Origin of the sequence: Streptomyces sp. NPDC102360 (assembly GCF_044766085.1) — a bacterium.
Classification (GTDB): Bacteria; Actinomycetota; Actinomycetes; order Streptomycetales; family Streptomycetaceae; genus Streptomyces.
Genome location: NZ_JBIWLG010000011.1, coordinates 78,384 through 286,115, shown reverse-complemented (window position 1 = coordinate 286,115; position 207,732 = coordinate 78,384). Strand labels below are relative to the sequence as shown.

Annotated in this window: 175 protein-coding genes, 4 tRNA genes and 1 rRNA gene; 106 read left to right on the top strand and 74 right to left on the bottom strand. The window is 70.5% G+C overall.

What is annotated here, in order from left to right:
• The 9 genes from rrf to ACIRHA_RS34210 all read left to right on the top strand — a co-directional run.
• A 5S ribosomal RNA gene (gene rrf / locus ACIRHA_RS34250) occupies positions 1–87 on the top strand; the annotation flags it as partial.
• Positions 88–175: 88 nt separating this feature from the next.
• Positions 176–820: an HAD family hydrolase gene (locus tag ACIRHA_RS34245; RefSeq protein WP_403853972.1), complete on the top strand. Its 645-nt coding sequence runs from the start codon at positions 176–178 to the stop codon at positions 818–820.
• Positions 821–924: 104 nt separating this feature from the next.
• Entirely contained in the window at positions 925–2,178 is a 1,254-nt protein-coding gene (locus tag ACIRHA_RS34240) for an MFS transporter (RefSeq protein WP_403853942.1), read from the top strand.
• The gene (locus ACIRHA_RS34235; RefSeq protein WP_403853940.1) at positions 2,129–3,304 is read left to right on the top strand and encodes an acetoin utilization protein AcuC; all 1,176 of its coding nucleotides are present in this window, start codon (positions 2,129–2,131) and stop codon (positions 3,302–3,304) included. Before ACIRHA_RS34240 ends, ACIRHA_RS34235 begins: the two co-directional genes overlap by 50 nt.
• Positions 3,305–3,496: 192 nt before the next feature.
• Positions 3,497–4,312 carry a phosphatase gene (locus ACIRHA_RS34230; RefSeq protein ID WP_403853938.1) on the top strand — a complete coding sequence of 272 codons (816 nt, stop codon included), beginning with the start codon at positions 3,497–3,499 and terminating at the stop codon, positions 4,310–4,312.
• Between the two features lie 129 nt (positions 4,313–4,441).
• Positions 4,442–4,651: a helix-turn-helix domain-containing protein gene (locus ACIRHA_RS34225; protein WP_403853936.1), complete on the top strand. Its 210-nt coding sequence runs from the start codon at positions 4,442–4,444 to the stop codon at positions 4,649–4,651.
• A gap of 150 nt (positions 4,652–4,801) precedes the next feature.
• The gene (locus ACIRHA_RS34220) at positions 4,802–4,900 is read left to right on the top strand and encodes a 30S ribosomal protein bS22 (protein ID WP_003948845.1); all 99 of its coding nucleotides are present in this window, start codon (positions 4,802–4,804) and stop codon (positions 4,898–4,900) included.
• 231 nt (positions 4,901–5,131) lie between these two features.
• Positions 5,132–6,208: an NAD-dependent epimerase/dehydratase family protein gene (locus tag ACIRHA_RS34215; RefSeq protein WP_403853934.1), complete on the top strand. Its 1,077-nt coding sequence runs from the start codon at positions 5,132–5,134 to the stop codon at positions 6,206–6,208.
• A 14-nt stretch (positions 6,209–6,222) separates the two neighbouring features.
• Positions 6,223–7,272, top strand: a complete 1,050-nt coding sequence (locus ACIRHA_RS34210; RefSeq protein WP_403853932.1) for a lysophospholipid acyltransferase family protein — start codon at positions 6,223–6,225, stop codon at positions 7,270–7,272.
• Between the two features lie 68 nt (positions 7,273–7,340).
• Here the strand turns inward: ACIRHA_RS34210 and ACIRHA_RS34205 are convergent, their stop codons facing one another.
• From ACIRHA_RS34205 to ACIRHA_RS34195, 3 genes are all read right to left on the bottom strand, one after another.
• Entirely contained in the window at positions 7,341–8,567 is a 1,227-nt protein-coding gene (locus ACIRHA_RS34205) for a DUF5667 domain-containing protein (protein ID WP_403853930.1), read from the bottom strand.
• 262 nt (positions 8,568–8,829) lie between these two features.
• Positions 8,830–9,654: an ECF subfamily RNA polymerase sigma factor, BldN family gene (locus ACIRHA_RS34200; RefSeq protein ID WP_403853928.1), complete on the bottom strand. Its 825-nt coding sequence runs from the start codon at positions 9,652–9,654 to the stop codon at positions 8,830–8,832.
• A gap of 303 nt (positions 9,655–9,957) precedes the next feature.
• The gene (locus ACIRHA_RS34195; protein ID WP_403853970.1) at positions 9,958–10,905 is read right to left on the bottom strand and encodes an HAD family hydrolase; all 948 of its coding nucleotides are present in this window, start codon (positions 10,903–10,905) and stop codon (positions 9,958–9,960) included.
• Positions 10,906–11,062: 157 nt separating this feature from the next.
• On the opposite strand from ACIRHA_RS34195, the gene ACIRHA_RS34190 reads away from it, so the two are divergent.
• The 7 genes from ACIRHA_RS34190 to ACIRHA_RS34160 all read left to right on the top strand — a co-directional run bounded on the left by ACIRHA_RS34190 (position 11,063) and on the right by ACIRHA_RS34160 (position 19,112).
• A complete protein-coding gene (locus tag ACIRHA_RS34190) occupies positions 11,063–11,350 on the top strand; it encodes a glutaredoxin family protein (protein WP_403853926.1) in 288 nt (95 codons plus the stop codon).
• Between the two features lie 341 nt (positions 11,351–11,691).
• A complete protein-coding gene (locus tag ACIRHA_RS34185; RefSeq protein WP_403853924.1) occupies positions 11,692–12,492 on the top strand; it encodes a redox-sensing transcriptional repressor Rex in 801 nt (266 codons plus the stop codon).
• A complete protein-coding gene (locus ACIRHA_RS34180; protein WP_403853922.1) occupies positions 12,489–14,126 on the top strand; it encodes a glutamyl-tRNA reductase in 1,638 nt (545 codons plus the stop codon). Before ACIRHA_RS34185 ends, ACIRHA_RS34180 begins: the two co-directional genes overlap by 4 nt.
• Positions 14,123–15,085 carry a hydroxymethylbilane synthase gene (hemC, locus tag ACIRHA_RS34175; RefSeq protein ID WP_403853920.1) on the top strand — a complete coding sequence of 321 codons (963 nt, stop codon included), beginning with the start codon at positions 14,123–14,125 and terminating at the stop codon, positions 15,083–15,085. The genes ACIRHA_RS34180 and hemC overlap by 4 nt, the downstream gene beginning before the upstream one ends.
• Positions 15,082–16,761 (top strand): uroporphyrinogen-III synthase, encoded by a 1,680-nt coding sequence (locus ACIRHA_RS34170; RefSeq protein WP_403853918.1) that lies wholly within the window; start codon positions 15,082–15,084, stop codon positions 16,759–16,761. Before hemC ends, ACIRHA_RS34170 begins: the two co-directional genes overlap by 4 nt.
• Before the next feature lie 122 nt (positions 16,762–16,883).
• Complete coding sequence (gene hemB / locus ACIRHA_RS34165; RefSeq protein WP_403853916.1) at positions 16,884–17,876, top strand: porphobilinogen synthase; 993 nt, start codon at positions 16,884–16,886, stop codon at positions 17,874–17,876.
• Positions 17,877–17,930: 54 nt separating this feature from the next.
• Positions 17,931–19,112 carry a winged helix DNA-binding domain-containing protein gene (locus tag ACIRHA_RS34160; RefSeq protein ID WP_403853914.1) on the top strand — a complete coding sequence of 394 codons (1,182 nt, stop codon included), beginning with the start codon at positions 17,931–17,933 and terminating at the stop codon, positions 19,110–19,112.
• Between the two features lie 42 nt (positions 19,113–19,154).
• Here ACIRHA_RS34160 and ACIRHA_RS34155 read toward each other — a convergent pair whose 3' ends face one another.
• From ACIRHA_RS34155 to ACIRHA_RS34145, 3 genes are all read right to left on the bottom strand, one after another.
• Positions 19,155–19,289: a hypothetical protein gene (locus ACIRHA_RS34155; RefSeq protein ID WP_403853912.1), complete on the bottom strand. Its 135-nt coding sequence runs from the start codon at positions 19,287–19,289 to the stop codon at positions 19,155–19,157.
• A gap of 185 nt (positions 19,290–19,474) precedes the next feature.
• Complete coding sequence (locus tag ACIRHA_RS34150; protein ID WP_403853910.1) at positions 19,475–19,654, bottom strand: hypothetical protein; 180 nt, start codon at positions 19,652–19,654, stop codon at positions 19,475–19,477.
• 207 nt (positions 19,655–19,861) lie between these two features.
• Positions 19,862–22,840 (bottom strand): BTAD domain-containing putative transcriptional regulator, encoded by a 2,979-nt coding sequence (locus ACIRHA_RS34145; RefSeq protein WP_403853908.1) that lies wholly within the window; start codon positions 22,838–22,840, stop codon positions 19,862–19,864.
• Positions 22,841–23,067: 227 nt separating this feature from the next.
• Between ACIRHA_RS34145 and ACIRHA_RS34140 the strand changes: the two genes are divergently transcribed.
• From ACIRHA_RS34140 to ACIRHA_RS34105, 8 genes are all read left to right on the top strand, one after another.
• A complete protein-coding gene (locus ACIRHA_RS34140; protein WP_403853906.1) occupies positions 23,068–24,336 on the top strand; it encodes an amidohydrolase family protein in 1,269 nt (422 codons plus the stop codon).
• Between the two features lie 481 nt (positions 24,337–24,817).
• A complete protein-coding gene (locus ACIRHA_RS34135) occupies positions 24,818–25,753 on the top strand; it encodes an LLM class F420-dependent oxidoreductase (RefSeq protein ID WP_403853904.1) in 936 nt (311 codons plus the stop codon).
• Between the two features lie 24 nt (positions 25,754–25,777).
• Positions 25,778–26,566: an SDR family NAD(P)-dependent oxidoreductase gene (locus tag ACIRHA_RS34130; protein ID WP_403853902.1), complete on the top strand. Its 789-nt coding sequence runs from the start codon at positions 25,778–25,780 to the stop codon at positions 26,564–26,566.
• A gap of 121 nt (positions 26,567–26,687) precedes the next feature.
• On the top strand, positions 26,688–27,806 hold the full coding sequence (locus tag ACIRHA_RS34125; RefSeq protein WP_403853900.1) for an LLM class flavin-dependent oxidoreductase: 1,119 nt from the start codon (positions 26,688–26,690) through the stop codon (positions 27,804–27,806).
• 278 nt (positions 27,807–28,084) lie between these two features.
• The gene (locus ACIRHA_RS34120; RefSeq protein WP_403853898.1) at positions 28,085–29,824 is read left to right on the top strand and encodes an amidohydrolase family protein; all 1,740 of its coding nucleotides are present in this window, start codon (positions 28,085–28,087) and stop codon (positions 29,822–29,824) included.
• The gene (locus tag ACIRHA_RS34115) at positions 29,821–31,281 is read left to right on the top strand and encodes an aldehyde dehydrogenase family protein (RefSeq protein ID WP_403853896.1); all 1,461 of its coding nucleotides are present in this window, start codon (positions 29,821–29,823) and stop codon (positions 31,279–31,281) included. The genes ACIRHA_RS34120 and ACIRHA_RS34115 overlap by 4 nt, the downstream gene beginning before the upstream one ends.
• 121 nt (positions 31,282–31,402) lie before the next feature.
• A complete protein-coding gene (locus tag ACIRHA_RS34110) occupies positions 31,403–32,983 on the top strand; it encodes a serine/threonine-protein kinase (protein ID WP_403853894.1) in 1,581 nt (526 codons plus the stop codon).
• A gap of 246 nt (positions 32,984–33,229) precedes the next feature.
• Positions 33,230–34,765, top strand: coding sequence for an APC family permease (locus tag ACIRHA_RS34105; RefSeq protein WP_403853892.1), 1,536 nt, complete (start codon positions 33,230–33,232; stop codon positions 34,763–34,765).
• Between the two features lie 112 nt (positions 34,766–34,877).
• On the opposite strand, the gene ACIRHA_RS34100 is transcribed toward ACIRHA_RS34105, so the two are convergent.
• Both ACIRHA_RS34100 and ACIRHA_RS34095 read right to left on the bottom strand, forming a co-directional pair.
• The gene (locus ACIRHA_RS34100; RefSeq protein ID WP_403853890.1) at positions 34,878–36,401 is read right to left on the bottom strand and encodes a CehA/McbA family metallohydrolase; all 1,524 of its coding nucleotides are present in this window, start codon (positions 36,399–36,401) and stop codon (positions 34,878–34,880) included.
• 18 nt (positions 36,402–36,419) lie between these two features.
• Positions 36,420–36,710, bottom strand: a complete 291-nt coding sequence (locus ACIRHA_RS34095) for a hypothetical protein (RefSeq protein WP_403853888.1) — start codon at positions 36,708–36,710, stop codon at positions 36,420–36,422.
• Between the two features lie 114 nt (positions 36,711–36,824).
• Between ACIRHA_RS34095 and ACIRHA_RS34090 the strand changes: the two genes are divergently transcribed.
• A complete protein-coding gene (locus ACIRHA_RS34090; protein ID WP_403853886.1) occupies positions 36,825–39,425 on the top strand; it encodes a bifunctional FO biosynthesis protein CofGH in 2,601 nt (866 codons plus the stop codon).
• Between the two features lie 185 nt (positions 39,426–39,610).
• Here the strand turns inward: ACIRHA_RS34090 and ACIRHA_RS34085 are convergent, their stop codons facing one another.
• Positions 39,611–40,669, bottom strand: a complete 1,059-nt coding sequence (locus tag ACIRHA_RS34085) for an AraC family transcriptional regulator (protein ID WP_403853884.1) — start codon at positions 40,667–40,669, stop codon at positions 39,611–39,613.
• A gap of 211 nt (positions 40,670–40,880) precedes the next feature.
• Here ACIRHA_RS34085 and ACIRHA_RS34080 point away from each other — a divergent pair, with 211 nt between their 5' ends.
• Positions 40,881–44,612, top strand: coding sequence for a tetratricopeptide repeat protein (locus ACIRHA_RS34080; protein ID WP_403853882.1), 3,732 nt, complete (start codon positions 40,881–40,883; stop codon positions 44,610–44,612).
• 23 nt (positions 44,613–44,635) lie between these two features.
• On the opposite strand, the gene ACIRHA_RS34075 is transcribed toward ACIRHA_RS34080, so the two are convergent.
• On the bottom strand, positions 44,636–44,809 hold the full coding sequence (locus tag ACIRHA_RS34075) for a DUF397 domain-containing protein (protein ID WP_403853880.1): 174 nt from the start codon (positions 44,807–44,809) through the stop codon (positions 44,636–44,638).
• Positions 44,806–45,615, bottom strand: a complete 810-nt coding sequence (locus tag ACIRHA_RS34070) for a helix-turn-helix domain-containing protein (RefSeq protein ID WP_403853878.1) — start codon at positions 45,613–45,615, stop codon at positions 44,806–44,808. The genes ACIRHA_RS34075 and ACIRHA_RS34070 overlap by 4 nt, the downstream gene beginning before the upstream one ends.
• An 83-nt stretch (positions 45,616–45,698) precedes the next feature.
• Between ACIRHA_RS34070 and ACIRHA_RS34065 the strand changes: the two genes are divergently transcribed.
• From ACIRHA_RS34065 to ACIRHA_RS34045, 5 genes are all read left to right on the top strand, one after another.
• Entirely contained in the window at positions 45,699–46,115 is a 417-nt protein-coding gene (locus tag ACIRHA_RS34065) for an ATP-binding protein (RefSeq protein WP_403853876.1), read from the top strand.
• A 327-nt stretch (positions 46,116–46,442) separates the two neighbouring features.
• On the top strand, positions 46,443–47,255 hold the full coding sequence (locus ACIRHA_RS34060) for a helix-turn-helix domain-containing protein (RefSeq protein ID WP_403853874.1): 813 nt from the start codon (positions 46,443–46,445) through the stop codon (positions 47,253–47,255).
• A gap of 91 nt (positions 47,256–47,346) precedes the next feature.
• Positions 47,347–47,694 carry a DUF6247 family protein gene (locus ACIRHA_RS34055; RefSeq protein WP_403853872.1) on the top strand — a complete coding sequence of 116 codons (348 nt, stop codon included), beginning with the start codon at positions 47,347–47,349 and terminating at the stop codon, positions 47,692–47,694.
• Between the two features lie 61 nt (positions 47,695–47,755).
• The gene (locus tag ACIRHA_RS34050) at positions 47,756–47,983 is read left to right on the top strand and encodes a hypothetical protein (protein ID WP_403853870.1); all 228 of its coding nucleotides are present in this window, start codon (positions 47,756–47,758) and stop codon (positions 47,981–47,983) included.
• A 151-nt stretch (positions 47,984–48,134) separates the two neighbouring features.
• On the top strand, positions 48,135–49,256 hold the full coding sequence (locus ACIRHA_RS34045) for an ADP-ribosylglycohydrolase family protein (protein WP_403853868.1): 1,122 nt from the start codon (positions 48,135–48,137) through the stop codon (positions 49,254–49,256).
• Between the two features lie 102 nt (positions 49,257–49,358).
• Here ACIRHA_RS34045 and ACIRHA_RS34040 read toward each other — a convergent pair whose 3' ends face one another.
• The gene (locus ACIRHA_RS34040) at positions 49,359–50,933 is read right to left on the bottom strand and encodes a sodium:solute symporter family protein (protein ID WP_403853866.1); all 1,575 of its coding nucleotides are present in this window, start codon (positions 50,931–50,933) and stop codon (positions 49,359–49,361) included.
• A gap of 210 nt (positions 50,934–51,143) precedes the next feature.
• Positions 51,144–51,938, bottom strand: coding sequence for an SDR family oxidoreductase (locus ACIRHA_RS34035; RefSeq protein ID WP_403853864.1), 795 nt, complete (start codon positions 51,936–51,938; stop codon positions 51,144–51,146).
• A 102-nt stretch (positions 51,939–52,040) separates the two neighbouring features.
• Here ACIRHA_RS34035 and ACIRHA_RS34030 point away from each other — a divergent pair, with 102 nt between their 5' ends.
• Complete coding sequence (locus ACIRHA_RS34030) at positions 52,041–52,889, top strand: hypothetical protein (RefSeq protein WP_403853862.1); 849 nt, start codon at positions 52,041–52,043, stop codon at positions 52,887–52,889.
• 166 nt (positions 52,890–53,055) lie between these two features.
• On the opposite strand, the gene ACIRHA_RS34025 is transcribed toward ACIRHA_RS34030, so the two are convergent.
• The 3 genes from ACIRHA_RS34025 to ACIRHA_RS34015 all read right to left on the bottom strand — a co-directional run bounded on the left by ACIRHA_RS34025 (position 53,056) and on the right by ACIRHA_RS34015 (position 55,453).
• Entirely contained in the window at positions 53,056–53,256 is a 201-nt protein-coding gene (locus tag ACIRHA_RS34025) for a DUF397 domain-containing protein (protein ID WP_327662890.1), read from the bottom strand.
• A 302-nt stretch (positions 53,257–53,558) separates the two neighbouring features.
• Positions 53,559–54,416 carry a helix-turn-helix domain-containing protein gene (locus ACIRHA_RS34020; RefSeq protein WP_403853860.1) on the bottom strand — a complete coding sequence of 286 codons (858 nt, stop codon included), beginning with the start codon at positions 54,414–54,416 and terminating at the stop codon, positions 53,559–53,561.
• 299 nt (positions 54,417–54,715) lie between these two features.
• Entirely contained in the window at positions 54,716–55,453 is a 738-nt protein-coding gene (locus tag ACIRHA_RS34015; protein ID WP_403853858.1) for a GPP34 family phosphoprotein, read from the bottom strand.
• A 213-nt stretch (positions 55,454–55,666) separates the two neighbouring features.
• On the opposite strand from ACIRHA_RS34015, the gene ACIRHA_RS34010 reads away from it, so the two are divergent.
• Positions 55,667–58,570, top strand: coding sequence for a D-alanyl-D-alanine carboxypeptidase (locus ACIRHA_RS34010; protein WP_403853856.1), 2,904 nt, complete (start codon positions 55,667–55,669; stop codon positions 58,568–58,570).
• A 149-nt stretch (positions 58,571–58,719) separates the two neighbouring features.
• On the top strand, positions 58,720–60,573 hold the full coding sequence (locus ACIRHA_RS34005; RefSeq protein ID WP_403853854.1) for an MFS transporter: 1,854 nt from the start codon (positions 58,720–58,722) through the stop codon (positions 60,571–60,573).
• A gap of 214 nt (positions 60,574–60,787) precedes the next feature.
• Here the strand turns inward: ACIRHA_RS34005 and dgoD are convergent, their stop codons facing one another.
• From dgoD to ACIRHA_RS33985, 4 genes are all read right to left on the bottom strand, one after another.
• A complete protein-coding gene (gene dgoD / locus ACIRHA_RS34000; RefSeq protein ID WP_403853852.1) occupies positions 60,788–61,939 on the bottom strand; it encodes a galactonate dehydratase in 1,152 nt (383 codons plus the stop codon).
• Between the two features lie 70 nt (positions 61,940–62,009).
• The gene (locus tag ACIRHA_RS33995) at positions 62,010–62,618 is read right to left on the bottom strand and encodes a bifunctional 4-hydroxy-2-oxoglutarate aldolase/2-dehydro-3-deoxy-phosphogluconate aldolase (protein ID WP_403853850.1); all 609 of its coding nucleotides are present in this window, start codon (positions 62,616–62,618) and stop codon (positions 62,010–62,012) included.
• A complete protein-coding gene (locus ACIRHA_RS33990; RefSeq protein WP_403853848.1) occupies positions 62,606–63,352 on the bottom strand; it encodes an IclR family transcriptional regulator in 747 nt (248 codons plus the stop codon). Before ACIRHA_RS33990 ends, ACIRHA_RS33995 begins: the two co-directional genes overlap by 13 nt.
• A gap of 4 nt (positions 63,353–63,356) precedes the next feature.
• On the bottom strand, positions 63,357–64,325 hold the full coding sequence (locus tag ACIRHA_RS33985) for a sugar kinase (protein WP_403853846.1): 969 nt from the start codon (positions 64,323–64,325) through the stop codon (positions 63,357–63,359).
• Positions 64,326–64,450: 125 nt separating this feature from the next.
• Here ACIRHA_RS33985 and ACIRHA_RS33980 point away from each other — a divergent pair, with 125 nt between their 5' ends.
• The 5 genes from ACIRHA_RS33980 to ACIRHA_RS33960 all read left to right on the top strand — a co-directional run bounded on the left by ACIRHA_RS33980 (position 64,451) and on the right by ACIRHA_RS33960 (position 69,209).
• The gene (locus ACIRHA_RS33980; protein ID WP_403853844.1) at positions 64,451–65,815 is read left to right on the top strand and encodes an MFS transporter; all 1,365 of its coding nucleotides are present in this window, start codon (positions 64,451–64,453) and stop codon (positions 65,813–65,815) included.
• Positions 65,816–65,979: 164 nt separating this feature from the next.
• Positions 65,980–66,558: a GNAT family N-acetyltransferase gene (locus tag ACIRHA_RS33975; RefSeq protein WP_403853842.1), complete on the top strand. Its 579-nt coding sequence runs from the start codon at positions 65,980–65,982 to the stop codon at positions 66,556–66,558.
• Between the two features lie 183 nt (positions 66,559–66,741).
• Entirely contained in the window at positions 66,742–67,824 is a 1,083-nt protein-coding gene (locus ACIRHA_RS33970) for a GNAT family N-acetyltransferase (protein ID WP_403853840.1), read from the top strand.
• Between the two features lie 204 nt (positions 67,825–68,028).
• Positions 68,029–68,511 (top strand): GNAT family N-acetyltransferase, encoded by a 483-nt coding sequence (locus ACIRHA_RS33965; RefSeq protein WP_403853838.1) that lies wholly within the window; start codon positions 68,029–68,031, stop codon positions 68,509–68,511.
• A gap of 50 nt (positions 68,512–68,561) precedes the next feature.
• Entirely contained in the window at positions 68,562–69,209 is a 648-nt protein-coding gene (locus tag ACIRHA_RS33960) for an HAD family hydrolase (protein WP_403853836.1), read from the top strand.
• Positions 69,210–69,754: 545 nt separating this feature from the next.
• Here the strand turns inward: ACIRHA_RS33960 and ACIRHA_RS33955 are convergent.
• Together ACIRHA_RS33955 and ACIRHA_RS33950 are read right to left on the bottom strand one after the other, a co-directional pair.
• On the bottom strand, positions 69,755–70,384 hold the full coding sequence (locus ACIRHA_RS33955) for a class I SAM-dependent methyltransferase (RefSeq protein ID WP_403853834.1): 630 nt from the start codon (positions 70,382–70,384) through the stop codon (positions 69,755–69,757).
• A gap of 79 nt (positions 70,385–70,463) precedes the next feature.
• A complete protein-coding gene (locus ACIRHA_RS33950) occupies positions 70,464–70,934 on the bottom strand; it encodes a hypothetical protein (RefSeq protein WP_403853832.1) in 471 nt (156 codons plus the stop codon).
• A 330-nt stretch (positions 70,935–71,264) separates the two neighbouring features.
• Between ACIRHA_RS33950 and ACIRHA_RS33945 the strand changes: the two genes are divergently transcribed.
• Together ACIRHA_RS33945 and ACIRHA_RS33940 are read left to right on the top strand one after the other, a co-directional pair.
• On the top strand, positions 71,265–72,047 hold the full coding sequence (locus tag ACIRHA_RS33945) for an XRE family transcriptional regulator (RefSeq protein WP_403853830.1): 783 nt from the start codon (positions 71,265–71,267) through the stop codon (positions 72,045–72,047).
• 151 nt (positions 72,048–72,198) lie between these two features.
• Positions 72,199–72,480 (top strand): hypothetical protein, encoded by a 282-nt coding sequence (locus tag ACIRHA_RS33940; RefSeq protein ID WP_403853828.1) that lies wholly within the window; start codon positions 72,199–72,201, stop codon positions 72,478–72,480.
• A gap of 254 nt (positions 72,481–72,734) precedes the next feature.
• Here ACIRHA_RS33940 and ACIRHA_RS33935 read toward each other — a convergent pair whose 3' ends face one another.
• Positions 72,735–73,178 (bottom strand): MazG nucleotide pyrophosphohydrolase domain-containing protein, encoded by a 444-nt coding sequence (locus ACIRHA_RS33935; RefSeq protein ID WP_403853826.1) that lies wholly within the window; start codon positions 73,176–73,178, stop codon positions 72,735–72,737.
• Positions 73,179–73,459: 281 nt separating this feature from the next.
• Here ACIRHA_RS33935 and ACIRHA_RS33930 point away from each other — a divergent pair, with 281 nt between their 5' ends.
• Positions 73,460–74,332, top strand: coding sequence for an alpha/beta fold hydrolase (locus tag ACIRHA_RS33930; protein ID WP_403853824.1), 873 nt, complete (start codon positions 73,460–73,462; stop codon positions 74,330–74,332).
• Between the two features lie 437 nt (positions 74,333–74,769).
• Here ACIRHA_RS33930 and ACIRHA_RS33925 read toward each other — a convergent pair.
• Positions 74,770–74,845 (bottom strand) — tRNA-Arg (locus tag ACIRHA_RS33925).
• 173 nt (positions 74,846–75,018) lie between these two features.
• Here ACIRHA_RS33925 and ACIRHA_RS33920 point away from each other — a divergent pair.
• Positions 75,019–75,840 (top strand): hypothetical protein, encoded by an 822-nt coding sequence (locus ACIRHA_RS33920; protein ID WP_403853822.1) that lies wholly within the window; start codon positions 75,019–75,021, stop codon positions 75,838–75,840.
• A 35-nt stretch (positions 75,841–75,875) separates the two neighbouring features.
• On the opposite strand, the gene ACIRHA_RS33915 is transcribed toward ACIRHA_RS33920, so the two are convergent.
• Positions 75,876–76,181 (bottom strand): DUF6401 family natural product biosynthesis protein, encoded by a 306-nt coding sequence (locus tag ACIRHA_RS33915; RefSeq protein WP_403853820.1) that lies wholly within the window; start codon positions 76,179–76,181, stop codon positions 75,876–75,878.
• A 129-nt stretch (positions 76,182–76,310) separates the two neighbouring features.
• On the opposite strand from ACIRHA_RS33915, the gene ACIRHA_RS33910 reads away from it, so the two are divergent.
• From ACIRHA_RS33910 to ACIRHA_RS33895, 4 genes are all read left to right on the top strand, one after another.
• Complete coding sequence (locus tag ACIRHA_RS33910) at positions 76,311–78,092, top strand: PucR family transcriptional regulator (protein WP_403853818.1); 1,782 nt, start codon at positions 76,311–76,313, stop codon at positions 78,090–78,092.
• A 302-nt stretch (positions 78,093–78,394) separates the two neighbouring features.
• Positions 78,395–79,771 carry a diaminopimelate decarboxylase gene (locus ACIRHA_RS33905; protein WP_403853816.1) on the top strand — a complete coding sequence of 459 codons (1,377 nt, stop codon included), beginning with the start codon at positions 78,395–78,397 and terminating at the stop codon, positions 79,769–79,771.
• 224 nt (positions 79,772–79,995) lie between these two features.
• On the top strand, positions 79,996–81,483 hold the full coding sequence (locus tag ACIRHA_RS33900; protein WP_403853814.1) for an amino acid permease: 1,488 nt from the start codon (positions 79,996–79,998) through the stop codon (positions 81,481–81,483).
• A 140-nt stretch (positions 81,484–81,623) separates the two neighbouring features.
• A complete protein-coding gene (locus tag ACIRHA_RS33895) occupies positions 81,624–83,321 on the top strand; it encodes a class I adenylate-forming enzyme family protein (protein WP_403853812.1) in 1,698 nt (565 codons plus the stop codon).
• Between the two features lie 114 nt (positions 83,322–83,435).
• Here ACIRHA_RS33895 and ACIRHA_RS33890 read toward each other — a convergent pair whose 3' ends face one another.
• Positions 83,436–84,707 (bottom strand): M6 family metalloprotease domain-containing protein, encoded by a 1,272-nt coding sequence (locus ACIRHA_RS33890; protein WP_403853810.1) that lies wholly within the window; start codon positions 84,705–84,707, stop codon positions 83,436–83,438.
• A gap of 250 nt (positions 84,708–84,957) precedes the next feature.
• Here ACIRHA_RS33890 and ACIRHA_RS33885 point away from each other — a divergent pair, with 250 nt between their 5' ends.
• Both ACIRHA_RS33885 and ACIRHA_RS33880 read left to right on the top strand, forming a co-directional pair.
• Positions 84,958–85,617, top strand: coding sequence for a TetR/AcrR family transcriptional regulator (locus tag ACIRHA_RS33885; protein WP_403853808.1), 660 nt, complete (start codon positions 84,958–84,960; stop codon positions 85,615–85,617).
• A 141-nt stretch (positions 85,618–85,758) separates the two neighbouring features.
• Positions 85,759–87,279 carry an MFS transporter gene (locus ACIRHA_RS33880; RefSeq protein ID WP_403853806.1) on the top strand — a complete coding sequence of 507 codons (1,521 nt, stop codon included), beginning with the start codon at positions 85,759–85,761 and terminating at the stop codon, positions 87,277–87,279.
• Between the two features lie 24 nt (positions 87,280–87,303).
• On the opposite strand, the gene ACIRHA_RS33875 is transcribed toward ACIRHA_RS33880, so the two are convergent.
• Complete coding sequence (locus tag ACIRHA_RS33875) at positions 87,304–87,828, bottom strand: MarR family winged helix-turn-helix transcriptional regulator (protein ID WP_403853804.1); 525 nt, start codon at positions 87,826–87,828, stop codon at positions 87,304–87,306.
• 103 nt (positions 87,829–87,931) lie between these two features.
• On the opposite strand from ACIRHA_RS33875, the gene ACIRHA_RS33870 reads away from it, so the two are divergent.
• Positions 87,932–88,714, top strand: coding sequence for a dioxygenase (locus ACIRHA_RS33870; protein ID WP_403853968.1), 783 nt, complete (start codon positions 87,932–87,934; stop codon positions 88,712–88,714).
• 30 nt (positions 88,715–88,744) lie between these two features.
• On the opposite strand, the gene ACIRHA_RS33865 is transcribed toward ACIRHA_RS33870, so the two are convergent.
• On the bottom strand, positions 88,745–89,278 hold the full coding sequence (locus ACIRHA_RS33865) for a GNAT family N-acetyltransferase (RefSeq protein ID WP_403853802.1): 534 nt from the start codon (positions 89,276–89,278) through the stop codon (positions 88,745–88,747).
• Between the two features lie 171 nt (positions 89,279–89,449).
• On the opposite strand from ACIRHA_RS33865, the gene ACIRHA_RS33860 reads away from it, so the two are divergent.
• A complete protein-coding gene (locus tag ACIRHA_RS33860; RefSeq protein WP_403853800.1) occupies positions 89,450–90,457 on the top strand; it encodes an RNA polymerase sigma factor RpoD/SigA in 1,008 nt (335 codons plus the stop codon).
• 74 nt (positions 90,458–90,531) lie between these two features.
• Here the strand turns inward: ACIRHA_RS33860 and ACIRHA_RS33855 are convergent, their stop codons facing one another.
• Positions 90,532–91,530, bottom strand: a complete 999-nt coding sequence (locus ACIRHA_RS33855) for a helix-turn-helix transcriptional regulator (protein WP_403853798.1) — start codon at positions 91,528–91,530, stop codon at positions 90,532–90,534.
• Between the two features lie 124 nt (positions 91,531–91,654).
• On the opposite strand from ACIRHA_RS33855, the gene ACIRHA_RS33850 reads away from it, so the two are divergent.
• Positions 91,655–93,184, top strand: coding sequence for an MFS transporter (locus tag ACIRHA_RS33850; RefSeq protein ID WP_403853796.1), 1,530 nt, complete (start codon positions 91,655–91,657; stop codon positions 93,182–93,184).
• 32 nt (positions 93,185–93,216) lie between these two features.
• Here ACIRHA_RS33850 and ACIRHA_RS33845 read toward each other — a convergent pair whose 3' ends face one another.
• Positions 93,217–94,509 (bottom strand): extracellular solute-binding protein, encoded by a 1,293-nt coding sequence (locus ACIRHA_RS33845; RefSeq protein ID WP_403853794.1) that lies wholly within the window; start codon positions 94,507–94,509, stop codon positions 93,217–93,219.
• 75 nt (positions 94,510–94,584) lie between these two features.
• Here ACIRHA_RS33845 and ACIRHA_RS33840 point away from each other — a divergent pair, with 75 nt between their 5' ends.
• From ACIRHA_RS33840 to ACIRHA_RS33820, 5 genes are all read left to right on the top strand, one after another.
• Positions 94,585–95,238, top strand: coding sequence for a TetR/AcrR family transcriptional regulator (locus ACIRHA_RS33840; RefSeq protein ID WP_403853792.1), 654 nt, complete (start codon positions 94,585–94,587; stop codon positions 95,236–95,238).
• Between the two features lie 118 nt (positions 95,239–95,356).
• The gene (locus tag ACIRHA_RS33835; protein WP_403853790.1) at positions 95,357–96,121 is read left to right on the top strand and encodes a glucose 1-dehydrogenase; all 765 of its coding nucleotides are present in this window, start codon (positions 95,357–95,359) and stop codon (positions 96,119–96,121) included.
• A gap of 217 nt (positions 96,122–96,338) precedes the next feature.
• Positions 96,339–97,100, top strand: coding sequence for a DeoR/GlpR family DNA-binding transcription regulator (locus tag ACIRHA_RS33830; protein ID WP_403853788.1), 762 nt, complete (start codon positions 96,339–96,341; stop codon positions 97,098–97,100).
• Between the two features lie 83 nt (positions 97,101–97,183).
• Positions 97,184–98,131, top strand: coding sequence for a 1-phosphofructokinase (gene pfkB, locus ACIRHA_RS33825; RefSeq protein ID WP_403853966.1), 948 nt, complete (start codon positions 97,184–97,186; stop codon positions 98,129–98,131).
• Between the two features lie 91 nt (positions 98,132–98,222).
• On the top strand, positions 98,223–100,325 hold the full coding sequence (locus ACIRHA_RS33820; protein ID WP_403853786.1) for a fructose-specific PTS transporter subunit EIIC: 2,103 nt from the start codon (positions 98,223–98,225) through the stop codon (positions 100,323–100,325).
• Between the two features lie 40 nt (positions 100,326–100,365).
• On the opposite strand, the gene ACIRHA_RS33815 is transcribed toward ACIRHA_RS33820, so the two are convergent.
• Complete coding sequence (locus ACIRHA_RS33815; protein WP_403853784.1) at positions 100,366–101,790, bottom strand: recombinase family protein; 1,425 nt, start codon at positions 101,788–101,790, stop codon at positions 100,366–100,368.
• Between the two features lie 223 nt (positions 101,791–102,013).
• Between ACIRHA_RS33815 and ACIRHA_RS33810 the strand changes: the two genes are divergently transcribed.
• Positions 102,014–102,262: a hypothetical protein gene (locus ACIRHA_RS33810; RefSeq protein ID WP_403853782.1), complete on the top strand. Its 249-nt coding sequence runs from the start codon at positions 102,014–102,016 to the stop codon at positions 102,260–102,262.
• A gap of 50 nt (positions 102,263–102,312) precedes the next feature.
• On the opposite strand, the gene ACIRHA_RS33805 is transcribed toward ACIRHA_RS33810, so the two are convergent.
• The 4 genes from ACIRHA_RS33805 to ACIRHA_RS33790 form a co-directional block, all read right to left on the bottom strand.
• Positions 102,313–103,092 (bottom strand): DUF6227 family protein, encoded by a 780-nt coding sequence (locus ACIRHA_RS33805; RefSeq protein ID WP_403853780.1) that lies wholly within the window; start codon positions 103,090–103,092, stop codon positions 102,313–102,315.
• 196 nt (positions 103,093–103,288) lie between these two features.
• Positions 103,289–104,464, bottom strand: coding sequence for an Ig-like domain-containing protein (locus ACIRHA_RS33800; protein WP_403853778.1), 1,176 nt, complete (start codon positions 104,462–104,464; stop codon positions 103,289–103,291).
• Positions 104,465–104,608: 144 nt separating this feature from the next.
• Positions 104,609–105,661 (bottom strand): P1 family peptidase, encoded by a 1,053-nt coding sequence (locus ACIRHA_RS33795; RefSeq protein WP_403853776.1) that lies wholly within the window; start codon positions 105,659–105,661, stop codon positions 104,609–104,611.
• A 78-nt stretch (positions 105,662–105,739) separates the two neighbouring features.
• The gene (locus ACIRHA_RS33790) at positions 105,740–106,924 is read right to left on the bottom strand and encodes a low temperature requirement protein A (RefSeq protein WP_403853774.1); all 1,185 of its coding nucleotides are present in this window, start codon (positions 106,922–106,924) and stop codon (positions 105,740–105,742) included.
• A 301-nt stretch (positions 106,925–107,225) separates the two neighbouring features.
• Here ACIRHA_RS33790 and pflB point away from each other — a divergent pair, with 301 nt between their 5' ends.
• The 3 genes from pflB to ACIRHA_RS33775 are packed head-to-tail and all read left to right on the top strand — an operon-like array spanning position 107,226 to position 110,619.
• Positions 107,226–109,535: a formate C-acetyltransferase gene (gene pflB, locus ACIRHA_RS33785; protein ID WP_403853772.1), complete on the top strand. Its 2,310-nt coding sequence runs from the start codon at positions 107,226–107,228 to the stop codon at positions 109,533–109,535.
• A 48-nt stretch (positions 109,536–109,583) separates the two neighbouring features.
• Positions 109,584–110,387 carry a pyruvate formate-lyase-activating protein gene (gene pflA, locus ACIRHA_RS33780; protein WP_403853770.1) on the top strand — a complete coding sequence of 268 codons (804 nt, stop codon included), beginning with the start codon at positions 109,584–109,586 and terminating at the stop codon, positions 110,385–110,387.
• Between the two features lie 34 nt (positions 110,388–110,421).
• Positions 110,422–110,619 carry a hypothetical protein gene (locus ACIRHA_RS33775; RefSeq protein ID WP_403853768.1) on the top strand — a complete coding sequence of 66 codons (198 nt, stop codon included), beginning with the start codon at positions 110,422–110,424 and terminating at the stop codon, positions 110,617–110,619.
• A gap of 19 nt (positions 110,620–110,638) precedes the next feature.
• Here the strand turns inward: ACIRHA_RS33775 and mscL are convergent, their stop codons facing one another.
• The 6 genes from mscL to ACIRHA_RS33745 form a co-directional block, all read right to left on the bottom strand.
• Positions 110,639–111,118 (bottom strand): large conductance mechanosensitive channel protein MscL, encoded by a 480-nt coding sequence (mscL, locus tag ACIRHA_RS33770; RefSeq protein WP_403853964.1) that lies wholly within the window; start codon positions 111,116–111,118, stop codon positions 110,639–110,641.
• A gap of 114 nt (positions 111,119–111,232) precedes the next feature.
• Positions 111,233–111,793: a hypothetical protein gene (locus tag ACIRHA_RS33765; protein WP_403853766.1), complete on the bottom strand. Its 561-nt coding sequence runs from the start codon at positions 111,791–111,793 to the stop codon at positions 111,233–111,235.
• Between the two features lie 226 nt (positions 111,794–112,019).
• Positions 112,020–112,883, bottom strand: coding sequence for an S-methyl-5'-thioadenosine phosphorylase (locus ACIRHA_RS33760; RefSeq protein ID WP_403853764.1), 864 nt, complete (start codon positions 112,881–112,883; stop codon positions 112,020–112,022).
• Positions 112,884–112,967: 84 nt separating this feature from the next.
• Positions 112,968–113,330 carry an FmdB family zinc ribbon protein gene (locus ACIRHA_RS33755; protein WP_403853762.1) on the bottom strand — a complete coding sequence of 121 codons (363 nt, stop codon included), beginning with the start codon at positions 113,328–113,330 and terminating at the stop codon, positions 112,968–112,970.
• Between the two features lie 69 nt (positions 113,331–113,399).
• Entirely contained in the window at positions 113,400–114,692 is a 1,293-nt protein-coding gene (locus tag ACIRHA_RS33750) for an MFS transporter (RefSeq protein ID WP_403853760.1), read from the bottom strand.
• A gap of 235 nt (positions 114,693–114,927) precedes the next feature.
• A complete protein-coding gene (locus tag ACIRHA_RS33745; protein ID WP_403853962.1) occupies positions 114,928–116,430 on the bottom strand; it encodes a potassium/proton antiporter in 1,503 nt (500 codons plus the stop codon).
• A 198-nt stretch (positions 116,431–116,628) separates the two neighbouring features.
• On the opposite strand from ACIRHA_RS33745, the gene ACIRHA_RS33740 reads away from it, so the two are divergent.
• Positions 116,629–119,379, top strand: coding sequence for a penicillin acylase family protein (locus ACIRHA_RS33740; protein WP_403853758.1), 2,751 nt, complete (start codon positions 116,629–116,631; stop codon positions 119,377–119,379).
• Between the two features lie 103 nt (positions 119,380–119,482).
• On the opposite strand, the gene ACIRHA_RS33735 is transcribed toward ACIRHA_RS33740, so the two are convergent.
• The gene (locus ACIRHA_RS33735) at positions 119,483–120,115 is read right to left on the bottom strand and encodes a 5-formyltetrahydrofolate cyclo-ligase (protein WP_403853756.1); all 633 of its coding nucleotides are present in this window, start codon (positions 120,113–120,115) and stop codon (positions 119,483–119,485) included.
• A gap of 94 nt (positions 120,116–120,209) precedes the next feature.
• Between ACIRHA_RS33735 and galU the strand changes: the two genes are divergently transcribed.
• The 7 genes from galU (at position 120,210) to ACIRHA_RS33700 (ending at position 126,044) form a co-directional block, all read left to right on the top strand.
• Positions 120,210–121,112 carry a UTP--glucose-1-phosphate uridylyltransferase GalU gene (galU, locus tag ACIRHA_RS33730; RefSeq protein ID WP_403853754.1) on the top strand — a complete coding sequence of 301 codons (903 nt, stop codon included), beginning with the start codon at positions 120,210–120,212 and terminating at the stop codon, positions 121,110–121,112.
• 131 nt (positions 121,113–121,243) lie between these two features.
• On the top strand, positions 121,244–122,611 hold the full coding sequence (gene glp, locus ACIRHA_RS33725; RefSeq protein ID WP_403853752.1) for a gephyrin-like molybdotransferase Glp: 1,368 nt from the start codon (positions 121,244–121,246) through the stop codon (positions 122,609–122,611).
• Between the two features lie 96 nt (positions 122,612–122,707).
• Positions 122,708–123,217, top strand: a complete 510-nt coding sequence (gene moaC, locus ACIRHA_RS33720; protein WP_403853750.1) for a cyclic pyranopterin monophosphate synthase MoaC — start codon at positions 122,708–122,710, stop codon at positions 123,215–123,217.
• Positions 123,214–123,777, top strand: coding sequence for a molybdenum cofactor biosynthesis protein B (locus tag ACIRHA_RS33715; protein WP_403853748.1), 564 nt, complete (start codon positions 123,214–123,216; stop codon positions 123,775–123,777). The genes moaC and ACIRHA_RS33715 overlap by 4 nt, the downstream gene beginning before the upstream one ends.
• Positions 123,778–123,797: 20 nt before the next feature.
• Positions 123,798–124,442, top strand: a complete 645-nt coding sequence (locus ACIRHA_RS33710) for a GNAT family N-acetyltransferase (RefSeq protein WP_403853746.1) — start codon at positions 123,798–123,800, stop codon at positions 124,440–124,442.
• 171 nt (positions 124,443–124,613) lie between these two features.
• A complete protein-coding gene (gene glpR / locus ACIRHA_RS33705) occupies positions 124,614–125,879 on the top strand; it encodes a gephyrin-like molybdotransferase receptor GlpR (protein WP_403853744.1) in 1,266 nt (421 codons plus the stop codon).
• Positions 125,880–125,970: 91 nt separating this feature from the next.
• Positions 125,971–126,044, top strand: a tRNA-Ala gene (locus tag ACIRHA_RS33700).
• 68 nt (positions 126,045–126,112) lie between these two features.
• Here ACIRHA_RS33700 and ACIRHA_RS33695 read toward each other — a convergent pair.
• Entirely contained in the window at positions 126,113–126,619 is a 507-nt protein-coding gene (locus ACIRHA_RS33695) for a GNAT family N-acetyltransferase (protein ID WP_403853742.1), read from the bottom strand.
• An 80-nt stretch (positions 126,620–126,699) separates the two neighbouring features.
• Here ACIRHA_RS33695 and ACIRHA_RS33690 point away from each other — a divergent pair, with 80 nt between their 5' ends.
• Complete coding sequence (locus tag ACIRHA_RS33690) at positions 126,700–127,503, top strand: exodeoxyribonuclease III (protein WP_403853740.1); 804 nt, start codon at positions 126,700–126,702, stop codon at positions 127,501–127,503.
• Between the two features lie 25 nt (positions 127,504–127,528).
• Here the strand turns inward: ACIRHA_RS33690 and ACIRHA_RS33685 are convergent, their stop codons facing one another.
• Complete coding sequence (locus ACIRHA_RS33685) at positions 127,529–128,152, bottom strand: TetR/AcrR family transcriptional regulator (protein WP_403853738.1); 624 nt, start codon at positions 128,150–128,152, stop codon at positions 127,529–127,531.
• A gap of 110 nt (positions 128,153–128,262) precedes the next feature.
• Here ACIRHA_RS33685 and ACIRHA_RS33680 point away from each other — a divergent pair, with 110 nt between their 5' ends.
• Positions 128,263–128,523 carry a PEP-CTERM sorting domain-containing protein gene (locus tag ACIRHA_RS33680; RefSeq protein WP_403853736.1) on the top strand — a complete coding sequence of 87 codons (261 nt, stop codon included), beginning with the start codon at positions 128,263–128,265 and terminating at the stop codon, positions 128,521–128,523.
• A gap of 129 nt (positions 128,524–128,652) precedes the next feature.
• On the opposite strand, the gene ACIRHA_RS33675 is transcribed toward ACIRHA_RS33680, so the two are convergent.
• The 4 genes from ACIRHA_RS33675 to ACIRHA_RS33660 form a co-directional block, all read right to left on the bottom strand.
• Positions 128,653–128,853: a hypothetical protein gene (locus ACIRHA_RS33675; protein ID WP_403853734.1), complete on the bottom strand. Its 201-nt coding sequence runs from the start codon at positions 128,851–128,853 to the stop codon at positions 128,653–128,655.
• 122 nt (positions 128,854–128,975) lie between these two features.
• Positions 128,976–129,851, bottom strand: coding sequence for an SDR family oxidoreductase (locus tag ACIRHA_RS33670; protein ID WP_403853732.1), 876 nt, complete (start codon positions 129,849–129,851; stop codon positions 128,976–128,978).
• Entirely contained in the window at positions 129,848–130,798 is a 951-nt protein-coding gene (locus ACIRHA_RS33665) for an alpha/beta fold hydrolase (RefSeq protein WP_403853730.1), read from the bottom strand. The genes ACIRHA_RS33670 and ACIRHA_RS33665 overlap by 4 nt, the downstream gene beginning before the upstream one ends.
• Positions 130,795–132,327, bottom strand: coding sequence for a flavin-containing monooxygenase (locus tag ACIRHA_RS33660; RefSeq protein WP_403853728.1), 1,533 nt, complete (start codon positions 132,325–132,327; stop codon positions 130,795–130,797). Before ACIRHA_RS33660 ends, ACIRHA_RS33665 begins: the two co-directional genes overlap by 4 nt.
• Before the next feature lie 177 nt (positions 132,328–132,504).
• Here ACIRHA_RS33660 and ACIRHA_RS33655 point away from each other — a divergent pair, with 177 nt between their 5' ends.
• A complete protein-coding gene (locus ACIRHA_RS33655; protein WP_403853960.1) occupies positions 132,505–133,134 on the top strand; it encodes a MerR family transcriptional regulator in 630 nt (209 codons plus the stop codon).
• Here the strand turns inward: ACIRHA_RS33655 and ACIRHA_RS33650 are convergent.
• Positions 133,123–134,133: a DUF6528 family protein gene (locus ACIRHA_RS33650; RefSeq protein WP_403853726.1), complete on the bottom strand. Its 1,011-nt coding sequence runs from the start codon at positions 134,131–134,133 to the stop codon at positions 133,123–133,125. The two genes, ACIRHA_RS33655 and ACIRHA_RS33650, sit on opposite strands and share 12 nt — an antisense overlap.
• Positions 134,134–134,265: 132 nt before the next feature.
• Positions 134,266–137,595: a S41 family peptidase gene (locus tag ACIRHA_RS33645; protein WP_403853724.1), complete on the bottom strand. Its 3,330-nt coding sequence runs from the start codon at positions 137,593–137,595 to the stop codon at positions 134,266–134,268.
• Between the two features lie 154 nt (positions 137,596–137,749).
• Between ACIRHA_RS33645 and ACIRHA_RS33640 the strand changes: the two genes are divergently transcribed.
• On the top strand, positions 137,750–138,337 hold the full coding sequence (locus ACIRHA_RS33640) for a TetR/AcrR family transcriptional regulator (RefSeq protein WP_403853958.1): 588 nt from the start codon (positions 137,750–137,752) through the stop codon (positions 138,335–138,337).
• Positions 138,338–138,465: 128 nt separating this feature from the next.
• A complete protein-coding gene (locus tag ACIRHA_RS33635) occupies positions 138,466–140,664 on the top strand; it encodes an MMPL family transporter (RefSeq protein WP_403853722.1) in 2,199 nt (732 codons plus the stop codon).
• Here the strand turns inward: ACIRHA_RS33635 and ACIRHA_RS33630 are convergent.
• A complete protein-coding gene (locus tag ACIRHA_RS33630) occupies positions 140,654–141,022 on the bottom strand; it encodes an SsgA family sporulation/cell division regulator (RefSeq protein WP_403853720.1) in 369 nt (122 codons plus the stop codon). The two genes, ACIRHA_RS33635 and ACIRHA_RS33630, sit on opposite strands and share 11 nt — an antisense overlap.
• A 173-nt stretch (positions 141,023–141,195) precedes the next feature.
• On the opposite strand from ACIRHA_RS33630, the gene ACIRHA_RS33625 reads away from it, so the two are divergent.
• From ACIRHA_RS33625 to ACIRHA_RS33615, 3 genes are read left to right on the top strand one after another with little or no spacing between them, the layout of a single operon-like run.
• The gene (locus tag ACIRHA_RS33625) at positions 141,196–142,260 is read left to right on the top strand and encodes an energy-coupling factor ABC transporter permease (protein ID WP_403853718.1); all 1,065 of its coding nucleotides are present in this window, start codon (positions 141,196–141,198) and stop codon (positions 142,258–142,260) included.
• A gap of 1 nt (position 142,261) precedes the next feature.
• Complete coding sequence (cbiQ, locus tag ACIRHA_RS33620) at positions 142,262–143,023, top strand: cobalt ECF transporter T component CbiQ (RefSeq protein ID WP_403853716.1); 762 nt, start codon at positions 142,262–142,264, stop codon at positions 143,021–143,023.
• Positions 143,011–143,781 (top strand): energy-coupling factor ABC transporter ATP-binding protein, encoded by a 771-nt coding sequence (locus tag ACIRHA_RS33615; protein WP_403853715.1) that lies wholly within the window; start codon positions 143,011–143,013, stop codon positions 143,779–143,781. The genes cbiQ and ACIRHA_RS33615 overlap by 13 nt, the downstream gene beginning before the upstream one ends.
• Here the strand turns inward: ACIRHA_RS33615 and ACIRHA_RS33610 are convergent, their stop codons facing one another.
• On the bottom strand, positions 143,782–147,591 hold the full coding sequence (locus ACIRHA_RS33610; protein WP_403853713.1) for a tetratricopeptide repeat protein: 3,810 nt from the start codon (positions 147,589–147,591) through the stop codon (positions 143,782–143,784).
• Between the two features lie 153 nt (positions 147,592–147,744).
• Between ACIRHA_RS33610 and ACIRHA_RS33605 the strand changes: the two genes are divergently transcribed.
• A complete protein-coding gene (locus ACIRHA_RS33605; protein ID WP_403853711.1) occupies positions 147,745–148,518 on the top strand; it encodes an SDR family NAD(P)-dependent oxidoreductase in 774 nt (257 codons plus the stop codon).
• A 463-nt stretch (positions 148,519–148,981) separates the two neighbouring features.
• On the opposite strand, the gene ACIRHA_RS33600 is transcribed toward ACIRHA_RS33605, so the two are convergent.
• The 5 genes from ACIRHA_RS33600 to ACIRHA_RS33580 all read right to left on the bottom strand — a co-directional run bounded on the left by ACIRHA_RS33600 (position 148,982) and on the right by ACIRHA_RS33580 (position 155,796).
• Positions 148,982–149,833, bottom strand: a complete 852-nt coding sequence (locus tag ACIRHA_RS33600) for an EamA family transporter (protein WP_403853709.1) — start codon at positions 149,831–149,833, stop codon at positions 148,982–148,984.
• On the bottom strand, positions 149,830–150,327 hold the full coding sequence (locus ACIRHA_RS33595; protein ID WP_403853707.1) for a YbaK/EbsC family protein: 498 nt from the start codon (positions 150,325–150,327) through the stop codon (positions 149,830–149,832). The genes ACIRHA_RS33600 and ACIRHA_RS33595 overlap by 4 nt, the downstream gene beginning before the upstream one ends.
• A gap of 92 nt (positions 150,328–150,419) precedes the next feature.
• On the bottom strand, positions 150,420–152,108 hold the full coding sequence (locus ACIRHA_RS33590) for a penicillin-binding transpeptidase domain-containing protein (protein WP_403853705.1): 1,689 nt from the start codon (positions 152,106–152,108) through the stop codon (positions 150,420–150,422).
• A 166-nt stretch (positions 152,109–152,274) separates the two neighbouring features.
• Entirely contained in the window at positions 152,275–153,906 is a 1,632-nt protein-coding gene (locus ACIRHA_RS33585; protein WP_403853703.1) for a penicillin-binding transpeptidase domain-containing protein, read from the bottom strand.
• Positions 153,907–154,032: 126 nt separating this feature from the next.
• The gene (locus ACIRHA_RS33580) at positions 154,033–155,796 is read right to left on the bottom strand and encodes a dolichyl-phosphate-mannose--protein mannosyltransferase (RefSeq protein ID WP_403853701.1); all 1,764 of its coding nucleotides are present in this window, start codon (positions 155,794–155,796) and stop codon (positions 154,033–154,035) included.
• A 64-nt stretch (positions 155,797–155,860) separates the two neighbouring features.
• On the opposite strand from ACIRHA_RS33580, the gene rsmI reads away from it, so the two are divergent.
• The 10 genes from rsmI (at position 155,861) to ACIRHA_RS33530 (ending at position 166,547) form a co-directional block, all read left to right on the top strand.
• Positions 155,861–156,745, top strand: a complete 885-nt coding sequence (gene rsmI / locus ACIRHA_RS33575; protein WP_403853699.1) for a 16S rRNA (cytidine(1402)-2'-O)-methyltransferase — start codon at positions 155,861–155,863, stop codon at positions 156,743–156,745.
• Between the two features lie 197 nt (positions 156,746–156,942).
• Positions 156,943–157,380: a hypothetical protein gene (locus tag ACIRHA_RS33570; protein ID WP_403853697.1), complete on the top strand. Its 438-nt coding sequence runs from the start codon at positions 156,943–156,945 to the stop codon at positions 157,378–157,380.
• Positions 157,381–157,404: 24 nt separating this feature from the next.
• A complete protein-coding gene (locus tag ACIRHA_RS33565; RefSeq protein ID WP_403853695.1) occupies positions 157,405–158,283 on the top strand; it encodes a TatD family hydrolase in 879 nt (292 codons plus the stop codon).
• A 161-nt stretch (positions 158,284–158,444) separates the two neighbouring features.
• Positions 158,445–159,719 carry a ubiquitin-like domain-containing protein gene (locus ACIRHA_RS33560; protein WP_403853693.1) on the top strand — a complete coding sequence of 425 codons (1,275 nt, stop codon included), beginning with the start codon at positions 158,445–158,447 and terminating at the stop codon, positions 159,717–159,719.
• Positions 159,720–159,963: 244 nt separating this feature from the next.
• Entirely contained in the window at positions 159,964–160,827 is an 864-nt protein-coding gene (gene rsmA / locus ACIRHA_RS33555; protein WP_403853691.1) for a 16S rRNA (adenine(1518)-N(6)/adenine(1519)-N(6))-dimethyltransferase RsmA, read from the top strand.
• Positions 160,824–161,714 (top strand): 4-(cytidine 5'-diphospho)-2-C-methyl-D-erythritol kinase, encoded by an 891-nt coding sequence (locus ACIRHA_RS33550; protein WP_403853689.1) that lies wholly within the window; start codon positions 160,824–160,826, stop codon positions 161,712–161,714. The genes rsmA and ACIRHA_RS33550 overlap by 4 nt, the downstream gene beginning before the upstream one ends.
• Positions 161,715–161,886: 172 nt before the next feature.
• Complete coding sequence (locus ACIRHA_RS33545) at positions 161,887–163,695, top strand: ABC-F family ATP-binding cassette domain-containing protein (RefSeq protein WP_403853687.1); 1,809 nt, start codon at positions 161,887–161,889, stop codon at positions 163,693–163,695.
• Positions 163,696–163,858: 163 nt separating this feature from the next.
• Entirely contained in the window at positions 163,859–165,502 is a 1,644-nt protein-coding gene (locus tag ACIRHA_RS33540; RefSeq protein WP_403853685.1) for a PQQ-binding-like beta-propeller repeat protein, read from the top strand.
• A gap of 233 nt (positions 165,503–165,735) precedes the next feature.
• Positions 165,736–166,425 (top strand): LuxR C-terminal-related transcriptional regulator, encoded by a 690-nt coding sequence (locus ACIRHA_RS33535; protein WP_266711072.1) that lies wholly within the window; start codon positions 165,736–165,738, stop codon positions 166,423–166,425.
• 49 nt (positions 166,426–166,474) lie between these two features.
• A tRNA-Arg gene (locus ACIRHA_RS33530) sits at positions 166,475–166,547 on the top strand.
• A 57-nt stretch (positions 166,548–166,604) separates the two neighbouring features.
• Here the strand turns inward: ACIRHA_RS33530 and ACIRHA_RS33525 are convergent.
• From ACIRHA_RS33525 to ACIRHA_RS33515, 3 genes are all read right to left on the bottom strand, one after another.
• Positions 166,605–166,949 (bottom strand): hypothetical protein, encoded by a 345-nt coding sequence (locus ACIRHA_RS33525; protein WP_403853683.1) that lies wholly within the window; start codon positions 166,947–166,949, stop codon positions 166,605–166,607.
• Between the two features lie 111 nt (positions 166,950–167,060).
• Positions 167,061–167,369 carry a hypothetical protein gene (locus tag ACIRHA_RS33520; protein WP_403853681.1) on the bottom strand — a complete coding sequence of 103 codons (309 nt, stop codon included), beginning with the start codon at positions 167,367–167,369 and terminating at the stop codon, positions 167,061–167,063.
• 18 nt (positions 167,370–167,387) lie between these two features.
• Positions 167,388–169,070 carry a sodium:solute symporter family protein gene (locus tag ACIRHA_RS33515; RefSeq protein ID WP_403853679.1) on the bottom strand — a complete coding sequence of 561 codons (1,683 nt, stop codon included), beginning with the start codon at positions 169,068–169,070 and terminating at the stop codon, positions 167,388–167,390.
• A 200-nt stretch (positions 169,071–169,270) separates the two neighbouring features.
• Here ACIRHA_RS33515 and galT point away from each other — a divergent pair, with 200 nt between their 5' ends.
• Genes galT through galK form a run of 3 tightly spaced genes read left to right on the top strand, consistent with a single transcriptional unit; the run spans position 169,271 to position 172,514 of the window.
• On the top strand, positions 169,271–170,335 hold the full coding sequence (gene galT, locus ACIRHA_RS33510) for a galactose-1-phosphate uridylyltransferase (protein WP_403853677.1): 1,065 nt from the start codon (positions 169,271–169,273) through the stop codon (positions 170,333–170,335).
• On the top strand, positions 170,335–171,309 hold the full coding sequence (galE, locus tag ACIRHA_RS33505) for a UDP-glucose 4-epimerase GalE (RefSeq protein ID WP_403853675.1): 975 nt from the start codon (positions 170,335–170,337) through the stop codon (positions 171,307–171,309). The genes galT and galE overlap by 1 nt, the downstream gene beginning before the upstream one ends.
• A 41-nt stretch (positions 171,310–171,350) precedes the next feature.
• A complete protein-coding gene (galK, locus tag ACIRHA_RS33500; protein WP_403853674.1) occupies positions 171,351–172,514 on the top strand; it encodes a galactokinase in 1,164 nt (387 codons plus the stop codon).
• 7 nt (positions 172,515–172,521) lie between these two features.
• On the opposite strand, the gene ACIRHA_RS33495 is transcribed toward galK, so the two are convergent.
• A complete protein-coding gene (locus ACIRHA_RS33495) occupies positions 172,522–172,977 on the bottom strand; it encodes a GNAT family N-acetyltransferase (protein WP_403853672.1) in 456 nt (151 codons plus the stop codon).
• A gap of 288 nt (positions 172,978–173,265) precedes the next feature.
• Here ACIRHA_RS33495 and ACIRHA_RS33490 point away from each other — a divergent pair, with 288 nt between their 5' ends.
• Complete coding sequence (locus ACIRHA_RS33490; protein WP_403853670.1) at positions 173,266–174,015, top strand: LuxR C-terminal-related transcriptional regulator; 750 nt, start codon at positions 173,266–173,268, stop codon at positions 174,013–174,015.
• Between the two features lie 88 nt (positions 174,016–174,103).
• On the opposite strand, the gene tamR is transcribed toward ACIRHA_RS33490, so the two are convergent.
• Positions 174,104–174,601 carry a MarR family transcriptional regulator TamR gene (gene tamR, locus ACIRHA_RS33485; RefSeq protein ID WP_403853668.1) on the bottom strand — a complete coding sequence of 166 codons (498 nt, stop codon included), beginning with the start codon at positions 174,599–174,601 and terminating at the stop codon, positions 174,104–174,106.
• A gap of 88 nt (positions 174,602–174,689) precedes the next feature.
• Between tamR and ACIRHA_RS33480 the strand changes: the two genes are divergently transcribed.
• Together ACIRHA_RS33480 and ACIRHA_RS33475 are read left to right on the top strand one after the other, a co-directional pair.
• Complete coding sequence (locus ACIRHA_RS33480; RefSeq protein WP_403853666.1) at positions 174,690–175,484, top strand: trans-aconitate 2-methyltransferase; 795 nt, start codon at positions 174,690–174,692, stop codon at positions 175,482–175,484.
• Complete coding sequence (locus tag ACIRHA_RS33475) at positions 175,481–175,870, top strand: VOC family protein (RefSeq protein ID WP_403853664.1); 390 nt, start codon at positions 175,481–175,483, stop codon at positions 175,868–175,870. Before ACIRHA_RS33480 ends, ACIRHA_RS33475 begins: the two co-directional genes overlap by 4 nt.
• Positions 175,871–175,996: 126 nt before the next feature.
• Here ACIRHA_RS33475 and ACIRHA_RS33470 read toward each other — a convergent pair whose 3' ends face one another.
• Positions 175,997–176,683, bottom strand: coding sequence for a TetR family transcriptional regulator (locus tag ACIRHA_RS33470; protein WP_403853662.1), 687 nt, complete (start codon positions 176,681–176,683; stop codon positions 175,997–175,999).
• Positions 176,684–176,695: 12 nt separating this feature from the next.
• Complete coding sequence (locus ACIRHA_RS33465) at positions 176,696–177,685, bottom strand: acyl-CoA desaturase (RefSeq protein ID WP_403853660.1); 990 nt, start codon at positions 177,683–177,685, stop codon at positions 176,696–176,698.
• A 301-nt stretch (positions 177,686–177,986) separates the two neighbouring features.
• Between ACIRHA_RS33465 and ppc the strand changes: the two genes are divergently transcribed.
• Positions 177,987–180,725 carry a phosphoenolpyruvate carboxylase gene (gene ppc, locus ACIRHA_RS33460; protein WP_403853658.1) on the top strand — a complete coding sequence of 913 codons (2,739 nt, stop codon included), beginning with the start codon at positions 177,987–177,989 and terminating at the stop codon, positions 180,723–180,725.
• Between the two features lies 1 nt (position 180,726).
• Here the strand turns inward: ppc and ACIRHA_RS33455 are convergent, their stop codons facing one another.
• The 6 genes from ACIRHA_RS33455 to ACIRHA_RS33430 all read right to left on the bottom strand — a co-directional run bounded on the left by ACIRHA_RS33455 (position 180,727) and on the right by ACIRHA_RS33430 (position 185,532).
• The gene (locus tag ACIRHA_RS33455) at positions 180,727–181,182 is read right to left on the bottom strand and encodes a hypothetical protein (protein WP_403853656.1); all 456 of its coding nucleotides are present in this window, start codon (positions 181,180–181,182) and stop codon (positions 180,727–180,729) included.
• 88 nt (positions 181,183–181,270) lie between these two features.
• A complete protein-coding gene (gene pth / locus ACIRHA_RS33450) occupies positions 181,271–181,870 on the bottom strand; it encodes an aminoacyl-tRNA hydrolase (protein ID WP_403853654.1) in 600 nt (199 codons plus the stop codon).
• Between the two features lie 110 nt (positions 181,871–181,980).
• Positions 181,981–182,577 carry a 50S ribosomal protein L25/general stress protein Ctc gene (locus tag ACIRHA_RS33445; protein ID WP_403853652.1) on the bottom strand — a complete coding sequence of 199 codons (597 nt, stop codon included), beginning with the start codon at positions 182,575–182,577 and terminating at the stop codon, positions 181,981–181,983.
• A gap of 210 nt (positions 182,578–182,787) precedes the next feature.
• Positions 182,788–183,765: a ribose-phosphate diphosphokinase gene (locus tag ACIRHA_RS33440; RefSeq protein ID WP_403853650.1), complete on the bottom strand. Its 978-nt coding sequence runs from the start codon at positions 183,763–183,765 to the stop codon at positions 182,788–182,790.
• 122 nt (positions 183,766–183,887) lie between these two features.
• Positions 183,888–185,339 (bottom strand): bifunctional UDP-N-acetylglucosamine diphosphorylase/glucosamine-1-phosphate N-acetyltransferase GlmU, encoded by a 1,452-nt coding sequence (gene glmU / locus ACIRHA_RS33435; RefSeq protein WP_403853648.1) that lies wholly within the window; start codon positions 185,337–185,339, stop codon positions 183,888–183,890.
• 121 nt (positions 185,340–185,460) lie between these two features.
• Positions 185,461–185,532, bottom strand: a tRNA-Gln gene (locus tag ACIRHA_RS33430).
• 207 nt (positions 185,533–185,739) lie between these two features.
• Here ACIRHA_RS33430 and ACIRHA_RS33425 point away from each other — a divergent pair.
• Complete coding sequence (locus ACIRHA_RS33425) at positions 185,740–187,056, top strand: sensor histidine kinase (protein WP_403853646.1); 1,317 nt, start codon at positions 185,740–185,742, stop codon at positions 187,054–187,056.
• Positions 187,057–187,836: 780 nt separating this feature from the next.
• On the opposite strand, the gene ACIRHA_RS33420 is transcribed toward ACIRHA_RS33425, so the two are convergent.
• On the bottom strand, positions 187,837–188,334 hold the full coding sequence (locus ACIRHA_RS33420; protein ID WP_403853644.1) for an SUKH-3 domain-containing protein: 498 nt from the start codon (positions 188,332–188,334) through the stop codon (positions 187,837–187,839).
• A complete protein-coding gene (locus tag ACIRHA_RS33415; protein WP_403853642.1) occupies positions 188,334–188,900 on the bottom strand; it encodes a YwqJ-related putative deaminase in 567 nt (188 codons plus the stop codon). Before ACIRHA_RS33415 ends, ACIRHA_RS33420 begins: the two co-directional genes overlap by 1 nt.
• Before the next feature lie 311 nt (positions 188,901–189,211).
• Here ACIRHA_RS33415 and ACIRHA_RS33410 point away from each other — a divergent pair, with 311 nt between their 5' ends.
• From ACIRHA_RS33410 to def, 5 genes are all read left to right on the top strand, one after another.
• Complete coding sequence (locus ACIRHA_RS33410; protein WP_403853640.1) at positions 189,212–190,204, top strand: SMI1/KNR4 family protein; 993 nt, start codon at positions 189,212–189,214, stop codon at positions 190,202–190,204.
• Between the two features lie 7 nt (positions 190,205–190,211).
• Positions 190,212–193,130, top strand: a complete 2,919-nt coding sequence (locus ACIRHA_RS33405; RefSeq protein WP_403853638.1) for an SUKH-4 family immunity protein — start codon at positions 190,212–190,214, stop codon at positions 193,128–193,130.
• 146 nt (positions 193,131–193,276) lie between these two features.
• Positions 193,277–194,275 (top strand): LCP family protein, encoded by a 999-nt coding sequence (locus ACIRHA_RS33400; protein WP_403853636.1) that lies wholly within the window; start codon positions 193,277–193,279, stop codon positions 194,273–194,275.
• 152 nt (positions 194,276–194,427) lie between these two features.
• A complete protein-coding gene (locus tag ACIRHA_RS33395) occupies positions 194,428–195,330 on the top strand; it encodes a cellulose-binding protein (RefSeq protein ID WP_403853634.1) in 903 nt (300 codons plus the stop codon).
• A gap of 188 nt (positions 195,331–195,518) precedes the next feature.
• A complete protein-coding gene (gene def, locus ACIRHA_RS33390) occupies positions 195,519–196,121 on the top strand; it encodes a peptide deformylase (RefSeq protein WP_403853632.1) in 603 nt (200 codons plus the stop codon).
• Between the two features lie 15 nt (positions 196,122–196,136).
• Here the strand turns inward: def and ACIRHA_RS33385 are convergent, their stop codons facing one another.
• Both ACIRHA_RS33385 and ACIRHA_RS33380 read right to left on the bottom strand, forming a co-directional pair.
• Positions 196,137–197,774, bottom strand: coding sequence for a cation acetate symporter (locus tag ACIRHA_RS33385; RefSeq protein ID WP_403853630.1), 1,638 nt, complete (start codon positions 197,772–197,774; stop codon positions 196,137–196,139).
• Entirely contained in the window at positions 197,771–198,166 is a 396-nt protein-coding gene (locus ACIRHA_RS33380; protein ID WP_403853628.1) for a DUF485 domain-containing protein, read from the bottom strand. The genes ACIRHA_RS33385 and ACIRHA_RS33380 overlap by 4 nt, the downstream gene beginning before the upstream one ends.
• A gap of 503 nt (positions 198,167–198,669) precedes the next feature.
• Between ACIRHA_RS33380 and ACIRHA_RS33375 the strand changes: the two genes are divergently transcribed.
• From ACIRHA_RS33375 to ACIRHA_RS33355, 5 genes are all read left to right on the top strand, one after another.
• Positions 198,670–199,458: an ABC transporter ATP-binding protein gene (locus tag ACIRHA_RS33375; RefSeq protein WP_403853626.1), complete on the top strand. Its 789-nt coding sequence runs from the start codon at positions 198,670–198,672 to the stop codon at positions 199,456–199,458.
• A 124-nt stretch (positions 199,459–199,582) separates the two neighbouring features.
• Entirely contained in the window at positions 199,583–202,186 is a 2,604-nt protein-coding gene (locus ACIRHA_RS33370; RefSeq protein ID WP_403853624.1) for an ABC transporter permease, read from the top strand.
• Positions 202,187–202,490: 304 nt separating this feature from the next.
• The gene (gene mfd, locus ACIRHA_RS33365) at positions 202,491–206,027 is read left to right on the top strand and encodes a transcription-repair coupling factor (RefSeq protein ID WP_403853622.1); all 3,537 of its coding nucleotides are present in this window, start codon (positions 202,491–202,493) and stop codon (positions 206,025–206,027) included.
• Between the two features lie 161 nt (positions 206,028–206,188).
• Positions 206,189–206,692, top strand: a complete 504-nt coding sequence (locus ACIRHA_RS33360) for a hypothetical protein (RefSeq protein WP_403853620.1) — start codon at positions 206,189–206,191, stop codon at positions 206,690–206,692.
• A gap of 167 nt (positions 206,693–206,859) precedes the next feature.
• Positions 206,860–207,555, top strand: coding sequence for an N-acetyltransferase (locus ACIRHA_RS33355; protein ID WP_403853956.1), 696 nt, complete (start codon positions 206,860–206,862; stop codon positions 207,553–207,555).
• Positions 207,556–207,732 lie beyond the last annotated feature (177 nt).

Sequence of the window (207,732 nt, the reverse complement as noted above, 5' to 3'; positions counted from 1 at the left end):
GGTTACATTCCGAACCCGGAAGCTAAGCCTCACAGCGCCGATGGTACTGCAGGGGGGACCCTGTGGGAGAGTAGGACGCCGCCGAACTAATTTTGGAGAAAAGCCCGGACCGGGATACGGTCCGGGCTTTTCTGCGTTTAGGGTCGAAGATATGGGCAATATGGGCAATATGGGCATGCGCTATGACCTCGTCATCTTCGACAACGACGGTGTACTCGTCGACAGTGAGCCGATCTCCAACACGCTCCTGGCCGGCTATCTCACCGAGCTCGGGCACCCGACCTCGTACGAGGAATCGCTGCGGGATTACATGGGGGCCGCAATGCACCGCGTGCACGACGTGGTCCTCGAGCGGACCGGGCAGCGGCTTCCCGAGGACTTCGACGACACGTTTCACGCGAGGGTGTTCGCGGCGTTCGAGAGGGAGCTGGAGCCGGTCGACGGTGTCGTCGAGGTGCTGGAGAAGCTGACCGCGGACGGAGTGCCGTACTGCGTCGCGTCCTCCGGGAGTCATGAGCGGATCCGCGTCGGGCACCGGAAGACCGGGCTCGACAAGTGGTTCGAGGATGAGCGGATCTTCAGCTCGCAGGATGTGGGGCGGGGAAAGCCGGCGCCCGACCTGTTTCTGTATGCCGCCGACCGGATGGGAGTTTCGCCCGAGAAGTGCCTGGTCGTCGAGGACAGTCCGCTCGGCGTGCAGGCCGCTGGCTCGGCCGGAATGGATGTGTACGGGTTCACCGCGATGACGCCGGCCGAGCGGCTCGACCGGGCCGATGAACTCTTCGACGACATGCGGGAGTTGCCCCGGCTGCTTGACTGATGTCGGCTGAGATCGCGGCTGGGATCTCGGCCGAGGTCACGGTCGGCCCATGGTTTTGTGATCCATCTACCCACGGGTAAGGCGTCGGCCTACGCTGTGCCGCCATGACCGATGGCACAGCCGGGGCGACCGGCACGGCGGGTGGGCGGATGCGGTGGGGGCGCGCGACGCTGGGGTTGAGCTTCTTCGCGCAGGGCGCCGCCTTTGCGCTGCTCGTGACCCGGATCCCCGCCATTCAGGACCAGTACGGGATATCCGACGCGCTGCTGCCCGTGTTCCTGGCCGCCGTGCCCGTGCTCGCCGGGGTCGGGAGCGTGGTCACCGAGCAGTTGGTGAAGAGGGTGCGGCCCAGCTGGGTGCTGCGGTGGTCGCAGCCCGTCGTACTGCTGGCGCTGCTCGGCGTCGGGGCCGGGGACTCGGTGGCCGAAGTGGCCGTGGCGCTCGCCGCGTTCGGGCTGGCCGTGGGAGCGCTGGACGCCTCGATGAACATGCTCGGTGTCAGCCTGCAGCGGGCGTACGGGCGCAGCATCATGCTCGGTTTCCACGCCGCGTACAGCCTCGGCGGGATCGTCGGGGCGTCGCTCGCCTGGGTCGGGGCGCACTGGGATCTGACGTTGTTCGTGTCGTATCTGCCGGTGGTGTGCGCGCTGTTGCCGCTCTGTCTCGTGGCGAGCCGGTGGTACGTGGACGGGCGGGCGGCAGGCGGGGAGGAGGCCGCGCGCGAGCAGGGGCAGGGCAGCGGGGTCGTCTTCAAGGTGCTGTTGCCGCTGTGCCTGGTGATGTCGTTCGCGTACATCGGGGACTCGACCGTCTCGAATTGGAGCGCGAAGTACCTCCAGGACGTGCTGGGTAGTTCGGAGCAGCTGTCCACGGTTCCGTACAACGTCTACATGGTGATGACGCTGGTGGGGCGGGCCGTCGGGGATGTGGGGGTGCGGCGGTTCGGGGCGGTGGCCGTGGTGCGGCTCGGGTCCGTTGTGGCGGCGGGTGGGTTCGGTGTGGTGGCTGTGGCGCCGGGAGCCTGGGTGGGGATGCTGGGCTTTACGTTGCTGGGGCTCGGGTTGTGCGTGATCGTGCCGCAGACCTTCGCCGCGGCGGGGCGGTTGTTCCCGAACGCGTCGGATGCGGCGATCGCGCGGCTCAATATCTTCAACTACGTGGGTTTTCTGATCGGTTCGCCGCTTGTGGGGGCTTTGGGGGACGCGTGGAGTTACCGCGGGGCGATGCTCGTACCGATGGTGTTGGTGCTGATGACGTTGGTGTACGCCCCATCGTTCCGGGAGCGGGACGACCGATACGGTGGCGGGCATGAGCGGCCGCGCGCAATTGATGTGGGACCCGGCGGTAGCGGGGTATGACTTCGGGCCCGGACACCCGATGGATCCGGTCAGACTTGATCTGACCCGGAGACTGGTGGACGCGTTCGGTCTCGACCGGGACATGGATGTCGTCGCGGCCAAGGCAGCCGGGGAGTCGACGCTGCGGCTCGTGCACCGCGAGGACTACGTGGAGGCGGTCAAGGCCGCGTCGCTCGATCCGGACGCCGCTGATCCGGCTTATGGGCTGGGGACGATGGACGATCCCGCCTTCGCCGGGATGCACGAGGTGTCCGCGCTGATCGCGGGGCAGTCGGTGGGGGCCGCGGAGAGTGTGTGGCGGGGGGACGCGCTGCACGCGGTGAACTTCTCGGGTGGCCTGCACCATGCGATGCCGGGGGCGGCGTCCGGGTTCTGCGTGTACAACGACGCGGCGCTGGCGATCGCGCGCCTCCTTGAGCTGGGCGCCGAGAGGGTCGTGTACGTGGATGTGGACGTGCATCACGGGGACGGCGTGCAGGCCGCGTTCTGGGAGGACCCGAGGGTCCTGACGATCTCGCTTCACGAGCATCCGCGTACGTTGTTCCCGCAGACCGGGTGGCCCGAGGAGACCGGGGCGGGCGGGGCCGCCGAGGGGACGGCCGTGAATGTGGCGTTGCCGGCGGGGACCGGGGATGCCGGGTGGCTGCGGGCGCTGCATGCGGTGGTGCCGGAGCTGTTGGCGGAGTTCCGGCCGCAGGTCCTTGTGACGCAGCACGGGGCCGATACGCACTTCGAGGATCCGCTGGCCCATCTCGCCGTGTCGTTGGACGCGCAGCGGGCCGTGCAGGTCGCCTGTCACGAGTGGGCGCACGAGTACGCCGACGGGCGGTGGGTGGCGCTCGGTGGGGGCGGGTACGCCGTGGTGGATGTCGTGCCGAGGTCGTGGACGCATCTGGTGGGGATCGCGGCGGGACGGGAGATCGCGCCCGAGTCGGTGATTCCTGACGGGTGGCGGCAGGAAGTGTTCGCGCGTACGCGGCAGTTGGCTCCGCAGCGGATGACGGATGGGCGGTGGCCCGTGTCGTATCAGGGGTGGGAGGCGGGGTACGACCCCGCGGACCGGCTCGACCAGGCGGTTCTGGCCACTCGTAAGGCGGCGTATCCGCTGCGGGGGCTGTTGCCGTAGGCGTTGGCCGTGGCGGAGGTCGTCGGTGGCGGTGCGCTGCACCGGGGTGCCGCCTTGCCCACCCTGCCGCCCAAGGCGGCAGATTGCCCAAGGCGGCGGTCCGGAGGTGGTGTGCGTTCCGGGTTACTCCGACCGTGGGGTGTTTGGGGAAAGTGGGGGCCCGGGTGGGGGCAATGGAGCAACATCACAAGGGTGTTGAGCGTCGGCGCCCTGCGCGCGCACCTGTTGGCGGCTCGGCTTGCCGGGCCCGTCGCGACCTCCCGTGAGGAGAGTCTGCGGAGCTACCGCCTGTTCGAGGCGCGGGATCCGCGCGTGATGCTCGGGCTCGACCCCGAGTGGGCGTGGGGGCACCGGGATCTGCTCGCGCTGATGGCGGACAAATGCGGGGTTTCCGGGGATCCGGGGCACCGCACGGGCCACGATGTCATCGATCCGGAACGGACCCTGGCCGCGCTCGACGCGTTTGCGGAGCGCCTCGGCCGAGCCGCCGAGAGCCGTTCCCCAGTGCTGTTCGGGACGGGTCATCCGCATCGACTGCTCGGTTTCTACGCCGCGTTGGCGGACGCCCTGTCGGCGGTGGGCTGCCCTGTCCTCACCCCCGCGCAGGGCCGGAGTGTCGACATAACGACCCGGTTCGGCCTACGCACGTACAACCTCGACTACGACCAGGGAGTCGCGTTGGTGCGGGAACCGGGCGCGTACCCGGTGCGAAGTGAGACCGGCGCGCACACCCACTCGCCACTCCCGGTTCGACTGGCGCTCGGTGCGCTCTCGGAGGCCGGCGAGCCGCTGCCCGAGCTGGTCATCGGGGACCACGGATGGGTCTGCGGTGCAGGTCAGTTGGGGTTCGACGCCATCGGTCTGGCCGATACGGACGATCCCGCCCTGTTCGTCGGTGAGGCTGAGGGACAGGTGTCCGTCGTCGTTCCACTTGATGACGCTGTGCGGTCTGATTACTACCGACCGCTTACTCGCTATGTACTCAATCGAGCGTGTCTGTCACAGTAGGCGGCCGATCGCTGCTCCTCTTCCCCACTCGCATCACCCGCCTCTACATTGGGGAGTGAGCACGCAACGACGTTGAGTCACCGGAAGGGGAAGCCGGTGGCCGTCGAGTGCGGAAGGTTCAGGTGTGTCATGGCTGCTGAGCAGAGGCCTCTATCCGAGGTGGCGTTCCTGACCGTGGCGGAGGTCGCCGCGGTGATGCGAGTGTCGAAGATGACCGTGTACCGCTTGGTGCACAGCGGTCATCTGCCCGCGATCCGGGTGGGGAGGTCCTTCCGAGTCCCGGAGAACGCGGTTCATGAGTACCTTCGTGACTCTTACGTGGGGGTGGACGCCGGCTGATCCACAGGGTCCTGAGGACCTCGATTTCTGCTCGGCGCTCGGGGCGGGGTAGGCTAGCCCCCCGTAGGTCGTGTGGGCCCCAATGCAGCCCCGCACCGAGTGATTGTCTCCGCAATGCGGGGGTTGTCCGAGAAGTGAGCGAGGGTAGTCGTGGGCTCTGTCATTAAGAAGCGGCGTAAGCGGATGGCGAAGAAGAAGCACCGCAAGCTGCTGAAGCGCACCCGCGTGCAGCGTCGCAACAAGAAGTAAGCGACAGCTGTTTTACAGCGCGCCTTGTGGCCCTTTCACCGTCCGGTGGGAGGGCCACATTGCGTTTTGGGCGTGGCCGTCGGATGTGGCCGTCGGATGTGGCTGTCGGATGTGGCTGTCGTCACTTCCTGCATCGAGCAGACATCACAGCGCAACATCGAACCGATAACGTGACCCGCAAGCAGTGATTGCGGAGCGCGGCGGGGCTGGGACGGAAGGTAGGCGCTGATCTTGGGCAAGGTCGTGCTCGTGACGGGGGTGGCCCGACAGCTGGGCGGCCGGTTCGTACGCAGGATCCAGCGGGACCCCGAGGTGGACCGGGTCATCGGCGTGGACGCGGTGCCGCCGGCGCACCATCTGGGCGGCGCCGACTTTCTTCAGGCCGACATCCGGCAGCCGACGATCGCGCGGGTGCTCGCCGAGTACGGCGTGGACACCGTCGTGCACATGGACGTGACGGGCACCCCGCTGGCCAGCGGTGGTCGCGGCGCGGTCAAGGAGACCAACGTCATCGGCACGATGCAGCTGCTGGGCGCGTGCCAGAAGGCGCCGAACGTGCGGCGCCTGGTGGTGAAGTCCAGTACGAACGTCTACGGCTCCGCGCCGCGCGACCCGGCCGTCTTCACGGAGACGACGCCGCCGAAGTCGCTGCCGAGCGGGGGCTTCGCCAAGGACACCGTCGAGGTCGAGGGGTATGTGCGCGGGTTCGCCCGGCGCCGCCCGGACGTCGCGGTGTGCGTGCTGCGCTTCGCCAACATCCTTGGTCCCACGGCGGATTCGCCGCTCGCCGAGTACTTCTCGCTGCCGGTCCTGCCGACCGTGTTCGGCTACGACCCGCGGCTGCAGTTCGTGCACGAGGACGACGTGATCGAGGTGCTGCGGATCGCCTCGCACGAGCCGGCCCGGGGAACGTTGAACAGCGGCACGTTCAATATCGCCGGTGACGGTGTGCTGCTGTTGTCGCAGTGCTCGCGGCGGCTCGGCCGGCCGACGGTCCCGGTCCTCCTTCCCGCGGTGACCTGGGTGGGCGGCGCGCTGCGTACGCTGGGGGCGACGGACTTCTCGCCCGAGCAGATCCGGCTGCTCACGCACGGACGGATGGTGTCCACGGCCCAGATGCGCGACACACTGGGCTTTGAACCCAAGTACACGACCGCGGAGGCCTTCGCGGAGTTCGTACGCGGCCGGGGCCCGGGACTGCTGCCGCCGCAGGCCCTCGCGGGGGCCGTCGACCGCATCGCCGCGCTGCCCTTCCTGGGCGGTGCCCGCACGGGCCCCGGCCACCCCCCGACGCAGAGCGCCAACTGAGGAGCGCATCAACGATGGCGGACGCCAAGGTCATTCCGTTCGACGACGACAGGTCGCGAGGGGCGGCGGCGAAGGGTGCCGCGCGCCGCGGCCGGGGGCCGGGGGGTGGTGCCCGGCGCAAGGGCGAACCCGTGGCCGTTCGGGAGGTGCGGCCGTTGCAGCAGCCACAGTCCGAACCGGAGCCCGAAGCGGGACCGCGGGAGCCGGCCGGGCCGCCGCAGGGCGGCGGCTGGGAGCGGAAGGTCGCGGGTGGGCTCGCGTTTCTGCGGCGGCGGATCACCGGGGACTACGACGTCGACGAGTTCGGCTACGACGAGGAGCTCACCGACCAGGTCCTGATGTCGCTGCTCCGGCCGGTCGCGGAGAAGTACTTCCGGGTCGAGGTGAAGGGCATCGAGAACATCCCGTCCGAGGGCGGGGCCCTGATCGTCTCCAACCACTCGGGGACGCTGCCGCTGGACGGCCTGATGATGCAGGTCGCCGTGCACGACAACCACCCGGAGAACCGGCACCTGCGGCTGCTCGCGGCCGACTTGGTGTTCATGCTGCCGGTGGTCAACGAACTGGCGCGCAAGGCCGGGCACACGCTGGCCTGCGCGGAGGACGCGCAGCGGCTGCTCGAGAGTGGTGAGCTGGTAGGCGTCATGCCGGAGGGGTTCAAGGGCGTCGGCAAGCCGTTCAGCGAGCGGTACAAGCTGCAGCGCTTCGGGCGGGGCGGCTTCGTGTCGACCGCGTTGCGCGCCGGCACGCCGATCGTGCCGTGCTCGATCGTCGGGGCGGAGGAGATCTACCCGATGGTCGGCAACGCCAAGACCATCGCCCGGCTCCTCGGCTTCCCGTACTTCCCGATCACGCCTACGTTCCCGTGGCTGGGGCCGCTCGGGGCGGTGCCGTTGCCGACGAAGTGGACGATTCAGTTCGGTGAGCCGATCCCGACGGACGGCTATCCGCCGGAGGCGGCGGAGGATCCGATGCTGATGTTCAACCTGACGGACCAGGTCCGCGAACAGATCCAGCACACGCTCTATAAATTGCTGGTGCAGCGGCGGTCGGTGTTTTTCTGAGTCGGTTTTTCTTCTGGACGCGGTCAGGGCCCGAGGCAAGCCTCGGGCCCTGACCGTTGCGCTGTGTGCTACTTCGCGTCCTCGCCGTCGACGCCCAGGCCAGGCAGCAGGCCCGGGAGCAGCGGGGGCACCGTCACGTCGGGCTTCGGGGAACCCGTGCCGGTGTTGGAGCCCGGGCTGTCGTCCGAGGGGCTCGGGCTCGTCCTGTCCTTCGGTGGGTCGAGGAGGCCGCCCGTGTTCTCGCCGAGCAGGCCCTCCTCGTCCTTGCCGGTGTCGGACGTGGACGGCTTCGGCTTCGTCGACGTCTTGTCGTCCTTGGAGGCGGAGTCGGACGGGGTGGAGCTGCCGGTGCCCGGCGTCCCCGGCGACATACCGTCCTGGCTGGTGCCCGGGCTCGTCGCGCCGCTCTTCTCGTCCGGGGTCCGCGGCAGCAGGGAGCGCAGCGGGCCGACCTCTTCGTCTATGGCGTCGAAGACCGAACTGACCTGGTCCCGTACGTCCCCGAGCTGGACCGGCAGGCGGTCGCTCAGGGTCGTCCAGCCCTGCCTGTGCGCGTCGGAGAAGGTGGAGAGGGCCTGGATCGGGCCGAGGGCGCCGTCGCGCTTGTACGCGTCGCTGAGCAGCCGGTGGCCCTCGGAGGCGTCGTACTGCACCCCGGAGAGCGCGCGCCTGACTTCACCCACGGACTCGTGGTCGAGCTGTCCCGTGCGGCCGCGCTCCATGAGCCGCCGCGCCTCGCTCAGCCGCGTCGACGCCTGGTCGAGGTAGGCCTGCCCCTTGTCGGAGTCGCTGTGCGCCATGCCCAGCTTGAGGTCCTCCATGCCGCGCTTGAGGCCGTAGAGGTGGTCGCCCGGCAGCGCGCCGGACGACGCTGCGGCGACCCCGCTGAACGCGCCCGCGGCCACACCGACCGTGAGCCCGCCCGCCGCGATGCCCTTGGTCAGGCGGGAGCGGGGCCGCAGCTTCCGCAGTGGACTCGCCCGGTGGGCGCCCTTGCCCTGGCGCTGCTTCGGTACGGAGGCGGCCGCGCCGCCCTCCTGGACCATGGCCTCCATGGCGGCGACGAGCTGCGCCCGCTGCACCACTTTGACCTCGGGATCGAACTCCGGCTTCGGCAGCTCGCCGAGAGCCGCGGCCAGGGACAGCAGCCCGCCCTCCTGGGCCGCCGCCGCATCGCTGCGCCGGGCGGCCGGTTCTTCTTCCGGTTGCTGCGCCGCCGGGTCCTGGTCGGACTGGTCCTCCAGGGCCTGGGCGAAGGCGTTCGCCCGCCGGTGTGCCGATACGTTCGCGATCACTGGCGGCACCTCCTCTCAATCATGACGGTCGACTCCCCAGGGGGTCCTGGGGTTGCACCCCCGGTCACGGATACACACCAACGAGTGAGTGCATCCTGGTCGGGAGTGACCACAGGGAGCCTGCATCCCGCACAACGAGCGGCTCGGTATTTGGGTTACGCGCGAAAGATGATCCGAGCGCAATCCCATCTGGCTTTCACCGTAGGTGAGTTGGGGACTGCGCTCGGTGACGGCCCCAGGGATGAAGAAGGGGCGCCCGGGCTCAGCGGGCGTCGTCCGGCAGAAGTCGCGCCAGGGTGCGCACGGCCCGGTACTGGAGGGTTTTGATCGCGCCCTCGTTCTTGCCCATCGCGCGAGCGGTCTCGGCGACGGACAAGCCCTGCAGGAAGCGCAGTGTGACGCACTCCTGCTGCTGCGGGTTGAGGCGGCGCACCGCGTCGAGCAGGGCCGCGTTGGAGAGGGACTCCAGGACCGAGTCCTCGGGGGAACGCTCCACCTCGTTCGCATCGAGCATTTCGCCCGTGGTCACTTCGAGGCGGAAGCGGCTCGACTTGAAGTGGTCCGCGACCAGGTTGCGCGCGATCGTGACCAGCCAGGCGCCGAAGTCGCGGCCCTGCCAGGTGAACGTGCCGATGCGGCGCAGCGCGCGCAGGAAGGTCTCGCTGGTGAGGTCCTCCGCTGTCGCCTTCCCGCCGACGCGGTAATAGATGTAGCGGTACACAGTGTCGCTGTACTGGTCGTAGAGCCGGCCGAACGCATCGGCCTCGCCCCCCTGGGCGCGCTCGACCAGGTCCATCATGCGGGCACTGTCGCTGTCGGCCGCGGGACGGCGGGCCGTAGGTGTGGCCGACCTGGCCGCGGTGCCCGAGGCGCCGGCGGACCCGGAGCGGGCCCGCCGACCTACGGAGGCCGCGGTCGAATCGGCCATGGCGAAACATGGCGAGGCAGGGGCGGGCACGGCCGACGCTGCCGCAGCGGCGAGGGCGGGGACGGCGTACGCGGTGGGGACGAAACCGCGCAAGCGGTCCACGACCGTCGCGTGCAGCGTTGCCAGGCCCGAGGCGTCAACCCCGACGTGTGGGTACACGGGACTCCCAGAGGCAGAGCTTCCATCACGTGCAGTGCGGGACCGTTCACCCGTCGTGCTGACGCGTGGGTACCGGTTTGCGTCTGAGGAGAATAACGCTTCGTGCAGGGAGCGCTACACCCAGTTGCTCAAATCACCGGTTACGTCACTTCTGTAGTCGCTCGACGGCGATTCAAGTACCAGAGAGTGACCACTTGTTGATCGATTACGTTCAAATTCCGGCTCTGGCGGTGACGTGTTGTGGCCGAGTGGTACCAGCGTGACTGGCTGGAGCCGGTCACGGGTAAGACGTTCGGAATGTCGTCAGCGGCGGCGACGGTGCAGCGCGATCGCCGCCGCCGTACCGCCCGCGACCGCGCCGACGCCGGCCGCGGCGGGGAGGCCGACCTTCGCGGCCTTGCGGCCCGTGCGGTAGTCCCGCAGCCGCCAGTCACGCTCGCGCGCGTACTTGCGCAGCTTCGTGTCCGGGTTGATCGCGTACGGGTGCCCGACGAGCGAGAGCATCGGGATGTCGTTGTGCGAGTCGCTGTACGCGGCGCAGCGGCCCAGCTCCAGGCCCTCGGCGGAGGCGAGCGCGCGGACCGCCTCGGCCTTCGCGGGGCCGTGCAGGGGCTCACCGACGAGCCGGCCGGTGTAGACGCCGCCGATGGACTCGGCGACCGTGCCGAGCGCGCCGGTCAGGCCGAGGCGGCGGGCGATGACCGTGGCGATCTCCACGGGCGCGGCCGTGACCAGCCAGACCTTCTGGCCCGCGTCCAGGTGGGCCTGGGCGAGGGCGCGGGTGCCGGGCCAGATCCGCTCCGCCAGGTACTCGTCGTAGATCTCCTCGCCGATGGACATCAGCTCGGAGACGCGGTGGCCCTTCACGATGGACAGGGCGCTGTTCTGCGCGTCCTGCATGTGCTCGGGGTCCTCGACGCCCGCCAGCCTGAACCACGCCTGCTGCCAGGCGAATCGGGTCAGCTCGCGGCGCTCGAAGAACTTCCGCTTGTAGAGGCCGCGGCCGAAGTGGAAGATCGCCGCGCCCTGCATCACGGTGTTGTCCAGGTCGAAGAAGGCGGCGGCCTTGTCGTCGCCCGCGACCGGGAACTCGGGTTCTCCCGTGTCCTGCGCGTGCTCGTCGACCAGGGACGCCTGATCCTCCAGCTCCTGGGAGGACTTGCGGGCGGCCTCGGCCGAAGCCTCGCCTGCCAGCACGCTCCGCGCGGTGGCGGAGCGCCTACGGGGTGTGAGCCATCCGAATCCAATCAGCGGCACGGAGTGCCTCCTACCGGGGTGGCGGTCGGGTGACGGGCGGGACATGTCGTGAGCATAGCCAAGCTGTTCGGGGGTTCCGGAGTCGAGCGGGTTTCGGGAGCCTGTCCGTACGTGAATTCTCGGCGACAGGAGGGCCGTGTGTGGGGCGAGAATGGCCGGTATGAGTCCCATTTTTCGTACGCGCGAGAAGAAGGATCCGAGTGAGCGGATCGTCACGCTGATCGGGAAGCCCGGCTGTCATCTGTGCGACGACGCACAGTCGGTGATCGAGAAGGTGTGCGCCGAGGTCGGAGCGGCCTGGGAGAAGAAGGACATCACCGAGGACGAGGAGCTGTACCGCAAGTACTGGGAGCAGATCCCGGTCGTTCTGGTCGACGGCGCGCAGCACGACTTCTGGCGTGTCCAGGAGGAGCGGCTGCGGCGTGCGCTCACGCGGTGACGGACCGCTTACGCGCAGCGGAGGCGGTCGCACAGGTCACTGACCGACGAGTCCAAGTGGTCCTAAAAGTCGCTTAGGATCGAGGGCGGTTTTGGTCTCGGGGGCGTGGATCTTGGCAACGTTGAGGAGTGTGTGCCGTTTTGGCCCCCACAGGTGAGCAACGACGCTACCTGCGCGCCGGTTCCAGAGATGCGCGCGGGGCGTGCGTGAGCCCGGTCACGTTGGCCGGGCAAATCGGACACCATCTTTGTGCACGCGTTCACAAAGACATAGCCTGCATTCGACGGGGCGGTCGAGTAGCAGGGTGCCGCCCACAGCCCCGCTCTACCCGCAGGAGCACCGTGGCAACTGGCCGAACTCACCGACCGGCGACCCGCAGCCGAGGGATTCCCGAGGCCACCGTCGCCAGGCTTCCGCTGTACCTCCGAGCCCTCACCGCACTGTCGGAGCGCTCGGTGCCCACGGTCTCCTCCGAGGAGCTCGCGGCCGCCGCGGGGGTCAACTCCGCGAAGCTGCGCAAGGATTTCTCGTACCTCGGTTCGTACGGGACCCGCGGCGTGGGCTACGACGTCGAGTACCTCGTCTACCAGATCTCACGCGAGCTTGGCCTGACTCAGGACTGGCCGATCGTGATGGTCGGTATCGGTAACCTCGGTGCGGCGCTTGCCAATTACGGTGGTTTCGCCTCCCGCGGCTTCCGCGTCGCGGCCCTGATCGACGCCGATCCGGCGATGACCGGCAAGTCCGTCGCGGGCATGGCCGTGCAGCACGCCGAGGACCTCGAAAAGATCATCGACGAGAACGGTGTGTCCATCGGCGTCATCGCGACCCCGGCCGGCGCCGCGCAGCAGGTCTGCGACCGGCTCGTCGCCGCCGGTGTCACCTCCATCCTGAACTTCGCGCCGACGGTGCTCTCCGTTCCCGACGGCGTCGACGTGCGCAAGGTCGATCTCTCCATCGAGCTGCAGATCCTCGCCTTCCACGAGCAGCGCAAGGCCGGCGAGGCGCCGGACGACGGCGGAGCCGAGGGCGCGGTGGGCGTCGAGGGTCCGGCCGCCAAGGTCACCAAGCCCGCCGCCGCGAAGCACAACGACGACCGCAAGGGACCCGACGGGGACGTGCCCGCCGTGATGCCGGCATGAGCCTCCTCGTCGTGGGTCTGAGTCACCGCAGCGCCCCTGTCAGCGTCCTGGAGCGCGCCGCGTTGAACGCGGACACCCAGGCCAAGCTGTTGCAGGACACGCTCGCCGCCGAACCGGCCGCCGAGGCCGCGGTGCTCGCCACCTGCAACCGCATCGAGCTGTACGCGGACGTGGACAAGTTCCACGCCGGTGTGGCCGAGCTGTCGACGCTGCTCGCCCAGCACAGCGGTGTCGGCCTCGAAGAGCTCACTCCTTATCTTTATGTGCACTACGAGGACCGGGCGGTGCACCACCTGTTCTCGGTGGCGTGCGGGCTCGACTCGATGGTGGTCGGCGAGGGCCAGATCCTCGGCCAGATCAAGGACACGCTCGCGCGTGCCCAGGAGCTGCACTCCGCGGGCAAGCTCCTCAACGACCTTTTCCAGCAGGCCCTGCGGGTGGGCAAGCGCGCCCACTCGGAGACCGGGATCGACGGTGCGGGGCAGTCGCTCGTCACCTTCGGCCTGGAGCAGCTCGCCGCCGGGCAGCCGGTCGCGGCCTGGGCGCAGGGCAAGCGTGCCCTCGTCATCGGCGCCGGTTCGATGTCCTCGCTCGCCGCGGCCACGCTCGCGCGGGCCGGAGTGGCCGAAGTCGTCGTCGCCAACCGGACGGTGGAGCGCGCCGACCGGCTCGTGGAGATCTTGGGTGAAGCGGGTACCGCCGCCCGGGCCGTCGCGATGGACGCCGTCGCGGACGAACTGACACGTGCCGACGTCGCCATCTCCTGCACCGGCGCGACCGGACTCGTGCTCACCGCCGAGGCGGTACGTTCCGCCGTCGCGGGCCGCACGCCGACCGCGGGCAGCGAGGTGCCCGGCGCCACGGCGCCCGCAGCGGGACGGGCCGCGGGCGACAACCGCCCCGTCGAGGCAGTGCGCGGCGGCTTCTCCGTCGAGGGCGAGGCCGCGGTCGCCGGATTCGACGCCGCCGCCCTTGAGCAGCACGGCGCCTGGGTCGACAACGCCCCGGGCGAGCAGGTCCGCCCGGTCGAGGCCTCGGAGGCCGAGACCATCGCCGCGCTCGCCGTCGCCGGACGGGTGCCGGAGATGCGCCGCGAGCGCGTCCCCGAGCCCGTACGACAGGTGGCGCTGGCCCTTCTCGACCTGGCGATGCCGCGTGATGTCGACGCGGCCGCGCACCGGATCGACGGGGTCCGCCTCGTCGACATCGAATCGCTCGCCGACGCCTCCGCGGACGCCCCCATGGCCGCGGACGTCGACCTGGTGCGGTCCATCGTGGCCGACGAGGTCGCGGCGTTCGGCGCCGCGCAGCGGGCCGCGCACATCACGCCGACCGTCGTCGCGCTGCGCACGATGGCAGCGGACGTGGTGGCGAGCGAGATCGCGCGGCTCGACGGCAGGCTCCCGGGCCTCGACGAGAAGCAGCGCGCGGAGATCACCCAGACCGTGCGGCGCGTGGTGGACAAGCTGCTGCACGCGCCGACCGTACGGGTCAAGCAGCTCGCCGCCGAGCCCGGCGGCGCCGGGTACGCGGACGCCCTGCGGACCCTGTTCGACCTGGACCAGGAGACGGTCGCCGCCGTTTCCCTGGCCACCCCCCACGAAGCAGAAGGCAAGAATCGAGGCCCGGCATGACCGCCGAGAAAGCCCTGAGGCTGGGCACCAGGCGCAGCAAGCTGGCCATGGCCCAGTCCGGGCATGTGGCCGAAGCCGTACGTCAGTTGACCGGCCGCGAGGTCGAGCTGGTGGAGATCACCACGTACGGTGACACCTCCCGCGAGCACCTCGCGCAGATCGGCGGCACCGGAGTCTTCGTCACCGCGCTGCGCGACGCGCTCGCCCGGGGCGAGGTGGACTTCGCGGTGCACTCCCTCAAGGACCTGCCGACCGCGCAGCCCGAGGAGCTGGCCCTCGCCGCCGTACCGGTGCGCGAGGACCCGCGGGACGTGCTGATCGCGCGCGACGGACTGAAGTTCACCGATCTGCCGGCGGGTGCCCGCATCGGTACGGGTTCGCCGCGCCGCATGGCGCAGCTGAACGCGTACGCGCGCAGCCACGGTCAGCGGATCGAGACCGTGCCGATCCGTGGGAACATCGACACCCGGATCGGTTTCGTCGAGAAGGGCGAGCTGGACGCGGTGGTCCTCGCGGCCGCGGGTCTCAGCCGCACCGGTCGCAGTGAGGAAGTCACCGAGTTCCTCCCGACCGACATGATTCTGCCCGCCCCCGGCCAGGGGGCACTGGCCATCGAGTGTGCCGCCGACAACGGTGGACTCGTGGCCATGCTCGCCGAGTTGGACGACCCGTTCACACGGGCCGCCGTGACCGCCGAGCGAACCCTGCTCGCCGCCCTGGAGGCCGGCTGCAGTGCACCTGTGGGTGCGCTGGCCGACCTGCTGGCCGACGGGCAGACTGCCAAGGAAATGCGCCTGCGCGGCGTCGTCGGCACGACCGACGGCTCCGAACTGGTGCAGCTGACCACCACCGGTTCCGTGCCCTCGTCGGACGACGAGGCGCTGGCACTCGGGCGGGAACTCGCCGCCGAGATGCTGGCCAAGGGTGCGGCCGGTCTGATGGGGGAGCGAGCACGATGAGCCCCACCACCGCTGTATCGACCGCCTGCGCACCTGGGCACGTCACCTTCCTGGGTGCCGGTCCCGGAGATCCGGGACTGCTCACCCTCAGGGCCGTGGAGGCCCTGTCCCGAGCGGATGTGCTGATCGCCGAGCCCGAAGTGCTCGACGTCGTGCGGACGCATGCCAAGGCCGGCGTGACCGTCCTCGACGCCACGGGCGCCCCGGAGCGTGCGGCGACCACTGACGGCCCGTCAACTGCCGTTGTGGTCCCGGCTCTGCGGGACTGGGCCAATCTTGTCATGGAGGCCGCGAGGGGCGGCAAGCGGGTCGTGCGTGCGGTCTCCGGGGACCCCGGCCTCGACACGTACGCGGCCGAGGAGATGCTCGCCTGCGCGAGCGCCGACATCACCTTCGAGGTCGTGCCCGGTATCGCGGCGGCCGTGGGCGTGCCCGCGTACGCCGGTGTGCCGCTCCGTGACCAGCAGGGTGCCGACGTCCGCTTCGTGGACGCGACCACCGCCTCCGAGCGCTGCTGGACCGAGGTCGGCGCGTCCGACGGCACGGTCGTCGTGTCGACGACGCTCGACTCGGTGGGCTCCGCCGCCGGCGAGCTGGTGGCGGCGGGCCGCAAGCCGGACACCCCGCTGTCCGTCACGGTCGCCGGTACGACGACGCGGCAGAAGACCTGGACGGCGACGCTCGGCACGATCGCGCAGACCCTGAAGCAGGCCAAGGTGCTGCCCTCGCCCGAGGGCAACCGGCCGGTCATAGCCGTGGTCGGGGAGCGCAGTGCCGCCGCCCAGCGCGACCAGCTGTCCTGGTTCGAGTCGAAGCCGCTGTTCGGCTGGCGCGTGCTCGTCCCGAGGACGAAGGAGCAGGCGGTCTCGCTCTCCGACCAGCTTCGTTCCTACGGCGCGGTGCCGCACGAGGTGCCGACCATCGCGGTCGAGCCGCCGCGCACGCCGCAGCAGATGGAGCGCGCGGTGAAGGGGCTCGTGACCGGTCGTTACGAGTGGATCGCCTTTACGTCCGTGAACGCCGTGAAGGCCGTTCGCGAGAAGTTCGAGGAGTACGGGCTCGACGCCCGTGCCTTCGCCGGGATCAAGGTCGCGGCGGTGGGCGACCAGACGGCGCAGGCCCTCATCGCCTTCGGCGTGAAGCCGGACCTGGTGCCGAGCGGTGAGCAGTCGGCCGCCGGTCTCCTGGAGGACTGGCCGCCGTACGACCCGGTCTTCGACCCGATCGACCGTGTCTTCCTGCCGCGTGCCGACATCGCGACCGAGACCCTCGTCGCCGGGCTCATCGAGCTGGGCTGGGAGGTCGACGACGTCACGGCGTACCGGACCGTGCGTGCGTCGCCGCCGCCGGCGGACACGCGTGAGGCGATCAAGGGCGGCGGCTTCGACGCGGTGCTCTTCACCTCGTCGTCGACGGTGCGGAACCTGGTCGGCATCGCGGGCAAGCCGCACAACGTGACGGTGATCGCCTGCATCGGCCCGGCCACGGCGAAGACCGCCGAGGAGCACGGCCTGCGGGTCGACGTGATGGCTCCCGAGCCGTCGGTGCTGAAGCTGGCGGCGGCGCTGGCCGACTTCGGCGCGAAGCGGCGGACCGCCGCGATCGAGGCGGGTGACCCGGTCACCCGGCCGAGCGAGCGGCGGCCCGGGTCGCGGCGGCGGCGCGCGGCGCCGTAGCGTGCCACGGGGTGGGCGTTCCCGGTGTCGTTGCGCGGCGCCGGGGGCTGTGCCCACCCGTCCCGCCGTGCGGGACGCCTGCCCACAGCAGGTGAGTACCTAGGTAGTTCGAGGAGATCACGGTGACTCGGTACGGTTCTTTTCCCGGTTCGCGGCCGCGGCGGTTGCGGACGAATCCCACCATGCGGCGCATGGTCGCCGAGACGCGGCTGCATCCGGCCGATCTGATCCTTCCCGCGTTCGTGCGCGAGGGGATCGACGCCCCGGTGGAGATCGGCTCCATGCCGGGCGTGTACCAGCACACCCGTGACTCCCTGAAGAAGGCCGCGGCCGAGGCCGCGGCGGCGGGCGTCTCCGGGATCATGCTGTTCGGCGTGCCGCTGGACGAGAAGAAGGACGGCCGGGGCACGGTCGGAACGGACCCCGACGGCATCCTCCAGGTCGCGCTGCGGGACGTGCGTTCCGAGGTGGGCGACGACCTGATGGTCATGTCGGACCTCTGCCTGGACGAGTTCACGGACCACGGCCACTGCGGCGTCCTCGACGAGCAGGGCCGGATCGACAACGACGCGACGCTCGAGCGGTACGCGGAGATGGCGCAGGCGCAGGCGGACGCGGGCGCCCACATCGTCGGCCCGAGCGGCATGATGGACGGTCAGATCGGCGTCGTCCGCGACGCGTTGGACCAGATCGACCGCGAGGACGTCGCGGTGCTCGCCTACTCGGTGAAGTACTCCTCCGCGTTCTTCGGCCCGTTCCGGGAGGCCGTCGGCTCCTCGCTCCAGGGCGACCGCAAGACGTACCAGCAGGACTCGGCCAACGTCCGGGAGTCCCTGCGGGAGCTGGCGCTCGACCTCGAAGAGGGCGCCGACATGGTGATGGTGAAGCCGGCGGGCCCGTACCTCGACATCCTGGCCCGGGTGGCGGAGGAGTCCGAGGTGCCGGTGGCGGCGTACCAGGTCAGCGGCGAGTACGCGATGATCGAGGCGGCCGCGCAGCGCGGCTGGATCGACCGGGACCCGGCGATCGTGGAGTCGCTGCTCGGCATCAAGCGGGCCGGCGCGAGCATGATCCTCACGTACTGGGCCACGGAAGTGGCGCGCAAGCTGGGCTGATGTTTTCGGGGCGTCCGGGGTGCGGGGTGCGGCCCGTGCCGGAAGAATTCCGGCATGACCACGAACTCGATCTCCGCGCGGGGCCTCAACAGGTCGACTCTGGCCAGGCAGTTGCTGCTGGGCCGGGCGGCCGTCGGGGCCGAGGAGGCACTACGGCGGGTTGTCGCGCTTCAGGCGCAGCAGCCCGCTTCGCCGTATGTGGCGCTGTGGAACCGGGTGGCGGGGTTCGAGCCGGCGGACCTGGACGCGGTGTTCGGGGGTTTCCGGGCGGTGAAGTCGACGCTGATGCGGATCACGCTGCACGCGGTGCATGTCGACGACTACCGGGACTTCCGGGCGGCGGTGGAGCCGACGGTGCGGGGCGCGCGGCTGGGGGATCCGCGGTTCCGGGCGTCGGGGCTGGTGGCGCAGGACGCGGATGCGCTGCTGCCCGAGCTGCTGAAGATGGCCGAACGGCCTTGTACGGCAGGGGAGTTGACGAAGTGGTTCACGGGCCGGGCGGGCCCTGACGGCGAGAAGCTGGTGACGGCCTCCCGGATGCTGCGCCAGTACGCGCCGCTGTGGCATGCGCCGGTGGGCGGGGCGCCGTGGTCGTACGCCTCCGACAAGCGGCAGCTGTTCGTGGCGGCGGAGGCGGGGCGGCGGCCCGCGCTGCGGGAACCGGCGGTGGTGGCGGAGGGCCTACGAGCCCTGCTCCGGCGCTATCTGGCGGGCTTCGGCCCGGCGTCGGTGGCGGACATGGCCCAGTTCGCCCTCGTACAGAAGGGGCGGGTGCGGGCGGCGCTCGACGAGGACCTGGAGCGGTTGACCGGGCCGGGCGGTGAGGTGCTGTACGACGTGCCGGGCGGGGCGCTGCCGGACGCCGAAGTCCCGGCGCCCCCGCGCCTGATGGCGATGTGGGACAGCACGCTTCTCGCGTACGCGGACCGGGGCCGGGTGCTTCCGCCCGAGTACCGGGCGCACGTGACGCGGGTGAACGGAGACGTCCTCCCCACGGTCCTGGTGGACGGATACGTGGCCGGCGTCTGGCGGCTCGCCGCGGACGGCGGCGGCGTGGAGGTGGGCGCGTTCCGGCCCCTGCGGAAGGGGACGTGGGCCGCTCTGGAGTCCGAGGCGGAGGGCGTGTCCCGCCTGCTCACGGAGCGCGATCCGGGCACGTACCGACGCTACGACCACTGGTGGGACAAGGGGCTGCCGGTGGTGGAGGGGCGGGTGCTGGCGTCCGGGCGAACATGACGAAGGGCCGGGCTCGGGGCCCGGCCCTCGCGCCTGTGGCTCTCAGCGGGCGCTGGTGACGTGCGTGTTGTCCGGCGTCACGGTGACGTGCGTGTTGGCGATCGCCGAGGCGGACGCTCCGCCCACAGCGGCGACGGCGATGGCGGCCGTCACGAGAATCTTCTTGGTGAGGGTCATGGCAGCTCCTCTGGGAGAAATGCTGAATCTCGTTGGCACGTGACGTTAGTGCCGGGTGGGGCAGTTGTTCGAGCATGTCGTACGGTTTCCGCCACTGATTGGCCCGAACCTGTCCAGGGCACACCTCGGCCGCGGCGGTTCCCCCTCCGGTCCGCCGCGGCCGATCCCCGTCTGAGTGGTGGCTTCTAGGGCTTTTCGCTGGATATGTGCGAGTCCTGCGGGGTGACGGTGCCGCCGGAGATGTGGCTGTCCTGCGGCTCGACCACTTCCTCTTCTTCGCTCGAGATGTGGCTGTCGAGCGGCTTCACCTCGTCGAGCTCCTCGCTCGAGATGTGGCTGTCCTGCGGCTTGATCTTGTCGCTCATGGCGATGATCCCTCCCGTGGGTGGCGTGCGTGCGGAAGACGGTCGCCCGGCAACTCCCCCGAGGGTTGCCGGGCGACCACTGTGGGGCCGTTACCGTAACGGCCCGGCCCGACCGCCAATCCGTCTGCCCCCCGACGCGACGGGTCGGCAAGAAGAGAGTGGCGTGCCGCGATAAACGAATGATGAACGAGCCTCTGCCGAGGAACCTCAGGCCGCGACGGGCTTCATCAGCGCCCGGACCTCCGCGGCCTCGGGAGAGCCGAGCCGCTCGTAGATGGCCAGCGCCTCGCCCCAGCAGGCGTGCGCCCGGTCCGGCTGCCCGATCAGAATCAACGCCCTGCCGAGAACGGTCAGTATGCCGCCACGGCGCCACTCCCCGCCGATGCCGCGCAAGGCGATGGCCTGCTCGGCGTGGGCGGCGGCGAGCGGGGCGCGCTTGGCCGCGAGATGCACCTCGGCGAGCCGGAGGTGCGTGACGCCCTCCCACAGGGGCTGCCGGTTCTCGCGGAAAATCCCGAGCGCGGCGGTGAGTTGATCGAGTGCTTCGCCGTACTGGCGCGCAGCCGTCAGCGCCAGGCCGAGGGCGTACCGACCGTTGGCCAGGCGCAGGGCCGTGCCGAGACGGCCGTAGATCTCGATGCCCTGCTCGGCGAGGTCTATGGCGCTGTCGGGCCTGCCCTGGGACAGGTGGATGCGGGAGAGGTTGCAGAGCGCGCTGGCCTCACCCGCGGTGTTCTTGTCCGCGCGGAAGTTCTCCAGCGCCACACGCAGGTACGTGTCCGCCTGGTCGAGGTCGTTGCGGTAGAAGGCGATGATGCCGCGCTCGTGCGGCGCGTGGCCGTTCGACCAGGGGTCGGAGGCGACGTCCAGGTCCATCGCGGCCGCGGCTGCCCGCTCCGCTTCGTCGAACCGGCCCGCGAACGCCCACACCTGGGACAGCGTCGTCTGTGCCCGCGCCTCCGCGACGGCATCGCCCAGCTCGCGGGCCCTGTCGCGCAGGGCGACGGCGGCACGCTCGTACCGCAGCGAACTGGCCCCCGATTCGGACAGGTCCTTGGCCACGAGGATGAGGCTCGCCGCCCGCTGCAACAGCTCTGCCCGAAGCGACTGCTGGAGGCAGGACAGGAGGCACTCGGACTCGGCGAACAGCCAGTCCAGAGCCGCTGTCTGGTCCTGGAAGGAGAGGCCCGGGTGGCTCGTCGGTGCCACGTGATCCACCAGGCTGTCTCCCGGCCGTTCGATCGCGTAGACGCGCGTCGCCGTCGACAGATAGAAGTCCAGCAACCGCGACAGCGCCGCCTCCCGCTCCTCGCCCGTCTCGTCCCGCTCCGCGCACGCACGCGCGTAGAGCCGGACGAGGTCGTGGTAGCGGTAGCGGCCCGGAGCGGCGGATTCCAGGAGGGAGGTGTCGACGAGGGACTCCAGGACGTCCTCCGTCGACTCGATGCCGAGGTCCAGGACCGCCGCGGCTGCCGCCAGGGAGATGTCCGGGCCGTCCGCGAGGCCGAGGAGGCGGAAGGCGCGGGACTGGGTGGGCTCCAGTTGGCCGTAGCCGAGTTCGAAGGTGGCCTTGACCGCCAGGTCGCCGGCCTGGAGTTCGTCGAGGCGGCGGCGCTCGTCCGCGAGCTTCGCGGCGAGGACCGAGACCGTCCACGTGCGGCGGGCCGCGAGGCGGGATGCCGCGATGCGGATGGCGAGGGGGAGGAAGCCGCAGGCCGCGACGGTGTCGAGGGCCGCCTTGCGCTCGGACGTCACCCGTTCCTCGCCGACGATGCGGGTGAACAGGAGCAGCGCCTCGTCGGGCGACATGACGTCCAGGTCCACCAGGTGCGCGCCGACCAGGTCGACCATCCGCACCCGCCCCGTGATCAGCGCCGCGCACCCCGCCGTGCCGGGAAGCAGCGGTCTGACCTGCGCCGCGTCCCGCGCGTTGTCGAGGAGGATCAGGGAGCGGCGGCCGTCGAGGGTCGAGCGGAACAGGGCCGAGCGCTCCTCCAGGGACTCGGGGACCGCCGAGTCCGCGACGCCGAGGGCGCGCAGGAAGGAGCCGAGGACCGTCTCGGGTTCGGCGGGGCGCGGGCTGGTGCCCTGGAGGTCCACGTAGAGCTGGCCGTCGGGGAAGGCGGCGCGCGCCGCGTGCGCCACGTGCACGGCGAGGGTGGTCTTGCCGACCCCGCCGATGCCCGCCACCGCCGAGACCGCCATCACCGAGCCGGTGCCCGATTCGGAGGACGCGGAGGCGAGGGTCTCGCTGAGTTCTTTCACGAAGGACGCGCGGCCCGTGAAGTCCGGGACGGTAGCCGGGAGTTGGGCCGGGCGCTGTGGTGTCTGCGAGGGCTCGGGCGGCTGCGTAGAGGGTTCTGCCAGGGTCGGGTCCGCCTTGAGGATGCGCTGCTGGAGCTCGGAGAGGCCGGGGCGCGGGTCCACGCCGAGCTCGTCGGCGAGCAGGCGGCGGGTGTCCGCGTAGACGGCGAGGGCCTCCGCCTGGCGGCCGGAGCGGTAGAGCGCGAGCATCAGCAGTTCGCGCAGGCGCTCGCGGAGCGGATGGTCGGCGGTCAGGGCCGTGAGGGCCGAGACGGCCTCCGCGTGGCAGCCCTGTTCCAGGTCCATGTCGAGGCGCGTTTCGAGGAGTTGGAGGCGCCACTCCTCCAGACGGGCACGCTCCGTCTCGGCATGCGGCCCCGGTACGTGGGCCAGCGGCTCGCCGTCCCAGACGTCGAGCGCCTCGTTCACCAGCGTCCGCGCCCTGCACAGGTCGGCGGACTGCCGCGCCCGCTCGGCCCGCGCCGCGAGATCCTCGGCGGCCGCCAGGTCAAGGGCGTCCGGCCGCGCCATCCGCAGCGAGTAGCCGCCCGCCTCGGTCTCCAGGACGCCGGGGCCGAGGATCTTGCGCAGCCGCGAGGCGTACGTGCGGATCGCGGCCAGCGCCTGCGACGGGGGCTCCTCGCCCCATACGGAGTCGATGAGTTCGGCCGCCGTCGCCGTGCGGCCCTGGCGCAGCAGGAGGGTGGCGAGGAGCGCGCGCTGCTGCGGGGAGCCGGTGGCGAGGGGCTCCGCGCCGCGCCAGGCCCGGACCGGACCGAGCACGCTGAAGCGCAGGTCGGCGCCGGCCGCCGGGGCCGCGTCCGAGGGGTCCTCGGGCGCGGCGGCACGCCGCTGCTCGGGTACCCGCGGTCCACCGACCATCTTCACTGCTCCTGCCGCCACGTCCGCACACGTCATTCTGTCGCGCCGTCCAACCGGCGCGCCGGTGTCGCGCGCACATCAAAGACAACTGCCGTCAGTTTGCCTTGTTCCTGGCGGAAACGTCAGCCATGGAAGGCACCCATCACAGAGACCTCACGCGTGAGCCATCGGGAACCACTGGGCCCCCACTAGCTGACGGGTCGTCAGATCGGCGCTACCGTGAGTCCATGGAGACCACGGAGACAGAAAGTACCCGTAACGCCCAAACCCCCCTGAACTCGGCCGACTTCCCGCAGATCATCTCCGTCGACGACCACACCGTGGAGCCGCCGAACGTCTGGACCGACCGGCTGCCGAAGAAGTTCCGCGACACCGGGCCCCGGATCGTCCGGGCCCCTCTGAAGGAAATGACCTTCCTCGGAGGGAAGTTCGCGCCCGTCATGGGGAACCCCGGCGACGACGGGCCCATCGGCGACTGGTGGGTGTACGAGGACCTGCACCGGCCGCTGACCAGGCTCGACACCGCGGTGGGCTACGACAGGGACGAGATCAAGCTCGAAGTCATCACGTACGAGCAGATGCGGCCGGGGTCGTTCGACGTGCCCGCCCGGCTCGCCGACATGGACGTCAACCACGTCCAGTCCGCCCTCTGCTTCCCCACGTTCCCGCGCTTCTGCGGGCAGACGTTCACGGAGGCCAAGGACCGTGAGCTCGGGCTGCTCGGCGTCCGGGCGTACAACGACTGGATGGTGGAGGAGTGGTGCGGGCCGGAGGCGCAGGGGCGGCTCATACCGCTGACCCTCGTACCGCTGTGGGACCCCGAGCTCGCGGCGGCCGAGGTGCGGCGCAATGCCGCGCGCGGGGTGCGGGCGGTCGCGTTCTCCGAGATCCCGCCGCATCTCGGACTGCCGTCCATCCACACGGACGACTGGGATCCGTTCCTCGCGGCGTGCGCCGAGACCGGGACCGTCATCGCGATGCACATCGGGTCCAGCAGCAAGATGCCGTCCACGTCGCCGGACGCGCCGCCGGCCGTCGGGTCGACGATCACGTTCGCCAACTGCTGCTTCTCGATGGTGGATTGGCTCATGAGCGGGAAGTTCGAGCGGTTCCCGCAGCTGAAGATCATGTACGCCGAGGGGCAGATCGGGTGGATTCCGTACATCCTCGAGCGGGCGGATGTGGTGTGGGAGGAGAACCGGGGGTGGGGTGGCGTCGCCGACAAGGTGCGCAAGCCGCCGTCCGAGTACTTCGCCGACCACGTCTTCGGGTGCTTCTTCGACGACGCGTTCGGGCTGAAGAACCTCGACGCGATCGGGGTCGGGAACGTGCTGTACGAGACGGACTATCCGCACTCCGACTCGACGTGGCCCAAGTCGAAGGAGGTGGGCGAGGCGCAGATGGGGCATCTGGCGGCGGATGTGGTGGACCGGCTGGTCCGGGGCAATGCGATTGACCTGCTCGGTCTGGGGGCGGATGGGTGCTGGAGGCCCTGACCGGGCGGGCGGGCACCGTGGTCGCGGCCACGGGGCTCTGCCCCGGACCCCGCTGCTCAATCGCCGCAGGGGCTTGAAAGATCGGGGCTCTGCCCCGGACCCCGCGCCTCAAACGCCGGCGGGGCTTGAATCGGGGCTCCGCCCCGGGCCTCGCGGGCTCTCGTTCGGAGTGTGCGGCTTGAAGGATCGGGGCTCTGCCCCGGACCCCGCGCCTCAATCGCCGGCGGGGCTGGATATGTCTCGATCGCCGGCGGGGCTTGATCTATCAAGCCCCTGCGGCGATTGAGCAGGCCTTTTGAGCCCCGCCGGCGATTGAGGCGCGGGGTTCGGGGCGGAGCCCCGAGGCGTGGGGGCGGGTGGCCCCCCAGGTGGCTCGGGGCAGGTGGCACATTCCCCTTGCCTGACGGGCCGTCAGACGTGAGGATGTTCCGCATCCGCCGAATGTGACGGCCCGTCAGGAAACCTACCGGCAGGGGTGCTCATGGCTTCGCTCGCCTACGGAATGCAACTCCCGGTCCAATCCCAGAGCACCGTCTACGCCGAGCCCTGGGAGGCCGGCGCCGGCGTGGAGGAGCTCGCCGAGATCGCCCGCACCGCCGACCGGACCGGGTTCGACTACATCGCGAGCTGCGACCACGTCGCCATCCCGCGCCGGCTCGCCGACGCCATGTCGACGACCTGGTACGACCCCGTCGCCACACTCGCCTTCCTGGCCGGGATCACCGAACGGGTGCGGCTGCTGAGCCATGTCGCGATCGTCGGGCTCCGGCACCCCCTCGCCTCCGCCAAGCAGTACGCGACCCTCGACCACCTCAGTGGCGGCCGGCTCGTCCTGGGGGTCGGGGCCGGGCACGTACAGGAGGAGTTCGAGGCGCTCGGCGTCGACTTCGCGAAGCGCGGCGCCGTGCTCGACGAGAGCGTGGACGCGCTGAAGGCCGCGCTCGGGCCGGAGGAATTCCCCGTGCACAAAGGGGAGTTGTTCCAGTTCGAGGGGCTGGGGCAGCGGCCCAGGCCCGCCCAGCGGCGCGTGCCGATCTGGGTCGGCGGCTCCTCGGCCCCCGCCGTGCGCCGGGCCGCGCTCAAGGGCGACGGGTGGCTGCCGCAGGGCGACCCGAGGGACCGGCTCCCGGCGCAGATCGAGAAGCTGCTGCGGCTGCGCGCCGAGGCCGGGATCGAGGCGCCGCTCACCGTGGGCGCCATCACCGAGCCGTTGTACCTGGGCGAGCCGGCGTGGGACGTCGGCCGGCGCACCCTGACGGGCGGCGGCGAGGCGATCGCCGAGTCACTGCGGGCCTACGCGGCCATGGGCGTGCGGCAGATTCAGATCCGGTTCCGCAGCCGGTCGCACGAAGAACTCACCGATCAGATGGCGGCCTTCGCCGCCGAAACAGCTCCGCACCTGAACGACCTCAACTGACCGACAAGGCAAGGGGTTTGACGCATGGGCAAGCTCGATGGGCGTGTCGTCCTCATCACCGGTGCGGCGCGCGGGCAGGGGGAGCAGGAGGCGCGGCTGTTCGCCTCGGAGGGCGCGAAGATCGTCGTCGCCGACGTGCTCGACGATCAGGGCGAGGCCGTCGCCAAGGACCTCGGCAACGGCAACGCGGTCTACGTGCACCTGGACGTGAGCAAGGAGGAGGACTGGGTCGCCGCCGTCGGCTCAGCGAAGGCCGCCTTCGGGAAGATCGACGGGCTCGTGAACAACGCCGGGATCCTGCGGTTCAACGAGTTGGTCTCGACGCCGCTCGACGAGTTCCAGCAGATCATCCAGGTCAATCAGGTGGGGGCGTTTCTCGGGATCAAGACCGTGGCCCCCGAGATCGGCGCGGCGGGCGGCGGGTCGATCGTGAACACCTCCTCGTACACGGGGGTGACGGGCATGGCGTACGTCGGCGCGTACACCGCCACCAAGCACGCCATCGTGGGGCTCACGCGGGTCGCCGCGCTCGAGCTGGCCGCGCAGAAGATCCGGGTCAACGCCGTCTGCCCCGGCGCCATCGACACCGCCATGAGCAACCCGTCCCAGCTCGACCCGGAGGCGAACACCGAGGAGGCGGCGCAGGCGCTCGACGACCTGTACCGCAAGCTCGTGCCGCTCGGCCGGGTCGGGAAGCCGGAGGAGGTCGCGCGGCTCGCGCTCTTCCTCAGCTCCGAGGAGGACTCGGCGTACATCACCGGGCAGCCGTTCGTCGTGGACGGGGGGTGGCTCGCGGGGGTCAGTGTGCTGTGATCCCCGGCCCTCCGAACGTACCTGACGATGCGTCAGGTATTGACGGTCGGCGAACGCAGTGGAACAGTCGATCCATCCAATCTGACGATGCGTCAGAAACTGACGAGGACGGTGAACCTCCTTGGAATTCGGGCTCTTTGTACAGGGATACTTGGGCAAGCAGGCGCTGACGGACCCGACGGCCGAGCACCGCGCGCTCATGAACGAGACCGAGTACGTCATCCAGGCGGACAAGTCCGGCTTCAAGTACGCCTGGGCGTCCGAGCACCACTTCCTGGAGGAGTACTCGCACCTTTCCGCGAACGACGTGTTCCTCGGGTACCTGGCGCACGCGACCGACCGGATCCACCTCGGGTCCGGCATCTTCAACCCGCTGGCGCCGGTCAACCACCCGGTGAAGGTGGCCGAGAAGGTCGCCATGCTCGACCACCTCAGCGAGGGGCGCTTCGAGTTCGGCAGCGGGCGCGGTGCGGGCAGTCACGAGATTCTTGGGTTCATGCCGGGTGTGACCGACATGAACTACACCAAGGAGATCTGGGAAGAGACCATCCGCGAGTTCCCGAAGATGTGGCTCCAGGACGAGTACGTCGGGTTCAAGGGCAAGCACTGGGAGCTGCCGCCCCGCAAGATCCTGCCCAAGCCGTACGGGAAGTCGCACCCCGGCATGTGGTACGCGGCCGGGTCTCCGCCGTCGTACGCCATGGCGGCGAAGAAGGGCCTGGGTGTTCTCGGGTTCAGCGTGCAGAAGGTCTCCGACATGGAGTGGGTCCTGGAGCAGTACAAGACCGCGATTCAGGATCCCGACCCGGTGGGCGACTTCGTGAACGACAACGTCATGGTGACGTCGACCGCGATCTGTGCGGAGACGCACGAGAAGGCCGTGCAGATCGCCGTGAACGGTGGGCTCAACTACCTGCAGTCGCTGCTGTTCCGGTACCACGACACGTTCCCGCGGCCCGAGGGGATTCCCGAGTGGCCGGAGCTGCTTCCGGACTACTCCGAGGAGATCATCGAGCTGCTCATCGCCGAGGAGCTGATGATCTGCGGGGATCCGGACGAGGTGTTGCAGCAGTGCAAGCGGTGGGAGCAGGCGGGGGCGGATCAGCTGTCGTTCGGGCTGCCCATCGGGATCTCGCATGAGGACACGCTGAATTCGATCAAGCTGATCGGGGAGCACGTGATTCCGAAGATCGATACGGATCCGGTGCATCGGACGACCAGGTTCCGGTCGGCCGCGTAGTCCTCTCCGGACCGGCCCCGGCTTTCCTCCTTCCCGGACGGGAGAGTCGGGGCCCTGTCGTTGCACACGTCTCGGGGCTCCGCCCCGGACCCCGCGCCTCAAGCGCCGGCGGGGCTTGAAAGATCGGGGCGCTGCCCCGGGCCCCGCTGCTCAATCGCCGCAGGGGCTTGAGTGGCTCACCCGCCGCGGGGGCTTGAAAAGCCTGCTCAATCGACGCAGGGGCTTGAAAGGCCGCAGGGGCTTGGAATGGTCAAGGTTGCGAAGGGAGACGAACTCGTATGCTCGACCACCTCATCAAGGGTGCCACCGTTGTCGACGGGACAGGTGGGCCCGCCTTTATCGCCGATGTCGGGATTCGGGACGGGCGGATCGCCGTCGTCGCCGAAGCCGGGAAAGTCGCCGAGGAGGCCCGGAGTGCCGAGGACGCCTCGGGGCTCGTGCTCGCGCCCGGGTTCGTCGACCCGCACACGCACTACGACGCCCAGTTGTTCTGGGATCCGTATGCCACGCCCAGTCTCAACCACGGCGTGACCACCGTCGCCGGCGGCAACTGTGGGTTCACGCTCGCCCCGTTGAACCCCGCGCAGCCCGGTGACGCCGACTACACGCGGCGCATGATGTCCAGGGTGGAGGGGATGTCGCTGGTCGCCCTGGAGGAGGGCGCTCCGTGGACCTGGAATTCGTTCGGGGACTACTTGGGCGCCCTCGACGGGCGGATCGCCGTCAACGCCGGGTTCATGGTGGGGCACTGCGCCCTGCGGCGGTACGTGATGGGGGCCGAGGCCGTCGGTGGGCAGCCGTCGCGGGAGCAACTCGGGCAGATGGTCGGGCTGTTGAAGGACGCCATGGACGCCGGGGCCTGGGGGCTCTCCACCACTCAGTCCTCCTCGCACTCCGACGGGGACGGCGAGCCCGTCGCCTCCCGGCACGCGAAGCCCGCCGAGCTGATCGCGCTCAGCAAGGCGGTCGGCGAGCACGAGGGGACGCAGATCGAGGCCATCGTCGCCGGGTGCCTCGATCAGTTCAGTGATGATGAGATCGAGCTGTTCGTCGACATGAGCGCTGCCGCCGGGCGGCCGCTCAACTGGAACGTGCTCACCATCGACGCCTCCGTACCCGAGCGCGTGCCCCGGCAGCTGGAGGCGAGCGAGCGGGCCCGGAAGTCGGGTGGCCGGATCGTCGCGCTGACGATGCCGATCCTGACGCCGATGAACATGAGCCTCGGGACGTTCTGCGCGCTCAATCTGATACCCGGGTGGGGGGACGTTCTCGGGCTGCCTGTCGAGGAACGTATCGCCAAGCTGCGTGACCCCGAGGTGCGGGGCGAGATGCTGCGCCGCGCCGACAGCAAGGAGGCCGGCGTCTTCCGGCGGCTCGCGAACTTCGGGCGCTACGTCATCGGGGACACGTACTCGGAGGAGAACGAGGGCCTGACCGGGCGGGTCGTCAACGACATCGCCGCCGAGCGGGGGCAGGAGCCCTTCGAGTGTCTCGTCGAGATCTGCGCCAATGACGGGCTGCGGACCGTGCTGTGGCCGATGCCGACCGATAACGACCCCGATTCCTGGGCGCTGCGGGCGGAGACCTGGAACCACGAGGACGTCATGCTCGGCGGGTCCGACGCGGGCGCGCACCTGGACCGGATGTGCGGGGCGCCGTACACGACCCGGTTCATCGGGGACTGTCTGCGGGGACGGAAGCTGCTCGGCCTGGAGGAGGCCGTGAAGATGCTGACCGATGATCCGGCGCAGTTGTTCGGGCTGCGGGAGCGGGGGCGGATCCAGGAGGGCTTCCACGCCGACCTGGTGCTGTTCGACCCCGAGACGATCGATGCAGGGAAGGCGACCCTCGTGCACGATCTGCCCGGCGACAGCCCGCGGCTCGACTCGAAGGCGATCGGCATAACTGCCGTGTGGGTCAATGGAGTTGAGGCCATGCGTGGCGATGTCGTGAGTGGCGCGGTGCCCGGCAAGGTGCTGCGGTCCGGCGCCGACACCCGGACGGTGAGTACCAAGTGACCGAGTCTCAGAGGCTGTTCGTCGGGGGTGAGTGGGTCGAGCCTGACGGCGGACACTACGACGTCGTCGATCCGGCGGGTGAGACTGTCGTCGGGCACGCCCCCGAGGCCTCGCGGCAGCAGGTGTACGACGCCGCGCGCGCGGCCCGCGACGCCTTCGAGCCCTGGTCGCGTACGAAGCCGGAGGAGCGGGCCGCGATCCTCGACCGGGCCGCCGACCTCATGCAGCGGGACTTCGCCGCCAACGCCGAGCTGGCCCAGGCGGAGAGCGGGGCGACGACAGGGACCGCGCGCGGCATGCAGGTCGCCGTAGGTGTCTCGCGGTTCAGGCGGTACGCGAAGGGGGCGCTGGAGCCGGTCGAGGAGGCGATGGTGCCGCAGATCAACGAGGCCGGGCCGATGGGGAAGGCGGGCGTGACGGGCGCGCTCGCCGTGCGTCAGCCGGTCGGCGTCGTCACCTGCATCACCTCCTACAACAACCCGTGGGCCAACCCGGCCGGCAAGGTCGCCCCCGCACTCGCCATGGGCAACACGGTCGTCGTGAAGCCCGCGCCGCAGGATCCGCTGTCCGTCTTCCGGATGGCGGCGGCGCTGGAGGAGGCCGGAGCGCCGCCCGGTGTCGTGAATGTCGTGAGCGGGACGGAGGTCGCCGTCGGTGAGGCCGCGGTCGATTCGCCCGACGTCGACATGGTCAGCTTCACCGGCTCCACCGCCGTCGGTCAGCGCATCGGCGAGGTGTGCGGCCGGTCCATGAAGCGGCAGCTGATGGAGCTGGGCGGCAAGGGCGCCGCGGTCGTCCTGGACGACGCGGACCTGGACTCGGCGGTGGCCGGCATCGGCACCACGTACGCCTTCTACAGCGGGCAGATCTGCACGGCCCCGACGCGGGCGATCGTGCACCGGTCCGTGTACGACGAGTTCGTCGCCAGGCTCACCGCGTACATCGGCTACATGAAGGTCGGCGACCCGCGAGCGAAAGGGACCGTCGTCGGGCCCGTCATCTCGGCGGCACACCGGGAACGGATCGAGTCGTACGTCGAGTTGGGGCGGAAGGAGGGGGCGACGGTCGTCGCGGGCGGCGATCGCCCCGCATTTGAGAACGGCTTCTACGTCGCGCCCACCCTGCTCGCCGACTGCACCAACGACATGCGGGTGGTGCGCGAGGAGATCTTCGGGCCCGTCGTCGCCGTGGTCCCCTTCGACGGCGACGAGGACGAGGCGATCGCCCTCGCGAACGACTCCGACTACGGCCTCATCGACTACGTGTGGTCGGGCGACGTCGCGCGGGCCTTCCGGATCGCGCGGCGGCTGCGGGCCGGCGGCGTCGGTGTGAACACCATCGGCCGGAACATGGAGGCGCCGTTCGGCGGCTTCAAGAAGAGCGGGGTGGGCCGGGACGTCGGCTCGTACGCCCTGCACGCGTACAGCGAGTGGCAGTCGATCGTGTGGCCCGGATAGGCCGCAGGAGGAGGGTATCTGCCACCTCACGGAACTCAGGGGCCCCTTTAGTGCGTCTTTACAACTAAGCAGGTCAGCCTGCACAGTTGCAGACGGTCACTACGGCGGAACCGGGGGTTCCATGGAGGCGCTGGAGGCGCAGGATCCGCGCACGGTCGGTACGTACCGGGTGCTGCGGCGGATCGGTGAGGGCGGCATGGGGCGGGTCTATCTGGCCCGCAACGCGGGAGGCCGCTCCGTCGCGCTGAAGTTCATCCACGCCGACATGGCGGCACAGCCGGGCTTCCGTGAGCGGTTCCGGCGCGAGGCGGACGTCGTACGGCGGGTCGGGGCGCCGGGCACGGTGCCGGTCGTCGACACCGGCCTGGAGGAGCGGCACCCCTGGTACGCGTCGGAGTACGTGTCGGGGCCCTCCCTCCAGGACTCGGTCGACCGGTTCGGGCCGCTGCCCGCCGAATCGCTGTGGCGGCTCGCGGCGGACCTCGCGCAGACCCTGGAGCACGTGCACCGCGACCGGCTCGTGCACCGGGACCTCAAGCCGTCCAACGTGCTGCTGTCCGCCGACGGGCCGCGCCTCATCGACTTCGGGATCGTGCACGCCGCGCTCGACGCCGGGCTCACCTCGGCGGGGCTGACCTCGACCGGCGCGCGCATCGGCACCCCGGCGTACATGTCGCCGGAGCAGGCGTACGGCGAGAAGGTGACCGCCGCGACGGACGTCTACAGCTACGGGCTCACGCTCGCCTTCGCCGCCACCGGCGTGCAGCCGCACCGGGGCAGCCTCGACCCGCAGCTCCCGGGCGTGGCCGAGGAGTTGCGGAACCTCATCCGGCACTGCCTCGACCCGGAGCCGGAGCGGCGGCCGGACGCGGAGCAGCTCGTGGTCCGGGCGCGCACGCACGACGCGACGAGCGACACGTGGCTGCCCGCGCAGGTCGTCTCTCTGATCGCCCGCACGTCGGGGCAGCTCCTGAACCTGGAGGCGCGGGCCGACACGGAGCTGCACGGGGCCGTGGCAGGGCCCGGGTCCACGCGGCTGGACGCGGGCGGCGTGTTCGGGCCGAGCGGCGGGGACTTCCACGACGCGACCACGCGCGGGCCGGGAGCCGGAGCCGGTCCCGCGTCCCCGCCGCCGCCTTCGCCGCCGCCCCCGGCTCCCTTCTCGACCCCGCCCTCGACCCCGCCCTCGACGCCGTACTCGACGCCGCCCGGTGGCGCGCCCCACGGGGGCTACGCCCAGCAGCCGACGGTCGACGCCTGGTCCTCCTCGTACGGGCAGCGGCGGCCCGCGCCGTACGGGGCGGCGCGGCCCGCGTCGGGGCCGCCGCCGCGCGGGACCGCCGAGCGGCACGACGGGGGCCCCGGACTGCCGGGGCGTCCGCTGCTCGGTCTCCTGTGGCTGGTGCCCGCGGGGCTCAGCGCGCTGGTGAAGTTCCCCAACGTGTCGGCGCTGATCGACGGCGCCGCCGTCGTCGTGCTGATCTGCAGGGCGGTCCTGCTGTACCGGCGGGGCGGCAGCGACCGCGAGTACCTGCTGTTCTGGGTCGGTCTGGCGGCCGCGGTCGTGCTCGGCCTCTGCATCGCGACCGGGACCCCCGCGCTGATGGCGATCCTCGCGCTCCTGACGCTCGCCCTGATCTACGCGGTGCCCACCGCGGTGGGCCGCTTCCGCGGCGGAGGCGGTCCGACGGGGCGCACGTAACGCACTTACCGCACGTAACGCACGTGACGCAGTAGGCACGGGAAAATTTTGAATCGGGTCAAAGCGGACCCGGCTTCGATTACCGAATATCGAACGCCGGGCCATTCCCCTTGCGATCCGCCAGTAGACTGACTCATCTCCCTGGGATACGTGGGATACCTGCCCGAATTGCCCATGGATTGATAACCGTCGCGGTCGTGACAAATCCCGCCGGATGTGGAAACCGCAGGATTTAACGTCCTGTTCATGACTCAGCTGGACGTGCGCCCCGAGACAGGCGCGAGGAACGGCAAGGGCCTCGGCGGGAACTCCGTCGGGCTGCTCGGCAGCGCCGTCATCGGCGTCTCCACGGTCGCCCCGGTCTACTGCCTGACCTCCACCCTCGGCTCCACGGCCGGCGAGGTCGGCCTCCAGATGCCCGCGGTGTTCCTCGCGGGATTCCTGCCGATGCTGCTGGTCGCCTTCGCGTACCGGGAGCTCAACAAGGTCATGCCGGACTGCGGCACGTCCTTCACCTGGACCGTGAAGGCGTTCGGGCCGCGCGTCGGGTGGATGTGCGGCTGGGGCCTGGTGATCGCGACGATCATCGTGCTCTCGAACCTGGCCGGGGTCGCGACCTCGTACTTCTGGCTGCTCGCGGGCGAGATCTCCAACAACGCCTCGGTGGCGGCGCTCGACGACGACAAGGCCGTCCACATCCTCACGTGCCTGGCGCTGATCGCTGCCGCGACGGCGATCAGCTATCGCGGGATGACCGCGACGAAGGGCGTGCAGTACACGCTGGTCGGACTCCAGCTGGTGGTGCTCGCCGTCTTCGTCGTGATGGCGGTGGCCAAGGCGGGTTCGGCGGATTTCGCGGCGACCTCGGTGGACTTCTCCTGGTCGTGGCTGAACCCGTTCTCGGTCCAGTCCTTCGGCGCGTTCACCGCGGGGCTCTCCCTCTCGATCTTCATGTACTGGGGCTGGGACACCTGCCTCACCGCGAACGAGGAGACGATCGGCAGCGACAAGACGCCGGGGCGCGCCGCGCTCATCGCGATGGTCGTCCTGGTCGGCTCGTACCTGGCGACGGGCGTGGCCGCGCAGATGATCGTCGGCTCCGGCGGCAAGGGCCTCGGCCTCGCCAACCCGGAGACCTCCGACAACGTCTTCGCCGCGCTCGCGGGCCCCGTGATGGGCCCGACGCTCGGCATCCTCCTCTTCGTCGCCGTCCTCGCGTCGGCCGCGGCCAGCCTCCAGACGACGTTCATCCCCGTCGCCCGCACGGTCCTCGCCATGTCGACGTACGAGGCGCTGCCGGCGTCGTACGCGCGCGTGCACCCGAAGTTCCGTACGCCGGGCCGTGCGACGGTCACGGCGGGTGTCGCCACGGCCGTCTTCTACACGGTCATGACGCTGGTCTCCGAGCACGTACTCGTCGACACGATCTACGCGCTCGGCCTCATGATCTGCTTCTACTACGCGCTGACGGCCTTCGCCTGCGCCTGGTACTTCAAGGCGGAACTGCGCAGCTCGGTGCGCGACTTCACCTTCAAGGGTCTCTTCCCGCTCCTCGGCGGAGTCCTCCTGTCCGCCGTCTTCTTCAAGACGCTCGTCGACATGTGGAACCCGGAGTACGGCAGCGGTTCCTCGGTGCTCGGCGTCGGTTCGGTCTTCGTGATCGGTGTGGGCCTGCTGTTCGTCGGTGTCGTGATCATGCTGGTGATGGGGCGGCGCAGCCCGGCGTTCTTCCGGGGTGAGGTCCTGAACCGGCAGACGCCGGTGCTGGTGGTGGAGGAGTAGTTCCTCCCTCCCCTCCGGCGACCATCAACCCTCTGCGGCGGGTGGGCCAATCAAGCCCCCGCGCCTCAATCGCCGGCGGGGCTTAAAAGGCCTGCTCAATCGCCGCAGGGGCTTACAAGACGCCCAGGAAGATCGGGTTCGTGAAGGCTGCGAGGGGGCCGGGGAGGCCCGGGGTTGTTGTGGGGTGCCGGATCTCCGCGCGGACGTAGGCCGCGTACGCCGGGGTCGTCCGCCAGGTCGCCGTGCTCTCGGCCGACGTGAACAACGTCCCCTGGTCCGTGACGATGTGGAGGGTGCAGTCGGAGGCGGCCTTGGCCGTAAGGGTGATCGTGACCGGGGTGTCGGCGGAGACCGGGAGGCGTTCGCCGATGCCCGCCGTCCGGCCCTTGCCGCCGGTCGCCGTGAAGGTGAGCTCGACCGATGAGGATTCGGCGACGTACGAGTGGCCCGCCCTGATGCCCGCCTGGATGGCCTCGCGGCTCAGGTCGTCCGCCAGGACCACGGTCTGCGGGCCGCCGACGCGGTCCGGGTCGCGGTGCGCGTCGCTGTTGCCCATCGCCGGGATCCACCCCGTGCCGCGGCCGGAACGCGCGTACGCGACCAGCGTGTTGTCCCAGTCCGCAAGGGACACCTCGTCGTCCGGCGTGTACGGGCCGTTCCACACCTCGACCGCGTCCGCCTCGCCGAAGCCGAACTTCCAGCCGCAGCCGATGCACGTCGCGTGCGGGTGCGCGGGGACGACCAGGCCGCCCGCGCGGCGGATCTGCTGCGCGTACTTCGCCCAGCGGTTGTCGCGGGCCCGGTAGCGCCAGTCGACGAACGTGCCGGGCTCGGTGCCGAGGGCGACCACATGGCCGTTACGGGTGGTGATCTCCTCGCCGATCATCACGAGGAGGTCGTCCCCCGCGACGTCCGACCAGTGGGCGTGCGAGGAGTGTGTGTTGTGGTCGGACGTGTTGATGAAGTCCAGGCCGGCGGCGCGGGCGAGCGCGCCGATCTCGGCGGGTGTGCGGCGGCCGTCCGAGTACCAGGAGTGCAGGTGGCAGTCGCCGCGGTACCAGGCGCGGCCCCGGCCGCGGGCCCGCTGCGGCGGATAGCTCGGGCGGGGTGTCTCGCCGGTGGGGCCGTGCGTGAGCGTCACCGTCACCTCGTACGGCAGGCCTTCCGGCGCCACCGTGTACGGGCCCAGCGCGATGTTCCACCGGCCGGGGCGGACGGGCCCCGGGATGTAGCCGGGCGTCGCGTCGTCGGCGCGGATGAAGAACTCGGTGCGGGCGCCGCCCGACCAGCCGCGGAAGCCCTCGCCGCCGAGAGCCGTGCCGCGCTCGTCGAAGACGCCGATGTCCAGGGCGTTGTTCTGGGTGCCGGCGGGGAGCCCGGTGGCCTTCTCGTACGTGTAGGAGACGCGGAACTCGCGTACCCCCGCGGGGACCTCCACCGGCAGGTACACGTAGTCCGGCGCGCCCGGCGGCAGCGTGCCCTTCAGTGTCCTGGTGGACCGCGAGCCGTCGGCGGCGCTGGCGAAGCTCATGGTCGTGAGCGTAAGCGCGGCGGCCGAGCCGGTCACGAGCAACGCCCGTCTGCCAATGCCGTGTTCGCCCGCCCGGACGTCCTCGTGGATCTCGTCGGTGCACATATCGCGGCTCCCCAGGGTTTACGACCGGCGACGTTTGCGGAACAGGCCGACGACGACCAGCACGACGATCACGATGAGGACGATGAAGATCCAGCTGAGCGACTTGCTCTTCTTTTTCTTCTTCGACTTGGACTTCTTCAACTTGCTCTTGCTCACGCCGACCTTGGAGGCCTTGGAGGTCTCCTTCAGCAGCGTCGTGGAGGCTGCGGAGATGTGGCTACTGGTGGACGTCGACATCGACGCCGAGGCCGAGGCCGTCGCCGGGACGCCGCCGAGCAGCAGTCCGCCCAGCAGTAGCAGCACGGTCATGGGACGCGCGCGAAGAAACATGACAACCCCCGTCGGTTCAGGACCCGGCGAGACTAGTCCCCCTCGGTGGCTCCCGGAAGACCCGCTGGGGAGATCCGCTCGTATGCTCGGTTCATGAGTGATCCGGACGCCGTAGCAGAGACCAAGGCAGAACGTCCCACCGCCAACGCGATGCGCCGCGCTCTGAAACGGGCCAGAGACGGTGTCGCGCTCGATGTCACGGAAGCCGCCGTGCTGCTCCAGGCGCGCGACGACGACCTGGCCGACCTCACCACGTCCGCCGCCCGCGTGCGCGACGCGGGCCTGGAGGCAGCCGGCAGGCCGGGTGTCATTACGTACAGCAAGAGCGTGTTCATCCCGCTCACCCGGCTCTGCCGTGACAAGTGCCACTACTGCACGTTCGTGACCGTTCCCGGAAAGCTGCGCCGCGAGGGCCACGGGATGTTCATGTCTCCCGACGAGGTTCTCGACATCGCGCGCAAGGGTGCCGAACTGGGCTGCAAGGAAGCCCTGATCACCCTCGGCGACAAGCCGGAGGACCGCTGGCCCGAGGCCCGCGAGTGGCTGGACGCGCACGGGTACGACGACACCATCGCCTACGTACGCGCCATCTCGATCCGGATCCTGGAGGAGACGGGGCTGCTCCCGCACCTCAACCCGGGGGTGCTGTCCTGGACGGACTTCCAGCGGCTCAAGCCGGTCGCGCCCTCGATGGGCATGATGCTGGAGACGACCGCCGAGCGGCTGTGGTCCGAGCCGGGGATGCCGCACCACGGCTCGCCCGACAAGGAACCGGCCGTGCGGCTGCGGGTGCTTGAGGACGCGGGCCGCTCGTCCGTGCCGTTCACCAGTGGGCTGTTGATCGGGATCGGCGAGACGTACGAGGAGCGTGCCGATTCGCTGTTCGCGCTGCGCCGCACCGCCCGCTCGTACCACGCCATCCAGGAACTCATCATCCAGAACTTCCGCGCCAAGCCGGACACGGCGATGCGCGGGATGCCGGACGCGGAGCTGGACGAGCTCATCGCGACGGTCGCCGTCGCCCGCCACATCATGGGCCCGGCGGGGAACATCCAGGCCCCGCCGAACCTCGTCGACGGCGAGTACGCGCGCCTCATCGCCGCCGGGATCGACGACTGGGGCGGTGTCTCCCCGGTGACCATCGACCATGTGAACCCCGAGAAGCCGTGGCCGAAGCTTGAGGAGCTGGCGCGGCAGTCGGCGGAGGCCGGCTTCGAGCTGCGTGAACGGCTGTGTGTCTACCCGGAGTTCGTGACCCGCGGCGAGCCGTGGCTCGACCCCCGCCTGCTCCCGCACGTCAACGCCCTGGCGGACGCCGAAGGCCTCGCTGTGCCCGACGCGCCCGTCGTGGGCCGCCCCTGGCAGGAGCCGGACGAGGGGTATGTGGCGTCGTCGGGCCGCACCGACCTGCACCGCACCATCGACACCGAGGGCCGGACGTCCGACCGCCGCGACGACTTCGACGTCGTGTACGGCGACTGGGAGGCGCTGCGTGAGCAGGCGGCCCCCGGCATGGAGCCGTCACGCATCGACGGCGACGTGCGCGCGGCTCTGAAGCAGGCGGCCGACGACCCGACGAAGCTCACCGACGACGAGGCCCTCGCCCTGCTGCACGCGGACGGGCCCGCCCTCGACGCGCTGTGCGGCATCGCGGACGACATCCGTAAGTCGGTGGTCGGTGACGACGTCACGTACATCGTCACGCGGAACATCAACTTCACGAACGTCTGCTACACCGGCTGCCGCTTCTGCGCCTTCGCGCAGCGCCGCACGGACGCCGACGCGTACACGCTCTCGCTCGACCAGGTCGCCGACCGGGCCCAACAGGCCTGGGACGTCGGCGCGGTCGAGGTCTGCATGCAGGGCGGCATCCACCCGGACCTGCCCGGCACGGCGTACTTCGACATCGCGAAGGCGGTCAAGGAGCGGGTGCCCGGCATGCACGTGCACGCCTTCTCACCGATGGAGGTCGTCAACGGCGCGTCCCGTACCGGCATGTCGATCCGCGAGTGGCTGACCGCCGCGCGCGAGGCGGGCCTGGACTCGATCCCCGGCACGGCGGCCGAGATCCTCGACGACGAGGTCCGCTGGATCCTCACGAAGGGCAAGCTGCCGGCGGCGACCTGGATCGAGGTCGTCAAGACGGCACACGAGCTGGGCATCCGCTCGTCCTCGACGATGATGTACGGGCATGTGGACCAGCCCCGCCACTGGCTCGGCCACCTCCGCACCCTGGCCTCCATCCAGCAGGAGACGGGCGGCTTCACGGAGTTCGTCACGCTCCCCTTCATCCACACCAACGCGCCGGTCTACCTGGCGGGCATCGCGCGCCCCGGCCCGACGACCCGCGACAACCGCGCGGTCACGGCGATGGCGCGCGTCCTCCTCCACCCGCACATCCCCAACATCCAGACCAGCTGGGTGAAGCTCGGCACGGAGGGTGCGGCGGAGATGCTGCGCTCGGGCGCGAACGACCTGGGCGGCACGCTCATGGAGGAGACCATCTCCCGGATGGCGGGCTCCTCCTACGGCTCGTACAAGTCGGTCAAGGACCTGATCGCGGTCGCGGACACGGCGGGCCGCCCGGCCAGGCCGCGCACCACGCTGTACGGGTCCGTCCCGGAGGAACGGGTGCGCTCCGCGCAGTCGTCGGACGGCCATCTGCCGGAGCTGCTGCCGGTGTTGGAGCCGTAGGGGCTACGTTTTCGGGATCCCGGGCCCGGCGCCGCTGACAGGGTGGGCGGCCGGGCCCGAGGCTGCGCAGACTCTCCCGCACTGTCTGCGTCACGGTCCGCCGCCGGACATGGGGATGGAGGGGAGCGGCGGGTGGGCGGCGCCGACGCCGTCCATCACCGCGACATCCCGTGAACGGGGCGGTGTCAGGAACGTACGTCCCGCGCCGGGGCCGGGTCTCGCCGCTTCGCGCGTGACCGCTGTCCGGTTCGCGCGGCAGCGGCGGCGAGCGTACGCGAGGGGGGCTCACCGAACCTCGCCCGGTAGCGCCGGGCGAACCGGCCCAGGTGGGCGAAGCCCCAGTGGTAGGCGACCACGGTGACCGTGGTCTCGCCGGGTTCGGCGACCCGCAGCAGCATCCGTACGTGCTGCAACCGCACCTCGTGCACGTAGCCCATGGGCGTCATGCGCAGCTCCTTGCGGAACGCCTCCTGCAACGTGCGCAGGCTGACCCGGGCGACGGCGGCGAGCCGGTTCGCGTCCCATGGATCGGCCGGGCTGTCGCGCACCGCGTCCATGACGCGTTTGACGGCGGTGGCGGACAGCGAGGGCGGGGGAGCGGCCAGCGCCTCGCGGTAGCGGTGGTCGGTCGCCAGCAACAACCCTTCCAGCAAGGTCTGTTCGAGCCGACCGCAGATCATGGGGCTCTGCAGCAGTCCGTCGGGACTGTTCGAGTCGAGCGCGGTCCAGCGGGCCAGGCCCGCCCAACTTCGGCCTGCCCCTTGGGAGATGTCGAACGTGGGCCTGAAGTCGGCGAGAAGGTGGGCGGGCCTGCCCAGCATGATCTCCAGCTGCCCGTGCAGCGCCGCCTTGTCGATCTTGATGGTGAGGGTGTCGCAGTACGGCGAGAAGTCACCGACCCGGAAGCTGCCCGGGGGATTCAGCATGCCCCCTGTGCGGGACGACACCTGGGTGTCGGCCGCCGGGCCCTGGCCGATACTGAAGGAGCCCGTCGTGGGCGCCACGACGTGGTAGCAGTCCAGTTCAGGGATGTACGCACTGATGGAGGCGCCGAACGACATGCGCCCGATCGTCACACCACCCAGCAGTACGACATCGGCGTCGAGGTCGAAGTCGTCCGCTGTGGGCGTGTCCAGCTTCATGTCGTAGAACTGCTGCGACAGCACGGCGCGCGCCTCGTCCACGGAACGCGTGGTGAAGCGGTTGGCCGCGGTCACAAGGCCCTGTCCCTTGCCCGCATCCATGATGTCCCGCCCCTTCCGGGCGCCCCTCAGCGCCAGAAGACGTGTGCCTTCAGGATCCTCCGAGGGGCGAGGCATGGGGCCGGTTTGGGGCAACGCGTACGGGATCGCGGCGCGGGCGTCCAGCCCCGGTCTGCATACGAACGGGTGCGCATGACCCGAGGCGCTGGGACACTGGGAGGAAGGCCTGGGGGTGAGCGCTGGGGGAGGCGCGATGGCTGAGCCGGAACTTTCCATGCAGGAGTTGATACGCAGGCGCCGGAGGGTCGGATTCATCGCACGGCGCGCCGAACTCGCGTCGTTCCGCGTGAATTTCGAGGTGCCGCCCGGCGATGAGCGGCACCGGTTCCTGTTCCACGTCCACGGCCTCGCGGGCGTCGGCAAGACGTCTCTGCTCAAGGAGATGGCAGACGTGGCGCGGGAGTTCGACGCGTTGACGGCCCTGGTCGACGAGGCGGTGGGCAGTGTGCCGGAGACCCTGTCCGAGCTGTGCTCCCAGTTCGCGCGGCAGGGGCACCGGATGAAGGACCTGGAACGCCGGCTCGCCGTGCACCGGGAGCGGCGGCACGAGGCGGAGTTGGCGGCCGCGGCGCAGGACCCCACGGCGCCGCTGACGCCTTCGGTGGGGAGTGCCACGGCTGTCCGTGCCGGGCTGGTCGGGCTCGGTCTCGTTCCTGGTCTCGGGCCGTTCACCACTGCCGCCGACCCTGACCAGTTGGCCTTGGGCGCGGACAAGGTGCGGGCGGTCGTCAGCGCCCGGCTGGGCAACCAGGACGACGTCCAGCTGGTCATGTCCCCGGAGAAGGTGCTCACGCCGATCCTGTTGCGGGAGCTGTCCGACATCGCTGCGAGCGTGCCCTGGGCCGTCCTCTTCTTCGACACGTACGAGCGGACCGGCCCGTTCCTCGACGCGTGGCTGCACGAGCTGATGACGACGGGGCGCCATGGCGTGCTGCCCAGCAACGTCGTGGTGGTCACGGCGGGGCAGCGGCCCCTGGATCTGGCGCGGTGGGGCGCGGACGCCGCCGTGCTTGAGACGATGCCGCTCGATCCGTTCACCGATGACGAGGCGCGTGCGCTGCTCGCGGCCAAAGACGTGACCGATGAGCCGCTGGTGGCGAAGATCCTCAATGTGACGGGCGGTCTGCCCGTACTGGTGTCCATGCTGGCCAACGGCCGTCCGACCAGCCTTGAGGACATCGGTGACCCCAGTACCGCGGCGGCGACGCTGTTCCTCAAGTGGGAGCGCGAGGACCGCCGCGACGTCGCTCTGGCGTGCGCGCTGCCACGTCGGCTGGACGCGGACGTCTTTCGGGCCGCAGTGGACTGCGCGGACGACGAGGCGGACGCGCTCTATGGCTGGTTGCGCGGACTGCCCTTCGTCAGCGACCGCGCCGGCCGCGTCCAGTACCACGAGGTCGTGCGCCAGCAGTTGCTCTGCCTACTACGACAGCGCTCCCCGAGGGAGTGGGCGCGGCGGCACACGCGTCTCGCGGAGGTCTTCGCCGAGTGGCGGGCCGAGGCCGAGGAACCCTTGGCGCATCGGTACCGGTGGTGCGACTGGCGGTGGTTCGACCAGCGGTGGCGGGAGCTGCGCACTGCCGAGTCGTACCACCGGCTGTGCGTCGCCCCGAAGGGAGCCCTGGCCGAGACGCTGCGCCTTGCCGTCGAGGCCATCGACCGGGGTTCGGAGGCGGACGTCAGGACCTGGGCGCGGATGCTGGTGGAGGCGGGCGAGGACACGGAGGCCGCCACCGTCGCCCAGTGGGGGCGCGATCTGCTGGCGGCCTGCCATGAGGGCGGGGTCGCCGGGGCGTTGGATCTGCTGCTCGTCCGGGCCGAACTCGACGCGCGGACCCAAGGGGTGGTCAGGGCGCTCAGGGGGCAAGGGCTGCGCCGCACTCATCAGTACAAGGAGTCCCTGGCGGAATTCGACCGGGCGATCGAGCTCGGTGTGGGCTTGCCGAGGGCCTACAGTGGGCGGGGGTACACGAAGCTCTATTTGGGACGGGACGCGGACGCCCTGGCCGACTTCGACCGTGCCCTGGAACTCGACGCCGATGACGTGCCTGCCTTGACCATGCGCGCGGAGGCACTCTGGTTCCTCGAGAAACCCTCCGAGGCGCTTCAGGAAGTGGAGCGCGCACTGGACCTCGCTCCGCCCCCCTCCGAGGCTCTTGAGATCAGGGGTGTGCTGCTGTACGAACTTGGCCGGTACGAGGATGCCCTGGACACCTTCGGCCGGTTGAGCTCGGAGGACGACCGCACCCGCTCGCAGACCTCGGAGGACCGCGCGCGGATACAACGGCAGCTGGGCGGCGATACCGAAGAGTGGTCCCACCGGGACGCAGGCGTGGTACTGGCACCGATCCTCGCGCAACTCGTGGGCGAACGGGCGCTCCACATGCGCTCCGAGGGACGTTACGCGGAGGCGATGGCCGAGTGCGTCCGGGCCCTGCGGTTCGGTGGCTCCTCCGCGTTCGCCCACTGGAACAGTGGCTGCTCCCACCGCGAACTGGGCGCTGTGGACCGGGCACTTCAGGACTACGCCCGGGCCCTCGAACTTCAGCCGGGATCCCAGGCCGTGCTGACCGACCGAGCCGAGCTGTTGGCGGGGCAGAGGAGGCTGGAAGAGGCGCTCGCCGATGTCGACGCAGCGATCGCGGGGGGCCCCAATGAGATCCGCCCCCTCTGGGCCAAGGGCAACATTCTGCAAGACGCCAGTCGTATCGGCGAAGCGCTCGAATCCTATGAGCAGGCGTTGCGCATCGACGCACGTCGGCCCGGCCCTCATGGGGAGCGTGGTGTCTGTCTGTTCCGGCTGGGACGGCACGAGGAGGCGTTGGCTGCCTTTGACCGCGCATTGGAGCTGAAGCCTTCCCTCGTCTGGGCGCTGTTGCGCAGGGCGGAGGTCCTGCGCGCCCTGGGCGAGCAGGAACGGGCCATGGCCGACTGGGATCGTGCGGTGGAACTTGCGCCGACGAGTGCCCGGGCGGTGTGGGAACGTGGCGAAGCCCACCGTCTCGCCGGCCACTACGCGGACGCGCTGCGCGATTGCGATCGGGTGTTGGAACTGGACGACGCGTATGTACCTGCGCACGGTGGTCGCGGAGACGCGCTCTGCCAACTGGGTCGGTACGACGAGGCGCTGGCCGCCCTGAGCCGGGCGCTGGAACTCGAGCCCGACTACGCGTGGGCGTGGAGGCGCCGGGCGGAAGTGCACCAAGAACTCGTCATGCCGGATCAAGCCGCGCGAGACGCGGACCGTGCGATCGAGCTGGCCCCCGCCTTTGCTTTGGCATTTGCCACGCGGGCGACAGTCATGGTCTCGGCAGGCCTCCTGGACCAGGCTTTGGCTGATCTCTCACGATACGAGGAGATGGCCGACGACCACGGCTGGGCCGCTCAGAAACGGGCCTGGATCCACCTGCTGCGAGGGCAGGCCGAGGCGGCCTTGGTCGAACTGCGCGCGAAGCAGGGGCTGGGAGTCGAGCCGGACGGCGAGGATCTGTATCTGTGCTGCGTCGCGCTGCGTATGGTCGGACAACTGGCCGCCTCGGTGACGGTGGCCGGGTGGCTGACCGTTCTCGAACGCGATGCAGGCGAGTATGAACAGGCGGTCGCGGTTGGATGCCATGAGGGCGCGAGCGCTGCCCGACCGCTGTGGAGGGCATGGGGTTCCGCCGGCCGTGTGGCCGATCCCGGCGATGAAGCCATCGTCGCGGCCGGTCTCGCCGAGTGGTCCCGGCTGGACAGCTGTCTGTCCGATGTTCTGGCTGCTCGTCGCCCCTGGGACAGGATCGCCCAGCTCGTTATCGAGCTGCACTCCATCGCCGCGGCCCCGGGCGCCGACCGCACCCGTCTCGCCCCGCGCATCGCCCGGGTCGAACAGGCACGGGACGCGATGCAGGCGCGGTTCGCCGCCGAGTGTGCGAGGAAGCAATAGGCCCGAGCCCTTTCGCCGAGTGGCTACCTCAGCGTTGCGAGGAACGCGGTCCAGGCGGGGGCGGTGACGGTGAGGGCGGGGGCGTGGGGTTGCTTTGAGTCGCGGATGTGGATGGTTGCGGGGCGGGTGGCTGCTTCTACGCATTCGCCCTGGTCGCTGCTGTAGCTGGACTTGAACCAGTGGAGGTCCGTGCTCATAGTTCCCGTGCCACCTTCTCGATCAGCGTTGCGGATTCCTCGGGGGTGAGGGCCTGCGCCCGCAGGATGCCATACCGCCCGAACAGGTCACCCAAGTCCGGGTGTTCGGTGATGAAGTACCCGCCGCTCGCCCCCTCGACGTAGGCCAGGTGAGCGCGCTTGGTCGTCTCCAGCAGAATCATGGGTCCGGGCAGTCCGGCATGGATCTCCCGGTTGTGCGGCATCACCTGGATGTCGATGGTGCGCATGCGGCCAACGTTGAGGATGTGGTGCAACTGCTCCCGCAGGACATCGCGTCCGCCCAACGGCCGGGTCAGCGCTGATTCTTCGAGTACGTAGCTGATTCGCGGCTGCGGCTTGCGCGTGAAGAGTTCCTGGCGCGCCAGGCGCTCGGTCACGCGCTGGTCGATCTCGCCGTCGTCCAGCGTCGGGCAGCAGCCGCTGGTGTAGACGGCCCGCGCATACGCCTCCGTCTGGAGCGAGCCCGGGACCAAGTGGTTCTGGTACACGTGCAGGGCGTGTGCCTTCTTCTCCTCTGCCAGGTAGTCCTCCGTCCACGGTCGAAGGCCACCCTGGCCGAACTCCCTGTTGGCCACAGCCTGGAGTGCACCTTGTGCATCCAGTACGTTCTCCGCCAGCTCGACCAGGCGTCCCTTGGGTGGGCGCTCGCCCCGCTCCACCATCGCCACCTGCGACTTGGAGTAGCCCACGTGTTTGCCCAGGGCCTCCATCGTCAGTCCGGAGCGCTCGCGATGGAATCGCAGCAGCGCGCCGAATGCCTTGGACCCTCGTTCCCCGAAGTGCACAACGGCCTCCCAAGGTGCACAGCCACGCACAGACGATGCGTAACCCTGGTCACAGTATGTGACCGCCCGGAACGCTGTGCAGCATGAACGAGTCAACAGAGCGGAAGCACTTCACGCTCCTCCTCTCCGCGACCAGCCGCGGCGCCCGCCTCGCGAGGCTGCTCACCGAGCGCCAACTCGCCGAGTGGAAACGGGAGTCGGTCGAGGTCGAACACGTGGTCGCCGAACTTGCGGCCAATGCCGTTCGGCACGGGCGTGTCCCCGGCCGCGACTTCCGGCTGACGCTCACGCTCGACTCCGCGCGCACGCTCCGTATCGAGGTGGCCGACGCGCGGCCGGACCGGGTCCCGCGAGTCCGCGTCGCGGATGGGGAGGGCGGCCGGGGGCTGCTGATCGTCGCGGCGTACGCCGACCGATGGGGTGTGACCAGCGGTGACGCGGGCGTGCCGCACAAGGTCGTCTGGGCCGAACTCGACGCTCCGGGACCCGAGTTGGCGTGATCCGGTGATCCGGTATGCCAACCCCCAAAGAAATGGTGGGGGAAAAACCACCCCCCCCACCTCACCTCCGGACGTAAGCCACCGGAGGCGCGTCACTCGCGCGGGTGACGATCGCCAACTCGACTGGCGAACAGGCGAGTTCGTGGTGCACTCTCTGCCGCATATGCAAAGCGGCCCCCGCCGGGACTGGCATCCCGGACGAGGGCCTGACGATCAAGGAAGTAGGGCTTCCCGATGTCTGGGCATCAGATTAGCGCGCCGAGGCGCGCCCATTCCGGCCGTTCGGCCACTCCATCACGCGGTCTTCACCGCTCCTGGGAGCGTCACATGTCCGAATTCACCGTCGTCGGGCATCACCTGGCCCAGCATGCCGACCTGTCCCTCACCGCGATCGGCCTGGCCACGCACATCCAGTCGCTGCCGGAAGGGTCGAAGGTCGGCATCAAGGATCTGGCCGCGAAGTTCCCCGAGGGGGAGGTCAGGGTCGCCGCCGCGCTGCGGGAGTTGGAGGCGCACGGTTACCTGGAGCGGATCAAGGAGCGGCTGCCTTCCGGGCGGATCGTCACGCGCACGATCTCGTACAACAAGCCGCCGCACCTGCGCGGCCAGGCACCGCCGGAGCCGCCTGCGGTGGACCTGCCGCCGGAGGTGCCCCGCGCCGAGCCGACGCCCCGCGCCCCGCGCCCGCAGCGCCGACCGCTCCGGGCGCCGCAGCCGGACTCCCAGGACGACCCCGACCCGGGCCCGGCCCGGAACCCCGCCGTCGACCTCCTCATCGGCCTGCGCACCTATGACCCCCGCCTGCTCCTCTCAGTACGCGACGTACTCCGCCTCGCCCCCGCCGCTGAGGTCTGGCTGGCACGGGGCATGGCCCCCGGCGACGTACAGCGGGCGCTGACAGCGGGACTGCCCGACGCTCCCATCCGCTTTCCCGCGGGCTTGATGGCGCACCGGCTGGCCGCGTTCCTGCCGCCCGAACTCCCACCGAAGCGGTCGGCCGAGCCACTTCCGGGCACACCCGCCCCACGTCGGCTGCCACTCCAGAACTGTGACGGCTGCGACCGGGCGTTCCGGGCGGCGGGGCCGGGGCGGTGCCGGGCGTGCGAGGCGACGGTCATGCCCGCGGCCGCGGTCGCGTAGGGGAAAGGCGGCACAACAGGTGACAAGCCCTGCCACGGCATGCGCCCGCCGGTACCGTACGAGGACCGATCCACCCGCACCGGAGGTCATCGTGAGCGTCCAGGCTGACGGCCCGTACGGACCGCTGATCCCCATGCCCGAACTCACGCCGGACGCCCTGCGAGCAGCGGTCACCAGGATCGCGCCGAGCCGGGTGCCCGCGCTCACCCAACACCTCTTCGAGGCGACGACGAACGCACAGCAGACGCAGAGCCTGGCGCCCCTGCGTGCGTTCGTCCACTCCTGGGCCGTGTTCGTGGCGATCGAGCGGCATCCCGCGCGGGCGGCCCGCCTGAGGGACCTGGAGCGGACGGTCGACGCGGGCGAAGGGGATCTGGCCGGTGCCATGGCCGAGATCCGGACCATCCGGGAGACGGCTGAGGCAGAGGCCGGCTTGTGACCGACTGGACCTGGGACTACAACCCGAACGCCGAGTACCGACCTGGTACGGCTGAGCCGGCATGACGCTGAAACGCATGCATGTCTACGTGGATGAGGCGGATCTCGCGCTGATCAAGGAGGCGTCAGCACGGCTGGGAGTGTCCCAGGACGAGTTGATCGGAGAAGGAATCCATCGCATCGCGATGGCGCACCGTGTCTGGGCTGAACCCTTTGTCGCTGACGAGGAGAGCCTCGACCTGGGTGACCTCTCGGAGGGGCGCTCTCCGGCCCCGCCCTCGTCGGGCTGATTCCGGAGCCTGCCGGACGGTTTCTGGACGCGTGAACCGTGTGCGCACGCTCGTCCACGATCCCATCACTTCGTGAACATTCCTGGTCGGCGTCGGTCGATTACAGTGCTCCAAGCCGAAGGGTCGAGGGTCGTGACAGGAGGAGTCCCCCATGGGCGCAGCGCCCAACGCGGCGGCCGTATGGGGCCGCACCGAACAGCAGGATTTCCGCAGCAGAGTGCGCGGGACCCTGCTCGGCGGCGCACTCGGTGACACCCTCGGCGCCCCGCTCGACGGCCTGACGCTCGACGGGATCCAGGCCGAGCACGGGAACGAGGGGCTCAAGCAGCTCGTGCCCGTGTACGGGCGGACGGGCGCCATCACCGCCGCGACCCAGCTGACCCTGTTCACCGTGGACGGGCTCATCCGCGCCCAGGTGCGCCGCGACACCGGGGCCTGGCACCCGCCGACAGACGTGCACCGGGCCTATCTGCGGTGGCTGGCCACCCAGCGCGACTGGGGTCCCGACCTGCGCCGCAAGGAGGACGGCTGGCTGGCCCGCGAGGAGTGGTTGTACTCGCGGCGGGGGGCCGCTCAGGCGTGTCTGCTGGGGCTCGGCAACGACGTCATGGGGACGCTCGACCGACCCAAGAACCTGGACGCGGACGGGGCGGAGGCGGCGACGCGCTCCGCGCCGTTCGGGCTGCTGGTCGGCTGGGAGCCGCAGCTCGTGTTCCAGCTCTCCGTCGAGTGCGCCGTGCACACGCACGGCGCCGCGGAGGCGTATCTGGCGGCGGGCGCGTACGCGGTTCTCGTGCACGCCCTCGCGCGGGGCGACTCGCTCGACGCCGCCGTGCAGCGCGCGCTTGCGCTGCTCGCCGCGCGCCCCGGGCACCCGCCCGTCGCGGACGCGCTCAAGCACGCGCTCGGCGCCGTACGGCAGGGGATGCCGACCGCCGCGCGGGTCGGCGAGCTCGTCGGGGAGGGGGACGCGACCGGTGTGCTCGCGGCCGCCGTGTACTGCGCGCTGGTCAGTGACGACATCCGGCACGGGCTCGGGCTCGCCGTGCACCACGACGGGCCCTCCGCCCAGGTCGGTGCGTTGTGCGGGGGTCTGCTCGGGGCGTTGCACGGGGAGACGGCGTTGCCGCCGGCGTGGGTGGCGGAGGTCGAGGGCAGGCCCACGATCCTGGAGCTTGCGGACGACTTCGCGATGGAGATGACGCAAGGCGCTGCGCTGCATGGGCCTGCGTCCGCTTCGGCGGGCTGGTTGGCCCGCTACCCGCGGGCTTGAAAGGCCTGCTCAATCGCCGCAGGGGCTTGAATTATCAAGCCCCTGCGGCGATTGAGCAGCGGGGTCCGGGGCAGAGCCCCGGTCTTTGCGGGCGGCCGGTGGCTAGTTCTTTGTTCGCGCTGCGGTCACGTCGTCGGTCGCGTCGGACGGGGCCGGGATCGTAGCGGCAGCGGTACCGTCGTCGTCGGAGTTGATGCGGGCGATGATCGCGTCGCGCTCCGGGGTGTCCTCGGGCTTGATGTAGCCGATGAGGATGTAGAGGACGAGGGAGACGGCGAGCGGAATCGACACCTGGTACTGGAGCGGCACGCCGCCCTCGACGTTCCAGCTGATCGGGTAGTTAACCAGCCAGAACGCGAGCAGGCCCATGCCCCAGCTGGTGAGCGCGGCGGTCGGCCCCGACCTGCGGAACTGGCGCAGCAGACCCAGCATCATCGGGATCGCGATCGGGCCCATCAGACCGGCCACCCACTTGATGACGACCGTGATGATGTCCTTGAACGTGGGCGAGTTGACCTGCGTGGCGACCGCCATGGAGAGGGCCAGGAAGATCACCGTGGTGAGTCGGGCCGCGATCAGGCCGGTGCGTGAGTTCCACTGCCGTGCGCGCCGCGAGAGCGCCGGCGCCACGTCCCGTGTGAAGACGGCCGCGATCGCGTTGGCGTCGGAGGAGCACATGGCCATCGTGTGCGAGAAGAAGCCGACGATGACCAGCCCCAACAGGCCGTGCGGCAGCAGCTGTTCGGTCATCAGGCCGTAGGAGTCCGAGCCGTCCGGCTTCTGCGCCTGTACGAGCAGCGGCGACATCCACATCGGGAAGAAGAGGACGACCGGCCACACCAGCCAGAGCGCGGCGGACAGGTAGGCGGACCGCTTGGCCTCGTGCCCGCTGCTCGTCGCCATGTAGCGCTGCGCCTGGTTGAGCATGCCGCCGTTGTACTCGAAGAGCTTGATGAAGAGGAAGGCGATCAGGAAGACGGCGCCGTACTGGCCGACCAGCGGCTTGTCGTGGCCCTGCAGCTCGGGCCGGCTCCAGGCGTCGAAGAAGCCGATGTGCTTGTCACCGAGTTCGACCACGACCGCGACGAACATCGAGATCCCGGCCAGCAACTGGATGATGAACTGGCCGAGTTCGGTGAGCGCGTCCGCCCACAGGCCGCCGATCGTGCAGTAGACCGCCGTGATGACGCCCGTGATGAGGATGCCCTGGTTCAGGGACACACCCGTGAACACGGACAGCAGGGTCGCGATGGCCGCCCACTTCGCGGCCACGTCGACGATCTTCAGCAGCATCCCGGACCAGGCGAGCGCCTGCTGTGTCTTGAGGTTGTAGCGGTTCTTGAGGTATTCGAGCGGCGAGGCCACGTGCAGGCGCGAGCGCAGCCGGTTGATGCGCGGCGCGAACAGGCGGGCGCCGATGGCGATGCCGAGCGCGATCGGGAAGGACCAGGTGACGAAGGACGTCACGCCGTAGGTGTACGCGATACCGGCGTAGCCGGTGAACATCACCGCGCTGTAGCCGGACATGTGGTGCGAGATGCCGGACAGCCACCACGGCATCTTGCCGCCCGCGGTGAAGAAGTCGGAAACGTTGTCGACGCGCTTGTGGGACCAGACGCCGATCGCGACCATCACGCCGAAGTAGGCGATGAGCACGACCCAGTCGAGACTGTTCATGTGCCCCTCCAGGGGTTCCGCTGCACAACGGTTGCCCCCGGTAAGGGTGTTGGGGACGTGGGGGATTGAACCTCCGCGCTTGGGGCCGGTCAAGGGTTCTGCAGTCATGGATATGAACCCCGGACAGAATTCAGAACGTGGCGGAACTCGGGGAGAGGGCGGTTCCCCCTCGCTGACCTGCGGTATCGGCAGGTGGCCCGAGGGGAGCGGTTACCGCATGAGTTCTCCCGCGTTCACCAGGAGCTGCTGGCCGGTGATCGCGCGCGCCCGGTCGGAGGCGAGGAAGACCGCCGCGTCCGCCACGTCGCCGTCCGTCGCGAGGTCCGGCAGCGCCATCCGCTCGGTGAGCCGCCCGAGCACCTCGTCCTCGGGCACCCCCTCGGTCTGCGCGGTGATCTGGACGTAGGCCTGTACGGGCGGCCCCCACATCCAGCCGGGCAGCACGGTGTTCACCCGGACCCGGTGCGGGCCGACCTCCCGCGCCAGCGAGTACATGGCGCTCGTCAGGGCGCCCTTCGACGCCGCGTACGCCGCCTGCCGGACCTGGGAGGGCGCCGCGATCGCGGACTGCGTCCCGATGAAGACAACTGAGCCGCCGCGCTCCTTGAGGGCGGGCAGGCAGGCGCGGGTCATCCGCAGCGCGCCGAGCAGGTTCACATCGATGACCTTGCTCCAGGACGCGAAGTCGGCGTCCTGGAGACCGCCGAAGTAGCTGTCCCAGGCCGCCACATGGACGACCGCGTCCACGCCCCCGAACCGCTCGACCGCGAGATCCGCCAGCGCCTCGCACTGCGCCTCGTCGCCGATGTCGGTGGAGCGGAACGCGGTCCGCTTGCCCTCCGGGTCCAACTCCTGTGCGCAGGCCGCGAGATGGGACTCGGTTCGCGCCCCGAGCACCGCGTTCCCGCCGTCGCGCAGCACGGCCTCCACCACCTGGCGGCCGAGCCCCGCCCCCACACCGGAGACGATCACGGTCTTCCCCGCAAGCAGTTCCGCATTCACCATCGGTTCGCCTCCCGGCTCTGGCGTTCTGTCTGACGGGGCGTCAGAGTATGGGCGTCGAACGGGAGATGGAAGGCTTGCGCGAGAGGGCAGAGGGTGAGCGGCATGGCGGACACGCACGAGGACACGCACAGCGAGACGTACGCGGAACTGGCGGCCGTCGGGCCGTACGGCGTGCGTCCGGGACACGCCCTGATCACCATGGTCGAACCGCATCCGGGCCGTGAACACGCCTACAACCGCTGGTACGAGGACGACCACTACTACGCCGGCGCCATGGCCATGCCGTGGATGTACGCGGGGCGCCGCTGGGTCGCCACCCGCGACCTCCAGCTCCTGCGCTATCCCGAGAAGTCGGCGGTCGCCGAGCCGGTCACGGCGGGCTGCTACATCTCCACGTACTGGATCACCGAGGGCCGCTACGCCGACCACATGAAGTGGACCGTCGGCATCAACAAGCGGCTCAACCGGGACGACCGCGTCCACCAGGACCGCACACACGTCTTCACGTCGTTCCAGGACCACGAGGCGACCGTGTACCGGGACGGGGACGAGGGGCCGCGCGACTTCCATGCGCTCGACCACCCGTACCAAGGTCTCGTCGTCGAGGTGATCGACTCCGAAGGTCCGGAGCAGCGCGCGGAGTTGCTGGACTGGCTGCGCACCGAGCACCTGCCGCGGCGGCTCGCCGGTTCGCCCGCCGCGATGGTCACGGTCTTCCGCCCGACACCGCTGCCGGGGGACAGGATGACGTACGTGAAGCAGGTCGAGGGCGTTGACACCCGGCTCACCCTGCTCTGGTTCCTGCAGTCCGACCCGCGCGAGTGCTGGCAGGACCACTTCACGGGCCTGGGCGACGTGGTGGCGGCATCGGGCCTCGGCCGGGTGGAACTGGTGGCACCGTTCATTCCGACGGTGCCGGGTACGGACCTGTACGTGGATCAACTGCGCTGAGCGACCGCCACTGACTCCGGACAGCGCCGAGCCCCCTCGGCCAGGACGGCGGACCAGTCGAGAGGGCTCCATCAGTGGTGCTGTGTTGCGTGTAACTGTGTTGCGTACTGCGGTTGTGCGTACTGCTGTGTTGCGTGTTCGGTTGTCTCACGGAGTTTGCAGCGGGTCAGCTGTCGACCCTGCTCATCTCCGTGACGAAGGCGCTCCACGAAGCCGGCGCGAACGCCAGGTTCGGACCCTGCGGGTCCTTGGAGTCGCGTACGTCCACGGCGTGGGCCGCGGGAGACTTGATCTCCACGCACGCGCCGTTCCCTGCCGAGTACGAGGACTTGATCCAGGTGGGCTGTGCGCCCTTGGTGATTGCCATGATCTGCTCCGGTCTGGCCATTGATCCCTTGCTGGGCCGCGGACTTGCCGCAGCTTTGCGCCAATCACCTTGTCGGTTGTTGGCGTGATCGACGCTACTCGCCGACCGGGGGCGGCGGTGGGGCCATTCACTCGACCGGATGGCATATTCCAGGCGGGTCTTCCATCGGCCCGTGGGAAAGGTGTACCGTGCGGGGCTTTCCCACGGGCGGGGCCTGGATCGGAGGCCTGAACTCTGCGGTCCGTTACGCGAGTTGGGTTTTCGGATGCGCGATTCGGTCCTTCGGGTGTGCGAGTCGGCCCTCAGCGTGTGTGCCGCTTCGCGGCTTCCAGGATGAACTGCCGGGACTGTTCCACGTTCAGCGCCTGCGCGCGCAGATGCTCGTACATGACGCTGTACTTCTGTACGTCCTGCGTCTTCTCCAGGTAGAGGTCACTGGTGACGCCCTCGATGTAGACGACGCTGGAGTCCGCCGCGTCGGGGAACTCGAGAATCGCGTACTGCCCCGTGATCCCCGGGTGCGCGCCCATATCGAAGGGCAGCACCTGCACGGTGACGTGGGGGAGCCCGGACACCTCCGCGAGGTGCTCCAGCTGCTCGCGCATCACCGCGGACCCGCCGACGGCACGGCGCAGCGCCGCCTCGTCCAGAACCACCCACAGACGCAGCGAGTTGGCCTCGTCGTTGACCCGCTCCTGGCGGCGGATGCGGACCTGCACGCGCTTCTCGACGTCGGTCTGCGAGGCCTCGGGCATCGCGCCCTGGATCAGCGCCTCCGCGTAACCGCGGGTCTGGAGCAGACCCGGGATGCACTGCGACTCGTACACGCGCAGCGACGCCGCGTCGGTCTCCAGGCCGATGTAGACGCTGTACGGGATGTCGCCGAAGGAGTGCCACCAGCCTTGCTGGCGCGAATCCTTGGCCATTTGCATCAGGGAATCGATGACCCGGTGGTCCTCGACCTCGTACACCCCGCACAGGTCGCGTACGTCGCGCTGGCTGATGCTGCGCCGCCCGTTCTCCAGGCGGCTGATCTTCGACTGCGAGACCAGCAGGCGCTCGGCGACCTCTTCGGCGGTCATGCCCTTGAGTTCACGGAGCCGGCGCAGCTCCTGGCCCAACCGGCGTCGCCTGACGGTGGGATTGACGTTGGACGCCACGGACGTGCACCTCCGGCTACGTGCATTTCTTTGATCTGCATACGTTGCGTGTCTACTGCTGAGCAGATTGCCACCCCGAGGCGGCCCTGCGCTGGGAAACGGCGGATGTGCGCGGGACGCACATGCGGGTTGCACGTGCCTCCTACGCAGCGCAAACGCGACCGCGCGGGGCGACGTGCCGGGGCGTCGTCCTCACGCCCGGCGCATCACCCCGCGCGGTACAGCGGCTCCCGGACCGGTTCTTGGGGACTACGGTGCGGCGCTGTGGTGCTACGGGTGGTGCTGGTGGTGCGGTTCGCCTAATGGGCCACGGCGCGAGCCATGGAACCGCGGCGTGGCTGCATCGGAACGCCGCGTGCGGGCTCCGGTGCGGCCCGACCCGCCGAAGGGGCCGGTGAGCGGCGTGGCTGTACCGCCACACCGTTCTGGACGTCCATCACGGCGTGCGCCACGAGGCCGCCCATCGGGTCGTGCCTGATCAGGTCCCGCAGCCGGGAGCGTGAGGACCTGCCCTCGTTGCCCGGATACAGGTGCTTGCCGAGTCCGACCGCATGGGCCAGGGCGGCGAGCGCCGCGGTCCGTGGGTCCGGTGGGACCCCGGTGCGGATCGCGCTGTCCAGCCGGGCCCTGATCTCCCGGCTGACCGCCGACTCCGTCGCCTGGTAGCGAGTCGTCGGCAGCACCCCGCACATCTGTCCGGCCACGGCATGAACCATGCCGCACCGCTCCAGGTGCGAGAGGTAGGTCTGTCGCAGGCCAAGGCGTGGCCCGCCTATCCAGTGGACGGCCCGTACGGGAGCGCCACGCCTTCGCAGCAACTCCAACGCGCAGTCCAGAGTCGGATCTCCGGTCGGCCGTGGTGCCACCACGGCGATACGATCCCCGTCTGGGGCTATCCGTCCGGCCAGCGCCAGCTCTACTAGCTGTGCTCCGGCCAGACCTAGGTCGAGCGACTGCGGCTGCGCTGTGGTACCCGTGGCCGGGTCCAGAGCGAGCAGCAGAAGCTCCTCCGGAAGTGTTCTGCGGCTCCTGCCCATCCATGCCTCCCCGCGTGGATGAATGACAGGGTGACCCCTCTCACATTGGTCTGTCGAGAGTGCGTGGGGGGTTTGGGCGGGAACCTCTAGGTATGTCGTTCTCGTCTACCACGTGGGCCAGGCCCCCACACAGGACACTGGTACATGGTTCGGACAGGGCTGGTCTGTCCGGCGACAAGCGGTTGAGTGGTTCATTCGGTCGAGGAGGCATCGGTGGCGGGGACCCCCGACAGGTCGGGAGAGCACAAGGCGTCGGGAGGCCCGGCTCCGGAGGATCCGCGTCTCGCGGTGTCGCGGGAGCCGTCCGGCGTGGACCAGGAGACGGCGGTGTTCTCGGTCCGCGACGCGGCCGGCGAGGCCCCGGATCCGGACGCGTCGGACTCGGGCGACGAGCGTCTGCGGGCGGCCGTGGCGGCCTGGGTGGCAGGCGACGACGGCTCCGCCGATGCGTCTGCAATTGCAAATCCGGCGGGTGAGGTGGAGGCCGGGTCCGCGGACGCCGATGGCGACGCCCGCAGTGATGGGGCACCGGCCGCGACGGCCGATGCCGACGCGGGCGCCAGGGGCGACACCCACGGCGACGAGAAGCCGGCCGCCAAGGATGAGGCGGAGCCAACGGCTGACGGGGAGCCGTCCGCCAAGGACGACGCCAAGGCGGACGCGCAGACGACCGCCGGGGGCGATGCCCACGGCGACGCCAAGCCGGTCGCCGAGGCGGACGCCAAGCCCGACACCGAAATCGGCCCCCAGGACGATGCACAGCCGACCGGCAAGCCGGGCGCCGAGGGCGGCGGGAAGCCGACCGCCGACGCCGAGTCCGACACCGAAACCGGTCCCGAGGACGACGTCCAGGCGGATGGCGAGTCCGGCTCCCAGGACGACGACAAGCCCGTAGCCAAGGCCGACACCCAGGACGACAGGAAGCAGGCCGCTGAGGCCGGCAACAAGTCCGACGACACGCCGGCCACCAAGCCGGAGCCCACGGCCGACGCCAAGCCGACTGGCAGCGCCGACGCCACGGCGGACGCCAAGTCCGACGACACGGCGGACGCCAAGGGTGACGAACTGGCCGACAGCGCCGACGCCGCCGACGCCAAGCCGGACGCGAAGGCCGACGCCGAGCCGGCCGACAGCGCCGATGGCAAGGGTGGCGGCACGGCTGACGCCAAGGCGGCCGGCAGCGTCGCCGGCAAGAGTGAGGTCGAGCCGGCCGGCAAGGACGGTGCCAAGGCGGCCGCCAAGTCGGCCGCCACGGCTGACGCCGAGCCGGACGCGAAGGCCGACGGCACGTCCGGTGCCAAGCCGGACGGCAAGGGTGGCGGCACGGCTGACGCCGAGCCGGCCGACAGCGCCGACGGCAAGAGTGACGCCGAGCCGGAAGCGAAGGCAGACGGTAAGGCCGGTGCGAAGCCGGACGGCAAGGCCGGTGCCAAGTCGGCCGCCACGGCCGACGCCAAGCCGGAAGCGAAGGCCGACGGTAAGGCCGATGCCAAGCCGGACGCCAAGGCCGACGCCAAGCCGGACGCCAAGGCCGACGCCAAGGGTGACGTCGAGCCGGACGCCAAGTCGGACCGTGAGGGCGGTGGCGCGTCGGGTGGTGTGGGGAGTCGGGGGGCTGATCAGGAGACGGCTGTCTTCAAGGCTGTGTCGCAGCCCGTGGACCAGCCGACCACCACGCTCAAGGCGGCCGGAACGGCCAAGAGCAGTAAGTTCGTGCCGCTCAAGGGGCTTGACGAGGGCAAGGGCGCGGGTAAGGAGCTGCCGCCCGAGGCCGAGCAGCCCACAGTCGAGCCGGCCGAGCGGACGACCCAGCAGCCGTTGCCGCCGAAGCCCCCGCTGGACCTGCTCGCCGAGCTGACCAACACCCCGCCACCCGCGGAGACCCGCGTCCGTACCGCGGTGCGCCGGGTCAAGGTGTGGACGCCGCTCGTCATCCTGCTGGTCATCGTGTTCGGGGTCATCCAGGCCGTCCGCCCGCTGCCGACGCCGTCCCTCTCGCTCACCACCGACGCCACGTACAGCTTCGACGGCGACAAGGCGTCCCTGCCGTGGCCCGGCGAGGGCCAGGGCTGGATGGACGTCCAGGGCATCGGGACGATGGACAACTTCGGCAAGCAGACACCCGTGCCCGTCGGGTCCGTCGCCAAGTCCATGACCGCGTACCTCGTGCTGAAGGACCACCCGCTGAAGGCGGGTGACGACGGCCCCGGTATCACCGTCGACGCCACCGCCGAGAAGGAAGGCGGCTACGACGCCGACGGGCAGAACGAGTCGACGCTCAACACCGTCAAGGAGGGCGACAAGATCTCCCAGAAGGACGCGCTCGCGGCGGTCATGATCCCGTCCGCGAACAACATCGCGCGCCTGCTGGCCCGTTGGGACGCCGGTTCCGAGGAGGCGTTCGTCAAGAAGATGAACGCCACCGCCAAGAAGCTGGGGATGAAGAACACCACCTACACCGACCCCTCCGGCCTCAAGGAGAGCACCGTCTCCACCGCCGAGGACCAGGTGAAGCTGGGGAACGAGTTGGTGCAGATTCCCGCGCTGACCGACATCACCAAGTTGCCCACCTGGACCGACCCGTCCGGCAAGAAGTGGACCAACTACAACCGCCTGGTGCCCTACGACGGCGCCATCGGCATCAAGACCGGCACCACGACCAAGGCCGGCGGCAACCTGCTCTTCGCCGCCACCAAGGACGCGGGCGGCTCGACCGTCACGGTCGTCGGCGCGGTCCTCGGCCAGCACAAGGCGCCGATCATCGACACGGTGAACGCGGTCAGCAAGACCGCGATGCTCGCCGCCCAGGACGCCGTCACCTCGTCGACGGTCCTGAAGAAGGGCGATGTCGTCGGTTACGTCGACGACCAGCTCGGCGGGCGCACCCCGGTCACGGTCACGAAGGACGTCAAGGCCGTCGGCTGGGCCGGCAAGACCGTCCACCTGCAACTCTCCGACCAGGACGGCAAGTCCGTGCCGCACACCGGCAAGGCGGGTGACACGGTCGGCGTGCTCGAGGTCGGCGACGGTGAGGGCGGCGCCGTGGAGGTGCCGGTGGCCCTCCAGAAGGGCCTCACCGAACCCGGATTCGGCGCGAAGCTGACCCGCGTCGGCTGACCGCCGGATTCCGCTCGTGGGAGGCCGATGCCCGTCGGTCTCCCACGGCGCCCGTCCGCGAACGCCGTGCTAGCGTCGCGAGACCGGGCAGGCGGGGGACGCCCACCCGTTCATTCACAACGGCACACGGGTAAACGGGAGTGTAGGGAGTGGCCACAACGAGGCCGACGCGCGCCGACGACGCGAAGCCCGGGTCGGGCAGGGAGCGCCCCCGGATACGCCCCCGGATACGGCTCCCCGAGCAATCCGCTGGGTCTTCGAGCGCCGACACCCCGAACACCGGCACACCTCTGAAGCGTTTCGCCCGGCACCCCGTCACCCTCGCCACGGTCGCCGCCGCGCTCCTTCACCTCATCTGGTTCTTCACCTTCGCGAACAGTGGCGGGGACCTCGCGGCGCAGGATGCCTGGGCCGAGTTCGTCGGCCGGCACCCCGATTCCGCGTACAACCTCGCCTGGTACGGCGGCATGCACCCGGTCTCGTACAGCGTGGTCTCGCCGTATCTGATGTCGGTGTTCGGCGTGCGCACGACGATGATGGGCGCGGGCACGCTGTCGGCGGCGCTGCTGACCATGATCCTGATCCGTACGAGGGTGGTCGCGAAGCCCTTGTGGCCGGCCCTCGCCGGCGTCTTCGCCCTGCTCTGCAACGCCGCGTCGGGGCGCGTCACGTTCGGCCTCGGCATGATGTTCGGGCTCGCGGCGACGGCCGCGGTGTTCTGCTGGCCGTACCGCTGGCGCTACAAGCGCTGGGCGAAGGCGGCCGTGGCGGCGCCGTTGGCCGGGATCGCGACGGCGTGCTCGCCGGTGGCGGGTCTGTTCGTGGGCCTGGTGGCCGTGGCGCTGTTCCTTCAGAAGCGACGGCCGGGGGCGTACGCGCTGGGGCTCGCGCCCGCCGCCGTCGTCGGTCTTTCGGCGTGGCTGTTCCCGTTCTCCGGTACGCAGCCGATGTCGTTCTGGTCGGCGCTGCTGCCGACGGTGTACGGCGTCCTCGCGTGCGTCCTCGTGCCCAAGGGGTGGGTGACGGTGCGGATCACGTCCGCCGTCTACGCCCTGTCGGTGCTGTTGGTGTGGCTGATCAGTTCGCAGATCGGCTCCAACATCACCCGGCTCCCGATGCTGTTCGCGGGCGTCGCGCTGCTGGCCGCGCTGCCGTTCACGGTGAAGCGCTCGCGCAAGTGGTACGTCCTCGTAGTCGCGTTCGTCGCCTTCAACGCGTGGATCGGCTTCAAGTCGGTCGACGACGTCGTGCGTACGACACCGGCCGCCTCCTGGGCCCGTGAACTGGCGCCGCTGGTCAACGAATTGCAGGAGGTCAGGGCCGAGCACGGCCGCGTCGAGGTGGTGCCCGCCCGCTCGCACCGCGAGGCCTCCGCGCTCGCCCCGTACGTGAACCTGGCGCGCGGCTGGAACCGGCAGGCCGACATGGAGCGCAACCCGCTCTTCTACGACGACACCCTCAACTCGGCGAACTACCGCGAGTGGCTGCGGCGTTGGGCGGTGCACTACGTGGTGCTGCCCAAGGGGGAGCCGGACGGCAAGGGCGCGGAGCGCGAGCGGCAGCTGGTGCAGCGCGGACTGCCGTATCTCAAGCAGGTGTGGGGCGACGCCAACTGGCAGCTGTTCGCCGTCACCGACCCGACGCCGCTCGCGGAGCCGCACGCGGTCGTCGACGCGGCGGAGCAGGGCGAGCTGACGATCGAGGTGACCCGGCCCGGTCGGGTGCTGATCCGCGTCCCGTACTCGCCGTGGCTGTCGGTGGTCGACGCCGAGGGGAAGAGCCTGGGCGCGCCCAAGGAGACGGAGGCGTCGAAGCGGGCGCGGGAGTCGGACGGGTCCCTTCCCAAGCGGTTCACGAACGCGCACGGTTGTCTGGCCGAGACCGAGAAGGATGAGTCGGGTGACGCGTGGACGGAGCTGTTGGCTCCGAAACCCGGCACGTACCGCCTCGCGGCGCCGTACCAGTTGCCCCGGGGGACGCCGTGCCCGGAGGAGCTCAGGTGATCAAGCCTCTGCGGCGATTGAGCAGCCGGCCCACCGGCCCCCGCCCTCGGGGCTCCGCCCCGGACCCCGCGCCTCAATCGCCGGCGGGGCTGGAAAGATCGCCTCAATCGCCGGCGGGGCTTGATAGATCAAGCCCCTGCGGCGTTTGAGCAGCATCTTTTAAGCCCCTGCGGCGATTGAGCAGCGGGGTCCGGGGCGGAGCCCCGTGGCGTGATCACCACTCGGCGAACGAGCCATCCGCGTGGCGCCACACCGGGTTGTGCCAGCGATGGCCGGAGGCGGCCGCCTTGATGACGGCCTGCTCGTCCACCTCGACGCCGAGGCCCGGCGCGGTCAACCGCGCCATGTGGCCGTCCGTGGAGTCGAAGGCGAAGACGGACGGGTCGACGAGGTAGTCGCCGAGGTCGGAGCCCACGTTGTAGTGGATCCCGAGGCTGGTCTCCTGGATGAACGCGTTCGGCGACGCGAAGTCGACCTGGAGGCACGCCGCGAGCGCGATCGGCCCGAGCGGACAGTGCGGCGCCAGGCCCACCCCGTGCACCTCGGCCTGCGCGGCGATCCGCCGGGTCTCGGAGATGCCGCCCGCGTGGCTCAGGTCCGGCTGGGCGAGCGCGATGCCGGACCGCAGCACCGGGTCGAAGTCCCAACGGGAGTAGAGGCGTTCACCGGTGGCCACGGGGATGACGGTCGAGGCCGTGAAATCCCCGTACTGCGACGTGAGTTCCGGCAGCAGCGGCTCCTCGATGAACATCGGACGCAGCGGTTCGAGCGCGCGGGCGAGCTGCTTGGCGAGGGCCGGGTTCGTCCGCCCGTGGAAGTCGACGGCGACGTCCCCGTCCGGGCCCATCACCTCCTTCACGGAGGCGACGCGCTCGACGACCGCGTCGATCTCGCGCGAGGTCTCCAGGTGCCGCATCCTGCCGCCGACGTTCATCTTCACGGCCCGGTAGCCTTGTTCGAGGCGCTGCGCCGCGTGCTCGGCGGCCTCGCTCGGGTCGTCGCCGCCGATCCACGAGTACATCCGCATCCGGTCCCGGACGGCGCCGCCGAGCAGATCGTGCACCGGGACGCCGTGGTACTTGCCCTTGATGTCCCACAGGGCCTGGTCGATCCCGGACACGGCGGACGACAGCACGGGTCCGCCCCGGTAGAACCCGCCCTTCGTCATGACCTGCCAGTGGTCCTCGATCCGCAGCGGGTCCTGCCCGACGAGGTAGTCGCTCAACTCATCGACGGCGGCGGCGACGGTGTGCGCCCGCCCTTCGACAACGGGCTCCCCCCACCCGGTGACCCCGTCATCCGTCTCCACCTTCAAGAACAACCAACGGGGAGCGACGAGGTAGGTGGTGAGCGAGGTGATCTTCATGGCGTAACTCCTTGTATTCAAGCCCCTGCGGCGATTGAGCAGCGGGGTCCGGGGCGGAGCCCCGAGTCGTTCACCCCTGTGGCCGCAACAGTTCAGCCAGCAAGGCAAGTTGCTCCGGGTCCTCCAACGCGGACCCAACGGCGACGACCTTCGCCCCGGCCTCCAGATACGCCCCCGCGTTCCTCGCCGACATCCCCCCCGTGGCAACGAACGGCACCTCCGGGAACGGCCCCCGCATCGCCCGGAACCACTCCGCCCCGAGCACACTCGCCGGAAACGCCTTGAGCCAGGTCAACCCCATGGCCCGCGCGGCCTGCACATCCGATGCCGTGGCCACACCCGGCAAGTGCGGCAGCCCCGCCGCGACGCTCGCCCGCGCCACCTCCACGTCGAGCCCGGGGGCCACCGTGAACACGGCGCCCGCGTCCACCGCCCACCCGAGCCGCTCACCGGAGGTGACCGTGCCCGCGCCGACCGGCTTGCCGCGCTCGGCCCCGGCGGCGACGACGGCGCCGAGCACCCGCGCGGCCTCCTCGGTCTGCACGGGGACCTCGACGCACTCGATGCCCAGGTCCCATGCGCGTACGGCGAGTTCGACGGACTTGTCGGCGGGCATGCCGCGCAGGATCGCCATGACCGGCACCCCGGCGAACAACTCATCAAACGTTACGGACGCCATCCCAGCTCCTTGGAGATCGTGTCGGCGGTGGTCATGAGGTCGGGCAGTACGTCGGATTCGAGCGCGCCCAGGTCCGCCTTGGCCTTGAGCGCGGTCACGGACGCGGCGGCGACGACCTCGCCACTGCTGTCCCGTACGGGTACGGCGACGCAGTTGACGAAGTCCTCGTACTCGCCGTCGTCGACGGCCCAGCCGCGGGTCCTGGTCTCCGTGAGGGCCTTTCGGTAGGCGCCGGCGGAGGTGATCGTCGTGCTGGTGTGCGGCGCGAAGTCGCAGTCGGCGAGCAGCGCGTCGGCCCTCTCGCGCGGTACGTACGCGAGGATCGCCTTGGCGACTCCGGCGGTGTGCAGGGTGACCGGGCGGCCGATCTGCGAGTAGAGGCGCACGCCGTCGACGGGGTCGACCTTGTCGACGTACACGATCCGCTCGCCCTCCAGGGCGGCGAGGTGCACGGTGTGCCCGCAGCGCTCGCCGAGCAGCCGCAGGTGTTCGCCCGCGACGTCCTTCAGCCCGAACTGTTCCAGGGCGAGGTGGGCGAGTCCGGCAAGCCGGTGCCCGACCGCGTACCGGCCGTCGGGGAGCCGGCGGGCGAGGCCGCCCTCGGTCAGGGACTCCAGGATGCGCAGCGCGGTCGAGCGGTGCACGCCGAGGTGCTCGCCGACCTCGGTCTGGGTGCGCGGGCGGCGGGCGATGAACTCGAGGATGTCGATGGCGCGACGGACGGTCTGTGACATGGGGTCAGTGTCCTTCGCCGGTCGTGTCGGGGCGGGCGGCGGGGACGCCTTCGCCTCCGTCGTCGCCGCGCAGGTCCGGGCCGGTCGCGGGCACGTAGTCCTCGATGCTGCGCAGCGTCCGCCCGGCGAGCCGGTGCCCGAGCGCGAGCCGCTCGGCCGGCGCGGAGCCGCTCAGCAGCCCGCTCAGGTATCCGGCGGCGAAGGCGTCCCCCGCGCCGACTGCCTCGACGACGTCGACGGCGGGCGCCGCCACGAACTCGGCTCCCGTGTCGGTGAATTCGGTGGCCCCCACGTCTCCGTCCTTGACCACGAGGGTGCCGCGCGGCCCGAGGTGGTCCCGTACGTCCTCGGCGGTGGCGGTGTCCCACAACGTCTCGGCCTCGTCGCGCCCGACGAGTACGACGTCGGCGCGGCGGGCGAGAGCGAGCAGCGCGTCCGCCGCCGCATCGCGTGAACTCCACAGCGCGGGACGGTAGTTGACGTCGAACGACACGAGTGTCCCGCTGTCCGCCGCCCGTCGCACGAGCGCGTCCACGAGCTCGGCGCAGCCGTCCGACAGGGCCGGCGTGATCCCGGTGAGGTGCAGCAGCCGTACGTCCGTCAGGTCGACGCGGTCCGCGTCGGCCGGTGTCATCCGGGACGCGGCCGAGCCCGCCCGGTAGTAGTGCACGCGCGTGCCGTCGGGGCCCGGATCCTTGAAGTACACGCCGGTGGGGGCGGCCGGATCGGCGCGCACCCCGTCCACGCGTACGCCGCGCGAGGCGACCGCCGCGACGATCCGCCGCCCGAACGGATCGTCCCCGACCCGGCTCACCCAGGCGGCCTCGTGCCCGAGGTCCGCGAGGTACTGCGCCACGGTCGACTCGGCGCCGGCGACCGCGAGCCGCAGCTCCCGGCTCCGCTCGAGCCCCTCGCCGTCGGCGGGGGTGACCTGCGCCATGGTCTCGCCGAGGCAGACAGCCTTACCAGACATTCGCCGTCCCTCCATTGACATCCCGCTGGGCTCATGAAGAACATTAGCAGCTCTTGCGCAACACGCGTGCATATGTTGCAACACGAGAGCTCCTACCCACCCTCACCAGTGCGAAAGGGAGTGCGATGAGCCCGAAGACGAGCGCATCCACCCACAAGGAGAGCGCCGCGCCGCCGAAGGCGATGAGCGCCCGCACCCGCCAGCGGCGCACCGCGGCCGCGAGCGTCGTCGGCTCGATCCTCGAGTGGTACGACTTCTTCCTCTTCGGCGCGTCGGCCGCGCTCGTCTTCAACAAGGTCTTCTTCCCGGACGTCTCGCCGTTCGCGGCGACCCTCGCCTCGTTCGCGACCTTCGGGCTCGGCTTTGCCGTGCGCCCCATCGGCGGCCTGGTCCTGGCCCACCTCGGCGACCGCATCGGCCGCCGCCCGGTGCTGATCCTCACCGTGATCCTGATGGGCGTCGGCACGCTCGCCATCGGCTTCCTGCCGACGTACCACCAGATCGGCATCTGGGCGCCGATCCTCCTCGTGTTCTGCCGGATGATGCAGGGCTTCGGCGTCGGCGCCGAACTCGGCGGCGCGTACGTCATGTCGACGGAGGCGGCCGAGGAGAGCAAGCGCGGGTTCTACGGTTCCCTGCCCGGCGCGGGTGAGTTCATCGGCGTCGTCATCGCCTCCGGCGCGGTGGCCGCCGTCTCGACGCTCCCCGAGGACGACTTCCTCGGCTGGGGCTGGCGCATCCCGTTCCTGGCCAGCTCTCTCGTGGTCGTGATCGCGCTGCTGATCCGCAACGCCGCGCCCGAGACCGAGCAGTTCGAGCAGGCCCGCGACAGCGGCAAGCGCGAGAAGCTCCCGGTCCTGGCCGCGATCAAGACCCGCCCGAAGGCGATCGCCCTGCTCATCGGCTCCGGCTGCGCCACCGCCATCGCCTCGTACGCGATCCAGGGCTACCTGCCCAGCTACCTCACCAACCAGCTGGGCCTCTCCTCCGGCACCTCGGTCCTCGGCATCACGATCGCCTCGGCGGTATCGATCCTCACGATTCCTCTGGCCGGGGCGCTCTCGGACCGGGTCGGCCGCAAGCCGGTGATGATCGGTGGGGCGGTGGCGATCACGCTCTTCGCGTACCCGTTCTTCTGGCTGGTGGACACGCGCGAGCCGTGGCTCATCTACCTGGCGATCACGGTCGCCTTCGCCCTGATGCTCAACTCGATCTTCGCGGTCACCGGCACGTTCTACGCCGAGTCGCTGCCGACCGAGGTCCGCTACAGCGGCCTTGTCTTCGTCCGCGAGATCAACGGCGTGATCTTCGCGGGTACGTCGCCCTTCGTGGCGACGCTCCTGGTCGACGCGGGTGGCGACCGCCCCTGGTATCTGGCCGGCTACATGGCCCTGGCCGGGCTCGCCAGCGCCCTCTGCATCTGGCGTCTCCCGGAAACGGCCCCGGTCCGCTCCTCAAGCCCCCGCACTTCAAGCCCCTGCGGCGATTGAGCAGGCCTTTCCAGCCCCGCACTTTCGACGTGAGCCCGCGAGGTCCGGGGCGGAGCCCCGATCTTCCAGCCCCGCCGGCGATTGAGGCGCGGGGTCCGGGGCGGAGCCCCGTGGCGTGGGAATCCGGGTGCGTGGCGGATCCGGGTCCGGTCATGATGCGGGGCATGCCCTTCGTAACCAAGCCCGTCATCGAACCCGGCTCCCTCTCCTCCACCCCCCAACCGACCCTCCACTCGTCCGACGCCGAACTCGTCCTGCGCACACCGGCGTTCGCCGACGCCCCGGCCGTCCACAACGCCTTCCAGGACCCGACCCTGCGCCACTGGCACATCCGCAGCATGGACTCCCTGGAAGAGGCACGCGACTGGGTCGCGGAAACCCACACGGGCTGGCGCGAGGAGAAGACGGCCCAGTGGATCGTGGCACGGGCCGCCGACGACACCCCGCTCGGCCGGATGGCACTGCGCGAGCTCAACTTCCTGGACGGCGTCGCCGAGGTCGCCTACTGGGTGATGCCCGAGGCCCGCGGCGCGTCCGTGGCCCCCAGGGCCCTGGACGCGCTCACGGACTGGGCGTTCGCCCTCGGCTTCCACCGCCTCGACCTCCAGCACTCCACCCGCAACGAACCGTCCTGCCGCGTGGCGCTCAAGGCCGGCTACGAACTGGAGGGCACCCGCCGCAGCTCGGCGCTCCACACGGACGGCTGGCACGACATGCACGTCCACATGCGGCTCAACTCCTAGGCCCCAGCTTCCGGTTGCGTGTCCGAAGTGCCCGAAGGGCTCTTGACAGCGTGCGTACTGTTTCGCGACCTTTGAGCCCTCTGGGGGAAGAGGGGGGCTCATGAGCGGCACACTCACGTATCGACGCACCTATCCGGTTACCGGTGGACCACGCGCCCGCGGTGAGGGGCGGGCGAACCGACGTTGAACATCACGACGTACAGAGCCGACGAGCTCAGCGCGTCCCTGCGTACGGCCTGGCACGAGACGATGGAGCACTCTCCGGACTTCCAGAACCCGTTCCTGTCACCGGAGTTCGCGGAGGGCGTCGCCCGGTTCAAGGGCCGCGCGCACGTGGCGGTGCTGCGCGAGGGCGCCGAACCCGTCGGATTCTTCCCGTACGAGAAGGGGCCCGCCGGCATTGGCCGTGCCATCGGCATGGGCCTGTCCGACTGCCAGGCCCTGGTGCACCGGCCCGGAGTCACCTGGGACACGCGGCAACTGCTGCGCGCCTGCGGCCTGTCGGTCTTCGAGTTCGACCACCTCGTCGAGGAACAGAGACCCTTCGGCCGCTACGTCACCGGAACCTTCGCCTCACCCGTCCTCGACCTGAAGGACGGCAGCCACGAGACGTACGCGGAGTGGCTGAAGGCGGCGTACCCCGGCCAGGCCAAGACGACCCTGAAGAAGGAGCGCCGCCTGAGCCGCAACGTGGGGGAGATGCGCTTCGTCTACGACGAGCGCGATCCGGCGGTCCTGCACCAGCTGATGCGCTGGAAATCGGCCCAGTACCGCCGCACCGGCCGCATGGACCGGTTCGCCCGCCCGTGGATCGTGGACCTGACCGACCACCTGTTCCAGGTCCGCGAGGACCACTTCACCGGTGTCCTCTCGGTGATCTACGCCGGCGACCGCCCGGTGGCGGCCCACTTCGGCCCGACGTCCAGGACCGTCTTCGCGGCCTGGTTCACCGCGTACGACCCGGAGTTCAGCTACTACTCGCCCGGCCTCCTCATGCATCTGCGGATGGTCGAGGCGGCGGGCCGCCAGGGGATCCGGCTGATGGACTGGGGCCGCGGCGAGAAGGAGTACAAGGACTGGCTCAAGACCCGCGAACTCCGGGTCGCCGAGGGCTTCGCGACCCGCCCTCACCCGGCCGCGGCCGCCCACCGCCTCTGGCGCCGCCCGGTCCGCGGCCTGCGCAACACGGTGCTCGCGCATCCGGAGCTGCGGGAGCGGGCGGACCGGCTGCTGCGGACGGTGGGTTCGCTGCGCGACTCCCGCTGACCGCTGGCCGCTGACCGCTGACGGTTGACCGCATGGCCGCATGGGTGTGGCCGGACACTACGATCCGGTCCATGGAGTGCTTTGCCGCTTGGCGTACGCGGGTCTGAGGGCCCCGACTCTCCGTCCGTTCTTTCGGGCGGGAGCGGGCCGACCCATGCCCACCTTTTCCCGGGTCCCAGCCCTCAGCGCGAAAGGCACACTCCGATGCGTATTCGCTCCTTCACCCACGACGACCTGACTCCGCTCACCAACCTGACCATCGACACGTTCCGGCCGTTCTTCGAGGACGTCTTCCGCCCCTTGATGGGCGAGGTCATCTTCACCGTGCAGCACGGGAGTTGGCGCGACGACTACCGTCAGCAGGTGGCCGGCCTCCACGCCCCCGAGCGCCACTCGTACGTCGCCGTCGCCGAGGCGGCGGGCGAGATCGCGGGCTACGTGGCGTGGTCCGTCGACCCGGACCGCCGACACGGCCAGATCGTGCTCCTCGCGGTCTCGCACCGGCACCGACGACACCACCTGGGCGCGGCGCTGTGCGAGCACGCCTTCGAGCGGATGCGCCTGCTCGGAGCGGAGATCGTCGAGATCGCCACCGGCGGCGACCCCTTCCACGCACCCGCCAGGGCCCTGTACGAGCAACTCGGCTGCACCCCGAATCCGGTGGCGGTCTACTTCCGGCGGCTCTAGCTTCGGCTCGTTGGAAGAGTGGGGTGGACACCTGAGGAGGGGGAGCTTGCATGACTGTTTCCTGCGTCATTCTCGATATCGGCGGCGTACTGGAGATCACTCCGGAAACGGGGTGGGTGCAACGGTGGGAAGATCGGCTGGGCCTGCCGCTGGGCACTGTTCATGAGCGGATGCACGACGTGTGGCGGGCCGGGGGCGTCGGGAGTATCAGCGAGCGGGACGTGCACGAGCAGGTGTCGGCCCGCCTGGGGCTCGATGTCCCTCTGGCCGAAGCCTTCATGGCAGATCTCTGGGCGGAGTATCTGGGGACGCCGAACGAGGAGCTCATCAACTATGTGCGAGGGCTGCGTGGAAGCTGCCGGCTCGGCATCCTGAGCAACAGCTTTGTCGGCGCCAGGGAGCGGGAGACGGCGCTCTACCACTTCGACGAACTAGTCGAACAGATCGTCTACTCGCACGAGATCGGCATCGAGAAGCCCGACTCGCGAGCGTTCGAAGCCGCATGCGGCGGCTTGGTCGTGCGACCGGAGAACTGCCTGTTCATCGACGATCTCGCGGTCAACGTCGAGGCGGCGCGGGCGGCGGGTATGCAGGCGCACCTGTTCGAGGACAACACACGGACCGTCGCGCGCATCGCAGCTCACCTGGACGCCGGGCCCGTGGCCTCAGGCCACCTCTCGCCGAGGGAGCCTCTCTAGGCCGCTGGTCAGGCATCCAGTCGTGGCGGATCGCCTGGCACGGTCCGTATCCAGGAGCGGAGTTTCCAGCAGACTGCGATGGGTCCTACGAGCATGGAAAGCATCCACAGGCCCGCACTGGCTGGGGAGATCATGTAGTACTCCCACCGCTCCGGAAGAAGGGTCGGCAGGGCGATCGCCAGCAAGAGGGCAAGCCACGTGCCGATGACCGTGAGTACGATTTTGGACACAATCACGGCTCTCCGCATTCAGTCCCCCCGACTGCTCAGAACTTCTTCTTCAGGACGTTGTAAAAGTCGTCGGCGAACTCGCTCCTCGGCTCCTCCGATGCGGACGTCGGATGCTGATGGGGTGCTGAGGGTCGTGTGCGCGGTAGTCCTCGCAGTACTCGTGGCGCTCGGCCCTGGTCGGACGTGACTGCCACGGCATTGACGCCGTGATTGTAGAGAACGGTTGGGGCTCATTGACCGGTTCTGTGTGCCTGGCTCGGCCCACCACTCCACCATCGACGCCCACACGGTCGAGCCGGTGAAGATCAGGAACGGCTATGCCGTTGCCCAGATCAGCATCGTTGCTGCGCTGTGGACCGCTGGCGGTTCGATGACCTCGGCGTGGACGTCTGTGAAGTCGTGGCGGTGCAGGAGCTTGGTCCACTCGTCGGGTGTGTGGTCGTGGCGCATGCCGGCCTTGCCCGGCTTGAGTTCCTGGCTTCCGGCCGGGAGATGGGAGAAGGCGAGGGTGCCGCCCTCGTTCATGCGGGCCCGCACGACGGGCAGCAGTGCGTCGGGGTCCACGAACCAGACCGCGCCGAAGATGGACAGCACCACGTCGAACGTGGCGGACTCCGTGGTCAGGTAGTCGATGGCCTCGTTCGTGCGGAAGTCCAGGCCGGGCAGGTGCCCCCAGCGCTCGCGTGCAGCGGCTTCGCGTCTCGGGGCGACGTCCACGCCCGTGCAGTTGGCGCCGAGCGTGGCCAGGTGGGCGAGGTTGTCACCGTTGCCGGAGCCCAGCTCCAACACCTTCAGGCCTGGCAACGGCGTTCCGAGAACGCCCTCGTCGGGGCCGTGGTCCGGGTGCTGGGTCCAGTTGAGCCACGTCGACTGACCTCGCGCATTCACTGCGCGGCGCGGCGTGCGCTCCCTGGCGAAGCGGTCCCAGGTCTCGGCGAGCGACATGCAGTTGGTTCCTCTCACAGGGGGAAGGGGCCCGTCCCCGAATGCAGAGGGGCGGGCCCCAACTCTCGCGCTTTGCTGCCTACTTGCCCTTGCCTGTGTTGGGCGCGTCGGTGCACCCGGCGTGGCATTGGGTGCACTTGGCGCCCATGTTCCACAGCTCGCGGTCGACGGCGAAGCCCGCGGCCTCGATCACCTTGACGGTCTGCTCAAGAACCATCGGCCGGCCGTCGGCCCTCACCTTGTCGTCGTCGCTGACGCACGCGACGTCGCCGCGCTTCTTGCCGTCCCCGCCTCCGTCGTTCGTGCACTGCACGCACAGGTCGGTGTCGAGCATGAACGAGTGGACGCCCTTGTCGACCTCGACGGACGGGCCGACGAGGAGGTCGGTGTTTTCTCCGGCGGTCACGAAGTAGGCGATGGTCTGGCCGAAGATGCGCTCGGCCTTTTCGGTGCCGATCCCGGGGTCCCGCAGAATAAGTGCTACTTGCCGCTCCCATACGTCCTGGGGGACGAACGTCTTCGGGTCGCGGACCTTCACGGCGGTGCTCATGCTGGTGTGCCTCCACGCGATGGGGGATTCGTGGTGGTGCCTGGGGAGCGTCCTCCGCGTCGGCGACAGTCGGGGCACGAGCACGGCGGCAACACGCTGGTCGCTATCGGCTCGTCGGATCCCTCGCCCTCGTACAGGGTCCGGAAGGCGGTTTGGCTGCCGTCGGCTCTCACCGTGTACACGCTGATTCGGATGGACATGGCTCTTATCTTCTGGAAGCGCGGCGGCCATGGCGACGTCGTTCCGGGCGTCGGTGAGGCGGCATGTCGGCGTCGCACGAAGGCGTCAAACCGGTGTCATTGGGTCGGGGTGCCGGGCTAGCCTCGGACCATGACCACCACAGCACAGTTCCAGACGAACGACGTTCTGCGTGCCGTGCGTATCGGCATGCAGCTCTCGCAGGACGAGTTCGCGCACGGGCTCCGCAAGACCGGCAAAGAGCTGGGCGAACCCAACGACGCCAGCAAGCGCCTCGTGCAGCGGTGGGAGTCGGGCCAGTCCCGCACGTGCCGCCCGCTTTACGCTCGCGCGCTTCAGAGGTTCACGGGCCGCCCCATCGAAGCCCTCGGGTTCGCGCTCGCCGTGCCTGCCTCCCGTGTCCACGAAGACGGGGCCGGCGGCCACGACATGGACGCCGGGACGGCCGGTGTCACCGAGGCGTCCGGGGCGCCCGACACGGCGCAGGAGACTCAGGCGGCGGACTATTCGGGGATCTGGCTGAGCCGCTACGAGTTCTACTCCTCCGGCCGCGACACCACGTACGAGGGCAAGCACCATGTCCTTGTCGTGCACCGCGGCAACCGGCTCACGGCCGAGTCCCTGCCGGGCGCGTCCAGCAACCCCGACAGCCCCCTGCACCTCGACCTCACGACGGACCGGAACATCGTCACCGGGTCCTGGATCGAGCAGACAGCCACCGGCGGCTACTACCGGGGCGCCCGCTACCACGGGGCGATTCAGATGCTGATCGAGCCGACCGGTCGCCGCATGGCGGGCAAGTGGGTCGGCTTCGGGAAGGACTTCGACGTCAACACCGGCCCGTGGGAACTGCGGCTGCTCGACACATCGACGGCAAGGGCCGCGGTGGAGCGCTACTCCCGGCCACCGGAGTAGACCACCGGTCGTAACGTACGGCGTCGCACCCACCGCGCGTGTTGAAGGCCCAGCGGTGGTGATCAGGCCTACTGAATGCCGGATTCCCCCTGTACACATGTGGATCGACTGACGAGTTGGGCGTCCCGGCGTCCATGCAAGGAGGGCCTTCATGCGTACTCGCACCGCCGTAGCCTCTGCCGTTCTGGTCCTGTGCGTCGTGTTGGGCTCGGCGGCCTGCTCAGCTTCCTCCGAGAGCACTCCGTCGACCGGAAGCTCGACGTCGGCCGAGAAGAAGTCGAGTCAGCAGCAGTCGGGCAGGGGCAAGCCCGAGGTTGATCCTTCGAAGTGCGCGACCTCCGCCGACAAGATGCCCAAGGGGTGCGAGGTCGACGTCGATGTCTCGGAAATCTCTGAGGGCACGCCTGACACGGAGGGTCCGTCGACCAAATGACGCTCCATGGACGGGCCTGTAGGCACGGGTCGTGATCAGAGTGAAGGGCCGGTTCAGAGGGGATATCCCGTTCTGACGGCCGGACAGAAGTGTCCGTGTACGCCTCTGTCCGGTGTCGTTGATGCCAGCCGTGGATGTTCAGGAGCTTTCTGACCCGTAGCTCTATGTGGAATGGTCGCTGCTGCCCATACCGGGCGCGCCAGGGCCTTTGTCACGGGCTGCGGGACGGGGCCGGTTGCTGTGGTTGCGGTACTTCACTGCTGTACGCCCGGCCCTGAGGCCGAGCTGGTAGGCGGCCACCCCACGATGCCATCGAGAGTCGGTGGCTGATAGCTGGGACCTTTGAGAACCTTGCCGTCGGCTCGGCGAAGGACCCGACCATCCGCGTCCAACTTGCTCATGTTGGACCGATGGACTTCGGCGAAGACAGACGGCAGATCGATCTTCAGTGCATCTGCGGCGCCATAAGTGACGTAAAGGACGTCTGCGAGTTCCTTGGCCACCGCCTGGTATGCAGTGAGCGGGTCATCGTCGGTCTGCAGGGCCTCGGCAAGGTTGGTGAGGGCCTCGGCGGCTTCGCGTGCTTCTTCGACCAGCAACGTCCTTCGGTGTGCTGGCAGTTCAGGGCTTTCGACTTTGGTCTCACCGTCGAACACTTCGCGGAATTCGGCAACCTGCCGCATCGGGTCATGATCCATCCCTTGACCCTAGAGCGCCCAACAAGTGAGTGAACCCAACTCGCGCTCCAAGCTTGGGAAGCTCGGGTGATCTAGCGGGAGTTGGGCGTCTGAACTGCAGGGGAGCGGTCTTATGGGCCCTTGGAGCTTCCGGCTTCGTGCCTGCCGTTCCCCGTGGTTCCCCGGCCGAACTGGCACGGATGTGGCACGACCCGTCCGCCTCACGCTCACCCGCTGAGCGCCGTGCTCCGTTCGATCGCGATACGATACGTCTCGTCTTTCTATCTACCTGGAGGAACACTATGGAACGCTTCATCGACGTAGCCCCCGGTGTACGCCTCTGGACGGAAGACCGGGGTTCAGTGGACGCGCCTCCATTGCTGCTGATCATGGGAGCGCAAGCGTCCGGTCTGGGCTGGCCGGACGAGCTGGTGGACGCGCTGGCCTCACGTCATCGCGTGATCCGCTACGACCACCGCGACACCGGTCGCTCCACCTGGGCGTTCGACCAGCGGCCCTATCCCCTCAGCCAGCTTGCGGAAGACGCGCTCACGGTGCTGGACGGTCTCGCGATCGCCCGCGCCCACGTCGTCGGTATGTCCCTGGGCGGAGTGCTCGCCCAACTTCTTGTCGCAGACCATCCCGACCGATTGCTCAGTGCCACGTTGATCGGCACAAGCGCGCTCAGCACGGCTCCGTACGTCCAGCCGGACGGAACCCGGATCCCGCCCGAGGAGCTCCCCGGCATCGAACCTCGCCTGCTGGAGATGTGGTCCCGTCCCGTACCGGACCTCGACCCGGAAGCGGAGCTGGAACGGCGCGTCCAACACTGGCGGATCCTGGGTGGGGATCAGCTCCCCTTCGATGCCGAATACGCTCGCCAGCTGGAGTTGAAGGTGATCGAGCACACCGGGGGCTACGCCACGAACACCGCGCATGCCCGTGCCGATGCGTCCGACTTGGACCGCACAGAGCGACTCGCCCGGGCCACCCTGCCTACCCTCGTCATCTCCGCTCCCGCCGAACCAATCGCCCCGCCACCACATCCCCATCACCTCGCCCAGGTGGTTCAAGGCGCACGCATCGTCGAGATCCCCGGCATGGGACATGCCCTCCCGCCTGACGTCCAGACGCCGCTCGCCGCCGCCATCCTGGACCACACCGCCAAGGGCTGAAGCTCAGCCGGGACTGACGAGCCAATCCTGGCCCACCATCCAACCCCAGCTCCCATCCACCCACGGACCCGCACCCGACAGCGCTCCCCCCCCCCCCCCCCCGGCCCCCGGTGCCGGAGCGCCCGTAGTGCGGGCCGAAGGCATGAGCGCGAAGGGCGGCGGAGCCGGGAGCCCGCCCGGCGGAGCGGAGCGCAGCCGGTCTTGATGAAGTAGGGAAAGTTCTGTCGCGCTGGTGGCAGGTGCCTGGTGTTGTGGCTCCTCGCGCCGACCTCGGTCATGTACGTGACCTCCCCTTCGGGCGTCAGCTGCTCCACGGCTGGCATGAGCCTGTCTTACTCGGGGGCGTGCCGGACGTCAGGGGCTGAGGCCAGTGATGTCGGGTCTTGATGTCAGAAGGGCCCCACCTCCGAAAACCCAGAGGTGGGGCCCTTCTGAACTGGTGCCCCCGGCAGGATTCGAACCTGCGACACCCGCTTTAGGAGAGCGGTGCTCTATCCCCTGAGCTACGAAGGCGCGTGAACAGCGTAGCGGATCGGGTTCGGGGCGTGGGTCACGCCAATGGGGGAGCTGGGGCGGACGGGGGCGGCCGGGGCTGTTAAGCCGGAGAGACACAGGAAAACGAGGGGGGACACGTCTCGTCGGGCGCGGCTTCGCGGCGTCCGGCCCCACTGGGTGGAGGTCCACTCATGATCCAGAATCTCAGTTCGCCGGACGGCGCGAGCATCCTCGCCGTCGACTTCACTCAAGGGCTGAACGACGCGTGGTCGAAGGTCGCCGAGTTCGTGCCGAAGTTCCTCGGCTTCCTCGTCGTCATGGTCATCGGCTGGTTCGTGGCCAAGATGATCACCAAGCTCCTCGACCGGGGCCTTCGGAAGATCGGGTCGGAGAAGCTCGCCGAACGGGCCGGTTCGGCGAAGATGCTCGAAGGGTCGAAGTACGACACGACCGCGATCCTCTGCAAGGTCGTCTACGTCGCCCTGATGCTGATCGTGCTCCAGCTCGGCTTCGGGGTCTTCGGTGACAACCCCGTGTCGGACATGATCAACGGCATCGTCGCCTGGCTGCCGCGCGGCATCGTCGCGGTCGTCCTGATCGTGGTGGCCATGGCCGTCGCCAACCTGGTGCGTGACATCGTCACCAACACCCTGTCCTCCGTCTCGTACGGGAAGACCGTCGGCACCATCGTGTGGGCCTGCATCGTGGTGCTCGGTGCCATCGCGGCGCTCGGGCAGGCGGGTATCGCCACGTCCGTCACGCAGCCGGTGCTCATCGCAGGTCTCGCGGCCGCGGCCGGGATCCTGATCGTCGGTGTCGGCGGTGGGCTCATCGGGCCGATGCGGCAGCGCTGGGAGCGGTGGCTGAACATGGCCGAGGAGGAGACCGCCAAGGCGAAGGGGAACGTCGGGAGCGGTGGCGCGGGCGCGAGCGCTTATCAGGCGGGGCGTGAGGATGCTCTCACCAATCAGCCTGTTCAGGAGCGGGAGCGGGGGCGGTTCGACAATCAGTGACCGAGTGGTCCCCGTGACCGAGTGATCCCGGTGAACTACACCAGGTCGAGCAGGTCGTGCCGTCTCACCAGCCAGCTGATGGCGGTGAGGCGGCACACCGCGTAGTCGTGGCCCATGGGTTCGAGCCAGCCGGTCTCGGAGAGTGCGTCGAGGAAGCCGAGTGAGTAGTCGGCGAGCACTTCGGCGTCGGGAGCCGGTGGGTGCAGGCCGGCCGAGCCGGCCTCCAGGCGGTCGCGGACCTCCGCCACGTGCTGGTCGACCGCGGCCAGGAAGGCGGGCTCGAAGGCGAATTCGGCGAAGCGCGGACCGTACGCCTCGCTCACCCGGGCAAGAGGGGACATTCGTCCAACGTAGGGGCGAAGGCGGCCGATTGGCGGTGAGTACTGGGTGCTGTTGCTCACAAGTGCCCTGTTTGTGGTGCCTTGTTCGTCACACCGGGCAGGGCGTGTGTGATCGGTGAGACTGGGGACATGGAGTTTTCCGCGTCCGGCAGGCCGCAGCCCGAGAATCCCGCTTCGGGCGGGGGCCCCACGTTGGCGCAGGTCGTCGATGTCGTGGGGCGGGACGTCGTCCAGGTCGTGCGGGCGCCGTGCGGGACGGACGTGGCCGTGGGCGGGGTCGGGGTGTTCGACGCCGGGGAGAGCTTGCAGGAGCGGGGGCGGGTGCTTATTGCCGTGGGGGTCGATACGTCGGATCCCGCTGCTGCTGAGGTGTTGCGTGCGGCCGATCGGGCCGGGGCTGCTGCGCTCGTGGTGCGGCGGGGGGCCGAAGGGGTCGCGCCGCTGCTCGGTGAGGTGGCCGACGGTGTGTCCACCGCGCTGCTCGCCCGCGCCCCCTGGGTGGACTGGGGCGAGCTGATCGGGCTGCTGCGGGCCGCGCTCGCGGCCGGTGGGGCGCGGGTGCCGGAGCCCGGTGTCGACGTGGGGCTCGGGGATCTGCCGGCCCTCGCGTCCGCGCTCGCCGCGCTCGTCGGGGGTGCGATCACCGTCGAGGACCCGGAGTCCAACGTGCTGGCGTACTCGCCGACCGCCGACACCGCCGATCCGTTGCGGCGGCTGACCATCCTCGGGCGGCGGGTGCCGAAGTGGCGGGTCGCCGAGCTCGCGGAGAGCGGGTTCCTGGCGGCGTTGTGGGCGGGTGACGTGGTGCATCGGCCTGCTGATGGGCGGTTTCCCGAGCGGCTCGCGGTCGCCGTGCGGGCGGGGGAGGAGGTGCTCGGGTCGTTGTGGGCCGCCGCGGACGGGGAGCCGTTGCCGGAGGGGGCCCGGGAGGCGTTGCGGCAGGCCGCCGTCATCGCGGTGCCGCATCTGCTGCATCACCGGTTGCGGTCGCGGTCCGCCGAGGGGCGGCGTCGGCATGCGGTGCGGGCGCTGTTCGAGGACGGGGCTCCTGATGTGGGTGCCGCGGCCGCTGCGCTCGGCGTCGATCCGGGGCAGCCGTGTGCGGTGCTCGCGGCGGTGGTCGTGGGGCCCGTGGCGCCGGAGGTGCGGGAGAGGGCGTTGCGGGCGGCGGCGTTGCGGGTTGCTGCGTATGGCGTACCCGCGTTTGCCCTCCGGGTGGAGGGGGGTGCGGGCCAGGGGCAGGCGCAGGGGGCGGCAGTCCGTGCCCAGGACTCGGGGCTCCGCCCCGGACCCCGCGCCTCAATCGCCGGCGGGGCTGGAAGTGCGTACGCCGGCGGGGCCGGAAGTGCAATCGCCGGCGGGGCCGGAAGTGGTGAGCGGTTTGATGTGTTGGTCGTCGATCCGCGGGGTGACGCCGCCGAGCGGCTCGCTCGGGACCTCGCTGCCGTACTGCGGGGCGCCGGGGTCACGCCGCTGGTCGCGGTCGGGCCCGTCGTCGGCGCGTTGAAGGACGCGGTGGGCTCCCGGGCCGGGGCCGTAGAGGTGTTGCGGGTGCTGTGCGAGCGCGGGGAACCCGAGGTGGCGGGCGCCGAGGACGTGCGGTTCGCCCTGAACGCGCTGCGCGTGTCGGACGCCGTCGCCGCGCGAGTGCCCTCCGTCGGGGACGCCGTGGCGGCACTGCTCGCGCACGACGAGCGGCACGGGACGGATCTGCCCCGCACCGTGGCCGCGCATCTGGCGTTCTTCGGGGACGCCGGGGCCACCGCCCGGTATCTGGGGATCCATGCGAATACGTTGCGGTACCGGCTGCGCAGGGCCCGCGAGCTGGGCGGCTTCGACCTGTCGGACCCCGACGTACGGCTCGTCGTCGAGCTCGGCCTGCGGCGGGCCGGCCTCATCCCGCTGCCGTAGCCCCGCTGCCGTAGTCCACTGCCGTGGCCCGTTGCCGTGGCGTGGCCCCACTGCCGTAGTCCCGCTGTCGTAGTCCGATGCCACCACGACCGACGGCCTCCTGTCGTGCGCACGCACCACGCGCGCGTGCCCGCCCGCCGCTCGTTGTGCCCACGCACAGCGCTCCCGCCCCGTACTTCGTGCCGGCGCACGCAGACACGCCGCCCCGCCGCGCTGCACAGTGACGAGTGCCCGACCACGTACCAAGTGGAACCACGTACCAAGTGAAACCACGTACCAAGCAGAAGGCAGGACGTCCCCTCATGCCCAAGGCCTCCGCACCCGCCACCCGTCGCGACGCCGCCCTGCGTGCCGCCGTTGAGCAGGGGCTCGTGGGGCCCGACGCCCCCGTGCTCGGGCTGCTCGACGTGGCCGGGGTCAGGGAGGCGGCGCGCGCGCTCAAGGCGGCGTTCGAGGGCGTCGACGCGCGGCACACCTTCGCCGTGAAGGCCGCCTCGCTCGTCCCCGTGCTCGCGCTCCTGAACGAGGAGGGCATCGGCGCGGAGGTCGCGAGCCCCGGTGAGCTGGCGCTCGCGCGCGCCGCCGGGGTGCCCGCCGAGCGGATCGTCTTCGACTCGCCCGCCAAGACGGTCGGCGAGCTGCGGGACGCGCTGGCGGCAGGCATCGCCGTGAACGCCGACAACCCGCAGGAGCTGGCCCGGATCGACGAGATCGTCGCCGAGTTCGCGGCGAACCCCAGCGTCTCGCCCATCGGGCTGCGCGTGAACCCGCAGGTCGGCAGTGGTTCGATCGGCGCGATGAGCACGGCGACCGCCACCTCGAAGTTCGGTGTCGCCCTGCGCGACCAGGGCGCGGAGCAGTGGGTCATCGGCGCGTACAAGGCGCGGCCGTGGATGACCCGCCTGCACACCCACACCGGTTCCCAGGGCGTCGCCCTTGAGTTGATGGCGGAGGGCGTTCGGGCCGCGTACGACCTGGCCGAGAAGATCAACGCGCAGGTCGGGCGGCAGCAGATCGACACCCTCGACATCGGTGGCGGCCTGCCGGTGAACTTCGAGTCGGATGCCATCACCCCCGGCTTCGAGGAGTACGCACGGATCCTGCGGGAGACCGTCCCCGGGCTCTTCGACGGCCGGTACACGCTCGTCACCGAGTTCGGGCGCTCGCTCCTCGCCAAGCAGGGGTTCATCGCCGCGCACGTCGAGTACACCAAGACCTCCGGCGGCCGCCGGATCGCCGTGACGCACGCGGGCGCGCAGGTGGCGACCCGTACCGTCTTCGTACCCGAGTCGTGGCCGCTGCGGGTCGGGGCGTACGACGCCGAGGGCCGGCCGCGGACGAGCGCTCCGCTGGTGCAGGACGTGGCCGGGCCCTGCTGCTTCGCGGGCGACCTCGTGGCGCGCGGCCGTGAGCTGCCCGAACTGGCGCCCGGCGATCTCGTCGCGCTGTACGACACCGGCGCGTACTACTTCTCGACCCACTTCCACTACAACAGCCTTCCGCGTCCCGCGGTGTACGGGTATGTCCTGAATCAGAACGGGACGGAAGCGGACAAGGTGGCCTTCGCTCCCGTGCGGGCCGCGCAGTCGCTCGACGAGGTGCTCGCCGAGTCCGGTGCCCAGTACGCCGGTTCGCTGCTCGGGCTCGGCTCGGGGCTCGGCTCAGGGCTCGTGGATTAGTTGCCCCCGCGAACGGTTTAAGGTGGCGTGTCGTCGCGTGGTCCGCCCGCGGCACACTCCACTGAGATCCGTTCCGATCTCGAGGTTCGCCGGATCCGGCGAATCAGTCCTGTCCAACAGGTACGCCGCACACGCCTGCCCGCGTTCGCAACTGCGCTCCGCAACTGCGCTCGCGTACGCGTGCGTGCGTGCGGCATGCCGTTTTGCACGTACGTCGGAGAACCATGGAGCACACAGCACAAGCCGAGTCCGAGGCTCGGCCCGCGACCGCCCCTGCGGCTGCGACCGAGGGCAGTGTGACCACGGGCGGCAAGGCCACGGCCGGAACCATCCGTGAGGGGGGTTACACGGCCGGCCTGCGTAACCGTCAGGTCCAGATGATCGCGATCGGCGGCGCCATCGGCACCGGCCTCTTCCTGGGGGCGGGGGAGCGGCTGCACACCGCGGGCCCTTCCCTGGTGATCATCTTCGCCATCACCGGCCTGTTCGCCTTCTTCATCACGCGCGCCATGGGCGAACTGGTGATGCACCGGCCCACCTCGGGCTCGTTCGTCTCGTACTCGCGTGAGTTCCTCGGCGAGAAGGCCGCGTACACGGCCGGCTGGGTCTACTTCCTGCACTGGGTGTGCAGCGGCATCGCGGAGATCACCGCGGTGGCGATGTACCTGCACTACTGGTCCGCCTTCCGCGACATACCCCAGTGGACGCTCGCCCTGGTGGCGCTGCTCGTGGTGCTCGGCGCCAACCTGATCTCGGTGCGCTGGTTCGGCGAGTTCGAGTTCTGGTTCTCGATCATCAAGGTCGCCGCGATCCTCGGCTTCCTCGCCATCGGCTGCTGGCTGCTCGCGAGCCGCCACCCCGTCGAAGGCCACAGCACGGGCCCGCAGCTGATCACCGACCACGGCGGCATGCTGCCGAACGGCCTGCTCCCGGCGATCGTCCTGATCCAGGGTGTCGTCTTCGCGTACGCGGCGATCGAGATGGTCGGCATCGCCGCCGGCGAGACGGAGAACCCGCGCAAGGTGATCCCGCGCGCCATCAACTCCGTGTCGTGGCGCATCGTGCTGTTCTACGTCGGGTCCGTGCTGCTGCTCGTGCTGCTGCTGCCGTGGAGCGCGTACAAGGCCGGCGAGTCGCCGTTCGTGACGCTGCTCGGCAAGCTCGGCGTGCCCGGCATCAGCGGCATCATGAACTTCGTGATCCTCACGGCGGCCCTGTCCAGCTGCAACTCCGGCCTCTACTCGACCGGCCGCGTGCTGCGCTCGATGGGCCTGGCGGGATCCGCGCCCGCGTTCACCACGAAGATGAACAAGAAGGGCGTGCCCTACGGTGGCGTGCTGCTGACCGCGACCTGCTACATCGCGGGCATCATCCTCAACTACATCGTGCCCGAGCGGGCGTTCTCGATCGTCATCAACTTCTCCGCGATCACCATGATCGGGACCTGGGTCATGATCATGGTCTGCCAGATGGTGCTGCGCCGTAAGGCCCAGCGCGGCGAGGTGGAGCGCCCGGCGTTCCGGCTGCCGGGCGCGCCCTTCACGAGCTGGCTGACGATCGTCTTCCTCGTCGCGGTCGTGGTGTTGATGGTGGTCGGCGGCGGCGACTCGGCGGTCTCGGTGTACTGCTCGCCGCTGATCGTGGTCGGCCTCGTGATCGGCTGGTTCCTGACCCGCAAGCGGGTGGCCGAGCACGCGAAGGCCGCGGAGTAGAGGGTCACCAAGGCGGTTGGCGGGCGGTGCGCGTGGAGGTTCACGCGCACCGCCCGCCGCGTTGTGCGGGTGCCCTGTCCGGCCGTTGGCCGGTGCACGTACCTTGACGTGGGTCGGGCCGCCGGACGTACCGTCCGACCATGGACGCTGATGCCGTGGATTCCGTGGAAGCGCTGCTGACCGCTCCGGGCGCCCCCTTTGCCGTCGTACGCGGTGAGGACGGGCGCCTCTCCTATGCCGACGGGCCCCGTACGCTGCGCGAGTTCGCCGAGGCGACGTGGGCGTTCGGCGACACCCCCTTCGTCATCTCCGAGAACGGGTGCATGACCTACGGGGAGTTCTTCGCCGCGGCGTGCGCGCTGGCCCGCCGCTTCACCGACGACGAGAGCGCGGGCGGCTACGGGCTGCGGCCGGGCGACCGCGCCGTCATCGCGATGCGCAACCACCCGGAGTGGCAGGTCGCCTTCTGGGCGGCGCAGTTGGCGGGCCTGGTGGCGGTGCCGCTGAACGCGTGGTGGACCGCCGACGAGTTCGCCTACGCGCTCGACGACTGCGGCCCCGCGGTGCTGGTCGTCGACGGGGAGCGCTACGAACGGGTCCGCCCGTGGCTCGACGCGGCCGGCCCCCGCCCCTGGGTCCTGGTCTGCCACGAGGAGGGCCGGGAGCCGAGCGGTGACCGGGTCGAGCGGTACGCGGACCTGCCCACGCCCGACCCCCAACTCGGCCCGCCCGACGTGGACATCGACCCGGCCGCCGACGCCACGATCCTCTACACCTCCGGTACGACGGGCCGCCCCAAGGGCGCCGTCGCCACCCACCACGCCCACATGGGCGCCGTCACGGGCCCCCGCTACGCCGCGGCCCGCACGGCGCTGGCCCGCGGCATCGTGCCCGGCCAGGGCCCGACCCCCATCGGCCTCCTGACCTTCCCCTTCTTCCACGTCGCCGCCTTCACCGGCTTCTACGCGGCGATGGGGGTGGGCGGCACGATCGTGGTGCTGCGCAAATGGGACCCGGACGCGGCGCTGGCCATGATCCGCGAACACGGCATCACCAGCTTCGGCGGCGTCCCGGCCACGGCCCTCCAACTCCTGGAGCGCGCAAAGGAATTGGGCGACGAGCTCCCCTCTCTTACGGGATTCAGCACGGGCGGCGCCGCGGCCCCGCCCGGAATCGTCGCCCGGCTCACCGACCGCTACGGCGAGCGCATCGAGCCGCGCAATGGCTACGGGCTCACCGAGACGCTCGGCGGGGTTCTCTCCAACGCCGGTGACGAGTACCGGAGTTGGCCGGGCAGCGTGGGCCGCCCGGCGCCCGCCGTGGAGGTGCGGATCGCGGATCCCCTCGGCGAACCGTTGCCCGACGGGGAGGTGGGCGAGCTCTGCCTCCGCGGCCAGCCGTTGATCCGCGGCTACTGGAACGCTCCGGAGGCCACCGGGGCGGTGTTCACGGCGGACGGGTGGTTCCGGACGGGGGACCTGGCGGTGTGCTCGGAGGGGCGGGTCAGTGTCGTCGACCGGATCAAGGACCTGGTGATCCGGGGTGGCGAGAACGTCCACTGTGTCGAGGTGGAGGCGATCCTCCACGACCACCCCGACGTCCTGGAGGCGGCCGTCGTGGGCGTTCCCCATCCGGTCCTTGGCGAGGAGGTGGCGGCGGTCCTCCACGTCCGCCCCGGCTCCGCGGTCACCCCGGACGACATCCGCGCCTTCACGGCGAAGTCCCTGGCGGCCTTCAAGGTGCCCGCGCACGTGATCCTCCAGGAGGCCGAACTCCCCCGCAACGCGACGGGAAAGGTCCTGAAGCGACAGCTGCGCGCAACGTTCCGTGCTGCCTAACCGGCGTTGCGGCCTCGGGGCTCCGCCCCGGACCCCGCTGCTCAATCGCCGCAGGGGCTATAAATAGCCCCGCCGGCGTTTGAGGCGCGGGGTCCGGGGCGGAGCCCCGAGGCGTCAACGACGGGTGACGTACACCTGGTAGTCGCCGGAACCACTGATCCCGCCGACCGTCACACGGACACCCGCGGATTTGTCCCGGAACACGTCGCCCGACTGGTACGCCGCGTCGGACAGCTCCGCGTGGACGTTGGGCTGCCGCGTGCACCCCCCACTGTCCGGCGTCGCGTCCTCGACCTTGACCGGGCCCTGGCCGGTGTCCACGTCCGCGTCGACCTTGTAGACCAGCACCCCGGCCCGGCACACCGCCTCGTCGTTCCCCTCCTGCGTACGCACCTCGATCGCGTACCCCGTCTTCCGGGTCAGCGGCACGAACACCAGCTTCGACCCGCCGTCGTTCCGGGCCAGCGGCGACAGCCGGTACTCGGTCGTGCCGGGCTGCGCGGCGCAGCCGACCTGACTGTCGTCGAGCCACCCGAGCTTCCACTTGTGCCAGCCGAGCAGATCGTTCCCGGCCCCCCAGTCCTCGCTCATGATGTCCCAGTGCCCGGCGGCCCCACCGCCGTCCTGCGTGTAGAGGTCCGGCAGCCCGAACACGTGCCCGTTCTCGTGCGGCAGCACCCGGTACCCGGTCCTGTCGTACGACCCGGAGCCGTCGTCCTGGCGGGAGTAGACGAACGACGCGTTGGAGAGCGGCACCCCGTCGGCGACCGGCGCCTCGTGGTTGCCGGCGAACGTCACGGACAGCACCGTGTCCAGCGCGGACGGCCCCGCGTTCGGGGTGACCAGGATGTTCACCAGGTCGTACCGGCGGAAGTCCACTTCGGGGTCGGCCGCCGCCGCGATGTCGTCGGCGAGCTCCCGGTAGCCGGGGTCGAAGGGGGCGCCGCGGTCTATCCCGTACGCGGTGAATGGCTTGGGCATCCGCAGCCAGTGGTCGACCGGGGCCTCGGGAACGTAGTCGAGCTTTCCGTACGAGCCGGTACGGAACCAGTCCTGGGTCTGCGGGAAGAACTCGCCGAGCCGGTCCTTCGCGGCGCCCTGCCCCGGCGCGTCCGGGAAGTCGACCATGAGGTTGAGGGCCCGCACGGTCCCGGTGGAGCGGGCGTAGCCGGGGGCGGTGGGCAGGCCCTCCGACATCTGGACGCCGAGCGAGCCGCGGATCATGCAGGGGGCGAGGGAGGTCGTGCGCGAGACGGCGACGGGACCCGCCGCGGTCGTCGAGTCGTCGAGGAGCCTGCCGGTGCTCGCGGTCATCGTCACGGTGAGCGCCACGGCCGTGCTCGCGGCGAGCAGCACACCCCGCCGGCCCCTGCGTATCCGACGCATCCGCATCCGCACCGCCTCACGCTCGGGTCCCTTTCGATCACCCTGTGTCGGGGCGTGGCGGGCCGCTCGCTGGGTGCGCCGATCGTGGGTTTCCGAGGTCAGGGGCGTGTGAGGCAGGTCACATGGGGGCCGGGAAATAACCGGGGAGCGAATCCCCGTTTAGACCCGTGTCCGCACGAACCGGGGACCTGCTCCCCACTTCATCCGAAGCCCGTGCGGCCCGTACGCCCAGACCGTGAAGGAGACCGCCGTGACCACCGCGACCGAGAAGCCGCAGCGCCGCGTCCCGCGCCCGCGGGCCGACGCCGTGCGCAACCGGGAGCGGATCGTCGCCGCCGCGCGCGAGCTGCTCGTGGAGCACGGCCCCGTCCTGCCGCTCGACGAGGTCGCGCGCCGCGCCGGCGTCGGCAACGCCACGCTGTACCGGAACTTCAAGGACCGCGGTGAACTGATGCACCACGTGGTCATCACGGTCACCGACACCATCACCGAACACGCGGAGCGGGGGATCGCCGCCGAGGACGCCGGCGAGACGACCGCGTTCGGCGCGCTGCGGACGTTCGTGCACGCCGCGGCCGAGGAGCGGATCGGCGCCCTGTGCCCGATGCTCGACGCCACCTTCGACAAGGACCATCCCGAACTGGTCGCCGCCCGCGACCGCCTCACCGACGCCGTCGAGCAGCTGACCGAACGGGCCCGTACGGCCGGTGAGTTGCGGCCCGACGTCGGCGTCGGGGATCTGATGGTCGCCCTCTCCCAGCTCACCCGGCCGCTGCCCGGCACCGGCTGTCTGGGCTTCGACCGGTACGTCCACCGTCATCTGCAGCTGTTCCTCGACGGCCTGATGGCACCCGCCCGCTCGGAACTCCCCGGCGAGCCCGCGACCTTGGAGGACCTCCGCCAGGACTGACGTCCGGCCCCCTCCGCCTCTTCGCAGAACTACTTCCCAGAACTACTTCGCAGAACTACTTCGTAGCGCCGTTCCTCAGCGCTGCACCCAGCTTCGTACCAACCCGATTTCTCACGCTTATTCACGACTTGGAGTCCCGCTGTGGGTACCCCCTTGCCGGAAACGGCACCCGATTCGAGGCGCTGGAAGGCGCTCGCCTTCATCGCGCTCGCCCAGCTGATGGTGGTCCTCGACGCCACCATCGTGAACATCGCCCTGCCCGCCGCACAGCAGGACCTCGGCATATCCGACGGCAACAAGCAGTGGGTCATCACGGCCTACGCGCTCGCCTTCGGTGGCCTGCTGCTCTTCGGCGGACGCATCGCGGACCTCTGGGGCCGCAAGCGCACCTTCGTCACCGGCCTGATCGGCTTCGCCCTCGCTTCTGCGCTCGGCGGCGCGGCCGGGGGCGAGGCCATGATGTTCGGCGCCCGCGCGCTGCAGGGCCTGTTCGGCGCGCTGCTCGCGCCCGCCGCCCTGTCCCTGCTGGCCGTCATGTTCACCGATGCCAAGGAGCGCGCCAAGGCGTTCGGCATCTACGGTGCGATCGCCGGTGGCGGTGGCGCCGTCGGCCTGATCCTCGGCGGCTTCCTCACCGAGTACCTGAACTGGCGCTGGACGTTCTTCGTGAACATCCCGTTCGCGATCATCGCCGCCGCCGGTGCGTACTTCGTCATCCGTGAGCCGGCCGGCACGCGCAACCGCTCGCCGCTCGACATCCCCGGCGTGCTGCTTTCCACCCTCGGCCTGGTCTCGCTCGTCTACGGCTTCACGCGCGCCGAGACCAACGGCTGGTCGGACGCCACCACCATCGGCATGTTCGTCGCCGCGGCCGTGCTGCTGATCACGTTCGTCGCCGTCGAGGCCCGGGTGAAGCACCCGCTGCTGCCGCTGCGCGTCGTCGCCGACCGCAACCGCGGCGGTGTCTACGCCTCGCTCGGCCTCGCGATCATCGCGATGTTCGGCCTGTTCCTCTTCCTGACCTACTACCTCCAGGTCGTGAAGGGCTTCTCGCCGGTCAAGACCGGCTTCGCGTTCCTGCCGATGATCGCGGGCATGATCACGGGCTCCACGCAGATCGGCGCCCGCCTGATGACGCGGGTCCGCCCGCGCCTGCTGATGGGCCCCGGCTTCCTGGTCGCGGCGCTCGGCATGCTGCTCCTGACGCAGCTCTCGGTGGACACCTCGTACGCCGGTCTGATCCTGCCCGCCGAACTGCTGCTCGGCCTCGGCATGGGTACGGCGTTCATGCCCGCCATGTCGCTCGCCACGCTCGGCGTCGAGCCGCGGGACGCGGGCGTCGCCTCCGCGATGGTCAACACCTCGCAGCAGGTGGGCGGCGCCATCGGCACGGCCCTGCTGAACACGATCGCGGCCTCGGCCACCACCGCGTACCTGACGGACCACGCGGCCGGTGCCACGAACCAGCGGCTGCTCCAGGCGCAGGCCATGGTCAGCGGCTACAGCCACGCCATCTGGTGGGCCGTCGGCATCCTGGCCGTCGCGTCCCTGATCGCCTTCACGCTCGTCAACACCGCCGCCCCGGGCACGGGTTCGCCTGCGGCCTCGGGGGACACGGAGGGTGCGGAGGACGAGGTGCTGGTGCCGGTGGTCGCGCACTGACCACCCCTGCGTACGGGGCGGATCTCACCTGAGCCAGGGGAGGTCCGCCCCGGCCTCCTTCGGCTGAAGTCCCTCGGCGACGATCATCATGATCTCGCCGAGGGACTTCTGCTGTTCGGGGGTGAGCCGCGCGAAGAGCGCCTGGCGGACGGTCTCGACATGCCCCGGCGCGGTCCTCTCCAGGACCTTCAGGCCGTCGTCCGTGAGGATCGCGAACTGGCCGCGCTTGTCGGAGGGGCAGTCCTCGCGCCGCACCCACCCGCTCTTCTCCAGACGCGCGATCGCGTGCGAGAGCCGGGAGCGGGTGATCTTCGTTTCCCGTGCCAGCTCGGTCATCCGCAGCCGGCGCCGGGGCGACTCGCTCAGCTTGACCAGGAGCCCGAAGTAGATGTGCGGCATCTTCGCGTCGCGCTGGAGTTGCCGGTCCAGGTGGTCCTCCAGGAGCGTGGTGGCATGGAGGTACGCGCGCCAGGTGCGCTGCTCGTCCTCGCTGAGCCAGGTGGCCTCCGCTGCCTCCGCGTCGCTGTCGCTGTGATCCATGTGCTCCATGCGTCCCATCGTAGGCCCCCTTCTTGAAGATTAAACAAAGAAGGGTTACTTTTGCCGATAGAAGGAACTTGAAACTTCAAGGAGGTTCGTCGTCGTGAACCGGATGCCCGCGCTCTACCTCTCCCACGGTGCCCCGCCGCTCGCCGACGACACCCTGTGGACCGGCCAGCTCGCCGCCTGGTCGGCCGACCTGCCGCGCCCCAGGGCGATCCTGATGATCTCCGCGCACTGGGAGAACGCGCCGCTGGCCCTCGGTGCCACCGAGACCGCGCCGCTCGTCTACGACTTCTGGGGCTTCCCCGAGCACTACTACCAGGTGACGTACGCGGCGCCCGGCGCACCCGAACTCGCCGAATCCGTACGCAAGTTGCTGCGTGGCCCTGGCATCCCGGTCCAGGACGTGCCGGACCGCGGGCTCGACCACGGCGCGTACGTCCCGCTCGTCGAGATGTACCCGGACGCCGACATCCCCGTCCTCCAGGTCTCCATGCCGACGCTCGACCCGGCCCAGCTCATGGACATCGGCCGCCGCCTCGCGCCGCTGCGCGACGAGGGCGTGCTGATCGTCGGCTCCGGCTTCTTCACGCACAACCTCGCCGCGCTGCGGCAGGGCGGGATCCCGGCGTGGTCGTCGGAGTTCGACGACTGGGGGCACCGGGCGCTGGAGGCGGGGGACGTGGACGGGCTCCTTGACTTCACGCACAAGTCCCCCGCGGGCGCGCTGGCGCATCCGCGCACCGAGCACTTCGCCCCGCTGTTCGTGACGCTGGGCGCGGCGGATGCCTTCGGCGAACTGGCGGGTCAGCGGAGTGTGATCGACGGGTTCTGGATGGGACTCGCGAAACGCTCGGTCCAGTTCGGCCACTCAAGCCCCGCCGGCGTTTGACGCGCGGGGTCTGGGGCAGAGCCCCAGGACCTAGGAGGACGACGGCCGCAAGGCCTTCTCGTACCAGGCCACGTCCCAGTACCGCCCGAACTTCCGGCCGACCTCCTCGTACGTCCCCACGTACCGGAACCCGAAACGGAGGTGCAACCGCGTGGACGCCTCGTTCGGCTGCGCGATCCCCGCGTAGGCGCGGTGGATGTCCTGCCCGGCGAGCGCCTCGAAGAGCGACTTGTAGAGGAGCGTGCCGACGCCTCGGCCCCCCGCGCCGGGCGCCAGGTAGACCGTCACCTCCACCGAGGTGTCGTACGCGGCCTTCGGGCGGAACGCGCTGGCCGTGGCGTAGCCGAGGATCCGGTTCGAGGCCGTTTCGTTGGCAACCAGGAGCGGGTGTCGTTCGTCTTCAAGGTGGGAGAGCAGCCAAGGATGTCGCTCTTCAGGAGTGAAGGTGGCCGTGTCGAACGTGATCGGCGTCTCACGTACGTAGTGGTTGTAGAGGTCCGTGAGGGCTTTGAGGTCGCCCTCGACTCCTGGCCTGACCTGCACCTCTATGGGCTCTGCCACCATCTTGTCCCTCCATTTCGCGCGGTGTGGCGCGCAGGGTACTGCATGATCAGAAAAAAGATGGGCGGCTTGGGAATTCTGTCCGGATTCCAGTCGTTGATTCCATCGGATGCAGGGCACCCGTAAGGCCCCGGGAGGGGCGTACAGCCGACCTACCACCGCAAGGGAGCACGCATGGCAACCCGTGCCGTAGCCCGTCGTAAGTCCGCCGCGTCCGGCGAGACTGACGCGGCACGCAGTGTTCGCGCCGTAGGCGGGGAGATCGCCGACCGCGACCTGGTCGGCATGTACCTCGACGAGATAGCGCGCACACCGCTGCTCGACGCCGCCAAGGAAGTCGAGCTGTCCCAGACCATCGAGGCGGGCGTCTACGCCCAGCAGATCCTCGACGGCACGGTCTCCGACAGCAAGGCCGCCGTGGAGGCGTCCCGCGAGGAGCTGGAGGCTCTGGTCGCGGCGTCGGAGAACGCGAAGGACATCTTCATCAAGTCGAACCTCCGGCTCGTCGTGGCGGTCGCCCGCCGCTACCCGCGGTCCGGCCTGCCCCTGCTCGACCTGATCCAGGAGGGGAACGCGGGCCTGGTGCGCGCGGTCGAGAAGTTCGACTACCGCAAGGGCTTCAAGTTCTCCACGTACGCGACATGGTGGATCCGTCAGGCCATCACGCGCTCGATCGCCGACCAGTCCCGCACCATCCGGCTCCCCGTCCACCTGGTCGAGGAGCTGGGCCGGATCCGCCGCGTGCAGCGCGAGTTCAACCGCGAGCACGGCCGGGAGCCGGAGCCCACGGAGATCGCAGCCGAGCTCGACGCGAAGCCGGAGCGTGTCGTCGACGTCCTGGACTGGGCCCGCGACCCGGTCTCGCTGAACATGTCGGTGGACGACGAGGGCGAGACGCAGTTCGGTGACCTGCTCGAGGACACGTCGGCCGTGTCGCCCGAGCAGTCCGTGCTCACGCTGCTGCGCAGCGAGGAGCTGGACGACCTCATCGGCCGGCTCGACCAGCGCACCGCGTCGATCATCAAGATGCGGTACGGGATCGAGGACGGGCGGGAGCGGACGCTCACGGAGGTCGGTAAGGAGCACGGTCTGACGCGTGAGCGGATCCGTCAGATCGAGAAGCATGCGCTTCTTGAGCTGAAGAAGCTGGCGCGGGACACGGGGTTCGACGCGGCGGCCTGACCGCCCCGTCGCCCCAAATCAAGCGCCGCCGGCGATTGAGCCTTTCAATCGCCGCAGGGGCTTGAAGGGCCTGCTCAATCGCCGGAGGGGCTTGGTTGGGTTGATTGGGTCAGTCGGTTGGCCAACTCGCGTACTGCCGTGGTCAGTTCCTCCGGGCCACGCACCGTGAACTCGTAGCCCGTCATCGCCAAGCGGACCGCCATCCACTGCACCGGATCGGTCGTCGTCGCTCGGAGGCGACTCCGTTCCTCCGACAGTGCCTCCGGCGCGCCCAGCGCCGGGGGCATGTGTGTTGCCACCTGGTCGGCCGGGGCCGCGAACTCCACGTCGAGTTCGTACGCGTCGGCCGCGCCCCACGAGGACACCGAGCGCCGCACGTACTCCGCCGCGTCCCCCTCCGGCACCTCCCGCGGAGCGAACCGCGCACCGGTGGCGAACGGGTCCGAGATCCGGTCGACGCGGAAGGAGCGCCAGTCGTCGCGGTCGATGTCGTACGCGACCAGGTACCAGCGGCGGCCCGTCGACACCAGTCGGTGGGGCTCCACCAGGCGGCGTGATTCCGAGGTGTCGCGCGCCCGGTAACTGAAGCGCAGACGTTCGCTGCCCGCGGCCGCCGAGGCGATCACGGTGAGCGTCTCGGGTGCGATCGTGGCGCCGTCGCCCGAGGTCAGCGGGGTGGTCGCCGTCTGGAGCGTGGCCACGCGGTGGCGCAGGCGCGAGGGCAGCACCTGTTCGAGTTTGGCGAGCGCCCGCACCGAGGCCTCCTCGATGCCCTCCACCGCGTGCCCGGCGCCGGCCCGCAGGCCCACCGCGATCGCCACCGCCTCCTCGTCGTCGAGCACGAGCGGCGGCAGCGCCTTGCCCGCGACGAGCCGGTACCCGCCGTCCGCGCCGAGCGTGGCCTGCACCGGATAGCCGAGGTCGCGCAGCCGGTCGATGTCGCGGCGCACCGTGCGCCGGCTGATCCCGAGCCGGGCGGAGAGCTCGCTGCCCGGCCATTCGCGGGGTGTCTGGAGCAGGGACAGCAGTTGCAGCAGCCGCACGGGCGTCTGCGCGCCGGTCGCCCCGGTCATCGTGGAACCGCCGCCATCGTCATCGTCGTCGTCACGTGGGTCGTGCGAGTCATGCGAGTCATGGAACCAAGCATGCCGGGGAACTAGGACCTCTTATGGCCTATATGGGTTCTAGTTTTCCGGCATGAGTTCTTCGAGCAGCACCCTTCCCGAGGCCGGGCCGACGGCCGACCGCAGGCGCTGGTTCGCCCTCGCCATCGTGATGACGGCGGCCTTCATGGACCTCGTCGACGTGACGATCGTCAATGTCGCCCTGCCGACCATCCAGCACGACGAGGGCGCCTCGACCGGGCAGATCCAGTGGATCACCGCTGGTTACGCGCTCGCCTTCGCCGCCCTGCTCATCACGGGCGGCAGGCTCGGCGACATCTTCGGCCGCAAGCGGCTCTTCCTCCTCGGCGTCGGCGGATTCACCCTCGCCTCCGCACTGTGCGGCTTCGCCGCGAACCCCGAGATGCTGGTCGCCTCGCGGATCCTGCAGGGCGGCATGGCGGCGATGATGGTGCCGCAGGTGCTCTCGATCGTGCACGCGACGTTCCCCGCGCACGAACGCGGAAAGGTCTTCGGCCTGTTCGGCGCGATCGTCGGCCTGGGTGCCGTGTCCGGGCCACTGCTGGGCGCGCTGCTGACCGAGTGGAACATCGGGGGCCTGGAGTGGCGCCCCATCTTCCTCATCAACCTGCCTGTCGGCATCGCCGCGCTCGTCCTCGGCTCGCGCGTCATCAGCGAGTCCAAGGCTCCGAAGGCGCTGAAGCTGGACCTCGTCGGCGTCGTCCTCGTCACGCTCGCCATGCTGGCGCTCGTCTACCCGCTCACTCAGGGCCGCGAGAACGGCTGGCCGCTGTGGGGGTACGTGATGATGGCGGCGTCCGTCGGGCTCGTCGGCGTACTCGTCGCGTACGAGAGGGCGAAGGCGCGGCGCGACGGGTCGCCGCTGATCGAGCTGTCGCTGTTCAAGGTGAAGAGCTTCGCGGCCGGTATCGCCGTGCAGACCGTCTTCGGCCTCGTCATGGGCATCTTCTTCCTGACCTGGACGCTCTACATGCAACTCGGCCTCGGCTGGAGCGCGTTGCGGGCGGGCGTCACCGGGGTGCCGTTCTCGATCGCCGTCTCGGTCGCCGCGAGCATCTCCGTGCAGAAGCTGGTGCCGCGCTTCGGACGCAAGGTGCTCCAGGCGGGCGCGCTCACGATGGCGGCCGGTGTCCTGATCTACGTCGTCGAGGCCGGGCACTACGGACTCGGCATCGCCTCCTGGCAGATGGCGCTGCCGCTGGTCGTGATGGGGCTCGGCATGGGGCTGATCGTCGCGCCGCTGACCGACGCGGTGCTGTCCGAGGTGCCGCGCGAGCACGCGGGCTCGGCGTCCGGGCTCATCAACACGGTGATGCAGATGGGCAACGCGCTCGGCCTCAGCCTGGTCTCCGTCGTCTTCTTCAACGTGGTGGAGGACGGGTTGGCGCGGGGCGTCGGCGACGCGGCGTTCGTGGACGGGTTCCGGAGTGCGTTGGTGTGGGTGGCGGGGGTTCTTGTGGGGATCTTCGTGCTGATGTTCGCGTTTCCGAAGGCCTCGGGAGGGGCGGGTGGGGTTGTTTCGGGGGACGCCGAGGACGTGGTGGTGGAGCGGGAGCCGGAAGCGGAGCGGGAGTTGGTGTGACGGTTGCGGGGCTCCGCCCCGGACCCCGCGCCTCAAACGCCGGCGGGGCTTATTTGGTCCAGGGACTCCAGCACCCGGGCCGGCTCGCCGCCGGGGGTCACCGCCTCGCCGATCCGCTGACGCACCGCCGAGCGGACCTTGGGCCAGGAGCGCAGGCCCACCGGGTGGAACTCGGCGTCCGGCATCTGGTCGACGAACGTCCACAGTTTCCGCTGTGAACGGTCGGCCCGCAGTGCGTCGGAGGCCGTCACGGTCACCGGCAGCGTGGCCTGCGCGCCGCCGTACGTCTTCGCGGAACCGGTGCCGTACAGGAACGTCAGGAACTTCCCGGCCTCCTCGACATGGCCGCCGCTCTTGAACGCCATCATCCAGTCGTTGAGCCCCACCGGGGGCGCCGCCTCGTTCCCCTCCTTGAGCGGGAACGGGGCGTGCGCGTACGGCAGTCGGGCCTTGTCGGCGGCGCCGAGCAGTACCGGGTGGGCGATGAGCATGCCGGCCCTCCCGCCGAGGAACTGGGCGTACGCCTGTGTCCTGGTGAGCTTCGCCGGGTCGGCGCCCGCGAGGCCGGGCCCGGCCAGTTCGTCGCGCAGCCAGGTCAGGGTCGACCTGTTCTCCGTGGTGCCGAAGTCGTAGCCGTCGATCCCCGAGTAACCGCCGCCGCCCGAGAGCAGCCACGCGAGGAGTTCGTCCTCCGCGGCCTCGGGGCCGAACTGCAGGGCGTACGGGGTGGGGACGCCGATGGTCTTCAACGCCTGTGCCGCGGTGCGGAGTTCGGCCCAGGAACGCGGCGGGCCCGTGAGGCCGGCCCGCTCGAAGAGGCCCGTGTTGTAGAAGAGGCGCGGGGTGCTGGCGAGGATCGGGATGCCGTACTGGACGGAGTCGACCCGGCCCGCGTCGGCGAAGGAACGGATGAAGTTCGCCTGCGTGGGCACGTCGAAGAGCCGCTCCGCCGGGTACAGCAGGCGGTCCTCGGCGTACGGGGCGAAGAGGTGGCCCTGCGCGATGTCGGGGGCGCGGCCGTCCTTGACGCGGCGGGCGAGAACCGCGTCGATCTTCAGGAACGGGACGCGCTCCACCTCGACGTGGATGTCCGGGTGCTTCTTCTCGAAGGCCCGTACGACGTCGTCCCACTGGTCGCCGATGGAGGCGCCGACGCTCTTGTCGTAGCTCGATACGAGGAGGTCGAGGGTGACCTTGTCGCCATCGGCGCCGTCGCCCCCGTCGCCCGAACCGCAGCCGGTCAGGGCCAGGGCGCCCGCCCCCGCTCCGGCCAGGCCCGTCGTCCTCAGAAAGTGCCGCCGCCGCACTGCTCTCGCCTCGCTCACGTGATTGATCGGTCCACTTGGCACGACCACTTCCGGGTAGTGGCATGTTGTGCCACACAGGCATACCATGTCCGTATGGCAGGTACTGCGATGGTGACGCCGACCCCGACGCTGACCGAGCGACGCAAGGCCGCCACGCGCCTGGACATCGCGCGCGCCGCGGCCGAGCTGTTCACGCGGGACGGCCTGCGGGCCACGCGCGCAGAGGACATCGCGCGGGCGGCGGGCGTCGCGCCGCGCACCTTCTACCGGTACTTCGCGACCAAGGAGGAGTCGGTCGCGCCGCTCCTCGACGCGGGGGCCCACCAGTGGGCGGAAGCGGTCCGCGAGGCGCCCGCGGACCTGCCGGTCCCCGCCGCGCTGCGGTACGCCGTGGAGCGCGCGCTCACCGCCGACGACCCGGCGAACGCGGCGTCCCTCGGCTGGGTCCGCGCCCTCCTCCGCCTCACCGGGGAGAGCCCGGCGCTGCGGGCCGTCTGGAGCGACACATGCCGAGTCTCGGAGTCGACCCTCCTCACGATCCTCACGGCCCGCACGGAAGGGGCGGGCGCCCCGGACCTGCGACTGCGCCTGCTCGCCGGGGTGGCGACCACGGCCGTACGGGTCGCAGTGGAGACCTGGGCACACTCGGACGCCCCACCGACGGGCCCAACAGGCCCAGCAGCACTGGCACTGACGTGCCTGAACCAATCAAGCCCCGCCGGTAATTCAAGCCCCTGCGGCGATTGAGCAGCGGGGTCCGGGGCGGAGCCCCGATCTTTCAAGCCCCGCCGGCGATTGAGGCGCGGGGTCCGGGGCAGAGCCCCGAGTCGTCAACCACGGGGGGCCACAACCAAAGGGAGCCGAAATGAACAACCTCACCGGCAAGACCATCCTGATCACCGGAGGTGCCCGCGGAATCGGCGCCGAAATCGCCCACCTGGCCACAACCGCCGGCGCCGCCACCGTCATCGCCGACGTCCTCGACGACGAAGGCAAGGCCCTCGCCACCGAACTCGGCGCAAACGCCCGCTACACCCACCTCGACGTGACGTCGGAGGACGACTGGCAGGCCGCCCTCGCCTACGCCACCACCGAGTTCGGCGGCATCGACGGCCTGGTCAACAACGCCGGTATCTCCACCGGCATGCCCTTCGAGACGGAGAGCGTGGAACGCTTCCGCCAGGTCCTCGACGTCAACCTCGTCGGCGTCTTCGCGGGCATGAAGACCGTCGTCCCCGCGATGAAGGAGGCGGGCGGCGGCTCGATCGTCAACATCTCCTCCGCGGCCGGCCTGATGGGCCTCGCGCTCACCTCCTCGTACGGCGCCTCGAAGTGGGGCGTGCGCGGCCTCACCAAGATCGCGGCGGTCGAGCAGGGCACCGCGCGGATCCGCGTCAACTCCGTGCACCCCGGCATGACGTACACCCCGATGACCGCGCAGGTCGGTATCCAGCAGGGCGAGGGGAACTACCCGAACACCCCGATGGGCCGCGTCGGCGAGGCCGACGAGATCGCGAAGGCGGTGGTCTTCCTGCTGTCGGACGACTCCTCGTACATGACGGGCGCGGAGCTGGCCGTGGACGGCGGCTGGACCACGGGTCCGACGGTGAAGTACGTGATGGGGCAGTAGTCCGTACGCACCCCCGAAGGGCCCGGCTTCCTCCAAGAGGCCGGGCCCTTCGCGCTGCCCCGCCCCGCCCGGCCCGGCCCGGCCCGACCTCCAGACGTGTGCCCGTTTGTGTCTGCATGACGCCCGAACCTGTTTACTTTCTGGAAATCCAGTCGTAGCCTCACGGGAGAGCAACACATTCGGGCACGCTCGCAGAAGAGGACACAGGTAAACGGACATGTACGCACCCGAGCGCCAGCAGGAGATCCTCCGCCTCGCGCGCGACGGCGGACGGGTCGACGTGCTGTCGCTGGCCGAGGAGTTCCAGGTCACCGCCGAGACCATCCGGCGCGACCTGAAGGCCCTCGACCGCGCGGGCCTCGTCCGGCGTGTGCACGGCGGCGCCATACCGGCCGGCCGCCTCGACTTCGAGCCCGACCTCGCCGAGCGCGAGGGCACCGCCGCCGACGAGAAGGACCGCATCGCCCACGCCGCGCTCGCCGAACTGCCGGCCGAGGGCAGCGTGATCCTCGACGCCGGGTCGACCGTCTCCCGGCTCGCGACCGCGCTGCCGCTGGAGTCCGAACTGACCGTCGTCACCCACTCGTTGCCCACCGCCGCCCGGCTCGCGGACCACCCCGGCGTCCAGCTCCACCTCGTCGGCGGCCGCATCCGCCACCGCACCCGCGCCGCCGTCGACGCCTGGTCGCTGCGCGCGTACGGGGAGATCCGCGCGGACGTCCTCTTCCTCGCGGCGAACGGCTTCTCGGCGGAAGCCGGACTCACCACGCCCGACCTCGCCGAGGCGTCCGTGAAGCGGGCCACCGTCGCCGCGGCCCGCCGCGTCGTGCTGCTCGCCGACTCCGGCAAGTGGGGCCAGGAGCACTTCGCCCGGTTCGGCGACCTCGCCGATGTGGACCTGCTGATCACGGACACCGGCCTCGCCCCCGAGGACGCGGCGGCGATCGAGGCGGGCGGCACGGAGGTGGTCCGCGTATGACTCGTACGGCCACCACCGGCCCGCACCACCCCGAGCACGAAAGCAACGAGAACAACGAAGGCAACGAAAGCAATGGCACGCGCATGATCCTCACCGTCACCCCCAACCCCTCCCTCGACCGCACCTACGAGGTCCCGGGCCTCGACCGCGGCGAGGTCGTCCGCGCGAGCGGCGAGCGCATGGACCCGGGCGGCAAGGGTGTCAACGTGTCGCGGGCCGTGGCCGCCGCCGGGGCGCCCACGCTGGCCGTCCTTCCGCTGGGCGGCGCCCCCGGCGCCCTGGTCGCCGAACTCCTCGACGGGCAGGGCATCAAGGTCGCCCCGGTCCCGGTCGAGGGCCACACCCGCTCGAACATCGCGCTCGCGGAGCCGGACGGCACCCTCACGAAGATCAACGCCCCCGGCCCCGAACTGTCCGCCGCGGAAGCCGAGTCGCTGGTGTCGGTCGTGGGGGAACAGTCGGCGGGCGCCGACTGGATCGCCTGCTGCGGCAGCCTGCCGCGGGGCCTGGAGCCCTCCTGGTACGCCGAGTTGGTGGCCCGCGCGCACGCCGCGGGCGCCCGTATCGCGCTCGACACGTCCGGGCCCGCTCTGCTGGCCGCCCTCCGCGAACGCCCCGACGTCGTCAAGCCCAACGCCGAGGAGCTCGCCGAGGCCGTCGGCCGCCCGCTCGCCACGGTCGGCGACGCGGTCAAGGCGGCGGAGGAGCTGCGGGAGTTGGGCGCGGTCGCCGTGCTCGCCTCCCTCGGCGCGGACGGCCAGATCCTGGTCGACGCGAGCGGCGCCTGGTTCGCCTCGGCCCCGGTCGACGCGGTGCGCAGCAATGTCGGGGCGGGCGACTCCTCCCTCGCCGGCTTCCTGATCGCGGGCGGCGAGGGCCCGAAGGCGCTGGCCTCGGCGGTCGCCCATGGCGCGGCGGCGGTCCAGCTGCCGGGCAGCGCCATGCCGACGCCGGCGGACCTCCGCCCGGACGCGGTGCGGCTGACGGCCGAGCCCCCGGTGGACCGCACCTTGAAGGAGCCCGCGCGATGACGCCGCCCGCCGCACACCCGGACCACCCAGAAGTCACCCCACCCATACGTAGGCCCATCCGTAGGCCCATCCGTAGGCAAAGGAGCCCGCGATGACGGAGATGATCACCGCGGACCTGGTCGACCTCGACCTGTCCGCCCCGACCAAGGACGAGGCCGCCCGTTCCCTCGCGGAGCGCATGGTGGCGCTCGGCAGGGTCACCGACCTCGACGGCTTCCTCGCCGACGTCGCGGCCCGCGAGGCCCAGATGCCGACCGGCCTCGACGGCGGCATCGGCATCCCGCACTGCCGCAGCGCACACGTCACCGAGCCGACGCTCGCCTTCGGCCGCAGCGCGGAGGGCATCGACTTCGGCGCCCCGGACGGCCCCGCCGACCTGATCTTCCTGATCGCGGCCCCGGCGGGCGCGGACGACGCCCACCTCACGATCCTGTCCTCCCTGGCCCGCCAACTGATGGACGAGGACTTCAAGTCGGCCCTGCGCGCGGCGACCGACGCCGAAGCAGCGGCATCACTGATCCGCGGCGACGAGCCGGCCCCCGATCCCGTAGAGCCGGAAACGGCGGAACGCGTAGAGCCGGAAGCGGCGGAATCCGTAGCGTCGGAAACGGCGGAACCCGTAGAGCCGGAAGCGGCGCAAGCCGAAGTGCCCGTCGAGCAGCCGGCCACGTTCAAGATCGTCGCGGTCACCTCCTGCCCCACCGGCATCGCCCACACCTACATGGCGGCCGAGTCCCTGGAGAACACCGGCCGCGACACCGACGGCGTCGAACTCGTCGTCGAGACGCAGGGCTCCTCCGGCTTCACCCGCCTCGACCCGGCCGTCGTCGCGGCCGCCGACGGCGTGATCTTCGCCCACGACGTCCCCGTACGCGAGAAGGAACGCTTCGCCGGAAAGCCCACGGTCGACGTCGGAGTCAAGGCCGGCATCAACCGCCCCGCCGAACTCATCACAGAGGTCCGGGAGAAGGCATCCCGCGGCGAGATCACGGGCCACGCCGACTCGTCATCCACACCTGTGGACAACTCCGGTGACTCCACGGACGGTTACGGCACAAAGCTCCGCAAGTGGCTGATGTCGGGCGTCAGTTACATGGTGCCGTTCGTGGCGGCGGGGGGTCTGCTGATCGCGATCTCCTTCGCGCTCGGCGGCTACAAGATCGCCAACACCGATGTCCAGTCGGTCGTCGACGCCTTCAACTGGGGCTCGATGCACAGCTGGGCGGCCCTCATGTTCTGGACCGGCCAGGCGGCCTTCGCCTTCCTGGTCCCGGTCCTCGCCGGCTACATCGCATACGGCATGGCGGATCGGCCCGGCCTGGTGCCCGGCTTCGTCGCGGGCTCGATCGCGGTCACGATCAACGCGGGCTTCCTCGGTGGACTGGTCGGCGGTCTGATCGCCGGTGCGCTGGTCATGGCGATCCAGCGGGTCAAGGTGCCCGACGTACTGCGCGGCATCATGCCGGTCGTGGTGATCCCGCTCGTCTCGTCGGCGCTCGTCGGCTTTCTGATGTTCGCCGTCGTGGGCCAGCCGATCGCCTGGGTGCAGACGCGGCTGACCGACTGGCTGGGTTCGCTGTCGGGCTCGAACGCGATCATTCTGGGCGTCGTGCTCGGCGTGATGATGGCCAGCGACCTGGGCGGCCCGCTCAACAAGGTCGCCTACGCCTTCGCGGTGGGCGGCCTCGCCAACCCCAACGACGGCTCGCTCAAGGTGATGGCCGCCGTGATGGCGGCCGGCATGGTCCCGCCGCTGGCCATGGCGCTCGCGACGACCGTCCGGTCGAGGCTCTTCACCAAGGCCGAGCGGGAGAACGGCAAGGCGGCCTGGGTTCTGGGCGCCTCCTTCATCACTGAGGGCGCCATCCCCTTCGCGGCGGCCGATCCGTTCCGCGTGATCGTCCCGTCGATCGTCGGCGGCGGCGTCACCGGCGCCCTCTCCATGACCTTCGGCGCCACCCTCCGCGCCCCCCACGGCGGCATCTTCGTCGTCCCCCTGATCGGCAACGCCTGGCTGTACCTGGTGGCGATCGCGGTGGGCACCTGCGTCACCGCGGCGCTGACCGTGCTGCTCAAGTCCCTGCGGAAGTCCGCCGACCAGCGGCCGGACCGTGCACCTCAGGAAGTCGCGGCGGCTTCTCACGAGGTCGTGGCGGAGCCGGAGACCCGGCAGACTCAGCCGGCCGGGGCCTGACGGAACAGCGCGAATCACCCCCTCGCAGGGCGGCGGTCCCTCAGCGGGACCGCCGCCCTCTGCCGATCGCCCGAGCTGCCTCCGACGGGTGCTCCGCCCAGACGATGTCGACCGTGGCCGGGTCGAACCAGCGGCCGCGCGGTGCCGGTCGTAGCCGGACCTCGTCCACATGTGTGGCCAACTGTGCACGTCTCTCCGGCAGTTTGAGCAGGAGCCAGTGCTCCGTGGTGTGCTGGGCCGATCGCAGCAGCTCCGTGTGGCGTCGGACCAGAGCGTTGTAGCGGTAGATCGACTCGGCGTCCGCCGCGAGCGGAGCCGGAGCGACGGTGGTGGCGGACGCCACCTGACTCAACCGAGTCAGCAACTCGGCCGTGACGTAGCTCTCCAGTGAGGCGGCCGTGCGGGTCAGCCGACCACATCCGCCGTTGATCGAGGGGCAGCGGTAGAACGGCTGTCTTGCTCCGGCGGACGCGCCGGTGCGCACCGTGCGCGACGAGACGACCATCGACGCCCCGCATTCCGCGCAGCGGACCCGGCCCGACAACAGGCGGGTGTAGAGCCCCGGCGGTGGACCGCTGTGGCCGCGTTCGTGGGCCGCGTCGAGCTGTTCCTCGAGGCTGCGCACCGCGGCCCAATAGGTCGCGGGAGCTGCGACCCGCTGCCAATCGCCCATGACAGCACGGCCGTTGTCGTCGTGCAGCACCAGATCGGGTGTCCACAGCTTCGAGGCGTTGCGCCGTGCCTCGACCGAGGCGTAGATGCGGTACCCGATGTTGCGCGGATTGATCAGACGGAGCAGCACGGTCTTGCGTGAGACCGGCTTGCCGGTGCGGCCCGTCACACCGTGGTCGAGCCAGTCCGCGCGGATCTCGCGCACACAGGCACCTTCGGCGGCGGCTTCGATGCCGCGACGAAGCAATGACGCGGCCGGGTCCTGCAAGCGGCCGTCCCGGTCCCAGCCCCACGCGGTCGCGCCGATGTGCGGCCGCCCTGCCAACGCCCGGTGCAGATTGGCGGCCTGTTGGCGCCGAGCTGTCGCGGCGGCTTCCTTGCCCCCGTCGAGTGCCTGCTCCAGAAACAGGGCGCGTCCGTGGCTCTGGGACAGGTTGACCCCGCCTTCCACCGATCTGCCGGACAAGTGCAGGTGCTCTTCGTACAGAGCGCATACGCGTGCGGCGTCGGATGCGCGCCGGGCGACCCGGTCGGAGTGGGCGAACAGGAAACCGTCGAGCGCCCCGGCGGCGAGGTCGGACAAGAGCTCCTCGAAGGCGGGGCGGTACACGCCTGGCAACGATGCCGAAAGGGCGTTGTCCGCGTACACACGGACCACCACGGCCCCGAGGGTGGCCGCGAGTCGTCTGCACGCCGCTTCTTGCCGGGCCACCGCTTCGCCTGGGCGAACGCCGTCGGGCCCCGGTTCCTCGTCCGACTGTCGGACGTAGACGCCCAGCGAAACCGTCTTCATCGCACCTCCACCGTGACGCTCCGTGCACAGAACGCTATGAGTGAAGGTGTCGACTGGTATGAGAAGACGAAGGAATCACCCAGGAGAGCTATTACCCGCACAGCGTTCGATGTGGCGGGCCCACACTGCCCCGACAGGTGCGTCCCTGAGTGGGCTGTCCGGGGTTGCGAGATACGTCACGGTCCGGGACCAAAGTCCCGGACTGTGGTGTTCACTGGAGCGCATGCCTGAGCACGTGTCGATCCTTCAGCAGCTGGGCCTGGCTCTGGTCGCTCTCGCGGCCGTGGCCTGGGTGATCGGACTGGCCCGCCTGGTGCGCACTGTCGCCTTCGCCCCGCCGCAGCCGCGGACACAGCTGCCGATGGGCGTGCTGCCGGCCCAGTCCAGGGCGCCCGCGCTCGAGTCGGTGCCGCTGACGGCCGACGAGCAGGACGCCTTCGCAGGCCTTGTACGGGAGTTCAGCCGCCGGTAGTCCGGGGGAGGGCCGGGCTTGGGCCCTGTCTTCGAACTCCCGGGCAGGAGTTACCGCCGGGCCCGCGGGTGGGACGCCGCCCGGCGCTCCATCGTCGCCCGCGCCGCTTCCTGCGTCGCGTACACCTCGCACATGTGCCGACCGTCCGGCGTAGCCGTGTGCTCGACCTCCCAGAGACTGACCTCGCAGCCGTCGCGCAGCAGGAACGCGTGCTCGTACAGCGCGAAACCGTGGCCGACGCGGCAGCCGAAGGCCTGGGTGATCTGGTGCGCGCACGCCTCCCGCAGCAGCCGCGCGATGCCGGGGCCGGGGCGCGTCGAGACGTCCGGGTTCTCCGCGCGGCGCAGCAGGCGGCGTGCGTGGTCGACGGAGCTGTGCGGGTCGCGGGCGCCGAAGGTGCGGCGCATCGGCGGGACCGGGGGGAGCTTGACGGGGGTCATGGGGACGTGGAGGTCGAACTCCGGCTCGGCTTCCAGGGGCAGCGGCAGCCGTCCCGTCGCCAGGTGCAGCTCGTCCTCGGACGCGTAGACCTCGTGCTGCGGTGCGCCGTCCCGCCCCGTGTTGTGCACGAGCTCCCAGAGGGTGAGCGAACCGCCGTCGATCAGCAACCAGTTGTGCCGGTAGGTCTCGCGGTGGCGGCCCGCGCTGTGGTGGGCCGAGTGCAGGGAGCCCGCGTACGCGAGCGCTCCGTCGAGCCGCTCCAGCGTCTCGTCGGGCAGGTCGAAGGAGTTGAGCGCGCGACCGAGGAGCCGCCCGAGCTGCGCTTCGGGTGACGCGTCCGACTCGGTCCCTAATCCGGCACAGGTCTCGGAGTCATGCGGAAAGCTCAAGGCACCTCCCAGTATCGCTTCGTGTCACCTCGTGGGTGCATACCGTAGTCCTTCGCTCGGACATCGTGTCCGTGAAATGGCAAACGAAATGACAAACGAAATGACAGACGGAGAGCGGGATTTGAGCAACGTGCCTGGACAACGCGCGGGCCGCGCGGTGGGTTCCCGCGCGGCCCGTGTCGGTGCAGTCGGCCGGTCAGGCGGCGCTGCCCGCCGTCCACTGGTCCCACGCCATGTTCCAGCCGTTGAGGCCGTTGTCCGGGGCGACCGTCTCGTCGTGCGAGTTCTTCATGACCACGACGTCGCCGACGAGCGAGTTGTCGTAGAACCACTTGGCGGTCGTGTCGCCGCCCGCGCCCTTCACGTCCCGCATGCCGACGCAGCCGTGGCTGGTGCCCTGCGAGCCGAAGATGCCCGGTGAGCTCCAGTAGTTGCCGTGGATGAACGTCCCGGACTGGGACAGGCGCATCGCGTGCGGCACGTCCGCGATGTCGTACTCCCCGCCGAAGCCGACCGTGTCGCCGTTCATGCGCGTCTGCACGAACTTCTCCGAGATCACCATCTGCCCGTTGTACGTCGGGTGTTCGTTGCTTCCGGTCGAGACGGGCACCGTCTTGATCGTCCTGCCGTCGCGGACGACCGTCATCTCCTGCGTGTTCGCGTCGACCGTGGAGACCTGCGAGCGGCCGACGGTGAAGGTCACCGTCTTGTCCTGCACGCCGTGCACCCCGTTCGCCCCCTCGACGCCGTCGAGGTCGATCTTCATCGTGACCTTGGAGCCGGCCTTCCAGTAGTCCTGGGGCCTGAAGTCCAGGCGCTGCGCGCCGAACCAGTGGCCGACGACCTTCTGGCCGCTGCTGGACGTCACCGTGATGTGCGACTGCACGTCCTTCTTGTTGGTGATCGCCTTGTCGAACGTGAAGGAGGCCGGCATCCCGACCCCGACCGTCTTCCCGTCGTCCGGTGTGTACGTCCCGATGAAGCTGTTGGCGCTGGAGACCGTCGTGAAGATGGAGTTGGCGGCGGCCTTCTGTCCGCTGTCGTCCTTGGCGGACGCGGAGATCCGGTACTTGGTGCCGCGCTCCAGCTGCTCCTTCGGCTTCCACGCCGCGCCGCTCTTCACGATCGTGCCGGGCACGGTCTTGCCGCTCGCCGACTCGGTCATCTTTACGGTGGTCAGCTTGCCGTCGCTGACCTTCACGCCCGTCGCGTTGATCGACGCACCGGTCGAGCCGTCCTTGGCGGAGATGGTGATCTTTGGGGCGTCGCCACCCTTGTCGTCGCTGGCGGTGGCATCACCCCCGCAGGCCGTGAGGGTCAGTGCGCCGACGGCGAGTGCCGCGCACACGACGGCTTTGTTCTGCCTGCTCACGGTCTGCTCCCTTTTCGTGGTTTCTGCTGTTCCGCTGCTTCTCTACCGATGTGAGAGAAGAGCGTGAGGCGGCCGGAGGGGTTCCGTCCGCTTGCTGTGAACGCAGCCACAGGGACAGTTCTGTTACGCGGCGGTGGATCTCTGTTACACGGCGTCGGCCGGGCTCCCGTAAAGGTCGCTGTACGAGAGGTGGGTGCGGCCGCCGACCGACACGGACTCCGCCGTGCGCAGGGCCCGTACGATCGCCCGCGTCACGAGGTCGGCACCGGCCGCGAGCACCTCGTTGAGGGCGAGGGGGTTCGCGGCGTCGAGCGGCCGCTCCCCGGTGGCGAGCGCGAACACCGTGTCCCCGTCGTTCAGCAGGTGTACAGGGCGTACGGCCCGGGCGATCCCGTCGTGCGCGGTACCGGCGACCTTCTGCGCCTGGGCGCGGCTGAGGTCGGCGTCGGTGGCGACGACGGCGAGGGTGGTGTTGAGGGGCTGCACCCCGTTCGCCGCGGCTGCTTCCGCGATCCGCTTGCCCGCCGCCTCGTGCGTCTCCGGCGTGGGGTACGTCACCGGGCCGCGGCCCGTGAAGAACTCGCCGTACAACGCCCCGGTGGCCGGGTCCACGGCGGAGCCCGCGGCGTTCGCGACGACCAGGGCGGAGACCGTGATCCCGGAGTCGAGGACCGTGGAGGCGGTACCGATGCCGCCGCGCAGCTTCCCGACGAGCGTGCCGGTGCCCGCGCCGACGTTGCCCTCCTGGACGGGGGAGCCGGACTCCGTCGCGGCGGCGGCCTCGACCGCGGCGCGGCCCAACGCCGCGTCCGGCCGGGCCCGCCAGTCGCCGCCCCGGCCGAGGTCGAACACGCACGCCGCCGGCACCACCGGCACGACCTCCCCGGGGCGGGCGCCGGCCGGGACCCCGCGCCCCTGGTCCTCCAGCCACGCCATCACGCCCGACGCCGAGTCGAGCCCGAACGCGCTGCCGCCCGTGAGCACGACCGCCTCGATCCGCTGCACGAGGTTGCGCGGGTCCAGTGCGTCGGTCTCCCGCGTGCCGGGTCCACCGCCACGTACGTCCACGGCGGTGACCGCGCCGCCTTCGGGGGCGAGCACGACCGTCGTACCGGTCAGGAACCCGTCCCCGACACGGGTGGCGTGTCCGACGCGCAGGCCGGGGACATCGGTGAGGGCATCGTTGCGTGTCGTCATGTCCCATGCCTACCACGGCAGTTGGCGCCCGGTCGGGGTGACCGGGAGGCACCGGCCGGGTGGGGTGGCCAGGACCACTCAGGCAGTCTGCGCCCCGCCCGGCCGCGAGGACAGCGTCACCCCGGCCACCACCGTGAGCGCCGCGACGATCCCCGCCGTGAGCACCGCCCAGTGCCCCGCGAACGTGCACGCGAGCACCAGCACCGCACTGACCGGCAACGTCAGTTGCTGCGCGGCCCCCGCCTTGAAGAATCGCGCGTGCAGCGCCCACACCAGCAGCAGGAACACCGCTGACGGGACCGTCACGGCGGCGGAGGCGGCGGCCGTGGAGATGTGCGCCTTGCCCACCGCCTGCTCTACGGCGACCTCGATGCCCGCGCCGATCGACGCCGCCGACGCGAGGATGAAGAAGTGGCCGTAGCCCCACACGAACGCCTGCCGGTTGCTGCGCAGCCGGTCGTGGATCGGCACCGCGAAGTAGATCCACCAGGCGGCGAAGACGACGAGCAGGCCGCCCGCCGCGATCGGCAGGAGCTCGCGGAGCGCGTCGTTCTCCTCGATGCCCGACTTCACCGCGACCGTGGCCGCGGCGATCGTCTCGCCGAGCACGATGATCGTGAACAGGCCGTAGCGCTCGGCGATGTGGTGCGGGTGCCAGGACGTCTGCCGGTCCCGCTCCGCGTACACCGGTACGCACATCTCCAGGATCGCCATCGCCAGGAACACCCAGCCCTGGGCCGCCGTGGGCGTGAACAGCAGGGCCAACCAGCCGATCTGGCAGGCGAGCACGCCGCCCGCGTACCGCAGTGCCACCCGACGCTCGGCCCCGGTGGTGGAGGCGGCGGCCCGCAGCCAGTGCGTGGCCATGGCGACCCGCATGACCAGGTAGCCGAGAAAGACCACCAGGTAGTCGTCGTGCGCGAACGCCTGCGAGACTCCGGCCGCGAGCACCAGCACGCCCGCGATCTGGACGAGCGTGATCACGCGATAGAGCGCGTCGTCGTTGTCGTAGGCCGAGGCGAACCAGGTGAAGTTCATCCACGCCCACCAGATCGCGAAGAAAACGCGCGCGTAGTCGATCACGCCGGCGCCCGAGTGCCCCTCCGCGACCGCGTGCACCAGCTCCGCCCCGCCCTGCGCGACGGCGACGACGAAACACAGGTCGAAGAACAGCTCCAGCGGTGACGCGGCCCGATGCTCCTCGTCGCGCCCCCTCTCGACCATGCGGCGGATCGGGGAGCGCTTGTCTGGCGTGGACGTCATGGGCCCACCCCAGCAGATCGGATCGCGCCGCGGGGGAATCGGCACGCAGTCCACGCATGCGCGGACGCCGCTGGTACCACGGAAATCCGGCACCTTTCTTGTGAATGCATTCACAAGTAAACAAGGGTCGAAAGTCCCTGGGGAAATCCCAGGTGAACCCGGAAGTTCCAGCAGATTCCGGCCCGAAGTAGGGCCCTATGGTCCTGAACTCAGGACCATTGCCGCCCCTTTGTCGAGCCCCGCCGGAGTGCAATGAACTCGTAGCAACCCACCGGTCGAAGAGATGGGGAAGGTGCCGCAGATGACTGCCACTCCCGCGGAAAAGACGACGCACGGCGAGGCCTGGGAGGGCTTCAAGGGAGGGCTGTGGCGGGACGCCGTCGACGTCCGCGACTTCGTCCAGCAGAACTACACTCCCTACGAGGGGGACGGCTCCTTCCTCGCGGGGCCGACCGAACGCACCACCGGCGCCTGGGACAAGCTCCTCGGGATGTTCCCCGCGGAGATCGAGCGCGGCGTCCACGACGTCGACGTGCAGACCCCGTCCCGTATCGACGCCTTCAGGCCCGGCTACATCGACGGCACACCCGCGAACCATTCCCCAAGCTCTCAACTCCGTTCGAGCAGGGGAGGCCCCATTGACCTCATCGTGGGCCTCCAGACCGACGCCCCGCTGAAGCGCGCGATCATGCCCAACGGCGGCTGGCGGATGGTCGAGGGCGCCCTGAACGCGTACGGCTACGAGGCCGACCCCGAGGTCCGCGAGATCTACACCCACCTGCGCAAGACCCACAACGAGGGGGTCTTCGACGCCTACACCCCCGAGATCCGCGCCTGCCGCTCCTCCGGCATCATCACCGGCCTCCCCGACGCCTACGGCCGCGGCCGCATCATCGGCGACTACCGCCGCGTCGCCCTCTACGGCGTCGACCGCCTCATCGCCGCCAAGCAGGCCGACAAGGACGAGCTGAGCGCCGCCTGGCCCACCGAGCACGTGATCCGGGACCGCGAGGAGATCTCCGAGCAGATCAAGGCGCTGAACGAGCTCAAGGCCATGGCCATGTCGTACGGCTACGACATCTCGGGCCCGGCCACCACCGGCCGCGAGGCCGTCCAGTGGCTGTACTTCGCCTACCTCGCCGCCGTGAAGGAGCAGAACGGCGCGGCCATGTCGATCGGCCGCATCGACAACTTCCTCGACATCTACCTGCAGCGCGACATCGAGGCCGGCCGGATCACCGAGTCCGAGGCCCAGGAGTTCATCGACGACTTCGTCATCAAGCTCCGCATCGTCCGCTTCCTGCGTACCCCCGAGTACAACGACCTCTACTCCGGCGACCCGACCTGGGTCACCTGGTCGATGGCCGGTATCGGCGAGGACGGCCGTCCGCTCGTCTCGCGCACCACCTTCCGCGCCCTGCAGACCCTCTACAACCTCGGCCCGGCCCCCGAGCCGAACCTGACGGTCTTCTGGTCGCGTGAACTGCCGCGCGGCTTCAAGGACTTCGCCTCCCAGGTCGCCATCGACACCTCGGCCATCCAGTTCGAGTCCGACGAGCTGATGCGCCCCAAGTACGGCGACGACACCGCTATCGCCTGCTGCGTCTCCGCGATGGCCGTCGGCAAGCAGATGCAGTTCTTCGGCGCCCGCGTGAACGTCGCCAAGGCGCTCCTCTACGCGATCAACGGTGGCCGCGACGAGAAGTCCGGCAAGCAGGTCGTCGAGGGCTTCGAGCCCATCGAGGGCGAGTACCTCGACTACGGAGTCGTCGCCGAGCGCTACGACGCGATGCTCGACTGGCTGGCGAGGACCTACGTCCACGCGCTCAACGTCATCCACTACATGCACGACAAGTACGCCTACGAGCGCATCGAGATGGCCCTGCACGACCAGGAGATCCTGCGCACCATGGCCTGTGGCATCGCGGGCCTGTCGGTCGCCGCGGACTCCCTCTCGGCGATCAAGCACGCCAAGGTGAAGGTGATCCGGGACGAGACGGGTCTCGCCGTCGACTACGAGATCGAGGGTGACTACCCGGCCTACGGCAACAACGACGACCGCGCCGACGCCATCGCCCGGCGCATCGTCCACGGCTTCATGGAGAAGGTCCGCAAGCACCCGACCTACCGGAACGCCGTGCACACCCAGTCGGTACTCACGATCACCTCGAACGTCGTCTACGGCAAGAAGACCGGCAACACCCCGGACGGCCGCCGCGCCGGCACCCCCTTCGCCCCCGGCGCCAACCCGATGAACGGGCGCGACGAGCACGGCTACATCGCCTCCGCCCTGTCGGTGGCGAAGCTGCCCTACGACGACGCCGAGGACGGCATCTCGCTGACCAACACGATCACCCCGGACGCCCTGGGCCGCACCCCCGGCGAGCGGATCGGCAACCTGTCCGGCGTGCTCGACGGGTTCATGGCCAGCGACGGCTTCCACATGAACGTCAACGTCCTGAACAAGGCGACGCTCGAGGACGCCATGGAGCACCCGGAGAACTACCCGCAGCTCACCATCCGGGTCTCCGGCTACGCGGTGAACTTCGTCCGCCTGACGCGCGAGCAGCAGCTGGACGTCATCAACCGCACCTTCCACGGCTCCCTCTGAGCCGGTCCTCCCTACCGAGGCACCCCGAAGGACACGAGGAGGAACGCCATGACCGTGCTGCTCACGCAGAAGCCGGCAGCGAACGACGCCGCCACCCCGGCCGCCGCCGCGACCCACCGCCCCATCGAGGGTTCGGTGCACTCCTGGGACCTGTCGACCGGCGTCGACGGGCCCGGCACCCGCTTCGTGACGTTCCTCTCCGGCTGCCCGCTGACCTGCCTGTACTGCCACAACCCCGACACCTGGAAGATGCGGAACGGCAAGCGCACCGCGGCCGACGACATCGTCGCGGAAGCCGCCAAGTACACCCGGTTCATCGAGGCCGCGGGCGGCGGCGCCACCATCAGCGGCGGGGAACCGCTGCTCCAGCCGGTCTTCGCCGGTGAGCTGCTGCACCGCTTCAAGCACGAGCTGGGCCTGCACACGGCCCTCGACACCTCGGGCTTCCTCGGCGCCCGCGCCACCGACGCCCTCCTGCGCGACGTGGACCTGGTGCTGCTCGACATCAAGTCCTGGGACCGCGCCACCTACAAGCGGGTCACCGGGCGCCCGCTGCGGCCCACCCTCGACTTCGCGCACCGCCTCGCCGACCTCGGCAAGAACGTGTGGGTGCGCTTCGTGCTCGTCCCCGGCCTGACCGACGACCCCGCCAACATCGAGGGCGTCGCCGCCTTCGCGGGCTCCCTCGGCAACGTCTCCCGGGTCGACGTGTTGCCCTTCCACAAGCTCGGCGAGGCGAAGTGGCAGGCGCTCGGCAAGACCTTCACGCTGCGCGACACCCCCTCGCCCACCCCCGGACAGCTCGCCTCCGCCAAGGCGATCTTCGAGTCCTACGGCCTCACAGCGGTCTGAGCCAGGGTTCGCCCCCGCGACGTACCCTGGAGCCATGAGCACCGCCCCCGAGCCCGCCGAGCGCGATCCCAAGAAGCGCGACCCCAAGGCCGCGCTGATCTTCGACGACCCGCTGACGGCGCAGTCCTCCGACGACACGGACCGCGGCTGGGGCGAGCGGCCGGCGGCCGGCGACAACAGCGCCGCCGACCTGGCCCGCTTCCTCGACGAGAAGCCGCCCCACCACATCTGAAGGGCGGCCGCGAGCCCTACTAGGGCTCGGTGTGCCCCGAGCCGCGCTGCGCCACGAGCGCGTCGCGGATCTCCTTGAGCACCTCCAGCTCGGAGACCTCCATGACCTCCTGGGTGCCTTCCTTCTCGGCCTTCTTCGCGGCCTGCCGGGCGAGGTACTTGGCCATCGGCAGCACCATCAGGAAGTAGACGACGGCGGCCGTGATCAGGAAGCTGAGGGCGGCACTGACGACCGTGCCCCACATGATCTCGATGCCTTCGGCCTCGGCACCGCCTGTCGCGGGCTTGCACGGGCTCTGAAGGCAGTACGAGTACTTGTTCAGGTCCTGTGTCCCGAACGCTCCGACGATCGGGTTGATGACCCCTTCCACCACCGTGTTCACGACGCTGGTGAACGCGGCGCCGATGACCACGGCGACCGCCAGGTCGATCACATTGCCCCGCATGAGGAAGGCCTTGAAGCCTTCCCACAGGCTCGGTTCGTTGTTCTCGCTCACCAGAAGGCCTCTCTTCACATGTCCAGGTTGTGGAGCAAACGCTTCCGCAACCTACGACAGTTCGGGTCAGACCTGTCCAATTCGGTAGCTCGAACGAGGGACTTGACGAGATATACGTCACCACACCGTCACCGCCAGCCTGGAAGCGGCTCCGGCGCCCGCGAGTCGCGCCGCGGTCCCACGTTCCACCGTCAGCACCACCAACGCGCCGCCCGGCGTCGAGGTTTCGCCGATGTCGCCGCCTTGACCGAGAGTTGGCCTCGGCTTCGGGACGGACGCCACGCGCGCGCCGGACGCGAGCACCCGCACCCCCGGCCTGCCGTCGGCCCGTGCCGCCACCACGTCGACCCGGTCGCCCGGTCGCAGCAGCCGCACCGCCCCCGCGTCCGCGATCCGTACCGGCGCCGACACCGTCACGGCGGGCGCGACGGCCCGCCCACCCGGCCCCGCCCCCACGTGCGGGGGCTCGGGCCCGCCTCCCGCCCCGGACGACGGCACGGCGGCCGCCAGCGCCGCCGCGGTCAGGACGAGGCCGGCCGCCATGGCAGGCCGGTGCCGACGCCTGCCCGCGCGCCCCGGCCGCCACCGCGCGCCGCGTACGTGCACGGGAGGGAAGGGCGGCACCTCGGACGTCGGGGGAATGCTGAGCTGGTACGGGACAGGGACAGATGCGGACATGGTCGCCACCGCCTGCGGATCGGTCGGGCCGGACGGGCGCCGCGCCCGTCTCGCCGACCACGTTCCGCCTTCGCGATCGATCCCGCTGAGCCCCGTGCACTACCGAGCGGTTGTGGACAACTCCCTCACCCGAACGGGAAGTTCAGCGCTCCCGACTCCCGACTCCCGGCCCCCGGCCCCCGGCTCCCGGCTCCCGGCCCTCAGTCCTCGGCCCGCTCGGGTCCCGTCACGGCAGCCGGAACCCCGGATCCATCCCGCCCAGCGCCCCTCCGCACGGGCAGTCCCGCTCCGCCTCCGCCGGCAGCCCCGCCACCGCGTCGAACAGCACCGTCCGCAGCCGGTCCACGTTGGCCGCGAACACCTGGAGCACCTCGTCGTGCGAGACGCCCTCGCCGCTCTCCGCGCCCGCGTCCAGATCCGTGACGAGGGTCAACGACGTGTAGCAGAGCTCCAGTTCACGGGCGAGCATCGCCTCCGGGTGCCCGGTCATCCCGACCACCGACCAGCCCATGTCGGCATGCCACCGGGACTCGGCACGGGTGGAGAAGCGCGGCCCCTCGACCACCACGAGCGTCCCGCCGTCCACCGGTTCCCAGCCCTTGCCGCGCGCCGCCTTCACCGCGACCCTGCGCCCCGCGGGGCAGTAGGGATCGGCCGGCGAGACGTGCACGACGTTCGGCACGGTCCCGTCCGGGAGCGGCAGCCCGTCGAAGTACGTCTGCGCCCGCGACTTCGTACGGTCCACGAACTGGTCGGGCACGAGCAGCGTCCCCGGCCCGTACTCGGGCCGCAGGCCGCCCACCGCGCACGGGCCGAGCACCTGGCGTACGCCCACGGAGCGCAACGCCCAGAGGTTGGCGCGGTAGTTGATGCGGTGCGGCGGCAGATGGTGGCCGCGGCCGTGCCGGGGCAGGAAGGCGACCCGGCGCCCCGCCACCTCACCGAGGAAGAGCGAGTCGCTCGGTGGGCCGTAGGGGGTGTCGACGCTGATCTCTGTCACGTCGTCCAGGAACGAGTAGAAGCCGGAGCCGCCGATCACGCCGATCTCCGCGGCGGTGCTCGCGTTCGCGTTGCCTGAGTTGGTCGCCATGGATCAGCACATTAGTCATGCCGGGAACGCCGAAGACCCTGTCGCCGGATGACGACAGGGTCTCGTAAGAATTCGCGGCGTTGCTTACGCGGCGGAGGACGTCGAAGAACTCGACGAGGACGAAGCCGAAGACGACGACGTCGAAGAAGAGGACGAGGACGAAGAAGACGTCGACGGCTTCGAGTCGGAGGACGGCTTCGATTCGGCGGACTTCGACTCAGAGCCGGACGACGACCCCGAGGACGACGCCGGGCTGCTGCTCGACGAGGAGCCGCGGCTGTCGTTGCGGTAGAAGCCGGAGCCCTTGAACACGATGCCGACTGCCGAGAACACCTTCTTCAGGCGACCCTGGCAAGCGGGGCACACGGTCAGGGACTCGTCGGTGAACTTCTGCACCGCCTCGAGGCCCTCGCCGCACTCGGTGCACTGGTACTGGTAAGTCGGCACTGTGTCTTCCTCCTGGCACTCTCACTCGTTGAGTGCTAACGACGATCCATAGTGACCTATTCCGCGGGATCAGTCCACTGCCACAGGCTCGCGGTGACCCACACCACGTGCCACGGTCCGCCCCGTCGAGGGTGGCGTGAGCCGCGAGCGCAGCAGGAACATGACCACCAGGGCCAACACCGTGCCGCCCATCGGGACGAGGAATCCGGCGCCGTCCCAGAGGCGGTCCTCCAGCTGCCCGGAGACCGACACGGCGACCGCCTGACCGAGCGCGACCGCCCCGGTCAGCCAGGTGAAGGCCTCGGTGCGGGAACCCGCGGGGACGATCTTCTCGACCAGCGTGTAGCCCGTGATCAGGGACGGCGCGATGCACACGCCGACCAGCAGGCCGAGCCCGGCGAGCAGCACCACGGACTGCGCCGCCCACAGCCCCGACGCCATGACGGCGAGGGCCGTGTAGCCGACGAGGAGCCGGCGCTGCGGGGCGATCTTCCACGCGATGGCACCGCAGACCAGGCCCGAGAGCATGTTGCCGGCGGCGAAGATCCCGTAGAGGACGCCGTTGAGGCCGGGCTCGCCGATCGACTCGGTGTACGCGGCGAGCGAGACCTGCATGCCGCCGAAGACGGAGCCGATGCCGAGGAACGTGACGATCAGGACGCGCACACCGGGCACGCGGAGCGCGGAGGTGTGCGCCACGCGCGCGTGCCCTTCCAGGCCGGCCACGGGAGGCTGGGTGCCCTTCTGGGCGGCGAACAGGAGGCCGCCGACGAGGGTGAGCGCGGCCTCGGTGAGCAGGCCCGCGGCCGGGTCGATGCCGGTGCACAGGGCCGTAGCGAACAGCGGGCCGAGCACGAACGTGAACTCGTCGGTGACCGACTCGAAGGCGGCGGCCGTCTGCATCAGGGGCGAACCCTGGAGCTTCACGCCCCAGCGGGCGCGCACCATGGGCCCGATCTGCGGTGTCGAGGCACCTGTGGGTACGGCGGCCACGAACAGCGCCCACGTGGGCGCCCCGGAGAGTGCGAGCGCGGTGAGCGTGAGTCCGGCCGCGGAGTGCACGAGCACGCCGGGCAGCAGCACGGCACGCTGCCCGAAGCGGTCGGCCAGCTTGCCGCTGTAGGGCGCGAAGAGCGCCATGGCGACACCGGTCGTCGCGGAGACCGCGCCGGCGGTGCCGTACGAGCCGGTGGTGTGCTGCACGAGCAGCACGATGGAGATCGTGAGCATCGCGAACGGCTGCCGCGCCGCGAAGCCGGGAAGCAGGAACGTCCAGGCCCCGCGGGTGCGCAGGAGCTGCCCGTAACCGGGGCGCTCGGCCCGCTGGGTGCCGGGTTCGGTGACCGTGTCCTTCTTTGGCACGGTCCTTGCCTTTCTGCCGCCTGGTAGCGCGCGGTCCTCCTGGTTGAGGGATGCGCGCCGAGAGCCGTCCTCATGCGCCGGGAACCGAGTGATACCTACGGTCCGCGCCAGGAGAGGCCCTGGGCCAAGCAGATCAGGCCGTGAAGCACGGCGCTGCAAGGGGACCGCGGCCGCTTTGCGGTCGCGCCGGCTCTACGTCAGGCAGAGTCGGTCGTACATGGTTTGTGCATCCATGCTAACGGGCTTCCGGGCCCGCGGTGCCCAGCCAGCCGGCCAGCTTGCCGCCGAGGGCGACGGCCCGCAGGCGCGCCTCCGCGGCGTCCCGCACCGGGTCCGTGGCGACCACCAGGAGCTCGTCGCCCCGGCGGAGCACGGTGGTCGGGGCGGGCACGGACGAGGTGCCGTCGCGGACGACGAGCGTGACGGCGGCGCCCTTGGGCAGCCGCAGCTCGCCGACCTCCACGCCGTGCATCCGCGAGCCTTCCGGGATGGAGACGGACAGCAGGTGCCCGCGCAGCCGCTCCAGGGGCGCCGATTCGATGCCGAGGTCGGCGGCATCGGAGGAGCCGGCCAGGCGCAGCTTGCGGGCGAGCCACGGCAGCGTGGGGCCCTGGATGAGGGTGTAGACGACGACCAGGACGAAGACGATGTTGAAGATTCGCTGGCTGTCGGCGACGCCCGTGACCATCGGGATGGTCGCCAAGATGATGGGCACGGCGCCGCGCAGCCCGGCCCACGACATGAGGGCCTTCTCCGCCCACGGTATGCGGAAGGGCACCAGGCTCACGACGACCGACAGGGGCCGCGCGACCATTGTGAGGACCAGGCCGATGAGGAGCGCGGGCACGATGTCGTCGGCCAGTTCGTGCGGGGTGACGAGCAGGCCGAGCAGGACGAACATGCCGATCTGCGCGATCCAGCCGAGCCCTTCGGCGAAGCCGCGGGTGGCGGGCCAGTGCGGCAGCTTGGCGTTGCCCATCACCATCGCGGCCAGGTAGACGGCGAGGAATCCGCTGCCGTGGGCCATGGCGCCCGCGGCGTACGCGGACGTGGCGATGGCCAGGACGGCGATCGGGTAGAGGCCGGAGGCGGGCAGGGCCACGTGCCGCAGGCCGAAGGAGCCGAGCCAGCCGACCGCGAGCCCGATGGCGGCGCCGATGGCGAGCTCCAGGGCGATCTCGCCGAGGAGGACGTACCAGTGCTCTATGGGGCCGGAGGCGGAGAACGCGACGACGAGGATGACGACAGGGGCGTCGTTGAAACCGGACTCCGCCTCAAGGACGCCGGTCACGCGTGCCGGAAGCGGCACCCTACGTAGAACGGAGAAAACCGCCGCCGCGTCCGTGGACGAGACCACCGCGCCGATGATCAGTGCCTGTCGCCATTCGAGGCCCACCAGGTAGTGCGCGCCCGCGGCCGTCACCCCCACGCTGACCGCGACGCCCGCGAGTGACAGGGCGGCGGCCGCGGGGAGCGCGGGTTTGATCTGCTTCCACTTCGTTCCCAGACCGCCTTCGGCGAGGATCACGACGAGTGCCGCGTAGCCGATGACCTGGGTCATCTCAGCGTTGCTGAAGTCGACGTGGCCGAGGCCGTCCTGGCCCATGACGACGCCGATACCGAGGTAGAGCAGAAGGCTCGGCAGTCCGCTGCGTGAGGAAATGCGCACGGCGGCGACCGCCACGAGCAGCACGAGTGCGCCGACGAGCAGGAGCTGGTTGAGCTGGTGGACAGTCAGGGGCTGTTCCTTCCAGGAGGGACACTGCGACAGGGAAGTTACTTCGTTACCTTACCTAATCGTTAACGCTTTCTTGATGCCGGATTCGTCACGCCGCTCTACGTAGAACCCTGCTTCCCGACTCCGCGTCCGGGGCCGCACCCCACTGCTCGTAAGGTTGCTCTCGCCCGCAGCCAGCGAAGGACAGCAAGGATCCCGATGCCCTCCACTACGAACGCCTCTGCCGGCAGCCCGCCCGGTAAGAAGAAGGGGCGTCGAGCCCGACTGATCGTGATCGTCCTCGTGTTGGCCGTTCTTGCGGGCCTCGGATTCGGGGCCTACTGGAGCGTCGACAGCGTCCGCGCTTCCATGCCGCAGACGACGGGGTCCATCCAACTCGACGGGCTCGACGGGCCGGTACAGGTCAAGCGGGACAGCTACGGGATCCCGCAGATCTACGCCTCCACGGATCACGACCTGTTCATGGCGCAGGGGTACGTGCAGGCGCAGGACCGGTTCTACGAGATGGACGTGCGGCGCCATACGACCTCCGGTCGGCTCTCCGAGATGTTCGGCAAGGGCCAGGTCAAGACCGATGAGTTCCTGCGCACCATGGGCTGGCGCCGGACGGCACAGAAGGAGTACGACTCCAAGCTGTCGCCCGCGACCAAGAAGTACCTCCAGGCGTACTCCAAGGGGGTCAACTCCTACCTGGGGGGCAAGAGCGGCAAGGACATCTCCGCGGAGTACGTCGCGCTCGGCTTCGAGAACGACTACAAGCCGCAGAAGTGGTCGCCGGTGGATTCGGTGGCCTGGCTCAAGGCGATGGCCTGGGACCTGCGCGGCAACATGCAGGAGGAGATCGACCGCTCGCTGATGACGAGCCGGCTCGGCCCGAAGCAGATCGCCGACCTGTACCCCGACTACCCGTACACGCGGCACAAGCCGATCGTGCAGGAGGGCGGGTACAACAGCGCCACGAAGTCGTACGACGCGTCCTCAGGCGGTACGAGCACGCAGGCGGCCGGGGCGGCGGGCACCGGCCTGGCGGGCGACACAGGGGCCCCCAGCGGCCTCCAGAGCCAGCTCGGCGGCCTCTCCAAGGTCCTGGACGAGATCCCCGACTCCGCGGGCCTGGGGCCCAACGGCAACGGCATCGGCTCCAACTCGTGGGTGGTCTCGGGCGACCACACCATCACCGGCAAGCCGCTGCTCGCCAACGACCCGCACCTGGCGCCGCAACTGCCGTCCGTCTGGTATCAGATGGGCCTGCACTGCACGAGCGTCTCCAGCAAGTGCCAGTACGACACGTCGGGTTACACCTTCGCCGGCATGCCGGGCGTGGTCATCGGCCACAACCAGAACATCTCCTGGGGCCTGACCAACTCGGGCGTCGACGTCACCGATCTCTACCTGGAGAAGTTCAGCGGCGACGGCTACCTGGTCGACGACAGGACGGTGCCCTTCAAGACCCGCAAGGAGACCATCAAGGTCGCCGGCGGCGACTCCAAGACGATCACGGTGCGGGAGACCGACAACGGGCCGCTGCTGTCCGACCGCAACTCCGAGCTCGTGAAGGTCGGCAAGAAGGCCGGCGTCGACGCGGCGGCCCCCGACAGAGGCGACGGCTACGGCATCGCGCTGCGCTGGACCGCGCTGCAACCGGGCAACACCATGGACGCCGTCTTCGAGCTCGACAAGGCGTCGAACTGGTCCGAGTTCCGCAAGGCCTCCGCCGACTTCCAGGTGCCGTCGCAGAACCTCACCTACGCCGACACCGAGGGCAACATCGGCTACCAGCTGCCGGGCCGGATCCCGACCCGCGGCGAGGGCGACGGCTCGCTGCCGTCTCCCGGCTGGGACTCCAAGTACCGCTGGACCGGCTACATCAAGCAGAACGAGCTGCCGTACGAGTTCAACCCGAAGCGCGGCTACATCGTGACCGCCAACCAGGCCGTGGTCGACGACAGCTACCCGTACACGCTGACCAAGGACTGGGGCTACGGCACCCGCAGTCAGCGCATCACCGACCTGATCGAGTCGAAGATCAAGGACGGCGGCAAGGTCTCCACCGACGACATGCGCACCATGCAGATGGACAACAGCAGCGAGATCGCCAAGCTGCTCGTGCCCTACCTGCAGAAGATCGACGTCAAGGACAAGGACGTCAGGGACGCGCAGCAGCTCCTGGAGAACTGGGACTACACCCAGAACCCGGACTCGGCCGCCGCGGCCTACTTCAACTCCGTGTGGCGCAACATCCTCAAGCTCGCCTTCGGCAACAAGCTGCCCAAGGAACTGCGGGTCGAGGGCCAGTGCCTGAGCGTCGAGCCGGTCGACAAGACGGGCCCCGCCGACGAGGACCGCAAGGTCCGCGAGTGCGGCGAGCGGGACACGCACTCGGCGCAGCCGGACGGCGGTGACCGCTGGTTCGAGGTCGTCCGCAAGATCATCAAGGATCCGAAGAACGACTGGTGGAAGACGCCGGGCAGCCGCACGGACGATCCCACCCACAACCGTGACCAGCTGTTCGACCGTGCCATGGAGGACGCCCGCTGGGACCTCACGGCCAAGCTCGGCAAGGACATCGACACCTGGAGCTGGGGCCGGCTGCACAAGCTGGAACTGAAGAACCAGACGCTCGGCACCGAGGGTCCCGGCTGGCTGCAGTACGTGCTCAACCGCGGCCCCTGGAAGCTGGGCGGCGGAGAGGCGGCCGTGAACGCGACTGGCTGGAACGCCGCGGGCGGCTACGGAGTCGACTGGGTGCCGTCCATGCGGATGGTGGTCAACATGGCGGACCTCGACAAGTCCAAGTGGATCAACCTCACGGGCGCCTCGGGGCACACCTTCAGCGACCACTACACGGACCAGACCGAGAAGTGGATCAAGGGTGACCTGCTGCCCTGGAACTTCTCCGAGAAGGCCGTCGGCGACAGCACCGAGGACTCGATGGTCCTGAAGCCGTAGCCGTAGCCGTAGCCGTAGTCGTAGCCGTAGTCGTAGCCGGACCGACACCGAAAGGGGCCTCCACGCGTGCGTGGAGGCCCCTTTCGCGTGTGCGGCGCCCGGGTCAGAAGCGCCGTACGCCCGAGGGCGTCACCACCGCGTCCACGGCCTTGTCGTGCGCCTCCTGGGGGAGATGCTCGACGACCTCGCTGTCGTGGAGCAGCACGACCAGCGCGGGCCGCGCACCGGCCGCCTCCAGGCGCGCGAGCACCCGGTCGTACGAGCCGCCGCCGCGGCCGAGCCGCATCCCGCGTGCGTCCACGGCGAGCCCCGGCAGCAGCACAACGTCGGCCTCCAGGACGGCGGCGGGGCCGAGTCGCTCGCCGCCGGGCTCCAACAGGGCCATCTTTCCCGGGTGCCGCACGGTGGTGAGCGAAGCCGCCCCGTCGTACGCGCCCCAGTCCAGGTCGTTGTCGGGCAGCAGGGCCGGAAGCAGTACGCGCGTCCCGCGCGCGCGAAGGGCGTCGAGGAGCGCGCCCGTCCCCGGCTCGCCGCCCACGGAGACATACGCCGCCACTGTGCGGGCCTGCGCCAACTCGTCGAGTTCGAGAGCCCGGCGGGCCACGGCCCGCTCCGTCTCCTGTGTGTCATCCTCCGTCAACGCGTTCCTCACCCGGAGGAACTCCCTGCGCAATGAACGCTTGTCAGGGTGGGCGCCGGGCGGGAAATCTGCGGGCTCATCGGTGTGCGGACTCATAGCCGGGTCACAAACCTCTCCTATTCGACGCATATATGTGCCTACAAAGCGGACCCACAGATTCCGCCCATAGCAGCCGGATATGGTGACCCGCATGACTGACGCGCACACCAGGATCACCAAGGCTGTCATCCCCGCCGCGGGCCTCGGCACCAGGTTCCTGCCCGCCACGAAGGCGACTCCCAAGGAGATGCTCCCGGTCGTCGACAAGCCGGCGATCCAGTACGTGGTCGAAGAGGCCGCGTCGGCGGGACTCGGCGACGTACTGATGATCACAGGTCGCAACAAGCGCCCGCTGGAGGACCACTTCGACCGCAACCACGAGCTGGAGGCGGCCCTTCAGAAGAAGGGCGACGCGGGCCGGCTGGCCAAGGTCCAGGAGTCCAACGACCTCGCCACCATCCACTACGTGCGCCAGGGCGACCCCAGGGGCCTCGGCCACGCGGTCCTGTGCGCCGCCCCCCACGTGGGCGACGAGCCGTTCGCGGTGCTGCTCGGCGACGACCTGATCGATCCCCGTGACCCGCTGCTCCAGAAGATGGTGGAGGTCCAGGAGGAGCACGGCGGCAGCGTCATCGCGCTCATGGAGGTGGAGCCCTCCCAGATCCACCTCTACGGATGTGCCGCGGTCCAGGCCACCGAGGACGGCGCCGTCGTACAGGTCACCGACCTGGTGGAGAAGCCGGATCCGGCCGACGCCCCCTCCAACTACGCGATCATCGGCCGCTACGTACTCGACCCCGCCGTCTTCGACATACTGCGCAAGACCGAGCCCGGCCGCGGCGGCGAGATCCAGCTCACCGACGCACTCCAGCAGCTCGCCGCCGACGAAAAGATCGGCGGCCCCGTGCACGGCGTCGTCTTCAAGGGCCGCCGCTACGACACCGGCGACCGAGGCGACTACCTCAAGGCGATCGTCCGCCTCGCGTGCGAACGTGAGGACCTGGGCCCGGAGTTCCGTGCCTGGCTGCGCGGCTACGTCGCCGAGGAGATCTGACACCCCGCTCCCCGGCGGACCTGCGCCCCGGTACGGCACACCACGTCCGGGGCGTCACCCATTGCCCGTGGTAGTAACACCTGAGGCCACCGGGGAATCAGAACACCGGCACGAGGAGCAGGGGAGCAGCAGTGAACAGTTTCAGTGCCACGACGGATGCCACGACGGACCGGGCGCAGATCTGGTCGGTGGACGAGCATCTGGAGGACATCCTCGCCGCCGTCGGTGCGCTCGACCCCATCGATCTCCAACTCCTCGACGCGCAGGGCTGTGTGCTCGTCGAAGAGGTGACGGTCCCGCTGTCGCTGCCGCCGTTCGACAACAGCTCGATGGACGGGTACGCGGTGCGCGTCGCGGACATCGCGGGCGCGAGCGAGGAGTTCCCCGCCGTGCTCACGGTGATCGGCGACGTCGCGGCGGGCCAGGCCGAACAGCCCACCGTCGGCCCCGGCGAGGCCGCCCGCATCATGACGGGCGCCCCGCTGCCGCCCGGCGCCGAGGCGGTGGTCCCCGTGGAGTGGACCGACGGAGGACTCGGCGCGGGCCCCGTCACCACGATGACCGCCCACAGCGCGGCCCCTGAGGGCGCCTCAGGAGAGGTCCGAGTGCACCGCCCCGCCGAGGCACGCGCGCACGTACGCGCGCAAGGCAGCGACGTGCAGGCGGGCGACCGGGCGCTCTCCGTCGGCACGGTCCTCGGCCCGCCGCAGATCGCGCTGCTCGCCGCCATCGGCCGCGGCACCGTACGCGTGTGCCCGCGCCCGCGCGTGGTCGTCGTCTCCACCGGCACCGAACTCGTGCAGCCGGGCGAGCAGTTGGCACCGGGACAGATCTACGACTCCAACAGCTTCGCCCTCACCGCGGCCGCCCGCGACGCCGGAGCCATCGCCTACCGGGTGGGCGCGGTCGCCGACGACGCCGAGACGCTTCGCTCCACCATCGAGGACCAGCTCATCCGCGCCGACCTCATCGTGACGACGGGCGGCGTCAGCGTCGGCGCGTACGACGTGGTCAAGGAGGCGCTGACCGGTATCGGCGACCCGGAGGACCCGGAAGAGGCGACAGGCATCGGGGCCGGCAGCGGCGTCGAGTTCCGCAAGCTCGCCATGCAGCCCGGCAAGCCGCAGGGCTTCGGCTCCATCGGCCCCGACCACACCCCGCTGCTCGCGCTGCCGGGCAACCCCGTGTCGTCGTACGTCTCCTTCGAACTGTTCGTACGTCCCGCGATCCGCGCCCTGATGGGCCTGCCCGAGGACGCCGTGCACCGCCCGAAGGCCCGCGCGACCCTCACCGCCGACAAGGCGCTGACCTCGCCCTCGGGCAAGCGCCAGTTCCTGCGCGGCGTGTACGACGCCGAGGCCGGCGAGGTCGCCCCCGTCGGCGGCGCGGGCTCGCACCTCATCGCGGCGCTCGCGCAGGCGGACTCGCTGATCGTGGTCCCCGAGGACATGACGTCGGTGGAGCCGGGCGCCGAGGTGGACGTGGTCCTGCTGGGCTGACGGGCCCGGTTGTCGGAGGCTCGCGATAGCGTGTCGCGCACAAATCGTCCGGCGCGCCGCACCGCGCACGGCTCGGATCGGGAGCGCCACAGCACCATGAGCACTTCGCAGCATCAACAGGACCAGACCGACCGGCTCACGCACATCGACGAGGCGGGCGCCGCCCGCATGGTCGACGTGTCGGAGAAGGACGTCACCGCACGCACCGCCCGCGCCAGCGGCCGCGTCCTCGTCTCGCCGCGCGTGGTGGAGCTGCTGCGCGGCGAGGGCGTACCCAAGGGGGACGCGCTCGCCACGGCGCGCATCGCGGGCATCATGGGCGCCAAGCGCACGCCCGACCTGATCCCGCTCTGCCACCCGCTGGCCGTGTCCGGAGTGAAGCTCGACCTGTCCGTCGCGGACGACGCGGTGGAGATCCTGGCCACCGTGAAGACCACGGACCGCACGGGCGTCGAGATGGAGGCGCTCACGGCGGTCTCGATCGCCGCGCTCACCGTCGTCGACATGGTCAAGGCGGTCGACAAGGGCGCCGTCATCTCGGACGTACGGGTCGAGGAGAAGACCGGCGGCAAGTCGGGGACCTGGAACCGGGAGGCGCGGGCATGACCGACGGCTACCGCGCCCTCGTCGTCACGGCCTCCAACCGGGCCGCCGCGGGGGTCTACGAGGACAAGGGCGGCCCGCTGATCGCCGAGGGCCTCAGGAAGCTGGGCTTCGCCGTCGAGGGCCCCCAGGTGGTGCCGGACGGCGACCCCGTGGAGGCCGCCCTGCGGGCCGCGGTCGAGGCGGCGTACGACGTCGTGGTCACCACCGGCGGCACCGGCATCTCGCCCACCGACCGCACCCCCGAGGCGACGGCCCGCGTCCTCGACCGCGAGGTACCGGGCATCCCGGAGGCGATCCGCGCCTACGGCCGCGAGAAAGTGCCCACCGCGGCGCTCTCGCGTGGCCTCGCGGGGGTCGCCGGGCGCACACTGATCGTGAACCTGCCGGGTTCCAGCGGGGGCGTGAAGGACGGGCTCGCCGTCCTCGGGCCGCTGCTGGCCCACGCCGTCGACCAGATCCACGGCGGCGACCACCCCAGAAGCGAATCCGGAGCCGAAGGACCCGACGGACCGGACGGACCCGACAGACCCGATGCCCAGGCCCCCGGGGGTGCGCACTGAACAGCCCGTCGTGGCCCGTCGTGCTGGTGGAGGGTGATGTCGTCCTTCGCCCCATAAGGCTGCGCGACCAGCGTGCCTGGCGCGAAGTGAACCGGCGCAACCGCGACTGGCTGCGCCCCTGGGAGGCGACCATCCCGCCGCCCACGCCGAGCGGTCCGATAACCCACCGCCCGACATACCGTCAGATGGTGCGCCATCTGCGTTCGGAGGCGAACGCGGGCCGGATGCTGCCCTTCGTCGTCGAGTACCAGGGCCGCCTCGTCGGGCAGTTGACCGTCGCCGGGATCACCTGGGGGTCGATGTGCTCGGGCCATGTCGGGTACTGGGTGGACCAGTCGGTGGCGGGCCGCGGCGTGATGCCGACGGCCGTCGCGCTCGCGGTCGACCACTGCTTCCGCACCGTGGGGCTGCACCGCATCGAGGTCTGTATTCGGCCGGAGAACGGGCCGAGTCGCAGGGTCGTGGAGAAACTCGGATTCCGCGAGGAGGGGCTTCGCCCACGATATCTTCACATCGACGGGGCCTGGCGGGACCACCTTGTCTTCGCGCTCACCGCCGAAGAGGTCCCGGAGGGACTCCTGAGGCGTCGCCGTCGCGAGCGGCGCGGCAATGTCGCAGGTCCGAGCGGGCCCAACGCGGTCGATCCGGGCACCCCCTCGAAATGAAATAAATGTTCGAAATTGATCGATGAGGCACCGTCAGAGGTCATTGAATTCCCTCGAAGGTCGGCCTGGTGATCACATCCATCGCAAAAAAGCTCGGATTATCAGCCAGATCGTGCGACACACCGACTCAATTGGCGGATGACCCCGCGTAAACCCCTCTACGGTGTGTCCGTGAGCAGCAGCGGCCTCATCTACGCAGTCATCGTCGGGGCCTGGGCCGCCTACTTGGTGCCGATGTGGCTCCGTAGGCAGGACGAGTTGAACGAAGCTCGTCCGACGGAACGCTTCAGCACCGCCATCCGGCTTCTCTCCGGCCGGGCGGGCATGGAGCGCCGGTACGCCAAGGACCTGCAGGCGCGCTCGCCCGAGTCGGACGAGCCGCGCGGCGACCCGGTCGACCCGGACGCGACCACCGATCAGGTGGACGTCCGGGACTTCGGCATGTCTCCGTCCGGGGAGCGGCGCACCCCGCACGCGGGGCGAGAACGCCGCGAAAGCCGCGAACATCCCGATTCCGCCCGAGAGTTCGCGGAACCGTCCCGCGAGCGCGCGGAACCCGCCCGCGAGCCCGAGTCGGCGGCCGAACCCGCCGCGCCCGCCAAGTCCCGCGCCGCGCGCGCCGCTTCCGCCTCCGCGTCCGCCGTGGCCGAGGCGCGGGCCGCACGCGCCCGGCGCACCAAGGTGCTCGCACGCCGCCGCCGCACGACCGTTCTGCTCTTCGCCGTCTTCACGGTCGGCGCCGTCGTGGCCGCCGTCGGGGGCGTCGCGTTCCTGTGGGCGCCCGCGGCCCCCGCCGTGCTCCTCAGTACGTACATCGTCTACCTGCGCACCCAGGAACGACGCCGCTTCGCCTACGTCATGGACCGACGCCGCGCCGAGGTCGCCGCGCAGCGACTGCGGGAGCGCCAGCCGCGCAGGCGGCAGCCGGCCGCGGCACGCGCAGCGGCCGAGGACCAGGAGGAAGGCCCATCGGTGGACGGAACCGCCACCGACCCCGGCCTCGAGGCCCTCGCCGCCGACCGGCGCGCCCTCGTCGAACAGACCGACCACCAGGAGTGGGTCGACCAACAGCGCGAACGCCAGCGCCAGCCGGGCCCCGGCGACAGCTGGGACCCGGTCCCCGTGCCCCTGCCCACCTACGTCACCGCCCCCGTCGCCCCGCGCGCCACCGGCGGCATCGATTACAACGCCCCCGAGACCTGGAGCTCCGCCCGCTCCTCCGCCGCGGAACAGGCCGCGCGGCGGCAGCCGCAGGAGGAGCACGTCCCGGAGGCCGCCGAGCAATCGGCGGAACCCGCGGAGCCGGTGGCCGACGACGGTCGCAGCGACGCCCGCCGCGCCGCCTCCGCCCGCCGCTCCCGTGAGCGCGGCCGCACGCCGCTCTTCGACCAGTTCGACGACGGCGCCGACGGCAGGCCGCGCGCGGCCAACGAGTGAGCCGGAGCACTTTGAAGTCCGCCCGGCTGACCAGCCAGGGAACGGATTTCCAAGCACCCGGATCGGGGTGCTAGAGTTTCACTCGTTGCAAGGGCGTGTGGCGCAGTCCGGTAGCGCACCTCGTTCGCATCGAGGGGGCCAGGGGTTCGAATCCCCTCACGTCCACTTTGCAACGAAAGCCCCCGACGGGAAACCGTCGGGGGCTTTCGCGTTTCCGCGGGACACCCGGCGGCTCAGAGCTTCTTCGCGAAGCACCGGCTCAACTCGTCGAACCGGTAGTGGCCGAACTTGGCGCACGGCTCGTAACCGCTCGACGCGTAAAGGGCTATCGCCTCCGGCTGCTTGAGGCCCGTCTCCAGAACCATGCGGGTGCGCCCCGCCGCCCGCGCGTCCTCCTCCAGCGCCGCGAGAATCTGCCGGGCCAGGCCCAGGCCGCGCGCCTCCGGAGTGACGTACATGCGCTTCAGCTCGGCGTCGCCGTCCGCGTACCCCTCGTCGTTCGCCTCCTGACCGCGCCAGCCGCCGGTCGCGAGCGGCGTGCCCGGGGCGTCGTACGCGATCAGGTAGAGGCCGCGCGGCGGCTCGAACATCGTCGGGTCCAGCGGCGTGACGTCGCCCTCGTCGCCGTAGCGCTCCGCGTACTCGAGCTGGACGCGGTCGTTCAGCGCGATCGCGTCGCGGTGGCCGAAGGAGGTGGGACGCAGGACCGGAGCCCCGACCCCGGGAAGCTGAATACTCATACGTACCATCGTAACTCTATGCGGACGCCTACGGTTGTGGCTTCAGGCGGCGCCGTCCAGTCTGCCGGTATCGTGCCGGGGTGCTGACTGTGACCTCTGTGAATGTGAACGGGCTCCGGGCCGCCGCCAAGAAGGGCTTCGTGGAGTGGCTCGCCGAGACCTCCGCCGACGCCGTCTGCCTTCAGGAGGTGCGCGCCGAGCCGCATCAGCTGCCCGAGGGCGTGCGCGAGCCCGAGGGCTGGCACGTCGTGCACGCGCCGGCGGCCGCCAAGGGCCGGGCCGGTGTCTCCCTCTATACACGCCGTGAGCCGGAGCGGGTGCAGATCGGCTTCGGCTCGGCCGAGTTCGCGGACAGCGGCCGCTACGTCGAGGTGGACCTGCCGGGCGTCACCGTCGCCAGCCTCTACCTCCCGTCCGGCGAGGTCGGCACGGAGCGCCAGGACGAGAAGATCCGCTTCATGGGGGAGTTCCTCACCTACCTGAAGTCCCTGCGCGAGCGGGCCGCCGCCGACGGCCGCGAGGTCGTGGTCTGCGGCGACTGGAACATCGCCCACCAGGAGGCCGACCTCAAGAACTGGAAGGGCAACAAAAAGAACTCCGGCTTCCTGCCGGAGGAGCGCGAGTGGCTGTCGTCCGTCTTCGACCCGTCCGACGGCGGCTACGTCGACGTGGTCCGCGCCCTGCACCCGGACGTCGAGGGACCGTACTCGTGGTGGTCGTACCGGGGGCGGGCTTTCGACAATGATTCAGGTTGGCGCATCGATTACCTGGTGGCGACGCCGGGGCTCGCCGAGCGTGCGGTGAAGGGCTACGTCGAGCGCGCCGCCACGCACGAAGAACGGTGGTCGGACCACGCCCCCGTGACGGTGGTCTTCGACCGCTAGGGTCCGTCAGAAGGGCCCTAGTCGCCTACGGCCTGTCCTGGCGGTCGGGTGTGTCCTCCAGCAGTCGGTCGATGTGGCGCTGGAGGGTGGCCCGTGCCGTGGCCGGTGAGTGGTGGCCCGCCAGGACGTGGGCCGTGAGGCCGTCGGCCAGGGCGAGGAGCGTGTGCGCCTCCAGGTCCGGGTCGAGACTCTGGAGGAACTCCCGGGTGCCCTGGCCGTAGCGCACGAGCCACGCGATGAGGTCGTGCAGCTTGCCGTAGGTGTCGCGCAGGACGGTGGCCAGTTTCTCGCCGGTGGGGGCGTGGGCGACGAAGGCCAGCCAGACGTGCGCCTGTGTCCTCGACGCCTCGTCCAGCAGGGCGAGTTCGGCCAGGGTGTGGGAGAGCAGGGTTGCCGCGGCCTGGGGGGTGGAGGTGGCGGCGATGCGCTGGTTGGCGCGTTCGCCGACCAGTTGGGAGATGTGCTCCAGCGCGAAGAGCAGCATGTCCTCCTTGGTGTGGAAGCACCGCTGGACGGCGCCCATGGACACGCCGGCCTCGGCGGCGACGTCGCGGAGGCTGACGGCCTCCATTCCCGAGCGCGCGATCAGGGTGCAGACCGCCTCGGCGATCCGTCGGCGCCGGTCCTCGTAGTCGACCTGCCTGGGCACGGTTCGCTCCTTCCCATGTTCCGATGCACTTGCATCATATCCGCTGAGGACGCACGATGTGATGCAAGTGCATCGGAACGTTGCGCGGGCATCGGGAGGGAAGGCTCGTCATGGCGAATCAACTCAAAGGGGCGGACAGCGGCTCGGGGCAGGGGCTGCTGTGGCTGTTCGGCGCCATCCTCGTCGTCCAGGGCTTCGGCTCGGCCGTCACGGAGGCCGGATGGGACACGAGCTTCGGTGTCGCAGCCCTCATGCGGGCAGCACATGTGCCCGAGTGGGCGACCCTCCTGGTCGGCCTCGCGGGTCTGGCCCTGCTGGGGATGGCGGCGCGCCGTCGCCGCGCGGGGAGGCGGGCGGAACAGCGCCCGTGAAAGGTGCCCATGGCCCGGCCGGAGGCGCGCGCGAGACGGGGCATCGCCGGGAATGCGCGCATGACGGGGCCCCGTCCGGATCTCCGGACGGGGCCCCGTCACATGTCTTCAGGTGGCGTCACGCTTCCGTCACTGCTGGAAGCGGTCCTTGGCCTCCTGGGCGGCGTCCTGGGCCTTGTCCTTGGCCTGGTCCATGCCGTCCTTCGCGCGGTCCTGGCCTTCTTGCGCGCGGTCCTGGCCTTCGTCGGACTTGTCCTTGGAGCCCATGGCGTCCTTGGCCTTGTCCTGCAGCTGCTCGGCCTTGTCCTTGAACTGGTCAGAGATACCCATTTGATGCTCTCCATGAAGGATGGGGGGTGGGCCTCGACCAGACTGACACGGTGCCCGGTATGTTGCATTTTGATCAATGACGGGCTGTGTTCGGGGCGGCGAGCGGGGCATGAAACCCCAGGTCAGCGGCCCCGAGACGCCTCGTCGGCGGCTCCGCCCGCGCCCACGAGGCCCTTGGAGACGGTGCCGAGGCGGCCCTCGAAGCGGCGTACCTTCTGCTGGCCCACGATGCCGATCGCAGCGGGCAGGTAGCCGCGTATGCCCTGCATGCCGCGAAGCCACCACTGCGCGTACACGTGGGGCGAGCGGCGCTCGATGCCTGCCACGAGGCGGTCGACCGCGGGGCCGAGGGGGTACGTCTTGTTCGACGGCCACGGCAGCTGCTGGCGCAGCTCGCGCATCACGTCGTCCTGGTCGGCGCCGCGCACCATGTCGGTGTCCGTCCACGACAGGTAGCCGACGCCGACGCGTACGCCCTTGTGGCCGACCTCGGCGCGCAGGCTGTGCGCGTACGCCTCCACGCCGGACTTCGACGCGCAGTAGGCGGTCATCATCGGGGCGGGGGTGATCGCGGCGAGCGAGGCGATCTGCAGCAGGTAGCCGCGGGACTCCGTCAGTACGGGGAGGAAGGCGCGGGCCGTCACGGCGGAGCCGATGAGGTTGACCTCGATGACGCGCCGCCATGCCACCGGGTCGGATTCGGCGAAGGGTCCGCCGGTCGCGACGCCCGCGTTGGCGATGACGATGTCGACCTTGCCGAAGCGGTCCTTGACCTCCTGCGCGACCTGCGCCATCGCCACGTGGTCCGTGACGTCCGCGTGCCACCAGTCGGCGTCGGAGTGCAGCCGTGCGGCCACCTGCTTCAATTCGTCCGGCTCCAGGCCGACCAGCGCGATCTTCGCGCCGCGTGCCGACAGCTTGCGGGCGAGGAGTTCGCCCACGCCGCGCGCGGCTCCCGTGACGACCGCGACCTGGCCTTCGAGGCTGACCTTGCTCATGCGGCATCCGCTCCCTTGTCCGACTTCGACTCTGACTTCACGTACTGCTCGGAGAGTTCGCGGATCTTCGACGTGACGGCGCCCGGGGCCTCGACGGGTGTCATGTGGCCGAGTCCCGCCAGCTCGGTCAGGCCCGCGCAGTCGGGCAGCGCTTCGGCGATCCGCCGGGCGTGCGCGACCGGGGTGAGGCGGTCGGCGGTGCCCGCGACGACGGCGACCGGCATCGTCAAGTCACCGACACCGGCGTCGAGTTGCAGGTGTTCGAGGACGTGTGACCAGCCGTATCGCACCTCGCGCGGGCAGGCGTGCACGATCCGCGCGCAGGCCTCGACCTTGTCGGGTGCCGAACCCGGCCCCATCGTCGCGTACTTGAGGACCCGCTTGCCGATGGGCGTGACGGGTCCGAGCGGTGCCTTCGAGCCGAGGATCGCGCGGGTGAAGCGGGTGCGCAGGTTGCTCGCGCGCATCAGCGGCACCACGGTGGCCTCGGCGACGAGCTGCGAGCTTCCGGTGCTGCACAGCAGGACGGCGGCAGCGTGCTCCTGGAACTTCGGGCGTCCGGCGGCGGCCATCATCGTCATGCCGCCCATGGAGTGCCCGGCGAGCACGGCCTGTTCGCCCGGTTCCAGGGTCGCGCCGAGCACGGCCTCCAGGTCGTCGGCCAACATGTCGGTCGTGTACGGGAGCTGGGCGGAGGCCGGGCTGCGGCCGTGTCCGCGCTGGTCGTACACGATCACCCGGTGGTCGGTGGCGAGGGCCCGCGTCTGCGCGGCCCAGAACGCCGTGGAGCAGGTCCAGCCGTGCGAGAGCAGCACGGCGGGGGCACCGTCGGGGCCGTGCACCTCGACGTGGAGCCGGGCCCCGTCCGCGGAGGTGACGGTCAGCTCGCGGGCGGCGACGGGCGGCGCGTACGGTCCCGTCGTCACATGGCGCATCAGACGGCTCATGCGGCGTTCACCTTGGCCTTCTTCTTGGTACGCGTGGTGGGCGCGGCCGGCGCGGGCGCGCGCACCACCTCGTACTCGCCTACGTCGACATGCCGGGTGGCGTGCCGGAATTCGGTGGTCGTGCCCGGCCACACCGTGGTGTTGACCCCGTTCGCGTCGAGGTACCAGCTGTTGCAGCCGCCGGTGTTCCACACGGTGCGCTTCATGCGGTCCTGCACGCGGTTGTTCCAGCCGGTGACGGCGGTCTCGCGCGGGTTCAGCGCGACGCGGCCGCCGAGGACGTGGAGCTGGCGCATGTAGTCGGCCAGGTAGTTCAGCTGGGCCTCGATCATCAGGATCATCGAGGAGTTGCCGAGGCCGGTGTTGGGTCCGATGACGGTCATGAAGTTCGGGAACCCGGCGGCCGTGGCGCCGCGCAGCGCCTTCATGCCGTTCTTCCACGACTGCATGAGCGTGTCGCCGTCGGCGCCGATCACGCGGTCCGCGATGGGCATGTCGGTGACGTGGAAGCCGGTGCCGAAGACGATCGCGTCGACCTCGGCCTCGGTCCCGTCGGACGCGATCAGCGTGTTCCCGCGGATCTCGCTCAGGCCGGACGCCACGACGTCGACGTTGGGCTGTGCGAGCGCCGGGTAGTACGTGTTGGAGAGCAGGATCCGCTTGCAGCCGATCCGGTAGTCCGGGGTGAGCTTGGCGCGCAGCTCCGGGTCCTTGACGGCCCGGTGCATGTTCCGCTTGGCGAGCCGTTCGACCATGCCCAGTTCGTCGGGGTGCTTGGTGAACGCCTGGACCTGCAACTCCCGGATGCCCCACAGGAGTCCGCGGCGCGCCTGGGTGGTGAAGGGCAGCTGTCGGTGCAGCCAGCGTTCGGCGTTCGAGATGGCCCGGTCGGCGCGCGGCATCACCCACGGGGGTGTGCGCTGGAAGAGGGTGAGCCTGCCGGCCTCCTTCTGGATGGCCGGCACGATCTGGATGGCCGACGCTCCTGTGCCGATCATGGCGACGCGCTTGCCCCGCAGGTCGTAATCGTGGTCCCACCGCGCGGAGTGGAAGACCTTGCCGGGGAAGGTGTCGATCCCGGCGATGTCCGGCGTCTTCGGGTCGGACAGCGGTCCGGTGGCGGAGACGACGACGTCGGCGGTGAGCGTCCCCTTCGCCGTGTCGATCTCCCACCACAGCTTCTCGTTGTCCCAGCGCAGCTGCTCGACCTCGGAGTCGAGGCGGATGTGCGGCCGCAGCCGGAAGGTGTCGGCGACGTGCTCCAGGTACTCCCGGATGTGCTCCTGCCCGGAGAACGTCCGCGGCCAGTCCGGGTTGGGCGCGAACGAGAAGGAGTAGAGGTGGGACGGCACGTCGCACGCGCATCCCGGGTAGCTGTTGTCGCGCCAGGTCCCGCCGACCGAGCCGGCCCGCTCCAGGACCACGAAGTCGGTGATCCCCTCGCGGCGCAGCCTGACCGCCGCGCCGAGGCCGCCGAAGCCGGATCCGATCACCGCCACCCGTACGTGCTCGTGCTCCTGCTCGGCCATGCCGGCGCCTCCCTTGCCGCAGCGACTCTGCCAGTGAACACTGGCGTAATTGGGAGAGTAGGGCGTCCGCGTACTCATGGGTAGGGGTCGGACCAAGGAAAGTTACCGGTGGTACGACATAGGGTCGTGGACGTGGCAAAGGACGAGACGGAACCCGGTGTGAAGCGCGAATACCGCATGGAGGAGCTCGCGAAAGCGGCCGGTGTCACGGTCCGCACCGTGCGCTTCTACCGTGAGCGCGGGCTCATCAAGCCGCCCCGCCGCGAGGGCCGCATCGCCTGGTACGACCGGACGCACCTCGACCGCCTGCGCACGATCGCCTCGCTCCTGGACCGCGGCCACACCCTCAACGGGATCAGTGAGCTCTCCGAGGCCTTCGACCGCGGCCGCGACGTCGGTGAACTCCTCGGCGTGCAGCCCACGGAGGAGGTCCCCGTCCGCCTCTCCGCCGCCGAACTCGCCGACTACTTCGCAGACGACGTCACCCCCGAGAACCTTCAAGCCGCCCTCGATCTGGGCTACTTGGGCATCGACGGCGAGGAGATCGTGCACATCAGCCGCCGACTGCTCGACATCTCGGCGGCCCTGGTCCGCGAGGGCATCCCGCTGGCCGATGTCCTGGCTGCGGCCAGGCGCGTCCGCGACCACGCCGACGCGCTGGCCGCGCTCTTCACCGACCTCGTCGCGGCGCACGCCTCCGGCAAGGACATCGACCGCCTGCGTCCGCTTGCCAAGGGCGTGGTGGAGGCGGAGCTGTCGCTGGCGATCGACCGCAGGATCGAGTCGTCCGACGGATCAGCTGGGTAGCCACCAACGGGCCTTGTAGATCCCGCCGTTGACGTAACGGAAGGTCCCGGCGGGCCGGTGCATGCTCACGGTGGTCGTCCACCAGGTCTCCCCGAGCCCGGCCTCCGGCACGGTGGTGACCACCCGCCCCGTACGCGGATCGTCGCCCACGCACTTCACGGACTTGCGGACGATCTCCGAGGCCCCCGCGAAGTCCTGCACGAAGCCCTGGCCGACGATATCGTACTGGAACACGGACGCGGTCGTCGTCACCCACATCCGCCCCGGCACCCCCGCCACGGGGAACAGATCGTGCCCACCGGCGGACTTCCCCGGCGTGGCGACGGGCAGGGCCACGGCGAACTGCCGTACCAGCGAGGGCCGTACGCGCGAGCCCGCCACCCGGTAGGCCACCAACTCGTCGTCGCCCATGGCCCACAGGACCTCGCGCACGGGGTCCCAGTGCAGCCCGTGCGCCCCCTTCAGCTCGGCCTCGGTGTACCGCGTGGAGTGCGGGTCGAGGGACGCCGCGTACAAGCGCACCCGCGCCCCGGTGCTGCATGCGACGGCGACGTTCCCGTCGGGGAGGATTTCGGCGGTGTGCGGGTTGACCAGATCGTCCCCGGGCCCGAGCGCCCCCGCCCAGTACCGCCGCCCGCTCGGCCACTCCACCACGCCCACGAACCCGAACGAGGCCGTGGCCAGCACGTACGTACGCCCGCGATACCGGCGCACCTTCGCCTCGCTCGGGTACACCCAGCTGATGTCGGGCTCGACGTCCCGGTACCGGGCGTCGCCCACGGGCGAGAACGCCCACCGCACGACACCGGGGTCCACGGCCGGGTCCCACACCTGAACCCGCGAGTCCATCACCAGCAGCCGCTTGCTCGCCTGCTCGGTGATGAGGACGGGCGGCAGCCCCGGGGTCGCGGCCGCGGCCCTCCCCGCACCACCGAGCGCGAGACTCGCTCCGATCCCCGCGGCGCCGAGCAGTATCCCTCTTCGTGAGCCGTGCGACATGAAACCCCCCTGGGCAAAGGCCAGTTGAATGTTCCATGCGCCAGAATGCCCAAGGCGAGGGTCGGCCAAGCCCCGTTCCTCCAAGCCTCGCCGGCGTTTGAGGCGCGGGGTCCGGGGCGGAGCCCCGTGACGTCAGCGCGGAGGCAGCTTCGGCCGCCTCCGGTCCGGGACGTCCGAGTAGTCCGGCGGATTGGTCGCGCCCTGCTCCGCCAGGAGGTTCAGCGCCAGCTCCACCGCGTCGTCGAGCTGGGCGTGCCGGCCCTCAGCCCAGTCGAGGGGGGTGCGCAGGGCCTCGATGTCCGGTTCCACGCCACGGTTCTCGATGGACCAGCCGTACTCGGGGAACCAGGCCGCGTTCATCGGCACCGTGATCACCGTGCCGTCGCCGAGCTTGTGCCGTCCCGTCATGCCGACGACGCCGCCCCAGGTGCGCTGGCCGACGACCGGGCCGAGCGCGAGCAGCTTGAAGGCGGCGGCGATCATGTCGCCGTCCGATGAGGTCGCCTCGTCGGCGAGGGCGACGACCGGGCCGCGCGGGGCGTTCGAGGCGTACGAGACGGCCTGTGCGTTCCTCGTCAGGTCCCAGCCGATGATCTTCCGGGTGAGCTTCTCGACGACCAGCTCGCTGATGTGGCCGCCCGCGTTGCCGCGTACGTCGACGATCAGCGCGGGCCGGGAGACCTCCATGCGCAGGTCGCGGTTGAACTGGGCCCAGCCGGAGCCGCCCATGTCGGGGATGTGCAGGTAGCCGCACTTGCCGCCGCTCAACTCCCGTACGACGGCGCGGCGTTTGGCCACCCAGTCCTGGTAGCGCAGCGGTCGTTCGTCGACGAGCGGGACGACGGCGACGCGGCGGGGCCGGCCGCCGCCTTCCGCGGGCGTGAAGGTCAGCTCGACGGTCGTGCCGCCCGCGCCCGCGAGCAGCGGGTAGGGGCCCGTGACCGGGTCGACCGGCCGGCCGTCGATGTGGGTGAGGACGGCGCCGTCGCGGATGCCGGTGCCGGCGAGCGGGGAGCGGGCCTTGGAGTCGGAGGAGTCGCCGGGAAGGATCCGCTGGAGCGTCCAACAGCCGTCCCGGCAGACGAAGTTGGCGCCTAGCAGGCCCTGCGCGCGCTGGTAGTGCGGCGGGCCCTCGTTGCGGCGGGCGGCGGCCACGTAGGCGTGCGAGGTGCCGAGTTCGCCGAGGACCTCTCGTAGGAGATCGGCGAACTCGTCGGGGGACGCGACCCGTTCGACCAGTGGCCGGTACTGGTCGAGCACCGCGTCCCAGTCGATGCCGCACATCTTGGGTTCCCAGAAGTACGCGCGGATGATCCGGCCCGCCTCGTCGTACGCCTGCCGCCACTCGGCCGCCGGGTCGGCCTCGTGCAGGATGCGGCGCAGGTCGATCCAGACGGTGGTGTCGTTGTCGCCCGCCTCGGTGGACGGCACGGCCTCCAGTTCGCCCTCGTCGGCGACGACGAGCCGGGAGCCGTCGCCGCTGACCTCGAACCAGTCCATGTGGGCGACGAGTTGGGTCTTCTTCCCCTTGACCAGGTCGAAGTGTTCGAGGGTGGGCTGGGCCGAGGGGTCGGCCGGGTTGGCGAAGGTCTCGCCGAGCGCCCCGGAGATCGGCCAGCGCAGCCACACCAGGCCGCCGCCGGAGACCGGGTGCAGCGCCGAGTACTTGGACGCCGAGACGGGGAACGGCACGACGCGGTTGGCGAGCCCCTCGATCTCCACGGTCGGCGTGCCGTCACCGCCCGCGTCCTCCACCGGGTCGAGGCCGCCCGCCGCCGTCCGCCCGTCGGGGGAGAGCGCGAACGGCGACGGCGTCGCGGACGACAGCGGTACGAGGTAGGGGCGGCAGCCGAGCGGGAACGACAGGTCGCCGGTGTGCACGTCGTAGACCGGGTCGAAGCCGCGCCAGGACAGGAAGGCGAGGTAGCGGCCGTCCCGCGTGAACACCGGGTTCTCGTCCTCGAAGCGGCCGTTGGTGACGTCGACGATCGTCGCGGTCTCCTTCTTGGCCGCGCCGAGCGCGGTGGAGCCGCCGCCCCGGTTGATCCGGGCCATCTTGATCTGCCGCAGCGAGCGGCCGATGCCGGGGTGCGACCAGGTCAGCCAGGCGCCGTCGGGGGAGAAGGCGAGGTCGCGGACGGGGCCGTTCGTGGAGCGGATCAGCTCGGTGACGACCGGTTCCCCGAGCGGTGCCTCGCCGCCTTCCTCCTCGCCGACGTCGATGAGCAGCAGCCGCCCGTCGTTCGATGCGATCGCGAGCCGCTCCCCGTCCGGGTCCGAGACCAGCTCCTGTACGCGGCCCAACTGCCCCGAGGCGAACCGGCGCGGCGCCCGGTCGCCGCTGGCCCGCGGCAGATAGGCGATCTCGACGGCGTCCTCACCGTCGGCGTCGGTGATGTAGGCGACCTGTCCGCCGGATCCCAGCATCTCGGGCAGCCGCACGCGTACGCCCGGGGTGTCGGCGATGGTGCGGGCGGGGCCGTCGCGGTGCGTGAGCCAGTACAGGCTGCCGCGGACGACGACGGCGCTGGCCCGGCCCGTCTCGTCGACGGAGAGCGAGTCGACGTGGAGGGCGGCGGGGACCTGGTAGCGGCGCCGCCCGGCGCGCGGGCCGCCGAGGCGGACGTGCAGCTTGCGCGGCACCGAGTCCGGGTCGAGGTCGTCGAGGATCCACAGCTCGCCCGCGCACTGGTAGACGACGCGGCTGCCGTCGGTGGTGGCGTGCCGGGCGTAGAAGGAGTCGTGGTCGGTGTGGCGGGTGAGGTCGGTGCCGTCGGGGCGGCAGGAGTAGACGTTGCCGATGCCCTCGTGGTCGGAGAGGAACGCGATGCGGCCGTCCACGAACATCGGGTCGTCGAGATGTCCGTCGAGGTCGGCGAGGATGCGCTGCCCGTGCACCCACAACCGGCCCTGCGCGCCGCCCCGGTAGCGCTTCCAAGCGGCCGGTTCGTGGGGTGCCGTACCGGTCAGGAGCAGGGTCTGCCGCTCGCCGTCGATGTCGGCGACCTGGATGTCGGAGACCGGACCCCAGGGGAGCTTGCCGCCGGGGGAGCCGTCGGTCGGGACGCTGTAGGCGAAGGTGAAGTACGAGAAGGGCTCGCCGTGCGAGGCGACCGCGAGGATGTCGGCCCTCCCGTCCTTGTCGGGGGGCGACCAGCCGCGCACCTGGGTGTCCACGCTGCCCCAGTACGTGAGCCGGCGCGCGGAGCCGCCGTCGACCGGCGCCACATAGATCTCCGGGTCGAGGCTGCGCCACGTCGTGTACGCGATGTGCCGGCCGTCGGGGGAGAAGCGTGGGTGGCTGACCTTGGTGCGGTCGACGGTGAGCCGCCAGGCCCGCGTCGAGCCGTCGAGCGGCGCGACCCACAGGTCGTCCTCGGCGGCGAAACACAGCCGCTCTCCGCTGATGTGCGGGAAACGCAGGTACGCCCGGCCGTCCGCAGCTTCGGATTCCTCAGTCACCTCGGTCACCTCCTCATGCTTTTCCGCGCCGCGGGCTCCGGCAACCGGGACTCGCCGGGAAGGTGTGGCGCAGCGCACGTACGAAACGGTTTCGTTTCGCTAGTGGAGGAGGTACTTTTATGGCGTACGCATACGGAGAGGTCGGGTGGCCGGCATGGTCGCGGAGCAGGCAGTGCGTCGCAGCCGGATCACGCCCGAGCGCGAGGCCGAGCTGTACGGCGCCGTGCTCGAACTTCTCCGTGAGGTCGGCTACGACGCCCTGACCATGGACGCCGTGGCCACCCGCACGCGGTCCAGCAAGGCCACGCTCTACCGCCAGTGGGGCGGCAAGGCCGAGCTGGTGGTCAAGGCGCTGCGGAGCCAGAAGCCGCACTTCGACGAGGTCGACACCGGCTCGCTGCGCGGTGATCTGCATGCCATCGCGTTCCGCGAGGACGACTGTCACATGGAGCAGAACAGCGCGCTGATGCGCGGCCTGATGGTGGCCGTGCACGCCAATCCGGATCTGCTCGCGGCCTTCAAGGAGTGGATCGTCGAGCCCGAGATGACGGGCGTCGACCGGATGGTGCGCAGAGCGGTGGACAGGGGCGAGGTCCGGGCCGACAACCCGGCGCTCGGCTATCTGATCCACATGCTGATCGGCGCGTTCGCCACCCGCACGCTCATCGACGAAGAGCCGCCGACGCAGGAGTACCTCGTCTCGTACATCGACGCTGTGGTGATCCCCGCACTCAGCGCCTGACACTTTCCACTGTTCTCCACTGTTCTCCACTGTTCCCCGCTGTTTCACCTGACGCACAACCGCTCATGTCGTCGGGCCGATGACCCATGCCCCGCTGAACCCTTCGACCTGACCGGGAGTACGCCTCCGTGGCCACATTCCTCTACAAGCTCGGCAAACTCGCGTTCCGCCGACGGCACTTCGTCGCCCTGATCTGGGTGGCCCTGCTCACGCTCGCGGGCGTGGGCGCCGCCTCCGCGCCGACCGCGGCCTCCAGCTCCTTCTCCATACCGGGGACCGAGGCCCAGAAGGCCTTCGACCTGCTCGACCAGCGCTTCCCCGGCTCCGCCGCCGACGGGGCCACCGCCCGCGTCGTCTTCGAGGCACCGAAGGGCGAGAAGCTCACGGACGCCGGCAACAAGGCCGACATCCAGGACACCGTCGCCTCCATCAAGTCCAGTTCGAAGCAGGTCGCCTCCGTCGCGGACCCGTTCGCCGCCAAGACGATCAGCCAGGACGGCACGATCGCCTACGCCTCGGCCTCGTACAAGGTCTCCTCGATGGAGCTGACCGACGCGGACCGGGACGCGCTGCAGGACGTCATCGACGAGGCGAAGCAGAGCGGTCTGACCGTCGAGGTCGGCGGTGACGCGCTGCAGGCCATGCCGGAGACCGGCGCCACCGAGATCATCGGCATCGCGATCGCGGCCGTCGTCCTGGTGATCACGTTCGGCTCGCTGATCGCGGCCGGTCTTCCGCTGCTGACCGCGCTGATCGGCGTCGGCATCGGCGTCTCCGCGATCACGGCGTTGGCCAACGTGCTCGACCTGGGCAGCACCACCTCCACGCTCGCGATGATGATCGGCCTCGCGGTCGGCATCGACTACGCGCTGTTCATCGTGTCCCGGTACCGGGGCGAGCTGGCCGAGGGCCGGGACCGGGAGGAGGCCGCGGGGCGGGCCGTCGGGACCGCCGGTTCGGCCGTGGTCTTCGCGGGTCTGACGGTGGTCATCGCCCTCGTCGGCCTCGCGGTCGTGAACATTCCGATGCTGACCAAGATGGGTGTCGCCGCCGCCGGTACGGTCGCGATCGCGGTGCTCATCGCGCTCACCCTGATCCCGGCGCTGCTCGGCTATGTGGGCAAGCGGGTGCACGGCCGCAAGGCCCGTAAGGACATCGGCAACAAGGAACAGCCCAAGGTCAACATGGGCACCCGCTGGGCCGGCTTCGTCCTGCGCCGCCCGGTCACCGTCCTGATCGCGGGCATCGTCGGCCTCGGTGCCATGGCCGTGCCCGTGGCCTCGCTCGAACTCGGCCTGCCCGACGACGGCGCGCAGCCCACGAGCACCACCCAGCGCAAGGCGTACGACCTGCTCTCCGACGGCTTCGGGCCCGGCTTCAACGGCCCGCTCATGACGGTCGTCGACGCCAAGGGCGCGGCCGACCCGAAGGCCGCCGTCTCCGAGGTCGTCCGCGAGATCAAGGGCACGGACGGCGTCGCGGCCGTCACCCCGGCGACGTTCAACAAGGCGGGCGACACCGCCGTCATCAGCGTCGTCTCGAAGTACAAGCCGTCGTCGGTCGACACCGAGAACGTCGTGCACGACATCCGCGCCGCGGGTGCCGACATCAAGGCGGACACCGGCGCCGAGCTGAGCGTCACCGGCTCGACGGCCATGAACATCGACGTCTCGCAGAAGCTCAACGACGCGCTGATCCCCTACCTGGCGCTCGTCGTCGGCCTCGCGTTCCTGCTCCTGATGGTTGTCTTCCGGTCCATCCTGGTGCCGCTGAAGGCCGCGCTCGGCTTCCTGCTGTCGGTCCTCGCCGCGCTGGGCGCCGTCGTCGCCGTCTTCCAGTGGGGCTGGCTCGGTTCGCTGCTCGGAGTCGAGCAGACCGGTCCTGTCATGTCGATGATGCCGATCTTCATGGTGGGCGTCGTCTTCGGCCTCGCGATGGACTACGAGGTGTTCCTCGTGACGCGGATGCGGGAGGCGTACGTCCACGGGGAGCGGCCCGCGCAGGCCGTCGTCACCGGGTTCAAGCACGGGGCGCGGGTGGTCACGGCCGCGGCGATCATCATGATCGCGGTGTTCGCGGGCTTCATCGGCAGCTCGGAGCAGATGGTGAAGATGATCGGCTTCGGACTCGCCATCGCCGTCTTCTTCGACGCGTTCGTCGTCCGTATGACCCTGGTGCCGGCCGTGCTCGCGCTGCTCGGCAAGCGGGCCTGGTGGCTGCCGAAGTGGCTGGCGCGGGTGTTGCCGAACGTGGACGTGGAGGGCGAGGGGCTCCGGACGGCCGCCGACGGCCGTCCGGACGAGGAGCGGGAGCTCGTCAGCGCTTGATGTCCTGAGCCGAGGCCGGGGCGACGGTCGTGTACGTCCGACGCAGAAAGCGGATCAGCGCTTTCACGTCGAACTGCACGACCGTCGCCCCGTCCGGCTTTTCGGGCGCGTGGAACTCCATGACCGCCTGGACCCGCCCGCAGGGCCAGATCCGGACGTCGCCGCCGGAGACCGGGGCCCGCAGTCCGCGTTCGAGCAGCTCGCGGGGGAAGGACCACTCCCCGGAGCCGGGCAGGGCGATGTGCACCGTGCCGCCGGAGCAGCGCAGTACGGCGGGGACGCTCCGGTACGCGTCGGGGGAGTCCGTGACGATGCGGGCCCGCGTGTACTGCTCGACGTACTGCTCGGCTACGGCCATAACACCAAATGTCGCATAAGCGGCATATTTCGCGGTGTACAGGGTGGACGGATCCGGGCTCAATTGGTGCAGGGACGCTGTTGCAAGGCGTTCGCAACAAAGCACTATCATCGAACGGTTCACCGGACGCCGAACCCGGACACCGAACCCGGAACCGAGCGGAGCCCCCTGCCATGCATGTCCCTGACGGATTCATCAACGCCCCCGTGTCGGCCGTCACGGGCGTCGTCGCCGCGGGCGCCGTCGCCGTCAGCCTGCGCGGCGCCCGCCGTGAGCTGGGCTCCGAGCGGGCCGCGCCGCTCGCGGGCCTCGTCGCGGCGTTCATCTTCGCCGTGCAGATGCTCAACTTCCCCGTCGCGGCGGGGACCAGCGGTCACCTCCTGGGCGGCGCCCTCGCGGCGATACTCGTGGGCCCCTATACAGGGGTCCTGTGCGTATCGGTGGTGCTCCTGATGCAGGGCGTGCTGTTCGCCGACGGCGGCCTGACCGCGCTCGGCGTGAACATCACCGACATGGCGATCACCACGACCGTCGTCGCCTACCTCGTCTTCCGCGGCCTCGTGAAGGTGCTGCCGAAGAAGCGCCGCTCGATCACCGTGGCGTCCTTCGTCGCGGCGCTGCTGTCCGTTCCGGCGGCCGCCGTCGTCTTCACCCTGATCTACGCCATCGGGGGGACGACCGACGTCTCCATCGGCAAGGTCGCCACCGCGATGGTCGGCGTGCACGTCCTCATCGGCATCGGCGAGGCCGTGATCACCGCGCTCACCGTCGGGGCGGTCGTCGCCGTGCGGCCGGACCTCGTGTACGGGGCCCGGGGCCTGCACCAGCCGCTGAAGCTGAAGGTGAACGGGGAGCTGGTGGACGCGCCCACGCCGGTGACCACCCCCGTGGCCGCCCGCTCGCACCGCAAGGTCTGGCTCGTCGGCCTGGCCGCCTCCGTCGTCCTCGCCGGCTTCGTCTCCTTCTACGCCTCGGCCAACCCCGACGGCCTGGAGAAGGTCGCCCACGACAAGGGCATCGACCAGAAGGCGAAGGAGCACGCCTCCTCCGACTCCCCGCTCGCCGACTACGGCGTGAAGGACATCACCGACGCCCGCATCTCCGGCGGCCTCGCCGGGATCATCGGCGTCGGCGTCACCGTCGTCGCCGGGACCGGGATCTTCTGGGCGCTGCGCAGGCGGCGTACGAGCGACGTGGCCTCGACCGAGGTTCCTGCCGCTTCGGAGCAGGTCTCCTGACATGGGCGCCGGTCACGCCCACCAGCTCTACCGCGCCGGGACCTCGCCCGTGCACGCGCTGCCGCCGCACACCAAGCTCGCGGCCGTCTTCTGTTTCGTCCTGGTCGTCGTCTCCACCCCGCGCGAGGCGATGTGGGCCTTCGGCCTGTACGCGGTGCTGCTCGCGGCGGTGGCGTACGCGGCGCGCGTCCCGGCGGGCTTCCTGCTTCGGAGGCTCCTGATCGAGGTCCCGTTCGTCGCCTTCGCCGTCCTCATGCCGTTCGTGGCCGAGGGCGAGCGGGTGCAGGTGCTCGGGATGTCGCTGAGCGAGAGCGGCCTGTGGGGCGCGTGGAACGTGCTCGCCAAGGGCACGCTCGGCGTCGCCGCCGCCGTCCTGCTCGCCTCCACCACCGAACTGCGCCAACTGATCCTGGGCCTGCAACGCCTGAAGCTGCCCCCGCTCCTCGTGCAGATCGCCTCGTTCATGATCCGCTACGGCGATGTGATCACCGGCGAGATGCGCCGCATGAAGATCGCCCGGGAGTCGCGCGGCTTCGAGGCGAAGGGCGTACGCCACTGGGGAGTCCTGGCCAAATCCGCCGGGGCCCTGTTCATCCGCTCCTACGAGCGCGGGGAGCGGGTGCACCTCGCCATGGTCAGCCGTGGCTACGCGGGGGCGATGCCGGTGATCGACGATCTGGCGGCGACCCGAACCCAGTGGTCGTACGCGCTGACCCTGCCGTGTGCGGCGCTCGTGGTGTGCCTGATGGGATGGATGCTGTGACTGCTTCTGTGGCTTCTCTGGACGTACGCGGCCTCGCCTTCGCCTATCCCGACGGGCATCAGGCCCTCTTCGGCGTGGACCTCACGATCGGCAAGGGCGAGCGGGTCGCGCTCCTCGGGCCGAACGGCGCGGGCAAGACGACCCTCGTCCTGCACCTCAACGGCATCCTGACGGGGGGCGCGGGCACGGTCACCGTCGCCGGCCTCCCGGTCGACAAGCGCAACATGGCGGAGATCCGCCGCAAGGTCGGCATCGTCTTCCAGGACCCGGACGACCAGCTGTTCATGCCGACGGTCCGCGAGGACGTCGCGTTCGGCCCGGCGGCGGCGGGCATGAAGGGCCCGGAACTGGAGGACCGGGTCCGGGGGGCCCTCGCCATGGTCGGCATGGAGGAATTCGCGGACCGGCCCCCGCACCACCTCTCCTTCGGCCAGCGCCGCCGCGTCGCGGTCGCCACGGTCCTCGCGATGGAGCCGGAGATCCTCGTCCTGGACGAGCCGTCCTCCAACCTCGACCCGGCCTCGCGCCGCGAACTCGCCGACATCCTGCGCTCGTTGGACGTGACGGTCCTGATGGTCACGCACGACCTGCCGTACGCCATGGAGCTCTGCCCCCGCGCGGTGATCCTCAGCGACGGCGCGATCGCGGCGGACGGGGCGACGGGTGACCTCCTCGCGGACGAGGACCTGATGGCGGCGCACCGCCTGGAGCTGCCGTTCGGGTTCGACCCGAGGTCGGTGGCGGGCAGGACGGCCTGATCACTCCGTGTCCTGGCCGATCCGGTGCGGCAGCCAGCCGTCCAGGCGGGGGAGCCAGCCGACGGGGCCCGCGGTGAAGGACATCCAGGACGTGCTGAGCGACATCTCGCCGACCGGCCCGGCGGAGACCTGTTGCAGGCTGGCCGACAGGTCCGCCTCCATTCCGCCGGGCAGCTTCAGCCGGCTCAGTACGGGCAGCAGGAACGCGATCGCCATCAGGCCGGCGAGCAGCGGCGTCAGCGTCGTCACCATGACGGCCGTGGCGTGGTGCTTCCACAGGAAGTCCACCCACAGCGTGACGAGCGCGACGGCGCAGACGGCGGCCAGCACCCCCGTGCTGATCCGGCTGGAGCGGGTGATGCGGTTCTCCTCCTCCAGGAGCCGCATAGCCTGCGCCGCGTCCGTGTGTCCCGGCTCCAGGTGCAGGCAGCGCCGGAAGTGCGCGAGGGCCCGCCGCCGGCTGAGCAGCCGCACCCGCAGGTCGCCGCTCTGGGCTCCGCGGCGCTGCTCGGCGATCCCTGCGAGATACGCGCACTCGCTCTTCCCCGCTGCCAAGGTGCCCGCGAGCTCCGCCTCTTGGAGCGCCTGCTCGTACGGCTCGATGCGCTGGACGGCGTCGCCCTCCTGGATCAGCAGCCGGGTCAGCGCCAGATGCACCTGGGCCCGCACATCGCCGGCGAGCGAGCGCTCCAGGGCCTGCCGCAGCACCGACTCGGCCGCCACGAGGTTCCCCTGCCCCTGCGCGTGTGCCAGAGCGAGGGCGAGCCCGATCGCGGCCCGGCCGCTGTGCGGGTCGATGTGCAGCGCCCGGTCGAAGGCGCGTTCCGCGCGTTCCGCGTCGCCGGGCCCCGCTGTCGGGGCGCAGGAATGGCCGTCGGCCCGGTGCAGGTACAGGTTGCCGAGTTCGATGTGGGCCGCGGCGTCGTACGCGTTCAGCTCCACGGCCCGGTGCAGGCGCGGCTCCGCCTCCTCGTAGCGGCCCTGCTGCACGTACAGGGCACCGAGGTCGCCATGGCAGCCGTCGTACGGTTCCAGGTCCGTGGCCCGGGTGAAGTGCCGCTCCGCCGCCTCCGGTCGGCGGCGTCGGTGGGCGACGAAGCCGAGGCAGGTGTGGGCGAGTCCCTCCGCGAGGCCGCGCTCGCTGAGCACCTCGTGGCACAGGCCCACCGCGTCGTCGAGGGCCGTCTCGGTGCCCTCGCACAGTTGCGCCCACGCCTGCCCCGCCGTGTGCTGCCGGTCGTGCGGGCGCAGCCGCCGCGCCCGCACGAACTGGGACACCGCATCGATGCAGCGGCCGTCCGCGACCGCCACCCAGCCGAGGCCGCGGCGGGCCGCGGCTTCCAGGCGCGGGTTGGGCGCCCGGTCGGCCAGCGCCTCGAATTCCTGCTCGGCCTCGCCGAGCAGGCCCATGCCGTGGCAGATCAGAGCCAGTTCCGTGCACAGGTCGTCGTTGTGCGGGAACCGGTCGAGGGCCTCGGTGACCATGTGGCGGGCCTCGTCGAAGCAGTGCAGCGCCCGCAGGGTGGCGGACATCCCGCAGACGGCACGCACGGACCATGGGTGCTGCGCGCGGATGCGCTCCCACTCGACGAGGGCCTCGCGGTAGCGGTGCAACCGGTCCAGGACATCGGCCAGTTGCAGTCGCGCCCGCAGCTCCGTCCTGCCGGAGTAGGCGTCCAGGCCCTCCCGTGCGGCGTCTTCCGCCTCCTCGTACCGGCCCGTCCTGCACAGCAGGGTGACGCGCAGACACCTCGCCTGGACGAAGTCGGGCTGCACCGACAGCACCTCTTCGACCGCCTCCAGCGCCGCCGAGTGCCGCTGCTGTGACTGCAGCACGGCGGACCACCGGAGCTTCAGCTCAAGGTCCCAGGGCCGAAGCCGCAGCATCCGCCCGGCGAATTCGCCGGCCTCCCTGAACCGGCGCTCTTCGCAGAGCAGGTGGAGTCGTCGCCGCGCCGCGCCCGAGTCGTGCGGGTCGATGGCGTCGGCCCGCTCGATGACGCCGAGCGCCTCCCGGGTCCGCCCCTGGGCGAGCAGCAGATGGCTGCGGGCGAACAGGACCGGGAGCGAGCGCGGCTGCCGCGTCTCGGCCTGCGCCGCGGCGGCGCCCGCCTCCTGCCAGCGGCAGGCGTTGCACAACAGGCGAACCCGCCCCACCAGGGCCCCCGTGTGCTGCGGCGCGAGGCGCAGGGCGGTGTCCAGGGCCCGGTCGGCCTCGTCGACGCGGCCCTCGTCCGTGAGCAGCAGAGCCATCGCCAGATGGGCGTCCGGGGCGTCGGGCCACCGGTCGACGAGTCCAGCGGCCGCCTCGTGCGCCGCCTCCGTGCGCCCGAGGCTGCGCAGCTGGGTGACCCGGGAGGCGCTCGCCTCGAGGAGGCCGGGCTCCGTGTCGACGGCCGCGTCGTAGGCCGCGAGCGCCGCCTCCTCGCGGCCCCGCAGATCGAGCACGGAACCCAGCCGCAGCAGCGGGTCGGCCTTGTCCGGGTACGTCGCGACATACGCGCGAGCGGCCTCTTCGGCCTCCTCCCAGCGGAACAGGCCGCGCAGCAGCCAGATCCGGCTCGCCAGCGCGAAGGAACTGCGCCGGTCCCAGCGCAGCGCCTCGGTCACGGCGGCGAGTGCCTCCTCGCGGGCCCCGCGGTGCAGGAGCAGCTTGGCGCGGCTCACGTGCAGGCCGGCTGCCCCGGGGGCGATACCCAGGTACTCGGCGAGCGCGGTCTCGGCAGCCTCGTGCCGGTTCAGGTCCCTGAGTACGTGGGCCCGCCATTCCATGGCCGGGACGTACCGCGGATCGGCGTCCAGCGCCTGCTCGAAGGCGTCGAGTGCGGCGGCCTTCTCCTCTTCGGCCCAGCGCAGATAACCCAGTTCGCACCGCATCCGTGCGCTGCGCGGATACCGCTCGATCGCTCGGCGCGCGGTCTCGGCGGCCGCGTCCCAGGCGCAGTCGGCCGTGAGGTTCCGCAGGTGTTCGGCCAGTACGTCCTCGTCGTCCCGGTCGAGGGCGCAGGCCCGGGCAAGGGCCTCGCGGGCCCGGTCCAGGTGCCGGGTGCCGCGGCAGGCCCGGACGAGGTGGACGTAGAGCCCCGGCACGTCCGGCCGGCGCTCCACGGCCTCCTCGGCGGCCCGGCGCATCGCGTCCCACCGGGCGTGGGTGAACAGGGCCTCGCACCGTGCCGCGAGGACCCGGGCGTCGGCCGGCGCCATCCGCAGCGCCCGCTCGATCGCCGCGAGCCCTTCGGTGCAGGTGGCGGGCCTGCACCAGGCCAGCGCCCAGCCCGCCACGGCCACGGTCCGTGCGTCGTCGGGGTGGGCGAGGAGCGCGGTGCGGGCCTCGGCCTCCGCCTTGTCGTACCGCCGGTACCGCACGAGCGTCCGCAGCCGGCAGACGCGCGCGCGGGCCTCCAGCGGGGTTCCGGGCCCGACCGCCGTCAGCAGCCCGAGCGCGGCGTCCGGCCTGCGCCGCCCGCTGTGCAGCCGGGCGAGGGCGATCCGGGTCAGGTCGCCCGCGTTCCCCCGGCCCAGCGCCTCCTCGCCGGTCTCCGCGGCATCGGTCCAGTGCGTGAGGCGGTCCAGGACGGCGACGTGCCAGGCCCAGGCCTCGTCGTCGCGCGGGCCGATCCTGACGGCTTCCATGACGGCGGTCAGCGCGTCCTCGTTCCGGTGCTGCGCCATGCGCAGCCGGACCAGTTGGACATGGGCGGGCACGTCCTCCGGTGCCGCCTCCAGACGCTCGGTGATCATCCGCTCGGCGTCGTCCCACGCGCAGTTCTCGCGCAGCGTCCTCAGTGCGCGGGCATCGAGTTCACTCATGGCTTTCTCCCCCGACACGGCCGTGTGTGCTGCCAAGCGTGGCGGCGGGCCGCACGGCCTTGAGAGGGGCCGAAAGGCCCTCTTGCGGGGCCGGTCGAACCCGCTCCGCGCCTTGAGGGGGATACCGGTGAGGTCCTGGGTAGCGTCCCGGGCATGACTCGATTCGAGGGGTACGGGGTTCTGGTCACCGCGGCCGGGCGCGGCATCGGCGCCGCCACGGCCTGCCGGCTGGGTGAGGAGGGTGCGCAGGTCCTGGTCACCGATATCGACGAGGCGGCGGCCGGGAAGGTCGCCGCCGCGATCCGTGAACGGGGCGGTGCTGCAAGGGAGTTCGGCTGCGATGTGGGGGACCGGGGGTCCGTCGAATCGGCCGTCGCGTACGCCGTGGAGACCTTCGGGCGGCTCGACGTCCTCGTCAACAACGCCTACGCCTGCCATCCCGACGCGGCGCTCTTCGAGGAGGAGGACGACGAGGGGTGGGCCCGTGACCTCGATCTCACGCTTACGGGGGCGTATCGGTGCAGCCGCGCCGCGCTGCCGCACCTTGTGGCCTCCGGTCGTGGCGCCATCGTCAACATCGGCTCCGTCAACGGGATCCAGGACTTCGGCAACCACGCGTACAGCGCGGCGAAGGCGGGACTCGGGTCGCTCACGCGGACGTTGGCCGGGCACGCGGGGCCGCGCGGCGTGCGCGTGAATCTGGTGGCGCCCGGCACGGTGCGTACCACGGCGTGGGCGGGGCGGGACGAACAGCTCGACGCCATGCGGGGGTTGTATCCGCTGGGGCGGGTCGGGGAGCCGGAGGACATCGCGGCGGCGGTGGCGTTTCTCGCGTCTCGCGATGCGGCGTGGGTGACCGGGGTGGTGCTGCCGGTCGACGGTGGGACGACCGCGGTCAGCAGCGGCTTCATGGCCCTGCGTGGTTGACGCCACGGGGCTCCGCCCCGGACCCCGCGCCTCAATCGCCGGCGGGGCTTGAAAGATCGGGGCTCTGCCCCGGACCCCGCTGCTCAATCGCCGCAGGGGCTTAAAGGTAATCGCCGGCGGGACTTGAGCCGATCGAGGCCGGACGGCGGGGCTTGAGCTGATCGAGGCTGGCTGGCGGGGCTTGAGCTGATCGAGGCTGGCTGGCGGGGCTTGAGCTGATCAAGGCTGGCCGGCGGGGCTTGAGCTGATCAAGGTCGGCTGGCGGGGCTTGAGCTGATCAAGGTCGGCTGGCGGGGCTTGAGCTGATCAAGGTCGGCTGGCGGGGCTTGGTCTATCAATCCCCGCCGGCGGGGCTTGGTCTATTAAGCCCCTGCGGCGATTGAGCAGGCCTTTCAAGCCTCGCACTTTCGACGAGAGCCCGCGGGGGTCCAGGGGGCAGAGCCCCCAGTGCCACGGGTGACCCTCAACCCGCGTGCAGCATCAACCCGATACCCGCCACCACCACCCCCGCCGCCAAAAGCCTCGGCGCGCCGAAGCGTTCCTTGAAGAAGATCGCGCCGATCGCCGCCCCCACGATGATCGAGGACTCGCGGAGTGCCGAGATGGGGGCGAGGTCGGCCCGCGTCTGGGCCCAGAGGACCAGGCCGTAAGCGAGGACCGAGAGCCCCGCCCCCAGCAGCCCCCGCCACGCGAACGGCCGCAACCGGTCCACCAGTTCACCGCGCCAGCGGTACGCCGCGTACACCGGGACCGCGATCCCCTCCAGCACCATGAGCCACGCGATGTAGCCGAGGGACGAGCCGGACGCGCGTACGCCCAGACCGTCCACCACCGTGTACGACGCGATCGCCACCCCCGTCGCCAGCGCAGCGCCCAGCGCTCGCCAGTCCGGCCTGCGCCCCGATCCCCGTAGACCCCACAGCGCCAGGCCCGTCAACCCCGCGCTGGACACCGCGACGCCCGCCGCCTGCCAGCCGCCCGGCACCTCGCCCGCGAAGACCGCCGCGAGGACCGTCACCACGAGCGGCGCCGTGCCGCGCGCGATCGGATAGGCCTGCCCGAAGTCGCCCAGTTTGAACGACGTCATGAGCAGCGCGTAGTAGGCGACGTGGAGGAGGGCCGAGGCCACGAGGTACGGCCACGCCCCCGCCGCCGGAATCGGCGCGAACACCGCGAGTGCGAGGCCGATCAGCGTTCCGCCGCCGGAGATCAGCGTGAAGCCGACCAGTTTGTCCGTGATGTGGTGCGCCAGGGCGTTCCACGAGGCGTGGGTCACCGCGGCGAGCAGCACCGCCGTGGCGACCACGGGAGTCATGCGCGCACGTCCACGAGCGTGGCGCCCGCGTGCGAGATCAACTCCTTGGGCTCCATGGGGAAGACGGCGTACGGGCTGCCGGCCGCCGCCCACACCGTGTCGTGCGCGAGGAGCGAGCGGTCGGCGAGGACGCGGGTCTTGTTCGCGTGGCCGAAGGGCGGGACGCCGCCGATCGCGTACCCGGTGAACTCCCGTACGACGTCCGCCTTCGCGCGCGTGACCTTCTCGGCGCCCAGCTCCTCGCGTACGAGGTCCAGGTCGACGCGCGAGGCGCCGTCCATCAGGACGAGCACCGGCACGCCGTCCGCCGCGAAGATCAACGACTTGCAGATCTGGCTCAGTTCGCAGCCGACCGCCTCGGCCGCCTCCTGCGCGGTGCGGGTCGCTTCCGGGAAGCGGCGTACGCGCGGCAGGAGGCCGGCGAGGCCCATGGCGGTGACGGCCTCGGCGAACCGGGGGTGTGCTGCCGTGCTGCTGTTGTCCGCTGTCGTCATGGACCGCACGCTAGCCGTACGTGTACGGGGCACGCGACCCCGTATCGACGTACGCTCGAAGGGCATACGCGACGTACGGTCGAAGGCCCGCGTCAGCCGCCCGCCAGCAGCATCTTGCGGACCACCGGCCCCGCCGAATCGCCGCCATGCCCGCCCTGCTGCACCACGGCCGCCGCCGCGAGGTCCCCGCGCCAGGCCGTGAACCAGCCGTTGGGGTCCTTCTGCCCGTCGACCTCCGCCGAACCGGTCTTCGCGCCCATGTCGGAGCCGAGCCCGGACATCGGCTTCACGGCCGTACCGGCGATCGCCGTGTAGTGCATCAGCTCCCGCAGCTTCGAGGCCGTCGACGCGGAGATCGGCTTCGAGGCCTTCGCCAGCGTCCGGTCGTCGAAGTCGGGCGACACCAGGTACGGCTGGTGGAAGGCGCCCGCCTTCACGGTCGCCGCGACCGAGGCCATGTTCAGCGGGTTCATCCGCACCCCGCCCTGCCCGATCAGCGAGGCCGCCATCTGCGCGTCCGACATCACCGGCACCGCGCCGTCGAAGCTCGGCACCCCGATCGACCAGTTGTTCATGCCGATACCGAAGACCTGCTGCGCCTGCTTGGTCAGCGAGTCGTTGTCGAGCTTCGGGGCCTGGCTGATGAAGGCCGTGTTGCAGGACGCGGCGAAGCTCGCCTTGAACGTGCCGTCCTTGATCTGGAACTTGTCGTCGTTCTGGAACTTCCAGTGCCCGTACGTGAAGTACTTCGGGCACGGGTGCTTCTTGTCGACGTCGGTAATGTTCTTGTCGAGCAGCATCGACGCCGTGATGACCTTCATCGTGGAGCCGGGCGCGAGCGAGCCCTGGAACGCCGTGTTGAACCCGGGGCTGGAGTTCGCCACCGCCAGGATCTCGCCGGTCGACGGCTTCACGAGCACGACCGAGGCCTTCTTGCGCGACTTCACCTGGTCCTCGGCGGCGGCCTGGAGCGCCGGGTCGAGCGTCGTCTTGACGGTGCCCGGCGTGCCCTTGGAGAGCGCGAGCAGCGTCTTGTCGGGCAGCGCGTTCTTGTCGTCGGACTTCTTCTCGGACTGCCCGCGCACGACGCGCAGTTCGACGCCGGCGGTGCCGCCCGCCTTCTTCCCGTACTTCTCGCGCAGCCCGTCGACGATGGTGCCGATCGAGGGGTACTTCTTCGCGTCCAGCTCGGTGCCCGCCCGGTCGACGGCCTTGACCGGCGGATCGCCCGCCTCGCCGGTCTCCAGGTGGTCGCCCTCCTTCAGATCCGGGTGCACGACGGAGGGCTGCCAGTCGACGAGGACCTTGCCGTCGCTCTTGCGGCGCTCGGCGGTCAGCGCGGAGTCGTACGCGAAGGGCTTGCTCAGCTTCTTGTACTCGACCGTGGACGTGACGTGGAAGGGGACCTGGGCGCCCTTGCGGGTGCCGGGCGCGAGCTTCAGGCCCGTGAGGTGGGCGTCCTTGGCGAGGTCGGCGAGCGCCTTCTTCGCGGCGGCGGGATCGCTCGTGTAGGTGGCCGCCTTCGCGGCGTTCCCGTGCTGCCAGGCGGTGAGGAAACCGTCGGCGACGGCCCGCACTTCCTTGGCGGACGGCGGGCCCTTCGGGATCTCCGGCTTGTCGTCCGCGGCGGAGGCCGAGGTGCTGCCCGCCGGTTCACCGCCGCCGATCAGCGCGTACGCGCCGACGCCTGCCCCGATGACGGCGACGGCGGCGACGCCACCGATCACCAGGGCGTTCGTGTTGCGTCGCGGCTCATCGCGCCGCTTGCCTCTGCTGCCCACCTGAGTCCTCCGGAGATCTACGGGTGGCCCAGGGTACGGGGTTGCCCTGAACGCACTTTCCGTAGGACTGAACGACGTGGTAACGCCTGGCGATGCGTGGATTCATCGCCAGGCGCCCGGAGTCGTAGGGGAACTACGCTCCGGCCCGTAGTCGTCGCGAACGGATCTATGAACCGGCCCGTAGCACCGCCGCGACGAGGGGCCCCGCCGCGTCTCCGCCGTGCCCGCCGCGCGGCACCGTCGCGGCGGCCGCGACGTCGTCGCGGTAGCCCGCGAACCAGGAGTCGGCGTCGCCCTGGCCGTCGACCTCGGCGGAGCCGGTCTTCGCGCCCTTGTCGCCGGGCACGCCCGCCATGGCCGCGGCGGCGGTGCCGTTGGTCGCGGTCAGCCGCATCATCTGGCGCAGCTGGGCGGAGGTGCCGGGCTTCAACCCCCGCGCCGTGGCGAGCGGCTGGTCGTCGACCTTCCGGGAGACGAGGACCGGCTGGTGGAACGTGCCGGTGATGGCGGTCGCCGTGACCGACGCCATGTTCAGCGGGTTCATCTTGACCTTGCCCTGGCCGATCATCGCGGCGGCGTCGTCGGAGTCACCCGGCAGCTCCACGGAGCCGTCGCGGGAGACGATCCCCGTCTTCCAGTCCTTGCCGAGGCCGAACCGGTCCTCCGCCTCCGCGGCGAACTTCGCCGCGCCCAGGTCGTCGGAGAGCTTGATGAAAGCGGTGTTGCAGGAGCGGGCGAAGCTGTCGGCCAGCGTCGCGTTCCCGTTGGGTGCCATGCCCTTGAGGTTGTGGAAGGTCTGGCTCATGGCGACCGCCGAATCGGGGCACGGCGCCTGGCCGTTCGCCGAGGTGACCCCGTTGTCGACCAGCGCCGCGGCGGTGAGGATCTTCATCACGGAGCCGGGCGCGGTGCCGCCCTGGAACGCCGCGTTGAACTCGCCCTTCGCCTCGTTGGCGACCGCGAGCACCTCACCGGTGGACGGCTCGATCGCCACCACCGACGAATCCGGGTACTTCTTCACCGCCTGCTCGGCGGCCGCCTGCGCGGTCGCGCTGATCGTCGTACGCAGCTTGCCCGGCTTGCCCTTGGCGAGCGTGAGGAGCGTCTTCGCGGCGGCGGTCTCCCCGCCCGCGTCGGTCCGCTCCACGTACGTCTCGATGGCGGACGAACCCCCGGCGGCATCCCCGTACTTGGCGCGCAGCTGGTCCAGGACCGGGCCGAGCGAGGGGTACGTGTCCTTGGCCAGCACGGTGCCGTTGCGATCCACGGCCTCGATCGGGGGCGCGGGTGCCTCCCCGGTGACGAGCGCGTCGCCGTCCTTCAGATCCGGGTGCACCAGGGACGGCGTCCAGTCGACGAGCGGGGCCCCGGTGCTCTTGCCACGGACGACCGTGAGCGAGGAGTTGTACGACATCGTCTTCGTCCGCTTGCCGTACGAGACGGTGGCCTCGACGTGGAAGGCGACCTTCGCGCCGTCCGCCTTCGTCGGCGTCAGCTCGGTGCGCTTGATGTGCGCCTTGTCGTGCCAGTCCTCCAGCAGACTCATCGCGTGGTCGGCGTAGTTCGTGTACCGGGCGGCCGCACCCACGTCGTTCTTCGCCCACGCCTCCAGGAACCGCTCCGAGGTCTCCTTCACCTCGTCGCCGCTCGGTGGCCCCGACTTGTACTCCGACCCCTGCGACGACACGGTGTTCCCGCCCGTGACCGCCGTGACGAGGTTGTACGCCCCGTACCCCGCGCCGCCGACCATGACGGTGAACACCCCGCCGACGATGGCGATCTTGGCCCCCTTGCGCATGACGCGCTCCCCTCCCCAGATTTACGAGAGGGACTGTAAGCACGAGGAGTGCCCCAAGGGGCGCGGGTTCTTCGGATGATGTCCGAAGGTGTCCGGATTGAGATCACAAAGCTGACCGAAACCGACTCACACCCAGGTGTCGAGCCACATCCGTGATCGCCACGAGTCGACCGGAATCGCGTCGCCCGTGTAGATCGGCCAGAAATAGATGAAGTTCCATGCGATCAGCAGCACCAGGGCGCCCGCGCCCGCCGCGCCGATCACCCGCCGTCGCTCCTGCGAGCCCGGTTTGCCGATGATCGCGCCGAGCATCATCGCCAGGGCCAGGCAGAGGAACGGGGCGAAGACGACCGCGTAGAAGTAGAAGATCGTCCGCTCCTGGTAGTTGAACCAGGGGAGGTAGCCGGCCGCGATGCCGCACAGGATCGCGCCCGCCCGCCAGTCGCGGCGGAAGAACCAGCGCCACAGCACGTACAGGAGCGCGAAGCAGGCCGCCCACCACAGCAGCGGTGTGCCCAGCGCGAGGACCTCGCGGGCGCACTTCTCGGCCGTGTCGGCGGGGCAGCCCTGCGCGCCCGGCTTCGGGGACTCGTAGAAGTACGAGACCGGGCGGCCGTCGACCAGCCAGCTCCACGGGTTCGACTGGTAGGTGTGCGGCGAGCTGAGCGTGGTGTTGAAGTTCCACACCTCGTGCTCGTAGTGCCACAGGCTGCGCACCCAGTCCGGCAGCCAGGTCCAGCTGCCGCCCTTGCCGTCGTTCGCCGCCCAGTCGCGGAAGTAGCCGCCCGAGCCGTCGGCGGGGGAGAGGATCCAGCCGAGCCAGGACAGGACGTAGGTGGCGATGGCCACGGGGACGGTCGAGAGGAACGCCGGGACGACGTCCCGCCGCAGGACCGCGCGGTACGGACGTTCGGCGCCCGCCACCCGCCGCGAACCCACGTCCCACAGCACCGACATCAGCGCGAAGGCGGCCAGGAAGATGAAGCCGTTCCACTTCGTGGCCGCGCCGAGTCCCAGGCACAGTCCGGCGAGCAGCCGCCACGGGCGCCAGCCCAGGCGCAGCGTCTGTGCGACCTCGGCGTCGGGGTGCGGCAGCCCGTGCTCGTCCACGGGCAGCGCGGCGGCCAACTGCCCGCGCGTGCGCTCCCGGTCGAGCACCAGGCAGCAGAACGCCGCCACCACGAAGAAGACCAGGATCGAGTCGAGCAGCGCGGTGCGGCTCATCACGTAACTGAGCCCGTCGACGGCGAGCAGCGCGCCCGCCAGGCAGCCGAGGAACGTGGAGCGGAAGATGCGGCGGCCGATCCGGCAGACCATCAGCACGCACAGCGTGCCGAGGACCGCCGTCATGAACCGCCAGCCGAACGGGTCGAACCCGAACATCCACTCGCCGATGCCGATGACGTACTTGCCCACCGGCGGATGCACGACGTACGAGGCGTCGTGCGGGATCGGTACGTTTCCGCCCGTGGCCAGGATCTTGTCGTTGACGTCCTTGGGCCAGTTCACCTCGAAGCCGCGGTGGATGAGCGCCCACGCGTCCTTCGCGTAATACGTCTCGTCGAATATCACCGCCTTCGGGCTGCCCAGGTTCCAGAACCTGGCGAGGCCCGCGACGAGTGTGATGAGGAGCGGTCCGACCCAGCCGACGATCCGCTCCGCCTGCGCGGCGCTGTACCGGCTCAGACCGAACGACGCCCACAGGCGGCCCCCGAGCGGGGGGAACGGCGGCACCAGGCGCGTACCCACGTCCCCGTCTCTCACCGGCGCCCGGTATCCGAACCTGCGCAGCCCGCGCAGCCACGACGACTGCTGCGGCTCCGCGGTGGCGGCCTGCTCGGTCGGTGCGCTGGTCGGAGTCGCCCCGGACGACGACGCGGTACTGGTCACGCGCGCCATCGTAGGGAACCCGACTGTGCGAGTCCCGTCCCCCAGGCCCTGCGAGACTGGAACCGTGACAGGAACCGCTGAATCCGCAGAGTCCCCCGGAACCCTTGTACTCGCAGGCACCCCGATCGGTGACGTGTCGGACGCGCCGCCGCGGCTTGCCAAGGAGCTGGCCACTGCCGATGTCGTCGCCGCCGAGGACACCCGGCGCATGAAGCGGCTCACGCAGGCGCTCGGGGTGCAGGTCGGCGGGCGTGTCGTGTCGTACTTCGAGGGCAACGAGTCGGCGCGCACGCCAGAGCTCGTCGAGGCGCTCGCCGGCGGGGCGCGGGTGCTGCTCGTGACGGACGCGGGGATGCCGTCCGTGTCCGACCCCGGCTACCGCCTGGTCGCGGCCGCCGTCGAGCGGGACATCCGCGTCACGGCCGTGCCGGGCCCCTCCGCCGTGCTCACCGCGCTCGCGCTCTCCGGGCTGCCCGTCGACCGGTTCTGCTTCGAGGGCTTCCTGCCGCGCAAGGCGGGCGAGCGGCTGTCCCGGCTGAGGGAGGTCGCGGAGGAGCGCCGCACCCTCGTCTACTTCGAGGCCCCGCACCGCCTCGACGACACTCTCGCCGCGATGGCCGAGGCCTTCGGCGCGGACCGCCGCGCCGCCGTGTGCCGCGAGCTCACCAAGACGTACGAGGAAGTGAAGCGCGGCCCCCTGAAGGAGCTCGCCGAGTGGGCCGCCGAGGGCGTGCGCGGCGAGATCACGGTCGTCGTCGAGGGTGCGCCGGAGAAGTCCGCCGACGACCTCACCCCCGATGAGCTGGTACGCAGGGTGCGCGTGCGGGAGGAGGCCGGGGAGCGGCGCAAGGAGGCGATCGCCGCGGTGGCCGCCGACGCGGGGCTGCCCAAGCGTGAGGTGTTCGATGCCGTGGTGGCGGCAAAGAATGCGGAGCGAACCGCCCCATAGGCGTGTAAAGGACTAACCTGAAAAGCAAAGTGAAGACCGCGCGCCAGGCCTGTTTCGGCAGGGAAAGGCCAAATCGGATCCAATAGTCGACAGGGCTTTTGCGCTCGGTCCGGCGGAGGCGTCCACTGGTTGAAGGGGACGCACCCGTCCCCACGCTGCCGCAGGGCGGCGTTTGTCCAGCGGCAAGAGGAGCTGGCATGAGCGAGTTCGTGGTCTCCAAGACAGACATTGGTGCACAGGCGCCCCCGGTCCCGAATCGCAGCGCGGCGATATCCATCGCCCACGAGTCGTATTCCTTCGCCTGCATGCGGTGCGGGCACGGCTGGGAGCAGTCCTACGAGATCGAGCACCACGTCGACGGGGAGGGTGCGGAGTTCGTCATGTACGTGGTCCAGGGCGAGCGGGTGCCGTCGCCGCTGACCCGGCCCACCTGTGTGAACTGCGAGGGCCACGTCGTGCGCATCATGCGCGCGGGACGGGTCACCTCCGCCCGTGACGCGATGCAGCACCACCGCACCGCGCAGGCGGGCCCCGTGGAGGTACCGGAGCCGGACGCGGCGGAGCGCGAGGGCGACCACCACTGGCACCTGTCGGACCTGCTGCACCCCTTCAGCCACCACAAGAAGGCCGAGTGACACCGGCTTCGTAGGATCGGGGGCATGAGCCCCAGCACCAAGGACGTCACCCCGCCGCCGCTGCCCGCGCCTCTGGAGATCGAGGTCGCCGACTCCCACACCCACCTGGACATGCAGGCGGGCAGCGTGGAGGAGGGCCTTGCCAAGGCGGCGTCGGTGGGTGTGACCACGGTCGTCCAGGTGGGCTGCGACATCGCCGGCTCGCGGTGGGCGGCCTCCGTGGCCGAGGAGCACGCGCGCGTGCACGCGACCGTCGCCCTGCACCCCAACGAAGCGCCGCGCATCGTGCACGGCGACCCGGACGGATGGTCCCGACAGGGCGCCCGTGAGCCCCTCGGTGACGCCGGGCTCGACGAGGCGCTCGCCGAGATCGACCGGCTCGCCGCCCTGGCGCACGTGAAGGGCGTCGGCGAGACGGGTCTCGACTACTTCCGTACGGGCCCCGAGGGCAAGGCCGCCCAGGAGAAGTCGTTCCGTGCCCACATCGAGATCGCCAAGCGGCACGGCAAGGCGCTCGTCATCCACGACCGCGAGGCGCACGCCGATGTGCTACGCGTCCTGAAGGAAGAGGGCGCGCCCGAGCGCACCGTCTTCCACTGCTACTCCGGCGACGCGGACATGGCCCAAATCTGCGCGGAGAACGGCTACTTCATGTCGTTCGCGGGAAACGTGACGTTCAAGAACGCGCAGCCGCTGCGCGACGCGCTCGCGGTGGCCCCGCTCGAACTGGTCCTGGTCGAGACCGACGCGCCCTTCCTCACGCCCGCCCCGTACCGCGGTCGGCCTAATGCCCCGTATCTCATTCCGGTCACGCTGCGGGCGATGGCCACGGTCCTGGGCGTCACGGAGGAAGCCCTCGCGACATCGGTTTCCGCCAACACCGCGCGTGCCTTCGATTACTGAGCGATAACGGTCACGGGCGCTCGCGTCCGCTCACCTTCGGGCAAAGTCGCCACGCAGAGTAATCGCGTTGCTTTGGAGAGTGACGGACGCTCCGCTAGGTTCTGCTCGCCTGATCCGCCCCTCCCCGGGGGCGGACATCTGTGAGTGCCTGGAGCGTCGTCGTGAGCATTACGCCGCAGGAGACGTACGAGCGGTATGAGCCGTACGGGACGTCGTACGAGGCGTCGTACGGGACGTCGCGCGGGGCGTCGTCGTACGAGGCGGAGGACCAGGTCCCCGACCCGGCGGCGCCGCCCGGCGGGCGGGCCGCCGCCCGGCGCGCCGCCCGCCGCAGGAAGGTGGCGCAGCGCCCCGAAGCGCTGCGCAGGCTGCTGCCGCAGGCGCTGGTCGTCGCGTTCCTCGCGGGCGGCACGTCCGCGTTCGTCGCCGACGACAAGGCGATCCACCTCAGCGTCGACGGCAAGGAGCGCACGCTGCACACCTTCGCCGACGACGTCACCGAACTCCTCGCCGACGAGGGCGTGGACGTCGGCGACCACGACGTCGTGGCGCCCGGCGAGGGGGCCGAGCTGGCCAGCGGGGACGAGGTCGCGGTCCACTACGGGCGCCCGGTCCGGCTCACCCTCGACGGGCAGCGCCGCGAGGTGTGGACGACGGCGCGGACCGTGCACGGGGCGCTCAGGCAGCTCGGGGTGCGGGCGGAGGGCGCGTACGTCTCGGCCTCGCGCTCCCAGCGCATCGCCCGCCACGGCCTCGACCTCGACGTGCGCACCGAGCGCAGCGTCACGGTCATGGCCGACGGCAACCGCCGCACCATCCGCACGAACGCGGCGACCGTGGGCGAGGCCGTCGGGGACGCGGGGGTCACGCTGCACGGGCAGGACACCACGTCGGTGCCGCAGAGCAGCTTCCCGCGGGACGGGCAGGTGATCACGGTGATGCGGGTGACGGGGGAGAAGGAGGTCCGCGAGGAGTCGATCCCGTACGCGACCGAGCGCACCGAGGACGCCTCGCAGTTCCAGGGCACGGAGATCGTCACGCGGGCCGGTGAGCCGGGCATGAAGCGGGTCACGTACTCGGTGCGCACGGTCAACGGGGTCAGGATGAAGCCGCGTCGGGTGCGGCAGGAGGTGGTGCGGGAGCCGCGTACGCAGCAGGTCAGGGTCGGTACGAAGCCGATGCCGACGTCTGTCGCCGGGGCGGATTCCCTCAACTGGGCCGGGCTCGCGGCGTGCGAGTCGGGTGGGCGGCCGGATGCGACGGATGCGACCGGCACGTACGGGGGCCTCTACCAGTTCGACACGCAGACCTGGCAGAGCCTCGGCGGCTCGGGGCGGCCCCAGGACGCGCCTGCCGCGGAGCAGACCTACCGGGCGAAGAGCCTGTACGTCAGCCGCGGCGCGACGCCTTGGCCGCATTGCGGCTCCCGCCTCTAGGACCGGTCCCCTCTCAAGCCCCGCCGGCGTTTGAGGCGCGGGGTCCGGGGCGGAGCCCCGTGGCGTGACGCCCGGCACCGGCGTTGCGGTCCTGGGGCGCTGCCCCAGACCCCGCTGCTCAATCTCCCCCAGACTCCGTCCGGGGGGACCCCCTGCAGGGGCTTGATTTACCGGCACCGGCTGCTCGCCGCGGGCAAGATTGACCCGCACCGGCCGGAGGCCATGGCACGGCTACCCTTGAGCGGTGAGCACCAGTGACCCCCAGGGCCCCCTCCTCGGCGCCGCGGACATCCGCGAACTCGCCGCGGCGCTGAACGTCCGGCCGACCAAGCAACGCGGCCAGAACTTCGTCATCGACGCCAACACCGTCCGCCGCATCGTCCGCACCGCGGAAGTGACCGAGGACGACGCCGTCGTAGAGGTGGGACCCGGCCTCGGCTCGCTCACCCTCGCCCTCCTCGAAGCCGCGCGCCACGTCACGGCCGTGGAGATCGACGACGTACTGGCCTCGGCCCTGCCCGCCACCATCGCGGCCCGCCTCCCGGCCAAGAAGGACTCCTTCGACCTCGTCAACATCGACGCGATGCAGGTCACCGAGCTGCCCGGCCCGGCCCCCACCGCCCTCGTGGCGAACCTTCCGTACAACGTCGCGGTCCCCGTCCTGCTCCACATGCTGGAGAACTTCCCGACCATCGAGCGGACCCTCGTGATGGTCCAGGCCGAGGTCGCCGACCGGCTCGCCGCCGGTCCCGGCTCCCGGGTCTACGGCGTTCCGTCCGTGAAGGCCAACTGGTACGCGGAGGTCAAGCTCGCGGGCCGGATCGGCCGCAACGTCTTCTGGCCGGCCCCGAACGTCGACTCCGGCCTCGTCTCCCTCGTGCGCCGCACCGAGCCGATCCCCACCACCGCGTCCAGGCAAGAGGTCTTCGCGGTCGTCGACGCCGCCTTCGCCCAGCGCCGCAAGACGCTGCGCGCGGCGCTCGCCGGGTGGGCGGGTTCGGCGCAGGCGGCCGAGGAAGCCCTCGTCGCGGCGGGCGTCTCCCCGCAGGCGCGCGGCGAGGCGCTCACGGTCCACGAGTTCGCCCGCATCGCGGAGGCCAAGCAGTGAGCGTGACCGTACGCGTACCCGCCAAGGTCAACGTCCAGCTCGCGGTCGGCGGCGCCCGCCCCGACGGCTTCCACGACCTGGCGAACGTGTTCCTGGCGGTGGGCCTCTACGACGAGGTGACGGTGACGGAGGCGGACTCCTTCGCGCTCACCTGCACGGGCCCGGGGGCCGATCAAGTCCCTCTGGACCGCACGAACCTGGCGGCGCGGGCCGCGTTCGCGCTCGCCGAACGCCACGGCCTCGGCGAACCCGCCATCCATATCCACATCGCCAAGGACATCCCGGTCGCCGGCGGGATGGCGGGCGGTTCCGCGGACGCGGCGGGCGCGCTGCTCGCCTGCGACGCCCTCTGGGGCACGAACGCCTCGCGCGAGGAACTCCTCGACATCTGCGCCGAGCTGGGCAGCGATGTGCCGTTCAGCCTGGTCGGCGGTGCGGCGCTCGGTACCGGGCGGGGTGAGAAGCTCGAACTCCTCGACGTGGGTGGGGAGTTCTGGTGGGTGTTCGCGGCGGCGGACGGCGGTCTGTCCACCCCGGCGGTGTACCGCGAGTTCGACCGCCTCAGCCCCGACGCTCCCGAGCCCGTCGCGGCGCCCGCCCTTCTGGAGGCGCTGCGCACCGGCGACGTCGAGGCGCTCGCGGCCACGGTCACCAACGACCTCCAGCCCGCCGCGCTCTCCCTCTTCCCGTCCCTGACGGACACGCTTGCGGCCGGTACCTCGGCGGGTGCGCTGGCCGCGCTTGTGTCTGGCTCGGGCCCCACGACCGCGTTCCTCGCGGCGGACGAGCCCTCGGCGCGGCGCGTGGCCGCGGCGCTCGCAGGATCGGGCGCGTGCCGCACCGCCCGCGTGGCCCCCGCCCCGGCCCCGGGAGCCACCCTCCTCTGACCCGCCCCACCCCCGGGGCGGAGCCCCGATCTTTCAAGCCCCGCCGGCGATTGAGGCGCGGGGGCCGGGGCGGAGCCCCGAGGCGTAGGAACGGGTGACCGGCGCTCTCGGCGAGCCGACTACGCTGGAAGAGCGGCCCACCCCCGTGGCCCACCCCCCGGAGCGGAGCGAAATGGCAGTCAATCTGGTCAACGTCGAAAACGTCTCGAAGGTCTACGGCACCCGTGCCCTCCTCGACGGCGTCTCCCTCGGCGTACAGGAAGGCGACCGGATCGGCGTCGTGGGACGCAACGGAGACGGCAAGACCACCCTCATCCGGATGCTCGCCAAGCTGGAGGAGGCCGACACCGGACGCGTCACCCACAGCGGCGGCCTGCACCTCGGCGTCCTCACCCAGCACGACTCGCTCGACCCGAAGGCCACCGTCCGGCACGAGGTCATCGGCGACATGGCCGACCACGAGTGGGCCGGCAGCGCCAAGATCCGCGACGTGCTCACGGGGCTGTTCGGCGGGCTCGACCTGCCGGGCTTCCCGCAGGGCCTGGACACCGTGATCGGCCCGCTCTCCGGCGGCGAGCGACGCCGTATCGCGCTCGCCAAGCTGCTCATCGACGAACAGGACCTGATCGTCCTCGACGAGCCGACGAACCACCTCGACGTCGAGGGCATCGCCTGGCTCGCCCAGCACCTGCGGTCCCGCCGCTCCGCCCTCGTCTGCGTCACGCACGACCGCTGGTTCCTCGACCAGGTCTGCACCCGCATGTGGGACGTGCAGAAGGGCGCCATCTTCGAGTACGAGGGCGGCTACTCGGACTACGTGTTCGCGCGCGCCGAGCGGGAGCGGATCGCCGCGACCGAGGAGGCCAAGCGGCAGAACCTGATGCGCAAGGAGCTGGCCTGGCTGCGCCGCGGCGCCCCCGCCCGCACCTCCAAGCCGCGCTTCCGCATCGAGGCGGCCAACGAGCTGATCGCCGACGTCCCGGAGCCGCGCGACAAGAGCGAGCTGATGAAGTTCGCGAACGCCCGGCTCGGCAAAACCGTCTTCGACGTGGAGGACGCGACGATCCAGGCAGGTCCGAAGGTGCTGCTCAAGCACCTCACCTGGCAGCTCGGCCCCGGCGACCGCGTCGGCCTGGTCGGCGTGAACGGCGCGGGCAAGACGTCCCTGCTGCGCGCCCTCGACGAGGCCGCCCGCAGCCAGGGCGACGTCCAGCCCGTCGCCGGGAAGATCGTCGTGGGCAAGACGGTCCGGCTGGCCTACCTCTCGCAGGACGTCACCGAACTCCCCGCCACCCTGCGCGTGTTGGAGGCCGTCCAGCAGATCCGCGACCGCGTCGACCTCGGCAAGGGCCGCGAGATGACCGCGGGCCAGCTGTGCGAGCAGTTCGGCTTCGCGAAGGACAAGCAGTGGACGCCGGTCGGTGATCTCTCCGGTGGTGAGCGCCGTCGGCTCCAGATCCTGCGTCTTCTCATGGACGAGCCGAACGTGCTCTTCCTCGACGAGCCGACGAACGACCTGGACATCGAGACGCTGACGCAGCTCGAGGACCTGCTCGACGGGTGGCCGGGCTCGATGGTCGTGATCTCCCACGACCGGTTCTTCCTGGAGCGCACCACCGACACCACGTTCGCCCTGCTCGGCGACGCCACCCTGCGGATGCTGCCGCGCGGCGTCGAGGAGTACCTGGAGCGCAGGCAGCGCATGGTCGCGGCCGCGTCCCCCGCCCCCGCGGCCGCCCCGGCCGTGACGCAGAAGGCGGGGCCCTCCGCGGCCGACGTGCGCGCCGCGAAGAAGGAACTCCAGAAGGTCGAGCGGCAGATGGAGAAGATCTCCGAGAAGGAGAGCAAGCTGCACACGCAGATCGCCGACAACGCCACCGACTTCGGGAAGGTCGCGAAGCTCGACGCGGAGCTGCGTGATCTGGTCGCGCAGCGCGAGGAGCTGGAGCTGCGCTGGCTGGAGCTCGCCGAGGACGCCTGAGCGAAGCCCAGCGTGTGGTCGGTCCTCCCCTGGGTACGGGGACGGATCGGCCACCTGTCTGTCGGGCGCGGGTGATAGAAAAGGGCCGCCGGGACGAGAACGTGCGATCCGGCCCACGGCGACTGGCCTTGCCGAAACTCAACGTCCCCGAGGTACCCAGGTCATGACCCAGCCACCCCCTCCCCGCCCGCCGAACGAGCCCCCGTCCCCGCGGGGCGAATTCGGCGCCCCACCGCCCATGCCGCCGTACACCGCTCCCGGCTACGGCACCCTGCGCACACCGCTCCCGCCCGAAGCCCGGGCCCGCCTGGTGCAACAACAGCCGTACGGGCAGGAGCAGTACGAGCCGCCTCAGCACGGCAACCCGCAGCCGCCCGCCCGCAGGAGGGTGCCGCCGATCGCGCTCGTCATCGGCGCCGCGGTCGTGGCCATCGCGCTGATCGTCGGCGGCGGACTCCTCTACGCCTCGACGTCCGGCGACGACCCCGGGGTGGGCGCCTCGGGCTCCGACGGCGACAAGAACGGCGACGGCCTCGGCGGTTCCGGCGCGGAGCAGGCCCCGGCCGACCCATCGGCGAAGGTGGCGCTGCGGCTGCCCGCGCCGAAGGTGGCGAAGCGGCAGGTGGACAGCGTCCAGGGCTCCTGGCTCACCGACCGGACGTACGCCAAGGCGGGCGTGGACCAGCTCGTCGGATACGACGCCGCGAGCGGCCGGAAGACCTGGACCCTCCCGCTGTCGGGGCAGACGTGCGCGGGGACGGACACCGTCACCGGCGACGCGCTCGCGGCCGTGGTCAGTGAGGCGGGCAAGCGGCCCGCCGACGGCGACCACAGGCCGTGCAGCCAGATCACGGTCTTCGACGTCAACACGGGGCACAAGCTCTGGACGCAGAGCCTGGGCCAGGGCTCGAACCGGCGGATCTTCGAGGAGCTCTCCCTCTCGGGCAACACGCTCGCGGCGGGCGGCGGTCTCGACGGCGGCGCCGCCTTCGACGTCAAGTCGGGCAGCATCCTGTGGCAGCCCGACACCGGGGAGTGCCAGGACCTCGGCTACCACGGCGGCGCCCAGCTCGTGACGGTCCGTAAATGCGGCACCTACGGCGAGCACGCGACGTACGACGTCCAGCTCCTGGACCCGGTGACGGGCCAGCCCAAGTGGTCCTACAAACTCGCCCGGGGCCTCGCCAACGTAAAGGTCCTGTCCACCAAGCCGGTCGTCTTCGGAGTGGGAAGGGGCGCCAGCGCGGCGGGCACCATCACCGACGTCTTCGCCCTGGACGGCCGCGGCAGGCTCGCGAGCAGGATCGCCATCGACCCCAGGAAGTACGACTTCGCCTGCGAGGTCGGAAAGACCGAGGGCTGCGCGAAGATCACCGTCGGGAACGGGCGGATCTATTTCGCGACGCCACCGCCCGAGGCCGACGGCGGCGCGAGGCAGTCCAACGAGATCGTGTCGTACTCCCTGGAGACCGGGAAACGCACGGGCGACCGCGTCACGGGAGGCGAACACCGCGACATCTTCCCGGTGCGCATGGACGGCGGGAACCTCTTGGCGTTCAAGACGGGGGCCGCGGAGAAGGGCAGCCGGATCGTCACGATCGACCCCCGGACCATGAAGCAGTCCACCCTGGTGGAAACACCGGCCACACCTGTCGTACGGGACATGATCAGCGGCATGGCGCCGGGCCGCTCGAATTCCGAACTCCGTTATTCCAAGGGGAGATTGTTCCTCGGCCAGCCCCTGATCGGGGAGCCCTACGCGGACGGCGGTAAGCGGTACACGGCGATCGGTTTCGGCACCGGCTGAAACACCGGTTGAATCACGGGCTGAAGCACTTTGCGTTCCTGTACCCCCAAACATCCCTCAATGCACTGGATTTCAGCACGGAGGGCCGCTTCTGGTCGGTAAGGGGCGCGCAACCTCGAACAAGCGTGTAGCTTCCGGGGGATGAAGGAGGACGGGGAGTCGGGGGGCTCGCCTGTCCTTGGGGGGCCTGGGGGTTCGCGGGGACACCCGGGGTGGATTGGGGGGTTGGCCCGATGGGAGTGCGGCTGATGGTGGTCGATGACCACCGACTGCTGGCCGAGGCGTTGGCCTCGGCCCTGAAGCTGCGCGGGCACCGGGTGCTCGCGGCGGCCGCACCGGCGGCCGGAGCAGCGGATCTGGTCATCTCGCGGGCGCCCGAGGTCTGTCTGCTGGGCACGGCGACCCCCGCGGAGCCCGGCACCTTCGACCCGGTGATCCGCATCAAACGGGAGCGCCCACAGGTGGCGGTGGTGGTCCTTGGGCCCGTCCCCTCGCCCAGAGGCATCGCGTCGGCCTTCGCGGCCGGCGCCTCCGGCTACGTACGGCACGACGAGCGCATAGAGGGTGTCGAGCGCGCCCTGATGAAGGCGCGGGCGGGGGAGGCCGCGGTGGCCCCCGCCCTGCTCCAGGGCGCGTTCGCGGAGCTGCTCAACCCGGCGGCCCAACCGGACGACGAGGGGCAGCGGTTGCTCCAGATGCTGACGCCGCGTGAGGTCGAGGTCCTGGTGCGGGTCGCGGACGGCGAGGACACGCGGTTGATCGCGGCGGGCATGGGTATCGCCCCGTCCACGGCGCGTACGCATGTGCAGCGTGTCCTGATGAAGCTGGGCGTCGGTTCGCGTCTTGAAGCGGCGGCCCTCGCGGCGCGTACGGGCCTGCTGGACCGGGCGGGTCCGGTGGGCTCGCCGGAACCGGAGTCCTGAGCTATAGTTGATCTTGCGTTGGTCGCCGCAACTCGCGGTGAACGACCGTGCGTTGGTGGTCCAAGGAAAGACGTCCCGCTTCCTGCGGGGAGATGCAGGTGCAAGGCCTGCCCGGCGCTCCAGCAGTCAAGGCCCGTTCCGCCCAGGCGGAACGGGCCTTGTGCGTTGTACGGGCCCGCCTACGGCAGGCGGCGCCCCATCCTCGCCGAGGCACGGTTGCCGCCCTTGGTGTCCCACCACTCCTCCAGCAGGGACCTGACCAGGTGGACGAGCTGCCCGAGGCGCTCGGGGTCGGGGGCGGCCGACGTGAGCACGTCGGTGAAGGACTTGTCGTCCCAGTGCAGGGTGAAGACCCAGCGCACCGGCGGCCGGGAGGCGCGGGTGACCGTGAGGCGGTACGTCAACACGGCTGTCCTGTCGGGACGGTGGTCCACCGTCAGGTCGTCGACGTCGAAGCGCACCGCTCCGCCGCCCGTCGTGTACGAGCGTCCCAGCGCCCGCTCGGCCGGTGTGCCGGCTGCCATGGGGGTGCCACCTGCCCTTCCCGTACTCACGTGCGCAGATTAGCGAAGGGCCGGAGCCCACCGCTCTCCCAAGCGGTGGGCTCCGGCCCTGGTTCACGGGGTGGGGGGGTGTTACTCGGAGGGCTCCGACGGCTCTTCCGGGGCCGCGGCCGGCGGCTCCGTGGGGCGCAGCTTCATCCAGGCCAGGAAGAAGATCCCGAGGAGCAGCATGCCGATGCCGGTCCACAGGTTGATGTTGATGTCCTGGGCCTTCTTGAGGTCGGCGTCGGACGCCGTGAAGCCGGCGATCGTGACGATCACGCCGTACACCACGAAGAGGCCGCCGATGATGCGTCGCACGTCGAAGAGGCGGGCCGCCGTCGCCGACCTGGCCTCCAGCTCCTTCACTTCCTCGACGTGCTGGTTCATTTCGTCGCTCATGTCGTGTTACCTCGGACCTCAGAAGGAGAACGGGATGTAGCAGATGACGGCGAGGACGATCGCTCCCCAGCCCAGCAGGGCCGGCTTGCGGTACCAGACGTCGTCACCCTCGGCCGGCGGCTCCTCCATGCCCGGCGACTTCGTGCCGTACACGAGACCGGCCAGCTCCTCGGCGGGCTTGGACTTGGTGCAGAGCGTGACCACGAACATCACCACGGCGCCGACCACGAAGGCGACGATCGAGGAGACGAAGTTGGCGCCCTGGTCCGAGGGGATCGCGATGACGCCCTGCTTGTAGAACCAGAAGTAGTTCACCATCGCCGCCACGGTGCCCGAAAGGAGGCCCCAGAAACCGGCGGCGGGCGTGGTCCGCTTCCAGAACATGCCGATGATGAAGACCACGAACAGCGGGACGTTGAAGAACGAGAACAGCGTCTGCAAGTAGTTCATGATGTTGCTGAAGCTGCCCGCGATGAACGCGGTGCCCATGCCGATCACGACGCCGACGGCGGTGACGACGCGGCCGGTCTGCAGGTAGTACCGGTCGCTGTGGCCCTTCTTGATGTACGCGCCCCAGATGTCGTTGGTGAACACCGTGTTGAAGGACGAGACGTTGGCCGCCATGCCTGCCATGAAGGCGGCGAGCAGGCCCGTCACCGCGATGCCGAGGACACCGTTGGGGAGCAGGTCGCGCATGAGGACCGGGATGGCGTCGTTGTACTGGAGGCCGTCGGCGGACTTGCCGATGGACGGCTCCATGACCAGGGCGATCAGGCCGGGGACCACGACGACCATCGGGATGAGGATCTTCGGGAACGCGGCGATCAGCGGGGTGCGCTTGGCGGCGGAGAGGTTCTTCGCGGACAGCGCGCGCTGCACCTCGGCGAAGTTCGTCGTCCAGTAGCCGAAGCTCATCACGAAGCCGAGGCCGAGCACGATGGTCAGCCAGTTGGCGCCGAGCGGGTTGGCATCGCCGATGCCCGTGTCCTGCCAGGCCGTCATGAACGAGTCACCGTGCGAGCTGGACAGCGAGTCCGAGATGCCGTCCCAGCCGCCCACGCGCTTGAGGCCGACGATGGTCAGCGGGATGAGCGCGGCGAGGATGACGAAGAACTGCAGGACCTCGTTGTAGATCGCCGAGGAGAGCCCGCCGATCGTGATGTACGCGAGGACGAAGAGGCCCGCGATGACGATCGCCACCCACTGCGGCCAGCCGAGCAGCGCCTGGAGCACCAGGGCCATCGCGTACAGGTTGACGCCCGCGATCAGCACCGAGGAGACGGCGAAGATGATCGAGGAGAGCAGGTGGGACGAGGGTCCGAAGCGGTGCAGCAGGAACTCCGGGACCGAGCGCACCTTCGACGAGTAGTAGAAGGGCATCATCACCAGGCCGAGGAAGACCATGGCGGGGATGGCGCCGATCCAGTACCAGTGCACGGTGTAGAGGCCGTACTGCGCCCCGTTCGCCGCCATGCCGAGGAGCTCGGTCGCGCCCAGGTTCGCGGCGACGAACGCGAGACCGGTGACCCAGGCGGGCAGGGAGCGCCCGGACAGGAAGAAGTCCAGGCTGGTCTTCACGGAGCGGCGAGCGGCGAAGCCGATGCCCAGCACCACGACGAAGTAGATCGCCATGATCGCGTAGTCGAGGCCGTTGGTGGGCAGCCGGAGCCCCTCGGCCAGGGTTGTTGTGGGGGACAGCATGTAGATCTCGCTTCGTTGCGCGAACTTTCGAACTGAAACAGTCCGGAACCTACGCCTCCGGCTTCAATAAGTGAACAGTTCACATGACGTTCTTTGTTGGATTGTGATCGAGACCGCGGGTCCTCTTGACGTGGCTCGCTGTTGCCTTATGCTTTGTTGTGTTTGGTTCTGTTTGGTTGGTGTGATGAGGAGCATCGGACGTGAAGAAGACGTCGACCCGGCTCGCCGACGGTCGTGAGCTCATCTATTACGACTCGCGCGACGACGTCGTCCGGGACGCGGCCGACCGCCGTCCCCTCGACCCCACCGTCACCACGTCGGAGGTCCGCCGCGACCCCCTGCTCGGCGACTCCGTGGCGATCGCCTCGCACCGCCAGGGCCGCACGTACCACCCGCCGGCCGACGAGTGCCCGCTGTGCCCCTCCGAGGGCGAGCGGCTGAGCGAGATCCCCGACTCCTCGTACGACGTGGTGGTCTTCGAGAACCGCTTCCCCTCGCTCGCGGGCGACGCGGGCCGCTGCGAGGTCGTGTGCTTCACGTCCGACCACGACAAGTCCTTCGCGGACCTGACCGAGGAGCAGGCGGGCCTCGTCCTCGACGCGTGGACGGACCGCACCGCCGAGCTCTCCCACCTCGACTCCGTCGAGCAGGTCTTCTGCTTCGAGAACCGCGGCGCCGAGATCGGCGTCACCCTCGGCCACCCGCACGGCCAGATCTACGGCTACCCCTTCACCACCCCGCGCACGGCCCTGATGCTGCGCAACGCCGCCGAGCACAAGGAGCAGACCGGCGGCCGGAACCTCTTCGCCGACGTGGTGGAGAAGGAGGTGGAGGACGGCAGCCGCATCGTCCTCGAAGGCGAGCACTGGGTGGCCTTCGTGCCCTACGCCGCCCACTGGCCGTACGAGGTGCACCTCTACCCCAAGCGCCAGGTCCCCGACCTGCTCGCGCTCGAGGACGACGCACGCACAGAGTTCCCCAAGATTTATCTGGAACTCTTGAGGCGCTTCGACCGGATCTTCGGTGCGGACCAGCCGGTGACGCCGTACATCGCGGCCTGGCACCAGGCCCCGTTCGGCTCGCTGGACGAGTTCGATGGCGTCAACCGCGATGATTTCGCGCTGCACCTCGAGCTTTTCACCATCCGACGCACTTCCGGCAAGCTGAAGTTTCTCGCGGGTTCCGAGTCCGGCATGAGCGTGTTCATCAACGACGTGCCGCCGGAGACCGCGGCCGAGCGACTGCGAGAGGTAGCGAGCGAGTAATGGGTAAGGCCGATTCCAAGAAGTACCTGGTCACTGGCGGTGCCGGCTATGTCGGCAGCGTCGTCGCGCAGCACCTGGTCGAGGCGGGCCACGAGGTCACCGTCCTCGACAACCTCTCCACCGGCTTCCGCGAGGGCGTGCCCGCGGGCGCCGCCTTCATCGAGGGCGACATCCGCGACGCCGCCAAGTGGCTCGACTCCTCCTACGACGCCGTGCTGCACTTCGCCGCGTTCTCGCAGGTCGGCGAGTCCGTCGTAAAGCCCGAGAAGTACTGGGCCAACAACGTGGGCGGCACCATGGAGCTGCTCGCCGCGATGCGCGCCGCGGGCGTCCGCAAGCTGGTCTTCTCCTCGACCGCGGCCACGTACGGCGAGCCGGTCAACAGCCCGATCACCGAGACCGACCCGACCGCGCCCACCTCTCCGTACGGCGCGTCGAAGCTCGCGGTCGACCACATGATCACGGGTGAGGCGAACGCCCACGGGCTCGCGGCTGTTTCGTTGCGTTACTTCAACGTGGCTGGTGCATACGGAACTTGTGGTGAGCGGCACGACCCCGAGTCGCACCTCATCCCGCTCGTCCTCCAGGTCGCGCAGGGCGGCCGCGAGGCGATCAACGTCTTCGGCGACGACTACCCGACGCCCGACGGCACCTGTATCCGCGACTACATCCACGTCGCGGACCTCGCCGAGGCGCACCTCCTCGCCGTCGACGCCGCGCAGCCGGGCGAGCACCTCATCTGCAACCTGGGCAACGGCAACGGGTTCTCCGTCCGCGAGGTCATCGAGACCGTCCGCCAGGTCACCGGGCACCCGATCCCCGAGGTCGTCGCCCCGCGCCGCGGCGGCGACCCGGCCGTCCTCGTCGCCTCCGCCGACACCGCGCGCGAGCGCCTCGGCTGGAACCCGTCCCGCGCGGACCTCGCGGGCATCGTCGCCGACGCCTGGGAGTTCGCCCAGGCACGCCAGCAGTAACCAGTAGCGGGTAACCAGTAGCAGGGGTAGGTAGCCAACTCATGTCCGTCGAAGCCCAGTTCAAGGACCTGTACGGGTACGAGCCCGCAGGCGTGTGGGCGGCCCCCGGCCGCGTCAACCTCATCGGCGAGTACACCGACTTCAACGAGGGCTTCGTCATGCCGCTCGCGCTGCCGCACACCGCGGTCGCCGCGGTGGCCCGGCGCGAGGACGGCGTCCTTCGCCTGCACTCCGCCGACATCGACGCCCCGGTCGTGGAACTGCGCGTCGACGAACTGGCCCCGCTCAGCAAGTACGGCCAGGGCGGCTGGGCCGCCTACCCGGCGGGCGTCGTCTGGGCGCTGCGCGACGCGGGCCACACGGTGGGCGGCGCGGACATCCATCTCGCCTCCACAGTCCCGACCGGCGCGGGCCTCTCCTCGTCGGCCGCCCTCGAAGTCGTCACGGCCTACGCGATGAACGACCTGTACGAACTCGGGCTCACAGGACCCGAGTTGGCGGTCCTGGCCCAGCGTGCCGAGAACGCCTTCGTCGGCGTGCCGTGCGGCGTCATGGACCAGATGGCCTCGTCCTGCGCCACCGAGGGGCACGCGCTGCACCTCGACTGCCGCGACCTGTCGATCCGCCAGGTCCCCTTCGACCTGGCGGCGCACGGCCTCCAGCTGCTCGTCGTCGACACCCGCGTCAAGCACGAGCTGGGCGACGGCGCGTACGCGGAGCGGCGCGCGGGCTGCGAGGAGGGTGCGCGCGTCCTCGGCGTGAGCCACCTGCGCGATGTGTCCTACGCCGAACTGGGCAGGGCGGTCGCGGACTTGGAGCTGGCCGGGGTCGACGAGAAGGTCGTCCGCTACGTCCGCCACATCGTCACCGACGACCACCGCGTCGAGCGCGTCATCGAGCTGCTCGACGCGGGCGACGTGCGCGCCATCGGCCCGGTCCTCGTCCAGGGGCACGTCTCGCTCCGCGACGATCTGCGGATCTCCTGCCCGGAGCTCGACCTGGTCGTCGCCACGGCGATGGCCTCCGGTGCGCTCGGGGCGCGGATGACGGGCGGCGGCTTCGGCGGCTCCGCGGTCGTCCTGGTGGAGTCGGACGACGCCGACATCGTCACGAAGGCGATCACCACCGCCTTCGCCGAGGCCGGCTTCACGACGCCGCGCGTCTTCCCGGCAGTGCCCTCGGCGGGCGCCCGCCGCGAGTCCTGACGGCCGCTCAGCCCAGCCGCTTCGTCAGCGTGAACTCCTTGATCCCGGGCGGATAGTCCGGGATCACGGAGACCACGTCGTATCCGTGCAGCCGATAGAAGCCCGGCGCCTGGAAGTCCCACGTCTCCACGCGGGAGCTGACACAGGCGCGCTCCTCGTGCGCCATGCGTTCCGCCTCCGCGAGGAGGCGGGAGCCGAGGCCCGCGCCGCGGTGCTGCTCGGCGACCCAGAGCAGGTCCACGTGCAGCCAGAACGCCCAGGTGTACGCGTCGAGCCCCGCCGCCAGTGCGCCCTCCTCGTCCAACACCCATACCTGGAGCGGGACATGCTGGTCGGCAGGGGTGCCGCGCAGCTCGCGAAGCTCCGGTGAGGCCGCCGCGTTGGTCTCCCTCAGCAGCGACCGGAGCAGAAGGGCGCGCTCCTTGTCGACTTCTGTCTCGATGCGAAACATGCGCATCACCATAAACGCGCAGGACGGTCGCCGCTCCGCCAACCGCCAACCAGTTCTGCGAATTGACTTCCCCTCAGAGCCTCCGCCTCTAGTCTGAGGACAGCACCGGTGGGGGCCGGTGCCGATCAGGGGGCGAGACAGCCGGGTACGACGCCCGGAGCGGGGGAAGCACTTCGGCACACGGCGGCGGCCGTGCGGCTGCGGCGACCCGCACTCCGGGCGCCGTACCCGCGTTGATCCGTTCCCCGACGATGGGGTATCCCCTGCTCCGTACCGGAGCTCGGGTAAGGGGGTAATCACGTGGTACGCATCCGGGTCCTTGTAGTCGACGACCATCGCATCTTCGCCGAGTCGCTCGCCGCGGCACTCGCGGCCGAGCCCGATGTCGACGTGTCGGCCGCGGGGAGCGGCCCCGCCGCTCTGCGCTGCCTCGACCGGGCGGTCGCGGAGGGACGCCGATTCGATGTGCTGCTGATCGACGCGGACCTGGGCGCGGCATCGTTCCAGGGCATGCGCGCGCCGACGGCGGTACCCGACAGTGCCTCGCAGGACGGCCTCGTCGACGGCATCTCCCTGGTGGCGGGCGTCCGTTCGGCCCAGCCTGCCGTCCGTTCGGTGGTGCTCGCAGAGCGGGACGATCCGCGCCGCGCGGCGCTCGCGCTGCAGGCGGGGGCGTCCGGCTGGGTGGCCAAGGACTGTTCCCTGTCACGCCTGTTGACCGTCATACGGGGTGTGCTGCGCGAGGAGACGCATCTGCCGCCCGCACTGCTCACGGGCGTCCTGCGGGAGTTGACCGCGGCCCGCAAGCACCGCACCGAGTCCGAGCGGCTCGTCGAGTCCCTGACGCCGCGTGAGCGCGAGGTGCTGCGCTGCATGGTGGCCGGCCTCGGCCGCAAGGCGGTGGCGGAGCGCCTCTTCCTTTCCCCGCACACGGTCCGCACCCACATGCAGAACGTCCTCGGCAAACTCGGCGTCCACTCCACCCTCGCAGCGGTGGCGCTGGCCCGCAGGGCGGGCGTGGGCCCGGCCGACCTGGAGGCGGCGAGCTGAGCCCTTTAAGCCCCGGCGGCGCTTGAGTAGCATTTTTAAGCCCCTGCGGCGATTGAGCAGCGGGGTCCGGGGCAGAGCCCCGATCTTTTCAACCGGGGATGTTGTCGAACGGCGCGGTCAACTGGCGGAGCAACCCCGCCAGTTCACCCCGCTGCACCCGCGACAACTCCGCCAGAATCGCCCGCTCCTGCTCAAGCAGCCCGGCCAGGGCCTGGTCGGCCCGGTCCCGCCCCTCGTCCGTGAGCCGGACGAGAACACCCCGCCGATCGCTGGGATCCGGCAACCGCTCGACGAGCCCCTTCTTGGCGAGCCGGTCGATGCGGTTCGTCATCGTGCCGGACGTCACCAGCGTCTGCGTGAGCAGCTGACCGGGAGAGAGCTGATACGGCGTGCCCGCGCGCCGCAGCGCCGTCAGCACGTCGAACTCCCACGGCTCCAGATTGTGCTCGGAGAACGCCAGGCGGCGGGCCCTGTCGAGATGGCGCGCGAGCCTGCTGACCCGACTGAGCACCTCAAGGGGCTCCACGTCGAGGTCGGGGCGCTCTCGGCGCCACGCTGAGACCAGACGGTCGACCTCGTCCTCCATGACGATCAGTGTAGGGGGTGTGTCGACATGAAGTCTCTTGAGGTCGACTATCTTGACATCGAGATACTCGCGATCGACGCTTGACGGTATGACACCTGCACCCTCCTGGGACCCCCAGCAGTACCTCCGGCACGCGGGCCACCGCGGCCGCCCCTTCGTCGACCTGCTCGCCCGCGTCCCCGCCCTCCCGGGGGACCCCGCCCGCATCGCCGACCTCGGCTGCGGCCCCGGCAACGTCACGACACTGCTCGCCGAACGCTGGCCCACCGCCCGCATCACCGGCTACGACAACTCGCCCCAGATGCTGGAGCGGGCCGCTGCCCACGCGAGCGACCGCCTCGACTTCGCTTACGCGGACGCGGCCGACTGGACGCCCACGGAGACGTACGACCTGCTGCTGTCGAACGCGACGCTGCAATGGGTCCCGGACCACGCCGACGCCTTCCCCCGGTGGATCGGCGCGGTGGCCCCCGGCGGCACGTTCGCCTTCCAGGTGCCCGGCAACTTCGACGCGCCCAGCCACGTCCTGATGCGTGAGCTGGCCGAATCGGCCCGCTGGAAGGACCGCCTGTCCGGAGTGCTGCGCCACGGCGACGCGGTGCTCGCACCCGCGGCGTACCTGGAGCGCCTGGCAGACCTCGGCTGCGCGGTCGACGCCTGGGAGACGACGTACATGCACCTCCTGGAGGGCCCCGACCCGGTCCTCGACTGGGTCAAGGGCACCGGCCTGCGCCCCGTCCTGACCGCGCTCGCGGACGACCCGGAGGCGCGGGACGCGTTCGTCACCGAGTACCGCGATCTGCTCCGCGAGGCGTATCCGGCGACGGAGCACGGCACGGTGCTGCCGTTCCGGCGGATCTTCGTGGTGGCGACCCGCTCATGACGCTGACCGGGATCGACCATGTGCAACTCGCGGCGCCACCGGGCAGCGAGGTCGCGCTGCGGGCCTTCTACGCCGACGCCCTCGGCATGACCGAAACCCCCAAGCCACCGGGGCTCGCGGGGCGGGGCGGGTGCTGGTTCGAGTCCGGACCGGTCCGGCTCCACCTGGGCATCGACCACGACTTCCGCCCCGCGAGGAAGGCGCACCCGGGCCTGAGGGTGCGGGACATCGAGGCGTACGCGCGGCGGCTGGCGGGGCGGGGCGTCGAGGTCACCTGGGACGACCTGGTGCCGGGGTGCCACCGCTTCTACTGCGCCGACCCGGTCGGCAACCGTCTGGAGTTCCTGCAGCCCAAGTCCCCACCATCAAGCCCCGCCGGCGATTGAGCAGCGGCGCCGTGGCCGGGCTCACGGGGCTCCGCCCCGGACCCCGCTGCTCAATCGCCGCAGGGGCTTCAATGGCCCGCGCCTCAATCGCCGCAGGGGCTTGAATGGCCCGCGCCCCGGAGGGGATCAGCTCTTCCGGTGGCCTATCAGCCGCGGATTCGGCTCCAGCCCGTCCAAGCCGTGCCACGCCAAATTCACCAGATGCGCCGCGACCTCCGCCTTCTTCGGCTTGCGCGCGTCCAGCCACCACTGCCCGGTCAGCGCCACCATCCCGACCAGCGCCTGCGCGTACAGCGGCGCCAGCTTCGGGTCGAAGCCGCGGGACTTGAACTCGCGGCCCAGGATGTCCTCCACCTGCGTCGCGATGTCGGAGATCAGCGACGCGAAGGAACCCGTGGACTGCGGGATGGGGGAGTCGCGGACCAGGATGCGGAAGCCGTCCGTGTGCTCCTCGATGTAGTCGAGGAGCGCGAACGCCGCCTGCTCGACGAGCTCACGCGCGTGCCCGGCGGTCAGCGAGCCGGTCACCATGTCCAGGAGCTGGCGCATCTCGCGGTCCACGACCACCGCGTACAGGCCCTCCTTGCCGCCGAAGTGCTCGTACACCACCGGCTTGGAGACCCCGGCCTTCGCCGCGATCTCCTCCACCGACGTGCCCTCGAAGCCCTTGGCGGCGAAGAGGACACGACCGATCTCCAGGAGCTGCTGGCGCCGCTCCGCCCCCGTCATACGGGTCCGGCGCGTACGCCTGGGTTGCTTGTCGGGCTTGTCGCTGCTCGGGGTGCTTGAGTCGGTCGCCACGTCGTCCATCATGCCGTGCGGGCGTCAGCCGGCGTCGACGGCCTGCGCCTTGCGGCGCGAGGCGATGCGGTCCTCGGACGGCCAGCGCACGTCGTGCGCCCAGCCCAGCTGCTCGAACCAGCGGATCAGGCGGGCCGAGGAGTCCACCTGGCCGCGCTCCACCCCGTGCCGCGCCGACGTCGGGTCCGCGTGGTGCAGGTTGTGCCAGGACTCGCCGCAGGACAGGACGGCCAGCCACCACACGTTGCCGCTGCGGTCGCGGGACTTGAAGGGGCGCTTGCCGACGGCGTGGCAGATCGAGTTGATGGACCACGTGACGTGGTGCAGCAGCGCCACCCGGACGAGCGAGCCCCAGAAGAACGCCGTGAACGCGCCCCACCACGACATCGTGACCAGGCCGCCGATCAGGGCGGGCAGGAAGAGCGACAGCAGCGTCCACAGCACGAACTGGCGGGAGATCGCCCGGATCGCCGGGTCCTTGACCAGGTCCGGGGCGTACTTCTCCTGCGAGGTCTGCTCCTCGTCGAACATCCAGGCCATGTGCGCCCACCACAGCCCCTTCAGCAGGGCGGGGACCGTCTCCCCGTACCGCCACGGCGAGTGCGGGTCGCCCTCGGCGTCGGAGAACTTGTGATGCTTGCGGTGGTCGGCGACCCAGCGCACGACCGGGCCCTCCACCGCGAGCGAGCCCATGATCGCCAGCGCGATCCGCAGCGGGCGCTTCGCCTTGAAGGAGCCGTGCGTGAAATACCGGTGGAAGCCGATCGTGATGCCGTGACAGCCCACGAAGTAGAAGACGACGAGCAGCCCGAGGTCGAGCCAGCTCACTCCCCAGCCCCAGGCCAGCGGCACCGCCGCGAGCAGGGCCACGAACGGGACGGCGATGAACAGGAGCAGTGTGATCTGCTCCACGGAGCCCTTCTGTTCGCCGCCGAGTGTCGCAGAATGCGAGGTGGCAGGCGGTTCTGACGCCGTACTGGCAGCGTCTTCGATCACATCGGTACTGGTGGCCATGGGTTCCCCTGTAAGTCGAGGGTTGAGACGGGCTGAGACGGGTCAGGAGATCCACGGGGATCCGCGGACAGCTTGCTTACGGTTCCGTAACCTACGGCACCGTAAGTACGCCGGCGTGCAGCCGTGCGGCAAGAGGCTCCGACCTCGCCGTCGGCGGCGGCACATATCCTTGGAATCGGTCGGACAGCGCGGTCCGCTCTGAATCTCCACCCTGGGTTGTGTACCCGGATCCGGGGATCCTTCCTCCCGACGTGCTTCACCACGTGCCCGACGTGCTTCACCATTGCAAGGAGCCGCACCTGTGAGCAGTGCCGACGAACAGACCGCTGCGACGAGCACCAGCGCCGAGCTGCGCGCCGACATCCGTCGGCTCGGTGACCTCCTGGGCGAGACCCTGGTCCGCCAGGAGGGCCCTGAGCTGCTCGAGCTGGTCGAAAAGGTCCGCCGCCTGACCCGCGAGGACGGCGAGGCCGCCGCCGAGCTGTTGCGCGGCACCGAGCTGGACACCGCGGCCAAGCTGGTCCGCGCCTTTTCCACGTACTTCCACCTGGCCAACGTGACGGAGCAGGTGCACCGTGGCCGCGAGCTGCGCGCCATGCGGGCCGCCGAGGGCGGACTGCTCGCCCGCACCGCGGACCGGCTCAAGGACGCCGACCCGGACCACCTGCGCGACACGGTCAAGCACCTGAACGTGCGACCCGTCTTCACGGCCCACCCCACCGAGGCCGCCCGCCGCTCCGTCCTCGGCAAGCTGCGCCGCATCGCCGAGCTGCTCGAGACCCCGGTCCTGGAGACCGACCGGCGGCGCTACGACATCCGCCTGGCCGAGAACATCGACCTGGTGTGGCAGACGGACGAGCTGCGTGTCGTACGCCCCGAGGTCACGGACGAGTCCCGTAACGCGATCTATTACCTGGACGAACTGCACGCCGGCGCCGTCGGCGACGTTCTGGAGGACCTCACCGCCGAGCTGGAGCGCGTCGGCTACCAGCTCCCCGAGGACAGCCGCCCGCTCACCTTCGGCACCTGGATCGGCGGCGACCGCGACGGCAACCCGAACGTGACGCCGCAGGTCACCTGGGACGTCCTGATCCTCCAGCACGAGCACGGGATCAACGACGCGCTCGACATGATCGACGAGCTGCGCGGCTTCCTGTCGAACTCGATCCGCTACACGGGCGCCACCGAGGAGCTGCTCACCTCGCTCCAGTGCGACCTGGAGCGCCTCCCGGAGATCAGCCCCCGCTACAAGCGGCTCAACGCGGAGGAGCCCTACCGGCTCAAGGCCACCGCGATCCGGCAGAAGCTGGAGAACACCAAGGAGCGGCTCGCCAAGAACACGCCGCACAAGGAAGGCCGCGACTACCTCGGCACGGCCGAGCTGCTGCACGACCTGACGCTCATCCAGACCTCGCTGCGCGAGCACCGCGGCGGACTGTTCGCCGAAGGCCGCATGAACCGTACGATCCGTACGCTCTCCGCCTTCGGCCTGCAGCTCGCCACGATGGACGTACGCGAGCACGCCGACGCCCACCACCACACGCTCGGCCAGCTCTTCGACCGGCTCGGCGAGGAGTCCTGGCGCTACGCCGACATGCCGCGCGACTACCGCGGCAAGCTGCTCGCCAAGGAGCTGCGGTCCAGAAGGCCCCTGGCCCCGACCCCGGCGCCGCTCGACGCCGACGGCGAGAAGACGCTCGGCGTCTTCCACACCATCCAGCGCGCCCTCGACGTGTTCGGGCCCGAGGTCATCGAGTCGTACATCATCTCGATGTGCCAGGGCGCCGACGACGTGTTCGCCGCGACCGTCCTCGCCCGCGAGGCGGGCCTCATCGATCTGCACGCGGGCTGGGCCAAGATCGGCATCGTGCCGCTCCTGGAGACGACGGACGAGCTGAAGGCCGCCGACACGATCCTGGAGGACATGCTCTCCGACCCGTCCTACCGGCGCCTCGTCGCGCTCAACGGGGACGTGCAGGAGGTCATGCTCGGCTACTCCGACTCCTCCAAGTTCGGCGGCATCACCACCTCGCAGTGGGAGATCCACCGCGCCCAGCGCCGGCTGCGCGACGTCGCCCACCGCTACGGCGTGCGCCTGCGCCTCTTCCACGGCCGCGGCGGCACCGTCGGCCGCGGCGGCGGCCCCTCGCACGACGCGATCCTCGCCCAGCCCTGGGGAACGCTGGAGGGCGAGATCAAGGTGACCGAGCAGGGCGAGGTCATCTCCGACAAGTACCTGGTGCCGTCCCTGGCCCGCGAGAACCTGGAACTGACCGTCGCGGCGACGCTGCAGGCCTCCGCCCTGCACACGGCGCCGCGCCAGTCCGACGAGGCCCTCGCCCGCTGGGACGCCGCGATGGACGTCGTCTCCGACGCCGCGCACCACGCCTACCGGTCGCTCGTCGAGGACCCGGACCTGCCGAACTACTTCCTCGCCTCCACGCCCGTCGACCAGCTCGCCGACCTGCACCTGGGCTCGCGGCCCTCGCGCCGCCCCGGCTCGGGCATCTCGCTCGACGGCCTGCGCGCCATCCCGTGGGTCTTCGGCTGGACCCAGTCCCGGCAGATCGTGCCCGGCTGGTTCGGCGTCGGCTCCGGTCTCAAGGCGCTGCGCGAGGCGGGCCTGGACACCATGCTCGACGAGATGCACGAACAGTGGCACTTCTTCCGCAACTTCATCTCCAACGTCGAGATGACGCTCGCCAAGACGGACCTGCGGATCGCCAAGCACTACGTCGACACGCTCGTGCCCGACGACCTCAAGCACGTCTTCGACGCCATCGTCGCCGAGCACGAGCTCACCGTCGCCGAGGTCCTTCGCATCACCGGCGGCAGCGAACTCCTGGACGCGCAGCCCGTGTTGAAGCAGACATTCGCGATCCGCGACGCCTACCTCGACCCGATCTCGTACCTCCAGGTCGCCCTGCTCAAGCGGCAGCGCGACGCGGCGGCCGCGGACGAGACCCCGGACCCGACGCTCGGCCGCGCCCTGCTGCTCACCGTGAACGGTGTGGCCGCGGGCCTGCGCAACACCGGCTGATCTAGAGGTTCAGGGCGGCGAAGGCCGCCGTCAGCAGCGCGATTCCGGCGCCTCCCGTGACCCACGTGAGGCGCCGGTCGCGTATCCCGCCCGCGAGCACCACCGACGCGAGCAGCAGCGCGCCGCCGAGCGGCACCCACGCATGCAGAAATCCGGCGGTGCCCGCGCGCACCGCCTCCGTCGAACTCGGCTTGAGGACCACGGGGAAGCGCGCGCCCTTCTTCTCCCCGATCGAGCGGTCGATCGTCACGCTCGCATGCCGTACGGCGGTGGGGGAGGCCGGCGAGAACGGTCCCGCGCACGTCTCGTCCGCGCACCGGGTCACCGTCATCGTGCCGCGCTCACGGCCCGCCGGGAACATCACGTGCTGCGCCGCACCCCACGAGGCCCACACGCCGGCGATCAGCAGCAGTGCGGCGACCACGGCCGCCGCGATCTGACGGGCAACAGGCAACATGGCCGGGATCCTTGGGCATGACCCTGCGTACGGTCAACTCCCGGCCGGATTCCGCCCCGACAAGTCCGTACAGGTCAGTCCGTACAGGTCAGGAGTTGTACGTCGACTGGGCCCGCTCCAGGCCCTCGATCACCAGCGCCTCCGCGGCATCGGCCGCGCGGTCCACGAAGTAGTCGAGCTCCTTGCGCTCCGTCGACGAGAAGTCCTTGAGCACGAAGTCCGCGACCTGCATCCGCCCCGGCGGACGACCGATCCCGAACCGCACCCGGTGGTAGTCGCTGCCCAGCGACTTCGTGATCGACTTCAGACCGTTGTGCCCGTTGTCGCCACCGCCCAGCTTCAGGCGCAGCACCCCGTAGTCGATGTCCAGCTCGTCGTGGATCGCCACGATGTGCTCCGTCGGCACCTTGTAGAAGTCGCACAGCGCCGTCACGGGACCACCCGAGACGTTCATGTACGACATCGGCTTCGCGAGGATCACCCGGCGGTTCAGCGGCCCGGGCGGACCGATCCGCCCCTCGACGACCTGCGCCTGCCCCTTGGTCGCCCGCTTGAACTTGGCGCCCATCCGCCGCGCCAGCAGATCGGCCACCATGAAGCCGACGTTGTGCCGGTTCATCGCGTACTCGGGGCCGGGGTTGCCAAGCCCGGCGATCAGCCAGGGAGCGTTCTCGTCGGACATGCACATTCCTTACGGCTACGTCGTCGGTGCGTCGGTGCGTCGGTACGTCGCGAAACAGAGATACGGGGTGGCGGGCCGCGCCCACCACCCCGTACACCAGGTCAGACCCTGAAGGCTCAGGCCTCCGCGGCGGCCTCGTCGCCCTCGGCCTCGGCCGGGGCCTCCTCGGCCTGCGCCGACAGGACCTGAAGGACGACGGCGTCCTCGTCGGTGGACAGCGTGGTGCCCTTGGGCAGCGTGATGTCCTTGGCGTGGATCGAGGCACCGGCCTCGAGACCCTCGACGGAGACGGTGACCGACTCGGGGATGTGCGTCGCCTCGGTCTCGACCGACAGCGTGTTCAGCACGTGCTCGAGCAGGTTGCCACCCGGGGCCAGCTCGCCCTCGGTGTGGATCGGGAGCTCGACGGTGACCTTCTCGCCGCTCTTCACCTGGAGCAGGTCGACGTGGACCAGGAAGCTCGTGATCGCGTCACGCTGCACGGACTTCGGGATGACCAGCTCGGTGGACTTGCCGCCGTCGATCTCCAGACGGATCAGGACGTTCGGCGTACGCAGGGCCAGCATCAGGGCGTGCGAGTCGAGCACGATGTGCTGCGGCTCGTTGCCGTGGCCGTAGACGACACCGGGAACCTTCTCGACCTGGCGCAGACGGCGGGAGGCACCCTTGCCGAACTCGCTGCGGGTCTCGACGGAAAGCTTGACCTCGGACATGCTCTTCAACTCCTCGTAGAACTAGGGGAATCCCCAAAAACGGGCGGTCACCCGGCCACGAACGGCCTGCTACGAAGAGCGCGTCGATAACGGACAGCCTGCACTTCCGAAAACAGAAGTACGGCCTCCCTCGCCGAGCAACTTCAGCAGTCTACTCGGCGGGGGAGGCCGCACCCAAATGGATCTTCTAGCGCGAGATCCCTGCGGAGATCAGGCTTCGCCCTCGAAGAGGCTGGTCACCGAGCCGTCCTCGAAGACCTCGCGCACCGCGGAGGCGATGGTCGGGGCGATCGACAGGACCGTGATCTTGTCGAGCTCCAGCTCGCCCGGCGTCGGCAGCGTGTCCGTGAACACGAACTCGCTCACCTTCGAGTTCTTCAGACGGTCCGCGGCGGGGCCGGAGAGCACGCCGTGCGTCGCCGTCACGATGACGTCCTCCGCACCGTGCGCGAACAGGGCGTCGGCGGCGGCGCAGATCGTGCCACCCGTGTCGATCATGTCGTCGACGAGCACACAGACGCGGCCCTTCACGTCACCCACGACCTCGTGCACGGTGACCTGGTTGGCGACGTCCTTGTCACGGCGCTTGTGCACGATCGCCAGCGGCGCACCGAGACGGTCGCACCAGCGGTCGGCGACGCGCACACGGCCGGCGTCGGGGGAGACGACCGTCAGCTTGTTGCGGTCGACCTTCGCGCCCACGTAGTCCGCCAGGATCGGCAGCGCGAACAGGTGGTCCACCGGGCCGTCGAAGAAGCCCTGGATCTGGTCCGTGTGCAGGTCCACCGTCAGGATGCGGTGGGCACCGGCGGTCTTCATCAGGTCCGCGACCAGACGCGCCGAGATCGGTTCACGTCCGCGGTGCTTCTTGTCCTGCCGCGCGTAACCGTAGAACGGCACGATGACCGTGATGGAGCGGGCCGACGCGCGCTTCAGCGCGTCGATCATGATCAACTGCTCCATGATCCACTTGTTGATCGGAGCCGTGTGGCTCTGGATCAGGAAGCAGTCGGCGCCGCGAGCGGACTCCTGGTAGCGGACGTAGATCTCGCCATTGGCGAAGTCGAAAGCCTTGGTCGGGACGATCCCGACACCGAGCTGGTGCGCGACCTCCTCGGCAAGCTCGGGGTGGGCGCGGCCGGAGAAGAGCATCATCTTCTTCTCGCCGGTCGTCTTGATCCCGCTCACAGCACTAGTCTCCTCAGACGCGAGTTCGTCCGCCGCAGCTGCCCGCGCGTCCCATTAGCAGCGAGCCAGGCGAATCGTGTGCAGGTATCACGGTACGCCGTGTCGGACGCACCTGTTTCCGGTCAGCCCGCGCTTTCGGGATCCCGGGAAGCCGCCTCGGCCGCCTTCGCGGCCGTGCTCCCGGGGCGCTTTCGAGCCACCCAACCCTCGATATTCCTTTGCTGGCCACGGGCCACGGCCAGCGAACCGGCGGGCACATCCTTCGTGATCACGGAGCCCGCGGCGGTGTACGCGCCGTCCCCGATGGTGACAGGCGCCACAAACATGTTGTCCGAACCGGTCTTGCAGTGGGACCCCACGGTCGAGTGGTGCTTGCTCTCCCCGTCGTAGTTCACGAAGACACTCGCGGCACCGATGTTGGTGAAGTCACCGATCGTCGCGTCACCCACGTACGACAGGTGCGGGACCTTCGTGCCCTCGCCGATCGACGAGTTCTTCGCCTCGACGAACGTCCCGATCTTCGACTTCAGGCCGAGCCGGGTACCGGGCCGCAGATACGCGAACGGGCCGACGGATGCCTCGGGGCCGATGTCCGAGTTGTCGGCGACGGTGTTGTCGACGCGGGCGCCGGCGCCGACGCGGGTGTTGGTGAGGCGGGTGTTGGGGCCCACTACGGAGCCCTCGGCGAGGTGCGTGGCGCCGTGCAGCTGCGTGCCCGGCAGGACGGTGGCGTCCCGCTCGAAGGTCACGGTGACGTCCACGAAGGTGCTCGCCGGGTCGACGACGGTGACCCCGGAGAGCATCGCCTCCTCAAGGAGGCGGTCGTTGAGCGTGCGGCGGGCCTCGGAGAGCTGCACACGGTTGTTGATCCCGGCGATCTCACGGTGGTCGGCGGCGACGGAAGCACCGACCCGGTGCCCCGCCTCACGCAGAATCCCGAGCACGTCGGTGAGGTACTCCTCACCCTGGCTGTTGTCCGTCCGCACCTTCTTCAGGGCGTCGGTGAGCAGCCGGCCGTCGAAGGCGAAGACCCCCGAGTTGATCTCGCCGATCGCACGCTGGGCCTCCGTGGCGTCCTTGTGCTCGACGATCGCGGTGACCGCGCCCGAGACGTTGTCGCGGACGATGCGCCCGTAGCCGGTGGCGTCCGGGACCTCGGCGGTCAGCACGGTGACAGCGTTGCCGTCGGCGGCGTGGGTGGCGGCCAGGGCCTTGAGCGTCCCACCGGTGAGCAGCGGGGTGTCGCCGCAGACCACGACGACGGTGCCCTCGATGGCGCCGTCCAGGCCCTCGAGGCCCATCCGCACGGCGTGCCCCGTGCCGTTCTGCTCGGCCTGCACGGCGGTGCGGGTCCCGGGGTCGACCTCGGTCACGTGCGCGGCGACCTTCTCGCGCTCGTGACCGACGACCACGACGAGCTGCTCGGGGTTCAACTCACGGGAGGCGGCGAGCACATGGCCGACCAGCGACCGGCCGCAGAGCTCGTGCAGGACTTTCGGCGTGGCCGACTTCATACGGGTGCCCTCACCCGCTGCGAGTACGACGACGGCTGCCGGGGTGTTGGCGCTGCTCACGGGTGGGCCCTTCGGCGTCGGATGCGTTGTGGGGTGGACATCCGCAGGATACCGGGGGGTTTTGGGCCGGGCATGGGGGCGGGGCCCGACCGTTTCGATCGGGCCCCGCAACCGCGTACAGCTCCCCCGCCAGGACTTGAACCCGGACAGATGGCACCAAAAGCCACAGTGCTGCCAATTACACCACGGGGGATGGTGTCGACCTAAACCGGACATTACGTCAGGTCGTTGGTCGGGCCCCCAACACTATGCCGTACCAAGAGCCTTCGATGCGACGGTACAGGTCGGCTCCTTGCGGAACTCGGACGGCGAGGTTGCCCTGGTGGTTGCGGGGTGTGGTGTAGGCCAGTACGCAAAACTCACCGGAAAACGGGCACCCGGCGCCCGTAGTCTGGAAGGTATGACCACAGCGGGGGAAGTTCACCGAGTCGCGGCCGGGGGGCCGTGGTGGTGGGTGCGGCGCAGGGCCGCCGTGCTGGATGTGGTGCTTGCGGTGGCGTCCGCGGGGGAGTGTGCCGTGGAGGGGGTGCCGTTCGCGCACAAGGCCGGGTTGCCGGTCTGGGTGGGGGTGCTCTTCGGGGTGCTCACCGGGTCGATGCTCGTGCTGCGGCGGCAGTGGCCGATCGCCGTGGTGCTGATCTCGGTGGCGGTGACGCCGGCGCAGATGGGCGTGCTCCTGACGGTCGTCGGGCTGTATTCGCTGGCGGCGTCGGAGGTGCCGCGGCGGCTCATCGGGGCGCTTGCGGGGATGTCGTTCCTGGGCACGCTGATCGTGTCGGTGGTGCGGGTGCAGCAGGATTCGGCGGCGCATGCGGACACGTTCCAGGTGGCCAACTGGGTCGTGCCGTTCCTTGCGATCACCACGGCGCTGGGGGTGACGGCTCCGCCGTTGCTGCTCGGTCTTTATGTGGGCGCGCGGCGCCGGCTGATGGACTCGTTGCAGGAGCGGAACGAGTCGCTGGAGCGGGAGCTGGGGCTGCTCGCGGAGCGGGCCGAGGAGCGGGCCGAGTGGGCGCGCGGCGAGGAGCGGACCCGGATCGCGCGGGAGATGCACGACGTGGTGGCGCACCGGGTGTCGTTGATGGTGGTGCACGCGGCGGCGTTGCAGGCGGTCGCGCGCAAGGATCCCGAGAAGGCCGTGAAGAACGCGGCGTTGGTCGGGGACATGGGGCGGCAGGCGCTCACCGAGCTGCGGGAGATGTTGGGGGTGCTGCGGGCCGGGGAGCCGGTGCCGCGGCATGCGGACCGGTTGCCGTTGGAGGCGGTCGGGGCGGCTGCCGCGGCGGCGGCCTCGCGGGCCGAGGCGGAGGTCGAGGCCGGGCCGTGGCTGGCCGAGCTGGAGGATCTGGTCGGGCAGTCGCGGGCGGCCGGGATGGTCGTGGAGGTGTCCGTGGAGGGGGAGTCGCGGGGGTACGCGGCGGCGGTGGAGCAGACGGCCTACCGGGTCGTGCAGGAGGCGCTGACGAACGTGCACAAGCACGCGGCGGGCGCGAAGACGTATGTCCGGCTCGCGCATCGGGGGGCCGAGGTGGCGATGCAGGTGGAGAACGAGCCGCCGCCGGTCCCCGCGGAGGCGTCTTCGGCGGGGCTGCCTTCCGGGGGCAACGGTCTGGTGGGCATGAAGGAGCGCGTGGCCGGCCTCGGCGGAGTCTTCGTGTCGGGCCCGACGGACGCGGGCGGCTTCCGGGTGTCGGCGGTGCTGCCGGCGGCGGTGTAGGCGGGGCGTTCCGGGATGCGGGTGGGGTGCGGGTGGGGGTGGGGGTGGTGGTCGCGCGGCGCGGCGGTTTTGAGGCGGGCCGTGGCGGCGCCCGTCTTCGTCGCTGCGGGGCGCCGGGGTTTGTGGGCGGTGCCGGGGGTGGTGCTGGGCGTGATGGTTGTGCGGTGCCGGGGTGGTGCTGGGCGTGATGGTTGTGCGGCTCCGGCCCGGTCGGCTGCGCCGGTGCCCGCTCATCTCCCACCGCCCGCCCCCTCCGGGGGCTATCGGCCCTCCGGGGCCCGGGGCCGCACCGTGGCCGGCGCCTCCGTTCACCGTTGCGCGGCACCGTGGTGCCGCCTTGCCCACCCTGCCGCCCAAGGCGGCAGATTGCCCAAGGCGGTGGCGGCCCCGACCGCAACGGGTGGGGGGCGCGGGGTTGGCGGCGGATTACCCGAGGCGGGGCGGCCCCGTCCGCCATGGGTGGGCAGGCGGACTTGCCGGCAGATCGTCCGGGCGGTGGCGGCCCCGATCGCAACGGGTGGGGGACGCGGGAATGGCGACACTTCCCCTGGCGGGTGGCTCCGACCGTAACGGGTGGGCGGGTGCGCCGGGCGGTGGAGTGCGGCACCCCGTGGGGCCGACGCCCCCGGAGGGGGCGGGTGGGAGATGGGCGGGGGAGGAGGCGCTGCTTGGGGGGTTGCCGGTCGAGGTGAATCCGGCGCGGTGGTGGTCCCCGGTCCCAGTTCTGGTGGGGCAAGCTTGCCGGTCACCGCAACGGAGGGGTGCGGTGATGCTTTCCGGTCACCCCGGAGGGGACAGCCGGGGTGGCTGGAGGCCCGTGATCAGGGTGGAGAGGGCTGCGTCTATGTCGGGGCCCAGGTACCAGTCGCCGCTGTGGTCGAGGGCGTAGATGCGGCCCTCCGTGTCGATGGCGAGGAGCGCCTCCGTGCCCGACTCGGCGCCCAGCGGGGCGAGTTCCGTGTCGAGGGCGCGGCCCAGGTCGCCGAGGGTGCGGGCCGCGTGGAGGCCGTGCAGGGGGTCCAGATGCGGCTGGGCGGGGGCGATGTGGCGGCCGGGGCCCGTAGGCGTGAGGTGGAGGCCGCCGAATTCTGCCCAGGCCTCGACCGCCGCCGGGAAGACGGAGTGGCGGTGGCCGGCGGGTGACACGTGTGTGCGCAGTGCGTCCGCCCAGAATTCCGCCTGCTTGATGTCCCAGCGCCCCGGCTGCCACCCGGCGACGCGCAACGTGGCGTCGACCAGGTCGGAGAAGCGGGCGTCCTGGGAGGTGGGGTGGGGCATCAGTGGGCGGCCTCGTTGTCGTCGTGCGGGGTGTCGGTATCGGTGTCGGGGGCGACTACGTGGACGCCGAAGTGGGCCGTCAGCGCGGTGCAGGCGCGACAGGGCCGGGCGAATCCGCCGTGCAGCGGGTCCCCGTCCTCGCGGATGCGCCGGGTGGTTAGCTTGGACTGCTTGAGGGCCTTGCGGGCCTCTCCGACGGTCATGGGCCTGCGGCGGGCCCGCTTCGACTTCTCCGCGCGCTCGGTGTCGCTCGCCGTGAGATGCCGGGAGACGAGGATGGCCTCGGCGCAGCGCCCGGTGAAGCGGTCGCGCTGCGCGCTGGTCAGCGTATCCAGGAAGTCCTGGACCAACGGGTGCAGGGCCGGGGCCTTTTCGCCGCGGGCCGCGGTCGCGGTGAGGGTGCTGCCGCGGACCGACAGGGCGGCGGCGACGGTGGGGAGTATGCCGTCCCGGCGCACGCGAAGGGTGGGGACGGCGCCGTCGTCGGTGGCGCTCCAGCCGACGCGCGGGTCGTCGCCGGGCTGCTCGTCCGCGGGTGCAGTTTCCTCTGCGGTACCGCTGCGCATCTGTTGTTTCCCCTCCTGCAGTTCCCCACTGCAATCCCCCTGGTTGCCTGCACAGACTGCCAAACGGGCCTGCCGGTGTGGAAGCCGGACCCCGATGACACGCCCGATCGTCACGTCGTGGTGATGCTGAGGTGACTGCTGGTCATGGAACCGGAGGCCCGGTGACCGGTGTCGCACAACCGCATAGGCTGTCGTTTGATTCGTACGGATCAGGAGCAGGTCCGGAAGAGAGTCGGGGCGGCCCGGAGCAGATCCGGGACAGTCTTGGGACAGATCCGCAACCGTCACCAGCGCCGCAGGGGGCAACAGCCATGACGACAGGTCGGCTCGGGCAGCAGGCCGCGCCGCCGAACGCGGCTTATGCCGGGCAGGTCGTGCACTTCCCGGACCCGGTCCGCGCCGCCCGTCATCCGCGCGGGGTTCGCGTGGATGGTGACGGTTTCCCGGATTTCGCCCCGTATGCCCGTGCCGTGGCGGAGATCGCGGAGCCGCCGCAGGGCTTCGGTGTCGACGAGTTGCGGCTGACGGACTATGTGTCGGCGAACGCGGCGCTCGCCGCGTCCGGGCACGAACTGTGGGACATGATCCCGCCGGTGGCGACGCCGCACGGCTGGACGTGGCACCACGCGCGCGGCTCGCGGCGCCTCGAACTGGTTCCGGTCGAGGTGAAGGCGCTCCTTCGGCACCACGGTGGTCTTGCGACGGCGGCGGTGGACCAGCACAAGCGTGGCACGCGGCCGTTGCAGGACACGCGGCCCGTGCACTTCGGTCTCCCGAAGTCCGGTGTCGCGGTCGCGGAGAGCCAAGTGCTGGCCGCGGAGGAGGACTTGGGGTACCGGTTGCCGGGGGCGTACCGCTCGTTCCTGAAGGCGGGTGGCGGTTGCGCGCCTGTCGGGACGGGCCTGGACGCCGAGTTGGGCCTGCTGGTCGACCAGCCGTTCTTCACGGTGCGCGACGAGGCGGCCGTGAACGACCTCGTATATGTCAACAAGTGTCTGCGCGATCACCTGACGAAGGACTATCTGGGTGTCGCGTTCGTGCAGGGCGGGCTGCTCGCCGTGAAGGTGCGGGGCGACGCGGCCGGTTCCGTGTGGTTCTGCGCGTACGACGACGCGCGGGACAGCGGCGAGACGGCGGCGTTGCCGGTGGGCGACCGTGTGGAGCGGCTGCTGCTGCCCTGCGGTGCGGACTTCGACGGTTTCCTGTCCCGACTCGCGGGCAGTCCGCCGGAGTTGGAGACGGTGGCGAATCTGATGGTGGACGGCGGCTTCGCGCACGCCGTTCCGGTCGCGGGTGGGGAGTGAGCTTGCGATGGTGACGTTCGCGCAGGCGCAGGAGCGCGCCGAGGAATGGATCAACGGAGACGTGCCCGCGGCCTCGCACCGTGAGGTGCGGGTGCGGGAGTTCGAGCTGGGCTTCGTCGTGTGGGCGGAGGACCGGGAGTCCGGTCCGGTGTCCGACGGCGGGCGGCAGCGTCTCGTGATCGCGCGGGACAGCGGGGACGCCTCGCTGTGGCCCTCGCTGCCGGTGGGCGAGGTGATCCGGCGGTACGAGGAGGAGTACGGGCTGCCGGACGCGCCGGCCGAGCCGGCCGCTCCGCGGGCGCCGGAGCGGGTGGACCTGAACCAGACGTCGTTCCTGCTGACTCCTCCGGAGTGGTTGCAGGAGGCGGCGGACAAGAAGGGGGACGCGGACGGGCGTTCGCCGGCGCGGGCCGGTTCGGCGTGGTCCGACGGGACGCCGGCGGACGCGATCCCGGCGTCGGCCCGCGCCGAGCCGCAGGACGCCGTGCCCCCGCTTCCGGCGGACGCGACGCCGTGGGCCGGTACGGACACGAACGGGGTGGGTGACGAGGAGGACCGTTCGGTTCCGCTGCCCGACACGGTGTTCTCGCCGCCGCTCGCCGAGGACGCGCCGCCGCCCCGTGTCACACCGGACGCGCAGACGGCGCGCATCGTGCCCCCGGCTCTGGCCAAGGAACCGAAGCGGTCGTCGTACGGCTATCCGCAGGGTGCCCCCGAAGCGGCCGCGGCTCAGCCCCCGGTGTCCGAGCCGTCGTACGGCTACCCGTCGGGTGCCCCTGCCGCGGCGACCGCGCAGCCGCCGACGGCCCCGCCTTCGTACGGCTATCCGCAGGGCGCGATCCCGCCGCCCCCTCCGCCGCCTCCATCGGACGGCCCTGTCTCGTACGCCCAGGCCGCACCCGACTCGGGCTCCCAGACCCCGCCGGCCCCGCCTGCCTACGGTTTCCCGCAGTCCGCGCCGGAAGCGGGGTCCCAGCCGTCGCCCGCCCCTTCGCCTTCCTACGGTTTCCCGCAGGCCGCGGGCTCCCAGCCGCCGGCCGCGCCGCCCGCACCGGAGCCGTCGTACGGCTTCCCGCAGGGGGCGCCCGGGGCCTCGTTCCCGCCGCCCACGCAGGGGACCGCGGTTCCCGGGCCGCCGCCTCCGGGGGCTTCGTACGGGTACCCGCAGGACGGCCCTGGGGCCCGCGACGCCGCCGGCCGGCCGCTCCCGCCCGGTGCCGGTGACATCGCGAACGCCGCGACCAGCAAGGCGGAGCCCCCGCGGGGCGGCGGCGCCCAGACTCCGCCGCCACCGGGACCGCCCGGCACCCCGCCGGGTGGCCACGTGCCGACGCAGATGGTGCCCTCGCACGCCCCGGACGGGCAGCCGGAGACCCCCGGCCCGCCTCCGCCTCCCGGCGCACCCGGTGCTCCGGGCGAGGGTGCGCATCATGCGGCGACGATGCTCTCGGGCCCGCCTCCCGGCGGCCCCGCAGGCCAGGGCCCGCCTCCGCCCCCCGGCGCCCCCGGCGCTCCCGGCGAGGGCATGCACCATGCGGCGACCGTGCTCTCCGGCCCCGGCTCGCAGGGCCCCGACCCGTCGACGCCGCCTCCGCCTCCCGGTACCCCCGGCGATCCCGGCGCACCCGGTGCTCCGGGCGAGGGTGCGCATCATGCGGCGACGATGCTCTCGGGCCCGCCCCCCGGCGGCCCCGCAGGCCAGGGCCCGCCCCCGCCCCCCGGCGCCCCCGGTGCTCCGGGCGCGGGCGTGCACCACGCCGCGACGATGCTCTCCGGCCCCGGCGCGACGCCCCCCGGTCCGCCCCCGCCTCCCGGCGCCCCCGGTGGTCATCAGCCTCCGCCGCCCCCTGGCGCGACGCCGTCCGGTCCCATGCCCCCGCCCCCGGCGGCGTACGGGTATCCGCAGCCGCAGCAGGCTCAGCAGCCCGCCCAGCCGGTGGGGCAGCCGACCGTGGGGCCGGGGTATCAGGCCGTGCTGCGGTACCGCGCGCCCGACGGGTCCGAGCAGCAGCTCATCCGGCGGTCCGCGCCGGGGACGCCGCACCCGGAGTGGCAGATCTTCCACGAGCTGCGCGGCATGAACGTGCCGCCGGACCAGGTCCTCGAACTCCACACGGAGCTGGAGTCCTGCTCGCTGCCCGGCGCGTACTGCTCGCGCATGATCAAGGAGCAGTGGCCGCAGGCACGGATCACGTCGATCGCCCCGTACGGCACCGATCACGCGAGCCGCCAGCAGGGCATGCAGCAGCTCCTCGCGCACCAGGGCGAGCTGCACCAGGTCGCCGACGGCCCGGCGCGCCCGGCCCCGGTGCGCGCCCCGCTGCACCCCGCGCAACCCACCCCGCCGGTCCCGCCGGAGGCGATCGCGCAGGAGCTGGCGGCGGCGTTCGGCCCCGGTGTGTTCCGGTTCGACCAGCGGGCCGTGTCGCGGCAGGGCGTTCCGGACACCGTGGCGCACACGCTCGTCGTCGCGGGTCTGCCGTCGGACTTCGGGCCGTTCTTCTGGGCGCAGGCCCAGCCGGGCCGCCCCGTGCCGACGCTCGCCGAGCTGGCGCAGGAGCGTGGCGTGCGGGCGGCGTCGGACGCGGGCTCGTACCTCGTGATGGGCAGCGACTTCGGCAAGGCGCTGTGCGTGCAGTACGGGACGGCGAACATCGTGGCCGTTCCGGTGGAGGCGGGCGACGAGAACACGGCCGGGACTCCGGCCCCGCCGCAGTTCGTGAACAGCGGGCTGCCGGAGTTCGCCCGCTCCATCGCTCTGCTCGGCCGGATGTGGCGGCTGCGCTTCGGGCTCAACCAGGAGCAGGCGGGCCGCTGGACTGTCGACTTCCAGGCGGAGCTCAGCGCGATCGACTCCGCGGCGCTCGGCTCGCCCGAGACGTGGTGGTCGGTGCTGCTCGAGCAGATGTGGGACGGCCTGCTGTAGGGCGGTCCGTTCGGATCAGGCGCCGCGAGCCCGGCCCGATCCGAACGGCAGGCCCGATCCGAGCGGCAGGCCACAGGCCACCCCGCGTACAGCGGTGAAGGGGCGCTCGACCTGCGCGACGGGTCGGGCGCCCCGATCATGCGCACATGGCAGGTGAGTGGAGTGATCCGACGACGGTGCGGGCGACGCGGCCGCGGCGGCGCTGGCCGAAGCGGGTCGGGCTGACCCTGCTCGTCGTCCTCGTGGTGCTCGCCGCGTACGGCGTCGGCCTGTATTTCTGGGCGGGTTCGCGGCTGCAGACCACCGACGCGTTCAGCGATTACGACGGCCGCCCGGCCGCGGGGGCGGGCACGAACTGGCTGCTCGTCGGTTCGGACTCGCGGGAGAACCTGACGCCCGAACAGCGCAAGGACCTGCACGTCGGCAACGACGAGGGCGATCGCACCGACACGATCATGGTGCTGCACTACGGGGACAACGGCCCGTATCTCGTCTCGATCCCGCGCGACTCGTACGTCTCGATTCCGGGATACGGCAAGAACAAGATCAACTACGCGTACTCGGTGGGCGGCGCGAAGCTGCTCACGCAGACCGTGGAGCAGTCGACGGGGCTGCGCATGGACCACTACGCGGAGGTCAGCTTCCTGGGCCTGGTCGACGTCGTCGACGCGCTCGGCGGGGTCGAGATCTGCGTGGCCGACGGCGGCCTCCACGACGAGAAGTCGGGCGCCGACTTCGACGCGGGCTGCCAGACGATGAACGGCACGCAGGCCCTGCAGTTCGCGCGCGCCCGCTACTCCGATCCGACCGGCGACCTGGGCCGGGTCAAGCGGCAGCAGCAGCTGGTGGACGCGATCGCCGCCAAGGCGCTCAGTCCGGGGGTGCTGGTGCCGCCGTGGAATCTGATCCCGTTCATGAGCGCCTCGCTCGACGCGCTGGTCGTCGACGAGGGCACGGGGGTCGCCGCGCTGGCGAACATGGGTGTGAAGATGTCCGATCCGGCCTCGACGACGACCGTTCCTGTGGGCAGTGAGCCCAGTGTCGCGGGGGCCGGTGACGTGGTGATGTGGAACGAGAGCGAGGCCGACCAGCTCTTCACCGCACTGCGCGAGGACAAGGCGATTCCGACTTTCGGCGGCAATTGACGCATCCTGGACCCAGTGGGTCGACCTGAGTGCCACGTGTGTCGGAATGTGGCCGCCTCCGGTTGTTCCATCAAGATGTGCGCCAATCGCGCAAAATGTCGTAGATCGGGCTTGCCGGTGCCGGTCGGTGCCTTGCCGGAGAGGGGATCCAGATGAGCGGTGCGGGTGGAGCGGAGTCGTCGCAGTACGGCTTCGTCGGCGTACGGGGCCGGGGGTACCGGCCCGAGCAGGTGGAGGCCGCCGCCGCCACGCTCTCCGGGGAGCGGGACGAGGCCTGGGAGCGGGCCGCGCGCCTGACCGTCCTCGTCAAGGAGATGGAGGAGGAGGCCGAGCGGCTGCGCGAGGCCGTCGCGAACCTCGCGCCGCAGACGTACGAGTCGCTCGGCAAGCGGGCCCAGTACCTCCTCGAGCTGGCCGAGGAGGAGGACACCGCCGTGCGCGGCGCCGCGCTGGCCGACGCGCAGGCCGAGGCCGAGGCCGCGCGGGCGGTGGCCGACGAGGCGCGTGACGACGCGCAGGCGCACTCCGACGAGGTGCGCGGCAAGGCGGAGGAGTACGCGCAGCGGCGCGTCGCGGCCGCGCAGGCCGAGGCCGACGACATCCGGGTGTCCGCCCGGCGCGACGTGAAGGAGACGCGGGGCGAGGCCCTCGCGGCGCTGCGCGAGATGCGTGAGCGCACGGACGCGGACCTCGCCGCCCAGGCGAAGGAGCACGCCGAGCGGATCGAGGAGGCGGACCGGGAGGCGGCCGAGCAGGTGGCCGCGTCCGAGGCGTGGGAGGTGGGCGCCGTCGCCGAGGCCGAGGAGCGGCTGTCGGAGGCGAAGCGGACGCTCGGTGAGACCGAGGAGGAGGCGCGGCACGGCCAGGAGGACGCGGAGGCCGCGGCGGCGGAGCTGGTCGCGTCCGCACGCGCGCGTGCGGAGCGGATCGAGCGGGAGACGGAGTCGATCCTCGACGGGCACGAGGAGGAGCGCGAGGAGATGCGCGCCCACATGGAACACGTCCGCGCCTCCCTCGCCACCCTCACGGGAAAGTCACCGGCCGAGACGGAGTGACACTCGACCGTCCCCCCGGCCACGGGGCTCCGCCCCGGACCCCGCGCCTCAAACGCCGGCGGGGCTATTTATAGCCCCTGCGGCGATTGAGCAGCGGGGTCCGGGGCGGAGCCCCGCGGCGTAGGGGCGGACGAGTGCACCGTTAAGGTGGGCGCTCGTCAAGTGGTGAGCGGATACAAGGGGTTGGCATGGGTGAGGCACAGTTGCCACCGGAGGTGGAGCGCGGTGCGGTCCGACGCATCACGATCGTGGGCGAGGACGTACTGCGCCACCGCTGCGCCCCGGTCACCGACACCCTCTTCGGCACGCCGGAGCTCGACCACCTGATCGACGACATGTTCGCGACGAACCACGTGGCGCACGGCGCAGCCATCGCCGCCAACCAGATCGACGTCGACCTCCAGCTGTTCGTCTACGACATGGAGGACGACTGGGGCGTCCGGCACACCGGCCACATCTGCAACCCCGTGCTCGACGAGCAACCGCCGGCGGAGCGCAGGCTCATCGACGGGATGGAGGGCTGCCTCTCCGTACCGGGCCCCTACAAGTCCGTGGCGCGCGCCGACCACGCCGTCGTGCGCGGCTACGACAAGGCCGGCAGCCCGATCGCCGTCGAAGGGCGCGGCTACTTCGCGCGCTGCCTCCAGCACGAGACGGACCACCTGTACGGCCGCCTCTACATCGACCGCCTCGCCAAGCGTGAACGCCGGGACGCGCTGCGGGAGATGGAGGAGCTGAAGGACGGCGTGCTCGCGCGGCGCTCCGAGCTGGCGGAGCGGCTCGGCAAGTAGCGCCCCGGGCTCTCGTCAGCGTCGCGTGCTCTCGCCCGGCGCCGTCGGCGAGCCCGCCAGGATCCACGCCTCCACGGCCTCGTACTGCTGCCGCTGCGCGTCGGCCCTGCGCCGGTCCGTGAGGACCGTGCCGAGCCAGCCGAACAGGAAGCCGAGCGGGATGGACACGACGCCCGTCGTCGTGAACGGGAACCAGTTGAAGTCCATGCCGGGGAACGCCGAGGTCGGCGAGCCCGACACCAGGTTGGTCCCGGTCATCAGGACGATGCAGGAGGCCGTGCCGCCGAGCAGCGTCCACAGCAGGCCCGCGCGCGTGTAGCGGCGCCAGAAGAGGCTGTAGACGAGCGCCGGGGCGAGGGCGGACGCGCCGAGGCAGAACGAGAGGGTGACCAGCGGCTGCAGGTTGCGGTGCTGGAACACGCAGGCCAGGGCGATCGCGAAGGCGCCGACCCCGAGGGCCGACATCCGGGCGAGTGACAGTTCCTTACGGTCCGTCAAGTCCCGCTTGGAGTACGCGATCACGTCGTGCGCCAGGGAGTTGGCACAGGCCAGGATCATGCCCGCGACCGACGCGAGGAGCGTCAGGAACAGCGCCGTGGTGACGGCGGTGAACATCAGGGACTCGCCCGTGCTCGTCGTCGCGCCGAAGACCGCCCGCGCCCCGAGCAGGTACGCCGTGTTGCCCTGCCGGTCCGCCTGGGTGATCGCCGAGGCGCCCAGCATCGCCGTCGCGCCGAAGGCGACCACGGAGATGACCAGGACGAAGAGGCCGACCGCCGAAACCGCCCAGGTCATCGAGCGGCGCACCTCGCGCGCGTGCCGCGCCGTGTACATGCGCATCGTGACGTGCGGCAGCGCGGCCCCGCCGACGACCACGGTCAGCTCCGAAGTGATCATGTCGAGGCGGGGGGCGGGGCTGTGTGCGAACTGGAGGCCCGAGGTCAGATAGGCGTTGCCTGCTCCGCTGCCGCGCGCGGCGGCCGCGAGCAGGGTGCCGGGATCCCAGTCGAAGCGGCGCAGGACGAGCACGGCGATCACCGCGCCCGAGCCGAGCAGCATCACGATCTTGAAGATCTGGATGACGGCGGTGCCCTTCATGCCGCCGATCGCCGCGTAGCTGATCATGAGCGCGCCCAGTGCGATCACGCAGGCGGTCTTGAAGCTCTCGCTGGTGAAGCCGAGGAGAAACGCCAACAGGTCGCCCGCTCCCGCCAGTTGGACCAGCATCATCGGCATCAGGGCCGCGATCGTGGCCGTGCAGGCCGCCATGCGCGCGGAGCGGCCCGGCATCCGCCGCGCCAGCGTGTCCCCCATGGTGAACCGGCCTGCGTTGCGCAGCGGTTCGGCCAGCAGGAACATCAGCAGCATCAGGGAGAGGGCGGTGCTCAGGGCGAGCACCACGCCGTCGTAGCCGAGCAGCGCGATGATGCCGCCGGTGCCGAGGACGGTGGCCGCGGAGATGTAGTCGCCCGCGATGGCCAGGCCGTTGCGGATCGGGCCGAGGCGGCCGAAGCCCGTGTAGAACTCCTCGAGGCCGTCGCGGTCGGGGCCGGTCATGACGCAGAGCAGGAGCGTGATCGTCGCCACCGCCGTGAACGCGACCAGGGACATGGCGTCGGTCGACGCGGCGGCGACGGCTGGGCCCGTGGTCATCGCGCGTAGCTCCCGCCCGTACGGCGCTGCCGGCGGATCCGGTGGACGAGCGGGTCCACGCGGCGCCGTGCCGAGTACTCGTACAGGAGCAACGCCAGGCAGGTGACCGGGAGTTGGCACAGGCCGATGAGCAGCCCGGTGGAGAGGCCGCCGGTGGCCGAGCGGTTCATGAGGCCCGGTGCGAACGCGGACAGCAGCAGGAACAGCGTGAAGTAACCGAGGGCCGTGAGGGTGGCGACGCGGCGCTGCCAGCGATAGGCGGTGCGCAGCAGGCGCAGTTCGCTGCTGGGGGTGTCGGGATGGCGGGGGAGGCGGTGCGAGCGGGGGTGTGCGTGGGGGTGGGCGTGCGGCTGGAACGGATAGGGCTGCGAAGGGTGCGGCTGGTACGACATCCCTGTTCTCCTTGCGTGGCTCGGGTCCGCCGGGGACTGGGCGGGCCGCAGGGAGTGCGTGGGGAGCCGGAACGTTACTCGTAGGTAGACGAGTTGGGGAGCGTTTGGCTGAACGATCAGTGCGGGCCGGACGACTTTTCTTGTACGTGAGGTGAGTGTTGCTGGTGGGGGACTTGTGCCACGGATGACTTTTCCCGCTCACGCGTCTGCGCTAGGGCCCTTCTGACGGATCGGGCCGGCTGCGGGTGGAGGCGACCCCGAGCAGAGGTCCACCGAGGGGTGGACCTCCCCTAGGGGGACCTCCGTAGAAGGGGGCAGGGTCGGTTCGTCCCGTTGGAGGACGAGCGGGCGCGGGGACCTTCGTAGCGTTCGGAGGGTGGGGTTTACCCCCGGAAAAGACGGGGCTTTTCCGCAACGCGCTGAGGTACCCCGCTCCACCAGACTTGGCCGCACAAGGCATCGATCCCACGCATCCGACGCGTGACCGACTTAGGAGACTTACCGTGACTACGGCTGCAGCCATTCCCGGGTACAGGGACACTGGACAGCGTTCGGCCGTCGCCGCGCGAGCGCGACAGCTCGTGAAGGCGTACGGGACGGGGGAGACCCGAGTCGTCGCGCTCGACCACGTCGACGTGGACATCGCCCGCGGTCGATTCACCGCGATCATGGGTCCTTCGGGCTCCGGCAAGTCGACGCTGATGCACTGCCTGGCGGGCCTGGACACGGTCACGTCCGGGCAGATCTTCCTCGACGAGACCGAGATCACCGGCCTCAAGGACAAGAAGCTCACCAAGCTGCGCCGGGACCGCATCGGCTTCATCTTCCAGGCGTTCAACCTGCTGCCGACGCTGAACGCGATCGAGAACATCACGCTCCCGATGGACATAGCGGGCCGTAAGCCGGACGCCGCGTGGCTGCGCCAGGTCGTCGAGACCGTGGGGCTCGCCGAGCGCCTGAAGCACCGGCCGACCGAGCTCTCCGGCGGACAGCAGCAACGGGTGGCCGTGGCACGGGCGTTGGCCTCCCGGCCGTCGATCATCTTCGGTGACGAGCCGACCGGAAACCTCGACTCGCGCGCGGGCGCCGAGGTCCTCGGCTTCCTGCGCCGCTCCGTCGACGAGCTGGGACAGACGATCGTGATGGTCACGCACGACCCGGTGGCCGCCTCGTACGCGGACCGCGTCCTGTACCTGGCCGACGGCCGCATCGTCGACGAGATGGCGCGCCCGACCGCGGAAGCGGTCCTGGACCGGATGAAGGACTTCGACGCGCGGGGGAGGACGTCGTGACGCACATTCCAGCCCCGCCGGCGCTTGCGGCAATTCCAGCCCCGCCGGCGTTTGAGGCGCGGGGTCCGGGGCGGAGCCCCGCGGCCGCAACCACCGTCGACGGTGACACCCAGGGACGGACGTCATGAGTGCCAACACCGTCATGAAGACCTCGCTGCGCAACTTCTTCGCGCACAAGGGCCGGATGGCCCTCTCGGCGGTCGCCGTGCTGCTCTCCGTCGCCTTCGTCACGGGCACCCTCGTGTTCACCGACACGATGGACAAGACCTTCGACAAGCTCTTCAGTGCCACCGCGTCCGACGTCACCGTCAGCCCCAAGGACTCCGAGACCGAGGGCAACGACACCGGCCGGCCCGAGGCGCTGCCCGCGTCCGCGCTCGCCACCGTCCGCAAGGCCGAGGGCGTCAAGTCGGCCGAGGGAGCGGTCAGTTCGATGAACGTGACCGTGGTGAACGCCGACAACAAGAACATGGGGTCCACCACCGGCGCGCCGACCATCGCGGGCAACTGGACGCACAACGACCTGCGGTCCATGGAGATCACCTCCGGGCACGCCCCGCGCGGCCCCACCGAGGTGATGGTCGACTCCGACACGGCGAAGAAGCACCACCTGAAGATGGGCGACGAGCTGCGCACCATCGCCGCCACCGGCGGCTTCAAGGCGAAGATCACCGGCGTCGCCTCCTTCAAGGTGACCAACCCCGGCGCGGCCGTCGTCTACTTCGACACCGCGACCGCCCAGCGCGAACTCCTAGGCAAGACCGGCCGGTTCACGCAGATCAACGTCGCCGCGGCCGGCGGCGTCAGCGACGCGCAGCTCAAGAAGGACGTCGCCGCGGCCCTCGACGCCGGCGGCACGTACAAGATCCAGACCCAGCAGGAGTCCGCGGACGCCAACGCCTCGGACGTCGGCTCCTTCATGGACGTCATCAAGTACGCCCTGCTCGGCTTCGCCGGCATCGCCTTCCTCGTCGGCATCTTCCTGATCATCAACACGTTCTCGATGCTGGTCGCCCAGCGCACCCGCGAGATCGGCCTGATGCGCGCCATCGGCTCCTCGCGCAAGCAGGTCAACCGGTCGGTGCTCGTCGAGGCGCTGCTGCTCGGCGTCGTCGGCTCGGTGCTCGGCGTCGGCGCGGGCGTCGGCCTGGCCGTCGGCCTGATGAAGCTCATGTCGTCCGTGGGCATGGAGCTGTCCACCGGCGACCTCACCGTGAAGTGGACGACCCCGGCGATCGGCCTGCTGCTCGGCGTCGTCGTCACCGTCCTCGCCGCGTATCTGCCGGCCCGCCGCGCCGGCAAGGTCTCCCCGATGGCCGCGCTCCGCGACGCGGGCACCCCGGCCGACGTCAAGGCGGGCGTCGTACGCGGCGTCATCGGAGCGGTCCTCACGGCGGGCGGCGGCTACGCGCTCTACCTCGCCACGCAGGCCGACAAGGCCAGTGAGGGCTCGCTGTATCTCGGCGCCGGGATCGTCGCCTCGCTCATCGGGTTCGTCGTCATCGGCCCGCTGCTCGCCGGCATCGTGGTCCGCGTCATCAGCGCCGTGCTGCTGCGGATGTTCGGCTCGGTGGGCCGCATGGCCGAGCGCAACGCGCTGCGCAACCCGCGCCGCACCGGCGCCACCGGCGCGGCCCTGATGATCGGCCTCGCGCTCGTCGCCTGCCTCTCCGTCGTCGGCTCCTCGATGGTGGCCTCGGCCACCGACCAGCTCGACAAATCGGTCGGCGCGGACTTCATCGTCGAACCGAGCAACGGCGGCATCACACCGCAGGCGGCCGCGGCCCTGAAGAAGGTCAAGCAGGGCGGGACCGTCTCCCACGTCACCGAGGTCAAGTTCGTCAAGGCGACCCTGACCACTCCCTCCGGCGTGAAGAAGAAGGAGGAAATCTCCGCGGCGAGCCCGTCGTACGCGCAGGACCTGCGGCGCGACATGACCGCCGGGCAGCTCTCGGCGGCGTACGGCAAGCATGCGATGTCGGTCGGCTCGGACTTCGCGCAGAGCCACCACATCAAGGTCGGCGACACGATGACGGTCGCCTTCGACCACGGTCGGACCGCCAGGCTCAGGGTCGCGGCGATCACCTCCGACAAGGACGCCGTGTTCGACAAGGGCGCGATGTACACGAACGTGGCGACAGCCGCCCAGTACGTGCCCGCCGACCGGCTGCCGTTGAACGGCATGATGTTCGCCAAGGCCGCCGGCGACGACGACAGCGCCAAGGCCGCCGCCGCATACAAGGCGCTGAAGAAGTCCGTCGCATCCGACCCGACCGTCAAGGTCAAGGACCAGACCGACTACAAGCAGACCCTGAAGGACCAGATAGGCCAGCTCCTGAACATGATCTACGGGCTGCTCGCGCTCGCGATCATCGTGGCGGTGCTCGGCGTCGTGAACACGCTGGCTCTCTCGGTGGTCGAGCGGACCCGCGAGATCGGCCTGATGCGGGCCATCGGCCTCTCGCGCCGTCAGCTGCGCCGCATGATCCGCCTGGAGTCGGTGGTCATCGCCGTCTTCGGCGCGCTCCTCGGCCTCGGGCTCGGCATGGGCTGGGGCGCGACCGCCCAGAAGCTCCTGGCCCTGGAGGGCCTCGGCGTCCTGGAGATCCCCTGGCCGACGATCATCGCGGTCTTCATTGCCTCGGCCTTCGTGGGCCTCTTCGCAGCCCTGATCCCCGCGTTCCGCGCAGGCCGCATGAACGTCCTGAACGCAATAGCCACGGAATAGCCCCCGCTCCGCGCCTGCCGCAGGGGCAAATCGCAAATCAGCCCCTGCGGCGGCTGGGCCTATCAAGCCCCTGCGGCGCTTGAGCAGCGGGGCCCGGGGCAGCGCCCCGCAACCGCACCGCAATTTCAGCCCCTGCGGCGATTGAGCAGCGGGGCCCGGGGCAGCGCCCCGCGACCGCACCCCCGGGTGACCGCAACAGATCAAACGGGTGAGCCCCCGGAGGAAGACGTACGCTGGGAACCCCCGGCCCGTACCACGTGTCGGGCCCTTCGCGTTGCCCACTCACCCCGGACGGATCTTCTCCATGAGCCTGCACGGACTGCTCGACGCCGTCATCAAGGACGCGGCCCTCGTTGAAGCGGTGAAGGCCGCGGGGGACGGCAACCGGATGCACGTCGACCTGGTGGGCCCACCCGCCTCCCGCCCCTTCGCGATCGCCGCACTCGCCCGCGAGGCGAAGCGCCCCGTCCTGGCGGTCACCGCCACCGGGCGCGAGGCCGAGGACCTGGCCGCCTCGCTGCGCTCGCTGCTGCCGGAGAGCGGCGTCGTCGAGTACCCGTCGTGGGAGACGCTGCCCCACGAGCGGCTCAGCCCGAGGTCGGACACCGTCGGCCGGCGCCTCGCCGTGCTGCGCCGCCTCGCGCACCCCCGCTCCGACGACCCCGAGACCGGCCCGGTCTCCGTCGTCGTCGCGCCCATCCGCTCCGTGCTGCAGCCGCAGGTCAAGGGCCTCGGCGACCTGGAGCCCGTGGCCCTGCGCACCGGGCAGAGCGCCGACCTGGAGGAGACCGTCCAGGCGCTGGCCGCGGCGGCGTACGCCAGGGTCGAACTCGTCGAGAAGCGCGGCGAGTTCGCCGTGCGCGGCGGCATCCTCGACGTCTTCCCGCCGACGGAGGAGCACCCGCTGCGCGTCGAGTTCTGGGGCGACGACATCGAGGAGATCCGGTACTTCAAGGTCGCCGACCAGCGTTCCCTCGAAATCGCCGAGCACGGCCTGTGGGCCCCGCCCTGCCGCGAGCTGCTGCTCACCGACGACGTCCGCGCCCGCGCAGCCGACCTCGCCGAACAACACCCCGAGCTGGGCGAACTGCTCGGCAAGATCGCCGAGGGGATCGCCGTCGAGGGCATGGAGTCTCTCGCCCCCGTCCTCGTCGACGACATGGAGCTGCTGCTCGACGTGCTGCCGGCCGGGTCGATGGCCATGGTCTGCGACCCCGAGCGGGTGCGGACCCGGGCCGCTGACCTGGTGGCGACGTCGCAGGAGTTCCTCCAGGCGTCGTGGGCGGCCTCGGCCACCGGCGGCAAGGCCCCCATCGACGTGGGCGCCGCGTCCCTGTGGGCCATCGCGGACGTCCGGGATCGGGCGCGCGAGCTCGGGATGATGTGGTGGTCGGTGTCCCCGTTCGCGGCGGACGCGGAGGGCGACCTCGAAGCGGACACCCTCAAGCTCGGCATGCACGCCCCGGAGACGTACCGCGGCGACACCGCCCGCGCGCTCGCCGACACCAAGGGCTGGCTCGCCGACGGCTGGCGCGCGGTCTACGTCACGGAGGGCCACGGCCCCGCGGCCCGTACCGTCGAGGTGCTCGGCGGCGAGGGCATCGCGGCCCGCCTGGAGAAGGACCTCGGCGAGCTCGCCCCGTCCGTCGTCCAGGTGTCCTGCGGCAGCCTCGAATTCGGCTTCGTGGACCAGGCGTTGAAGCTGGCCGTCCTCACCGAGACCGACCTCACCGGGCAGCGGGCCGCCGGCAAGGAAGGCGCCCGCATGCCCGCGCGGCGCCGCAAGACCATCGACCCGCTCACCCTCGAATCCGGCGACTACATCGTGCACGAGCAGCACGGCGTGGGCCGCTACATCGAGATGGTGCAGCGCACCGTGCAGGGCGCGACCCGCGAGTACCTCGTCGTCGAGTACGCGCCCGCCAAGCGCGGCCAGCCCGGCGACCGCCTCTACATCCCGACCGACCAGCTGGAGCAGATCACCAAGTACGTGGGCGGCGAGTCGCCGACCATGCACCGGCTCGGCGGCGCCGACTGGACGAAGACGAAGGCGAAGGCCAAGAAGGCCGTCAAGGAGATCGCGGCCGACCTGATCAAGCTGTACAGCGCGCGCATGGCGGCGCCAGGACACGCATTCGGCACGGACACCCCCTGGCAGCGGGAGCTGGAGGACGCGTTCCCGTACGTGGAGACGCCCGACCAGCTGACCACGATCGCCGAGGTCAAGGAGGACATGGAGAAGACGGTCCCGATGGACCGCCTGATCTGCGGTGACGTCGGCTACGGCAAGACGGAGATCGCGGTGCGCGCCGCGTTCAAGGCGGTCCAGGACGGCAAGCAGGTCGCGGTCCTCGTCCCCACGACGCTCCTCGTGCAGCAGCACTTCGGCACGTTCACCGAGCGGTACGGCCAGTTCCCCGTCAGCGTCAAGGCGCTCAGCCGCTTCCAGACGGAGACGGACTCGAAGGCGACGCTCGAAGGGCTGCGGGACGGTGCGGTCGACATCGTCATCGGCACGCACCGCCTGTTCTCCTCCGAGACCAAGTTCAAGGACCTGGGCCTGGTCATCGTCGACGAGGAGCAGCGCTTCGGCGTCGAGCACAAGGAGCAGCTGAAGAAGCTGCGGGCCAACGTCGACGTGCTGACGATGTCGGCGACGCCCATCCCCCGTACGCTCGAAATGGCGGTCACCGGCATCCGCGAGATGTCGACGATCACGACGCCGCCGGAGGAGCGCCACCCGGTCCTGACCTTCGTCGGCCCGTACGAGGAGAAGCAGATCGGCGCGGCGATCCGCCGTGAACTGCTGCGCGAGGGCCAGGTCTTCTACATCCACAACCGGGTCGAGTCCATCGACCGGGCGGCGGCCAGGCTGCGCGCGATCGTGCCGGAGGCGCGGATCGCGACGGCGCACGGCCAGATGTCCGAACAGGCCCTGGAGCAGGTCGTGGTGGACTTCTGGGAGAAGAAGTTCGACGTGCTCGTCTCGACCACGATCGTCGAGTCCGGCATCGACATCTCCAACGCCAACACCCTGATCGTCGAGCGCGGCGACAACTTCGGCCTCTCCCAGCTGCACCAGCTGCGCGGCCGCGTCGGTCGTGGCCGCGAGCGCGGTTACGCCTACTTCCTCTACCCGCCCGAGAAGCCCCTGACGGAGACCGCGCACGAGCGTCTCGCGACGATCGCCCAGCACACGGAGATGGGCGCGGGCATGTACGTCGCGATGAAGGACCTGGAGATCCGCGGAGCCGGAAACCTCCTCGGCGGCGAACAGTCCGGGCACATCGCGGGCGTCGGCTTCGACCTGTACGTACGCATGGTGGGCGAGGCCGTCGCGGACTACCGCGCCTCGCTCGAAGGCGGCGTGGAGGAGGAGCCGCCGCTGGAGGTCAAGATCGAGCTCCCGGTCGACGCGCACGTCCCGCACGACTACGCGCCGGGGGAGCGGCTCAGGCTCCAGGCGTACCGGGCGATCGCTTCGGCGAACACGGAGGAGGACGTCAAGCACGTCCGCGAGGAACTCGTCGACCGCTACGGCAAGCTGCCGGAACCGGTCGAGAACCTCCTTCTGGTGGCCGGCCTGCGGATGCTGGCGCGGGCCTGCGGAGTCGGCGAGATCGTGCTCCAGGGCAACAACATCCGCTTCGCGTCGGTGGAGTTGCGAGAGTCCCAGGAGCTGCGCCTCAAGCGGCTCTACCCCGGAACGGTCATCAAGTCGGCCACGGGGCAGCTCCTCGTCCCGCGCCCGAAGCCGAAGAAGATGGGCGGCAAGCCCGTCGTCGGCCGGGAACTGCTCGCGTGGGTCGGAGAGTTCCTGACGTCGATCCTGGGGGCGTAGGCCTCGGCCGACCGACAAGCAAGTGGGGGCGGGCCTCTGCCCGCCCCGCCTCACTTGCTTCACCTGGCACCAAATAACCGAACAGGCTCCCCGTCCGGCGCCTCGTGGATTACTGTGCGCGACAACCACAGCTCTTCACGTTTTCTCCACACGGGGTTTACATGTTCAACAGATCTGACCAGTCGTCGTCGATACGCAGACGCACTGCGGGCTTCGCCGCTGCCTGGGCCCTCGCCCTGTCCCTGGCCGTCGGCGCCTGCGGGCCCGGTTCCGGCACGGACGACGCCGCCGACGCGCGGCCCACGAAGTCCGTCTCCGCAACGCCGACCCCCTCCACGCAGTCGCCGACGCCGACCCCGAGTCCGACCCGTGCGACGCACTCGCCGACTCCCGAGGTCCCCAAGGCGACCCCCACGCCGACCCGGACGAAGACGCAGGCCCCCGCCCCGAAGCTGACCAGGACCCAGGCACCGGCGCCCACGCGGACGACCGCCGCCCCGAAGCCGGCCGCGCCCACCTGCGAGATCGTGTCGAACGCGGGCAACTGCTACAACGCCGGCCAGTTCTGCCGCAACGCCGACGTCGGCCGCACCACGCACGCCGCCAACGGCCGCATCGTGAAGTGCACCTTCAGCTCAGGTTCCAACCGCTGGGTCTACGCCTGACCGGCCGGGGCGGAAAACCGGCTGCGGTGCCGCCCCGCCCGCTGCACGATGTGCGCATGAATCCCGACCCGGGCTCCGGCCCAGACTCCGGCTCCGGTCCAGACTCCGGCTCCGGCACGGATCTGACGATCACCACTCTCGCTGAGCGTCCCGAACTCGCGCTGCCCATGTGGACGATGGCGGACACCTGGCCCGTGTTCATCGGGCACGACCTGTGTGCCGGGGTCTTCCTGCGGCGCATCTGGCAGGAGCTGCCCGAGTACGCGTTCGTGGCGACGGACGCCGAGGGGGTAGTGGTCGCCAAGGCGTACAGCGTGCCGTTCGTGCTGCACGCCGAAGGGCGTGGGGTGCTGCCGGACGGCGGCTGGGACCAGGTGTTGCAGTGGGCGTTCGCCGACCGGGCGGCCGGGGTCGCGCCCGACACCGTGAGCGCCATCGAGATCGCCATCACGCCGGGGCTCCAGGGGCGCGGCCTGTCGGGGCGGATGCTCGCGGCGATACGGGAGAACGCGCGTGCCCGTGGGTTCGGCGAGGTCGTCGCGCCCGTGCGGCCGAGCGCCAAGCACCTCGAACCCGAGGTGCCCATCGGCGCGTACGCGTTCCGGGTGCGGGAGTCGGACGGTCTGCCGCACGATCCGTGGCTGCGGGTGCATGTGCGGGCGGGCGGCGTCATCGAGAAGGTCGCGCCCGCCTCGATGGTCGTGGCCGGGTCGCTGGAGGAGTGGCGGAGCTGGACCGGGCTGCCCTTCGACAAGGAGGGCCCGGTCGAGGTGCCCGCCGCGCTGGTGCCGGTGCGCTGCGAGCCCGAGCACGGCTACGCCGTGTACGTCGAGCCGAACGTGTGGGTGCGGCACGCCCTGTGAACACGCGGACGCGGCACGGCTTGTGAACACGCGGATGCGAGAGGCTCTGTGAACACGCGGACGCGGGGCCCCCCGGGGGGGCGGGCCCGCGGCCCCCCCCCCCCATCCCCCCCGGTAGGTATCCCCGTGCAGGCTCCGGGGGCCTTGGCCGGCCGGCGGGGGGGACCCGCGGGGGGT

Coding starts and splice junctions, on each gene's coding strand:
- ACIRHA_RS33535 (WP_266711072.1), top strand. CDS start 165,736: ATGGGAGTGCGGCTGATGGTGGTCGATGACCACCGACTGCTGGCCGAG.
- ACIRHA_RS34040 (WP_403853866.1), bottom strand. CDS start 50,933: ATGAACAGTCTCGACTGGGTCGTGCTCATCGCCTACTTCGGCGTGATG.
- ACIRHA_RS33990 (WP_403853848.1), bottom strand. CDS start 63,352: ATGTCACAGACCGTCCGTCGCGCCATCGACATCCTCGAGTTCATCGCC.
- ACIRHA_RS34170 (WP_403853918.1), top strand. CDS start 15,082: ATGAGCCCCACCACCGCTGTATCGACCGCCTGCGCACCTGGGCACGTC.
- ACIRHA_RS34025 (WP_327662890.1), bottom strand. CDS start 53,256: ATGGCAATCACCAAGGGCGCACAGCCCACCTGGATCAAGTCCTCGTAC.
- ACIRHA_RS33810 (WP_403853782.1), top strand. CDS start 102,014: ATGCCTGAGCACGTGTCGATCCTTCAGCAGCTGGGCCTGGCTCTGGTC.
- ACIRHA_RS33765 (WP_403853766.1), bottom strand. CDS start 111,793: ATGTCCGCATCTGTCCCTGTCCCGTACCAGCTCAGCATTCCCCCGACG.
- galK (WP_403853674.1), top strand. CDS start 171,351: ATGTCCGTCGAAGCCCAGTTCAAGGACCTGTACGGGTACGAGCCCGCA.
- ACIRHA_RS33915 (WP_403853820.1), bottom strand. CDS start 76,181: ATGTCCCCTCTTGCCCGGGTGAGCGAGGCGTACGGTCCGCGCTTCGCC.
- ACIRHA_RS33665 (WP_403853730.1), bottom strand. CDS start 130,798: ATGAGCCGTCTGATGCGCCATGTGACGACGGGACCGTACGCGCCGCCC.
- ACIRHA_RS34110 (WP_403853894.1), top strand. CDS start 31,403: ATGGAGGCGCTGGAGGCGCAGGATCCGCGCACGGTCGGTACGTACCGG.
- ACIRHA_RS34105 (WP_403853892.1), top strand. CDS start 33,230: ATGACTCAGCTGGACGTGCGCCCCGAGACAGGCGCGAGGAACGGCAAG.
- moaC (WP_403853750.1), top strand. CDS start 122,708: ATGAGCACTTCGCAGCATCAACAGGACCAGACCGACCGGCTCACGCAC.
- ACIRHA_RS33515 (WP_403853679.1), bottom strand. CDS start 169,070: ATGCTGTCCCCCACAACAACCCTGGCCGAGGGGCTCCGGCTGCCCACC.
- ACIRHA_RS34050 (WP_403853870.1), top strand. CDS start 47,756: ATGACGCTGAAACGCATGCATGTCTACGTGGATGAGGCGGATCTCGCG.
- hemC (WP_403853920.1), top strand. CDS start 14,123: ATGACCGCCGAGAAAGCCCTGAGGCTGGGCACCAGGCGCAGCAAGCTG.
- ACIRHA_RS33820 (WP_403853786.1), top strand. CDS start 98,223: ATGACGGAGATGATCACCGCGGACCTGGTCGACCTCGACCTGTCCGCC.
- ACIRHA_RS33475 (WP_403853664.1), top strand. CDS start 175,481: ATGACGCTGACCGGGATCGACCATGTGCAACTCGCGGCGCCACCGGGC.
- ACIRHA_RS33995 (WP_403853850.1), bottom strand. CDS start 62,618: ATGGCGTCCGTAACGTTTGATGAGTTGTTCGCCGGGGTGCCGGTCATG.
- ACIRHA_RS33455 (WP_403853656.1), bottom strand. CDS start 181,182: ATGTTGCCTGTTGCCCGTCAGATCGCGGCGGCCGTGGTCGCCGCACTG.
- ACIRHA_RS34150 (WP_403853910.1), bottom strand. CDS start 19,654: ATGAGCGACAAGATCAAGCCGCAGGACAGCCACATCTCGAGCGAGGAG.
- ACIRHA_RS33790 (WP_403853774.1), bottom strand. CDS start 106,924: ATGACGTCCACGCCAGACAAGCGCTCCCCGATCCGCCGCATGGTCGAG.
- ACIRHA_RS33935 (WP_403853826.1), bottom strand. CDS start 73,178: ATGGATCATGACCCGATGCGGCAGGTTGCCGAATTCCGCGAAGTGTTC.
- tamR (WP_403853668.1), bottom strand. CDS start 174,601: ATGGAGGACGAGGTCGACCGTCTGGTCTCAGCGTGGCGCCGAGAGCGC.
- ACIRHA_RS34160 (WP_403853914.1), top strand. CDS start 17,931: ATGACCACGAACTCGATCTCCGCGCGGGGCCTCAACAGGTCGACTCTG.
- ACIRHA_RS33735 (WP_403853756.1), bottom strand. CDS start 120,115: ATGAGTCCGCACACCGATGAGCCCGCAGATTTCCCGCCCGGCGCCCAC.
- ACIRHA_RS33680 (WP_403853736.1), top strand. CDS start 128,263: ATGGCGAATCAACTCAAAGGGGCGGACAGCGGCTCGGGGCAGGGGCTG.
- ACIRHA_RS33380 (WP_403853628.1), bottom strand. CDS start 198,166: ATGTCGTACCAGCCGCACCCTTCGCAGCCCTATCCGTTCCAGCCGCAC.
- ACIRHA_RS33905 (WP_403853816.1), top strand. CDS start 78,395: ATGCCCAAGGCCTCCGCACCCGCCACCCGTCGCGACGCCGCCCTGCGT.
- ACIRHA_RS33565 (WP_403853695.1), top strand. CDS start 157,405: ATGAGCCCCAGCACCAAGGACGTCACCCCGCCGCCGCTGCCCGCGCCT.
- ACIRHA_RS33835 (WP_403853790.1), top strand. CDS start 95,357: ATGAACAACCTCACCGGCAAGACCATCCTGATCACCGGAGGTGCCCGC.
- ACIRHA_RS33355 (WP_403853956.1), top strand. CDS start 206,860: ATGTGGACGATGGCGGACACCTGGCCCGTGTTCATCGGGCACGACCTG.
- ACIRHA_RS33585 (WP_403853703.1), bottom strand. CDS start 153,906: ATGCGCAAGGGGGCCAAGATCGCCATCGTCGGCGGGGTGTTCACCGTC.
- ACIRHA_RS33815 (WP_403853784.1), bottom strand. CDS start 101,790: ATGAAGACGGTTTCGCTGGGCGTCTACGTCCGACAGTCGGACGAGGAA.
- ACIRHA_RS33445 (WP_403853652.1), bottom strand. CDS start 182,577: ATGTCCGAGGTCAAGCTTTCCGTCGAGACCCGCAGCGAGTTCGGCAAG.
- ACIRHA_RS33920 (WP_403853822.1), top strand. CDS start 75,019: ATGATCCAGAATCTCAGTTCGCCGGACGGCGCGAGCATCCTCGCCGTC.
- pflB (WP_403853772.1), top strand. CDS start 107,226: ATGACTGCCACTCCCGCGGAAAAGACGACGCACGGCGAGGCCTGGGAG.
- ACIRHA_RS33600 (WP_403853709.1), bottom strand. CDS start 149,833: ATGACTCCCGTGGTCGCCACGGCGGTGCTGCTCGCCGCGGTGACCCAC.
- ACIRHA_RS33470 (WP_403853662.1), bottom strand. CDS start 176,683: ATGATGGACGACGTGGCGACCGACTCAAGCACCCCGAGCAGCGACAAG.
- ACIRHA_RS33775 (WP_403853768.1), top strand. CDS start 110,422: ATGAGCACCGCCCCCGAGCCCGCCGAGCGCGATCCCAAGAAGCGCGAC.
- ACIRHA_RS33650 (WP_403853726.1), bottom strand. CDS start 134,133: ATGTCGCACGGCTCACGAAGAGGGATACTGCTCGGCGCCGCGGGGATC.
- ACIRHA_RS33940 (WP_403853828.1), top strand. CDS start 72,199: ATGCGTACTCGCACCGCCGTAGCCTCTGCCGTTCTGGTCCTGTGCGTC.
- pfkB (WP_403853966.1), top strand. CDS start 97,184: ATGATCCTCACCGTCACCCCCAACCCCTCCCTCGACCGCACCTACGAG.
- ACIRHA_RS33675 (WP_403853734.1), bottom strand. CDS start 128,853: ATGGGTATCTCTGACCAGTTCAAGGACAAGGCCGAGCAGCTGCAGGAC.
- ACIRHA_RS33875 (WP_403853804.1), bottom strand. CDS start 87,828: ATGGAGCACATGGATCACAGCGACAGCGACGCGGAGGCAGCGGAGGCC.
- ACIRHA_RS34030 (WP_403853862.1), top strand. CDS start 52,041: ATGGCGGACACGCACGAGGACACGCACAGCGAGACGTACGCGGAACTG.
- ACIRHA_RS33360 (WP_403853620.1), top strand. CDS start 206,189: ATGTTCAACAGATCTGACCAGTCGTCGTCGATACGCAGACGCACTGCG.
- ACIRHA_RS33660 (WP_403853728.1), bottom strand. CDS start 132,327: ATGGCCGAGCAGGAGCACGAGCACGTACGGGTGGCGGTGATCGGATCC.
- ACIRHA_RS33760 (WP_403853764.1), bottom strand. CDS start 112,883: ATGGCGACCAACTCAGGCAACGCGAACGCGAGCACCGCCGCGGAGATC.
- ACIRHA_RS33865 (WP_403853802.1), bottom strand. CDS start 89,278: ATGGTGGCAGAGCCCATAGAGGTGCAGGTCAGGCCAGGAGTCGAGGGC.
- ACIRHA_RS33670 (WP_403853732.1), bottom strand. CDS start 129,851: ATGAGCAAGGTCAGCCTCGAAGGCCAGGTCGCGGTCGTCACGGGAGCC.
- ACIRHA_RS34075 (WP_403853880.1), bottom strand. CDS start 44,809: ATGAGCACGGACCTCCACTGGTTCAAGTCCAGCTACAGCAGCGACCAG.
- ACIRHA_RS34155 (WP_403853912.1), bottom strand. CDS start 19,289: ATGACCCTCACCAAGAAGATTCTCGTGACGGCCGCCATCGCCGTCGCC.
- ACIRHA_RS34235 (WP_403853940.1), top strand. CDS start 2,129: ATGAGCGGCCGCGCGCAATTGATGTGGGACCCGGCGGTAGCGGGGTAT.
- ACIRHA_RS34225 (WP_403853936.1), top strand. CDS start 4,442: ATGGCTGCTGAGCAGAGGCCTCTATCCGAGGTGGCGTTCCTGACCGTG.
- ACIRHA_RS33975 (WP_403853842.1), top strand. CDS start 65,980: ATGCCCTTCGTAACCAAGCCCGTCATCGAACCCGGCTCCCTCTCCTCC.
- ACIRHA_RS34190 (WP_403853926.1), top strand. CDS start 11,063: ATGGCCGGTATGAGTCCCATTTTTCGTACGCGCGAGAAGAAGGATCCG.
- ACIRHA_RS33895 (WP_403853812.1), top strand. CDS start 81,624: ATGGACGCTGATGCCGTGGATTCCGTGGAAGCGCTGCTGACCGCTCCG.
- ACIRHA_RS34035 (WP_403853864.1), bottom strand. CDS start 51,938: ATGGTGAATGCGGAACTGCTTGCGGGGAAGACCGTGATCGTCTCCGGT.
- ACIRHA_RS33410 (WP_403853640.1), top strand. CDS start 189,212: ATGACGACAGGTCGGCTCGGGCAGCAGGCCGCGCCGCCGAACGCGGCT.
- ACIRHA_RS33870 (WP_403853968.1), top strand. CDS start 87,932: ATGCCCGCGCTCTACCTCTCCCACGGTGCCCCGCCGCTCGCCGACGAC.
- cbiQ (WP_403853716.1), top strand. CDS start 142,262: ATGGGCGCCGGTCACGCCCACCAGCTCTACCGCGCCGGGACCTCGCCC.
- ACIRHA_RS34090 (WP_403853886.1), top strand. CDS start 36,825: ATGAGTGATCCGGACGCCGTAGCAGAGACCAAGGCAGAACGTCCCACC.
- dgoD (WP_403853852.1), bottom strand. CDS start 61,939: ATGAAGATCACCTCGCTCACCACCTACCTCGTCGCTCCCCGTTGGTTG.
- ACIRHA_RS34060 (WP_403853874.1), top strand. CDS start 46,443: ATGTCCGAATTCACCGTCGTCGGGCATCACCTGGCCCAGCATGCCGAC.
- ACIRHA_RS34180 (WP_403853922.1), top strand. CDS start 12,489: ATGAGCCTCCTCGTCGTGGGTCTGAGTCACCGCAGCGCCCCTGTCAGC.
- ACIRHA_RS33910 (WP_403853818.1), top strand. CDS start 76,311: ATGGAGTTTTCCGCGTCCGGCAGGCCGCAGCCCGAGAATCCCGCTTCG.
- ACIRHA_RS33740 (WP_403853758.1), top strand. CDS start 116,629: ATGCCCTCCACTACGAACGCCTCTGCCGGCAGCCCGCCCGGTAAGAAG.
- ACIRHA_RS34015 (WP_403853858.1), bottom strand. CDS start 55,453: ATGGGCAGGAGCCGCAGAACACTTCCGGAGGAGCTTCTGCTGCTCGCT.
- ACIRHA_RS34130 (WP_403853902.1), top strand. CDS start 25,778: ATGGGCAAGCTCGATGGGCGTGTCGTCCTCATCACCGGTGCGGCGCGC.
- ACIRHA_RS33795 (WP_403853776.1), bottom strand. CDS start 105,661: ATGACGACACGCAACGATGCCCTCACCGATGTCCCCGGCCTGCGCGTC.
- ACIRHA_RS33480 (WP_403853666.1), top strand. CDS start 174,690: ATGACACCTGCACCCTCCTGGGACCCCCAGCAGTACCTCCGGCACGCG.
- ACIRHA_RS33950 (WP_403853832.1), bottom strand. CDS start 70,934: ATGAGCACCGCCGTGAAGGTCCGCGACCCGAAGACGTTCGTCCCCCAG.
- ACIRHA_RS34085 (WP_403853884.1), bottom strand. CDS start 40,669: ATGGATGCGGGCAAGGGACAGGGCCTTGTGACCGCGGCCAACCGCTTC.
- ACIRHA_RS34100 (WP_403853890.1), bottom strand. CDS start 36,401: ATGTGCACCGACGAGATCCACGAGGACGTCCGGGCGGGCGAACACGGC.
- ACIRHA_RS33890 (WP_403853810.1), bottom strand. CDS start 84,707: ATGCGTCGGATACGCAGGGGCCGGCGGGGTGTGCTGCTCGCCGCGAGC.
- ACIRHA_RS33540 (WP_403853685.1), top strand. CDS start 163,859: ATGACCCAGCCACCCCCTCCCCGCCCGCCGAACGAGCCCCCGTCCCCG.
- galU (WP_403853754.1), top strand. CDS start 120,210: ATGACTGACGCGCACACCAGGATCACCAAGGCTGTCATCCCCGCCGCG.
- ACIRHA_RS34245 (WP_403853972.1), top strand. CDS start 176: ATGCGCTATGACCTCGTCATCTTCGACAACGACGGTGTACTCGTCGAC.
- ACIRHA_RS33615 (WP_403853715.1), top strand. CDS start 143,011: ATGGATGCTGTGACTGCTTCTGTGGCTTCTCTGGACGTACGCGGCCTC.
- ACIRHA_RS33520 (WP_403853681.1), bottom strand. CDS start 167,369: ATGAGCGACGAAATGAACCAGCACGTCGAGGAAGTGAAGGAGCTGGAG.
- ACIRHA_RS33830 (WP_403853788.1), top strand. CDS start 96,339: ATGTACGCACCCGAGCGCCAGCAGGAGATCCTCCGCCTCGCGCGCGAC.
- pth (WP_403853654.1), bottom strand. CDS start 181,870: ATGTGCATGTCCGACGAGAACGCTCCCTGGCTGATCGCCGGGCTTGGC.
- ACIRHA_RS33495 (WP_403853672.1), bottom strand. CDS start 172,977: ATGGTGATGCGCATGTTTCGCATCGAGACAGAAGTCGACAAGGAGCGC.
- ACIRHA_RS33525 (WP_403853683.1), bottom strand. CDS start 166,949: ATGGCAGCCGGCACACCGGCCGAGCGGGCGCTGGGACGCTCGTACACG.
- ACIRHA_RS34045 (WP_403853868.1), top strand. CDS start 48,135: ATGGGCGCAGCGCCCAACGCGGCGGCCGTATGGGGCCGCACCGAACAG.
- ACIRHA_RS33570 (WP_403853697.1), top strand. CDS start 156,943: ATGAGCGAGTTCGTGGTCTCCAAGACAGACATTGGTGCACAGGCGCCC.
- ACIRHA_RS34095 (WP_403853888.1), bottom strand. CDS start 36,710: ATGACCGTGCTGCTACTGCTGGGCGGACTGCTGCTCGGCGGCGTCCCG.
- ACIRHA_RS33960 (WP_403853836.1), top strand. CDS start 68,562: ATGACTGTTTCCTGCGTCATTCTCGATATCGGCGGCGTACTGGAGATC.
- ACIRHA_RS33545 (WP_403853687.1), top strand. CDS start 161,887: ATGGCAGTCAATCTGGTCAACGTCGAAAACGTCTCGAAGGTCTACGGC.
- ACIRHA_RS33420 (WP_403853644.1), bottom strand. CDS start 188,334: ATGCCCCACCCCACCTCCCAGGACGCCCGCTTCTCCGACCTGGTCGAC.
- ACIRHA_RS33400 (WP_403853636.1), top strand. CDS start 193,277: ATGGCAGGTGAGTGGAGTGATCCGACGACGGTGCGGGCGACGCGGCCG.
- ACIRHA_RS33985 (WP_403853846.1), bottom strand. CDS start 64,325: ATGTCTGGTAAGGCTGTCTGCCTCGGCGAGACCATGGCGCAGGTCACC.
- ACIRHA_RS34080 (WP_403853882.1), top strand. CDS start 40,881: ATGGCTGAGCCGGAACTTTCCATGCAGGAGTTGATACGCAGGCGCCGG.
- galE (WP_403853675.1), top strand. CDS start 170,335: ATGGGTAAGGCCGATTCCAAGAAGTACCTGGTCACTGGCGGTGCCGGC.
- ACIRHA_RS33655 (WP_403853960.1), top strand. CDS start 132,505: ATGGAGGAGCTCGCGAAAGCGGCCGGTGTCACGGTCCGCACCGTGCGC.
- ACIRHA_RS33850 (WP_403853796.1), top strand. CDS start 91,655: ATGAGTTCTTCGAGCAGCACCCTTCCCGAGGCCGGGCCGACGGCCGAC.
- ACIRHA_RS34210 (WP_403853932.1), top strand. CDS start 6,223: ATGGCGGACGCCAAGGTCATTCCGTTCGACGACGACAGGTCGCGAGGG.
- ACIRHA_RS33930 (WP_403853824.1), top strand. CDS start 73,460: ATGGAACGCTTCATCGACGTAGCCCCCGGTGTACGCCTCTGGACGGAA.
- ACIRHA_RS33980 (WP_403853844.1), top strand. CDS start 64,451: ATGAGCCCGAAGACGAGCGCATCCACCCACAAGGAGAGCGCCGCGCCG.
- ACIRHA_RS33595 (WP_403853707.1), bottom strand. CDS start 150,327: ATGACGACAGCGGACAACAGCAGCACGGCAGCACACCCCCGGTTCGCC.
- mfd (WP_403853622.1), top strand. CDS start 202,491: ATGAGCCTGCACGGACTGCTCGACGCCGTCATCAAGGACGCGGCCCTC.
- ACIRHA_RS33630 (WP_403853720.1), bottom strand. CDS start 141,022: ATGGCCGTAGCCGAGCAGTACGTCGAGCAGTACACGCGGGCCCGCATC.
- ACIRHA_RS34140 (WP_403853906.1), top strand. CDS start 23,068: ATGGAGACCACGGAGACAGAAAGTACCCGTAACGCCCAAACCCCCCTG.
- ACIRHA_RS33405 (WP_403853638.1), top strand. CDS start 190,212: ATGGTGACGTTCGCGCAGGCGCAGGAGCGCGCCGAGGAATGGATCAAC.
- ACIRHA_RS33855 (WP_403853798.1), bottom strand. CDS start 91,530: ATGACCGGGGCGACCGGCGCGCAGACGCCCGTGCGGCTGCTGCAACTG.
- ACIRHA_RS33715 (WP_403853748.1), top strand. CDS start 123,214: ATGACCGACGGCTACCGCGCCCTCGTCGTCACGGCCTCCAACCGGGCC.
- ACIRHA_RS34135 (WP_403853904.1), top strand. CDS start 24,818: ATGGCTTCGCTCGCCTACGGAATGCAACTCCCGGTCCAATCCCAGAGC.
- ACIRHA_RS34145 (WP_403853908.1), bottom strand. CDS start 22,840: ATGGTCGGTGGACCGCGGGTACCCGAGCAGCGGCGTGCCGCCGCGCCC.
- ACIRHA_RS33945 (WP_403853830.1), top strand. CDS start 71,265: ATGACCACCACAGCACAGTTCCAGACGAACGACGTTCTGCGTGCCGTG.
- ACIRHA_RS33610 (WP_403853713.1), bottom strand. CDS start 147,591: ATGAGTGAACTCGATGCCCGCGCACTGAGGACGCTGCGCGAGAACTGC.
- ACIRHA_RS33415 (WP_403853642.1), bottom strand. CDS start 188,900: ATGCGCAGCGGTACCGCAGAGGAAACTGCACCCGCGGACGAGCAGCCC.
- ACIRHA_RS34065 (WP_403853876.1), top strand. CDS start 45,699: ATGAACGAGTCAACAGAGCGGAAGCACTTCACGCTCCTCCTCTCCGCG.
- ACIRHA_RS34240 (WP_403853942.1), top strand. CDS start 925: ATGACCGATGGCACAGCCGGGGCGACCGGCACGGCGGGTGGGCGGATG.
- ACIRHA_RS33840 (WP_403853792.1), top strand. CDS start 94,585: ATGGCAGGTACTGCGATGGTGACGCCGACCCCGACGCTGACCGAGCGA.
- ACIRHA_RS33465 (WP_403853660.1), bottom strand. CDS start 177,685: ATGGCCACCAGTACCGATGTGATCGAAGACGCTGCCAGTACGGCGTCA.
- pflA (WP_403853770.1), top strand. CDS start 109,584: ATGACCGTGCTGCTCACGCAGAAGCCGGCAGCGAACGACGCCGCCACC.
- def (WP_403853632.1), top strand. CDS start 195,519: ATGGGTGAGGCACAGTTGCCACCGGAGGTGGAGCGCGGTGCGGTCCGA.
- ACIRHA_RS33370 (WP_403853624.1), top strand. CDS start 199,583: ATGAGTGCCAACACCGTCATGAAGACCTCGCTGCGCAACTTCTTCGCG.
- ACIRHA_RS33955 (WP_403853834.1), bottom strand. CDS start 70,384: ATGTCGCTCGCCGAGACCTGGGACCGCTTCGCCAGGGAGCGCACGCCG.
- ACIRHA_RS33900 (WP_403853814.1), top strand. CDS start 79,996: ATGGAGCACACAGCACAAGCCGAGTCCGAGGCTCGGCCCGCGACCGCC.
- ACIRHA_RS33640 (WP_403853958.1), top strand. CDS start 137,750: ATGGTCGCGGAGCAGGCAGTGCGTCGCAGCCGGATCACGCCCGAGCGC.
- ACIRHA_RS33385 (WP_403853630.1), bottom strand. CDS start 197,774: ATGACCACGGGCCCAGCCGTCGCCGCCGCGTCGACCGACGCCATGTCC.
- ACIRHA_RS33695 (WP_403853742.1), bottom strand. CDS start 126,619: ATGAGTATTCAGCTTCCCGGGGTCGGGGCTCCGGTCCTGCGTCCCACC.
- ACIRHA_RS33605 (WP_403853711.1), top strand. CDS start 147,745: ATGACTCGATTCGAGGGGTACGGGGTTCTGGTCACCGCGGCCGGGCGC.
- ACIRHA_RS33860 (WP_403853800.1), top strand. CDS start 89,450: ATGGCAACCCGTGCCGTAGCCCGTCGTAAGTCCGCCGCGTCCGGCGAG.
- ACIRHA_RS33425 (WP_403853646.1), top strand. CDS start 185,740: ATGACCACAGCGGGGGAAGTTCACCGAGTCGCGGCCGGGGGGCCGTGG.
- ACIRHA_RS34120 (WP_403853898.1), top strand. CDS start 28,085: ATGCTCGACCACCTCATCAAGGGTGCCACCGTTGTCGACGGGACAGGT.
- ACIRHA_RS33965 (WP_403853838.1), top strand. CDS start 68,029: ATGCGTATTCGCTCCTTCACCCACGACGACCTGACTCCGCTCACCAAC.
- ACIRHA_RS33625 (WP_403853718.1), top strand. CDS start 141,196: ATGCATGTCCCTGACGGATTCATCAACGCCCCCGTGTCGGCCGTCACG.
- ACIRHA_RS33395 (WP_403853634.1), top strand. CDS start 194,428: ATGAGCGGTGCGGGTGGAGCGGAGTCGTCGCAGTACGGCTTCGTCGGC.